Origin of the sequence: Serratia sp. CY76391, from assembly GCF_052166695.1 — a bacterium.
GTDB lineage: Bacteria > Pseudomonadota > Gammaproteobacteria > Enterobacterales > Enterobacteriaceae > Serratia > Serratia nematodiphila.
In genome coordinates this window covers 114,661-341,771 of the sequence record NZ_JBJNOJ010000008.1, presented here as the reverse complement: position 1 = coordinate 341,771, position 227,111 = coordinate 114,661, and the positions used below count along the sequence as shown (strand labels likewise).

The 227,111-nt window shown below is 60.1% G+C and carries 202 protein-coding genes, 2 pseudogenes, 1 riboswitch and 1 other annotated feature (2 of these 206 only partly in view); of the genes and pseudogenes, 109 read left to right on the top strand and 95 right to left on the bottom strand.

Features of this window, described 5'->3' with window-relative positions; all coding sequences use genetic code 11:
* Positions 1 to 278 carry the end of an ethanolamine utilization protein EutH gene (eutH, locus tag ACJ8PN_RS16845; protein ID WP_049188926.1) on the top strand. The gene continues 955 nt to the left of window position 1, outside the view, so 278 of the gene's 1,233 nt are visible here — the last part of the coding sequence; its start codon lies beyond the left edge, outside the window; its stop codon occupies positions 276 to 278.
* A gap of 99 nt (positions 279 to 377) precedes the next feature.
* Positions 378 to 734, top strand: a complete 357-nt coding sequence (locus ACJ8PN_RS16840) for a DUF1937 family protein (RefSeq protein ID WP_004938034.1) — start codon at positions 378 to 380, stop codon at positions 732 to 734.
* Between the two features lie 38 nt (positions 735 to 772).
* Here the strand turns inward: ACJ8PN_RS16840 and ACJ8PN_RS16835 are convergent, their stop codons facing one another.
* Both ACJ8PN_RS16835 and ACJ8PN_RS16830 read right to left on the bottom strand, forming a co-directional pair.
* Positions 773 to 2,698 carry a DUF3857 domain-containing protein gene (locus ACJ8PN_RS16835; protein ID WP_351108522.1) on the bottom strand — a complete coding sequence of 642 codons (1,926 nt, stop codon included), beginning with the start codon at positions 2,696 to 2,698 and terminating at the stop codon, positions 773 to 775.
* Between the two features lie 122 nt (positions 2,699 to 2,820).
* Complete coding sequence (locus ACJ8PN_RS16830) at positions 2,821 to 3,390, bottom strand: helix-turn-helix domain-containing protein (RefSeq protein WP_049188929.1); 570 nt, start codon at positions 3,388 to 3,390, stop codon at positions 2,821 to 2,823.
* A 129-nt stretch (positions 3,391 to 3,519) separates the two neighbouring features.
* Between ACJ8PN_RS16830 and ACJ8PN_RS16825 the strand changes: the two genes are divergently transcribed.
* A complete protein-coding gene (locus ACJ8PN_RS16825) occupies positions 3,520 to 4,416 on the top strand; it encodes a DMT family transporter (RefSeq protein ID WP_442535096.1) in 897 nt (298 codons plus the stop codon).
* Between the two features lie 209 nt (positions 4,417 to 4,625).
* On the opposite strand, the gene ACJ8PN_RS16820 is transcribed toward ACJ8PN_RS16825, so the two are convergent.
* The 5 genes from ACJ8PN_RS16820 to tetR all read right to left on the bottom strand — a co-directional run bounded on the left by ACJ8PN_RS16820 (position 4,626) and on the right by tetR (position 10,173).
* Positions 4,626 to 5,231, bottom strand: coding sequence for a nitroreductase family protein (locus ACJ8PN_RS16820; protein WP_351108525.1), 606 nt, complete (start codon positions 5,229 to 5,231; stop codon positions 4,626 to 4,628).
* A gap of 69 nt (positions 5,232 to 5,300) precedes the next feature.
* Positions 5,301 to 6,599, bottom strand: a complete 1,299-nt coding sequence (locus ACJ8PN_RS16815) for a c-type cytochrome (RefSeq protein WP_082996782.1) — start codon at positions 6,597 to 6,599, stop codon at positions 5,301 to 5,303.
* Between the two features lie 28 nt (positions 6,600 to 6,627).
* Complete coding sequence (locus tag ACJ8PN_RS16810) at positions 6,628 to 8,886, bottom strand: molybdopterin cofactor-binding domain-containing protein (RefSeq protein WP_442535095.1); 2,259 nt, start codon at positions 8,884 to 8,886, stop codon at positions 6,628 to 6,630.
* Entirely contained in the window at positions 8,883 to 9,356 is a 474-nt protein-coding gene (locus ACJ8PN_RS16805; RefSeq protein ID WP_021503731.1) for a (2Fe-2S)-binding protein, read from the bottom strand. Before ACJ8PN_RS16805 ends, ACJ8PN_RS16810 begins: the two co-directional genes overlap by 4 nt.
* Before the next feature lie 175 nt (positions 9,357 to 9,531).
* Complete coding sequence (gene tetR / locus ACJ8PN_RS16800) at positions 9,532 to 10,173, bottom strand: tetracycline resistance transcriptional repressor TetR (protein ID WP_171454056.1); 642 nt, start codon at positions 10,171 to 10,173, stop codon at positions 9,532 to 9,534.
* Between the two features lie 64 nt (positions 10,174 to 10,237).
* Here tetR and tet(41) point away from each other — a divergent pair, with 64 nt between their 5' ends.
* The 4 genes from tet(41) (at position 10,238) to ACJ8PN_RS16780 (ending at position 15,128) form a co-directional block, all read left to right on the top strand.
* Positions 10,238 to 11,416, top strand: coding sequence for a tetracycline efflux MFS transporter Tet(41) (gene tet(41), locus ACJ8PN_RS16795; protein WP_442535094.1), 1,179 nt, complete (start codon positions 10,238 to 10,240; stop codon positions 11,414 to 11,416).
* A 197-nt stretch (positions 11,417 to 11,613) separates the two neighbouring features.
* Entirely contained in the window at positions 11,614 to 12,570 is a 957-nt protein-coding gene (locus ACJ8PN_RS16790; RefSeq protein ID WP_442535093.1) for a sulfonate ABC transporter substrate-binding protein, read from the top strand.
* A gap of 258 nt (positions 12,571 to 12,828) precedes the next feature.
* Positions 12,829 to 13,563, top strand: coding sequence for a MurR/RpiR family transcriptional regulator (locus ACJ8PN_RS16785; protein WP_099032650.1), 735 nt, complete (start codon positions 12,829 to 12,831; stop codon positions 13,561 to 13,563).
* 128 nt (positions 13,564 to 13,691) lie between these two features.
* The gene (locus ACJ8PN_RS16780; protein WP_086579879.1) at positions 13,692 to 15,128 is read left to right on the top strand and encodes a 6-phospho-beta-glucosidase; all 1,437 of its coding nucleotides are present in this window, start codon (positions 13,692 to 13,694) and stop codon (positions 15,126 to 15,128) included.
* Between the two features lie 54 nt (positions 15,129 to 15,182).
* On the opposite strand, the gene ACJ8PN_RS16775 is transcribed toward ACJ8PN_RS16780, so the two are convergent.
* From ACJ8PN_RS16775 to ACJ8PN_RS16755, 5 genes are all read right to left on the bottom strand, one after another.
* Complete coding sequence (locus ACJ8PN_RS16775) at positions 15,183 to 16,520, bottom strand: D-serine ammonia-lyase (protein ID WP_442535092.1); 1,338 nt, start codon at positions 16,518 to 16,520, stop codon at positions 15,183 to 15,185.
* Between the two features lie 109 nt (positions 16,521 to 16,629).
* Positions 16,630 to 17,319 carry a VIT1/CCC1 transporter family protein gene (locus ACJ8PN_RS16770; protein WP_442535091.1) on the bottom strand — a complete coding sequence of 230 codons (690 nt, stop codon included), beginning with the start codon at positions 17,317 to 17,319 and terminating at the stop codon, positions 16,630 to 16,632.
* Positions 17,320 to 17,345: 26 nt separating this feature from the next.
* Entirely contained in the window at positions 17,346 to 17,819 is a 474-nt protein-coding gene (locus ACJ8PN_RS16765; RefSeq protein ID WP_442535090.1) for a VOC family protein, read from the bottom strand.
* 11 nt (positions 17,820 to 17,830) lie between these two features.
* Positions 17,831 to 18,181 (bottom strand): DUF1428 domain-containing protein, encoded by a 351-nt coding sequence (locus tag ACJ8PN_RS16760; protein ID WP_004938082.1) that lies wholly within the window; start codon positions 18,179 to 18,181, stop codon positions 17,831 to 17,833.
* 104 nt (positions 18,182 to 18,285) lie between these two features.
* Positions 18,286 to 19,728: a diguanylate cyclase gene (locus ACJ8PN_RS16755; protein WP_442535089.1), complete on the bottom strand. Its 1,443-nt coding sequence runs from the start codon at positions 19,726 to 19,728 to the stop codon at positions 18,286 to 18,288.
* A gap of 388 nt (positions 19,729 to 20,116) precedes the next feature.
* Here ACJ8PN_RS16755 and ACJ8PN_RS16750 point away from each other — a divergent pair, with 388 nt between their 5' ends.
* A complete protein-coding gene (locus ACJ8PN_RS16750; protein WP_442535088.1) occupies positions 20,117 to 22,255 on the top strand; it encodes a TonB-dependent siderophore receptor in 2,139 nt (712 codons plus the stop codon).
* On the opposite strand, the gene ACJ8PN_RS16745 is transcribed toward ACJ8PN_RS16750, so the two are convergent.
* A complete protein-coding gene (locus tag ACJ8PN_RS16745) occupies positions 22,252 to 23,106 on the bottom strand; it encodes an alpha/beta fold hydrolase (RefSeq protein WP_411260755.1) in 855 nt (284 codons plus the stop codon). The two genes, ACJ8PN_RS16750 and ACJ8PN_RS16745, sit on opposite strands and share 4 nt — an antisense overlap.
* Positions 23,107 to 23,451: 345 nt before the next feature.
* On the bottom strand, positions 23,452 to 25,881 hold the full coding sequence (locus ACJ8PN_RS16740) for a DUF3772 domain-containing protein (protein WP_411260756.1): 2,430 nt from the start codon (positions 25,879 to 25,881) through the stop codon (positions 23,452 to 23,454).
* 449 nt (positions 25,882 to 26,330) lie between these two features.
* Between ACJ8PN_RS16740 and ACJ8PN_RS16735 the strand changes: the two genes are divergently transcribed.
* Together ACJ8PN_RS16735 and ACJ8PN_RS16730 are read left to right on the top strand one after the other, a co-directional pair.
* Entirely contained in the window at positions 26,331 to 28,061 is a 1,731-nt protein-coding gene (locus ACJ8PN_RS16735) for an ABC-F family ATP-binding cassette domain-containing protein (protein ID WP_171454063.1), read from the top strand.
* Positions 28,062 to 28,108: 47 nt separating this feature from the next.
* Positions 28,109 to 28,534 carry a GNAT family N-acetyltransferase gene (locus ACJ8PN_RS16730; protein ID WP_171403690.1) on the top strand — a complete coding sequence of 142 codons (426 nt, stop codon included), beginning with the start codon at positions 28,109 to 28,111 and terminating at the stop codon, positions 28,532 to 28,534.
* On the opposite strand, the gene ACJ8PN_RS16725 is transcribed toward ACJ8PN_RS16730, so the two are convergent.
* Positions 28,524 to 29,156 carry a TetR/AcrR family transcriptional regulator gene (locus tag ACJ8PN_RS16725; RefSeq protein ID WP_253718537.1) on the bottom strand — a complete coding sequence of 211 codons (633 nt, stop codon included), beginning with the start codon at positions 29,154 to 29,156 and terminating at the stop codon, positions 28,524 to 28,526. The genes ACJ8PN_RS16730 and ACJ8PN_RS16725 overlap by 11 nt on opposite strands.
* A gap of 22 nt (positions 29,157 to 29,178) precedes the next feature.
* Positions 29,179 to 32,283 carry an efflux RND transporter permease subunit gene (locus ACJ8PN_RS16720; protein ID WP_442535087.1) on the bottom strand — a complete coding sequence of 1,035 codons (3,105 nt, stop codon included), beginning with the start codon at positions 32,281 to 32,283 and terminating at the stop codon, positions 29,179 to 29,181.
* Between the two features lie 179 nt (positions 32,284 to 32,462).
* Between ACJ8PN_RS16720 and ACJ8PN_RS16715 the strand changes: the two genes are divergently transcribed.
* The gene (locus ACJ8PN_RS16715; protein WP_442535086.1) at positions 32,463 to 33,308 is read left to right on the top strand and encodes an inositol monophosphatase family protein; all 846 of its coding nucleotides are present in this window, start codon (positions 32,463 to 32,465) and stop codon (positions 33,306 to 33,308) included.
* Here the strand turns inward: ACJ8PN_RS16715 and ACJ8PN_RS16710 are convergent.
* The 5 genes from ACJ8PN_RS16710 to ACJ8PN_RS16690 all read right to left on the bottom strand — a co-directional run bounded on the left by ACJ8PN_RS16710 (position 33,251) and on the right by ACJ8PN_RS16690 (position 38,196).
* Positions 33,251 to 34,627 carry a cation diffusion facilitator family transporter gene (locus ACJ8PN_RS16710; RefSeq protein WP_442535085.1) on the bottom strand — a complete coding sequence of 459 codons (1,377 nt, stop codon included), beginning with the start codon at positions 34,625 to 34,627 and terminating at the stop codon, positions 33,251 to 33,253. The two genes, ACJ8PN_RS16715 and ACJ8PN_RS16710, sit on opposite strands and share 58 nt — an antisense overlap.
* A 26-nt stretch (positions 34,628 to 34,653) precedes the next feature.
* Entirely contained in the window at positions 34,654 to 34,833 is a 180-nt protein-coding gene (locus ACJ8PN_RS16705; protein WP_004938106.1) for a hypothetical protein, read from the bottom strand.
* A 107-nt stretch (positions 34,834 to 34,940) separates the two neighbouring features.
* Positions 34,941 to 35,024: a protein MgtS gene (gene mgtS, locus ACJ8PN_RS16700; RefSeq protein ID WP_369803928.1), complete on the bottom strand. Its 84-nt coding sequence runs from the start codon at positions 35,022 to 35,024 to the stop codon at positions 34,941 to 34,943.
* 138 nt (positions 35,025 to 35,162) lie between these two features.
* Positions 35,163 to 36,185 (bottom strand): magnesium transporter, encoded by a 1,023-nt coding sequence (locus ACJ8PN_RS16695; protein WP_048323604.1) that lies wholly within the window; start codon positions 36,183 to 36,185, stop codon positions 35,163 to 35,165.
* 75 nt (positions 36,186 to 36,260) lie between these two features.
* A riboswitch (M-box (ykoK) riboswitch) is annotated at positions 36,261 to 36,434 on the bottom strand.
* A 142-nt stretch (positions 36,435 to 36,576) separates the two neighbouring features.
* Positions 36,577 to 38,196, bottom strand: coding sequence for an ABC transporter substrate-binding protein (locus tag ACJ8PN_RS16690; RefSeq protein ID WP_442535084.1), 1,620 nt, complete (start codon positions 38,194 to 38,196; stop codon positions 36,577 to 36,579).
* Positions 38,197 to 38,607: 411 nt separating this feature from the next.
* Here ACJ8PN_RS16690 and ACJ8PN_RS16685 point away from each other — a divergent pair, with 411 nt between their 5' ends.
* From ACJ8PN_RS16685 to ACJ8PN_RS16675, 3 genes are read left to right on the top strand one after another with little or no spacing between them, the layout of a single operon-like run.
* Positions 38,608 to 39,624: an iron ABC transporter substrate-binding protein gene (locus ACJ8PN_RS16685; RefSeq protein WP_318161137.1), complete on the top strand. Its 1,017-nt coding sequence runs from the start codon at positions 38,608 to 38,610 to the stop codon at positions 39,622 to 39,624.
* A gap of 33 nt (positions 39,625 to 39,657) precedes the next feature.
* Positions 39,658 to 41,241, top strand: coding sequence for an ABC transporter permease (locus ACJ8PN_RS16680; protein WP_411260759.1), 1,584 nt, complete (start codon positions 39,658 to 39,660; stop codon positions 41,239 to 41,241).
* Positions 41,238 to 42,275 carry an ABC transporter ATP-binding protein gene (locus ACJ8PN_RS16675; RefSeq protein WP_351108573.1) on the top strand — a complete coding sequence of 346 codons (1,038 nt, stop codon included), beginning with the start codon at positions 41,238 to 41,240 and terminating at the stop codon, positions 42,273 to 42,275. Before ACJ8PN_RS16680 ends, ACJ8PN_RS16675 begins: the two co-directional genes overlap by 4 nt.
* A gap of 32 nt (positions 42,276 to 42,307) precedes the next feature.
* On the opposite strand, the gene ACJ8PN_RS16670 is transcribed toward ACJ8PN_RS16675, so the two are convergent.
* On the bottom strand, positions 42,308 to 43,804 hold the full coding sequence (locus ACJ8PN_RS16670) for an alpha/beta hydrolase (protein WP_351108576.1): 1,497 nt from the start codon (positions 43,802 to 43,804) through the stop codon (positions 42,308 to 42,310).
* Between the two features lie 221 nt (positions 43,805 to 44,025).
* Here ACJ8PN_RS16670 and ACJ8PN_RS16665 point away from each other — a divergent pair, with 221 nt between their 5' ends.
* Both ACJ8PN_RS16665 and fusA read left to right on the top strand, forming a co-directional pair.
* Complete coding sequence (locus tag ACJ8PN_RS16665) at positions 44,026 to 44,274, top strand: glycine zipper domain-containing protein (protein ID WP_004938127.1); 249 nt, start codon at positions 44,026 to 44,028, stop codon at positions 44,272 to 44,274.
* Positions 44,275 to 44,500: 226 nt separating this feature from the next.
* Positions 44,501 to 46,606, top strand: coding sequence for an elongation factor G (gene fusA / locus ACJ8PN_RS16660; protein WP_197763531.1), 2,106 nt, complete (start codon positions 44,501 to 44,503; stop codon positions 46,604 to 46,606).
* A gap of 27 nt (positions 46,607 to 46,633) precedes the next feature.
* On the opposite strand, the gene ACJ8PN_RS16655 is transcribed toward fusA, so the two are convergent.
* Both ACJ8PN_RS16655 and ACJ8PN_RS16650 read right to left on the bottom strand, forming a co-directional pair.
* Complete coding sequence (locus tag ACJ8PN_RS16655) at positions 46,634 to 47,602, bottom strand: DMT family transporter (RefSeq protein WP_442535083.1); 969 nt, start codon at positions 47,600 to 47,602, stop codon at positions 46,634 to 46,636.
* 98 nt (positions 47,603 to 47,700) lie between these two features.
* The gene (locus ACJ8PN_RS16650) at positions 47,701 to 48,528 is read right to left on the bottom strand and encodes an AraC family transcriptional regulator (RefSeq protein ID WP_171454073.1); all 828 of its coding nucleotides are present in this window, start codon (positions 48,526 to 48,528) and stop codon (positions 47,701 to 47,703) included.
* Positions 48,529 to 48,725: 197 nt separating this feature from the next.
* On the opposite strand from ACJ8PN_RS16650, the gene ACJ8PN_RS16645 reads away from it, so the two are divergent.
* Positions 48,726 to 50,123, top strand: a complete 1,398-nt coding sequence (locus ACJ8PN_RS16645; RefSeq protein WP_442535082.1) for an NAD-dependent succinate-semialdehyde dehydrogenase — start codon at positions 48,726 to 48,728, stop codon at positions 50,121 to 50,123.
* A 48-nt stretch (positions 50,124 to 50,171) separates the two neighbouring features.
* Here ACJ8PN_RS16645 and ACJ8PN_RS16640 read toward each other — a convergent pair whose 3' ends face one another.
* From ACJ8PN_RS16640 to ACJ8PN_RS16630, 3 genes are read right to left on the bottom strand one after another with little or no spacing between them, the layout of a single operon-like run.
* Positions 50,172 to 51,074, bottom strand: coding sequence for an alpha/beta hydrolase (locus tag ACJ8PN_RS16640; protein WP_411260762.1), 903 nt, complete (start codon positions 51,072 to 51,074; stop codon positions 50,172 to 50,174).
* A complete protein-coding gene (locus ACJ8PN_RS16635) occupies positions 51,064 to 51,957 on the bottom strand; it encodes an alpha/beta fold hydrolase (protein ID WP_171454075.1) in 894 nt (297 codons plus the stop codon). The genes ACJ8PN_RS16640 and ACJ8PN_RS16635 overlap by 11 nt, the downstream gene beginning before the upstream one ends.
* A 26-nt stretch (positions 51,958 to 51,983) precedes the next feature.
* Positions 51,984 to 53,039, bottom strand: coding sequence for a sugar phosphate isomerase/epimerase family protein (locus ACJ8PN_RS16630; protein ID WP_171454076.1), 1,056 nt, complete (start codon positions 53,037 to 53,039; stop codon positions 51,984 to 51,986).
* Between the two features lie 140 nt (positions 53,040 to 53,179).
* On the opposite strand from ACJ8PN_RS16630, the gene ACJ8PN_RS16625 reads away from it, so the two are divergent.
* Positions 53,180 to 53,770 (top strand): TetR/AcrR family transcriptional regulator, encoded by a 591-nt coding sequence (locus tag ACJ8PN_RS16625; RefSeq protein ID WP_351108596.1) that lies wholly within the window; start codon positions 53,180 to 53,182, stop codon positions 53,768 to 53,770.
* Here the strand turns inward: ACJ8PN_RS16625 and ACJ8PN_RS16620 are convergent.
* Positions 53,767 to 54,069 carry a cupin domain-containing protein gene (locus ACJ8PN_RS16620; RefSeq protein WP_442535081.1) on the bottom strand — a complete coding sequence of 101 codons (303 nt, stop codon included), beginning with the start codon at positions 54,067 to 54,069 and terminating at the stop codon, positions 53,767 to 53,769. The two genes, ACJ8PN_RS16625 and ACJ8PN_RS16620, sit on opposite strands and share 4 nt — an antisense overlap.
* Positions 54,070 to 54,147: 78 nt before the next feature.
* On the bottom strand, positions 54,148 to 55,080 hold the full coding sequence (locus ACJ8PN_RS16615; RefSeq protein ID WP_049188959.1) for a LysR substrate-binding domain-containing protein: 933 nt from the start codon (positions 55,078 to 55,080) through the stop codon (positions 54,148 to 54,150).
* Positions 55,081 to 55,249: 169 nt separating this feature from the next.
* Here ACJ8PN_RS16615 and ACJ8PN_RS16610 point away from each other — a divergent pair, with 169 nt between their 5' ends.
* The 9 genes from ACJ8PN_RS16610 to ACJ8PN_RS16570 all read left to right on the top strand — a co-directional run bounded on the left by ACJ8PN_RS16610 (position 55,250) and on the right by ACJ8PN_RS16570 (position 62,682).
* Entirely contained in the window at positions 55,250 to 56,200 is a 951-nt protein-coding gene (locus ACJ8PN_RS16610; RefSeq protein WP_171454080.1) for a branched-chain amino acid ABC transporter permease, read from the top strand.
* A gap of 10 nt (positions 56,201 to 56,210) precedes the next feature.
* A complete protein-coding gene (locus ACJ8PN_RS16605) occupies positions 56,211 to 57,323 on the top strand; it encodes an ABC transporter permease subunit (RefSeq protein ID WP_442535080.1) in 1,113 nt (370 codons plus the stop codon).
* A complete protein-coding gene (locus ACJ8PN_RS16600; RefSeq protein ID WP_048323648.1) occupies positions 57,320 to 58,090 on the top strand; it encodes an ABC transporter ATP-binding protein in 771 nt (256 codons plus the stop codon). The genes ACJ8PN_RS16605 and ACJ8PN_RS16600 overlap by 4 nt, the downstream gene beginning before the upstream one ends.
* Entirely contained in the window at positions 58,083 to 58,796 is a 714-nt protein-coding gene (locus tag ACJ8PN_RS16595; protein WP_351108603.1) for an ABC transporter ATP-binding protein, read from the top strand. Before ACJ8PN_RS16600 ends, ACJ8PN_RS16595 begins: the two co-directional genes overlap by 8 nt.
* A 34-nt stretch (positions 58,797 to 58,830) precedes the next feature.
* Positions 58,831 to 59,982, top strand: a complete 1,152-nt coding sequence (locus ACJ8PN_RS16590; protein WP_171454083.1) for a branched-chain amino acid ABC transporter substrate-binding protein — start codon at positions 58,831 to 58,833, stop codon at positions 59,980 to 59,982.
* 18 nt (positions 59,983 to 60,000) lie between these two features.
* Entirely contained in the window at positions 60,001 to 60,492 is a 492-nt protein-coding gene (locus ACJ8PN_RS16585; protein ID WP_171454084.1) for an L-2-amino-thiazoline-4-carboxylic acid hydrolase, read from the top strand.
* The gene (locus tag ACJ8PN_RS16580; protein WP_411260769.1) at positions 60,489 to 61,715 is read left to right on the top strand and encodes a Zn-dependent hydrolase; all 1,227 of its coding nucleotides are present in this window, start codon (positions 60,489 to 60,491) and stop codon (positions 61,713 to 61,715) included. The genes ACJ8PN_RS16585 and ACJ8PN_RS16580 overlap by 4 nt, the downstream gene beginning before the upstream one ends.
* An 82-nt stretch (positions 61,716 to 61,797) precedes the next feature.
* The gene (locus ACJ8PN_RS16575) at positions 61,798 to 62,145 is read left to right on the top strand and encodes an ArsR/SmtB family transcription factor (RefSeq protein ID WP_004938187.1); all 348 of its coding nucleotides are present in this window, start codon (positions 61,798 to 61,800) and stop codon (positions 62,143 to 62,145) included.
* A 3-nt stretch (positions 62,146 to 62,148) separates the two neighbouring features.
* A complete protein-coding gene (locus ACJ8PN_RS16570; RefSeq protein ID WP_411260770.1) occupies positions 62,149 to 62,682 on the top strand; it encodes an SRPBCC family protein in 534 nt (177 codons plus the stop codon).
* Here the strand turns inward: ACJ8PN_RS16570 and ACJ8PN_RS16565 are convergent, their stop codons facing one another.
* Positions 62,683 to 63,711 (bottom strand): transporter, encoded by a 1,029-nt coding sequence (locus ACJ8PN_RS16565; protein ID WP_171454086.1) that lies wholly within the window; start codon positions 63,709 to 63,711, stop codon positions 62,683 to 62,685.
* Between the two features lie 257 nt (positions 63,712 to 63,968).
* Here ACJ8PN_RS16565 and ACJ8PN_RS16560 point away from each other — a divergent pair, with 257 nt between their 5' ends.
* On the top strand, positions 63,969 to 64,721 hold the full coding sequence (locus tag ACJ8PN_RS16560; RefSeq protein ID WP_171454087.1) for a hypothetical protein: 753 nt from the start codon (positions 63,969 to 63,971) through the stop codon (positions 64,719 to 64,721).
* 68 nt (positions 64,722 to 64,789) lie between these two features.
* Here the strand turns inward: ACJ8PN_RS16560 and ACJ8PN_RS16555 are convergent, their stop codons facing one another.
* Together ACJ8PN_RS16555 and ACJ8PN_RS16550 are read right to left on the bottom strand one after the other, a co-directional pair.
* Positions 64,790 to 66,214 carry an SH3 domain-containing C40 family peptidase gene (locus ACJ8PN_RS16555; protein WP_171454088.1) on the bottom strand — a complete coding sequence of 475 codons (1,425 nt, stop codon included), beginning with the start codon at positions 66,212 to 66,214 and terminating at the stop codon, positions 64,790 to 64,792.
* A gap of 151 nt (positions 66,215 to 66,365) precedes the next feature.
* Complete coding sequence (locus tag ACJ8PN_RS16550; protein WP_171454089.1) at positions 66,366 to 66,953, bottom strand: hypothetical protein; 588 nt, start codon at positions 66,951 to 66,953, stop codon at positions 66,366 to 66,368.
* A 168-nt stretch (positions 66,954 to 67,121) separates the two neighbouring features.
* On the opposite strand from ACJ8PN_RS16550, the gene nudI reads away from it, so the two are divergent.
* The 3 genes from nudI to ACJ8PN_RS16535 all read left to right on the top strand — a co-directional run bounded on the left by nudI (position 67,122) and on the right by ACJ8PN_RS16535 (position 69,602).
* Complete coding sequence (nudI, locus tag ACJ8PN_RS16545) at positions 67,122 to 67,547, top strand: nucleoside triphosphatase NudI (RefSeq protein WP_171454090.1); 426 nt, start codon at positions 67,122 to 67,124, stop codon at positions 67,545 to 67,547.
* 93 nt (positions 67,548 to 67,640) lie between these two features.
* On the top strand, positions 67,641 to 68,477 hold the full coding sequence (pbpG, locus tag ACJ8PN_RS16540; protein ID WP_411260771.1) for a D-alanyl-D-alanine endopeptidase: 837 nt from the start codon (positions 67,641 to 67,643) through the stop codon (positions 68,475 to 68,477).
* Between the two features lie 138 nt (positions 68,478 to 68,615).
* Positions 68,616 to 69,602, top strand: a complete 987-nt coding sequence (locus ACJ8PN_RS16535) for an MsnO8 family LLM class oxidoreductase (protein WP_085336858.1) — start codon at positions 68,616 to 68,618, stop codon at positions 69,600 to 69,602.
* Here the strand turns inward: ACJ8PN_RS16535 and ACJ8PN_RS16530 are convergent.
* Positions 69,599 to 70,903, bottom strand: a complete 1,305-nt coding sequence (locus tag ACJ8PN_RS16530) for an aminotransferase class I/II-fold pyridoxal phosphate-dependent enzyme (RefSeq protein WP_411260773.1) — start codon at positions 70,901 to 70,903, stop codon at positions 69,599 to 69,601. The genes ACJ8PN_RS16535 and ACJ8PN_RS16530 overlap by 4 nt on opposite strands.
* A gap of 66 nt (positions 70,904 to 70,969) precedes the next feature.
* On the opposite strand from ACJ8PN_RS16530, the gene ACJ8PN_RS16525 reads away from it, so the two are divergent.
* The 3 genes from ACJ8PN_RS16525 to ACJ8PN_RS16515 are packed head-to-tail and all read left to right on the top strand — an operon-like array spanning position 70,970 to position 72,783.
* Positions 70,970 to 71,224 (top strand): hypothetical protein, encoded by a 255-nt coding sequence (locus tag ACJ8PN_RS16525; RefSeq protein ID WP_004938217.1) that lies wholly within the window; start codon positions 70,970 to 70,972, stop codon positions 71,222 to 71,224.
* A complete protein-coding gene (locus ACJ8PN_RS16520; protein WP_171454093.1) occupies positions 71,221 to 71,937 on the top strand; it encodes a glutamine amidotransferase in 717 nt (238 codons plus the stop codon). The genes ACJ8PN_RS16525 and ACJ8PN_RS16520 overlap by 4 nt, the downstream gene beginning before the upstream one ends.
* 3 nt (positions 71,938 to 71,940) lie before the next feature.
* Complete coding sequence (locus tag ACJ8PN_RS16515; RefSeq protein WP_049240901.1) at positions 71,941 to 72,783, top strand: PfkB family carbohydrate kinase; 843 nt, start codon at positions 71,941 to 71,943, stop codon at positions 72,781 to 72,783.
* Between the two features lie 44 nt (positions 72,784 to 72,827).
* Here ACJ8PN_RS16515 and ACJ8PN_RS16510 read toward each other — a convergent pair whose 3' ends face one another.
* The 4 genes from ACJ8PN_RS16510 to ACJ8PN_RS16495 all read right to left on the bottom strand — a co-directional run bounded on the left by ACJ8PN_RS16510 (position 72,828) and on the right by ACJ8PN_RS16495 (position 78,049).
* Positions 72,828 to 73,541 carry a flagellar brake protein gene (locus ACJ8PN_RS16510; protein WP_033632956.1) on the bottom strand — a complete coding sequence of 238 codons (714 nt, stop codon included), beginning with the start codon at positions 73,539 to 73,541 and terminating at the stop codon, positions 72,828 to 72,830.
* A gap of 76 nt (positions 73,542 to 73,617) precedes the next feature.
* The gene (locus tag ACJ8PN_RS16505; protein WP_411260774.1) at positions 73,618 to 74,400 is read right to left on the bottom strand and encodes an N-formylglutamate amidohydrolase; all 783 of its coding nucleotides are present in this window, start codon (positions 74,398 to 74,400) and stop codon (positions 73,618 to 73,620) included.
* 101 nt (positions 74,401 to 74,501) lie between these two features.
* A complete protein-coding gene (gene olsF / locus ACJ8PN_RS16500) occupies positions 74,502 to 76,223 on the bottom strand; it encodes an ornithine lipid synthase OlsF (protein WP_015377973.1) in 1,722 nt (573 codons plus the stop codon).
* Positions 76,224 to 76,378: 155 nt separating this feature from the next.
* Positions 76,379 to 78,049: a DUF4091 domain-containing protein gene (locus ACJ8PN_RS16495; protein ID WP_411260776.1), complete on the bottom strand. Its 1,671-nt coding sequence runs from the start codon at positions 78,047 to 78,049 to the stop codon at positions 76,379 to 76,381.
* A 465-nt stretch (positions 78,050 to 78,514) separates the two neighbouring features.
* On the opposite strand from ACJ8PN_RS16495, the gene ACJ8PN_RS16490 reads away from it, so the two are divergent.
* From ACJ8PN_RS16490 to uspE, 13 genes are all read left to right on the top strand, one after another.
* Entirely contained in the window at positions 78,515 to 79,768 is a 1,254-nt protein-coding gene (locus ACJ8PN_RS16490) for an ABC transporter substrate-binding protein (protein WP_049188973.1), read from the top strand.
* Positions 79,769 to 79,846: 78 nt separating this feature from the next.
* Positions 79,847 to 80,788, top strand: coding sequence for a carbohydrate ABC transporter permease (locus ACJ8PN_RS16485; protein ID WP_049188974.1), 942 nt, complete (start codon positions 79,847 to 79,849; stop codon positions 80,786 to 80,788).
* Between the two features lie 10 nt (positions 80,789 to 80,798).
* Entirely contained in the window at positions 80,799 to 81,617 is an 819-nt protein-coding gene (locus ACJ8PN_RS16480) for a carbohydrate ABC transporter permease (protein WP_004938251.1), read from the top strand.
* 21 nt (positions 81,618 to 81,638) lie between these two features.
* Complete coding sequence (locus ACJ8PN_RS16475) at positions 81,639 to 82,751, top strand: ABC transporter ATP-binding protein (RefSeq protein WP_004938255.1); 1,113 nt, start codon at positions 81,639 to 81,641, stop codon at positions 82,749 to 82,751.
* Positions 82,752 to 82,771: 20 nt separating this feature from the next.
* Positions 82,772 to 84,055 (top strand): Gfo/Idh/MocA family protein, encoded by a 1,284-nt coding sequence (locus ACJ8PN_RS16470; RefSeq protein WP_442535079.1) that lies wholly within the window; start codon positions 82,772 to 82,774, stop codon positions 84,053 to 84,055.
* A gap of 18 nt (positions 84,056 to 84,073) precedes the next feature.
* Entirely contained in the window at positions 84,074 to 84,979 is a 906-nt protein-coding gene (locus ACJ8PN_RS16465) for an ROK family protein (RefSeq protein ID WP_171455074.1), read from the top strand.
* A 332-nt stretch (positions 84,980 to 85,311) separates the two neighbouring features.
* Entirely contained in the window at positions 85,312 to 86,082 is a 771-nt protein-coding gene (gene agaR, locus ACJ8PN_RS16460; RefSeq protein ID WP_085336851.1) for a transcriptional repressor AgaR, read from the top strand.
* Between the two features lie 26 nt (positions 86,083 to 86,108).
* Positions 86,109 to 87,275 carry an SIS domain-containing protein gene (locus tag ACJ8PN_RS16455; RefSeq protein WP_442535078.1) on the top strand — a complete coding sequence of 389 codons (1,167 nt, stop codon included), beginning with the start codon at positions 86,109 to 86,111 and terminating at the stop codon, positions 87,273 to 87,275.
* Positions 87,276 to 87,284: 9 nt separating this feature from the next.
* Positions 87,285 to 88,139 carry a tagatose bisphosphate family class II aldolase gene (locus ACJ8PN_RS16450; protein WP_442535077.1) on the top strand — a complete coding sequence of 285 codons (855 nt, stop codon included), beginning with the start codon at positions 87,285 to 87,287 and terminating at the stop codon, positions 88,137 to 88,139.
* 306 nt (positions 88,140 to 88,445) lie between these two features.
* Entirely contained in the window at positions 88,446 to 88,757 is a 312-nt protein-coding gene (locus ACJ8PN_RS16445) for a hypothetical protein (RefSeq protein WP_015377982.1), read from the top strand.
* 219 nt (positions 88,758 to 88,976) lie between these two features.
* Entirely contained in the window at positions 88,977 to 89,501 is a 525-nt protein-coding gene (ogt, locus tag ACJ8PN_RS16440; RefSeq protein WP_004938274.1) for a methylated-DNA--[protein]-cysteine S-methyltransferase, read from the top strand.
* Between the two features lie 280 nt (positions 89,502 to 89,781).
* Entirely contained in the window at positions 89,782 to 90,546 is a 765-nt protein-coding gene (locus tag ACJ8PN_RS16435; RefSeq protein ID WP_004938278.1) for an FNR family transcription factor, read from the top strand.
* Positions 90,547 to 90,672: 126 nt separating this feature from the next.
* Positions 90,673 to 91,635 carry a universal stress protein UspE gene (uspE, locus tag ACJ8PN_RS16430; protein ID WP_004938281.1) on the top strand — a complete coding sequence of 321 codons (963 nt, stop codon included), beginning with the start codon at positions 90,673 to 90,675 and terminating at the stop codon, positions 91,633 to 91,635.
* A 57-nt stretch (positions 91,636 to 91,692) separates the two neighbouring features.
* Here uspE and pntB read toward each other — a convergent pair whose 3' ends face one another.
* The 3 genes from pntB to ACJ8PN_RS16415 all read right to left on the bottom strand — a co-directional run bounded on the left by pntB (position 91,693) and on the right by ACJ8PN_RS16415 (position 95,046).
* Positions 91,693 to 93,087, bottom strand: coding sequence for a Re/Si-specific NAD(P)(+) transhydrogenase subunit beta (gene pntB / locus ACJ8PN_RS16425; protein ID WP_004938285.1), 1,395 nt, complete (start codon positions 93,085 to 93,087; stop codon positions 91,693 to 91,695).
* A 10-nt stretch (positions 93,088 to 93,097) separates the two neighbouring features.
* Complete coding sequence (gene pntA / locus ACJ8PN_RS16420; RefSeq protein ID WP_004938288.1) at positions 93,098 to 94,627, bottom strand: Re/Si-specific NAD(P)(+) transhydrogenase subunit alpha; 1,530 nt, start codon at positions 94,625 to 94,627, stop codon at positions 93,098 to 93,100.
* Between the two features lie 149 nt (positions 94,628 to 94,776).
* The gene (locus ACJ8PN_RS16415) at positions 94,777 to 95,046 is read right to left on the bottom strand and encodes a hypothetical protein (protein WP_171454100.1); all 270 of its coding nucleotides are present in this window, start codon (positions 95,044 to 95,046) and stop codon (positions 94,777 to 94,779) included.
* Between the two features lie 118 nt (positions 95,047 to 95,164).
* Here ACJ8PN_RS16415 and ydgH point away from each other — a divergent pair, with 118 nt between their 5' ends.
* The 4 genes from ydgH to ACJ8PN_RS16395 all read left to right on the top strand — a co-directional run bounded on the left by ydgH (position 95,165) and on the right by ACJ8PN_RS16395 (position 98,878).
* Positions 95,165 to 96,115 carry a DUF1471 family protein YdgH gene (gene ydgH / locus ACJ8PN_RS16410; protein ID WP_004938291.1) on the top strand — a complete coding sequence of 317 codons (951 nt, stop codon included), beginning with the start codon at positions 95,165 to 95,167 and terminating at the stop codon, positions 96,113 to 96,115.
* Positions 96,116 to 96,359: 244 nt separating this feature from the next.
* Complete coding sequence (locus ACJ8PN_RS16405) at positions 96,360 to 97,751, top strand: amino acid permease (protein ID WP_411260782.1); 1,392 nt, start codon at positions 96,360 to 96,362, stop codon at positions 97,749 to 97,751.
* 214 nt (positions 97,752 to 97,965) lie between these two features.
* Complete coding sequence (locus tag ACJ8PN_RS16400; RefSeq protein ID WP_015377985.1) at positions 97,966 to 98,451, top strand: hypothetical protein; 486 nt, start codon at positions 97,966 to 97,968, stop codon at positions 98,449 to 98,451.
* Between the two features lie 31 nt (positions 98,452 to 98,482).
* Entirely contained in the window at positions 98,483 to 98,878 is a 396-nt protein-coding gene (locus ACJ8PN_RS16395; protein WP_004938299.1) for a pyridoxamine 5'-phosphate oxidase family protein, read from the top strand.
* 101 nt (positions 98,879 to 98,979) lie between these two features.
* Here the strand turns inward: ACJ8PN_RS16395 and ACJ8PN_RS16390 are convergent, their stop codons facing one another.
* Positions 98,980 to 99,390, bottom strand: coding sequence for a hypothetical protein (locus tag ACJ8PN_RS16390; RefSeq protein WP_004938301.1), 411 nt, complete (start codon positions 99,388 to 99,390; stop codon positions 98,980 to 98,982).
* 184 nt (positions 99,391 to 99,574) lie between these two features.
* On the opposite strand from ACJ8PN_RS16390, the gene folM reads away from it, so the two are divergent.
* From folM to ACJ8PN_RS16370, 4 genes are all read left to right on the top strand, one after another.
* Positions 99,575 to 100,297, top strand: a complete 723-nt coding sequence (gene folM / locus ACJ8PN_RS16385) for a dihydromonapterin reductase (protein WP_016927586.1) — start codon at positions 99,575 to 99,577, stop codon at positions 100,295 to 100,297.
* Positions 100,298 to 100,372: 75 nt separating this feature from the next.
* The gene (gene rstA / locus ACJ8PN_RS16380; protein ID WP_004938307.1) at positions 100,373 to 101,098 is read left to right on the top strand and encodes a two-component system response regulator RstA; all 726 of its coding nucleotides are present in this window, start codon (positions 100,373 to 100,375) and stop codon (positions 101,096 to 101,098) included.
* Positions 101,095 to 102,399 carry a two-component system sensor histidine kinase RstB gene (rstB, locus tag ACJ8PN_RS16375; RefSeq protein ID WP_031299665.1) on the top strand — a complete coding sequence of 435 codons (1,305 nt, stop codon included), beginning with the start codon at positions 101,095 to 101,097 and terminating at the stop codon, positions 102,397 to 102,399. Before rstA ends, rstB begins: the two co-directional genes overlap by 4 nt.
* 34 nt (positions 102,400 to 102,433) lie before the next feature.
* A complete protein-coding gene (locus ACJ8PN_RS16370) occupies positions 102,434 to 103,933 on the top strand; it encodes a carboxypeptidase M32 (RefSeq protein ID WP_015377988.1) in 1,500 nt (499 codons plus the stop codon).
* 167 nt (positions 103,934 to 104,100) lie between these two features.
* Here ACJ8PN_RS16370 and ACJ8PN_RS16365 read toward each other — a convergent pair whose 3' ends face one another.
* The gene (locus ACJ8PN_RS16365; protein WP_351108652.1) at positions 104,101 to 105,006 is read right to left on the bottom strand and encodes an alpha/beta fold hydrolase; all 906 of its coding nucleotides are present in this window, start codon (positions 105,004 to 105,006) and stop codon (positions 104,101 to 104,103) included.
* Between the two features lie 184 nt (positions 105,007 to 105,190).
* On the opposite strand from ACJ8PN_RS16365, the gene asr reads away from it, so the two are divergent.
* From asr to ACJ8PN_RS16350, 3 genes are all read left to right on the top strand, one after another.
* The gene (asr, locus tag ACJ8PN_RS16360; RefSeq protein WP_004930450.1) at positions 105,191 to 105,466 is read left to right on the top strand and encodes an acid resistance repetitive basic protein Asr; all 276 of its coding nucleotides are present in this window, start codon (positions 105,191 to 105,193) and stop codon (positions 105,464 to 105,466) included.
* Positions 105,467 to 105,501: 35 nt separating this feature from the next.
* A complete protein-coding gene (locus ACJ8PN_RS16355; RefSeq protein ID WP_016927581.1) occupies positions 105,502 to 105,633 on the top strand; it encodes a hypothetical protein in 132 nt (43 codons plus the stop codon).
* Positions 105,634 to 105,760: 127 nt separating this feature from the next.
* Positions 105,761 to 106,573: a trypsin-like serine peptidase gene (locus tag ACJ8PN_RS16350; protein WP_131164734.1), complete on the top strand. Its 813-nt coding sequence runs from the start codon at positions 105,761 to 105,763 to the stop codon at positions 106,571 to 106,573.
* A gap of 18 nt (positions 106,574 to 106,591) precedes the next feature.
* Here the strand turns inward: ACJ8PN_RS16350 and ACJ8PN_RS16345 are convergent, their stop codons facing one another.
* Positions 106,592 to 107,389, bottom strand: a complete 798-nt coding sequence (locus tag ACJ8PN_RS16345) for an AraC family transcriptional regulator (RefSeq protein ID WP_171454103.1) — start codon at positions 107,387 to 107,389, stop codon at positions 106,592 to 106,594.
* Between the two features lie 100 nt (positions 107,390 to 107,489).
* Between ACJ8PN_RS16345 and ACJ8PN_RS16340 the strand changes: the two genes are divergently transcribed.
* A complete protein-coding gene (locus tag ACJ8PN_RS16340; RefSeq protein WP_442535076.1) occupies positions 107,490 to 108,647 on the top strand; it encodes an MFS transporter in 1,158 nt (385 codons plus the stop codon).
* Here the strand turns inward: ACJ8PN_RS16340 and hrpA are convergent.
* Positions 108,625 to 112,512 carry an ATP-dependent RNA helicase HrpA gene (gene hrpA, locus ACJ8PN_RS16335; protein WP_437188828.1) on the bottom strand — a complete coding sequence of 1,296 codons (3,888 nt, stop codon included), beginning with the start codon at positions 112,510 to 112,512 and terminating at the stop codon, positions 108,625 to 108,627. The genes ACJ8PN_RS16340 and hrpA overlap by 23 nt on opposite strands.
* A 269-nt stretch (positions 112,513 to 112,781) precedes the next feature.
* Here hrpA and azoR point away from each other — a divergent pair, with 269 nt between their 5' ends.
* Positions 112,782 to 113,387: an FMN-dependent NADH-azoreductase gene (gene azoR / locus ACJ8PN_RS16330; protein ID WP_015377994.1), complete on the top strand. Its 606-nt coding sequence runs from the start codon at positions 112,782 to 112,784 to the stop codon at positions 113,385 to 113,387.
* A gap of 120 nt (positions 113,388 to 113,507) precedes the next feature.
* On the opposite strand, the gene ACJ8PN_RS16325 is transcribed toward azoR, so the two are convergent.
* The 3 genes from ACJ8PN_RS16325 to ACJ8PN_RS16315 are packed head-to-tail and all read right to left on the bottom strand — an operon-like array spanning position 113,508 to position 116,646.
* Positions 113,508 to 113,831 carry a YdbL family protein gene (locus ACJ8PN_RS16325; RefSeq protein ID WP_015377995.1) on the bottom strand — a complete coding sequence of 108 codons (324 nt, stop codon included), beginning with the start codon at positions 113,829 to 113,831 and terminating at the stop codon, positions 113,508 to 113,510.
* An 8-nt stretch (positions 113,832 to 113,839) separates the two neighbouring features.
* Entirely contained in the window at positions 113,840 to 114,037 is a 198-nt protein-coding gene (locus tag ACJ8PN_RS16320) for a YnbE family lipoprotein (protein WP_004930472.1), read from the bottom strand.
* On the bottom strand, positions 114,034 to 116,646 hold the full coding sequence (locus ACJ8PN_RS16315) for a YdbH family protein (protein WP_437188827.1): 2,613 nt from the start codon (positions 116,644 to 116,646) through the stop codon (positions 114,034 to 114,036). Before ACJ8PN_RS16315 ends, ACJ8PN_RS16320 begins: the two co-directional genes overlap by 4 nt.
* Before the next feature lie 467 nt (positions 116,647 to 117,113).
* On the opposite strand from ACJ8PN_RS16315, the gene ACJ8PN_RS16310 reads away from it, so the two are divergent.
* Together ACJ8PN_RS16310 and hslJ are read left to right on the top strand one after the other, a co-directional pair.
* Complete coding sequence (locus ACJ8PN_RS16310) at positions 117,114 to 118,106, top strand: 2-hydroxyacid dehydrogenase (RefSeq protein ID WP_015377997.1); 993 nt, start codon at positions 117,114 to 117,116, stop codon at positions 118,104 to 118,106.
* Between the two features lie 50 nt (positions 118,107 to 118,156).
* Positions 118,157 to 118,585 (top strand): heat shock protein HslJ, encoded by a 429-nt coding sequence (hslJ, locus tag ACJ8PN_RS16305; RefSeq protein ID WP_351108665.1) that lies wholly within the window; start codon positions 118,157 to 118,159, stop codon positions 118,583 to 118,585.
* A gap of 24 nt (positions 118,586 to 118,609) precedes the next feature.
* Here hslJ and ACJ8PN_RS16300 read toward each other — a convergent pair whose 3' ends face one another.
* Both ACJ8PN_RS16300 and ssmE read right to left on the bottom strand, forming a co-directional pair.
* Positions 118,610 to 118,864 (bottom strand): DUF333 domain-containing protein, encoded by a 255-nt coding sequence (locus ACJ8PN_RS16300; RefSeq protein ID WP_004930482.1) that lies wholly within the window; start codon positions 118,862 to 118,864, stop codon positions 118,610 to 118,612.
* A gap of 478 nt (positions 118,865 to 119,342) precedes the next feature.
* The gene (gene ssmE, locus ACJ8PN_RS16295) at positions 119,343 to 119,675 is read right to left on the bottom strand and encodes a multidrug efflux SMR transporter SsmE (protein WP_004930487.1); all 333 of its coding nucleotides are present in this window, start codon (positions 119,673 to 119,675) and stop codon (positions 119,343 to 119,345) included.
* Between the two features lie 238 nt (positions 119,676 to 119,913).
* On the opposite strand from ssmE, the gene nifJ reads away from it, so the two are divergent.
* The 3 genes from nifJ (at position 119,914) to ACJ8PN_RS16280 (ending at position 125,160) form a co-directional block, all read left to right on the top strand.
* The gene (nifJ, locus tag ACJ8PN_RS16290) at positions 119,914 to 123,447 is read left to right on the top strand and encodes a pyruvate:ferredoxin (flavodoxin) oxidoreductase (protein ID WP_033632934.1); all 3,534 of its coding nucleotides are present in this window, start codon (positions 119,914 to 119,916) and stop codon (positions 123,445 to 123,447) included.
* 229 nt (positions 123,448 to 123,676) lie between these two features.
* Complete coding sequence (gene ttcA / locus ACJ8PN_RS16285) at positions 123,677 to 124,615, top strand: tRNA 2-thiocytidine(32) synthetase TtcA (RefSeq protein ID WP_004930494.1); 939 nt, start codon at positions 123,677 to 123,679, stop codon at positions 124,613 to 124,615.
* 146 nt (positions 124,616 to 124,761) lie between these two features.
* Positions 124,762 to 125,160 carry a VOC family protein gene (locus ACJ8PN_RS16280; RefSeq protein WP_004930496.1) on the top strand — a complete coding sequence of 133 codons (399 nt, stop codon included), beginning with the start codon at positions 124,762 to 124,764 and terminating at the stop codon, positions 125,158 to 125,160.
* 217 nt (positions 125,161 to 125,377) lie between these two features.
* Here ACJ8PN_RS16280 and zntB read toward each other — a convergent pair whose 3' ends face one another.
* Positions 125,378 to 126,361: a zinc transporter ZntB gene (gene zntB, locus ACJ8PN_RS16275; protein WP_004930499.1), complete on the bottom strand. Its 984-nt coding sequence runs from the start codon at positions 126,359 to 126,361 to the stop codon at positions 125,378 to 125,380.
* A gap of 155 nt (positions 126,362 to 126,516) precedes the next feature.
* On the opposite strand from zntB, the gene ACJ8PN_RS16270 reads away from it, so the two are divergent.
* The 3 genes from ACJ8PN_RS16270 (at position 126,517) to ACJ8PN_RS16260 (ending at position 128,707) form a co-directional block, all read left to right on the top strand.
* On the top strand, positions 126,517 to 127,221 hold the full coding sequence (locus ACJ8PN_RS16270) for a hypothetical protein (protein WP_154870311.1): 705 nt from the start codon (positions 126,517 to 126,519) through the stop codon (positions 127,219 to 127,221).
* On the top strand, positions 127,173 to 128,264 hold the full coding sequence (locus tag ACJ8PN_RS16265; protein WP_442535075.1) for a hypothetical protein: 1,092 nt from the start codon (positions 127,173 to 127,175) through the stop codon (positions 128,262 to 128,264). The genes ACJ8PN_RS16270 and ACJ8PN_RS16265 overlap by 49 nt, the downstream gene beginning before the upstream one ends.
* Before the next feature lie 194 nt (positions 128,265 to 128,458).
* Positions 128,459 to 128,707, top strand: a complete 249-nt coding sequence (locus tag ACJ8PN_RS16260; RefSeq protein WP_004930507.1) for a hypothetical protein — start codon at positions 128,459 to 128,461, stop codon at positions 128,705 to 128,707.
* Positions 128,708 to 128,867: 160 nt separating this feature from the next.
* On the opposite strand, the gene ACJ8PN_RS16255 is transcribed toward ACJ8PN_RS16260, so the two are convergent.
* Both ACJ8PN_RS16255 and ACJ8PN_RS16250 read right to left on the bottom strand, forming a co-directional pair.
* On the bottom strand, positions 128,868 to 130,502 hold the full coding sequence (locus ACJ8PN_RS16255) for a peptide ABC transporter substrate-binding protein (protein WP_033650282.1): 1,635 nt from the start codon (positions 130,500 to 130,502) through the stop codon (positions 128,868 to 128,870).
* A gap of 158 nt (positions 130,503 to 130,660) precedes the next feature.
* On the bottom strand, positions 130,661 to 131,011 hold the full coding sequence (locus ACJ8PN_RS16250; protein ID WP_015378006.1) for a hypothetical protein: 351 nt from the start codon (positions 131,009 to 131,011) through the stop codon (positions 130,661 to 130,663).
* A 206-nt stretch (positions 131,012 to 131,217) separates the two neighbouring features.
* Here ACJ8PN_RS16250 and mpaA point away from each other — a divergent pair, with 206 nt between their 5' ends.
* A complete protein-coding gene (mpaA, locus tag ACJ8PN_RS16245; protein WP_442535074.1) occupies positions 131,218 to 131,925 on the top strand; it encodes a murein tripeptide amidase MpaA in 708 nt (235 codons plus the stop codon).
* A 3-nt stretch (positions 131,926 to 131,928) separates the two neighbouring features.
* Here mpaA and ycjG read toward each other — a convergent pair whose 3' ends face one another.
* On the bottom strand, positions 131,929 to 132,903 hold the full coding sequence (gene ycjG, locus ACJ8PN_RS16240; protein WP_351108682.1) for an L-Ala-D/L-Glu epimerase: 975 nt from the start codon (positions 132,901 to 132,903) through the stop codon (positions 131,929 to 131,931).
* Between the two features lie 225 nt (positions 132,904 to 133,128).
* Between ycjG and tpx the strand changes: the two genes are divergently transcribed.
* A complete protein-coding gene (gene tpx / locus ACJ8PN_RS16235; RefSeq protein ID WP_004930536.1) occupies positions 133,129 to 133,632 on the top strand; it encodes a thiol peroxidase in 504 nt (167 codons plus the stop codon).
* 57 nt (positions 133,633 to 133,689) lie between these two features.
* On the opposite strand, the gene tyrR is transcribed toward tpx, so the two are convergent.
* From tyrR to ACJ8PN_RS16220, 3 genes are all read right to left on the bottom strand, one after another.
* A complete protein-coding gene (gene tyrR, locus ACJ8PN_RS16230; RefSeq protein WP_171454114.1) occupies positions 133,690 to 135,261 on the bottom strand; it encodes a transcriptional regulator TyrR in 1,572 nt (523 codons plus the stop codon).
* A 313-nt stretch (positions 135,262 to 135,574) separates the two neighbouring features.
* On the bottom strand, positions 135,575 to 136,636 hold the full coding sequence (locus ACJ8PN_RS16225; protein WP_015378009.1) for a YcjF family protein: 1,062 nt from the start codon (positions 136,634 to 136,636) through the stop codon (positions 135,575 to 135,577).
* Positions 136,633 to 138,030 carry a YcjX family protein gene (locus tag ACJ8PN_RS16220; protein ID WP_171454116.1) on the bottom strand — a complete coding sequence of 466 codons (1,398 nt, stop codon included), beginning with the start codon at positions 138,028 to 138,030 and terminating at the stop codon, positions 136,633 to 136,635. Before ACJ8PN_RS16220 ends, ACJ8PN_RS16225 begins: the two co-directional genes overlap by 4 nt.
* 308 nt (positions 138,031 to 138,338) lie before the next feature.
* On the opposite strand from ACJ8PN_RS16220, the gene ACJ8PN_RS16215 reads away from it, so the two are divergent.
* The gene (locus ACJ8PN_RS16215; RefSeq protein WP_351108687.1) at positions 138,339 to 140,186 is read left to right on the top strand and encodes a hypothetical protein; all 1,848 of its coding nucleotides are present in this window, start codon (positions 138,339 to 138,341) and stop codon (positions 140,184 to 140,186) included.
* A 20-nt stretch (positions 140,187 to 140,206) separates the two neighbouring features.
* Here ACJ8PN_RS16215 and pspD read toward each other — a convergent pair whose 3' ends face one another.
* From pspD to pspA, 4 genes are all read right to left on the bottom strand, one after another.
* Positions 140,207 to 140,470: a phage shock protein PspD gene (gene pspD / locus ACJ8PN_RS16210; RefSeq protein ID WP_072008383.1), complete on the bottom strand. Its 264-nt coding sequence runs from the start codon at positions 140,468 to 140,470 to the stop codon at positions 140,207 to 140,209.
* A 94-nt stretch (positions 140,471 to 140,564) separates the two neighbouring features.
* On the bottom strand, positions 140,565 to 140,924 hold the full coding sequence (gene pspC / locus ACJ8PN_RS16205; RefSeq protein WP_015378011.1) for an envelope stress response membrane protein PspC: 360 nt from the start codon (positions 140,922 to 140,924) through the stop codon (positions 140,565 to 140,567).
* Entirely contained in the window at positions 140,924 to 141,151 is a 228-nt protein-coding gene (pspB, locus tag ACJ8PN_RS16200) for an envelope stress response membrane protein PspB (RefSeq protein WP_004930553.1), read from the bottom strand. The genes pspC and pspB overlap by 1 nt, the downstream gene beginning before the upstream one ends.
* A 63-nt stretch (positions 141,152 to 141,214) precedes the next feature.
* A complete protein-coding gene (gene pspA / locus ACJ8PN_RS16195) occupies positions 141,215 to 141,880 on the bottom strand; it encodes a phage shock protein PspA (protein ID WP_004930555.1) in 666 nt (221 codons plus the stop codon).
* Between the two features lie 184 nt (positions 141,881 to 142,064).
* On the opposite strand from pspA, the gene pspF reads away from it, so the two are divergent.
* Complete coding sequence (gene pspF, locus ACJ8PN_RS16190) at positions 142,065 to 143,072, top strand: phage shock protein operon transcriptional activator (RefSeq protein WP_442535073.1); 1,008 nt, start codon at positions 142,065 to 142,067, stop codon at positions 143,070 to 143,072.
* Between the two features lie 192 nt (positions 143,073 to 143,264).
* On the opposite strand, the gene zigA is transcribed toward pspF, so the two are convergent.
* Genes zigA through folE2 form a run of 3 tightly spaced genes read right to left on the bottom strand, consistent with a single transcriptional unit; the run spans position 143,265 to position 145,939 of the window.
* Positions 143,265 to 144,452 (bottom strand): zinc metallochaperone GTPase ZigA, encoded by a 1,188-nt coding sequence (zigA, locus tag ACJ8PN_RS16185; RefSeq protein ID WP_004930567.1) that lies wholly within the window; start codon positions 144,450 to 144,452, stop codon positions 143,265 to 143,267.
* A 10-nt stretch (positions 144,453 to 144,462) separates the two neighbouring features.
* Positions 144,463 to 145,023 (bottom strand): carbonate dehydratase, encoded by a 561-nt coding sequence (locus tag ACJ8PN_RS16180; protein WP_048323719.1) that lies wholly within the window; start codon positions 145,021 to 145,023, stop codon positions 144,463 to 144,465.
* Positions 145,013 to 145,939 (bottom strand): GTP cyclohydrolase FolE2, encoded by a 927-nt coding sequence (gene folE2 / locus ACJ8PN_RS16175; protein ID WP_306377483.1) that lies wholly within the window; start codon positions 145,937 to 145,939, stop codon positions 145,013 to 145,015. Before folE2 ends, ACJ8PN_RS16180 begins: the two co-directional genes overlap by 11 nt.
* Before the next feature lie 204 nt (positions 145,940 to 146,143).
* Here folE2 and sapA point away from each other — a divergent pair, with 204 nt between their 5' ends.
* The 7 genes from sapA to ACJ8PN_RS16140 all read left to right on the top strand — a co-directional run bounded on the left by sapA (position 146,144) and on the right by ACJ8PN_RS16140 (position 154,068).
* A complete protein-coding gene (sapA, locus tag ACJ8PN_RS16170) occupies positions 146,144 to 147,793 on the top strand; it encodes an ABC transporter substrate-binding protein SapA (RefSeq protein WP_015378016.1) in 1,650 nt (549 codons plus the stop codon).
* A complete protein-coding gene (sapB, locus tag ACJ8PN_RS16165) occupies positions 147,790 to 148,755 on the top strand; it encodes a putrescine export ABC transporter permease SapB (protein ID WP_004930575.1) in 966 nt (321 codons plus the stop codon). The genes sapA and sapB overlap by 4 nt, the downstream gene beginning before the upstream one ends.
* Positions 148,742 to 149,632, top strand: a complete 891-nt coding sequence (gene sapC, locus ACJ8PN_RS16160) for a putrescine export ABC transporter permease SapC (protein ID WP_004930580.1) — start codon at positions 148,742 to 148,744, stop codon at positions 149,630 to 149,632. Before sapB ends, sapC begins: the two co-directional genes overlap by 14 nt.
* A complete protein-coding gene (gene sapD, locus ACJ8PN_RS16155) occupies positions 149,632 to 150,624 on the top strand; it encodes a putrescine export ABC transporter ATP-binding protein SapD (protein ID WP_004930587.1) in 993 nt (330 codons plus the stop codon). Before sapC ends, sapD begins: the two co-directional genes overlap by 1 nt.
* A gap of 1 nt (position 150,625) precedes the next feature.
* Complete coding sequence (sapF, locus tag ACJ8PN_RS16150; RefSeq protein WP_004930589.1) at positions 150,626 to 151,438, top strand: putrescine export ABC transporter ATP-binding protein SapF; 813 nt, start codon at positions 150,626 to 150,628, stop codon at positions 151,436 to 151,438.
* Between the two features lie 416 nt (positions 151,439 to 151,854).
* Entirely contained in the window at positions 151,855 to 153,057 is a 1,203-nt protein-coding gene (locus ACJ8PN_RS16145) for a CMD domain-containing protein (RefSeq protein ID WP_442535072.1), read from the top strand.
* 462 nt (positions 153,058 to 153,519) lie between these two features.
* Positions 153,520 to 154,068 carry an inclusion body family protein gene (locus tag ACJ8PN_RS16140; protein ID WP_015378018.1) on the top strand — a complete coding sequence of 183 codons (549 nt, stop codon included), beginning with the start codon at positions 153,520 to 153,522 and terminating at the stop codon, positions 154,066 to 154,068.
* Between the two features lie 87 nt (positions 154,069 to 154,155).
* Here the strand turns inward: ACJ8PN_RS16140 and ACJ8PN_RS16135 are convergent, their stop codons facing one another.
* The gene (locus ACJ8PN_RS16135) at positions 154,156 to 155,061 is read right to left on the bottom strand and encodes a LysR family transcriptional regulator (RefSeq protein ID WP_004930593.1); all 906 of its coding nucleotides are present in this window, start codon (positions 155,059 to 155,061) and stop codon (positions 154,156 to 154,158) included.
* A 65-nt stretch (positions 155,062 to 155,126) separates the two neighbouring features.
* On the bottom strand, positions 155,127 to 156,296 hold the full coding sequence (gene dacD / locus ACJ8PN_RS16130; protein ID WP_049188995.1) for a serine-type D-Ala-D-Ala carboxypeptidase DacD: 1,170 nt from the start codon (positions 156,294 to 156,296) through the stop codon (positions 155,127 to 155,129).
* Positions 156,297 to 156,578: 282 nt separating this feature from the next.
* Here dacD and ACJ8PN_RS16125 point away from each other — a divergent pair, with 282 nt between their 5' ends.
* The gene (locus ACJ8PN_RS16125) at positions 156,579 to 158,885 is read left to right on the top strand and encodes an FdhF/YdeP family oxidoreductase (RefSeq protein ID WP_442535071.1); all 2,307 of its coding nucleotides are present in this window, start codon (positions 156,579 to 156,581) and stop codon (positions 158,883 to 158,885) included.
* Between the two features lie 15 nt (positions 158,886 to 158,900).
* Here ACJ8PN_RS16125 and ACJ8PN_RS16120 read toward each other — a convergent pair whose 3' ends face one another.
* A complete protein-coding gene (locus ACJ8PN_RS16120) occupies positions 158,901 to 159,755 on the bottom strand; it encodes a LysR family transcriptional regulator (protein ID WP_171454122.1) in 855 nt (284 codons plus the stop codon).
* Positions 159,756 to 159,854: 99 nt separating this feature from the next.
* Here ACJ8PN_RS16120 and gloA point away from each other — a divergent pair, with 99 nt between their 5' ends.
* Both gloA and ACJ8PN_RS16110 read left to right on the top strand, forming a co-directional pair.
* Positions 159,855 to 160,382 (top strand): lactoylglutathione lyase, encoded by a 528-nt coding sequence (gloA, locus tag ACJ8PN_RS16115; RefSeq protein WP_004930603.1) that lies wholly within the window; start codon positions 159,855 to 159,857, stop codon positions 160,380 to 160,382.
* 186 nt (positions 160,383 to 160,568) lie between these two features.
* Positions 160,569 to 162,503, top strand: coding sequence for an exoribonuclease II (locus ACJ8PN_RS16110; RefSeq protein WP_442535070.1), 1,935 nt, complete (start codon positions 160,569 to 160,571; stop codon positions 162,501 to 162,503).
* Between the two features lie 74 nt (positions 162,504 to 162,577).
* Here the strand turns inward: ACJ8PN_RS16110 and ACJ8PN_RS16105 are convergent, their stop codons facing one another.
* Positions 162,578 to 163,888, bottom strand: coding sequence for an MFS transporter (locus tag ACJ8PN_RS16105; protein ID WP_442535069.1), 1,311 nt, complete (start codon positions 163,886 to 163,888; stop codon positions 162,578 to 162,580).
* A 30-nt stretch (positions 163,889 to 163,918) separates the two neighbouring features.
* Positions 163,919 to 165,082 carry a M20 aminoacylase family protein gene (locus ACJ8PN_RS16100; protein WP_442535068.1) on the bottom strand — a complete coding sequence of 388 codons (1,164 nt, stop codon included), beginning with the start codon at positions 165,080 to 165,082 and terminating at the stop codon, positions 163,919 to 163,921.
* Between the two features lie 385 nt (positions 165,083 to 165,467).
* Between ACJ8PN_RS16100 and ACJ8PN_RS16095 the strand changes: the two genes are divergently transcribed.
* The 3 genes from ACJ8PN_RS16095 to ACJ8PN_RS16085 all read left to right on the top strand — a co-directional run bounded on the left by ACJ8PN_RS16095 (position 165,468) and on the right by ACJ8PN_RS16085 (position 169,055).
* Complete coding sequence (locus ACJ8PN_RS16095) at positions 165,468 to 167,534, top strand: carbon starvation CstA family protein (protein WP_442535067.1); 2,067 nt, start codon at positions 165,468 to 165,470, stop codon at positions 167,532 to 167,534.
* Positions 167,535 to 167,982: 448 nt separating this feature from the next.
* Positions 167,983 to 168,594, top strand: coding sequence for a hypothetical protein (locus ACJ8PN_RS16090; protein WP_171454127.1), 612 nt, complete (start codon positions 167,983 to 167,985; stop codon positions 168,592 to 168,594).
* A complete protein-coding gene (locus ACJ8PN_RS16085) occupies positions 168,591 to 169,055 on the top strand; it encodes a surface-adhesin E family protein (RefSeq protein WP_171454128.1) in 465 nt (154 codons plus the stop codon). Before ACJ8PN_RS16090 ends, ACJ8PN_RS16085 begins: the two co-directional genes overlap by 4 nt.
* 60 nt (positions 169,056 to 169,115) lie before the next feature.
* Here the strand turns inward: ACJ8PN_RS16085 and ACJ8PN_RS16080 are convergent, their stop codons facing one another.
* The 3 genes and pseudogenes from ACJ8PN_RS16080 to ACJ8PN_RS16070 all read right to left on the bottom strand — a co-directional run.
* Positions 169,116 to 169,334: a hypothetical protein gene (locus ACJ8PN_RS16080; RefSeq protein ID WP_171454129.1), complete on the bottom strand. Its 219-nt coding sequence runs from the start codon at positions 169,332 to 169,334 to the stop codon at positions 169,116 to 169,118.
* A 203-nt stretch (positions 169,335 to 169,537) separates the two neighbouring features.
* The gene (locus ACJ8PN_RS16075; protein WP_171454130.1) at positions 169,538 to 169,903 is read right to left on the bottom strand and encodes a hypothetical protein; all 366 of its coding nucleotides are present in this window, start codon (positions 169,901 to 169,903) and stop codon (positions 169,538 to 169,540) included.
* Between the two features lie 310 nt (positions 169,904 to 170,213).
* A pseudogene (locus tag ACJ8PN_RS16070) lies at positions 170,214 to 170,642 on the bottom strand (hypothetical protein); the annotation flags it as partial.
* A gap of 184 nt (positions 170,643 to 170,826) precedes the next feature.
* On the opposite strand from ACJ8PN_RS16070, the gene ACJ8PN_RS16065 reads away from it, so the two are divergent.
* A complete protein-coding gene (locus tag ACJ8PN_RS16065; protein WP_171454131.1) occupies positions 170,827 to 171,039 on the top strand; it encodes a SymE family type I addiction module toxin in 213 nt (70 codons plus the stop codon).
* A 50-nt stretch (positions 171,040 to 171,089) separates the two neighbouring features.
* On the opposite strand, the gene imm45 is transcribed toward ACJ8PN_RS16065, so the two are convergent.
* From imm45 to fsa, 4 genes are all read right to left on the bottom strand, one after another.
* A complete protein-coding gene (imm45, locus tag ACJ8PN_RS16060; RefSeq protein ID WP_171454132.1) occupies positions 171,090 to 171,410 on the bottom strand; it encodes an Imm45 family immunity protein in 321 nt (106 codons plus the stop codon).
* Complete coding sequence (locus tag ACJ8PN_RS16055) at positions 171,410 to 182,143, bottom strand: hemagglutinin repeat-containing protein (RefSeq protein WP_442535066.1); 10,734 nt, start codon at positions 182,141 to 182,143, stop codon at positions 171,410 to 171,412. Before ACJ8PN_RS16055 ends, imm45 begins: the two co-directional genes overlap by 1 nt.
* A 67-nt stretch (positions 182,144 to 182,210) precedes the next feature.
* Entirely contained in the window at positions 182,211 to 183,815 is a 1,605-nt protein-coding gene (locus ACJ8PN_RS16050; protein WP_442535065.1) for a ShlB/FhaC/HecB family hemolysin secretion/activation protein, read from the bottom strand.
* Positions 183,816 to 184,197: 382 nt separating this feature from the next.
* Positions 184,198 to 184,863: a fructose-6-phosphate aldolase gene (gene fsa, locus ACJ8PN_RS16045; protein ID WP_171454136.1), complete on the bottom strand. Its 666-nt coding sequence runs from the start codon at positions 184,861 to 184,863 to the stop codon at positions 184,198 to 184,200.
* 149 nt (positions 184,864 to 185,012) lie between these two features.
* Between fsa and ACJ8PN_RS16040 the strand changes: the two genes are divergently transcribed.
* The 4 genes from ACJ8PN_RS16040 (at position 185,013) to osmB (ending at position 189,636) form a co-directional block, all read left to right on the top strand.
* Positions 185,013 to 185,912: a glycyl-radical enzyme activating protein gene (locus ACJ8PN_RS16040; RefSeq protein WP_171454137.1), complete on the top strand. Its 900-nt coding sequence runs from the start codon at positions 185,013 to 185,015 to the stop codon at positions 185,910 to 185,912.
* A gap of 4 nt (positions 185,913 to 185,916) precedes the next feature.
* Entirely contained in the window at positions 185,917 to 188,349 is a 2,433-nt protein-coding gene (locus ACJ8PN_RS16035; RefSeq protein ID WP_411260810.1) for a formate C-acetyltransferase/glycerol dehydratase family glycyl radical enzyme, read from the top strand.
* A gap of 50 nt (positions 188,350 to 188,399) precedes the next feature.
* Positions 188,400 to 189,146 carry a DeoR family transcriptional regulator gene (locus ACJ8PN_RS16030; RefSeq protein ID WP_442535064.1) on the top strand — a complete coding sequence of 249 codons (747 nt, stop codon included), beginning with the start codon at positions 188,400 to 188,402 and terminating at the stop codon, positions 189,144 to 189,146.
* A 271-nt stretch (positions 189,147 to 189,417) separates the two neighbouring features.
* Positions 189,418 to 189,636: an osmotically-inducible lipoprotein OsmB gene (gene osmB / locus ACJ8PN_RS16025; protein ID WP_004930634.1), complete on the top strand. Its 219-nt coding sequence runs from the start codon at positions 189,418 to 189,420 to the stop codon at positions 189,634 to 189,636.
* Between the two features lie 188 nt (positions 189,637 to 189,824).
* Here osmB and yciH read toward each other — a convergent pair whose 3' ends face one another.
* The gene (gene yciH / locus ACJ8PN_RS16020) at positions 189,825 to 190,151 is read right to left on the bottom strand and encodes a stress response translation initiation inhibitor YciH (RefSeq protein ID WP_004930637.1); all 327 of its coding nucleotides are present in this window, start codon (positions 190,149 to 190,151) and stop codon (positions 189,825 to 189,827) included.
* A gap of 10 nt (positions 190,152 to 190,161) precedes the next feature.
* Positions 190,162 to 190,890 (bottom strand): orotidine-5'-phosphate decarboxylase, encoded by a 729-nt coding sequence (gene pyrF, locus ACJ8PN_RS16015; protein WP_442535063.1) that lies wholly within the window; start codon positions 190,888 to 190,890, stop codon positions 190,162 to 190,164.
* 329 nt (positions 190,891 to 191,219) lie between these two features.
* Here pyrF and bhsA point away from each other — a divergent pair, with 329 nt between their 5' ends.
* Together bhsA and ACJ8PN_RS16005 are read left to right on the top strand one after the other, a co-directional pair.
* The gene (gene bhsA, locus ACJ8PN_RS16010) at positions 191,220 to 191,480 is read left to right on the top strand and encodes a multiple stress resistance protein BhsA (protein WP_004930642.1); all 261 of its coding nucleotides are present in this window, start codon (positions 191,220 to 191,222) and stop codon (positions 191,478 to 191,480) included.
* Positions 191,481 to 191,651: 171 nt separating this feature from the next.
* A complete protein-coding gene (locus tag ACJ8PN_RS16005; RefSeq protein ID WP_004930644.1) occupies positions 191,652 to 191,951 on the top strand; it encodes an Arc family DNA-binding protein in 300 nt (99 codons plus the stop codon).
* A 60-nt stretch (positions 191,952 to 192,011) separates the two neighbouring features.
* Here ACJ8PN_RS16005 and lapB read toward each other — a convergent pair whose 3' ends face one another.
* The 3 genes from lapB to pgpB form a co-directional block, all read right to left on the bottom strand.
* Positions 192,012 to 193,184, bottom strand: a complete 1,173-nt coding sequence (gene lapB, locus ACJ8PN_RS16000) for a lipopolysaccharide assembly protein LapB (RefSeq protein ID WP_171454142.1) — start codon at positions 193,182 to 193,184, stop codon at positions 192,012 to 192,014.
* Positions 193,185 to 193,190: 6 nt separating this feature from the next.
* Positions 193,191 to 193,493 carry a LapA family protein gene (locus tag ACJ8PN_RS15995; RefSeq protein WP_004930650.1) on the bottom strand — a complete coding sequence of 101 codons (303 nt, stop codon included), beginning with the start codon at positions 193,491 to 193,493 and terminating at the stop codon, positions 193,191 to 193,193.
* 298 nt (positions 193,494 to 193,791) lie between these two features.
* Positions 193,792 to 194,556 (bottom strand): phosphatidylglycerophosphatase B, encoded by a 765-nt coding sequence (gene pgpB, locus ACJ8PN_RS15990; RefSeq protein ID WP_021503815.1) that lies wholly within the window; start codon positions 194,554 to 194,556, stop codon positions 193,792 to 193,794.
* Positions 194,557 to 194,835: 279 nt separating this feature from the next.
* Between pgpB and ribA the strand changes: the two genes are divergently transcribed.
* The gene (gene ribA / locus ACJ8PN_RS15985) at positions 194,836 to 195,429 is read left to right on the top strand and encodes a GTP cyclohydrolase II (protein WP_004930678.1); all 594 of its coding nucleotides are present in this window, start codon (positions 194,836 to 194,838) and stop codon (positions 195,427 to 195,429) included.
* 56 nt (positions 195,430 to 195,485) lie between these two features.
* On the opposite strand, the gene acnA is transcribed toward ribA, so the two are convergent.
* Positions 195,486 to 198,158 (bottom strand): aconitate hydratase AcnA, encoded by a 2,673-nt coding sequence (acnA, locus tag ACJ8PN_RS15980; RefSeq protein WP_021503816.1) that lies wholly within the window; start codon positions 198,156 to 198,158, stop codon positions 195,486 to 195,488.
* Between the two features lie 82 nt (positions 198,159 to 198,240).
* Between acnA and ACJ8PN_RS15975 the strand changes: the two genes are divergently transcribed.
* Positions 198,241 to 198,663 (top strand): hypothetical protein, encoded by a 423-nt coding sequence (locus ACJ8PN_RS15975; RefSeq protein WP_442535062.1) that lies wholly within the window; start codon positions 198,241 to 198,243, stop codon positions 198,661 to 198,663.
* A 52-nt stretch (positions 198,664 to 198,715) separates the two neighbouring features.
* On the opposite strand, the gene cysB is transcribed toward ACJ8PN_RS15975, so the two are convergent.
* Both cysB and topA read right to left on the bottom strand, forming a co-directional pair.
* On the bottom strand, positions 198,716 to 199,690 hold the full coding sequence (gene cysB / locus ACJ8PN_RS15970) for an HTH-type transcriptional regulator CysB (RefSeq protein WP_004930690.1): 975 nt from the start codon (positions 199,688 to 199,690) through the stop codon (positions 198,716 to 198,718).
* 360 nt (positions 199,691 to 200,050) lie between these two features.
* Positions 200,051 to 202,648, bottom strand: coding sequence for a type I DNA topoisomerase (topA, locus tag ACJ8PN_RS15965; RefSeq protein ID WP_015378045.1), 2,598 nt, complete (start codon positions 202,646 to 202,648; stop codon positions 200,051 to 200,053).
* 427 nt (positions 202,649 to 203,075) lie between these two features.
* Here topA and ACJ8PN_RS15960 point away from each other — a divergent pair, with 427 nt between their 5' ends.
* Positions 203,076 to 203,327, top strand: coding sequence for a YciN family protein (locus ACJ8PN_RS15960; protein WP_004930700.1), 252 nt, complete (start codon positions 203,076 to 203,078; stop codon positions 203,325 to 203,327).
* Positions 203,328 to 203,378: 51 nt separating this feature from the next.
* Here ACJ8PN_RS15960 and sohB read toward each other — a convergent pair whose 3' ends face one another.
* Complete coding sequence (gene sohB, locus ACJ8PN_RS15955) at positions 203,379 to 204,425, bottom strand: protease SohB (protein WP_004930703.1); 1,047 nt, start codon at positions 204,423 to 204,425, stop codon at positions 203,379 to 203,381.
* Positions 204,426 to 204,785: 360 nt separating this feature from the next.
* Between sohB and ACJ8PN_RS15950 the strand changes: the two genes are divergently transcribed.
* Together ACJ8PN_RS15950 and cobO are read left to right on the top strand one after the other, a co-directional pair.
* On the top strand, positions 204,786 to 205,547 hold the full coding sequence (locus ACJ8PN_RS15950; protein ID WP_437188786.1) for a YciK family oxidoreductase: 762 nt from the start codon (positions 204,786 to 204,788) through the stop codon (positions 205,545 to 205,547).
* A 13-nt stretch (positions 205,548 to 205,560) separates the two neighbouring features.
* A complete protein-coding gene (gene cobO / locus ACJ8PN_RS15945; protein WP_442535061.1) occupies positions 205,561 to 206,151 on the top strand; it encodes a cob(I)yrinic acid a,c-diamide adenosyltransferase in 591 nt (196 codons plus the stop codon).
* A 39-nt stretch (positions 206,152 to 206,190) separates the two neighbouring features.
* On the opposite strand, the gene rluB is transcribed toward cobO, so the two are convergent.
* The 5 genes from rluB to rnm all read right to left on the bottom strand — a co-directional run bounded on the left by rluB (position 206,191) and on the right by rnm (position 210,220).
* On the bottom strand, positions 206,191 to 207,087 hold the full coding sequence (gene rluB, locus ACJ8PN_RS15940) for a 23S rRNA pseudouridine(2605) synthase RluB (protein WP_015378049.1): 897 nt from the start codon (positions 207,085 to 207,087) through the stop codon (positions 206,191 to 206,193).
* 161 nt (positions 207,088 to 207,248) lie between these two features.
* Positions 207,249 to 208,046 carry an alpha/beta fold hydrolase gene (locus ACJ8PN_RS15935; protein ID WP_171454147.1) on the bottom strand — a complete coding sequence of 266 codons (798 nt, stop codon included), beginning with the start codon at positions 208,044 to 208,046 and terminating at the stop codon, positions 207,249 to 207,251.
* Positions 208,047 to 208,195: 149 nt separating this feature from the next.
* Complete coding sequence (locus ACJ8PN_RS15930; protein ID WP_004932057.1) at positions 208,196 to 208,555, bottom strand: Rap1a/Tai family immunity protein; 360 nt, start codon at positions 208,553 to 208,555, stop codon at positions 208,196 to 208,198.
* A 115-nt stretch (positions 208,556 to 208,670) separates the two neighbouring features.
* Positions 208,671 to 209,291 carry an L-threonylcarbamoyladenylate synthase gene (locus ACJ8PN_RS15925; protein ID WP_004932058.1) on the bottom strand — a complete coding sequence of 207 codons (621 nt, stop codon included), beginning with the start codon at positions 209,289 to 209,291 and terminating at the stop codon, positions 208,671 to 208,673.
* A gap of 47 nt (positions 209,292 to 209,338) precedes the next feature.
* Positions 209,339 to 210,220 carry an RNase RNM gene (gene rnm / locus ACJ8PN_RS15920; protein WP_351109586.1) on the bottom strand — a complete coding sequence of 294 codons (882 nt, stop codon included), beginning with the start codon at positions 210,218 to 210,220 and terminating at the stop codon, positions 209,339 to 209,341.
* A 239-nt stretch (positions 210,221 to 210,459) separates the two neighbouring features.
* Positions 210,460 to 210,563 (top strand) — a sequence feature (Trp leader region).
* A gap of 24 nt (positions 210,564 to 210,587) precedes the next feature.
* Here rnm and ACJ8PN_RS15915 point away from each other — a divergent pair.
* From ACJ8PN_RS15915 to ACJ8PN_RS15890, 6 genes and pseudogenes are all read left to right on the top strand, one after another.
* On the top strand, positions 210,588 to 212,150 hold the full coding sequence (locus ACJ8PN_RS15915) for an anthranilate synthase component 1 (RefSeq protein ID WP_351109588.1): 1,563 nt from the start codon (positions 210,588 to 210,590) through the stop codon (positions 212,148 to 212,150).
* A pseudogene (trpD, locus tag ACJ8PN_RS15910) lies at positions 212,150 to 213,746 on the top strand (bifunctional anthranilate synthase glutamate amidotransferase component TrpG/anthranilate phosphoribosyltransferase TrpD). The gene ACJ8PN_RS15915 and the pseudogene trpD overlap by 1 nt, the downstream one beginning before the upstream one ends.
* 3 nt (positions 213,747 to 213,749) lie before the next feature.
* Positions 213,750 to 215,111, top strand: a complete 1,362-nt coding sequence (trpCF, locus tag ACJ8PN_RS15905; protein WP_172402668.1) for a bifunctional indole-3-glycerol-phosphate synthase TrpC/phosphoribosylanthranilate isomerase TrpF — start codon at positions 213,750 to 213,752, stop codon at positions 215,109 to 215,111.
* 41 nt (positions 215,112 to 215,152) lie between these two features.
* Positions 215,153 to 216,343: a tryptophan synthase subunit beta gene (gene trpB / locus ACJ8PN_RS15900; RefSeq protein WP_015378068.1), complete on the top strand. Its 1,191-nt coding sequence runs from the start codon at positions 215,153 to 215,155 to the stop codon at positions 216,341 to 216,343.
* The gene (trpA, locus tag ACJ8PN_RS15895; protein ID WP_171454151.1) at positions 216,343 to 217,149 is read left to right on the top strand and encodes a tryptophan synthase subunit alpha; all 807 of its coding nucleotides are present in this window, start codon (positions 216,343 to 216,345) and stop codon (positions 217,147 to 217,149) included. The genes trpB and trpA overlap by 1 nt, the downstream gene beginning before the upstream one ends.
* A 216-nt stretch (positions 217,150 to 217,365) precedes the next feature.
* Positions 217,366 to 217,680, top strand: a complete 315-nt coding sequence (locus tag ACJ8PN_RS15890; RefSeq protein ID WP_004932073.1) for a BON domain-containing protein — start codon at positions 217,366 to 217,368, stop codon at positions 217,678 to 217,680.
* Positions 217,681 to 217,724: 44 nt separating this feature from the next.
* Here ACJ8PN_RS15890 and ompW read toward each other — a convergent pair whose 3' ends face one another.
* Complete coding sequence (gene ompW, locus ACJ8PN_RS15885; protein ID WP_004932076.1) at positions 217,725 to 218,357, bottom strand: outer membrane protein OmpW; 633 nt, start codon at positions 218,355 to 218,357, stop codon at positions 217,725 to 217,727.
* A gap of 286 nt (positions 218,358 to 218,643) precedes the next feature.
* On the opposite strand from ompW, the gene ACJ8PN_RS15880 reads away from it, so the two are divergent.
* Both ACJ8PN_RS15880 and ACJ8PN_RS15875 read left to right on the top strand, forming a co-directional pair.
* On the top strand, positions 218,644 to 219,084 hold the full coding sequence (locus tag ACJ8PN_RS15880; protein ID WP_031299680.1) for a YkgJ family cysteine cluster protein: 441 nt from the start codon (positions 218,644 to 218,646) through the stop codon (positions 219,082 to 219,084).
* 34 nt (positions 219,085 to 219,118) lie between these two features.
* Positions 219,119 to 219,871 (top strand): YciC family protein, encoded by a 753-nt coding sequence (locus ACJ8PN_RS15875; protein WP_004932079.1) that lies wholly within the window; start codon positions 219,119 to 219,121, stop codon positions 219,869 to 219,871.
* 52 nt (positions 219,872 to 219,923) lie between these two features.
* Here ACJ8PN_RS15875 and ACJ8PN_RS15870 read toward each other — a convergent pair whose 3' ends face one another.
* On the bottom strand, positions 219,924 to 221,627 hold the full coding sequence (locus tag ACJ8PN_RS15870) for a SulP family inorganic anion transporter (RefSeq protein ID WP_004932080.1): 1,704 nt from the start codon (positions 221,625 to 221,627) through the stop codon (positions 219,924 to 219,926).
* Positions 221,628 to 221,848: 221 nt separating this feature from the next.
* On the opposite strand from ACJ8PN_RS15870, the gene ACJ8PN_RS15865 reads away from it, so the two are divergent.
* A complete protein-coding gene (locus ACJ8PN_RS15865) occupies positions 221,849 to 222,388 on the top strand; it encodes a septation protein A (RefSeq protein WP_004932082.1) in 540 nt (179 codons plus the stop codon).
* Positions 222,389 to 222,464: 76 nt separating this feature from the next.
* Positions 222,465 to 222,893, top strand: a complete 429-nt coding sequence (gene yciA / locus ACJ8PN_RS15860; RefSeq protein ID WP_004932085.1) for an acyl-CoA thioester hydrolase YciA — start codon at positions 222,465 to 222,467, stop codon at positions 222,891 to 222,893.
* 67 nt (positions 222,894 to 222,960) lie between these two features.
* On the opposite strand, the gene tonB is transcribed toward yciA, so the two are convergent.
* Both tonB and ACJ8PN_RS15850 read right to left on the bottom strand, forming a co-directional pair.
* Positions 222,961 to 223,704: a TonB system transport protein TonB gene (gene tonB, locus ACJ8PN_RS15855; protein WP_171454152.1), complete on the bottom strand. Its 744-nt coding sequence runs from the start codon at positions 223,702 to 223,704 to the stop codon at positions 222,961 to 222,963.
* Positions 223,705 to 223,940: 236 nt separating this feature from the next.
* Positions 223,941 to 224,594 (bottom strand): epoxyqueuosine reductase QueH, encoded by a 654-nt coding sequence (locus tag ACJ8PN_RS15850; RefSeq protein ID WP_015378073.1) that lies wholly within the window; start codon positions 224,592 to 224,594, stop codon positions 223,941 to 223,943.
* A 175-nt stretch (positions 224,595 to 224,769) separates the two neighbouring features.
* Between ACJ8PN_RS15850 and ACJ8PN_RS15845 the strand changes: the two genes are divergently transcribed.
* Positions 224,770 to 225,066, top strand: a complete 297-nt coding sequence (locus ACJ8PN_RS15845) for a YciI family protein (protein ID WP_171454153.1) — start codon at positions 224,770 to 224,772, stop codon at positions 225,064 to 225,066.
* Positions 225,067 to 225,175: 109 nt separating this feature from the next.
* Here ACJ8PN_RS15845 and ACJ8PN_RS15840 read toward each other — a convergent pair whose 3' ends face one another.
* On the bottom strand, positions 225,176 to 226,030 hold the full coding sequence (locus ACJ8PN_RS15840; protein ID WP_442535060.1) for a LysR substrate-binding domain-containing protein: 855 nt from the start codon (positions 226,028 to 226,030) through the stop codon (positions 225,176 to 225,178).
* A 91-nt stretch (positions 226,031 to 226,121) separates the two neighbouring features.
* On the opposite strand from ACJ8PN_RS15840, the gene ACJ8PN_RS15835 reads away from it, so the two are divergent.
* Positions 226,122 to 227,078, top strand: a complete 957-nt coding sequence (locus tag ACJ8PN_RS15835) for a DMT family transporter (RefSeq protein WP_411260820.1) — start codon at positions 226,122 to 226,124, stop codon at positions 227,076 to 227,078.
* A gap of 24 nt (positions 227,079 to 227,102) precedes the next feature.
* Here the strand turns inward: ACJ8PN_RS15835 and ACJ8PN_RS15830 are convergent, their stop codons facing one another.
* Positions 227,103 to 227,111 carry the end of a LacI family DNA-binding transcriptional regulator gene (locus ACJ8PN_RS15830; RefSeq protein WP_025303060.1) on the bottom strand. Its footprint extends 993 nt past the window's final position, so 9 of the gene's 1,002 nt are visible here — the last part of the coding sequence; its start codon lies off the right edge, out of view — the gene reads right to left on this strand; it ends in the stop codon at positions 227,103 to 227,105.

Genomic DNA, 227,111 nt, shown 5'->3' with positions numbered 1-227,111 from the left:
ATATCATCGCCGTTTATCACCTGTTCAAAGGCATGCGGGCGCGCGATAAGGTGCTGTGCGTGGCCTTCGGCATCTGCGCGCAGGCCACGTTGGGCGATCACCTGGCGTTTACCGCCAACTTCCAACCTTCGCTGGTGTTGCCGATCATGATGGGCAAATTCCTCGGCGGCATGATCGCCGTGCTGATCGCCATAAAAATTTCGGTGCCGGAGGCTGAATTGCTGGAAAAAGAACAGACGCAAAGGCAATCGACGGCCATCGCCGCCGCCGCTCGCTGAATTTATCCCTAAGCCATAAAAATAAACGGGGCGCCGCCTCACGGGGAAGCTGCGCCCTTTTTTCGTCCCTGACAACAATTATTGAGAGAACAAACGCTAATGAGAAAAATATTTTTAGCCTGCCCCTACAGCCACGCCGACGCCAACGTCGTGCAGCAACGCTTTATCGCCTGCAACGACGTCGCCGCCGCTATCGTGCGCGCCGGCAACGCCGTTTTTAGCCAGGTCAGCATGTCGCATCCGATCAATCTCTGTCTGCAAGATCTCGACAAAACCGCCATCGGCACGCTGTGGGCGCCGATCGACGCGCTGTTCATGGCGGCGATGGATGAGCTGATCGTGCTCGACTTGCCGGGTTGGCAAGAGAGCGGCGGCATCAAGCGCGAGATGGATTCTTTCGCGGCGCGCGGTTGCCGCGTCAGCCTGTGGTCCGAGGTCGCTAGCGAGTTCAACTGAGGCGTGCGCCCCGCCGCTTCGCGCGACGGGGCAGCGGCCTATTTGCCGTTGGCCAATTCACCGTACACCACCTGGCCGCGGAAACCGCGCCGCACCTGCTGGAACAGCTCGCGGAACGCCGGGTAATCCTGCGCCTGGCACAGCGCTTCCTTGCCGCGAATGGCGTTCACCTGCAGGCGGTGATTGACGGTCACCTGCTGCCCGTCGCGCCGCCACGCCACGCGATAGTCGCCCGCCGCATTGCGGAACTGCCTGTCTTGCGGAATGGCGATAATCGGCACGTTGGCCGGCAGCTGCAGGCGGTAGGTTTCGTCGTAGCGCTGCGCGCTGCAGTAGAACGGGGTTTCGTTGCCCGGCGCCGCCGTGGTGGTATACAGCGTGCGGAACGATTTGCCGCCGGGCGGGTTGGGCAAGGTCATGCCGCCCACCACGCCGAAATCGACGTAGTCGTCCGCCTTGAAGCGGAAGCGATAGCCGAACTGCTTTTTGAGATCCAGCGGATCGCTGTTCATCGCCACCTCGCCGCTGCCGTCGATGCCGGATGCGGACATGATCGTCGCTTCGGCCTGCGCTCGGTTCTGGCGGTTGATCTGCGAGAAGTAGCCCCGCAGGTCAATCTCTTCCACTTCGCTCAGCCGGCGCTCGGTCTCCCCCTGCAGATTGCCCGCCCTGTCGAACACGAAATCGACGCTCAACGCGCTCTTGACCGGCTGCTCGTCGCTGCCCGGCGTGCGCGCCAGTTTGGCGTCGCGCGTGAGCAGCACCGGCGCCCCCAGATCGCCCTCCGGCAGTTGGCCGAACCGCGCCCAGGGGTTGGTGGAGTCCAGGTACAAATTGAACTCCGGCACGTAGGTGATGGCGTGATTAAAGCGGCCGAGCAGCGGCACGTTAGGCAGTATCGGGCCTTCGTCCATGCCGATCAGCACCGGCGAGCTTTCGATGCCCTTGGCGGCGAGCAGCGCCTCCAGGATCACCACGTGATCCTTACAGTCGCCGTAATGGTTATCGAGAATGCTCTGCGCCGAATTCGGCTCCAGCCCGCCGTTGCCCAGGTACACCGCCACGTAGCGAATGTTTTGCGCCACCCAGCGATAAAGGGCCTCCGCCTGCTCGCGCCGATCGCTGATGCCGGCGGTGATGTTGTCCGCGAGCGCCTGAATGCCCGGCGTCACCTTTGCCGCCGCGCCGGCCTTCAGCTGGTAGGCCTTGGCCAACTGCGGCCAATCGCGGTAGGTGCTGGCCATGATGGTCGGGCTGAAGGTCCAGCTGTCCGCCGCCCAGTTTTGCGCCTTCATCGGCGCGCTGCGTGAATAATGCCAGCGCCAGTGAGCCTGTCCGCCGCGGATCTGCGGCTGGTCGCCGCCCGCCACGCCACGGGTGAAAATATGCATCGGCAGCTTGGCCGGCGCCTGCAGGGTCACTTCGGCGTCGTCGAACTGATCGAAAACGCTGAACGTCTCCCACAGGCCGAAATAGTCGGGGAAATACGGGGTGTTTTGCGTGCGGCGCAGCTCATACACCACGCGCGATCCCGGCGCCAGGTTGGAGAACACGATGACGCGCACTTTGCGGTCGGCATACAGCGGCGCCGTGGCGCTGGAGTAGCTCTCCTGGGTGTAGATGCGGTCGGGCGCCACGTCGTGGCGCTGGCCGTCGGCGGTCAGCGTATAGGCGGCGACCACCTCCAGCGTTTCCATTTTCTCGCTGTAGCTCAGGCGGATCTGGCTGAATTTCTCGATCGCCGCCTTGGTCTTCAGCAGCACCTCGTAGCTTTCCGTCTTCACGTTGGTGGCGTTGGCGTTAACGCGATAATCCGCGCGATAGCGCACGAAGCTGAAATCGTTGTTGGCCGTGTCGTTCTGGCCCTGATCCGCCGCGGCGGGCGGTGCAGCGGCCAACACGGTGGCCGGGTGCGTCGCCGTCAAACCGGCGAGTAACAGTATGGAAGGAATAGCGATTTTCATCTTCGGTCCTTGAAGGGCGTTAAGCAGCGACACCGGGCCATACGTCCGTCCCGGCGTCAAAACAGGCGGGCACACTAATATAATTGAGAATCATTTTCAATAAACGAACCGTCAACGCCGTGCTAGCCCTGCTCGATCAACATGACGGCGGTGGTCTCCGGCTCCAGCGCTTCGAATACATGTTCGCGATCGGCCGAGTAGCTGATGTAATCGCCGGCGCTCAGCTCCAGCGGCTGATCCGCCGGGCCAAGGCGCGCCCGTCCACTGCTGATGATCACGTGCTCGACGGTGCCCGGCGGATGCGGCCGCGAGCATTTCGTTTCACCGGGTTGCACCCGCAGCCGGTAAATGTCGCGCTGCGCGCCCGGTGGACAAGTGGCCAACAGCGTGGCGGCGTAGTTGCCCTGCTCCGACAGCGCCGGCGTTCCCTCATGGGCGCGGATCACTTGCACCGGCCTGCTAGGCTGCGAAATCAACCGGCTGACCGGCACGTCCAGCGCCATCGCCAGCGCCCACAGCGTTTCCAGGCTGGGGTTGCCGCTGCCGGCTTCGAGCTGCGACAGCGTGGACTTGGCGATACCCGCGCGCTTCGCCAGTTCGGTAACGGACAGATTCAATCGCTCCCGCTCACGGCGGATTGCCGCCGACAAGAGGCCAATCGGCGTGATGTTCTGCATTAGGCTCTCGCTCATTGTTCGTTATACCATTCAATTGTTCAACTTGACGAACATCGTCAGCCATGTTCATCATAATGTTCGATTGTTCATTTTAATGATTAAGCGACTTCACCACAAGCACGGTCAGGCCGCGAGGGAAACGACATGAAAACGAAAACGCGCGGCGCAGTGCAAATGATCCTCGCCATGACGATCTCCGGCACCGTCGGTTGGCCGGTACTCGTTTTAGGGCAGCCGCCCACCACGGTGGTGTTTTGGCGCTGCGCGTTCGGCGCGCTGGCGATGCTGGCCACCTGCGCCGCGCTTGGGCAACTGAAATCAGGCGCCATCAACCGGCGGCAGCTGGCGTTCGCCGTCCTGGGGGGCCTCGCGCTGGTGCTCAACTGGATACTATTGTTTGCCGCCTATGCGCATGCCTCGATCGCTGTCGCCACCGTGACCTACCATGTTCAACCGTTTATGTTGGTGGCGCTGGGAGCGCTGCTGTTCGGCGAAAAACTGACGGCTAATCGGCTGGGCTGGCTTCTGCTGGCGTTCGCCGGGATGGTGTTGATCGTCACCGGCCGGCAAAGCGGTGGCGGCGATGGCGACTATCTGTTCGGCGTGGCGCTGGCGCTCGGTGCGGCCCTGATGTACGCCCTGGCGGCGGCGATCGTCAAACAGCTGGCCGCGCTGCCGCCGCAGCTGATCGTGTTGATTCAGCTGACCGTCGGCGCGCTGGCGCTGGCCCCGTTCGCCGGTCTGGCCCACCTTCCCGCAGATTCGTTCGACTGGCTGCTGCTGGCGCCCCTCGGCCTGGTGCATACCGGGTTGATGTCCACGTTGCTCTATGGCGCGATCCAGAAAATCCCCACCGCTCTGGTCGGCGCGCTGTCGTTTATCTACCCGGCAGTGGCGATCGTGGTGGACTGGGCGGCGTTCGGGCACCGTCTCAGCCTGTTGCAGCTGCTGGGCACGCTGGCCATTCTCGGCGCGGCGGCGGGCATGAACTTCGGCTGGCGATGGCAGCCCGCCGCGCACCGGGCCGGTAAAATCGGTTAATCCCGCCCGACGGGCAAGCTATGCACAATAAGGCATTCGCCTTGTGCCCGGCGCGGTGCTATTTATTTAAACCGTGTAGGGTAGAAGGAGTGTTCTATGTGGCATCACCGCCTGCAACGGCGCATCCGTTTCAGCTACTGGAACGAACTGTGCGTCACAAAAAAATAAGGGAAGGCGTAAGCCTTCCCTTTTGTCATTCATCGCTCGGGTCAAAAACGGTCGGTTTTCACCACCTCGTCGAACGGCAGCTTGCCGATGCGCGGGTAAGGTTGCCCCGCCGCCTTGCCGATAGCGACCATCAGCGCGATCTGATAATGCGCCGGCTTATTGATAATCTCGCCCACCGCGTCGAAATCAAAACCGTCCATCGGGCAAGAGTCGTAGCCCTGCGCCTTGGCCGCCAGCATCAGCGTCTGGGCGAAGATGCCGCTGCTGCGCATCACCTCGTCGCGCTGCACCTGCGGCTTACCGCGATAATACTGATCGACGGCCGGGATCATGAATTGCTGCACCGGCTCCGCGGCCTCGGCCCAGACGGTTTTTACCTGTGACTCCCAGCTCGACAGATCGCCGCACAGCACGACCAGCATCGACGCGTCGGTCACCTGCGCCTGCCCCCACGCCGCCTCGCGAATTTTCTCGCGCTGCGAGCGATCTTCGATCAGCAGCGGGCGCCAGTGCTGCAGGTTAAACGCGCTGGGCGCGCCCTGCAGCGCGATAGTCAGCAACGCTTTTTTCTCTTCGAGCGTCATCACGTGCTGCGCATCGAACTGCTTGGTGGCGCGGCGCTGGCGGATTGCGTCTAACGTATTCATTTTACTGCCTCTGTCCATGTGAAAAGCTCTATTGTCGCCAACGCGGCGTGGCTGTCCAGCCCCCGGCGGCTATTTCTGCGCGGTTTCGGCGCGCAAGCGGCCGACCTGCGCCGCCAGGTCCGGCCACGGCGCCTGACCGGCGTAATGCTGCCGCAGGTAGTTGAGCAGGATGGCGATCTGCGCGTCATTCAGGTTATGGCGAAAGCCCGGCATATAGCCCAGCTCGGCGTTCGCCGGCCGCTGTATGCCGTCCAGCACCACGCGAATGGCGTTGTCCGGCGCCTCGGCGAACAGGTTGGTATTCAGCGCCAGAGACGGGCGCACCCCCGCCATCTGCGCGCCTTTTTCCTGCGCATGGCACGCCATGCAGGCGCCGGAAAACAGCCGCGCCCCTTGCGAACTCAGGGGCTCGACCTGGCGCTCCGCCTGAGCGTTCAAGGTTGCCGCCGCGGCCTGCGCCGCCGCTTCCGGATGATAGCTGCGCAGATAGACGGCGATCGCCTGCAGGTCGGCCTGCGGCAAGCGCGACAGCCCTTCTTCGATCACCGGCGCCATCGGGCCGGCGGCGACGCCGTGGTTGGCCGAGTAGCCGGTGCGCATGAAATCGACCAGATCCTGCTGTGACCAGGCGAGCGGCGCGGGCGAGCGGCCGGTCAACGCCGGCGCCGTCCAGCCTTCCGCCACGCCGCCGGCCAGGTGCTCGCCGCCGGTTTTCTCGCCGAACAGCACGTTGCGCGGCGAGTGGCAGGCGCTGCAGTGCCCCAACCCTTCGACCAGGTACGCGCCGCGGTTCCAGTCGGCGCTTTGGGCTGACTGTTCCGGCAACGCCCCCGGCGTCAGGAACAGCAGGTTCCAGGCGAAGATGCCCTGGCGAATGTTGAACGGAAAGTGCAGATCGGTGGCCGGCGGCCGGTACTTGACCGGCGGCTGCGACATCAGATAGGCATACAGCGCCTGCAGATCGTCGTCGCGGGTGCGGGTAAAGGCGGTATAGGGAAACGCCGGATAGAGATAGCGGCCCTGGCGATCGACGCCGTGGCGCATGGCGCGTTCGAACGCCGCGTAGCTCCAGCTGCCGATACCGGTTTCCACGTCCGGCGTGATGTTGGTGGTGTAAATGGTGCCGAAGGGGATCTCCATCGCCAGCCCGCCGGTGTTGCGCTCGCCGCCCGCACGGGTGTGGCACACGGCGCAGTCGCCGAGATCGGCCAACGTTTTGCCGCGCGCGATCTGCGCCTCGCTGAAACTGTGGGTCGCATCGGCGGCGAGCGGCGCAATCTCCGGCTGCCAACTGGCGACCACGCCGGCGACCACCACGGCGATCACCGTGACGCCACCCCACCCGACGATTTTTTTCATCTTACTCATCTTTGCTGTCCTTGTTCGTTACGGGGGGTTAATGGCCGGCCTGAGCGCGCAGCGCGGCGAGCACCCGCGCCGGTGTGAACGGCACCTCGCGCAGGCGCACGCCGAGGGCGTCAAACAGCGCGTTGCCGATCGCGGCCGCACTCGGCACCGAGGCGGACTCTCCTGCGCCCATCGGCGCTTCGTCCGGGCGGTCGATCAGCTGGATATCGATCTGCGGCAATTCGTCGAAGCGCAGGATCGGATAGCCGCCCCAGTCCAATGACGTCACGCCCGACGCGTTGAAGGTCACAAACTCTTTCAGCACCCGGCTGGCGGACTGGATAATGTTGCCGTGCACCTGATGGCGTACCCCGGCCGGATTGATCATCCGGCCGCAATCATGCGCCACGAAGATTTTATCGAGCGTGATCTGCCCGGAAAGGCGATTGACGCTGAGATCGCACACCCAGGCCGCCCAGGCGGCGCCGAAGCCGGGAAACTTGCTGTGGAAATAGCGCGCATAGGCGAAGCCGCGGCCGCTCACCACTTCGGCGCCGGCGGCTCGCGACCGGTGCGCCGGGCCGTCTTGCCAGTTCGCCTGGCGCTTCAGGGCCTCAATCAAGGCCACCGCGCGCGGATCGTTCAGGTAACGCAGGCGAAACGCGATCGGATCTTCGCCGGCACGCCAGGCCAGCTCGTCGATCCAGGACTCATGGGCGAACACGTTGGGCAGCGCCGAAACGCCGCGCATCCACGAGGCCCGCACGATCGGCGCGGCGTCCTGGCAAATCACCCGCATGTGCGGATACTCGTATTGCGGAATGGCGGTGCGATCGCCCATCTGTTGCACGTCAGCCCGGTTGGCCACCTTGCCGGTCAACACCAGCGGCAAGGTCACCGCATTGTTGGAGGGATAGCTGGTTTTCAACTCGTAGGCCGCCACTCGGTTTTGCGCGTCGAGGCCGCCGCGCACCCGGATCAACTGACCGGTGCCCTTCGGCTCCCAGCCGGATTCCTGTTCGCGCATCAGCTGCACCCGCACCGGGCGGCCGGTCGCACGCGCCAACAGCGCCGCGTCCGCCGAGACGTCGTCGGCGCAGTTGCGGCCATAGCAGCCGGAGGCCTCCATGCGGGTGATATGCACCTGCTCAGGCGCCAATTCCAGCAGCGTGGCGATATCTTTACGCAGATCGTGCGGGTTTTGCGTGCCGGACCACACCTGCGCCCGCCCGTCTTTAACCTCCGCCACTGCGCAGGAAGGGCCGATCGAGGCGTGCTGATGGTAAGGCCAGACATAGTCCGCCCGCACTTCGGTATGCAGCAATGCCAGCGCGGCGTCCGTGCCCGCATCGTCGCGCAGCACGCGGTCAGTTTTCGGGTTGGCTTCCAGTGCGGCGGGCAGCGCCTCCGGCGACAGGTCCGGCAGGCCGGCCCAGGGTTTCCATTCGGTTTTCAGCCGGCGCATGGCGGCGATCGCCTGCTCTTCGCGCTCGGCCACAATGCCGATGAAATCGTTGATCACCACCAGTTTCACGATGCCCGGCAGATGCGCGATCGAACTTTCATCCACCGACAACAGGCCGCCGCCCAGCGGCGCGCTGCTGTCGGCGCCTGCGTAAGGCGGGCGCACCACCCGGCCATGCAGCATGCCGGGCAAACGCAGATCGTGCACGTAGGTCAGCGCGCCGCTCACTTTGGCCGGAATATCGACCCGGGCGACGGCGCGGCCGACATAGCGGTTCTGCTGTTCACCGTTCAGCGGCACATTTTTATCCAGCGCCACGTGCAGATTCTGCCCGCTCGCCAGCTGCGCATAGCTCAAGGAACGCCCCGGGTGCTTGGTCACAAACACTTGCCCCGCCGCCGCCGTCAGCTGGTCGGCCGGCAGCTCGAAGGCTTTGGCCGCCAGCGCCGTCAGCATATGCCGCACCTGCGCCGCCGCCTGGCGCAGCGGCACCGACGTCACCTGAAGGGTGGCGCTGGCGATAGTTGGCCCCTGATCCGGCGTGCGTTGCGTATCGCCGAGGATCATCGTGACGTGCTCGAACGGCACGCAAATTTCGTCGGCGACGATCTGCGCCAGCGCGGTGCGAATGCCGGTGCCGAGATCGACGTGGCCGTTGAATGCCGTCACCCGGCCGTCGGCGGTGAGGCTGATAAAACTGTCTACCCTGTCCAGCGGCAGATCGGCAGGCGTTGGGGCGGGCTCGGCGGCGAAGGCGTTAAACGGCGCGGGCAGCAGGCTGCTGACCATCACCACACCACCGGCCTGCAACAACTGGCGGCGGGTCAGTTCGAGGCGGCTCATGCTTGCCTCCGAGCAGCTAGCAGCGCGCGGGCGCGTTCGGCGGCACGCAAGATCTCAAGATGGGTGCCGCAGCGGCACAGGTTGTAGGCCAGCTCTTTCTTGATCGCCTGTTCGTCCGCCTCGGGTTCACGTTCGAACAGCGCGACCAACGTCATGATCATGCCGTTGACGCAGTAGCCGCATTGCGCCGCCTGCTCATCAATAAATCCTTGCTGCACCGGGTGTGGCGTTTCCGGCGTGCCCAGGCCTTCCAGCGTGGTGACGGACTTGCTTCCTACCGCGGCCAGCGGCATTGAGCAGGAGCGAGCGGCGACGCCGTCGATAAGAACGGTGCAGGCGCCGCACTCCCCCAGGCCGCAGCCGTATTTGGGGCCATTCAAGTGCAGATCGTTGCGTAACACGTACAACAGCGGGGTCTCGGGCGAGATATCGCCGAGTGGAACCACCCGGCCATTAACATTGATTTCCATGGTGAAACTCTCCCTTAAACAAACGGATTTAATCCGTAACATCACTGCGTCGAATAATTGAGCAGCATGCTAATAATTATCATCAAAAGACTTGATAATGTTAAGGGAATGTAGCCGCCATGGCTTTAACGAAAAGTGGGTATTTTCTATAAATTTCCGATAGATAAGCCCGGTTTTATGATTGCGCCCCGTGATTATTGGCGTTCGTCAACGCGGCCTCGGCACCGTCGACCAACAGCCGCACGCTGGCTTCGAATAGCGCGTCTGCGCCCTTATCCTGCAAAGTTTCCCAGCCTTCGCACAGCAGCGGGTAACGCTGGCGATCGGCGTCATTCAGCGTATCGTCCGGCTGCATTTGCTGCTCTTCCAGCACCCAGCCTACGACGAAGCGCCCGACGGCGAACAGCAAATTCACCGCGCGTTCAGGCGTCAAGCCCGCCCGGCACAGCAGCGCCACCTTGGCCTCGATAATGGCGAATTGCGGCTCCTGCGGCCGGGTGCCGGCATGCAGACGCGCGCCGTCGCGGTAAGCCAACAGAGCCCGACGGAAATTGCTCGCATTGGTGACGACCCAATCCTGCCAGGCCATATCGGCGGGCAGCTCTTCACGGTGATCCAACATGATGGTTTCCGCCATCGCTTTCAACAGCTCGGCTTTGTTCTTGAAATGCCAATAGAGCGTGGGAGATTGCACGCCGAGATGTTGCGCCAGGCGACGGGTGCTCAGAGCATCGATGCCGATTTCATTCAGCAGCGCCAGCGCTCCGCGCAGGACGGTTTCACGCGTTAAACGTATCGCAGTATTTTTTTCGCTCATCTCTCTATCACTGATAGGGTGACTATGGAATACTCTATACTCTATCACTGTTAGAGTCACAATCTTGAAAAAACCTATGCTGGTTATTTTGTTGACGGTGTTGCTGGATGCAGTGGGCATCGGTCTGATCATGCCGATCCTGCCGGCGCTGTTGCGCTCGCTGGGCGGTCTTGACGCCGGCAGCGTGCATTACGGTGCCCTGCTGGCGGCCTATGCGTTGATGCAATTCCTGTTTTCACCGATCCTCGGCGCGTTGAGCGATCGCTTCGGCCGGCGGCCGGTGCTGTTAATTTCACTCGCCGGTGCCGCGGCCGACTACCTGCTGATGGCGTTCGCGCCGACGCTGGCCTGGCTCTATCTGGGCCGGTTGCTGGCGGGCATCACCGGCGCCAACATGGCGGTCGCCACCGCTTACGTTACCGATATTACTCCTGCCGGCCAGCGCGCGCGGCGTTTCGGCCTGGTGGGCGCGGTGTTCGGCGTCGGTTTTATCGTCGGCCCGCTGCTCGGCGGTTCGCTGGGCGAGTGGCATCTGCATGCGCCCTTCCTGGCGGCGGCGGCGATGAATGCCCTCAACCTGGCGATGGCGTTTTTCCTGCTGCCGGAATCGCGTAAACCCCGCACCCGCGCCGCCGAGAAAATCCACCTTAATCCCTTTTCGTCATTGCGACGGCTGCACGGCAAACCGGGCCTGCTGCCGCTGGCCGGCATTTACCTGATCATGGCGCTGGTTTCACAGGCGCCGGCCACGCTGTGGATTTTATACGGCCAGGATCGTTTCGGCTGGAGCATGATGGTGGCGGGCCTGTCGCTGGCCGGTTACGGCGCCTGCCACGCGCTGTCGCAGGCCTTCGCCATCGGCCCGCTGGTCGCGCGGCTCGGCGAACGCAAGGCGCTGCTGATCGGCCTGACCGCCGACGCGCTGGGCCTGGTGCTGTTATCGATCGCCACGCGCGGCTGGGCGCCCTTTGCGCTGCTGCCGTTCTTCGCGGCGGGCGGTATGGCGCTGCCCGCGCTGCAGGCGTTAATGGCGCAAAAGGTGGACGACGACCATCAGGGCGAGCTGCAAGGGACGCTGGCCAGCATGGGCAGCCTGATCGGTGTCGCGGGGCCGCTGGTGGCGACGGCGCTGTATGCCGCCACGCGCGATGTCTGGCCCGGCCTGGTCTGGGCGTTGGTCGCCGCCCTGTATCTGCTGGTGCCGCCGTTGCTGGCGCGTTCGCGCGAGCGTGACGCGGCATAGCGTAGAGATCCCCTTCTCCCGCTTAAGCTCATTTATGGCTAAGCAAGGCATTATTCAGCATAAGCGGGCGCTTTACACGCCACTGCGCCGCTCATTATCATCGCCCTTATCCCGCCGCAGGAAAATTTGAATGCCGTTTCATGGCGTTACGCCCAGCGCGTATCGCTATTGTTCACTTCGCCTATCGGAAAATCAGGATGAGAAAACTCACAACGCCGCTGATCGCCGCCCTGCTGCTGGGCCTGTTTAGCCTGCCGGCCGGCGCGCAGGAGAAACCGCAACAAATCACCATCGGTTACCAGAAAGCCAACATTTTTGCGCTGCTGAAATACCACGGTACGCTGGAAAAAGCCCTTGAGCCGCAGGGCGTCAAGGTTCGCTGGATAGAATTCCCCGCCGGCCCGCAGATGTTGGAGGGGTTGAACGTCGGCAGCATCGATCTGGCGGCGACCGGCGACGCGCCGCCGGCCTTCGCGCAAGCCGCCAAGGCCGATCTGGTTTATTTGGCGCATTCGCCGCCCAGCCCGAAAACCGAAGCCATCGTGGTGCCGCAGGATTCGCCGATCCGCTCCGTGGCCGATCTGAAAGGCAAACGCGTGGCGTTGAACAAAGGGTCTGACGTCAATTACCTGCTGGTGAGCGCGCTGGAACAGGCCGGCTTGAGCTACAAGGACATCACGCCGGTCTATCTGCCGCCGAGCGATGCCCGCGCCGCCTTCCAGCGCGGCAGCGTCGACGCCTGGGTGATTTGGGATCCCTACTACGCCGAGGTGGAAACCCGCGCCAACGCCCGCCTGCTGAAAGACGCGGAAGGCCTGGTGCCGCACTACACCTTCTATCTCGCCAGCCGCCGCTTTGCCGAAACCTACCCGGACAGCGCCAAACAGGTGATTCAACAGCTCGGCGCGCTGAGCGACTGGGCCAACGAGCATTCACAGGAAGCGGCGGCGATCCTCGCTCAGAGCACCGGTCTGGATCAGGCCATTTGGGCCAGAGCCATCGCCCGCATGCCGTTCGGCAGCCAGCGCATGTCGCCGGAGGTGTTCAGACAGCAACAGCAGTTGGCGGATAAATTCACCGCCATCGGGCTGCTGCCGGGTAAGGTGGATGTCAACGCCGCCCGCTGGTCCGAAGATAAGCCCGAGGCGCCATAGCCTTTGCCGCGCTTTGGCTTTAGAAAGCAGAAACCGGCATTTTGCCGCCGGCATCAGCTGGCCTATGCTAACCCTGTGTGATGAAACGCGTTTTCATGGCATGTCTTCCGGAACGTTTTGCTTTAATTTGTTCGTCGTGAACCCTGGGCCGCCCCTGACTGGTGCGGCTTTTCTTTTTGTTCGGCAGTGTCGGCGGCAGCGAATTTTGCTATGGTAACCCGCAGATAAATGTCCCGTTTTCAGCCGCCGGATCGACTCATGTTTACCCATAAAGCAATCGCCGAGCTCAACGCCCTGGAGCTGATGGTTTATAACTACGTCAGCAAACACAAAAATCAAGTGATGTACATGACCATCCGCGAGCTGGCCGAGGCCGCCGGCGTATCCACCACTACCGTGCTGCGATTTTGCAAAAAAATGGGTTGCGACGGTTATTCAGAATTTCGCATCCGTTTCAAACTGTATCTGGAGCAAAGCGATGCGCCGCCGGTCGATTCCGGCATCGGCGAAATTCTCAGCTTTTTTAAAAGCGTCAGCAACGACGAATTTAATCAGTTACTCGATGAAGCGGCGCACCATATCGCCACCGCCGAGCGGATTATTTTCGTCGGCATCAGCACCTCTGGCGCCTTGGGGAAATATGGCGCGCGTTTCTTTTCCAACGTCGGGAAATTCAGCACCCATATCGACGATCCTTATTATCCCGTCAACAGCGATATGTATAAAAACGCGGTGGCGATCATGTTATCAGTCTCCGGCGAGACCGAAGAGATCCTGCGGCTGGCGAGCCAGTTCAGTCTGCACCACTGCAAGATCATCAGCATCACCAACAACGAAACCTCTTCGCTGGCGCGGCTGGCGGACTTTAATCTCTCCTACCACGTGCCACAGCATTTGATCGGCGGCCATCACAATATCACCACGCAGATCCCCGTGCTTTACATTATTGAAACCATCGGCAAACGGCTTGGGCATATTAATTCGGCAAAATAAAACAGGCTGTTTTTTTATTGTGACAAATCACTTTGTACGGCGATTTGTTATATCGTGACATTTCTTTCGGTCTTGTTACTCTATTGGCAATGCGAACGTTATTACCCTTCATTAAATAAGATGAGACATTGACGATGAAACAGTTGCCGAAAGATTTTCTGTGGGGAGGCGCGGTCGCCGCGCACCAGGTTGAAGGCGGTTGGGATCGGGGCGGCAAAGGCCCAAGCATCGCCGACGTGCTGTCCGGCGGTTCGCACGGCGTCGATCGCGTGATGACCGACGGCGTGCTCGACGGCTACCGTTACCCCAACCATGAAGCGGTGGACTTCTACGGCCGCTACAAACAGGACGTGGCGCTGTTCGCCGAGATGGGTTTCAAATGCTTCCGCACCTCGATCGCCTGGACGCGCATCTTCCCGAACGGCGACGAAGCAGCGCCAAACGAGGCAGGCCTGCAGTTTTACGACGATCTGTTCGACGAGTTGCTGAAATACGGCATCCAGCCGGTGATCACCCTGTCGCACTTCGAAATGCCTTACCATTTGGTGAAAACCTACGGCGGCTGGAAAAACCGCCGGGTGGTGGAATTTTTCGTGCGCTTTAGCGAAGTGGTGATGCGCCGCTACCGCGAGAAGGTGAAGTACTGGATGACCTTCAACGAGATCAACAACCAGAGCAACTACCGCTACCCGCTGTTCGGCTACTGCTGTTCCGGCGTGGACTACACCCAGGAAGACAACCCGGAACAGGCGCTGTACCAGGTATTGCACCACCAGTTCGTCGCCAGCGCGCAGGTGGTCAAACTCGGCCATCAGATCAACCCGGAGTTCAAGATCGGCTGCATGCTGGCCTGCGTGCCGTTCTACCCTTATTCCTGCAAGCCGGACGATGTGATGTACGCCGTGGAGGCGATGCACCAGCGCTATCTGTACACCGACGTGCAGATGCGCGGCTACTACCCAAGCTATCTGCTGCGCGACTGGGAACGCAAAGGGCTGAAGATCGAGATGCAGCCGCAGGACGCACAGATCCTGCGCGAGGGCTGCACCGACTACATCGGCTTCAGCTATTACATGAGCAACGCGCTGCAGGCCAACGCGGTGGAAGGCAGCGACGGCATGTTCGGCTTCCCGGGCAACGTGCCGAACCCGCACGTCAAAGCCTCCGACTGGGGCTGGCAGATCGATCCGGTCGGGCTGCGCTACTCGCTGAACGTATTGTATGAACGTTACCAGAAACCGCTGTTTATCGTGGAGAACGGCTTCGGCGCCTTCGACAAGGTGGAAGCGGACGGCCAGATCAACGATGACTATCGTATCGACTATCTGCGCGCCCATATCGAAGAGATGAAAAAAGCGGTGATTGAAGACGGCGTAGACCTGATCGGCTATACGCCGTGGGGCTGCATTGACTGCGTATCGTTCACCACCGGCGAGTACAGCAAGCGCTACGGCTTTATCTACGTCGATAAACACGACGACGGCACCGGCACGCTCGAACGTTCGCGCAAGAAAAGCTTCGACTGGTATCGCCGGGTGATCGCCAGCAACGGCGAACAGCTTTAACCGCACGGCAGACCAATCAGGGGCGATGTTCGCCCCTTTTTACTTTATTGCGTCTTACTCAGCCGTCTGCCCGGCGGCGAGGTACTTCGCCATTTCCGGCGGCGGCACCATGCCGCCGCCGGTCGCCCACACCAGATGCGTCGCCTGCGCCAGGCTTTCCGCGCTCACCCCTTGCCCGCTAAGCTGTTGCGCATTGGCCACCATGCGCCACGGCCCGGCCATGCCCGCCAGGGCGGAGGGTTCCAGCTGGATATGCTCGTGCCTGTCCAACAACCCGAGCAACGCGAACATCTCTTCGTCGCTCAGCGTGTAAAATGCACTCAGCAGGCGCTCCATCGCCCGGCCGACAAAACCGGAGGCGCACCCCACCGCCAGCCCGTCCGCCGCCGTGCGGTTGTCGATGCCGAGATCTTGCACCGCAATGCCGTCATGCAACCCGCTGTAGACGCCGAGCAGCATGCAGGGGGAATGGGTCGGTTCGGCGAAAATGCAGTGAACGTGATCGCCGAACGCCAGCTTGAGGCCAAAGGCCACACCGCCCGGCCCGCCGCCGACGCCGCACGGCAGATACACGAACAGCGGATGCTGCGCGTCCACCACAATACCCTGTTCGGCAAACTGCCGCTTCAGGCGGCCGCCCGCCACCGCGTAGCCGAGGAACAGGGTTTGCGAGTTTTCATCGTCGATAAAGAAGCAATTCGGATCGTTCGCCGCCTGTTGGCGCCCTTGCTCGACCGCCACGCCGTAATCGTCAGCGTATTCCACCACCGTCACGCCATTGTCACGCAGCTTCTGTTTTTTCCACTCTCGCGCATCCGCCGACATGTGCACGCTGACATCAAATCCCAGGCGGGCGCTGATGATGCCGATGGATAATCCCAGATTGCCGGTTGATCCGACGGCGATGCGGTACTGACGGAAGAACTGACGAAACGCGTCGGAACACAGCCGGGCGTAGTCGTCACCGATCTGGAGCAGCCCCGCCTCCAGCGCCAGCTTCTCCGCGTGCGTCAGCACCTCATAGATGCCGCCGCGCGCTTTGATTGAACCGGAAATCGGCAGATGGCTGTCCTTTTTCAATAGCAGACGCCCGCCCAACGCCTGCCCATAGCGCCGATCCAACGCCTGCTGCATGGCGGGGATCGCCACCAGCTCGGATTCGATGATCCCCTTTGTCGGTTGGGTTTCCGGGAAGGCCGCGGCGAGATAAGGCGCGAAACGCGCCAGGCGCTGCTCGGCGTCGGCAACGTCGGCGGCGGTCAACCCGACGTGGGGCAGCCCTGCGGCCAGCGTGGTCGCTCGCGGATTGAACCAGGTGATCGGCGCGAGGGCGACCATTCGTTGCAACAGCGGATGCTGGGCGACCCACGATAGGATCTGTGATTTCTGCATAAGTGTCCCTGACTGATGTTGGCGTTGCCGTCACCTTGCCGCGAACGCCGGCGGCTGACAAATGATAAATTCTGAGCTTGAGGTGCAATAGATTGATGCAAGCGCGACGTTAACTGGCCGTCACGCCAAACAGCAGGCCGACGCCGGAAGAAACCGCCATCGCCAGTGCGCTCCAGATGAGGATGCGCGCCACGCCCGGCAAGATCGGCGCCCCGCCGGTTTTCGCGGCGATGCCGCCGAGAACGCCGAGGGAAATCAGCGCCGACGCCACCAGCGCCGGCCGCGTCCAGGCGACCGGTACCCACATCGCCACCAGCAGCGGCAACAGCGCGCCGAGGGAGAAACTCAGGGCCGACGCCAACGCAGCCTGCAGCGGCCGGGCGCGGGTGGCGGAGGAAATGCCCAGTTCGTCGCGCGCGTGCGCCTCCAGCGCATCATGCGCCATCAGCTTTTCCGCCACCTGCCGAGCCAGCGCCGGATCCAGACCGCGATGCACGTAGATTGACGTCAGTTCGCGAAACTCCCCCGGGTAGTCTTCAAGCAGCTCCGCCTGCTCTTCCGCCAGCGCGGCCTTTTCGGTATCCGCCTGCGACGAGACCGACACATATTCGCCGGTGGCCATCGACATTGCGCCGGCCACCCACCCGGCGACGCCGGCGATCATCAGCGCGGAATGTGAGGCGTTGGCCGCCGCGACGCCCAGCAGCAGGCTGGCCGTTGAAACGATGCCGTCGTTGGCGCCGAGCACCGCCGCCCGCAGCCAGCCGATGCGTTCAATACTGTGCCGTTCTCGGTGCATCCTTTCTCTCCTTCGTTCTCTTTCCGCTAACCCCGCGCCGCCGCTTCCAGCCCGGCGATGTCGATTTTGCCCATCAGCAGCATCGCTTCCGTTACCCGCCGCACGCGGGCGGCGTCGGGATCGTTCATCAACTCCGTCAGGCGTCGCGGCACAATTTGCCAGCACAGCCCCCAGCGATCGCGCAGCCAGCCGCACTGCTCCGCCTCGCCGCCCTCGCTCAACGCATCCCATAGCCTGTCGACTTCAGCCTGATCGTCACATTCCACTATCACGGAGAAACTGTGATTGAACGGATCCAGCGGCCCGGCTTCGATCGCCGCGTAGCGCTGGTCCCCCAGCGTGAAAGAAGCCAGTTTCACGCTGCCGGCCGGGCCGCTCGGCGTATCCGCCGGCAGGTCGGAAAACCAGTTCACGGACGAACCGGGGATCAACGCGACATAGCAATTCAGCGCCGCTTCCATGTCTTTTTCAAACCACAGATGTTGCGTAATTCTGGCCATCTGCGCCTCCTTTACGCATCGAGGATCGGCGCGAAACCGCCGAAGATCATGCGTTTGCCGTCGAACGGCATCTCGCCCAGCGCCTTCATGCGCGGGTCGTTCATCATTTTCTCGTTGGCGGCGTCGCGCACCGCTTTGGAGGGGTACTCTATCCAGCTGAACACCACCACTTCACCTTCTTGCGCCTTCACCGCGCCGCGAAAGTCGGTGAGCTTGCCGTCGGGCACGTCATCGCCCCAGCACTCCACGATGCGCGTGGCGCCAAACTCTTTGAACAGCGGCGCTGCCGCCGCCGCCAACCGGTGATAAGCCTCCTTATTGGCGGCCGGCACCGCCACCACAAACCCGTCTACGTATTTCATTCTGGCATCCTCTTGTCTGATTAAGGACAGTCGGTTCGGCGCAGGCGGAAATGCCCGCGTCCCTTACCAGTTTAGACCGCAGGCACGCAGCACGGATCGGAAGTTCAGCGGCCGTGACAGGCCGGCGGAGACGATTCCGGCGTGGCGACCCGGTTACGGCCGGCGTTTTTCGCTTTGTATACCGCCAGATCAGCCAGTTTGAGCAGGTCGGCCAGGCTGTGGCCGGAACCGCCCGGGCAGGTCACCATGCCGATGCTGACGGTGATCTGCAGCGGATGGCCGGCCGGCATGGTGATCGATTCCGCCTCAATGCGTTGCCGCAGGCGTTCGGCCAATTGCCATCCCTGCTGCGGCTGGCCGAGCGTCGAAACGATGGCGAACTCTTCGCCCCCCATGCGGCCGAACAGGTCACCGACGCTCAGATCGGCGGCGATCGCGCGGGTAAAAGCCATCAGCGCCTGATCGCCGCCGGCATGGCCGAAACGGTCATTAATCGACTTGAAATAGTCGATATCGAGCATCATGACGCACACCAGCTCGCCCTTTTGGTCTATCAACCGTTCGCCGCGCTGCATAAACGCATTGCGCGTCAGCACGTGCGTCAACGCATCGTGATTCGCCACGTGCTCCAGCGTGCGCAGCAGCGCATTGCGCGCATAGTTCATGCTGGCCACGGCGATGGGCCCCAGCGCCAGCAGCGCGATGCCCAAACGCATCGATACCGCGTTTTGCAACACCTTCATGTCGAGCGTCGAACTCAACAGCCCGAAATCGATAGCCAGATGGCACCACAGCACATAGATCAGCACCGCAATCATGGTGCAGAACAGTGAGAAGGACATCGCCAGCCACAGCAGCACCGGCATGGGAAAGATCACCGCCCCGGGGCCGCCGATCAGCACGCTGCACACCGCCGCCAGCAACAGCAGCGCCAACACCGTGAGTTTTCGCCCCGCCCGCGGCCATTGGCTGCGCTGGGTGAACATGGTGCCGGCCGCCGCAAGGCGACGTCGCCAATCGCCGGGAAACGCCAGAATAAACGGCATCAGCGTGACGTAATTGGTGAACTCGGACGAGAACCACAGCGCCAGCGAGGTCAAATAGGGCCTGCCGAACAGCCACTGCGAAGTTACGGCGCCCACCGCGCCGGTCGCGGCGGCGGCGGCCAGGCAGATGCCGAACAGGTACATGCTGGACGTGCCGCGTTGCAACATGCGCGCCGGCGGCGACAGCCGCATGAACAACAGATACCCCACCACGACGCCGGTCAGATTGGCGACGTTCAGCAGCAGCGTCTTTTGCAGCGAACTGCCGGTCAACAGATCCGCCGCCAGATAGCCCAGCACCGCCATGCCCCAGCCGGCCCGCGTAGCCCACTGTGGCCGACGCACCAAAACGGCCAGCAGTACGGCGTTCACCGGCCAGAATATCGCCAGAAAGCTGCCGGGACGACTCACGATGCCCAGCAGACACAGGGTGAACACCAACAAAAAAATGATGAGCGCGGGCCAGATTTTCCGGGTATCAGACAACGAGGTGGTTTGCATCTTGGATCCAGAGACTTCCGCTAGCATAAAGTGACAGTCTGTTCGCGTCACAACCGTCGGCGGTGAGGCGAAGATAAACGGCCGACCCGCCTATTATTGCCAGTTTTGCCTGCCCGGACACCTGTTTATTCATCAAGGGAAAATATATTTGTGTATCAATATATTGACAGGAATCACCCTTCCGGCGAACAAACTGCCGCGCCCCTCCCGTCACTGCGATCGTTATTGCCATCCATCCGACTTTTTACCGGCAAAATCGCCGTCTTTTTCCCTAATGGCAAAATTTAATCGTGCAATGAAGGGATACCGGCATTCCCCTCTATTCAAAATCTATAAATGATAATTATAATGATAATCGTTACTATTTATTATTTTTTCATGGAATTATATGCACCAGTCAGTTCTTCGCCCCCCCACTAAAAGAAATAAAAATCACGTTCTTCGCACGCTGCCCCTGATTGCCGGTTTGTTCCCCGCGCTGGCGATCGCCGCCGCGCCCGGCGCAAAAACGGAGGAATCCATTACGGTGACCGCCGCGGCCCAGCCTTCAGGCAGCTATAGCGCCGACACCGCCTCGACCGCCGGCAAGACCGCCGCGCCGCTCGCCGAGGTGCCGCAATCGGTCAGCGTCGTCACCTCTCAGGTCATTGACGACTTCCAGGTCAAAAGCGTCAATGAGGCGATGAAGTTCGTCAGCGGCGTCACCCAGGGCAACACGCTCGGCGGCACGGAGGATGGCTTCGTCAAGCGCGGGTTCGGGGTTAACTCCGACGGCTCGGTCTTCATCGACGGTGTGCGCAGCAACCAAGGGCTGAGCATGGACGCCACCACCGATCGCGTCGAAGTGCTGAAAGGTTCCGCTTCGCTGCTGTATGGCATCCTCAGCCCCGGCGGCGTCATCAATCTGATCGGTAAAAAACCGCAGTACGACTGGAACACCCGCATCAGCGGCGCCACCAACAGTTTTGGCGGCGGCAGCGGCAGCGTCGATGTGACCGGTCCGCTGGGCGGCGGCTTCGCCTTTCGCCTGATCGCCGACCGCCAGCACGCAGATTACTGGCGCAATTTCGGCAGCGACGAACACACGCTGATCGCCCCCTCGCTCAGTTGGTTCGGCGACCAGGCTTCCTTTAACATCGCCTACAGCGAATACAAGTACGACATTCCTTACGATCGCGGCACCGCATTTATCGACGGCAAACCGGTCGATGTGCCCTATAACCGCCGCTTGGATGACTACGCGAACCATGCCTGGGGCAAGAACAAACGTCTGAGCGCCCATTATGAGTACGCGCTCGATCCGATCTGGACGACCCGCTTCAACTACGCCTGGCTGCAACGCCGTTACGACAGCAACGAAGTGCGCGCCACCGCGGTCGACACCACGACCGGCATCGTCTCGCGCCGCGCCGACGCCAACCGCGGTTTCAATCATCAAACCCACTATTACTCCTGGGATCTGACCGGTTCGCCGCAGCTGTTCGGCATGCAGCACGATCTGCTGCTGGGCGTGGACTACGAGAAAAATCAGACCTACAAGGCCTATTCCTACCGCGGCAAGGTCTCGAAGACCTTCAACATGTACGATCCGGTGTATGGCGAAACGCCGGTCACCGACAGCACCACCTACAGCGACGCGTCAAGCAACCTGCGCGCCACGCTGTTCAGCCGTTCCCTGTACGCCAAGGACAGCATTCATCTTACCGATCAATGGATCGCGGTGCTGGGCGCGCGCTATCAGTCGTATTACCAGAACAACAGCAACGGTTTCCAGAAACCAAAAAATACGCTCAATGACAAAGACGACCAGCTTTTGCCGCAGGCGGGGTTGGTGTATAAGCTGACGCCGAGCCTGTCGCTGTACGGCAATTACAGCCGTTCGTTCACGCCGTCCACCGCCATAGACGACAATGGCGACGTCGCCACGCCGGAAACCGGCACCACCTATGAGGTGGGCGGAAAATGGCAGATCACCCCGGCGTTTGACGCCACGCTGGCGCTCTATCGCATTGATGAAAGCAACATGTCGATCTTTATCAACGGCGTGACCCGCAGCATCCCCAAAGCGCGCTCCACCGGCGTCGAACTGGAGTTGAACGGGGAAGTGGCGCGCAACTGGGATCTCACCGCCAACTACAGCTACGACAAGACCGAAATTGTCGAAGACAACCTCAACCCGGACAACGTCGGCAATCGGCTGGTCAACGCCCCAACCAACATGGGCGGCCTGTACCTCAGCCGCCGCATGACATTGCCGGTGGTGCCCGGCGAGGTGCGCATTGGCGGCGGCGCGCGCTACGTCGGTCGCCGAGCCGGCGATCCGGAGAACAGTTTCACCATGCCGGCCTATACCGTGGCGGATGCCTTTGTCGCCTGGGACAGCAAGCTGCTTGGGAAACATACCCAGCTGAAACTGAATGTGAAAAACCTGTTCAACCGCGAGTACTATGCCTCCAGCGCCGGTAATTTACGCGTGATTGAGGGTGAACCGCGCAGCCTGAGCCTGCAGGCGACGGTCGATTTCTAACCTGTCATGCCTTGGGCGCCGTTTGGCACCCGTTTTCTTTGCGCCGGCGGCGGCATCACATCGGCGAGAAAATCCAGCAGCGCGCGGTTGAACAGCGCGGGCCGCTGCAGCGGCGCGAAATGGCTGACGCCCGGCAGCGTCACCAGACGAGCGCCGGGGATGCTATGGCTGAGGTAGACGGCATGTTCGGCGCGGATAAACTCATCGTGTTCGCTGTGCGCAACCGTCACCGGCACGCGAATGGCCGCCAATTCCTGCGCGGTATAGTTCGGCTGGCTGCTCATCATCAGGCTTACGGCGGCGACGAAGGGAGCGAAATCCTCTGGCGTCGGTGACAAGGCGGCATAGTCCTGCGCATGGCGCGCAAAGCAACGCTCGACGAGCAGACTGGACGGCGGCGGTTTAACCCCGCTGGCATCCATATTGCAGCCGAAGAAAAAGACGCCGTCCACCCGCTCGGGCGCCCGATGGGCGGCGATGAGCGCGACGCAGGCACCGTCGCTCCAGCCCGCCAGCGCGGCGTGGGGTATTTGCAACGCGTCCATCACCGCCAACAGATCATCGGCCATCCGAGCGTAACGGTATGGCCGCGCGTCGCGCGTGCTGCGCCCGTGCCCGCGGCTGTCGATGACCAGCACGCCATACCCGGCGGCCAGCAGCGCCGGCAGTTGATACCCCCAGTTGCCGCTGTGGCCCAGGCCGCCGTGCAACAGGATCAGCGTCGGAGCAGCGCCATAGGCCGCATACCAGATGTGCGCGCCGTCGTGTTCGACAAAGCCCTGCCTGGAACCGGGCGGCAACGGCGGCGCGCCCTGCGCGGCAAAGCGAGTCAAATCGTCGTCGGTTTGCATCTTTCTCCCCTCATTCGCCGAGGTTGAGCATCGATACGGCATCCAGGGAGTATAGTTCGCAGCGGCAAGCGGTGCCGTTCGCTTTCCCGGCATATACTTAAAGGAGGAATCGCAATGGAGGACGGTGAGATGAAGAAGATAATTCTCGTGTTTTTGACGTTGATGCTGAGCGGTTGTATCGGCGGAGGCGGCGGCCCATCGAATGCACCTTCGACATCGCCAAATGAACCTTACACCTGCACCAAATCCAGCGCCAACAGCGACTGCTCGCAATCGGTAGAACCATCGATGTACTAGCCGCGCTCGGCGGGCCGTCGCTTAACGGCCCGCCGCCTCAAACCGGCACTAGGAGGAGTGCTCCTCTTCATTGGCCTGATATCGCGTCGCCTGCTGCTTCATAAATACCACTTCCTGCGGGCTGGACAGGCTCACTTCCTGCGCGCGCAGCAGCTTGAGGATATTGAACAGCAGTTCACTCTTGGTGGCGCCGACCATGCGCGGGCTCGGCACATAGCCGGTCACGCTCAGGATAATGCCGTCCGGCCCCAGTTGGCTGAAGCGCACGTAAGGCGCCGGCGTGTCCAGAATGTTTTCGTACTCGTTATAGGCGCTGAGCAAGATATTGCGCACCTGCTCCGGATCGATCGAGGTCGGGAACGTCAACGCGATGGTCACCACGCCTTGCGCGTTGCCCATGGTGGCGTTACGCACGTTCTGCGAGATCAGCTGCGAGTTCGGTACGATCATGGTGGAACGGTCGCTGAGCTGGATTTCGGTAGCGCGCACGTTGATGCGCCGCACGTCGCCTTCCACGCCGCCGATGCCGATCATATCCCCGACCTTCACCGGGCGTTCGGTCAGCAGGATCAGGCCGGAAATAAAGTTCTTCACGATCTCCTGCAAACCGAAGCCGATACCGACCGACAGGGCGCTGACGATCCACGCCAGGTTGCTCCACTGGATGCCCAGCGCCGCCAGGGTGATCAGAATCACCAGCACATAGCCGATATTGCTGAACAGCGTCACCAGCGAGGCGCGGATGCCGACGTCCGAGATGGTTTTCGGCAACAGCTCAGAACCGAGCCAGCGCCGTACCGCACGCAGAATGTAGATGCCGATCGCCAGGCAGATCACGGCGTTGAGCAGGTTGCCGGGCACGATGTTGAAACGCTGCAGCCCTTCGCCGGTCAGGATGGAGACGATTTTCTCCATCAGCGAGCCCGGCGTGGTGCTGCCAAACGAGCCGTTGAACAACGCGACGATCATCAACAGCAACAGTGAACATTTGGCCAGCGCGGTGGTGATGATCGACATCTGCTCCAGATGGCGATCCTTGAAGCTGAGCGTTTTCTTCAGCATCTTGCCGCTGACGGTCTGCGGCGAAAACAGCGCGGCGCACAGGTCGGTGGCGAACAGCACCATGAAGTAGAACGCCATCAGCACCAGCACCACCCAGATCAGCTGGTAGGTCAGGAAACGGGCGAAGGCGATGTAGCCGATAAGCAGGGAAAGCAGGATCACCACCGAACACACCAGGGTGACGATGTGCACCAGCCCGCCGACCAGCGTGCGTTTTTCCAGGTGCGCGCCCTGCTGCTCCAGACGGCGACGAATGCGCTGGCCGCGCAGCGGCGCCGCCAGCAGCACCATGCCGATCAGCCCCGCCACCAGGCCATTGCCGAAGATGGTGGTGGCCAATGAGGCGCTGACGACGTTGTTGATCAGCTCCACGGTGCCGAACGCCAGCGCCAGACCGGCCAGCAGCGGCGAGAAGTAACGCAGCCCGGCGGCCACTTCATTGTCCAGCGCAGCCAAACGCCACGACGGACGATTCAGCGACAGCGCCGCACGCCCCAACCCGGCGATCAGCGCGCAGAAAATCCCCAGACGGTTAAAGCCTTCGGCGAAGTCTTCCAGCATCACCGGCAGCGGCTGCACGCGGACAAAGACGTAATACAGCAGATTCAGCGCGATCGAGGTGGTGATCACCGTCACCGCCACGGTGACGATCGCCATGAAGCTGCGGCGCAGGCGCCCGTCCGGCAGGAAGCGAATGCTGACCCAGGCGAGGAAACGCTCGGAGAAATAACGCCCCCAGGACCAGACGATCACCGCCAGCGCCAGCAGCGCCAGCGAACCGTAACGCCATTCGTCCTGCCAACTGGCGTCCCAGGCCGCTTTCATCTCGGCATTGAACTGGTCCAGCCGCTGCACGTCATCCGCTGACGGCTGCACCACCGGCGTCCAGAATTTGACGCCCAAAATGCTGCCGGTGTTCAGCGCCAGCTGGGTTTTGAACGCCACCCGGCGCAGATCGCTGATCTGCTGGCCCAGGTCGAAGGCGCTGGTCTTGATGGCCTGCGCGCGTTTTACCGCATCGTCCAGCTGCTTCTTGCTGTTGTTCAGCGCATTGCGTTGCTGGGCGACGGCCGGGGTTTCCGGCAGCGCGCCGACCGCCGGGGCCGGCCCCAGCACGTCCAGCTGCGCCTGCAGTTTTTCCTGCACCGGCTGCAGATCGGTAGCGAGTTTGTCCATGCCGGCGACCAGATCGTCCGTCGCCAACCGCAGTTTGCTGAGCTGGGTGTCGGTCGTCGCTTTGGAAACCAGCTGCTTCATGCTGTCCAACTGCTTTTGCGCGGCTTTCAACTGCGTAGCGGGATCGGGCGCGCTTTCGGCGGCGGGATCATCCTGGGTGGCGGCGACGGCGGCGAACGGCGTCAGTTGCATACCCAACAGCAATAATAACAACAGCAGGAACGGGCGAGGCTTTAACATAAATTCAGTGCTCAGCATCATTATCTGATAGACAGACGAACAGGCGGCGGATGAACCGTCGCTTAACCATAAACGCTAATTATAATAGCTGCTTAATGTCGGCCGAAATACAGTAATTATTCCCATTGTGTGCCACGCACCCGCGCTCGCCTTAGCTTGCTGATTATTCAGGCGCTTTTACACTGGCGATACGGCATGAAGCGCTCTATAATCCAGCCACCGATTAACCTGCAACCAATAAAAGGAGACTTACTATGCTGACGTGTGAATTGGTTTTTCACTCACACTTCTTTGGTAATCGTCGCCGCTCAAGCATTACCGGTATCGCGCTGCGATAACCCAGCTTGAGCGAAGCTTACTAAATCCAGGATCTTCCCTCCGGCTTACCGGGTTGTCGTCAGCAATGTTTGACGATAGGCATTGTCATGCCTGTAACTCTTGAGTAAGCAATGAGCACATTACTGTCTGCACAATCTGTCGGTTACGACAACGCGTTCGGCGTCCTGCTGAGCGAGATTTCCTTCAGCCTGAAAAAAGGCGACCGCATCGGTTTGATCGGCGATAACGGCTGCGGCAAAAGCACCCTGCTGCAAATTCTCAGCGGCGACCTGCCTGCGCACACCGGATCGGTGACATTGTCACATCAATGTCTGATGGCGCGCATTGAGCAACATCTGCCGCCGGAGCTGCACGCCAGTACCCTGCTGGATGCGGTTCTGGCGCGGCTGCCTACGGGCCAACACCTCAGCGAACGCTGGCGCTGCGAAGCGCTACTGGCCGAGCTGGGGTTTGAACCAGAGAGCTGGACGTTGACCGCCGGCACTCTCAGCGGCGGCCAGCATACGCGGCTGCTGTTGGCGCGCGCGCTGATCCGCCAACCCGATCTGCTGCTGCTCGACGAACCCAGCAACCACCTGGACCTGCCCACGCTGCTGTGGCTGGAACAGTTCTTGCGTAACTGGACCGGCAGTTTCGTGCTGGTGTCGCACGATCGCTACCTGCTCGACCAGGTAACCAATTGCACCTGGATCCTGCGCGACAAAACGCTGCAGTTCTTCCGTTTGCCCTGTTCTGCGGCACGCGGCGCGCTGGCGGAACAGGACGCCGCGGACGAACAGCGGCGCCACGCCGAGCAAAAGGAAATCGATCGGGTGGAAAAAAGCGCCAAGCGCCTGGCGACCTGGGGCAAGGTCTACGACAACGAAGATCTGGCGCGCAAGGCCAAGCAAATGGAGAAGCGCGTCGATCGGTTGAAGGAAGAACAGACCACCCTGACCGCCGGCAGCCCCTGGCGGCTGCGGCTGCAGGGAGAAGCGCTGGACGCCGATCGCCTGCTGGCGCTGCCGCACTGGGCGGTGCGCCCGGCGCCGGATGCGCCGGTGCTGTTCAGCCTGGAACATCTGCGCGTGAAAAGCGGCGATCGCATCGCCATCGTCGGGCGCAACGGCTGCGGCAAATCGTCGCTGTTGCGCCTGCTGTGGCGCGAGTATCAGCAACAAACGCAGCGCCCGGCGCTGTTCCATCCGCGCGTGCGCATCGGCTATTACGATCAGAGCCTGCAACAGCTGCACGATGAAGACACGTTGAGCGAAGCGCTGGCGCAGTTTGCGCCGCTGACCGAGGAACAGCGGAAAATGGCGCTGATCGGCGCCGGGTTCCCTTACCTGCGCCACCATCAGCAGATCCGTTCGCTGAGCGGCGGCGAGCGTTCACGGTTGCTGTTTGTCGGCCTGACGCTGGCCAACCATTCGTTGCTGCTGCTGGACGAGCCCACCAACCACCTGGATATGGCGGGCAAAGAGGAGCTGGCGGAAACGCTGCGTCAGTTCCCCGGCGCCGTCATGCTGGTCACCCACGATCGGATGCTGATCGAACAGAGCTGCAACCGCTTTTGGCTGATAGACCAACAAAAACTGGAGGAGTGGCACGATCTGGCGCCGGTGTACCAGCGTCTGGCGGGCGAAACGCCGGCGCTGCCGACGGCGCACGAGGCCAACGCAGACGCCCCGACGCCAAACCCGCAGTTGGAAGGCGAAGAGGCGTTGCTGACCGCCCTGTTTGCCCTCGAAAGCAAACTGGAGGCCGACCTGGCGCGTAAACCGAAGCATCAAAAACCGGAGCTTCAGGCGCGCTGGCGCCGCGAGATTGCCGACATCACCGCCCGGTTGAGTCTGGGTTAACCTTGACAGGCCGCCATCCGGCGGCCTGTTTTTTGACGGAGTGCGACATGGCATTTTCCCTTGAGCAAGCCTCACTCGCGCAGCGCCCGCTGCTGGCGGCCATGCTGTCCGATTGCCTTCGCGAGCTGGGCGTCGATGGGGATTACCCCTATTTGCCGCTCTACTGGCGCGAGGCCGGCCGCTACCCCTATTTGATGTTGAGCGATCGGCAAACGGCCGGGTTCGCGTTGGTCAGGCGTCTCGATAGCGCCACCGTCGAAATGGCGGAGTTCTACATCAAGCCCGAATGGCGACGCAACGGGCTGGGACAACAGGCTGCCCGCGCCTTGTTCGCGCAGCATCCCGGCGGTTGGTCGCTGTCGGTCAGCCAAGATAATCCGCGCGGGCTGGCGTTTTGGCGGGCGGCGATACCAGCCGAGGCTCTACATATGCAACAAAGCACCAGGCTCACGTTCTCTTTCGTTATTCGGTAATGGCAGACGGCGAATATTGCCAGGCCAAAAGAAACGCGGTGATAGCCGCTTCGGTCATGTGTTGCAATTGTTCCGGCGTCGGCCACTGGTCGGATAGCAAAACCGCGGGCAACGGATACCCCATAACCGCGCCCAGAAATGCCATCGCCTGCGGCTGCGCATGGACAAATTGGATTTGCCCATGCTGCCGCGCCTGTTCCAATATCCTCACTAACGCCTGAAGCACTCGCCCGGCATTGCGTTCGCGCAACGTGGCGTACAACTCAGGTTTCTGCAACAGCAGTTGCACCAGCAACCGCTGAAAATGCACGTTCTCAACGCTGAAAAAATGCGCCTGAACCACCGAGGCGAAACGTGCCAACACCTGCGGTAAATCCACACTCTCCTGTGTCAGAATGGTGGCAATTGGCGGCTGCATCTTTTCGATAAGATGGTTGAACGTCTCCAACACCAAGGCATCCTTGCTCGGGAAATGATTATATAAGGTTTGACGGGTGGTTCCCGCCTCGTTGGCTATCTCGTCCAAAGAGATGTCCAAACCCTGCTGCAAAAACAGAACGCTGGCGGTTTCCAGTATCCGTGGCCTGGCCTTCATCGGCCTTCCCGGTTGACGGTTGATCATATTATCTCCCCTGCCCAGAGGCTCATTTTCGCGCTTTAAGTCGTGCCAATCCTTGTTTAGTCAGAACAAAAAACAGCGGTACGAACAATAATGTCAGCAGTGTGCCAGAAATCATGCCGCCTATCACAGCAATACCGATTTCGCGCCGGCTGGCGGCCCCGGCACCGACAGAAAGCGCCAGCGGGATTACACCAGCGACAAACGCCAATGAAGTCATCACGATGGGCCGCAGACGCAATCGCGCCCCTTCCAATGTCGCCTGCAACAAAGCGGATCCCGTTTTTAGCTGTGTTTCAACAAACTCGACGATCAGGATCGCGTTTTTTGCCGCCAGACCAATCGTCGTCAACATTCCCACCTGGAAGTAAATATTGTTTTCATACCCCGCAAGGCGTGCGGCAACAACGGATCCGATAATCCCGAGGGGAATGATCAGCATCACAGACAACGGAATAGACCAACTCTCATACAGCGCGGCAAGACAGAGGAAAATGAACAACACCGAAGCTAGATACACCATCAGTGTTTGCCCGGCGGCCAATTGCTCCTGATATGAGAGCCCACTCCACTCAAGGCGGTAGCCGTCTATATCGCCGATGATATTCTGCATACGCGCCATCGCGGTGCCGGAGCTTTCTCCCTCGGCTGCCGCCCCCTGTAACTGCGTGGCCGACAGCCCGTTAAAGCGCTGAAGGATTTGTGGGCCTGAGAGCCAACGCGTAGTCGCGAAGCTGGCAAAGGACGCCATGCTGCCGCTTTCACCACGTACAAACCAACTATCGATATCATCCGGCGCCGAGCGCCAGGCCGCATCCCCCTGCATGTAGACCCGCTTCACGCGGCCGCGATCGATAAAATCGTTAATATAAGCGCCTCCCCATGCGGCAGAAAGCGTGTTGGTGATGTCAGCCTGCTGCAGCCCTTGTGCGCTAGCTTTTTGCTGGTCGATATCGACCTGCAATTGCGCTTTATCTTCGAGGCCGTTTATGCGCACCGCCGTTAACAACGGATCTTCGGTAGCGGCGGCAATCACCTGCCTCTGAGCAGCTTGCAGCGCGTCATGCCCGACGCCGTTTTGATCTTGTAACCACAATTCAAATCCACTGGACTGCCCCAACCCGCGCACCGCCGGCGGCGACAACACATTGATCTGCGCGTCACGATAGCTTTTGAAATGGCGATTGGCGCGGCTAATAATCGCCTGCGCGTTATTTTCATCACCACTGCGTAGCGACCAATGTTTCAGTTCGGCAAACGCCATACCGACATTCTGACCACTGCCGGCGTTATTGCGCCCGACAACCATGAAGATTACATTCAGGTTGTCCCGCTCGGCGGTCATGAAATAGTCGGCGATAGCGTCAGCAGTCTGTTGCGTTCTGGCCATCGGGGCACCTGGCGGCAGAGAAAACTGGACCATTACCGAGCCCTGATCCTCAACCGGGAGAAAACCGGTAGGCATACGCAGATATTGCCAGATCATGAAACTAACCAGCAGCAGCGCCAACAGGCAAAAACGCCCCTTGCGCGCCATCACATGGTTCAATCCCAGTCCATAACGCCGCTGCCCGTATTCCACCAGGCGGTTAAAGCCGCGAAAAAAACGGCGGCGCGGCCGGTGCACCGGCGGTTTCAGCAAACCGGCACACAGTGCCGGCGTCAAGGTCAACGCAACTAAAACCGACAGCACCATAGCCGCGACCAGCGTGATGGAAAACTGTCGGTAGATCATCCCGGTTGAACCGCCGAAAAATGCCATTGGAATAAATACCGCCGAAAGTACCAGCGCGATGCCGATCAGAGCGCCATTGATCTCCCGCATCGAAAGCAACGTCGCCTCGCGCGGTGGCAATTGCGCCTCCTCCATCACGCGCTCAACATTTTCAACCACCACAATCGCGTCATCTACCAACAGGCCGATCGCGAGCACCATGGCGAACAGTGTCAAGGTGTTTACGCTGTAACCCAACAGCGCCAAAACACCGAAAGTGCCGAGCAACACTACGGGTACCGTAATGGTGGGGATCAACGTGGCGCGCCAATTTTGCAAAAACAGATACATCACCACAATCACTAGCGCGATCGCTTCCAACAGCGTTTGTACGACGCCTTCAATGGAAACCAGTACGAACGGCGTGCTGTCTCGTGGATAAGCCACCTGCAACCCCGGTGGAAACTGCGGGGCCCTGCGATTCACTTCGGCCCGTACCCGCTCTGCCACCTCCAGCGCATTGGCGCCGGAAGCCAACTGAATCGAAATACCCGCCGCCGGGTGACCATTGAGGCGCGTTTGGTTTTGATAGTTTTCCGCCCCGATTTCAACACGAGCAACATCGCGCAAATACACCGCCGAACCGTCGGTATTGGTACGCAGAATAATATCCTCAAACTGTTCCGGCGTTTCCAGCCGCGATTGTGCGGTCACGGTCGCGTTCAACGACTGGCCTTCTATCGTAGGCAAGGCTCCGATCTCACCGCTGGTGACCTGGGCATTTTGCGCTTCTATGGCGACCTGCACGTCAGACGGCATCAAACCATAGCCGCTCAGTTTGATCGGATTGAGCCAAATGCGCATAGCATATTGGGCACCAAACACCGTCGTCTCCCCGACGCCATCCACCCGGCTCAGCGGATCTTGCAGCGAACTGACCAGAAAATCATTGATATCAACGCTGTCCATACGGCCTTGCGTGTCGTACAAGGCAACCACCATTAGGCTATCACCCTGCGATTTAGTCACAGTGATGCCTTGCTGCTGCACTTCTTGCGGCAATCGCGACGTTGCTTGATTGACCGCATTTTGCACTTGAACCTGAGCAATGTCCGGATCGGTTTGTTGTTCGAAGCTAAGGCTGATGCGAGCCTGGCCCGCCGAACTGCTGGTTGATGAGAAATACAACAGGCCATCGATGCCTTTAATTTGTTGTTCGATAATCTGAGTCACGCTGTCCTCTACCGTTTTGGCCGAAGCACCGGGGTAATTGGCTGTCACCGTGACACCAGGTGGCGCGATGTCGGGATATTGCTCAATCGGCAATGTCCAGAGCGCCAGAGCACCCGCTGCCATAATGCAGATGGCCAGCACGGCCGCAAACACCGGTCGAAAGATGAAAAAATGCGCTAGCATGCCTGACCCCTCTGATTATCTTGCTGACGGATGCTTTGATGGTACGTTTAATAATTAAATTTACTTTACAGTAAAGTAAATAAATCAAATCAAGCCTGAAATCAAGCAGGAATAGACACCGTATTGTCATCTGACTATGGCACCCTGCACACTAAACTTTGTTTGGAATACTGCCTGCCATGACGTTACTTTCCCCACGGGACATCGAGGCGCGCTACCGCTTCGCGCGTGAGATCGCCCGCGCCGCCGCCGATCTCGCCTTCAGCTTTTATCAACGCCGGCAAAGTCTGGCCGTCGAGTTTAAACAGGGGCTGCAGGACGTGGTCAGCGAGGCCGACCGCCGAGTCGAGGCGCTGATCCGCCGTATGATCAACCGTCGGTTTCCCCTGGATGGGTTTCTCGGCGAAGAGAGCGGCAGCAGCGGCGATAACGCCACCTGCCTTTGGGTCGTCGATCCGATCGACGGCACCGCCTGCTTCCTGAACGGGCTGCATACCTGGTGTATCGCGATAAGCGTGGTGATCGACGGTGAACCGACGATCGGCGTGGTCTACGATCCCAATCACCGCGAGATGTTCCGCGCCTGCCGCGGCCAAGGCGCTTTCCTCAACGGGGAACCGATCGGCGTGCATGCCGGGCGCAGCGTCGCGGATGGCGTGATGGGCGTTGGGATATCACCGCGTGCCTCGGCGGCGGAATTCAGCGGTTTTCTCTGTCGCCTGCTGCAGGCGGGCGGCATGTTCGTGCGCAGCGGCTCCGGCGCGTTGATGACCGCCCAGGTGGCCGCCGGGCGCATGCTGGGCTATTACGAACCGCATATGAACGCCTGGGACAGCCTGCCTGGGCTGGTGCTGACGCGCGAAGCCGGCGGCGTGGCGAATGACTTTATGCACCACAACGGGCTGCGACGCGGCAACCCGCTGCTGCTGGCCAACGCGGCGCTCTATCCGCAATTGGCCGAGCTGATTCAAACGCCGGGCTTGATCGGCTCGACGTGCCCTATCGCGCGCGTGATGGCCGGGTAAAGCGCGCGCAGCCGCCGCTCGACCCGATCGACCGCATCGTGCGCGGCGGCGATGGTTACCGCCGGCGACACCCGGCAGTGGAAGTTGACGATGATGCCGCCGTCGGTCCTGCGCGCGCGGATGTTATGGACGTCTTGCACCTTATCCCCCTGCTCCAGCGCCGACTGCAAAATCAGCCGGATATCGGCCAGCTCGGCGGCGGAAACATCCTCGCTGGCCAGCCAGTGCGGCGTCTGCGGCTCCAGATGGGTCTCTATCTCGGTGTCCTCGCCGATCGCCTGACGCAGGATCCCTTCTATCTCCGTGGCGATATCATGCGCCTGCGCCACGCTGGCGTTGGCCGGCACCGCCAGATCCATGCCGATCGCCATGTGCGTCGGCAACTGCTGCAAGGTGACGTTCTGCACCTGCGCGCCGTGATTGGCGGCGATCGCCCGAATGCGCGTCGCCATGTCTTCGTCGCTGCGTGTCTGCGGCACCGCGATGACGGTAAACTCCGCCTTGGCATACAGCTCCCGCAGTCGTTCGACGATTTCTCGCTTGAGCGCATCGATGCGCTCCAGCGGCAAGGTGCGGCACACCGCCACCGTGATCTCGACAAACAGTACGACGCCGGCGTTGCGAATACGCACGCTGTCGCAGGCCAGCACCGCCGGGAAGCTGTCCAGCGTGGCGCGAATCGCCTCGGTGGCTCCGGCCGGGGCGGCATCCATCAGCGAGTCGAAGGAGCGTTTACCCAGTTTGATTGCCGCGACAAAGATAAAACCGGCGACGATCAGCGCGGCGATGGCGTCCGCACGGCCAAAGCCCAGCAGCACAAACACCATGCCCAGCAGCACCACGCCGGACGAAAGCATGTCGGAGAAGAAATGCAGCGCATCCGCCTCCAGCGCCGCGCTGTCGGTCGCCTTGGCGACGCGGTTGAGCGCCCGCACGCGGAAAAAATCGACGCAGATGGAAATCAGCAGCACCGCGATCACCACCGGCGCCGCGACGATCTCATGCGGCTGCCCAAGCAGGCTGCTGCCCGCCTCGTAGACGATCCAACCGGCGGCGCCGAGCAACAGCAACACCTCGAACAGCGCCGCCAGGTTTTCCACCTTGCCGTGGCCGAAGTGGTGATCGTCATCGGCGGGTTTATCGCTGATGCGCACCGCCAGCCAGGTGATGCTGGTGGCGATAAAATCGGTGAAAGAGTGGATCCCTTCGGATATCAGGCCAATACTGCCGGTAAAAATGCCGGCGACGAATTTGCCCGTGGCCAGCAACCCGCTGGCGATCATCGAGTTTCTGGCCACGGCCTGTTTTTCATTTTGCATGATGCTGCTCACATTCGGACGGTGATTTATTTTTTTACTTTAGAGGATAATTGCCAGACAAAGGCGATCAGCAGCATACTGCCAGAGAAAGTCAGCATGAGGCTAGTAAGAAAATTGGATTTTCCGGTGGAATAAAAATAAATCTCATTCACCCCCACCGAAATCATTAAAATGGCGTAGAGCAACCCCAGAATAAGAATCGTCATTATTATCAACTCCCGTATCAGGCCGCGCGTTCAGCGCGCCGCTAAATCCTCCCCATAATAAATAGCGGTTACGGGGAGGATGCATCTAGGCGGATCTTTAGCGTTCATCAATCATCCCATTTGGTGCTCATATAGGCCGCCAACAGGCCTAGTGAGCTGATCATTGCCAGGAATCCCATAAAAATAGTCATGTTTCCCATTATTTTGTCCTCAGGTTAAATGTTATCGATAAAATCCCCTTGCGTTAAATATCGGGGTTGGTCGGCGTCCATGATTTTTAACGTCCTCCTCAGGTTTGTCACATTTCCGCCCTTTACGGGCGGAGCGGTTTAAATACCCAAAACGTGCTGGGCGATTTTGAAATAAATAATCAGGCCGGTGCCATCGATAAAGGTGGCGATAAACGGCGCCGACACCACGGCAGGATCGATGCCGAGACGTTTCAGCAGCATCGGGATGATCGACGAAACAATGGCGCTCCACACGGTGATCGCCACCAGCGACAGGCTGACCACCAGCGTCACCTCCATGCCGACGCCCATGATCCAGGCGCGCACCCAGGCCGCCAGGCCGATGGTGACGGCGATCAGCAGCGAGGTCGTGACCTCCTTGCGGATCACCGCGCCCAGGTTGCGCAGGCTGACCTCTCCCAGCGCCATGGCGCGCACCAGCGTCGAGGTGATCTGGGTGCCGCTGTTGCCGCCGGTGCCGATCAGCAGCGGGATAAAGAACGCCAGCGCAATCGCCGCTTCGAGCTGATCTTCGAACGCTTTCAGCACGTTGCCGGTGTAGGCTTCAGCGACGAACAACATCAGCAGCCACACCGAGCGTTTGCGCCACAGCGCCCACGGGCTGGTCTCCAGATAAGGCTTGTCCAGCGGCAGGCTCGCGCCCTGACGCTGCGCGTCTTCGGTGTTTTCATCCTCGACCAGCCGGGCGATCTCGCGCTCGCCCAGTACGCCGACCAGCGTGTTATTGGCCACCACCGGCACCACGTCCAAACCGCCTTTGCCCAGCAGATGCGCCACGTCGTTGCGGTCATCGTCGGGTGAAACCTGGAAATAGCTGTAATCCATCATTACGCCGACGGCTTTATCCTGTTCTTCGCACTGCAACAGTTTTTTCACCGACAGTGTGCCGCGCAGATGATAATCGTCCGCGGTAATAAATACCCGGCTGGGAATTTCGTCCGTTTTGAGCTGCGAAAGTAAATATTCCCGGGCATGATTGACCGTCATCGTTGCGGGAACGGTAATAAAATCGGCGTTCATATAACCGGCGACCGAAGTCTCGTCGAGAGTTTCAGTCGCGTTCAGCGCCGGAGAAGAAGAGTGTTGATGTGACTTGATCATTTTGTCAGTCCCTATTTCTGTTGTGAACTTCAACAGCGAATCGCATAGGGGCGTAACCACAGAGGGAGTGCAGACTGCCTATCTCCGCGTCCAGGTTTTAGCACTATACAACGTATCCGAGTTGTTGCTCGGAAGTTACTTTGGGCTGAACCTTAATCCGATAAAGCCTGTCTTAACCTTGGGCATCTCTCGATGTCGTCAGATCAGTAACCTGTGTTTGTATAGGAGCCTCGCCAAACGAGATACTGCATATAAACTACCGGCGCAGTATAGGCGTTGTTTTATCCGGCGGGAAGAAAAGATTGCCCGTCGTTTATGGAGTATTTAGGATAATGTTAATTAAACGGCCATTTATAAAAACGGCTGATATAAATCAGCCGTTTTTTATTTTTCAGTGTTCGAGAATGTAGACGTTTTTATCGTATAAGGCGCCCTGACGAGTAAAGTCGATCCCCTTCACGTAAGGTTTGATGAGCGTGGCGTTGGCCTCGTAGTACACCGGCGCGACCGGCGTATCGACGGCCAGCACCGCCTCGGCCTGCTGGAAATACTGCTGTACCTGCTGCGGTGTCGGCGCCGCCGTCGCCTGATGCAGAATGCGATCGTACTCCGGATTGCGGTATTTGGGGCTGTTCTCGCTGCTGTCGGAACGGAACACGTTCAGGAAAGTAGACGGATCGTTGTAATCCGCCAGCCAGCGGGTAAAGGCCACGCCGTACTGCCCGCGGTTGATATTGTCCAGCGTGACTTTGCGCTCCTGGCTTTGCAAGGTGGCCTCTGCGCCGAGGTTTTTTTTCCACATGGCGGCGGCGGCGATGACGATCTTCTTGATGGTGGCGTCATTGCTGTACAACACGGTAAAGCGCAGCGGATGCTCGGCGTTGAAACCGGCCTGCGCCAGCAGTTGCTTCGCCTGGGCGTGGCGTTGTTCCGGCGTCAAACCGGCCGCGGCGCCGGGCTGCAGGCTATAGCCGCCCGCCCCGGTTGGGGTAAAGGTCCAGGCCGGCTGCTGGCCGTATCCCAACACTCTGCCGGCGATAATCTCTTTGTCCAGCGCCAGGTTCAGCGCCTGGCGCACCCGCACGTCGTTAAACGGCGCCTGGCGGTTGTTGAAGGCGAAATAGCTGGTGGAGAGCAGCGGATAGGTCACCAGCTGTTGCTCGCCGAGCGTTTTTTTCAGCTGCTGATACAGCTCCGGCGGCGTGGTATACCCCAATTCAACCTCACCGGCGCGAAAACGCGCCACTTCAGGGAAGCCCTGGATCGGCAAGAAGGTGACCTTGTTGAGCACGGTATTGGCGTTATCCCAATACTGCGGGTTACGTTCCACCACCACCTTTTCGTTCACCACCCACTGGCTGAGGCGGAACGCCCCGTTGCCGACAAAGTGCGCTGGCTGCGTCCAGTTTTTGCCGTACTGCTCCACCACCTTGCGGTTAACCGGCAAAACCGGGAAATGCACCAGTTGCTTGAGCAGATAGGAATTAGGCTCCGACAGCGTCACCTGCAGAGTGTGCGCATCCAGCGCCTTGACGCCCAGCTCGCTCGGCGGTTTGCTGCCGGCGTTGATCGCCGCCGCATTCAGCACGTAGGCCGAAGCCAGATAGCTGCCGTACGGCGAGGCGGTTTTCGGATCGGTGAGGCGCCGCCAGCTGTAAACGAAATCGTCGGCGGTCACCGGATCGCCGTTCGACCATTTGGCCTGCGGCCGCAGATGGAAAGTCCAGACGTTGCCCTGATGCTCCCACGTCTGCGCCAGTGCCGGGATCACTTCGCCGTCTTTTCCGACGCGCAACAAGCCTTCGAACAGATCGTTGAAGATGTAGAACTCCACATTGCTTTCGGCCAGGTTTGGATCCAGCGTCGCCGGTTCATACCCGTTGGCGCGCACCAGTTCTTGCACCGCCGCCAGTTTAACGCCTGCCGGCACCTCGGCGGCATGGGCAGCCGTAGCGTTAAAAGCCAGGAGGATTAAACCAGCCAGTTTCTTGCCATTAAATGAATATTTCACGTCGATATCCCTGATTAGTGTTTTATCGCGTTTAATATGCAATGAGGCAGTGGAATAAATTAAATCATTAATCGCTATGAGTCATAACCAAAAGCGGTGTTGAATTTCTTTCATTATCAAAGAAGTACTGGCAACAGAACGATGAAAAACACGAGGATAAACGCGGAGACCGGCATTGCCGTCAGGAACGCCGTGAACCGGCGGTGACATAAATTCAGGCAATCAATACAGATTATTCCAGCCGAAGCTTAACTTATCCTTAGGGCAATTCATTTTGTGAGCGATCGTCAAAAATAATTTAATACGAATCGTTTTCACTATCATTATTGATGTTCTTGGCTAAAATCGGCCTGCTTGCGCTCGCCAGGCGATATTCGTTTTCTTCATTCGAACGCTAAAAAGGATAACTGCATGAAGCTGCGTATTTCATCTCTCGGTCCCGTCGCCCTGCTCGCCTCCTCGATGATGCTGGCCTTTGGCGCTCAGGCGGCCTCCGCCGACCAGGGCATCGTTATTTATAACGCCCAGCATGAAAATCTGGTGAAATCCTGGGTCGACGGATTTACCAAAGACACCGGCATCAAGGTGACGCTGCGCAACGGCGGCGACAGCGAGCTGGGCAACCAACTGGTACAGGAAGGCAGCGCTTCACCTGCCGACGTGTTTCTGACGGAAAACTCCCCGGCGATGGTGTTGGTGGATAACGCCAAGCTGTTCGCCCCGCTGGATGCCGCCACGCTGGCGCAGGTGGAACCACAATATCGCCCAAGCCACGGCCGCTGGATCGGCATCGCCGCCCGCTCTACCGTATTTGTTTATAACCCGGCCAAACTGAGCGACGCGCAGCTGCCGAAATCACTGCTGGATCTGGCCAAGCCGGAATGGAAAGGCCGCTGGGCCGCTTCGCCGTCGGGCGCCGATTTCCAGGCGATCGTCAGCGCGCTGCTGGAGCTGAAAGGCGAGAAAGCCACGCTGGACTGGCTGAAAGCGATGAAAACCAACTTTACCGCCTATAAAGGCAACAGCACGGTGATGAAAGCGGTCAATGCCGGCCAGATCGACAGCGGCGTGATCTATCACTACTACCCGTTCGTGGATGGCGCGAAAACCGGCGAGAACAGCAACAACATCAAGCTGTATTACTTCAAACATCAAGATCCGGGCGCCTTCGTCAGCATCTCCGGCGGCGGCGTGCTGGCTTCCAGCAAGCATCAGCAGCAGGCGCAGGCGTTCATCAAGTGGATCACCGGCAAACAGGGCCAGGAAATCCTGCGCACCAACAACGCCTTCGAATACGCCGTCGGCGTCGGCGCGGCCTCCAACCCGAAACTGGTGCCGCTGAAAGATCTGGACGCGCCGAAGGTAGATGCCGCGCAGTTGAACAGTAAGAAAGTTGTCGAACTGATGACCAAGGCCGGCCTGCTGTAAGGCCCGCCGGCAAACCGAGAGTTTTTGATCGTTATGTCAAACCTGAGTACCCACGCCGCGCAGACCGCGCGGCGTTATTCTGTTGTCCCCCGTCACCCGCGGCCAGGGGCGATCGTGGTGGTCAGCGCCGTGTTGCTGTCGCTGCTGGCGCTGTTGCCGCTGGGATTCGTTATCGGCGTGGCGGTTGAAACCGGCTGGCAAACGGTCAAAGCACTGGTTTTCCGCCCACGCGTGGCGGAACTGCTGTTGAATACTTTGTTGCTGGTGGTGCTGACGCTGCCGATTTGCGCCGTGCTGGGCGTGGCCCTGGCCTGGTTGACCGAACGCACCACGCTGCCGGGCCGCCGTCTCTGGGCGGTATTGGCGACCGCGCCGCTGGCGGTGCCGGCCTTCGTGCAAAGCTATGCCTGGATCAGCCTGGTGCCGTCGATGCACGGCCTGGGCGCAGGCGTTTTCATCTCGGTGCTCGCTTACTTCCCGTTTATCTACCTGCCGGCCGCCGCCGTGCTGCGCCGCCTGGATCCCGGTATCGAGGACGTCGCCACCTCACTCGGCTCCCGGCCGCCGGCGGTGTTTTTCCGCGTGGTGCTGCCGCAGCTGAAGCTGGCGATCTGGGGCGGCTCGCTGCTGATCGCTTTGCACTTGCTGGCGGAGTATGGCCTGTACGCCATGATCCGTTTCGATACCTTCACCACCGCGATCTTCGATCAGTTCCAGTCGACCTTCAACGGCCCGGCGGCCAACATGCTGGCCGGCGTGTTGGTGCTGTGCTGCCTGGGGCTGCTGTTGCTTGAGGCGATAAGTCGTGGCCGCGCACGCTATGCCCGCGTCGGTTCCGGCAGCGCCCGCAGCCAAACGCCGCGCCGCCTTTCGCCGCCGCTCGCCGCGCTGGCGCTGCTGCTGCCGATCGCGCTGACTGCGCTGGCGTTGGGCGTGCCTTTCATCACCCTGGCCCGCTGGCTGTGGCTGGGTGGATTCGAGGTGTGGCGCAACGCCGAGCTGTGGCCCGCGCTGTGGCAAACGCTGTCGCTGTCCGCCGCCGGCGCGCTGCTGATCACGCTGTGCGCCATTCCGATGGCCTGGCTGTCGGTACGCTATCCGGCCCGGCTGTATCGGGTGCTGGAAGGCTGTAACTACGTGACCAGCTCGCTGCCCGGCATCGTGGTGGCGCTGGCGCTGGTGACCATCACCATTCACAGCTTCCGGCCGATTTACCAGACCGAAATCACCCTGCTGCTGGCGTATCTGCTGATGTTTATGCCGCGGGCGCTGATCAATCTGCGCGCCGGTATCGCACAGGCGCCGGTGGAATTGGAAAACGTGGCGCGCAGCCTGGGCAAATCGCCGGCGCAGGCGTTGTGGAGTACCACGCTGCGGCTGGCGGCGCCGGGCGCCGCTGCGGGCGCTGCGCTGGTGTTCCTGGCGATCGCCAATGAACTAACCGCCACGCTGCTGCTGGCGCCGAACGGCACTCGCACGCTGGCCACCGGCTTCTGGGCGCTGACCAGCGAGATCGACTACGTCGCCGCCGCGCCTTATGCGCTGATTATGGTGGCGCTGTCATTGCCGCTCACCTGGCTTCTTTATTCTCAATCTAAACGCACGGCGGGACTATGAGCACGCTCGAACTGCACGGTATCGGAAAATCTTACAACGCCATCAGAGTGCTGGAACACATTGACCTGCAGGTTACCGCCGGCAGCCGCACGGCGATCGTCGGCCCTTCCGGCTCCGGCAAAACCACTCTGCTGCGCATCATCGCCGGCTTTGAAATCCCCGACGGCGGCCAGATCCTGCTGCAGGGGCAAGCCATGGGCAACGGCGGCGGCTGGGTGCCTGCACACCTGCGCGGCATCGGCTTCGTTCCGCAGGATGGCGCGCTGTTCCCGCACTTTACCGTCGCCGGCAACATCGGTTTTGGCCTCAAGGGCAGCAAACGCGAGAAACAGCATCGCATCGAGGCGTTAATGGAGATGGTGGCGCTGGATCGCCGTCTGGCGGCCCTGTGGCCGCATGAACTGTCCGGCGGGCAGCAGCAGCGGGTCGCATTGGCGCGTGCTCTGTCGCAGCAACCGCGGCTGATGCTGCTGGACGAGCCGTTCTCGGCGCTGGATACCGGCCTGCGCGCCGCCACCCGCAAAGCGGTGGCCGAACTGCTGACGGAGGCCAAAGTAGCGTCGATCCTGGTCACCCACGATCAGAGCGAGGCGCTGTCGTTCGCCGATCAGGTAGCGGTGATGCGCAATGGCCGGCTGGCGCAGGTGGGCGCGCCGCAGGATCTTTATCTGCGCCCGGTCGATGAACCGACTGCCAGCTTCCTTGGAGAAACGCTGGTGTTGACCGCCGAACTGGCGCACGGCTGGGCCGACTGCGCACTGGGGCGCATCGCCGTCGACGATCGCCAACGCAGCGGCCCGGCGCGCATCATGCTGCGCCCGGAGCAGATTCAAATCGGCTTGTCAGATCCGGCGCAGCGCGGCCAGGCGGTGATCACCGGCATTGATTTCGCCGGCTTCGTCTCTACGCTCAACCTGCGGATGGTCGCCGGCGGCGCGCAAATCGAGATCAAAACCGTCAGCCGCGAAGGCCTGCAGCCTGGTTCTCAGGTCATTCTCAACGTGATGGGCCAGGCGCATATTTTCGCCGGCTGACTCACTTAAGGCCGGGCTGCTCCCCGGCCTTCTCAGCGGCAAATCTTGTCGCGGCGCGGCTTTTTCGGCGCCAGCAGATAATCCACCACGCTTTCGTCAACGCAGCTGTCGATGCCGTTCAGCGCCAGCGTATGCCCGTCGCGTTCGCGGGTGATCAGCGGGCTTTTAAAGGCGGTGGCCATCACTTGCGCGTTGCGGTACGGGGTGGTCGGATCGTAGCGCTGGGCGACGAACAGCAGCGGCGGCAACGCGGCGGACGCCACCGGGGTGTGCGGCCGATCTTTGCCGCGGTACGGCCACAGATCGCACATTTCCAGCGGGTATTCGTGCAGCGGCAGATAGTGGGCATACAAAGCGGCGGTATTGATCTCCTGCCGCTGCCGGCGCAACAGCTGCGGATCGGCCGTCGGGTTGGCGACGTCGGCGCAGGTGATGACGTTCAGGGCGTCATCGGCATCCGGCGAATAGCTTTCGTCGATCAGATCGGAAACCTGCTGCCCGGCGATGCCGGCATCGAGCTGGCGCAGCACGGTGGCCAGCTCATGCCAGCGCTCCGGCCACAGCAGCAGCGAACGCGTGACCGTCAACACGTCGTCGGCGGAGATTTCATAGCCTGCCGCAGTGACGAACGGCTGCTCGTGCAGCTTGCGCAGCAAGGCGTGATAGCGCTGCAGCGCCTGATTGGCGCCGCCGCCCAGCTGACAGCTGTCGGTTTTACCGCAGTAGGCGGCGAAGCGCAGGAAGCTTTGCTGGAAACCCCGTTCCTGGTTCAGCCGCTGGGTGAAATCGTCCTCAGCCAGATCCACCACCCCGTCGAGCACCAGCGCCCGCGTTTTCTTCGGAAAACGCTCGGCATACAGCGCCGCCACCTTGGTGCCGTAAGAGTACGCCACCGCCGTCAGCCCTGGCTCGCCCAGCGCGTGGCGGATCGCATTCAGATCGTTGACCGCTTCGTCGGTGCCGATATGTTGCAGCACGTCCGCGCCGGTCTGTTTGATGCAGGCGGCAATCAGGGCCCGCGTCTGGTTCTCCGCGCCGGCCACGTCGTTGTCGTCCGGTTCAGGGAGTTCGTCACCTTCGGCCAGCTGGCAGGAGATTTTCGGCGTCGATTGGCCGACGCCGCGCGGATCGTAACCGATGATGTCGTAGGATTTACGCAGCCTGGCGACGTGGGCGTCGTTGCCTAAATAGGGGTTGATGCCCGGCAGGCCCGGCCCGCCGCTGATCGTCACCACGCTGCCCTTTTTCGGCCCGGTGGCGGGCAGCAGGGTCAGCGCCAGGCGCACGGTCTGTTCGCCCGCCTGCACGGTATGAGCGGGCGGCGTGGCGTACGCCAGCGGCACCTCGAGATAGCCGCAGCGCAGCCCCGGCGGCGGCGGCTCATCGAACCAGCGCTGAAAGCCGCTGTTGAGACAAGATTGCCAACGAATGCCGTTCCCGGCCGCCGCCCCGTGGAGCGCAGGCTTGGCCTGAGCGGGCAACGCGGCGGCAGTCGCGGCGAGCAGCGCCAGAATACGCAGTACTGACATGGGGAGTCCTTTCAACTCAACGAATCGGTCAAAGGGTAACGGTACCCGGTTAAACCGCTAGCCAATAGAACACAAAAAGCCGCGCGGGTGAAGCCGTCACCGCGCGCCCGACAAGACTTTTCTCTGCTCGGATTGCTCTTATAACGCACAGAATGCTGCAAAAAACGTCGTTTGCCTGCTAGGCTTAGGGTTCATTATCCCACAAGGAACAGGAGAGCAGCATGTTTGGAAAAGCGGAAGACAAAGCCAATGAAGCCGCAGGCGCGGTAGAAGAAGCGTTCGGCAAAGCCGTTGATTCGCCGGAGCATCAGGTGCGCGGCGCGGCGCGCAAATACGCCTCCCAGGCCAGCTATGCCGCCCGAGACGCCGCGGACAGCGTAAGAACGCAGGTGGAAGCCAACCCGCTGGCCGGCGTGGCCGTTGCGGCGGCGGTCGGCATCGTTTTCGGCTTCCTGCTGGGACGCAAATAAGCGGCGAACGCGCCGCTCGACAACAGGCCCGTTACGGGCCTTTTTTTCGCCTGCGTGCAAACTTTCATCTATCACAGCCATCGCTTAAAAAAAACAACGCCTTCAACTACGATTAGTTTGTGACCAGAGCGAGGCTCTGCGATCCGACGGATAACCCTATGAGGATTATCACCATTATCCATGCTGTTTAAGCCGCTCTCCTTCACGCGGCTAAGAAAGGTTGATTATGGCTCGCACCACCCCTATCGAACGTTACCGCAATATCGGCATCTCCGCGCATATCGATGCCGGCAAGACCACCACCACCGAGCGGATTCTGTTTTACACCGGGGTCAGCCACAAGCTGGGTGAAGTGCATGACGGCGCGGCGACCATGGACTGGATGGCGCAGGAACAGGAGCGCGGCATCACCATCACCTCGGCGGCCACCACCTGCTTCTGGAACGGCATGCAGCATAACTATCCGCAGCACCGCATCAATATCATCGATACCCCCGGGCACGTCGATTTCACCATTGAAGTGGAACGTTCGATGCGCGTGCTGGACGGCGCCGTGATGGTTTACGACTCGGTGGGCGGCGTGCAGCCGCAGTCGGAAACCGTCTGGCGCCAGGCCAACAAGTACAAGGTGCCGCGGCTGGCGTTCGTCAACAAGATGGACCGCATCGGCGCGGATTTTTTCCGCGTGCGCAAAATGATGATCGAGCGCCTGAAAGCCAACCCGGTGCCGATCGTTATCCCCATCGGCGCCGAAGACCGCTTCAGCGGCGTGGTGGATCTGGTGCGGATGAAGGCCATTCTGTGGGACGAGGCCTCGCAGGGCATGAACTTCAGCTTCGAAGAGATCCCGGCAGAGCTGCGCGATTCGGCGCAGGAATGGCGTGAAAACATGATTGAGGCCGCCGCCGAAGCCTCGGAAGAACTGATGGAGAAATACCTCAACCAGGTGCCGCTGAGCGAAGAGGAGATCGTCCACGGGCTGCGGGTGCGCACCGTCGCCGGTGAAATCCAGCCGATGCTGTGCGGCTCGGCGTTCCGCAACAAAGGGGTGCAACGCATGCTGGACGCGGTGATCGAGCTGATGCCCTCGCCGCTCGATGTGCCGCCGATGGAAGGCCACGGCGAACACGATGAAATCATCACCCGCAAAGCCGACGACAACGAAAAGTTCTCGGCGCTGGCGTTCAAGCTGATGACCGATCCGTTCGTCGGCCAGCTGACCTTCGTGCGCGTCTACTCCGGGGTGCTGGCCAAAGGCAGCAGCGTTTACAACCCGATCAAAGGCAAAAAGGAGCGCATCGGCCGCATCGTGCAAATGCATGCCAACGATCGTAAGGACATCGACGAGCTGCACGCAGGCGACATCGCCGCCTGCGTCGGCCTGAAGGACGTCACCACCGGCGATACGCTGTGCGATCCCGGCGCCATCATCACGCTGGAGCGCATGACCTTCCCCGAGCCGGTGATCGCCCAGGCGATCGAGCCGAAAACCAAGGGCGACCAGGAGAAAATGGGCATCGCGCTGCAGCGCCTCTCTTCGGAAGATCCGTCGTTCCGCGTGCGCACCGATGAGGAATCCGGCCAAACCATTATCTACGGCATGGGCGAGCTGCACCTGGAGATTATCGTCGATCGCATGCGCCGCGAGTTCGGGGTGGAGACCACCACCGGCAAGCCGCAGGTGTCGTACCGCGAAACCATCCGCAAACGGGTGGCCGATGTGGAAGGCAAGTTCGTGCGCCAATCCGGCGGCAAGGGGCAATACGGCCATGTGGTGCTGACCGTCGAGCCGAACGAACCCGGCAAAGGCTTCGAGTTCTTCGATGAGATCAAGGGCGGCGTCATTCCGGGCGAGTTTATCCCGGCGGTGAAAAAAGGCGTGCTCGAGGCACTGAACAACGGCGTGCTGGCCGGTTACCAGGTTGTGGACGTCAAGGTGCACCTGACCTTCGGTTCTTACCATGACGTCGACTCGTCGGAACAGGCGTTCCGCATGGCGGCGATCTTCGGCTTCAAGGAAGCTTGCCGTCTGGCGGATCCGGTGATCCTGGAGCCGATCATGTCGGTGGAGGTAGAAACGCCGGAGGATTACGCCGGCAACGTGATGGGCGATCTCTCCTCACGCCGCGGTCTGGTGCAGGGCATGGAAGAGATCCCGGGTGGTGGCGGCAAGGAAATTCGCGCCAAGGTGCCGCTGTCCGAGATGTTCGGCTACTCGACCACCCTGCGTTCGATGTCGCAGGGCCGTGCCACCTACACCATGGAATTCAGCCACTACGCCGAAGCGCCGCGCAACGTGGCCGAAGAGATCATTCACCACAGCAAGCGTTAACCCCCGCGCCCGCCGCTGCGGCGGGCGTCACCTCGGCTTGTCCTCCAACGCCACCACCACCGGCTGCGGCTTGATGCGCATGGCGTACACCACGCCGGCGATCAAACAGACGATGCCCGCCAGCGTCAGCAACGGCGGCCAGGCCTGGCGCAGCAGAAAGGTATACGCCAACCCCGCCAGAATTTCGAACACGATGAGCGGCCCCACCAACACCGTCGGCAGCCGCTGGCTGGCTTCGTTCCAGCACAGCGCCCCCAGCCAGGAGCAGAACACGCCGATGATCAGCATCAGCGGAATAAACACCTCAGGGCGCGGGCCGAACGGCAAGGCGAACGCCGGCTCGCTCAGCGCCAGCTGGCCGCAGACCGCCAGATAGCCCAGCAGCGCCAGCGGCAGCGTCACCAGCCCCTGCGCCGTGGCCCAGGTGGCCGGCCGCTGCGTCGGGTTCTCCCGCAGCCAGCGTGAATTGCGCAGCGGGAACCAGGTCCAGCATGCCACCGCCAACACGGCCAGCCCAAGACCGATGAGATAGCGCCAGCCGTCGATCGATACCGCATTGCCGCGCAGCTCGGCGACGTTCACGCACGCCAATCCACAGACGATCAGCAGCAGCGCCGGCGCCAGCTTGCCCCAGGCCAGGCGCCCGTCGTGCCGGCCGTAAAACAGGTTGGCGCAGATGGCGATCACCACCGGCAAGGTGCCGATGATCATGGTCGAGACCGGCGCGCCGGTGCGCTGAATGGCGCTGGCCAGGCACAGGTAGTACAGCAGATTGCCGATGGCCGTCAGCTTGAGCGCTTCCCACCAATCCTGGCGCCGCAGCTTGCGCAGACGACGACGATCAAACCAGGCCAGCGGCAAGGTAATCAGCCCAAAAGCCAGATAGCGCCCGGTGGACTGCAGCGCGGCGGGATAGTCCGGTACCAGCAGCGGGCCGACGAAAATCAGTCCCCACATCAGCCCGGCGGCCAGGGCAAACACAACGCCAATGAACATAACGACTCCGACAAACGGCCGGCGCGGCCAACCCGCCCGACAAGACAGCGGCAGAGTAGCGAAAACGCGGGGAGGAATTATTGTAGCAGGTTGCTGTTTTAGCCCAATTTCACCTGTTTCTGGAAACGCACCGGCGTGACGCCGTAACGGTTAGCGAACGCGCGCGTCAGGTGCGCCTGATCGGTCAACCCCGCCGCCGCCGCCACCTGTGCGGCGGGCATGCCGCGCTCCAGCATGCGTTTAGCCTGCGACAACCGGATCGCCATCAGCATCTGCTGCGGCGAGACATGATATTCAGCCTTGAACCTGCGCTGGAAATGATAGGGGCTGAGCGAGACCAGATCGGCCAGTTGGTGGAGGGTTATGGCCTCGGCGTAATTATCGTGCAGGTAGCTTTTCACCACCTCGAAACGGTGCGCCGCCTCGGCTTTCTCTCGCTGCCCGGTGCGGATGTGCGGGTGCAGCAACTCGACGGCCTCCAACAGCAGGCCGTCGAGCGTGAGCGGATCCTCGGTTTGCCACAGCATGGCAAGAATGGCGGACAGGCGCTGCGCCGCCCGCGGATCGTGACGCACCGCATCAGTAAACCACTGGCTCCGATCGCCGGACAGCTGCTCCAGCGCCTCGGGCGCCAGATAGAGCATGCGATAACACCAGCCGCCCGGCGTTTCGGCTTCGCCGGTATGCAGCTCATCCGGGTTCATCAGTACCAGCGCGCCCGGCGCCGCCAGGTGCTGCGCCCCGCGATAGCGAAAACGCTCGGCTCCGGTATCTACGGTGCCGATGGCGAAGGCGTCGTGGGTATGCGGCTCGAAGGCATAGCGCTCAATGTGCGCCTGATAGAGTTCGACGCCGGGCAGATGCGACAAATGCCGGAACTGCGCGCAGTCCTTCTCGAACGGAAACTGTTGTGGAACCCCTTGCACCAGACCTCCTCATCCGTGCTGACAATCTGCTCAGCATAGCCAAAACATCGCCGGTTGAGTAGCCGCCCTGGTCCTTTCGTGCCCCTCGCCTGGACGATCGCCGCCATTCGGCGTAGGGTTAAGGTCCCTGTCCCATTCAGACGCGCCGCATCGCAAAACTCAGCGGCCCCTGACCACTCCGTAAACAAGAGGCAACAATGTATCCGGATACTCAACTGTATATCGATGGACAATGGCGCAACGCGCTGGCCGGGAAAACCCTGCCTGTCACCAACCCCGCCAGCGACGAGGTCATCGGTCAGGTGGCGCACGCCGCCACAGAGGATCTCGATCTGGCGCTGGCCGCCACCGAGCGCGGATTTAACCTCTGGCGCAAAGCCGCTGCGCTGCTGCGCGAACGCGCCGACACCATCGCCGCCATCATGACGCAGGAACAGGGCAAACCGGTGGCGCAGGCCAAGATTGAAATTCTCAACGCCGCCGACGTTATCGACTGGTTCGCCGGCGAAGCCACCCGCACCTACGGGCAGATCATTCCGTCCCGCGCCCGCGACGTGCAGCAGCAAACCCTGAAACTGCCGGTCGGCCCGGTGGCCGCCTTCACGCCGTGGAACTTCCCGATTAACCAGATCGTGCGCAAGCTGTCCGCCGCGCTGGCGGCAGGTTGTTCCATCATCGTCAAAGGTCCGGAAGAAACCCCGGCCTCACCGGCAGAGCTGATCAAAGCCTTCGCCGACGCCGGTATCCCAGCCGGGGTGATCGCACTGGTGTACGGCACCCCGGCGGAAATCTCGGAATACCTGATCCCGCATCCGACCATTCGCAAGATCTCCTTCACCGGCTCCACCCGCGTGGGCAAACATCTGGCGGCGCTGGCCGGCCAGCATATGAAAAAGGCCACCATGGAGCTGGGCGGCCACGCGCCGGTGCTGATCTTTGACGACGCCGATCTCGACGCGGCAGCCAAAGAGCTGGCGCAGTCGAAGTTCCGCAACGCCGGCCAGGTCTGTATCGCCCCGACCCGCTTCCTGATCCAGCAAGGCGTTTACGAGGCCTTCGTGGAGAAATTCACCGCCGCGGTGCGTGAGCTCAAGCTCGGCAACGGGCTGGAAGACGGCGTGACGATGGGCCCGATGGTGCTGGGCCGCAGCGTCGACAATATCGAGGCGCTGGTGCAGGACGCTATCGCCCACGGGGCGAAGGCCAGCACCGGCGGCAAACGCGTGGCGGGCAAAGGCAACTTCTTCGAGCCGACGGTGCTGCGTGACGTGCCGCTGAGCGCGCGCGCCATGTCGGAAGAGCCGTTTGGCCCAGTCGCCCTGCTGCGCCCGTTCGCCACCTACGACGAGGCGATCGCCGAAGCCAATCGTCTGCCGTACGGGCTGGCCGCCTACGCTTACAGCCGCAACATCGCCACCGTCAATGCGCTGGGGCGCGACGTGGAGAGCGGCATGCTGAGCATCAACCACATCGGTTTCGGCCTGCCGGAAACGCCGTTTGGCGGCGTGAAGGACTCCGGCCACGGCACCGAAGGCGGCAGCGAAGCGATCGAGTCCTACCTGGAAACGCGCTTTGTCACCGTCGCCGGCCGTTAATCGCACGTCGGATGAATAGCCAAACGCCCCGCATTGCGGGGCTTTTTTTTACTCGCCGGCCAGCTCGAACAGGCGCCGCGCCGCCGGGGTCAGCCCCAGCATGTGTATGCAGGCATGCACCACGCCCGGCAACCGTTCGCAGCGTACCGCCACGCCCGCCTCGCGCAGCCGCTGCGCATACTCCTCGGCCTCATCGCGCAGCGGATCATATTCGCAGCTCAGAATGGTGGCCGGCGGTAACCCGCGCAGCGTGGCGGCGTGCAGCGGTTCGCCGTAGGGTTCGCGCCGCTGAGCCAGATACTGCTGCCAACAAAATACCATCGCGTCGCGCGTCAGAAAGTGCCCCTCGGCAAACTCACGATAGCTCCCCGTCGCCATTTCGCGGCTGAGCGCCGGGTACAGCAGCAGCTGGCGCTCGATATGCGGGCCGCCGCGATCCCGCGCCAGCAGCGAGACCGCCGCCGCCAGATTGCCCCCGGCGCTGTCGCCCCCCACAGCCAGGCGCTGCGCGTCGATCCCCAACTGCGGCGCCTGTTGCACCACCCAGCAGAGCGCCTGATAGACATCTTCCAGCGGCTGCGGAAACGGATACTCTGGCGCCAGACGATAGTCGACCGACAGGATCACCCGGCCGGTGGCGTTAGCCAGCGCCTGGCAGGGCTGGTCATACAGCGACAGCGAACCGAGGCACCAGCCGCCGCCGTGGGCGAACAGCATCGCCGGTTGTGCGGCAGCGCGCCTTTCCCCCGCCGGTAGATAGGCGCGCAGCGCAATCCGGTGCCCATCGGTGGCGACCACCTTATAGTCCCTGACGCCGCCGCTCGGTGCCGCTTCGCCCTGCAGCAGACGTAAACCGGTTTCCGTGGCCGCGCGCATGTCCGCCAACGACGCGGGTGGCGGCGCGTCGGCCGAGGCCGCCAAAAAGGCGGCGATGCGTTCATCAAGCGGCATGTTGTTCTCCCACCAGGAACGGCGTAATCAGTGCGATAAACGCCTCATGACACTCCTCGGTGATGAAATGGCCGCAGCCGGCGACCGTTTCGCCCCGCAGATCGTGCGCATTGCCCTGCAGCGTCGTCAGCGGCGCGTCGCCGGTGGCGTGCTCCGCCCCCACGGTCAGCACCGGCATCGTCAATGGCGTGGCGGCGCGCACTCGGTTCTGGCGAACGGTCTCCGGGATCGCCCGGTAATAGTCGAATCCGGCGCGCAGGCCGCCCGGTGCCGAATAGGCGGCGATATAGACCTCAGCCGCCACCCGATCGCGCCGATAGGACCAGCGGTTGAAGATATAGCCAAGATACTCCCGTTCGCGCCCCTGGGTCAGGGTTTCCGGCAAATCCGCCAGCTGGTTGAACATGAAATGCCACAGGAAGATGTTCTCCTCCGGCGCGACGAAAATCGGCGGCGGCGGCGCCAGACCGGGGATCACCGCCTCCGTCAGCACCAGGCGCTCCACCGCCTGCGGGAAGTCGCTCGCCATGGCGTAACCGATCCACATGCCGATGTCGTGGCCGACCAGTTGGTAACGTTGATGGCCCAGCTGCGCCATCATCGCGTGCAACGCCGCACCGATGCTGCCGGTGTCGTAGCCGCCAGCGGGCTTGTCAGAGTCGCCGATACCCGGCGGATCGACGGCGATCGCCTGAAAACCGGCCGCCGCCAAGGCGCGCATCACATGGCGCCAGGTGTACCAGGTTTGCGGCCAGCCGGGGATCAGCAACACCGGCCGCCCTTCACCGGCTATCACGCAGTGGATACGTTGGCCATTGACCTGGGTATAGACGTGTTCCGCCCCGAGATCCTGCAACAGGATCTCGTTCTCTTGTTGTTTCATGGGGTGACTCCCTGTGATGGACTGGCTCAGCGAATGCCGAGCAAGGCATTGATCTGCTGTAGATTGACCGGCGCACCGGCGAAGTCATCGAACACTTTGTCGGTGACATGGATGATGCGATCGCGAATGAAGGCCGCGCCTTCGCGCGCGCCGTCCTGCGGATTTTTCAGGCAGCATTCCCACTCCAGCGTCGCCCAGCCCTGATAGCCATGCTGCGTCAAACGGGAAAAAATGCCGTTGAAATCGACCTGGCCGTCGCCCAGCGAGCGGAAACGGCCGGCACGATCGATCCAGGATTGATAACCGCCGTAAATGCCCTGACGGCCGGTCGGGTTGAACTCGGCGTCCTTGACGTGGAACATGCCGATAACCTCTTTATAGATATCGATAAACTCCAGATAGTTGAGTTGCTGCAGCACCATATGGCTCGGATCGAACAGCACCCGGCAACGCGGATGATGGCCAACGCGTTCCAGAAACATCTCGTAGGTCACGCCGTCATGCAGATCTTCACTCGGGTGAATTTCGTAGCACAGGTTGATGCCCTGCTCGTCGCAGGCGTTGAGCACCGGCAGCCAGCGTTTGGCGAGTTCGTCGAACGCGGCGTCGATCAATCCTTCAGGGCGCTGCGGGAACGGGAACAGATAGGGCCAGGCCAGCGAACCGGAAAAGGTGCCCAGTTCGCTGAGCCCGAGCCGCGCCGAGGCTTTTACCGCCAACAGCATTTGCTGCCGCGCCCACTCGCCGCGCGCCTGCGGATTGCCGTGCAGCGCCGGCGGCGCGAAGCTGTCGCACAGCGCATCGTAAGCCGGGTGCACCGCCATCAGTTGACCGAAAATATGGCTGGTCAGTTCGCTGACCACCAACCCATGCTCCGCCAACATACCGGTCAGATCGTCGCAGTAGGTTTGGCTTTGCGCAGCGGTGGCCACGTCGAATAAACGCCGATCCCAGGCCGGGATCTGCAACGCGCTAAAACCGGTCTGCGCCGCCCACTCGGCAATGGCGGGCAAGCTGTTGAACGGCGCTGTCTCATCGCTGAACTGCGCGAGATGCAGGCTTGGACCTTTGAGGGTTTTCATCGTAAACTCCTATTGGTTGTTGATTGACAAACAATAGGAGCAAAGCGCGGCGACCGCAAGCGAAATTTATAAAGGCATTGGTATTCCCGCCGATTTAAGCGATCCTATGTCGCTGAATGGCAGGTAAATTGGAGCAGCGAATGGCAGGCAGACCGCGCGAGTTCGATCGCGAACAGGCGCTCTTGAAGGCGCGAAACTTATTCTGGCGGCAGGGTTACGAAGGCACCTCGATGTCGGATCTGGTGGCGGAGTTGGGTATTGCTTCCGCGCGCATCTACAAAGCGTTCGGCTCCAAAGAGCAGCTGTTTCGCGAGGCGATCGCCAGTTACGAAACCAAGGAAGGCGGCTTTGCCGATCGCGCCTTCGCGCAGGAAAGCGGCATTCGCCCGGCGATCAAACGCCTGCTGGAAGATGCCGTGCGGCTCTATAGCCGGCCGGATCTGCCGCAGGGCTGCATGGTGGTCTCCTCCGCCGCCAGCGTCAGCGCAGAAAACGACGGGCTCAAAGCCTGGCTGGCAGAGCATCGGCTGCAGCGCACGCAGCAGATCGTCGAACGGCTGCGGCAGGCGGTGCAAACCGGCGAACTGCCGGCCGGCACCGACGCCGACAGCCTGGGGGACTATTTCGCCGTCTTCTTGCACGGCCTGTCGATTCAGGCGCGTGACGGCGTCACAGAAGCGCGGTTATTGGCGGCGGTAAACGTGGCGCTCAGGGCCCTGGGCAGCACTTAATCCTCCGGCAAATCGACAATCACCAGCGTGCCTTCGCTGCCCGGCAACACGCGGTGCGGCACGCCGGCCGCGGCCTGATACAGCTGACCGGCTCGCACCACCACTTCTTCCCCCGCCACCTGCAGCCGCAGGTGGCCGCTGATCACCAGCAACCCTTCGCTGTAATCATGCATTTCATCCGCAATGCTGCGCGCATCCATGCGCAGCACTTTGATGTTGGCCGCACCGACGCGGCCCAGCACGGCAGAGCGCCAGGCCTCGGGCAGTTCGGCCGCGTGCTGGTTTAAATCGAACAGCATCGTCATACCTTATCGCTACAGAGGAACCGGCACTCTACTGCAAAGCCGTCACCTGCTGAAAGACGCGTTGGTTGTAGATTATGCCCCGGCGTTCTGAGCCGCCGCCTCACGGCGCAGCCACTGCCGCAGATTTTCGCCTTCCTGCGACAGCTCACTATCCAGCCGAGCGCACAGGTAATAATCGCGGCCGTCATCGATCGGCAGATCGAACATTTTGATCAACTCACCGCTTTCAAGGTACTGGGCGATTAACGGTTCACGCATCAACGCGCACCCTAGCCCCGCCTGCACCGCCGCCAATGTCAACAATCCGTCCTCAAACATCGGGCCGATGCTGCGCAGCGGGCGCTTGACACCGGCCTGCTGAAACCATTGCATCCAGGTATTGCGTTCCTCGTCGTGCAGCAGCGGCAGCGTCGCCAGCTGATCCGGCGTATCGAGCAGACCGTGCAGTTTACTGAATGCCCGGCTGCACACCGGCACCATTTTGCCGGACATCAGCTTCTCGCTGCGATAGCCGGTCCACTGCCCGACCCCGAAGCGGATCGACAGATCGGCGGCGTCGCTCAGGTAATTGCGGTGGTTGGCGTAGACCACATTGATGTCGATATCCGGATTTTCGCGCAGGAAACCGCGCAGCCGCGGAATGAACCAACCCATGCCGAACAGCGGGATCAGGCTGATGGTCACCTGCCGCGACGCGGATTGCTCGCGCACGTGTTCGGTCGCCTGCCGCAGCACGTTGAACGCCGAGCGAATCGAACGGTAGTACTCCCGCCCCTCGCTGCGCAACACCAGGTTACGCCCCTGCCGTTCGGTCAACGGCATCTGCAAAAATGCCTCCAGCGTTTTGAGTTGATGACTGACCGCCGAAGGCGAGATCATCAGCTCGTTAGCCGCCGCGCTGATGCCACCCAGGCGCGCGATGGCTTCGAACGCCCGCACGGCGCGCAGCGGCGGATCGTTCGGCAGCATCGGCAATGGCTCATCGTACTGTTCTGTTTTTTTCATATATTGACTGTTTTTGGGAAATCGACACTGAAGGAATGGATTCAATATACATAAAAATCAACGCATTAAAATCACTCGTTTTTTGTATAAGAAAGTATTTTTCCGTATTTTACAATTTTTTTAAATTCTCTACTGTGAGCCTCTGACTCATTATCTCCGGACTCTCCTTATGGATACGCTGGTACAGCAAACCGTCAACGGTTTGATGCTCGGCAGCATTTATGCGCTGATCGCGCTCGGCTACACCATGGTGTACGGCATCCTGCGCATCATCAACTTCGCGCACGGCGACGTGCTGATGGTCGGGGCGCTGAGCGCGCTGTCGGCGATAAACGTGTTGCAACACCACTTTCCCGCGTTATCGCCTTACGCCACGCTGCTGCTGGCAGCCCTGTTCGCCATGGCGGTCTGCGCCATCACCTCGATGACGATCGAGCGTCTGGCCTATCGCCGGTTGCGTAATGCACCGCGCCTGGCCCCGCTGATCAGCGGCATCGGCGTCTCGCTGCTGTTGCAAACCCTGGCGATGCTGATCTGGTCACGCAATCCCCTGATGTTTCCGCAGCTGTTGCCGATGACGCCCATCGCCCTGACCGCAGGCAGCGCCGAACATGCGCCGGCAGTGATCACCGGCACGGCGATCGTCACGCTGGCGGTGGCCGTAGCGGTGATGGCCGGCCTCTGGCTGCTGGTCGAACACAGCCGTTTCGGCCGCGCCATGCGCGCCACGGCGGAAAACCCGCAGGTCGCCGGCCTGATGGGCATCAGTCCTGACCGCATCATCGTTCTGACCTTCGCGCTCGGCGGCGCGCTGGCGGCGGTGGCCGGCATCATGATGGCCAGCAACTACGGCAATGCCGGTTTCTCGATGGGCTTTCTGCCCGGCATCAAGGCGTTTACCGCCGCCGTGCTCGGCGGCATCGGCAACCTGCGCGGCGCGATGCTCGGCGGATTGCTGCTGGGGCTGTTCGAATCGCTGGGCACCGGCTATCTCGGCGAGCTGACCGGCGGCGTGTTCGGCAGCAACTACCAGGACGTGTTCGCGTTTCTGGTGCTGATCGCCGTGCTGGTTTTCCGCCCCTCCGGGCTGTTGGGCGAACGCATCGCCACGCGCGCATAAGGACATCACGATGACCGTTTTGACTCCCTCCGCTCCTCTGGCCACGCCGCGTCGCGCCGGGCTGGGGCTGACGTTGTTCATTCTCGCCCTGCTGCTGGCGCCCTGGGTGGCGGGCGCCGCCGGCGGCAACTATTGGGTGCGCGTTGTCGACTTCGCCTTGCTGTACCTGATGCTGGCGCTCGGGCTGAACATCGTGGTGGGCATGACCGGATTGCTGGACATGGGCTTTATCGCTTTTTACGCCGTTGGCGCCTATCTGGCCGCGCTGCTGTCGTCACCGCATCTGACGCAGCAGTTCCCGCTGCTGCTGCAGTGGTTCCCCGACGGACTGCACCTGTCGATGCTGTGGCTGATCCCGCTGGCGGCGCTGCTGGCGGCGGCGTGCGGCATCCTGCTCGGCGCGCCGACGCTGCGGCTGCGCGGCGACTATCTGGCGATCGTCACGCTGGGCTTCGGCGAGATCGTGCGCATTCTGATGCGCAACCTGGATCGCCCGGTCAACCTCACCAACGGCCCCAAAGGCATTTCCGGCGTCGATCCGGTCAGCCTGTTCGGCCTGAAGTTTTCCGGCATGCATGAGTGGTTCGGCGTGCGTTTTTCCGGCCTGTACCTGTATTACTACCTGTTCGCCGCGCTGCTTCTGGCGATCCTGTTTATCAGCCTGCGGCTGCAGAATTCGCGCATTGGCCGCGCATGGACGGCAATCCGCGAAGACGAGGACGCCGCGCGGGCGATGGGCATCAACACCCGCAACTTCAAGCTGCTGGCCTTCGCCATCGGCGCCACCTTCGGCGGCGTGGCCGGCGCGCTGTTCGCCGCGTTTCAGGGCTTCGTGTCGCCGGAATCCTTCACCCTGCAGGAATCGATCGCCGTACTGGCGATGGTGGTGCTCGGCGGCATGGGGCACATCCCCGGCGTGATCCTGGGCGCGCTGCTGCTGGCCGCCCTGCCGGAGCTGCTGCGCAGCAGCATGGGGCCGCTGCAGCAGGCGCTGTTCGGCCAGGTGCTGATCGACCCGGAAATCATCCGCCAACTGTTCTACGGCCTGGCGCTGATCCTGGTGATGCTGTATCGCCCGGCGGGCCTATGGCCGGCTCGCCATGCCAGGAGGAACGCCGCATGACGCCGCTGCTCGCTTTAAATCACGTCAGCAAACGTTTCGGCGGCCTGACGGCGGTGGATGACGTCAGCATGAGCATCCGCCAGGGGGAAATCTACGGCCTGATCGGGCCGAACGGCGCCGGCAAAACCACCTGCTTCAACCTGATCACCGGCCTGTATCGCGCCGACGAGGGCGAGTTCAGCCTGTTGGGCCAGCGCTATAAACCACAGGCCATCGACAAAGTGGTGCAGGCCGGCATCGCCCGCACCTTCCAGAACCTGCGGTTGTTCAACGAAATGAGCGTGCTGGAAAACGTGATGGTCGGCTGCCACGTGCGCACCCGCAACGGCCTGTGGGCGGCGATCGCTCGCCACGGGCGCGCGAAAGAGGAGGAACAGGCGGTGCGCGATAAATCTCATGCGCTGCTGGAGTACGTAGGTATCAGCCAATTCGCCCATTACCGCGCCGGCGATCTCGCCTATGGTCACCAACGCCGTCTGGAGATTGCCCGCGCGCTGGCGACCGAGCCCCGGCTGCTGGCGCTGGACGAACCGGCGGCCGGCATGAACGCCGGTGAAAAAGTAGCGCTGCGCGAGCTGCTGCTGCGCATCCGCGACAGCGGCAAAACGCTGCTGCTGATCGAACACGACGTCAAACTGGTGATGGGCCTGTGCGATCGGCTGACGGTGCTGGATTACGGCAAAGCGATCGCCGAAGGCGAGCCGGCGCAGGTGCGGCGCGAACCGGCGGTCATTCAGGCCTATCTGGGAGGTGGCGCGCATGTCTGAAACCCTGCTGAGCGTTAAACGACTCAAAGTGTCTTATGGCGGCATTCATGCGGTCAAAGGCATCGATTTTATGGTCAACGCCGGCGAACAGGTGACGCTGATCGGCGCCAATGGCGCGGGCAAGAGCTCCAGCCTGCGAGCGCTGACCGGCCTGCAGCCGTTCGAAGGCGACATCCTGTTCGACGGTTGCTCGATTCGCGGCGTGCCGCCGCACCGGTTGCTGCAACGGGGGCTGGTGATGGTGCCGGAGGGACGCGGCATTTTCACCCGTTTGACGGTGCGGGAGAACCTGCAGCTCGGCGCCTATGCGCGGCGCGACAAATCGGCGGTGCGGCAAGATTTCGAACGGGTGTGCGCCACCTTCCCGCGGTTGAGCGAGCGCCTGCACCAACCGGCCGGGCTACTTTCGGGCGGTGAACAGCAGATGGTGGCGATGGGCCGCGCGCTGCTCAGCCGCCCGCGGTTGCTGATATTGGACGAACCCTCGATGGGGCTGGCGCCGATTGTGGTGGAAGCCATTTTCACGGTCATCAAGCAGTTAGCCAGTGACGGCGTCACGCTACTATTGGTCGAGCAGAACGCCCGCCTGGCGCTGGCGTCCACCGATCGTGCCTACGTGTTGGACAGCGGCAGCCTGAGCCACAGCGGCCGTTCCGCCGACATGCTGGACGATGAAAAAATCAAACAGATCTATTTGGGTGAATAACCGTTGTTTCTTTTAACCGCACCAGGAGTATGACATGCAACATAACATTCGCATCAAACCGTTGGCGCTGGCTGCCATGACAATGATTCTTAGCCTCCCGGCGCTGGCGGCCGACACCGTTCTGATCGGCCTGGCCGGGCCGCTGACCGGCCCTTCCGCGCGCATCGGCAAAGATCTCGAAAACGGCGCGCAACTGGCGATCGCCGACGCTAACGCGCAGAAACCAACGCTGAACGGCAAACCGGTCACCTTCAAACTGGTGTCCGAGGACGACCAGTCCGATCCGCGCACCGCCGTGGCCGTGGCGCAGCGTTTGGTCGACGAAGGCGTCGCCGGCGTGGTCGGCCACTGGAACACCGGCACCAGCATCCCGGCGGCGCGCATCTATCACGAGGCCGGCATCGCCCAGGTGGCGCCGGTCGCCACCGGTCACGGCTATACGCAACAAGGTTTTGACACCAGCTTTCGCGTGATGGGCCACGACGACGACGGCGGCAACTACGCCGGGCAATATGCGGTGAAGACGCTGAAAGCCAAGCGCATCGCAGTGATAGACGATCGCACCGCTTTCGGCCAGGGGCTGGCGGACGAATTCATCAAATCGCTGCAGGCCCAGGGCGTGCAGCCGGTCGCTCGTGAATACGTCGATGACAAGACCGTCGATTTCAGCGCCGTGCTGACCACCGTGCGCAGCAAAAACGCCGATCTGATCTTCTTCGGCGGCGTAGATTCCCAGGCGGCGCCGCTGGCGCGCAAACTGAAACAGCTGGGCATGAACGCGCAGCTGATGGGCGCCGGCGGCTTTGTCAGCCAAACCTTCCTGACGCTGGCGCAGCAGGAAGGTGAAGGCGTGGTGGCGCTGGAGCCGGGGCTGCCGCTGGAACAGATGCCGGGCGGCAAGGCGTTTGAGCAAGCCTACCGCGATCGTTACCACACCCACATCGAACTGCATGCGCCCTTCGCCTACGACGCCACCCGAGTGCTGATCGCCGCCATCGAACAGGCCGGCTCGGCCAACCCGGCCGATTATCTGCCGAAACTGCGCGCCATACATTATCAGGGCGTGACCGGCGCCATTGCCTTCGATGCGCAGGGCAACCTGCAACAGCCGAGCTTCACCCTGTATCGGGTGGTTGACGGCAAATGGCAGCCGCAAACCGTGTTGGGCGGCGCCAAACCACAATAAATCAAGAGGAGCAAGGCGATGAGCTGTGCAAACAACGAGTTGGGCATTTTGGCCCGCAGAAAAATCGAGGCGGAGATCATCAAACCGATCTACCAGATCCTGGTGCGTGAAATCGGCAAGGCGCGCGCCCAGGCGGTGATCGGCGAGGCCATCGAGAATGCCGCCATCGAGGCGGGCAAACAGTTCGCCGCCCAGGAACCGAACGGCGCGGATCTGCGCAGCTTCGCCGCCTTGCAGTACCTGTGGGAAAAAGACGATGCGCTGCGCGTCGAGGTGATCAATCAGGACGAACAGCACTTCGACTATAACGTCACCCGCTGCCGCTACGCCGAGATGTATCACGAGATGGGGCTTGGGGAGATCGGCCACCTGCTCTCCTGCGCTCGCGACAGCCAGTTTATCGTCGGCTATGCGCCTGACGTTGAACTGCAGCGCAGCCAGACCATCATGTCCGGCGCTCCCTGCTGCGATTTCCGCTACACCGCTAAAACGCCGGGAGAAGATCAATGACGTATCGAGTCAACGGCGAGCGCCTGTGGCAAAGCCTGCAGACGATGGCGCAGTTCGGCGCCATCGCTGACAACGGCGTCACCCGCCTGGCGCTCAGCGAAGAGGATCGTCAGGCGCGCGACCAGCTGCGCCGATGGGCGCTGGAGGCCGGTTGCAGCGTGCGCGTCGATCGGATGGGCAACATGTTCCTGCGCCGTGAAGGCACGCGGCCCGAGCTGGCGCCGGTCGTCACCGGTTCTCACGGCGACTCGCAGCCCCGCGGCGGCCGTTTCGACGGCATCTACGGCGTGCTGGCCGGATTGGAGGTTATTCGCAGCCTCAACGATCGGCAGATCGTCACCGAACGCGCGATTGAAGTGATCAACTGGACCAACGAAGAAGGCGCGCGCTTCGCGCCGGCGATGATCGCCTCCGGCGTGTTCGCCGGGGTATTCGACCTGGAATACGGCCTGACGCGCCGCGACGAGCACGGCGTCAGCCTCGGCGAGGCGCTGGAGCGAATCGGCTACGCCGGCGAGCACCCGGTGGGCGGCACGCCGATCCATGCCGCCTTCGAGTTGCACATCGAACAGGGGCCGATTCTGGAAGCGGAGCATCTCGACATCGGCGTGGTGACCGCCGCACAAGGGCAGCGCTGGTATGAACTGGAGGTCGTCGGCTTTAGCGCCCATGCCGGCACCACGCCGATGGACCGCCGCCGCGACGCCCTGCTGGGCTTTGCGACGCTGGTCACGGCGGTCAATCGCATCGGCTGGGATTTCGCGCCCGACGCGCGCGCCACGGTGGGCATGGCGCAAATTACCCCCAATTCACGCAACGTGGTGCCGGGACGCGTCTTTTTCAGCGTCGAATTCCGCCATCCAGAGGAGTCAATTCTGGAGCAGATGGAGCAGCGCCTGCTGGCGGCGGTGAACACCGTCAACGACGGCAGCCTGACCGCGCGCGCCGAGCGCATCTTCCAGTATCCCCCGGTCGCTTTCGATCGGAGCTGCATCGACAGCGTACGTCATGCCGCGCAAGCGTTGGGCTATCGCCATCGCGACATGATTTCCGGCGCCGGCCACGATGCCTGTTACCTTAACCGCGTCGCTCCGACCGCCATGATTTTCATTCCCTGCGTGGACGGCATCAGCCACAACGAGCGGGAAGATATCACCCCCGCCTGGGCCGCCGCCGGCGCCGACGTATTGCTGAACGCCCTGCTGGCGCACGCCGGCGCCTGATCCTCGCCCCGGTTTCTCGCCGGGGCAAAAAATATTCAACAAAACGGTTGAATATTAGCCCGCCTGTTCTATATTCAACCATATGGTTGAATTATCTTCCTCACAGCTGGACGCCATTTTTCATGCGCTGGCCGACCCGACCCGCCGCTCGATGTTACGCGCGCTGGCCGGCGGTGAGCGCAGCATCGGCGAACTGGCCGCGCCGCTGCAGATGTCGTTCGCCGGCGCCTCCAAGCACGTGAAAGCACTGGAACATGCGGGCCTGGTGCAACGCACCGTGCAAGGAAGAAACCATATCTGCCGGCTCGAACCCGAGCCTATGGCGCAGGCCATGCACTGGCTGCAAACCTATGAACATTTCTGGACTGAACGGCTGGATGCGCTCGAACAGGCGCTGCTGCAGCCCGAACAGCTTCCTCCCAAGGAGTGAACCATGAATGATTACGGCATGATTATCGAACCCGGCACGCTGCGCATCCAGCGGCTGCTGCCCGGCCCCATCGAGCGGGTGTGGGCTTACCTGACCGAATCCGACAAGCGCGCCACCTGGCTGGCGGCCGGCGCCATGAAGTTGGAAAACGGCGCGCCGCTGGAGCTGGAGTTTCGCAACTCCGATCTGGCGGGCGAGCACGAGCCACCGCCGGCCAAGTACAAACAGCACGGCGGCTGCGTCAGCAACCGCGGCCACATCACCTGCCTGTTCCCGCCGCGCCTGCTGAGCTTTACCTGGGCCGAACAGGATCAGGGCCGCCCTTCCGAGGTGACCTTCGAGCTGACGGAACAGGGAAACGCGGTGCTGCTGACGGTCACCCACCGGCGCCTGGCCAACCGCGACGAGATGCTCAGCGTCGCCGGCGGCTGGCACACCCATCTGGATATCCTGCTGGATCGTCTGCACGATCGGGCGCCGCAGCCGTTCTGGAGCACCCATACCCGGCTGGAAGAAGAGTACCGCGCCCGCCTGTAATTACGACTCGTCCCTGCGCCTGAACGCCAGATAACCGGCGATCAGCGTAAAACTGCCGACCAGCAACACCAGCAGGATAAAACCGTGGTGATTGCTGGCCAGCGGTATCCCTCCAACGTTCATGCCGAAGAAACCGGCGACGATGTTGATCGGCAACGCCAGTACGGTGATCACCGTCAGGGTGTAGAGCGTGCGGTTATTCTGCTCCATCAGCTTGGCGCCCAGCTCTTCCTGCAGCAGCCGGATGCGTTCGGTCAGGCTGGCGAGATCGTTCAACACCACGGTGAACTCTTCGGTAAACTGCCGCAGATCCTGCACCACCTCGCGGCTCAGCCAGGCCGGCGGCCGGTTCAACAGGCGAAACAGCGCGGCCGGTTCCGGCGCCAACAGGCGCTGAAAGCGCAATAACATGCGGCGCATGCGCCCCAGCTCGGCGCGGTTGCGTTTGACGCGGCGGGTAAGCAGGCGATCCTCGATGGTATCGACATACTGGTTAGCCTGTCGCACCACCTGTTCCAACACGTCCTCCTGCTCTTCCAGCAGGTGCGCCAGCAGCTCGGTAGACGATGCCAGCTCCAGCGCCGTCAGGCGGCCAAGCAGCCGTTCAATCAATCGCACCGGTTTGTGACGCACGGTGACCACCAGCCCACGGCAGCAATAGAGCCACAGCGTCGCCGTTTCCGGGTTGCTGTCCTCAGGGTGGAAAATCACGTCGTTGAGCACCGCGAACAGATCGTCGCCCTGGCGCTCGATGCGCGTGGTGTGGGAACCGTGCCGAATTTCATGGAAGAAAAAATCGGAAATGGCGAAATGGTTTTTCAGCCACTTCTCCGCCGCCGCGTGGTTGAGATTGAGGTGCAGCCAGACAAAGCCGTCGCCGGGCGGCAAAGCCTGGTAGGCCTGACAGATCTGCTGCGAGTTCAGGCGCACCGGCGGCTCACCGGAACGAAACACATGGCCGTAGATCAGCCCGGTCACTTCATCATCGAAATCAAGCTTGTGCATCTTTTCCGCTAACCGTTGCACCATAACGCCTTATCCTGCCTGTTGCCGTTAACCCAAGACCGTCCCCTCTGTTATAACAATCTTTATTTATCGGCGTTAATGATTTTCAACGCTCTTGCTCATTAATATTTTCGTCATAAAAACGTCATTTCATTTAAAAAAGTTTTCATCCCTTGCCCGTTCAGCAACCGCACAATGGCTAAATGAATATAGCAGCTGATACCCTCCATCATGCAAGACACATTCATTTAAGGAACACGCTCAATAAGGAGATAACGACAATGAACAAGTTTATTACGGGCGGATGGAGCCAGTCTCTGGCTGGCCAACCGCATAAAGCGTTCGATGTCATGATGTACGGCATGGTAACCAACCTTGATGGCTTAACCACAGGCACCTCAGCCCAGCCAGGATGGAGCCCGGAAAAACAAAACAAACCCAATACGCTTCCCGGCTTTAACGGAAAGACGCTATGGGTTTACGGCGGAGGCGGATGCTCCCCGCAGCAAAAGCCGGCCAATGGGGATGAAGTGTTGAGGATCGTCGCGGCCACGGTCGATCGGGGCTGGGATGGCGTCGATTTTGATGACGAATGCAATATGAACACCGAACGGGTCATCGAAGCCATGAAACGGCTAAAAGAGGCCGGGAAAGAGACCAGCTTTGGTTTTATTGCCGGTTATTCTTACAACCACCCCAATACGGAAAATGGCAACAAGCTCAACGAGAAAGTCAGAAAAATCATTCAATCAGACCAATGCGACCGCTTTATCCATTACTGTTATGCGGCAGCGATGTGGAGCAATGACGATATTCTCGCTAATGTTATCCCGGCATTAAAACAATCGTTGGCGAACGGGGCCGAAAATAAAAAATGCATTCTGGCCCTGACGACCAAAGGATTGACCGACTGGAATTTAAATTACTTTATCGATCAGGTTTTGGACTTTAACCTTGGCGGATTATTTATTTGGAATTACGCTAACCTGACGGATGAGCACGATAAAATTATCCAGCGCCGGCTAGGCAATTAGCGCAGTTCGATTTGTCGCTGCACAAAAAGCGGCCGCATTCGCGGTCGCTTTATCAACTAAAGAATGGGCTATTCAATAAATCCCAGTTTGAACTGCGCCTTGCCAGCCAGCGACATCAGGCTCGCATCTTCAGGATAGGTCGCCAGCAGCGGGAAAAAGACTGCGCCGCCGATAATACTGCGGCGCTTTGAATCTGCCGGGCGCAGCCCCCAGATATTCTGGTACGTCATCGGCACGACCTGGCCGTCAACGAGCGCATTGCCGATATACAGCATGATATGGCCCGGAATGTAAACCAGCGTGGTGAAGGGTTTGCCGTGATCTTTGAGATAGTGCAGCCGTTCACTGGTGTTCGCTTGAGCAAGATCAACCACCCGGGTGGCCGCCTGTATCTGCGCGGCGGAATTTCTGGGAAGAAAGAGGCCAAAAGGCATCAACAGACTGCGCAGTTCGGCGGAGCAGTCATTATTGAAGTTATAGTTCCCCCAGCCATAAGGCCTGCCGCTCATTGACCGCATCAGTACGGCAAAATGTTCGGGCGTCATTTTCCACGGCATGGCGGCAAATTCCCCCTTCTTGACAACGACACGATGCATCTGTGCGCGGCCATCCTCTCGGCGTACCGGCACGGCGACCACAAAAAGGCCCTGTCGGTGACGGTAAAATGGCAGAATCGTGCCGTGGCGCGCCGTAAAATAAAACTGGCCGCCCGTTTGCACCGAAACCGGCTGTTTAATGAATGCCCCCAGATTTTTCCCCGCCAGCGCCAGCCATTCGGAGACAAACCGCTGATCCGCCGCCGCGATGTCTTCGCTATGCACCCAACCGATCACCGTAGGCGACATGACGTATTTCCAGCGTTTATCGCGGCTTTGCGTAATAACGTATACCGGCGTACCGGGGCGGATAGATGAATCCTGCAAATTATCAAAGGGATAACCTTGTCCAGCCAGGCGAGGGTCGTCATAAGCCGGATCGTCCGTCGGCAGGATCCTGACCAGCGTCTCCCTGACCGCAATGCCTCGGGCCGAAGAATGATAAACCTGCCTAATGCCCGTAGAAGCGTTATCTCTGACTTGCTGTTTCCAGCGGTCGGTGTGAGTCCTGAAGTTTTCCCCCCAGGAGACACTGCCAAGGTATTTATCCATTGCGGCATCACGGTGGTTTTCCGCTTCGCGGTTCAGGACGGCAGCGATGTAATGCGGATTCCAGGGGGATTCATCGTTCGGCCCCATGCCAAAATAGTGAGATTTGAGGGCGGAAAAATGACGTTGCTGCGTGGCGGCATCCATCACGGGCACCCGCCGCTGCGGACCGGGCGGCAACCATTTATCGACAGACTGCGAATAGTTCCCCAGCGGGAACAGCGATTTGGTGGCATCGATAGGGGCTGTCGCCGTGGCGTCTTGAGGGGGCTGGCTGACCGGCGCGCTGTGGCAGGCCGACAGCAGCAGAAGAGTCATCAAAACAAAGGGTTTTATTCCATTAGGCATTTTTCATCATCTCCGTGACAGGTGAAAATTTCTTCTTTATCCTGACCAGAAATGATTGCAAATGATATTCAATAACACTACTGATTGACGCCAGGTTGAGGAACAAAACGCAAAAGCAAGCTGACCGGCTTGCTCCTGCTCATTCATATTTTCACCACGTCAACAGGCGATCCAGCGCCGCCACAGTATCTTTACGGCCGTTAAACGCCGCCCGATACCAGACAGTGTCATGTGCGGTCACCAGTTGCTCGCTAACCCAGCGTTGCCGAGCCACATCGCGCAACGCGCGCACGCTGTCGACGGTTCTGTACACCAGCCAAACGCCAAACAACGCGCCGGCCAACGCTACCCACAGATAAGTCGCCGCCGCCAACTGCGTGATCAATAGCAGCAACAGCGCCGTCTGCAATACGGTTTTACCGGCGAAGGCGCGCAGAAAAAAGATCTGCATCGGGTATTCCAGGGCAAAACAAGGATTGGTTAACACCTGACGGGTTTCCTGTACCGGAATGCCCTGCACATAGACCATCCAGTGCGAATCCCGCCGGGGATTCATCGCCAGACCCTTTTCCGTCAGTTGATGCAGCCGTATCGAAACGGCGACCGGCCACACAACCCCGAGCAGCAGGCAGTAAAAAATTGCCGCGTTAACGCCACACAGCCCCAAGCCGATCGCGGCCAACACCGCCAGCAGAACCTTGACGGAGTAAAACCAAAATGGCACCACCTGATAATTCATAAAGCTCCCTCTTCGGTGAATTCACAGTTCTGGTAGATTACGCCTTTATCAGGACGATAACCGCTGCGGAACAAAAATTTTCGCTATCGCGCAGAACGCGATCCTGCCGCCTGTTCCGCGCCGCCAAACCTGTTACGCTGCGGGTTTGTTTTTTGACAGGAGTCCTCCATGCGCCAACGCATCATTGTCTGCCCGCTGATTGAAAACGATAACGCCTTCCTGCTGTGCAAAATGGCGGCGCACAAGGGCGTGTTTCCCGGCCAGTGGGCACTGGCCGGCGGCGGCGTCGAGCCGGGTGAACAAATAGAACAGGCGCTGCGACGCGAAGTGCGCGAAGAGTTGGGCGCCGCGCTGATCCTCGACAATATCACGCCCTGGACTTTCCGCGATGACGTGCGCATCAAAACTTACGCCGACGGCAGCCGGGAGCAAATCTACATGATTTACCTGATTTTCGACTGCCATGCCGCCAACCGCGACGTGACGATCAACGACGAGTTCGATGATTACGCCTGGGTGCCGCGCGAGCGTCTCGCGGACTACGATTTGAACGAGGCTACCCGCTTCACTCTGCGGCAAAAGGGATTGTTGTAACAGTTTGAGCGATTATCGCCCTATTTCCTTCACATTTGCCCGGCAGACTCTTTTGATATTTTTTAATCACTTAGGGTCACTATTGCCGCCGTTATGCTTTTATCTCACGCTTTTCTCCGTCTGCCTGTCCGGCGCTTCGGCGCCGCCCTGCTGTTCAGCCTGCTGTTCGTTTTGGCGCCCGTGCATGCCGCCACGCCGCCGCTGGTACTGAATGCCAAATCGGTGCTGGTCGTCAATCAACGCACCGGAAAGACCCTCTATCAGAAGCAGCCGAACCGCGTGCTGCCGATCGCCTCGCTCACCAAACTGATGACCGCCATGGTCGCCCTGGACAGCAAACGCCCGATGGGCAGCAAGCTCAAAGTCACCGCCGCCGATCGCGATCTGCTGAAGAAAACCCATTCGCGCCTGACCATCGGCTCGGTGCTCAGCCGCCGCGACATGCTGCACATCGCCCTGATGTCTTCGGAGAACCGCGCCGCCGCCGCGCTGAGCCGCAGTTATCCCGGCGGGCGCAAGGCCTTCGTGGCGAAAATGAATCAGAAAGCGCGCGCCATCGGCATGAAACACGCCCGCTTCTACGATCCGACCGGGCTGACGCCGCGCAATGTGGCGACCGCCAACGATCTGCTGAAGATGGTCAATCACGCCTATCGCTATCAGTCGATTCGCCGCTTCAGCACCGACAAGCAGCAGATCGTGCGCCCCGGCCACGGCCAGTTGGTTTACCGCAGCTCCAACGGCCTGATCAACAACCCCGCCTGGAAGATCCAGCTGCAGAAAACCGGCTTTACCGACGAGGCCGGTCACTGCCTGGTGATGCGCACCACCATCAAAGGGCAGCCGGTGGTGATGATCCTGCTCGGCGCGCAGCCGCGCTACGGCCACTACCGTGACGCCATTCGTCTGAAGGCCTGGCTCGAGGGGTAACATCGCGGCACTTTACCGTTCTGCGCATATCCAAATCCGTTTTGGATCAATGGAATATCCTATCGCCAATCAGTATTAAGGCGTGCGCCGCCCGCATGGTATTTGTCAGGCATATCTGATGAGGAAAGGAGCGGGAAAATGGCTTATGCCTTGAGCATATTGGAAAAGAGTCCGATCGCCGAAGGGGAAAGCGCCGCGCAGGCGCTGGCGCGCACGCTGCATCTGGCGCAACAGGCGGAACGCTGGGGATATCGGCGTTTCTGGTTAGCGGAGCACCACAATACGCCGCAGCTCGCCTGCCCGTCGCCGGAGGTGCTGATCGGTTATCTGCTCGGCCAAACGTCGCGCATTCGCATCGGCTCCGGCGGCGTGATGCTGCAGCACTACAGCGCCTACAAGGTAGCCGAAAACTTCAACCTGCTGGCGGCGCTGGCGCCAGGGCGCGTCGATCTCGGGGTGGGCAAAGCGCCCGGCGGGCTGCCGCTCGCCACCCAGGCGCTGCAGGCCGCCCATGACCGGCAAAACAAACCGGCCTTCCCGCAGCAGCTGTCGCAGCTGACCGCTTACCTGAACGACGACGCCGAACCGGGCCTGAGCGCCACGCCGTTGCCGCCGCACGCCGCCCAGCGCTTTTTGCTCGGCGCCAGTAAAGAGAGCGCGACGCTGGCGGCTGAATCCGGCTGGGCCTTCGTGTTCGCCGCGCATCTGAACGGCAATCCGCAAGACATTAGAGAAGCGCTGGAGCACTACACCGCACACAGCGGCGGCCGCAAGGGGCTGCTGGCGGTGGCGGCGATCGTGGCGCAGAGCCCGGAGCAGGCGGCGGCGCTGGCGGCGGAGATTCAGCAATACCGCGTGCACGTCGCCGGTGAGCAGAGCGTGACCGTCGGCAGCCTGGCGCAGGCCGAGAGTTTCGTGCAACAGGCCGGCGCCACCGACTACCGCATCGAGCCGCGAGAAAGTCATGTTCTGCTCGGCACCGCGCAGCAGGTGCATCAGCAACTGGCGCAGCTGCAGCTGCAGTACGGCGTGGACGAGTTCATCATCGACACGCCGATCGCCGAACCGACCGCCCGGCTAACCTCGCTACAGCGGCTGGCGGAGGAAAACCTGACGCCGGCTTAGTTGATCGCCGCCTCGGCCCGCATGGCTTCGGACAGATCCTGCGCCAGCGGCGCCAGCTGTGCCGGCACCACGTTGGCCAGGCTAACGCGGAGCGCCGGGCCACCCTTCAGGCGGAAAGGCTCACCGCCCTGCACCAACCACCCCCGCTGCGCCATCAGCTGCGCGGCGGCGCTTTCCGACCTCACCGGCAGCCACAGATGCAACCCTTCACCTACCGCCAGCGCCGTGTGATTCAATGCATTGAGCCGCTGCACCAGCTCATCCCTTCTGGCCTGATATGCCTGTTGCGCCCGCGGCAGTTGCCCTTCCTGCAAGGCCTGTCTCCACAGCCTGGCGGCGATCTGTTGCAAGATATGGCTGACCCAGCGTTCGCTGATGTACTGATCGGCGCGCATCGCCTGCAGCAACGTCGGGTTGCCGCAGGCCAGCGCGATGCGCAGATCCGGGCTGAGAAACTTGCTCAGCGACAACACGTACAGGCCGCGATCGCCGTCGAACGGCAGATGCAGCGGCTGCTGCGAAAGCGGCCCCCAGAAGTCGTCGACGATCGCCAGACACTGCGGGTTGTCGTGCAGAAAACGCCGCCACTGTTGCGCGCGCTGCGCAGAGAGCGAAGCGCCGGTCGGATTGTGAGCACGCGGCGTCAGGATCACCGCGCCGGCGGCCCCGCTTTCCGGCAACCGACAGCCCTGTTCATCTACCGCCAGCGGCAGCGGCCGTAGACGCAGATGGCGCAACAGCGTCAATAGCGGCGGCCAGCAGGGATCTTCCACCCACACCGCCGCACCCGGCTGCACATGGCAGCGCAGCGCCTTTTCCATCGCGTCCAGCGCGCCGGAGAACACCGCCGGTTCCCCCAGCGTGACGCCCTGGCGGCTGAGCCACTCGCGTCCCAGACCAGTCAATACCGGCAGATCGCCACTGATGTCATAACCATTTTGCTGCGGGAACACCTCCGCCGCGCCAAGCGCCAACGCCGGCAACAATGCGGCATCCAGATTGCCGCTGGCCAGATCGCACATTCCCGCCGGCACCTGACGCGGCGTATAGGCCGCACTCACCGCCGCCAGCGGCGGCTCCAGCACCACCGTTCCCGCCCGCCCGCGCGTCGCCACCAGGCCGGCATCGCGCAATCGGGCATAAGCGCTGGCGACGGTATTCGGATTGACCTCCAGCTCCGCCGCCAGTTGGCGTACCGGCGGCAACAGCTCGCCCGGCCGCAGCGCGCCGTCTTTGATGCGTGCGGCGATCTGCTCGGCAATCTGGACAGCGCCGCCGCCTTTTGCATACAATAAACCCATACATAAATCCTTTTGTACTAGTTCAAATAAGATTAGCAGCTTCCGCGGCCAAAAGTAAGGGGTTCCATGGATAAACATTACGTGCTCGACATTCAGTATGCAGGAAAAGCCTTTGCCCGCCTGGAGATGTTCACCCCCTGGGCAGCCGATCAGCTGGAGCAGGCGTGCGCGCTGTTCCCGGCCGCGCAGGGTTATCAGGTGCAGCTCAGCCAGGTCAGCGAACGCCGCATCGTCTACCAGAGCGGCGCGCAGGGCATCACGGTGCTGGGCGAGTCGCTGGCGCTGACGCCGTTCACCCACGCTCACGAGGTTAAACAATGAAAAAAGCCGTCGCCATTCGACACGTCAATTTTGAAAACCTGGGTATTCTCGGTTCCCTGCTCTCGCTGCGCGGCTATCAGATCGACTATTACGATGCCGGTCGCGATGATATTCGTGCTATCAATAATGAAGAGACCGATCTGTTGGTGGTGCTCGGCGGGCCGATCAGCGCCGCCCGGCACTTTTCCGGTGAGCAGCGCTATGATTTTCTCGACCATGAATTGGCGCTGGTCAAACAGCGCCTGGCGCAGCGGCGGCCGACCCTCGGGGTGTGTCTCGGCGCGCAGGTGATCGCCCAGGCGCTGGGCGCCGACGTGATTTCGCTCGGCGTTAAAGAGATCGGCTTCGCTCCGCTGACCACGCTCGCGGCCCAAGACGACTCGGTGCTGGCGCCGCTGGCCGATACGCCGGTGCTGCATTGGCACGGCGATATGTTCATGATCCCGGACGGCGCCCGCTGCCTGGCCGGCACGGCGATTTGCCCGCATCAGGCTTTCGACTATCAGGGGTTCGCGCTCGGTCTGCAGTTCCATCTGGAGGCGGATCACCGCGATATCGAACGCTGGTTGATTGGCCATGCCTGCGAGCTGGAGCTGGCCGGCTTCGCGCCCCAGAGCCTGCGCGAACAGGCGGCGCGCCACGGCGCACAGCTGGAACAGCGCGCGCGGCAGGTGTTCGCCCGCTGGCTGGATAATAACGAACCAAGGATGTAACTCATGCAACAGGCTTCACCCTTGCGATCACCGTCCATCGACGTGATCAGCATTCAATCTCAGGTGGTTTACGGCAGCGTCGGCAACGGTATCGCCTACCGTGCCCTGCTGAAAAAGGGGCTGGAAGCGCTGCAGGTGCCCAGCGTGCTGTTCGGCTGCCCGCCCTATTACGGCAAGCCGCATGGCGGCGTCATCTCCGGCGAGTGGTTCGGCGGCTTTCTCGACGATCTGATCGCCCGCGGCGTGATGAAACGCACCCGGGCGGTGATCGTCGGTTACCTGGGCGACGTGATGCAGTGCCATATTCTGGCCAACTGGCTGCAGCGGGTGCGCGCCCTCAATCCGCAGATAAGGATCTATATCGATCCGGTGATGGGCGATTACGGCGAAGGGATCTACGTGGATGAGCGCATCGTCAATTGCTATCGTTCACCGTTCCTGCGGCTGGCCAACGGCCTGACGCCGAACGGCTTCGAACTGGAGCAGCTGTGCGGCCGCTCTCTGAGCAGCCGGGAGCAGACGCAACGCGCCGCGCAGGCCCTGTTGAACGACACCACCGAATGGGTGCTGGTCACCAGCGCGCCGGGCGTGGCACAGCACGAAGACGAAGTGGGTTTAATGTTGGTCACCCGGCAGGAAGCGCAGTGCTTTACCCATCCGAAGGTCAAATCGGCGGTCAAAGGCACCGGCGATCTGTTCACCGCACTGCTGGTGAGCCATCTGCTGCGCGGCGCGGCGCTCGACGCGGCCGTGGTTGCCGCCGGCGGCGAAGTGTGCGACGTGCTGGCCGAAGCGGCGCATTTCGGTTGGGAAGAGATCGGCAGCCTGCGGGCGTTAAAACCGTAAGACCTGTGGAGAGTCAGGGGCAGCATGCCCGCCCCTGATAAATATCAGCGTTTTTTCTTTTTGTTGAAATCCAGCTCGAAGGCGAACACCGCGCTCTGAATTTTGCGCTCCATCGCCAGCCCCAGCTTGAGGAAACGGCACGACAGGCGCGAGAAGTGCACCACCTGGTCGTTATCGTCGGTTTCCTGATCGTCGTTGACCACCACCAGCTCCATATTGACCTTGAAACTGCCGTAGCTGCCCAGATCCAACACCGCTTTCTTGAACTGCAGACCCGGCTGGAAGAAATCCGGCAGTGGACCATCGAAGCGCAAACCGACGCCGCCGGCGGACAGATCGTGGATCCGCAGCTCATAAGGCGTGCCGTCCGGGTATTCGCCGGTACAGAAGAATTGGCGCCAGTGCGGCGTGGTGATGCGGAACTGGCGGCGGCGCTGGATGTAGACCAACTCCTGTGGCAGCCGGGTCGAGCAGGCCTGGACGCCCTGATGTTCGGTCAGTTCTGCCTGACCGACGGAAAACTCGATTTTGGCGTCGTGGCTTTCAATCACGATGGTGCAGGCGCCGTCGATGGCATTTTCCGCTTCCTCACCGCTAAACACGATATTGTCCGGCCCGACGCTCAATAACAGACTTTGAAACCGGTGCTGCTGATTTTCTACGCGCAGCGGCGTGCGTTGTTTGCAAATTTCACGCAGAATCGCCAGAACTTCAAAACGCTCCCGTTTGATAAACAGTCCGTTATCGCTGTGCTCCACACGTCTCTCCTGACTTTTTTTCTAATGACGTCTTATGTATTCCTTATGGTTATCATCTCTGGGAATATTCCTAAAGTCAAATTTGCCAGCGTTGCCAGGCCTGCGGCAGCAGGCGCGCGAAACGTTTCGCCCATGCCTGTTGCCCGCGTTCGTCGGCGATCAGATCCTGGCGAATTTCGATGCCGACGTAAGGCAACCCGCGCCGTTCCGCGTGCACCGGCAACGTGTAGTCGGTGGCGTCGGTCATCGCATAGGGTTCGTTGATCCCCACCTGCAAATCCCCCTCTTCGCGCAACAGTTCGGCCAACAGCCGGGCAAATTCCGGGTAGCGATTAAACAGCAACCCCACCTGCCAGGGGCGCGATTCCCCTTTGAACACCGGTGTGAAACTGTGCATGGCGATCACCGCCGTCGGCAGTTCGCGCAGCTGACGTTGCCCCAGATGCTCGTCGATGGCGTGGTGATACGGCAAAAATACCTCGCGCTCACGCGCCAGCGCGTGTTCAGCGTCGATGCCGATATTGCCGGGGATGGGCGTCAGTTCAGACAAATGCGGGATCGAGCTGGCGATGCCGGGCGCTCGGTTGCAGTCGATCACCAACCGTGAGTAACGCTGATGAATCAGCGTGGCGTCCAGTTGGCGGCCCAGATGGCGCGATACGCCTAGCGCACCGATATCCCAGCCGATGTGGCGCTCGATCTCCCCCGGCGGTAAGCCGAGATCCCCGAGGGATTGCGGTATCGCCTTACCGGCGTGATCGCACAGCAGCAAAAATGGCGCTTTGCCGCGCGGGGTTTCAACGGCGGCGGCGGGCGGTTCATCGGCGGACAATAACGGCGGGATAAACGAATGGGGCATGACGGGCTCCGGCGGTGGAAAGCAAAACGTTTATCGTAGCGCTATCCCGTCGCCGGCCCCAAGGTCGTGCTTAGATCAAAAAGGCATGAGTCAGACTGTAGTCATGCCGTCTCGGCCGGCTGCGGCTGGTGCACCGCGATGTAACGCTGATACCGCGACGGCTTGAGCCGCGTGGTATCCACCAACACCAGCCCGTCGATACAGTTGTTGAACGCCGGATCGGTGCCGAAATCGATAAACTGTACCCCGCCCGGCTCGCACAGTTCGGTGTACTGCTTGTACAGCGTTGGGATCGAGCAGCCGATATTGCTGAGCAGGCTCTTCAGCCGCACCAGATCTTCCTGATAGTTGTCCCCGGCAAACTGCGCCAGCACCTGCGGCAGCGACGCCGGATAAGGCCGCCGCGACTGCGCGAACGCGTGATCCGGCGAGAAATAGAGCCGATAGAAGGCGATCAGCAAATCACGTGCTGCCAGCGGCATACCGCCGGAGATCGACACCGGGCCGAACAGATAGCGGTACTGCGGGTATTTCGACAGATAGGCGCCGATGCCCAGCCACAAATAGTCCAGCCCGCGCTTGCCCCAATAGGCCGGCTGAATGAAGCTGCGCCCCAGCTCGATGCCCTGCGCCAGGATCGGTTCCATATCACGGTCATAATGGAACAGGCTGTTGCTGTAGATGCTTTCCAGCCCTTTGCGCGCAATTTGTTCGGCGGTAGGGATAAAGCGATAGGCGCCGACGATCTCCAGCTCCTCCTCGTCCCACAGCACCAGGTGGTAGTAATCGTCGTCGTAGCTGTCCAGATCGCGGCGGCGGCCGGATCCTTCCCCCACCGCGCGGAAGGCGATCTCGCGCAGGCGCCCCAGCTCGCGCAGGATTGGCGTACGCGCTTCGTCATGGCGACGATAGAGATAGATGGTTTTACCGTCCGGCGTTACCCCCAACCGTTCGCAGTTCGCCAGCGCCTTTTTCAGCTCCAGACGATCTTCCGGCAGCGCGATCGGCGATTCGCTGGCGAACAGCCCCGGCTTGCCCTGGCCCAGACGATAAACGTGGCGGCGAAAACGCTCCGCCAGATCCTTGGCGCTGGTGTGGCCGTCGTGCCAGTTGGCGAACGGCACGCGGCCGCCGACGCGGATCTTGATGCGCCCGCCCCGCTGCTGGAACATTTCGCGCACCAGCAGCAAGGTCGACAGCGGCCGGTAGACCAGAGAGGTAAAATAGAACAGGTTACTGTTGCGTGCGCTGATGTGGATCGGCACGATCGGCGCGCGCGCTTTGGCGGCCAGGCGCAGAAAACCGGTATGCCAGTGGCCGTCGCGGATGCCTTTCGGGCTCATGCGCGACACTTCGCCAGCCGGGAACAGGATCAGCGCACCCTGGTTGTCCAGCTGCTGCTGCATGCCTTCAATCTGTTTGCGGCTGGTTTTATAAGCGACGTTATCCACCGGCACGAACAGGCTGCGCAGCGGTTCAATGTAGGTCAGCAGCTGGTTGGCCACCACTTTCACGTCCGGGCGCACCGCGGCAACGGCGCGCAGCAATACCAAGCCGTCGAGCGAGCCGATCGGATGATTGGCCACGAGCACCACCGGCCCCTGGCTCGGGATGTTTTCCAGATCGCCGTCCACCAGCTCGCAGCTGAGGTTAAAGTAGTCCACCACCTGCTCGATCAGATCGAGCCCTTTCAGATGGGGATAATCGGCGGCGAACTGTTTGAATTCTTTTTCGAAGAGAAGGGTTCTTAGCAGGCTGCGCTGCCAGGCGGGGGTATTGCGGTGTGGAAATGCATCTTGCAACAGAGAATCCAGGCTGAACATCGCGTTATCTCCTGACGTAGTCGCTGCAAACTTAAGCCAGAGCCGTGACTCTGACATGTCAGTTACATGACAATAAAGTGAATCCATCGACTATCAGGTATAGCAAAGTAATGGCGAATTGGGAGCGAAAGACGCATTTTCGCCCCCACTTGCCTTCACATCGGCGCCAGCAACGCTTCGATTCGGCGGTTTACCGCGTCGCGCAGGCGCAGCAGCGGCCCGGCCTGGTGCGGATAACGCTTGAAGGTGATGCGCATGCCAAGCTCACTTTCTATAAGCGCTTCCACCGTCGCCCGATCGGTCAAACTCTCCAGCAGCTGCAGCGCGCGCATGTCTTGCAGCCCTTGGTGCAGCACCCGCAGGCGCAGCGACTCCACCGGCTGCAGATCCTCACCGGGGTAGACCACGAACGGATCGCCGGAGGGAAACGCATGGCCGCTGTCGGTCACCGCGTACGGATTGATGCGTTCACGCGAATGGGCACTGTTATAGAAGTTGAATCCCCAGTGCAGAAAGCCGGCGATGCGGTACAGATAAAGCTGCACGCCCAATATGCGGTTGCGCGCCGAAGGCTGAGCGAAGAAGCGATTGGCGACCTCAGTCTTCTGCACGCAGCAGTAATAGGCCCACAGGCCGGGCACCCGGTGTTCGATAAAAGGTTCGAGGTGGTCGGTCGCAACGACCGGGGTTTCCACCAGGCCTTGCTGATAAAACGCGAAATCCGACAGCGCATCGAAGGTGCGGAAGCCATCCAGCAGCGGACGCAGCGCGGCGCTGGCGCGCCGGTAGGCCGCCAGGTTGTCCAACGTCGGCTCATCGGAAACATGGAACCATACCTGCCGTTCCAGCCCCAGTTCGCGGAACCAGGCGGTCAACGCCGGCAGCAGCGCCTGTAGGAAACGCTGATACGCTTCGCCCTGCGCATCGGTGTGCCAGCCGAACTGCGTTCGCGTCTCGCCCTGCACCTCCACCACTATCTTCGGCGCATGCGCCGCGCCCCATTGGGTAAACAGCGGCGCGATTTCGAAGTGCTCGATGCCCTCTTCCTGCGCCAACGCCACCCACTGCGCCAGACGGCTGAAATCGAAGCCATACCCGTGCGCCGAATGTGTCACCCTCACCAACTGTACCGTGGTACGTTCGCCGCCAACGGCGGTATCCAGCGGCGGCGTGAACAGCGGCGTCAGCAGCATATTGACGCCGGCCTGCACCGCGCAGCGCACAAAGTTGCGCACCGCGCGCCAGTACGCCGGGCTGAACACCGCCAAACGGTAGTAATCCGCCAGGCAGTCGGTGTGCAGCCATTCGGTGTGCAACAGCGTTTGCGGCGGCAACGCCGCGGGCACCAGATGCAGCGTCAGTGTGGCCTCGGCCAGCGCCTCGCCGCTCTGGGCATCCAGCAGCCGCAGGGTCAACGGAAAGTCGCCGGCCAGTTGCGCGTCGGCCGGCGGCGTCAGGGTCAACCACAGGCTGCCATAATAGCGGCAGGCGGCAAAAAAACGCCGTTGCGGCAGCGGTATCAGCGGATCGGGAAATAAGCCCGGCTCGGTGGTCAGGTAATTCTCATCGGTCTCGCGATAACAGGGAAAACCGCTCGGCACCGATTGCACCTGGCGCACGCTGATATACTCCGCCAGCGGCCCGTCGAGTTGATAACACAGCTCATGGCGAGTCTCGTTACCCGGGGTTTGCAAACAGTACACCGCCTGCCAGGACAGCACCTCGTTATTTAACCCGCTCAGCCGATTTTCCACGGCAATGGGCGGAATATTTTGGCGATGAAATACTTTTTCCAGGCAATGCGTAAATACCAGAGACAGGCGCATGATATTTCGCCCTCTTTATTTTGGATGAATAAATGTTGTGGGATTCAGGCTAGCGTCTTTTATCGCCACAAACAATAGCCGGCAATAAAAAACGTCCAAGTACCCTCCTCGGACAGCCCCAGCAAGATTTTTTTGTTTATTTGCATCACAAAAATGAAAGAAGCTGAAGCTTGCACAATAAAAATGTTTTTAATCCCCATTATGGTGCAAGGGTTATCAGTTATTCCTATGCCTGCGAAGGCCGCTAAATGCCGCGCCACCGGGGATAACCCCCGCCAAAAAGTTAATGAAATGTGAACGAAAACACCTTTCACTTGGCCGTAAAAGCCTTTCGATTTTAACAACAACGAAACATTGTCGCCCCATTTTTGGGCGTTTGGGGGTGTATTGACACATTGAAAGTTAAGGGATAGAAAGAATTTACGTTGCGAAAAACGCTATTCGTCGCTCACCGAGGGGAAAGCAATGTCACCAATAAAGAATACCGGCCGCCTGCTGGCGCATTCTATTCTTGCCAGCGCATTATTATTACCTACACTGCTCCATGCCGCAGATAAAATAACTTTACGCTATGCCGTTTGGGACAGAAACCAATTACCCGCCGAACAGGAGATTGCCAAGCGCTTTGAACAGGCTAATCCGGACATAAAAATAGAAATAGAATTAACTCCCTCAGCGCAATATTTCGTTAAATTAGATTCCGCCGCCGCCGGCGGCGTAGCGCCAGATATATTCTGGATCAATATGCCTTATTTTGTGCAGTACGCCAAAAACGGCATTATGGAGCCGTTGGCGCCCTATATTAAGGACAGCGGCCTTAAACTGGACGACGTGGTCGCCAGCTCGGTGAAAGCCTATCAGTACGACGGCCAACAGATGGCCATCCCGCGCGACGTCGATTCCATCGCCGTGTGGTACAACAAAAAACTGTTCGATCAGGCCGGCGTCAGCTATCCCACCAGCGACTGGAGCTGGGACGATCTGAAGAGCAAGGCCGCCGCGCTGAAAAACGGGCTGAAAGGCGCCGCCTTCCCGCTGGTGATGGATCTCAGCATCGACGGTCAGGACAGTTACATGAACCTGCTGTTCCAAAACGGCAATCACATCGTGCCGAAAGATGGCCAGCCCACCGACATCGCCAACGACAAATCCCTCTGGGTCTATCAGCAGCTGCAGGGCATGATGAAAGACGGCCTGATGCCAAGCGCCCAGCAGATGAGCGAAGTCAAAACCGAGAACATCTTCCAGTCCAACCGCGCCGCGATGGTCTATGCCGGTTCCTGGCTGGCGGCGCCGTTCGCCAATAACCCGCTGATCAACGACCACATCGGCGTGGTGATGATGCCCAAAATTGAACGCCAGTCCGGCGTGGCCCACAGTTTGGCCTTCGCCATGTCGGCGAAAAGCGCCCACAAGCAGGCCGCCTGGAAATATATCGCCTTCATGAGCAGCGAGGCCTCACAGGCGGAGCTGGCCAAGGTGGTGATCCCGGCCAACAAGACGGCAGCCAAAGTCTGGGCGCAGCAGATTCAGAAAGTCGACGTCTCGCCTTACATCCAGACCCTGGAAGTGACCCAGGCTTACCCCACCGCCGGCACCAATACGCCGAAGTGGCAAAACATGTGGATCGCCAGCCTGAAGAAGATCTTTATGGGCGCGGACGCCAAACAGGAAATGGACAAATCGGTCAAGAAGATCGCGCGCGTCATGGAGCAGTAATCGCCCCGCCGCAGCGCGCTGCCCCGAGCGCGCGCCGCGGTGGACCCACGCTGAACGTCATAGGTGAGGAATGGCAACATGTCGCTGGCAGAAACGGCTACGGTCACCCTGAAACCATCCCGGCGCACCGCCCGCCCCGCGCTCAATCGGCTCGAACGCGCCGAACGCTTCTGGGGCTGGGTGATGATCCTGCCGCTGCTGTTGGGGGTGACGGTGTTTTACCTGATCCCCTTTTTGCAGAACATTTTCTACAGCTTTACCGATCTGAACCAATTCATGCGCTGGAGCAGCATCAGCGTCGATAACTATCTCAACCTGTTTGAAGACGACGACTTCTACACTGCCGCCGCCAACACCCTGTTTTACGTGGTGGTCTGCGTGCCGATCAGCCTGAGCCTGTCGCTGCTGCTGGCGATTGGCCTCAACCAGAACATCCGCGGCAAAGGCCTGCTGCGCACCCTGCTGTTCCTGCCGGCGGTCACCATGCCAGCGGCGGTGGCCATGGTGTGGCAATGGCTGTTCAACAAGGATTTCGGCCTGATCAATCAGGCGTTGGGCCTGCTGCACATTGCGCCGGTCGCCTGGCTGTCCGATCCGGACGTGGTGCGCATCAGCGTGTCCATCATCATCATCTGGTCGTCGCTGGCGCTGAAGATCATCATTTTGCTGGCCGGGCTGCAGAGCATTCCGCGCCAGCTGTACGAAGCGGCGGACATCGACGGCATCGGCACCCTGCGGCGCTTCTTCTGCATCACGCTGCCGATGATGGTGCCGACGCTGTTCTTCGTGTCGGTGATGAGCTTTATCGAGATCCTGCAAGTCTTTGACGTGGTGTTCCTGATGTTCGACCGCGCACTGGTGGAAAACGACGTGATGACCGTCACCAACCTGTTCTACAAGTACGCGTTTTACCTGCAGGAAAAAGGTTACGCCTCCGCCATCACCGTGGTGCTGTTCGCCGTCACGCTGGTGATCACCCTGATTCAAATGGCGATCGGCAAGCGCCTGAAAGTCAGCTGAGGAGCTGCACATGAACGCAAGCAAGAAAACGCTGGTGTACCTGTTTATGGGGCTGGCGGCGCTGGCCTCGGTGGTGCCTTTTATCTGGATGCTGGTGACCTCGCTGAAAACCCAGGCCGAGAGCATTCAGATCCCGCTGACGCTGCTGCCGGCGCATCCCAGCCTGCAGGCCTACGGCCGGGTGATGCACGAAATCCCGTTCGCCGGTTTTTATCTCAACTCGCTGCTGGCGACCTTCTTCACCGTCACCCTGCAGATGGCGATCGCCACCCTGGCCGCCTATGGCTTCTCGCGCCTGCATTTTCGCGGCCGCGACGCGGTGTTTCTGGTGTGTGTGTCGATCCTGATGGTGCCCGGCCAGGCGTTTCTGATCCCGCAATTCCTGGTGGTGCAGAAGCTGGGGCTGGTCAACAGCATCACCGGGCTGGTGCTGCCGGGCATTTTCAGCGTTTACGCCACCTTTCTGCTGCGCCAGTTCTTCCTGGCGGTGCCGAAGGAGATGGAGGAAGCGGCGTTGATCGACGGTTACAGCTACTTCGCCATCTTCTGGCGCATCATGTTGCCGCTGATCCGGCCCGGCATTATCGCCTGCGTCATCATCAACGGCCTGTGGAGTTGGAACAACCTGATGTGGCCGCTGATCGTCAATACCACCACCGAGAAGCTGACGCTGCCGGTTGGGCTGGCCTCGCTCTCCAGCCGCGCCGGGGTGGAATACCCGTTGCTGATGGCCGGGGCGCTGATGGCGGTGATCCCGATGCTGATGCTGTTCATTATTTTCCAACGCTATTTCATCCAGGGCATCGCCAGCGCCGGGGTGAAAGGCTAACGCGCAGACAAGGTAAACGACATGGCCGGAATTCAGTTAAACAGCGTTAAAAAAGTGTACCCCAACGGTTTCCACGCGCTGCACGGCGTAGATCTGGACATTGAGGACGGGGAATTCATGGTGTTCGTCGGCCCGTCCGGCTGCGCCAAATCCACCCTGCTGCGGATGATCGCCGGGCTGGAGAGCGTCAGCGAGGGGCAGATCCTGATCCACGATCGCTGCGTCAACGACAGCATGCCGAAGGATCGCGGCGTCGCCATGGTGTTCCAGAACTATGCGCTGTACCCGCACATGACGGTGTACAAGAACATGGCGTTCGGCCTGATCGGCAAAGAGAGCAAGGCCGAGATCGACCGCCGGGTGCGCGACGCGGCGGAAAAGCTGGAGATCACCAATCTGCTGCAGCGCAAGCCGGGCCAGCTCTCCGGCGGCCAGTGCCAGCGGGTGGCGGTCGGCCGCGCCATCGTGCGCAAACCCAAAGTGTTCCTGTTCGATGAGCCGCTGTCCAACCTCGACGCCAAGCTGCGGGTGTCGATGCGCGTGCAACTGATCGAACTGCACAACCAACTGAAGCAGGAAGGCGCCGCCGCCACCATGGTGTACGTCACCCACGATCAGGTCGAGGCGATGACCATGGGCGATCGCATTTGCGTGATGAACCGCGGCGCCATCATGCAGGTGGATAAACCAATCAACCTGTACCACCACCCCGCCAACCGTTTCGTCGCCGAGTTTATCGGCAGCCCGTCGATGAATTTGCACGATCTGGCGATCGTGCGCGACGGCCAAACGGTGCGGCTGCGTATCGGCCTGCAGCACCAGCTCGATCTGCCGCCTGCGCTGCAACGGCAATTGGCGGACTACCCGCATGCGCGGGTGTGTCTCGGCATCCGGCCGGAGTCCTTGCGGCTGTGTGCACCCGGCAGCGCCAACTGTTTCCCGGCGCAGATCGTCACTATCGAGCGCATGGGCAACGAAGAGCTGCTGCATTGCGAACTGGCCGATTTGCGCTTCGTGCTGCGCATGGCGTCGCTGCCGGATTGGGAGCCGCGCCTCGGCGAAAACATTCATCTGGCATTCGATCTGACGCGCGCGCATTTGTTCGACGAGCTCAGCGGCCAAAACCTCAAATAACAACAGCGGAGTATCCAGCAATGTCGTCAACACAACCCAACAGCTTTGCCCATCGCCCGGTGCGGGTGCTGGTGGTCGGCGCCGGGGCGCGCGGTGAAATCTACTCGCGCTATGCGCTGGCGCATCCCGATTTGATGCAGGTGGTGGCGGTAGCGGAACCGCGTGACGCCTACCGCGAGCCGTTCGTGGCGCAGCATGCCATCGCGCCGGAAAACGTCTTCACCGACTGGCGTCAGGCCGCCGGCGCCGGCAAGCTGGCCGACGCGGTGCTGATCTGCACCCAGGATCAGATGCATCTGGAGCCGGCGCTGGCCTTCGCCCGCCAGGGCTACGCCATGTTGCTGGAAAAACCGCTGTCGCCGGACGCCGACGAGTGCCGCGCCATCGTCGCCGAGGTGACGCGCCAAAAGCTGATCTTCTCGGTCGGCCACGTGCTGCGTTACACCCGCTATACCCAAAAGCTCAAGCAGCTGCTGCGCGACGGCGCGATCGGCGACATCATCAGCCTGCAACATTTGGAACCGGTCGGCTACTGGCATCAGGCGCACTCCTTCGTGCGCGGCAACTGGCGCAACGATCGGCAGGCCGCCTTTATGCTGCTGCAGAAATCCTGCCACGACATCGACTGGATCCGCTACGTGATGGAGCAGCCCTGCGAACAGGTCAGCTCCTTCGGCAACCTGCGCCATTTCCGCCAGGAAAACCAACCGGCCGGCGCGGCGGACAACTGCCTGGATTGCGCGGTAGAGGCAAACTGCCCCTATTCCGCCAAACGCATCTATCTGGGCGACAATCACAAAGCCACGCCCGGTTTTCTGCGCGTGCTGACGCCAGAGCCCGACCAGACGACGCTGCGGGCGGCGCTGCGCGACGGGCCTTACGGCCGCTGCGTCTACCGCTGCGACAATAACGTGGTCGACCATCAGGTGGTCAACATGCAGTTCGCCGGCGGCCGCACCGCGTCGTTCACCATGACGGCCTTTACCCGCCACGAAGATCGGCACACCCGCATCTTTGGTAGCCGCGGCTGCCTGGAGGGCGACGGCCGCCATATCCGCATCACCTCGTTCCTCGACGACGGTGAAACGCATTACGACACCGACGCCGGCCAGGATCTGCACGCCATGGCCGGCCACGGCGGCGGCGACTACTACCTGATGCAGCACTTTATCGCGGCCATTCGCGCCAACGATCCGAGCCAGGTGCTGGCCGGCCCGGCGGAAGCGCTGGAGAGCCACCTGATGGTGTTCGCCGCCGAACGCGCACGCCGCGAGGCGGCGGTGGTCACCCTGAGCGGAGCCTAAAGCATGGCGATGAGAGAGATGCGTTACGGCTTCGACATCGGCGGCACCAAAATTGAAATGGCCGCTTACGATCGCCGGCTCAATCAGGTGCTGCTCCAGCGGGTGCGCACCCCAACCGGCGATTACGGCGAGTTCGTGGCCTGCATCGCCGGGCTGGCCGAGCAGGCGGATCGCGAACTGCACACGCGCGGCAGCATCGGCATCGGTTTACCGGGGATCACCGATCCCGTCAGCCGCCGTCAGTTAGCGGTCAACGTGCCCTGCCTGACCGGCCATTGCCTGGCGGATGACCTGACGCAGGCGTTGGCGCGACCTATCGCCATCGAGAACGACTGCCGCTGCTTCGCGCTGTCGGAAGCCAGCACGCCGCAAACCGCGCACCTGCCGCTGGTGTTCGGCGCCATCATCGGCACCGGAGCCGGCGGCGGCCTGGTGGTGAACCGGCAACTGCACAAGGGGCGCAACGGGCTGGCGGGCGAATGGGGGCATATGCCGATCTCCGCCCAGCTGGCGCAGCGTTACGATCTGCCGCTGTTCGGCTGCAACTGCGGGCTGACCGGCTGCTTTGAACGCTACGTCTCCGGCAGCGGGCTGCTGGCGCTGAGCCGCCACTACGCCCATCCGGCCGCCGACGTGCCGGCGCTGGTCGCCTGCTATCGTGCCGGTGATGCGCTCGCACAACGGCTGATGACCATGTACGTCGACATCCTGGCCAGCGCGCTGGCCGGTTTGCAACTGCTGTTGGACGTCGATGCCTTCGTGCTGGGCGGTGGGTTGTCGAACGTCGGCGAGCTGTATCGGCTGTTGCCGCCGGCGATGCGGCGCTGGCTGCTGCCGGGCGTGGAACCGGCGGCGGTGTTCCCGCCGGTGCACGGTGACAGCAGCGGCGTGCGCGGCGCAGCGCTTTTAAGCGCGCCGGCATAAAAAAACAGTGAAAGCCCGGCGGTTGTCGAGCGATCGCTGCGGCTTTCGGCATCGATAGACTGAATGAATAAGCGCTGGGAATTGGCGACTGAAAAATAACGAATTTGCCGTTTTCACTTTGCGTTAACACCGCTTTCGGTTGCCGCTAAACCGAAAGCAAAATCAAATATAAACAACTGATAGATATAGATATTTTAAAATTAATCGATTGCATTTCAGTGTTTCGTTTGCTGTAATTCGCCACGAACAACTGAAAGCGCTCCGGTCGGTATCGCTGCGGCTTATTAAGCCGCGGTCGGGCACGGCTACAGGTAAATCAGGAGTCTGCATTAATGATCAATACCGCAAAACGCCGGGAATTAATTATCGACCAGCTGTGCCGCGAGGGCACGGTGCGCGTGGAGCAGCTTAGCCAGCAGTTTTCGGTGTCCAGCGTCACCATCCGCAGCGATCTGCGCCAGCTGGAAAAGCACGGCTGCGCGGTGCGCGCCTACGGCGGCGCCATGTTGAACAAACAGTTCGCCTTCGACCGCCCGCTGCAGGACAAGGGCCGCATCAATCGCGACGTGAAACACGCCATCGCCTGCGCGGCGGCGGCGCTGATTGAAGACGGCGACGCCGTCATCCTCGACTCCGGCTCCACCACCAGCCAAATGGCGCCGCAGCTGGCGGGGAAAAAGGATCTGGTGGTGATGACCAACGCGCTCAACATCGCCTTCGAACTGGCCAACAACGAGGAGATCGACCTGATGGTGGTCGGCGGCAGCGTGCGCCGCAAAGCCTGGTCGCTTTACGGCCCCGCCGCCGAACAACAGCTGCGCCAGTATCGGTTCGACAAGCTTTTTCTCGGCGTCGACGGCTTCGATCTCGCGAGCGGCATCACCACGCCGGATCCGGGCGAAGCGCAGCTGAACCGGGTGATGTGCGAGGTGGCACGCGAAGTCATCGCCATCGCCGACGCCAGCAAATTCGGCCGCACCAGCTTTTGCATGATCCGCGACATCGGCCAGATCCACCGCCTGGTCACCGACAGCCGCATTCCTGAACACTATCTGCAGGCGCTGCACCATTTAGGGATCGACGTGATTATCGCCGACCGTTAACCGAAGCTTTTTAAGGAGCTGTCATCATGAACGCGTATTTCTCTTACGAGACGAATTGGCTGAAGCAGCGCAACGCCTGGCATACCGCCGCAGAAATTTGGCAACAGCCGGATTTATGGGCGGCGCTGCACCGCCAACTGCAGAATCAACAGGCGCAGTGGCAGCCGTTCCTGGCGCCGCTGCTGGCCAATCCGCGCCTGCAAATCGTCTTGTGCGGCGCCGGCAGTTCGGCATTTGCCGGCCGCGCCCTGGCCCCCTGGCTGCGCGAACGCACCGGCCGCGACGTGGTGGCTTACGGCACCACCGATATTGTCGCCAACCCGCTACAGTATCTCGACCCTGACCGGCCGACGCTGCTGGTCTCCTTCGCCCGTTCGGGCAACAGCCCGGAAAGCGTGGCGACGGTGGAGCTGGCCGATCAATTGCTGCCGGAAAGCTATCATCTGATGCTGGTGTGCAACCCGGACAGCCGGCTGGCGCAGTACGCGCATCAGCGTGGCAACGTCTGCTCGCTGGTAATGCCGCAGGGCGCCAACGATCAGAGCTTCGCCATGACCTCCAGCTTCAGCTGCATGATGCTGAGCGCCGCGCTGCTGCTCGGCCCGGCTTCACTCGAGGCCGCCCAGGCGCCGCTGCACGCCATGGTGCAGCGCTGCCGCACACTGCGCGAAACGCTGCAGCCGCAGGTGAAGGCACTGGCCGCCAGCGGTTTCCGCCGCTATATCACCCTCGGCGGCAGCTGCTTTACCGGCCTCGCCGAAGAGGCTTCGCTCAAGATGCTGGAGCTGACCGCCGGCCGCATCGTTACGCGCTACGACTCGCCGCTCGGCCTGCGCCATGGCCCGAAATTTATGGTCGACGGCCAGACGTTGGTGGTGCTGATGTTCTCCCACCACGACTATGCCCGCCAGTATGACCGCGACCTGTGGAACGAACTGCAGCGCGACGGACTGGCAATGCAGCTGGTTGGGTTGACCGGCGAACGCCAACCTCTCGCCGATGCCCTGCTGCATATGCACGATGCCGCTGACGATATCTGGCTGCTGTTCCCGTATCTGCTGTTCAGCCAGATGCTGGCCTTCGAGAGTTCGCTGGCGCTGGGGCTGACCCCGGATAACCCCTGCCCGACCGGCGAGGTCAACCGAGTGGTGAAAGGCGTGACGATTTACCGTTTTCCTTCCCTCGAGCTGTAAGGAGATCCCATGTATCTGATAGCCAACCGAGACATGCTGCTCAAGGCGCAGCGCCAGGGTTACGCCGTTCCGGCGTTTAACGTCCACAATCTGGAAACCGTGCAGGTGGTGGCGGAGACCGCCGCCGAGCTGCGCTCGCCGGTGATCATGGCCGGCACGCCCGGCACCTTCAGCTATGCCGGCACCGACTACCTGATCGGCATCTGCCAGGCGGCCGCGCACCGCTACGATCTGCCGCTGGCGCTGCATCTCGATCATCACGAAGCGCTGGACGACATCGAGCACAAGGTAAAAAGCGGCATCCGCTCGGTGATGATCGACGGTTCCCATTTGCCGTTCGAGCAGAATATCGCCAAGGTGGCCGCCGCAGTGGCCCTGTGCCACCGCTACGGCGCCAGCGTGGAGGCGGAGCTGGGCCGCCTGGGCGGGCAGGAAGACGATTTGATCGTCGATATGGCGGACAGCTTCTATACCGATCCGGCCGCCGCGCGCGAGTTTGTCGCCGCCACCGGCATCGACTCACTGGCGGTGGCGATCGGTTCCGCCCACGGCCTGTACCACGGCGAACCGAAGCTGGACTTCGAACGCCTGGCGCTGATCCGCGAGCAGGTGGACGTCCCCCTGGTGCTGCACGGCGCCTCCGGCATTCCGGAAGCGATGGTCAAGCGCGCGATCTCGCTCGGCGTTTGCAAGGTCAACGTAGCCACCGAATTGAAAATCGCCTTCGCCGATGCGGTAAAAAGCTACTTTTCACAGCACCCGGATGCCAACGATCCGCGTAAATACATCGTCCCCGGCAAGCTGGCGATGAAAGAAGTGGTGGCGGAAAAGATCCGCATCTGCGGCAGCAGCGGCATGCTGTAATCCCGCTCTCGCCCCCGTTGCTGCCGCCGCGCAACGGGGACGAAAACGGCCCGCCCTTGACTGACTTTCCTGAGAGAACGATCACAGCCTGTTATCCCGCCCGCGCCTGAAATCATTAACCGGTCTTCACTATGATCCAAATCATGGTTTTACTCATCCTACCTCCCTATTATCAAATTCATTGAATGCGGGCAGTAGGATTTTTGCCCATTCGTTTTTATTTCTCCAGGCGAAATAGCTTATTTGATGAAAGCAAGCGCGCTTGTTTTTTAATTGGCAGTTTTTTTACTCTGAAAGGAACAGCATATGAACCATTACTTAGCCGTATTAAGCGCATTGGTCATTCTGCCCTTCGCTCTGCAAGCAAAACCGCTTTCCGGCAGCCAGGTCGCCTCCGGCGTCGTGCGCTTCACCGGCGCCATTACCACGCCGGCCTGCACCGTCAAACATCAGGATGAAAAGCTTATCTCCAGCTGCTTCGGTAAAGTGACGGAATATCAGAACGGGTATATATCCTCTTCGTTAAAAGAGATGCCAAAAGAATTAGTTTCTGCCGTCAGCAGTGAGTTGGTGAATAACGATCCCCATTTAAAGCGCGTGACTATCAGCTATAAGTAAGCACAAAGCGTTACTGCCTGCTGAAATAATAAACAAGACACAACTTGTCTTGATGACTTATAAATTTATTTTATAAATTTATCGTACAATAACTCCCCGCCTTACCGTAAGCCGGCTATTCGGGCAACCCTGCGGTTGCCCATCAGCATGTCCGAAATCCGCCATCGCTCCCTCCCATTTCATGCGATAATCGCCACACTAAACTGAGGAGTGAGCCAGATGCAGACTTTTTTGATTGATCGTACCGCCACGCCGGTGGGAGAACTGGTGCTGATTGCCGATGAACAGGGGCGCCTGCGGGCGATCGACTGGACCGATCACGAAGCGCGCCTGATGAAGCTGCTGAACACCCACTACCGCGCCGATCGGTTCACCCTGCGCGAACAGCGCGATCCCAGCGGGCTGACCGACGCCATGCAGCGCTATTTCGCCGGGGAACTGAGCATTATCGATCGGTTGCCGGTGATGACCGCCGGCACCGAGTTCCAGCGCACCGTCTGGCAACAGCTGCGCCAAATCCCCTGTGGCGAGATCCTGACCTACGGCCAGCTGGCGCAACGCATCGGCCGTCCGACCGCCTCGCGCGCCGTCGGCATGGCCAACGGTTCAAATCCGATCAGCATCGTGGTGCCCTGCCATCGAGTGATCGGTTCGCAGGGCGCGCTGACCGGCTATGCCGGCGGCGTACAGCGCAAGCAGTGGCTGCTGCAGCATGAAGGCTACCTGCCGAAAAGTTTGCTGTAGCCGCTGCGATCGGCTTATCCAGCGCCATTGTTTGGCGCTGCTTAATAAAGCACAGTGCCCAACGCCGCGCTCGTGCCCGCAGGGCACTATTAATAACTTGTGTGAATAGAGCGCATAAGTCACAAATAATACTCATAACTTCAGTCCGATACAGAATAATCGGCGGCATGTGTGCGCAAAATTCGCACACAATACCCCTATTCATGCTAATGCCACCCTTATCAGCTGCAGCAAAAGATGTTAAAATTGACTCATATCAATTATTGAATGAGCGTAATCTATGATCCCGGAAAAACGCGTGATTCGTCGTATCCAGTCTGGTGGTTGTGCGATCCATTGCCAGGACTGCAGCATCAGCCAGCTGTGCATTCCTTTCACCCTCAATGCTCACGAGCTGGACCAGCTCGACAACATTATCGAGAGGAAGAAGCCCATCCAGAAAGGCCAGACTTTGTTCAAGGCCGGCGACGAGCTGAAATCGCTGTACGCGATCCGTTCCGGGACCATCAAAAGCTACACCATCACCGAGCAAGGTGATGAGCAGATCACCGGCTTCCACCTGGCGGGCGACCTGGTAGGCTTCGACGCCATCGGCGGCCTGAAGCACCCAAGCTTCGCTCAGGCGCTGGAAACCTCGATGGTGTGCGAGATCCCGTTCGAGACCCTCGACGATCTGTCCGGCAAAATGCCGAACCTGCGTCAGCAAATCATGCGGTTGATGAGCGGCGAGATCAAAGGCGACCAGGACATGATCCTGCTGCTGTCGAAGAAAAACGCCGAAGAGCGCCTGGCGGCGTTCGTTTACAACCTGTCGCGCCGCTTTGCGGAGCGCGGCTTCTCACCACGTGAGTTCCGGTTGACCATGACCCGCGGCGACATCGGCAACTACCTTGGGCTGACGGTGGAAACCATCAGCCGCCTGCTGGGTCGCTTCCAGAAAAGCGAAATCCTCAGCGTGAAAGGCAAATACATCACCATCGAAAACGCCGACGCGCTGTCGGTGCTGGCCGGTACGCCGCGCATCAACGTGACCGTCAACGCCTGATCCCCCCGCCGGATCAACATTTCACCGAAATTGTTGATCCGGCACGCTTCCGTTGTTGTTCTGTTTTTCAATGTTGGGTTACTCTGTAAATTAACAGACTGTTGATTTCAGCTGTAAGGAGGCCCTATGGCGAAGTATCAGAATCTTCTGGTGGCTATTGACCCCAATCAGGACGATCAGCCGGCATTGCGCCGCGCCGTGTACCTGGTAAAACGGAACGGCGGGCGCATCAAGGCCTTCCTGCCCATCTATGACTTCTCTTACGAAATGACGACCCTGCTCTCCCCGGATGAAAGAACGGCGATGCGGCAAGGTGTGATCAGCCAACGCGCCGCCTGGATCAACGAGCAGTGCCGCTTCTATCTCAACGACGGCGTGCCGATCGAAATCAAAGTGGTCTGGCATAACCGCCCCTTCGAAGCCATCATTCAGGAAGTCCTGTCCGGTCAACATGACCTGCTGCTGAAAATGGCGCACCAGCACGACCGGTTGGAGTCGGTGATCTTTACCCCCACCGACTGGCACCTGCTGCGCAAATGCCCTTGCCCGGTATGGATGGTGAAAGACCAGCCCTGGCCGGAAGGCGGCAAGGCGCTGGTGGCGGTCAATCTGGCCAGCGAAGAACCCTATCACGACCCGCTCAATATCAAACTGGTGCAAGAAACCGTCGAACTGGCGCAAAACGTCAACCAGACCGAGGTTCACCTGGTCGGTGCCTATCCCGTGACCCCGATCAACATCGCCATCGAATTGCCCGACTTCGACCCGAGCGTTTACAACGACGCCATTCGCGGCCAGCATCTGATCGCCATGAAGGCGCTGCGGCAGAAATTCTGCATTAAGGAAGAGTTCACCCACGTGGAAAAAGGCCTGCCGGAAGAGGTGATCCCCGATCTGGCCGAACATCTGCAGGCCGGCGTGGTGGTGCTGGGCACCCTGGGCCGCACCGGCATTTCAGCCGCCTTTATCGGCAACACCGCGGAACATGTGATCGATCATCTGAAATGCGACCTGCTGGTGATTAAACCGGAAAACTTCAACTGCCCGATCGAGGCGGATGAAGATGACGAGCATGACGACGAAGATTAACCTTCGTGCATAAAAAACGGGCCGCTAAGCGGCCCGTTTTTCTTTGGTTGCCCAATTCTACTTCTGCAGCGCCCGCAAAATCGCTTCCACGCTGTCTTTGGCATCGCCGAACAGCATCTGGGTGTTCTCCTTGAAGAACAGCGGGTTCTGCACGCCGGCGTAGCCGGTGTTCATCGAGCGTTTGAACGCGATCACGTTCTGCGCTTTCCACACTTCCAATACCGGCATGCCGGCGATCGGGCTGCGCGGATCTTCCAGCGCCGCCGGGTTCACCGTGTCGTTGGCGCCAATTACCAGCACGGTGTCGGTATCCGGGAAATCGTCGTTGATTTCATCCATCTCCAGCACCACGTCGTACGGCACCTTCGCTTCCGCCAGCAGCACGTTCATGTGGCCCGGCAAGCGCCCCGCGACCGGGTGAATGCCGAAACGCACCTTAACGCCGCGCGCCCGCAGTTTTTCGGTGATTTCCGCCACCGGATACTGCGCCTGCGCCACCGCCATACCGTAGCCCGGGGTGATGATCACCGAGGTGGAGTTCTTCAACTGCTCGGCCACCTCTTCCGCCGTGGTTTCACGGTATTCGCCCATCTCTTCGGCGTCGCCGGTGGATGAACCGTCACTGCCGAAACCGCCGGCGATCACGCTGATAAACGAACGGTTCATCGCCTTGCACATGATGTAAGACAGGATGGCCCCCGAAGAACCCACCAGCGCGCCGGTGACGATCAGCAGATCGTTGCTCAGCATGAAGCCCGCAGCGGCCGCCGCCCACCCCGAGTAAGAGTTGAGCATCGACACCACCACCGGCATGTCGGCGCCGCCGATCGAGGCGACCAGATGCCAGCCGAACGCCAGCGCGATCGCCGTCATCAGCAGCAGCGCTATCACCTGCCAGCCCACGCTGTCGGTGCGCACGAACGCCACCAGCAACAGGAACGAGATCACCAGCGCCGCCAGGTTCAGCTTGTGGCGATTCGGCAGCATCAGCGGTTTGGAAGAAATGATGCCGCGCAGCTTGCCGAAAGCGACGATCGACCCGGTGAAGGTCACTGCACCGATAAAGATGCCGAGGAACACTTCGGTCAGATGGATATTCGCCATCACCGGCTCCATCGGCGCGCCGTGATCCAGGTAGCTGTTGAAGCCGACCAGCACCGCCGCCAGGCCAACGAAACTGTGCAGCACCGCCACCAGCTCCGGCATTTCGGTCATCTCGACCTTCTTGGCCAGATAGACGCCGATCGAGCCGCCGATGATCATGGCGATGATGATCCAGCCGACGTTGCCGGAATCCGGCCCCAAGATGGTGGCGATCAGCGCGATCGCCATGCCGGCGACGCCGAACAGGTTGCCCTGCTTCGACGTTTCATGACGCGACAGGCCCGCCAGGCTGAAAATAAACAAAATAGCGGCAACAATGTATGCAGCTGTAACCAATCCTCCAGACATTTGTTACCCCTTAGTTCTTGCGGAACATCTTCAGCATGCGCTGAGTGACGGTGAACCCACCGAAAATATTGATGCTGGCGATCAGCACGGCGATAAAGGAGAGGAAACTCACCCAACCGCCATGACCGATCTGCAGCAGCGCACCGACCACGATAATCCCTGAGATCGCGTTGGTAACCGACATCAGCGGGGTATGCAGCGCGTGGCTGACGTTCCAGACCACGTAGTAACCGACCACGCAGGCCAGCGCGAACACGGTAAAGTGCGACAGGAACTCTTTCGGCGCCGCGTCCGCCAGCCAGCCGAACAGCAGGATCGCCAGGGCCATCAGGCCATACTTCAGCCACGGCGAGGTCGGTTTGGCTTCGGGTTTGGCGGCCGGTGCGGCGGCGGGCGCCGCTTTCGGTTGGGCCGAGACCTGGATCGGCGGCGCCGGCCAGGTGATTTCACCGCTGCGCACCACGGTAACGCCGCGGATCACCGTATCGTCGAAATCGATGTCAATCTCACCGTTTTTCTCTTTCGACAGCAGCTTCAGCAGGTTGACCAGGTTGGTGCCGTACAGCTGCGAAGATTGGGTCGGCAAGCGGCTCGGCAGATCGGTATAGCCGATGATTTTCACGCCGTTGTCGGTCACGGTAATGGTGTCGGCCACGGTCAGTTCGCAGTTGCCGCCGGTTTGCGCCGCCAAATCGACGATCACGCTGCCCGGCTTCATCGACGCCACCATCTCTTTGGTGATCAGCTTCGGTGCCGGTTTACCCGGGATCAGCGCGGTGGTGACGATGATGTCAACCTCCGCCGCCTGCGCGGCGAACAGCGCCATCTCGGCCTTGATAAAGGCTTCGGACATCACTTTGGCGTAGCCGTCGCCGCTGCCCGCTTCCTCTTCAAAATCCAGCTCGAGGAACTCCGCCCCCATGCTCTGCACCTGCTCTTTCACTTCCGGGCGGGTGTCGAAGGCGCGCACGATGGCGCCGAGGCTGCCCGCGGCGCCGATCGCCGCCAGGCCGGCCACGCCGGCGCCGATGATCATCACCTTGGCCGGCGGCACTTTGCCGGCGGCGGTGATCTGGCCGGTGAAGAAACGGCCGAACTCATGCGCCGCTTCGACGATCGCGCGGTAGCCGGCGATGTTGGCCATCGAGCTCAGCGCGTCCATCGACTGGGCGCGCGAGATGCGCGGCACCGAGTCCATCGCCAGCGCGGTGACGTTGCGCGCCGCCAGCTTGGCCATCAATTCGGGGTTTTGCGCCGGCCAGATAAAGCTGACCAGCGTGCTGCCTTCACGCATCAAGGCGATCTCGTCGTCTTGCGGCGCGTTGACTTTCAGGATCAGATCCGACTGCCACACTTCGCTTTCGTCGACCAGCGCCGCGCCGGCGGCTTCATAGGCGACGTCCTCAAAACTGGCCAGTTTGCCCGCCCCGCGTTCAATCGCGACGGTAAAACCCAGCTTCAGCAGTTGTTCCACCGTTTTCGGCGTGGCTGCGACCCGGGCTTCATTGGCCAACCGCTCTCTTGGTACACCAATACGCATAATGTTCCCTTCTCACCTGTCTTGGATGATGTTTATTATTTTCCTGCCCATAGCACGGCGCCGCCGGCGAGCGTTGCGTTAACTTGCCCGCACTGATTTCAGGCGCCAACTATAACCTACTGAAAATAAGGTCGATGATCCATAATTGCTTACGCATTCATCCCTGTTTTTACATAAAAACGCCGCGCGCGATATGACAAATCGCAATTTACAGTGAAAAAATCCATACAGAACAGCACATTCTGCGTGACAAGAGGTTTACGCCCGGCGTAACGATTTATGGCCGCGCGCGGCGTAGAAGCATAAAAGTTATCATTTTGTGAATAATTAACATTAATGACACCAAAGCCGTTATTATGGAAACTTATGACGGCGGCGCCATCCGTGCGACCCGCGTCGCCATCGGCGATTTGTCGCACGGGATAACATAAAATGCTGAGACAGTTTTCAGAATTACATGTAATAATCGACGGCTGAATTACACTTAAACAGTTCAGTACGTTATAAACGTTAATGCGCTAGGCGAAAGGATTTTTTATGAAGCTGAAGACCACGATCATCGCGTCAGCCTTGTTATCACTCACCGCGCTGTCTGCTCATGCGGCGCAAGAGTTAACTCCTGAGAAAGCAGCGGCGCTGAAGCCGTTTGATCGCATCACGATTACCGGCCGCTTCAATGCCATCAATGAAGCCGTCGACGCCGTATCCCGCCGTGCAGATAAACTGGGTGCCGATTCCTTCTATATCCAGGACAGCAACAACAGCAACAACGGCGGCAACTGGCGCGTCACCGCAGACCTTTATCATAAAGATGCGCCAGAAGTGAGCAAAACACCAAAATACCGCGTATTTAACGGCGTGAACGAACTGCCTAAAGAGGAAGCCTACCTGCTGGAGCCTTACGATACCGTGAGCGTCAGCGGCTTCTACCGCAGCCAGCCGGACATCAACGACGCCATCTCCAAAGAAGCGAAGAAAAAAGGCGCCGCTTCGTTCTTCATCGTGCGCCAGGTTGACGCCAACTCCGGCGGCAACCAGTTCGTCACCGCCTATATCTATAAGGCCGATGCGCCGAAACGCCGCGTGCAGAGCCCGGACGCCATTCCGGCTGATTCTGACGCCGGCCGCGCCGCCCTGGCTGCCGGCGGCGCCGCGGCCGCAAAAGTCGAAATTCCTGGCGTCGCGTCTTCCGGTTCGCCAAGCCGCGAAGTGGGCCGTTTCTTCGAAACCCAGTCCTCTACCGGCCAACGCTATACCGTCACGCTGCCTAACGGCACCAAGATCCAGGAAGTGAACAACGTGACCGCCGCGCAGATGGTGCCGTTCGATTCCGTCACCTTCACCGGCCACTTCAACAGCATGACCGATGTCTCCACCGAAGTGGCGAAACGCGCGGCCGAGAAAGGCGCCAAGTACTACCACGTCACCCGCCAGTGGCAGAACAAGAGCGGCGGCAACCTGACCGTCAGCGCCGATCTGTTCAAATAAAACACGTTTTTAGGTTTACCATCGGGCAGCCCTTGAGCTGCCCGTTTTTATTGCCGCTTTTTCCATCGCGCGTTGAATAGTTTTTTGTAAATTCCGCATATTCAATCATTGCATCTCTAATCATCCCTCCGTAGAATTTGCGCCAATTTTTAGGGCTATTGTCTATTCGCGCAGTGGTTGTTAATACATTGTTGCCGCCAAGCAGTTCCCTTCCAGTTGTTTATTCTGCGTTCAGGATCCGTCATTGGAAAAAAAACTCGGTCTTACCGCGCTAACCGCTTTGGTGCTCAGCTCGATGCTGGGCGCCGGCGTGTTCAGTCTGCCGCAAAACATGGCGCAGGTCGCCAGCCCCGCCGCGCTGCTGCTGGGTTGGGGGATCACCGGCGTCGGCATTCTGTTTTTGGCATTCGCCATGCTGTTGCTTACGCGTTTGCGTCCGGATCTGGACGGCGGCATCTTCACCTACGCCAAAGAAGGATTCGGCGAACTGGTGGGCTTCTGCTCCGCCTGGGGTTACTGGCTGTGCGCCGTGATCGCCAACGTCTCGTATCTGGTGATCGTGTTCGCGGCGCTGAGCATTTTTACCGATCGCGGCGGCAACGTTATCCTCGGTGACGGCAATACCTGGCAGGCACTGATCGCCGAGTCCGCCCTGCTGTGGATCGTGCACGCGCTGGTGCTGCGCGGCGTGCAAACCGCCGCCAGCATCAATCTGGCAGCCACCCTCGCCAAGCTGTTGCCGCTGGGGATGTTCGCCGTTCTGGCGACAATCGCCTTTAAAATGGACGTGTTCACACTGGATTTCAACGGCATCGCCCTCGGCAAACCGGTGTGGGAACAGGTCAAGGACACCATGCTGATCACCCTGTGGGTGTTTATCGGCGTGGAGGGCGCGGTGGTGGTTTCCGCCCGCGCCCGCAATAAGAAAGACGTGGGCCGCGCCACTATGCTGGCGGTGCTGTCGGCGCTGGCGGTGTACCTGATGGTCACGCTGCTGTCGCTGGGCGTGGTGCCGCGCAGCGAACTGGCCGAGATGCGCAATCCGTCAATGGCGGTGCTGATGGTAGAACTGATCGGCCCGTGGGGAGACGTGCTCATCGCCGCCGGCCTGATCGTTTCCGTGTGCGGCGCCTACCTGAGCTGGACCATCATGGCGGCGGAAGTGCCGCTGCTGGCCGCGCAGCACGGCGCGTTTCCGCGCGTGTTCGGCAAGCAGAACCGCCATCACGCCCCGTCTTCTTCGCTGTGGCTGACCAACATCGCGGTGCAACTGGCGCTGGTGCTGATCTGGCTGACCGGCAGCAACTACAACTCGCTGTTGACCATCGCGTCAGAGATGATCCTGGTGCCTTACTTCCTGGTCGGCGCGTTTCTGTTCAAGGTGGCTTACCGCCGCCGCGACAAACGCCTGATCTTCGCCGCCACCGGCGCCTGCGTCTATGGCCTGTGGCTGCTGTATGCTTCCGGGCTGATGCACTTGCTGATGTCGGTGCTGCTGTATGCGCCAGGGCTGTTGGTGTTCATGTATGCCCGCCGCGGCCATCGAGATATCAATCTGCTCAATCGCCTGGAAAAAAGCAGCATCTTCTTGCTGCTGGTGGCCACGCTGCCTGCCGGCTGGTTTATGTTGCACTAAAATCGCCTGCCCATGCGGCTGCCCGTCAGCCGCATTTCATTTGCTCGTCCTTCCTCTTACCCCGCTCCCCGTGATTAATCCGTCAGTGGCTCCTCTTGCGATCTCAAATGCAATTAATTATCATTATCAATTGTGATTGACGGTATGGCTCGAGCCCCCCTGCCGAGAGGCGTCAGGAGGCGGGTTTAGACAGGCTGAAAATGGAAGGCATTTCATGGCTGAAAAACTGCTGCACGCATTACCCTTGTTTGCCGCTTGGGAAGCACGGATCGCTGAGGGCAACACGGCATTCAATCAGCGGCGCGATCGCCTGGCGATGGCGCGCTATCAACAGGCGCTGGAGGGGGCTCAGGCGATCATCGCCGAGAAGCCCTGGCTGAACGCGGAATATACCGCCAGATTTGAAGCGCTGAATATTTTCGAGTCTGCCCTTGCCGCACTGATCGTCACGTTCAACAACATTACCCATCTGCGCCTGCGGCAGAAGCCTCTTCGCGGCGTCGAGCTGCATGTTCATCAGGCCCGAGTCGCTATCGAGCAATTGTTGGACGATACGTCGCTGTGCGAACAGATGCAGCAGATCGCCGAACGGCACCTGCTGCGTTTCAGGATTGAAACCCTGCACTTGCTGCGCGAACACCGGCTGCCGGAAACCAGCGTCTGCGCGCCGGCGGCCAACGCTTCCGCTACCTTGCATTAAAAGTGACACACCAATCTGAGGGTCATCTGTAATGAATGAATTGAATGACGAGATGAAGAAGATGTTGGCTAAACAGCTGCCTGTGCAGGCGACCAGCAGCCCGAACGGCGTTCCCGATATCGGCCCCAAGCGCTCTTTGCGCCTCTATGATGACCGTACGCTGATTTACAACGAAAATACCGGTGGCCAAACGCTGAAAAACATCAAGGCCGGCTCGAAAATGGCCGTGGTGATCATCGATCGCGAGGCGCTGGACGGTTACCGCTTCGTTGGCACGCCCGAACTGTTTCTGGCGGGCAAGCCGTTTGACGATGCGTTGACGTTTGCGGAAAAAAATGGGATGAAGCCGCCGAAGTACGCGGTGTTAATTCATATAGACAGTATTTATACCCTGCGCTCCGGCCCGAATGCCGGGACCCAGCTCTAGACGCCGGCCGTCATGCGGCTTGAGACATCACGTTCATGGTTAGGCCATCGCGGTAAGTCAATTGCCTAACCATGAACGGGCGGCCGGGGCGGTACACCCGGTCAGCTTTTAGGGGGAATGGTGATGGTCATGCGCTCACCCACCAGGGCGATCGCAATGCCTTCCTCGCACTCTTTTTGAATGGCCGCCAGCTGTTGCGCTTCCAGCGCATAGGGCAACTGAATATCAAACACCGTCAGGCCCTGCTGCTGCGCCAGGTCAATCAGGCGTACGATATTGGTTTCATCGCTGACCTGTGTCGACACCACTTGCAGCGCCAGCTCTTTCAACTGCTCTTTGCGCGTTTGTGACGTGGTCACGCGCGATTTCAACACCATGCCGAAGATCGGCATCACACCATAAATAGCATCAACAAAGCGCCAGTGCTTCCTGCACGATGCGGACAGAAAATCCATATAGTCGAAACAGATTTTCTCACTGCGCGCGATGGATGCAAGGTGATTGCTGTTCATCCCCTCATTCCTCTCATGGCCAGTGTTAACCCGTGGTCTTTCAAGCCGCCGCCGGGCGGCAACCTGAAACGCATTGGGGATCTTACATCCAGAAATGGATAATCATGCGAAGCTTTAACGACTTTCCGCCGTATGATGGCATAATTCCCCTATTGTTTGCCAGTCTGTCCAGGAGCTTTAATCAATGGAACACCCCAACTCTGCCCCGGTGCTGATAACCGGCGGCGCGCGGCGCATCGGGCTGGCGCTCGCCAGAGCGTTTCTCCAGCGCGGCGTTCCCGTCATCATCGCCTATCGCAGCGAATATCCGGCGATGACCGAGTTGAAAGCCTTGGGCGCCAGTTGTATTCAAGGCGATTTTTCCACGCACGAAGGTATCTACCGTTTCGCCGACCAGGTGCGGCAGGTGGCGCCCAAATTGCGCGCGGTGATCCACAACGCCAGCGCCTGGCAGGCCGAGTCGGCGGAAGTGCCGCCGGAGCAAGTGATGGCGGCGATGCTGCAAATTCACGTCTATACGCCCTATTTGCTCAACCAACTGCTCGAATCTTGCCTGACCGGCCAGGGCCAGGCAGGCGCTGACATTATCCATCTGACCGACTACGTGGTGGAAAAAGGCAGCGACAAACATATCGCCTACGCCGCCAGCAAGGCCGCGCTGGACAATATGACCCGATCGTTCGCCCGCAAGCTGGCGCCGGAGGTGAAGGTCAACGCCATCGCGCCGGCGCTGATCATCTTCAATCCGGGCGACGATGAAGCCTACCGCCAACAAGCGCTGGCGAAATCGCTGATGAAGGTCGCGCCGGGCGAGAGCGAAGTGGTCAATCTGGTGAACTACCTGCTAGAGAGCCGTTACGTGACCGGCCGCACCCACGGCGTCGACGGCGGGCGGCCGCTACGCTGAGGCAAAGATCCGCATGGCGCATCGCTGTAGGCCGCGCTATGCTGAAATCCGCTTTTCTTATTAAAACACGGGCATATGCATAAAATTGTTTTTGTGGAAGACGATCCTGAAGTCGGCAAGCTGATCGCCGCCTATCTGGGCAAACACGACATCGAGGTGCTGATCGAACCGCGCGGCGACAGCGCGCAGGCGCGCATTGAGCGCGAGCAACCCGATTTGGTGCTGCTGGACATCATGCTGCCCGGCAAAGACGGCATGACGCTGTGCCGCGATCTGCGCCCTACCTTCCCCGGCCCGATCGTGCTGCTCACCTCGCTCGACAGCGACATGAACCATATTCTGTCGCTGGAGATGGGCGCCAACGACTATATACTGAAAACCACGCCGCCGGCGGTGTTGCTGGCCCGCCTGCGTTTGCACCTGCGCCAACACAGCCAGCAGCCGAAAGAAGAGTCGGTTCAGCCGCTCACCCAGCACAACGCGCTGCATTTCGGGCTGTTGTGCATCGATCCGGTCAACCGGCAGGTCACGCTGGGCGAAGAAACGATCACCCTGTCCACCTCGGATTTCGATTTGTTGTGGGAATTGGCGACCCACGCCGGGCAGATTATGGATCGTGAGGCGTTGCTGCAAAACCTGCGCGGCGTAAGCTATGACGGCATGGATCGCAGCATCGACGTGGCGATCTCCCGCCTGCGCCGCAAGCTGTACGATAACGCGCTGGAACCGTTCCGCATCAAGACCGTGCGCAATAAAGGCTATCTGTTCGCCCCTAACGCCTGGGCATCGGTGCAACAATGAGAAAACTTTTCGTCCAGTTCTTCCTGTTGCTGTTCGTCTGTTTTCTGGTGATGGCGATGCTGGTTGGCCTTGTGTACAAGGTAACCGCCGAGCGCGCCGGCCGCCAGTCGATGGACGATCTGATGAAAAGTTCGCTGTACCTGATGCGCAGCGAGCTGCGCGAAATCCCGTTGAAGGACTGGAACAAGACCATCGCCACGCTGGATCTCAATCTGTCGTTCAAACTGCATATCGAACCGCTCGGCAAACAGGCGCTGAGCGAGGATCTGAAAAAACGGCTGCGGCTGGGGGAAATCATCGCCCTCGACGATCAGTACACCTTTATGCAGCGCATTCCGCGCAGCCACTACGTGTTAGTGGTCGGCCCCATTCCTTATCTGTTCTACCTGCACCAAATGCGCCTGCTGGATCTGGTATTGCTGGTGTTTATCGGCATGTCGCTGGCGCTGCCGGTGTTTCTGTGGATGCGGCCGCATTGGCAAGACCTGCTCAAATTGGAAAACGCCGCCCAGCGACTCGGTGCCGGGCATCTTGATGAGCGCACCCACTTCGATCCCACCTCCAGCCTGAGCCGGCTCGGCGTGGCGTTCAACCAGATGGCCGACAGTGTCAACACCCTGATCGCCAGCAAGAAACAGCTGATCGACGGCATCGCGCACGAGCTGCGAACGCCGCTGGTGCGCCTGCGTTACCGGCTCGAAATGAGCGATAATTTGTCTGAAAGCGAGCAGCAGGCGCTGAACCGCGATATCGGCCAGCTGGAGTCGCTGATCGACGAGCTGCTGACCTATGCCCGTTTGGACCGTCCGCAGGTTGCGTTAAACATTGAACCCATCGATCTGCCAAAATGGCTTGAGGACAAGGTCGATGATATCCGTCTTATTCATCAGGAACGTGACATCCAGCTCGATATCCCACACGTCGGCGACTTCGGCGGCGTCGATCTGCGCCTGATGGAGCGCGTGCTCGACAACCTGGTCAACAACGCGCTGCGCTATTCCGAACAGCGTCTGCGCGTCGGCCTGTGGTTTGACGGCGACCTCGCCTGCTTGCAGGTCGAGGATGACGGGCCGGGTATTCCGCCGGAAGAGCGTGAACGGGTGTTTGAACCTTTCGTCCGTCTCGACCCCAGCCGCGATCGCGCTACCGGCGGCTGCGGGTTGGGACTGGCCATCGTCCATTCCATCGCCGTCGCCTACCAGGGGCAGGTGTTCGTCGAAGGCAGTTCGCTCGGCGGCGCCAGTTTCCGTTTCTGCTGGCCGGTAAAGCCGACATTCAGTTTAAAAGCCGATCTGGCATAATGCCGCCAGACCTTCTCATTGGAGCCGAATAATAATGACATCTGCACATTCCAACACGTCTGCTTACGATCACCTGCGCGCCCTGTTCAGCCGGTTGTCGCGTTTCGGCCACCTGTCCGCCATCGCCGGTTGGGACATGCAAACCATGATGCCACCGGGCGGCAGCAAGGCGCGCTCCGAAGCGCTGGCCGAGCTGAGCGTACTGCAGCACCAGATTTTAACGGCACAAAGCACCGGCGCGCTGTTGGATCGCGCGCAGCAAGAGACGCTGGACGAACTTGACCGCGCCAACCTGCGCGAGATGCGCCGCCAATATGAAGACGCCGTGCTGCTGCCGGCGTCGCTGGTAGAGGCCAAGTCGCTCGCGGGTGCGCGCTGCGAACACGCCTGGCGCGCCCAGCGCCCGGCCAACGATTGGGATGGCTTCGCCGACAACCTGCGCGAGGTGGTCAAGCTCAGCCGGGAAGAGGCGCAGATCCGCGCGCAGGCGGCAGGCACAAGCCGTTATGATGCCCTGCTCAACCTGTATGAGCCAGGCATGCGCAGCAGCGATCTCGACCGCATCTTCGGCGATCTGAAAACCTGGCTGCCGGATCTGCTGCAGCGCGTGGTGGCCAAACAAGCTAATGAGCCCTGCCAGGCGCCACAAGGCCCGTTTAATGTGGACACCCAGCGTCAGCTGAGCCTGAGCGTGATGAAACTGCTCGGTTTCAACTTCGACAATGGCCGCGTCGACGTCAGCGCCCACCCGTTCTGCGGCGGCGTGCCGGAAGATGTACGCATCACCACGCGTTACAACGAGAAAGAGTTTCTGACCGCGCTGCTCGGCATCGTGCACGAGACCGGCCACGCCCGCTACGAGCAAAACCTGCCGCGCGATCTGCTTGGCCAGCCGGTCGCCCTGGCCCGTTCTACCGCTATCCACGAATCGCAGAGCCTGCTGTTCGAAATGCAGCTGGCGCGCGGCAATGAATTCCTGAAAATCTTGCGTCCGCTGGTTACCGCGCAGTTTGGCGAACAGCCGGCGCTGGAAGAGACCAACTTCATTCGCCTCAACCAGCGCGTTAAACCGGGCCTGATCCGCGTCGACGCCGACGAAGTGAGCTATCCCGCTCACGTCATCCTGCGCTACGAAATTGAAAAAGCGCTGATCGAAGGCGACATTGAAGTGGAAGACATTCCGGCGCTGTGGAATGAGAAGATGAGTGCTTACCTCGGCCTCGACACCATCGGCAACTACCGCAACGGCTGCATGCAGGATATTCACTGGACCGACGGTGCCTTCGGCTACTTCCCGACTTACACCCTCGGCGCGATGTACGCCGCGCAGCTGTTCCACAGCGTGCGTCAGGCCCTGCCTTCGCTGAACGAAGATATCGCCGCCGGCAACCTGCAGCCGCTGTTCCACTGGTTGCAGCACAACATCTGGCGCCACGGCAGCCGTTTCCCGACCGAGACGCTGATCGCCAACGCAACCGGCGAAGCGCTCAACCCACGCTACTTCCGCCAGCATTTGGAAAACCGCTACCTGTAATCTCCCCTGGCGCGGCCCTGCCGCGCCATTTTCCCGCCTGCTAGACCGGATAATGCTTCATAACGCACGTTCTTTGCCGACATCGCCTTGGCTACAGAGTGGCGGGTGGCCACCCACCATTGGTATGTTGTAACTAAAATAGCAAAAAACGCCGGCATTCCGGCCTCTCATCCCAGTGCATGACGGGCGATCATCGCCGCCAGCTGCGGCCTCAACGGCGCAGGCAGGTCATGCCCCATGCCCGGCATAATCTGCAATCTGGCGTTGGCGACGGCCCGAGCGATCGCCACCCCGCCGGCCTTGCGCACCAGCCGATCGCGATCGCCGTGAATGACCAGCGTCGGCGCGGCTATGCGCCGGCTGTAGCGACGCAGATCGCCGCTGCCGAGCAACGCGGAAAGTTGCCGCTGCACGCCTTCGGGATCCACGCCCCGCTTCAACAACCGATTCACCAATGCATCCAGCTCCGCCTCCTCCGGCGGATAAAACCGGGTACCGAGCGCGCGCAGGAAGACCTTCATTCCCTCGTGGCGCTGCTGCAGCGTCAAATCGGCCGCCGGCCGGCGCACCAACAGCCACAGCAGCGAAGGCGCCGGCGGTGGCAACAGCGGCTGATTGGTACTGGAGAACAAGATGCATAACGAGGCGACGCGCTGCGGGTATTCGGCGGCCAGCACCTGGGCGATCATCCCCCCCATCGAAGCGCCCAGTACGTGAGCCTGCGGGATGCGTAAATGATCGAGCAGATGCGCCGCGTCCGTCGCCATGTCCGCCAGGGTATAAGGCACCGGCGTTTGCCAACCGAGCTGGGCGCGCAGCATCAGCAGCCACAACGGCTGCGTGCGTTGCGCCTGCGTTTTGCCGGAAAGGCCGACGTCGCGGTTGTCATAACGGATCACCCGAAACCCCTGAGCCACCAGGGCGCGGCAGAAGTCGTCAGGCCACAGCAACAGCTGCGCGCCGATGCCCATGATGAGCAGCAGTGGCGGATGCGCCTCATCGCCCCAGTCCTCATAGGCCAGCGGCACCTCGCCCTGTTCGGTCACGCCACAACGAATCACTATCTCGTTCATTTTAAATCCCTTTTATCGCGCCTGGCGGTCATTATAGCAGCAATCCCCTCGTCGCCGTCGCCCTGTACATTAGGTTACATGCCGAAACCAATCACTCACGGAAAGCCGGGCGCCGTTTGCCTACTATCATTTCAACGGCCCCGCAGTGGGGTTGATACCCAAAAGTCATGTTGAGGATTCTACGATGAAAAAAGTATTAGCTCTGGTTGTTGCCGCTGCAATGGGTCTGTCTTCCGTGGCTTTCGCTGCCGAGGCTGCCACCACCGCACCTGCGGCTACCGCAACCACCGCCACCGCTGCGCCGGCTAAAGCTCAGGTGAAACACCACGGCAAGAAAGCGCCGGTACAGAAAGCGCAGGCGGCCAAGAAGCATCACAAAAAAGCCGTGAAGAAAGCCCCGGCGCAGAAAGCCCAGGCGGCTAAAAAGCACCACAAGAAAACCAGCCACAAAAAAGCGTAATGACGTGAGGGTCCCCTCACCGCTTCAGGCTTGACGTGTACGACACCCGGTTCGCCGGGTGTTTTTTCATCGGGGGGTTCTCATTGATGCTGCGCCGCTACCTGTTCGAGATCGTTCTGACCGCCCTGATCCTTTGCGGACTGATCGCCGTCTTTTTTTACCTGTAGCCTGCCGCGTTGCCGGCGGGAAATTATTGAAAAATCAATTATTGCCCATCCACATGGCTGCTAAATCAGTCTATAGTTAGCATTCAGTGTGTTTATGGATGATCCGTATTTGTCAGGCAAGAGATCTATGCGCATATCCGTTTTACTGTTGCTGTGCTCACTCCCGCTCATCGCTGCTCAGGCGGCACGCGCCGACGGCCCGTCCAAGGCCGAGCAAACGCGTCTGTTTTTCGGCAAAGATGAACGAATCAAGGTCACGGATACCGCCGCCCAGCCGTGGCAAGCCATCGGCCAGGTCGAAACCGCCAGCGGCAATCTGTGTACCGCCACGCTGATCTCCCCGCACCTGGCGCTGACCGCCGGCCACTGCGTGCTGGCGCCGCCCGGGCAACTGGATAAAGCCATCGCTCTGCGCTTTGTGGCAGGCGATAAATCCTGGCAGTATCAAACCGGCAATATCGAGACCCTGGTCGACAGCAAGCTGGGCAAAAAGCTGAAGCCGGACGGCGATGGCTGGATTGTCCCGCCCGCTGCGGCCGCTTATGATTTTGCGCTGATCCGTCTGAAAGACAAAAAGCCGCTGCCGATCGCACCGTTGCCGCTGTGGCAAGGCGACAGCAAGGCGCTGACCCAGGCCCTGAAACAGGCCAAACGGCTGATCACTCAGGCGGGCTACCCGGAGGATCATCTGGATGATCTCTACAGCCACCAAAACTGCAAGGTCACCGGCTGGGCCCAGCAAGGCGTACTGTCGCACCAGTGTGATACCCTGCCCGGCGACAGCGGCTCACCGCTGCTGTTGAAAACCGCCGACGGCTGGCAGCTGATCGCCATCCAAAGCTCGGCGCCGGCGGCGAAAGATCGCTATCGCGCCGATAACCGCGCCCTGGCAGTGCCCGGCATCCGCGACGCGCTGGACGCTCTGGCGGCAGGCAACTAACCCTCTCTCAACGGCGCATTATGCGCCGTTGTGCTTTTTCAGCCCCCCTTGCATATAGCGCCGCGGCGTGGTGCCGGTGAACTGGCGAAAAAAAGCGATAAACGCGCTGTCGCTGGAAAACCCCAACCGCTGTGCCACCGCGCTGACCGACGGCAACGACGCCAGCAGTTCGATCGCGCGCATCAGCCGCCACTGCTGGCACCACTGCTGATAGCTCAGGCCGGTTTCCCGCTGAAACAGCCGCGTCAGCGTTTTGGCGTGCAGATGCAAACGCTGCGCCAACGCCGCCAACGCCGGCAACTCGTCGCTCTCCGGCAGCGTCGCCAGCCAGGCGGCAAGTCGCTTATCCTGCGGCAGCCGCAACTGGGTATTCTCGCGCTGCGCCTCACCCAACTCATTGATCAGCACCGCCAGCAAATCGCGCGCCTGGGGCTGCGCCAACGCATAGTCCAGCGGCCAGTGCGCGATGCGCTCAACGATCGCCGCCAACAGCGGGTTTACCGCCAGCACCGCTGCCTGTGGCGGCATGGCGGCCGTCAGCGCCGGATCGAAATACAGCGAGCGATACGCGACGCGGCCACGCAGCTGCACCCGATGCGCAATGCCGCCCGGTATCCAGACGCTGCGCGTCGGCGGCAGAATCAGCCACTGCTGCGCCAACGTGACCGTCATGCACCCCTGCGGCGCATACAGCAGCTGCGAACGCTGATGCCAATGCAGCCCGGAGTCGTGCTCCACCAGTTCCGCCGCGATGCCGAGAGCCGGTGCCGGCAGCCGATCCGGGTCGAACGGGTGATGCTGTTGAATCAGCGCCATCAGATTGTCCTATACCTGTTGTTTTTTGTCCGGATGATTGTAATCGAACAAAACGCGACTCCCTATACTGACGCCTTAACATTTAGGGAGCCCCTGCATCATGCAACGCTTATCTTTACCGCTGCTCGTCACCGCCATCATGACGCCGCAGATCCTGGAAACGCTGTACAGCCCGGCGCTCACCGCCATCCGCAGCGACTTCGGCATCAGCGCCGCGCAGGCCGGGCAGACGTTATCCATCTATTTCTTCGCCTTCGCCCTCGGCGTCGCCTTTTGGGGAACCTTCTGCGATCGGTTCGGCCGCCGTCCGGCGATGCTGGCCGGTCTGGCGCTCTATCTGGTCGGCGCCGGCCTCGCCCTGCTGAGCGGCAGTTTCACGCTGTTGCTGGCCGCCCGTGCGCTGATCGCCTTCGGCGCCGCGGTCGGCTCAATCGTCACGCAAACCATGCTGCGTGATGTCTATCAAGGCCCGGCGTTGGGGCGCATGTTCGCGCTGGTCGGCATCGCGCTCTCCATCAGCCCGCTGCTGGGAATGCTCGCCGGTGGCGCGCTGGTCGTCTGGGGCGGCAGCGCGGCGATTTTCACCGCGCAGGCGGCCTGGGCGCTGGTGCTGCTGCTGTGGAGTTACGGCATATTGCCGGAAACGCGGCCGCGGCAAACCGCAACGGCCGCCGCGCCGGGCATTGCCCTGGCGACGATATTGCGCGATCGGCACATCTGGTGTTCGGCGCTGCTGGTCGCCAGCTTCAATATTATGGTGTTCAGCTACTTCAGCCTGGCGCCGTTTATGTTCGAAAAGCTGGGATTGAGCAGCCAACAGTTTGGCTACTCGGGTGTGATGCTGGCGCTCGGCAGCCTGGCGGGGGCGCTGTTGAACCGCCACCTGCTGGCGCGCGGCATCAGCGCCAAACGTCAGATCCTGCTGGGCGGTTTGCTGGCGGTGGCCAGCGGCGTGGCATTGTTCTGGTGGCAATACAGCCTGTGGATGCTGCTGCCCTGTGCGCTGGTGATGCTGGCGTTCGGGTTGGCTATCCCGAATGTGCTGAGCCAGGCGCTGAGCCGCTACCGGCAGCAACTCGGCACCGCCGGCGCGTTATTCGGGCTGCTGTACTATCTGTTGATCGGCCTGGGGCTGACGATCGCGGCGCGCGGGCAGGATTTGGCCGCCACGCTGCTGCTGTGCGGCCTGTTGAGCCTGTGGTGCGCCGGCCGCTTGCCGGCCGGTGCGCCCGAGCTTAACCCGAAAGCTGCTCGATAGTTTGCAAAATGCGCTTGTCGGAAATCGGGTAAGGCGTGCCCAGCTGCTGCGCGAACAGGCTGACGCGCAGCTCTTCGATCATCCAGCGCACCGCCTTCACCTCTTCCTCCTGCTGTCGCTTCGGCGGCAGCTTGTTCAACCACTGCTGCCACGCCTGCTGTACCTGCTCCACCCGCAGCATCTGCGCCCGATCCCGGTGCGGATCGATAGCCAGTTTTTCCAACCGCCGCTCGATCGCCTGCAGATAGCGCAGCGTGTCCGGCAGGCGTTTCCATCCGTTGCCGGTGACGAAACCGCAGTAGACCAGGCCGCTGAGCTGGGTCTTGATATCCGACAGCGCCAGCGCCAACGACATGTCCACCCGCCCCTTCAGCCGTTTGTTGATGTTGAAGACCGCCGTCAGGATCTGCTCAACCTGTTTGGCCACCTCGACCACCGTGTCGTTCAGCTCGGCGCGGATCTGCTCCTGCAGGCGCGCAAAGCCTTCCTCTTGCCAGACCGGGCCGCCGTGTTCGGCGATCAGCTTGTCGATGCCACATGAAATGCAGTCGTCGATCAGCTCCAGCACCTTGCCGTACGGGTTGAAATAGAGCCCCAGTTTGGCCTTGTTCGGCAGCTTTTCATGCAGATATTTGATCGGTGAGGGAATATTCAGCAACAGCAGGCGGCGCGTGCCCTGCCACATCGCCTGTTGCTGCTCGATTTCGCTGTCGAACAGGCGGATCGCCACGCTGTCCTTTTCATCTACCAGCGCCGGGTAAGCCTTCATTGAATAGCCGCCGCGCTTCTGCTCGTAAAAGGTAGGCAGTTGACCAAAGCTCCAGACATGCAGGTTGCTCTGCTCCAGCCCATCGTCGGCCACCGCCGACAGCGTCTCCTGCACCTTCTCTTTCAGCTGCAGGCGCAACGCGGCCAGGTCTTTGCCTTCGCGCAGCGTCTGGTTTTTCTCGCCCACCACGCGGAAAGTCATCTTCAGGTGATCGGGTACCTGATCCCACTGCCAATCATCACGTGACACGGTCACGCCAGTCATGCGCCGCAGTTCACGCTCCAGCGCGTCCAGCAGCGGCAATTCCAGCGCCGTTACGCGGCCGAGGAACGCCTCGGCGTAGTTCGGCGCCGGCACGAAGTTGCGACGCACCGGTTTCGGCAGCGACTTGATCAGCGCGATCACCAGCTCACGGCGAATACCGGGGATCTGCCACTCGAAGCCCTGCTCCTCCACCTGATTGAGGATCGGCAGCGGGATGTGCACCGTCACGCCGTCGGCGTCGGTGCCCGGTTCAAACTGGTAGCTCAGCCGCAGCTTGAGATTGCCCTGATGCCAGAAGTTCGGGTAGTCCAGCGCGCTGATCTTGTTGGCGCCATCCTTGATCAACATCTCTTTTTCGAAGTTCAGCAGATCCGGCTGCTGCTTGGCGGCATTCTTCCACCAGCTGTCGAAATGACGGCCGGAAACCACGTCGTTGGGGATGCGGCGATCGTAGAAGCCGAACAGCGTTTCGTCGTCCACCAGAATATCGCGGCGGCGCGATTTATGCTCCAGCTCTTCCACTTCGGCGCGCAGCTTCTGGTTGTCGCGGAAGAAGGCGTGCCGCGTCTGCCAGTCCCCCTCCACCAGCGCATGGCGGATAAACAGCTCACGGCACAGCAATGGATCGATGGCGCCGTAATTGACCTGGCGCGCCGCGACGATCGGCAAACCGAACAGCGTGACCTTTTCGCTGGCCATCACCGCCCCCTGCGACTTCGACCAGTGCGGCTCGCTGTAGCTGTGTTTCACCAGATGCTGAGCCAGCGGCTCGATCCATTCCGGTTCGATGCGCGCGGCGATGCGCCCCCACAGGCGGCTGGTTTCCACCAGTTCGGCCACCATGGTCCACTTCGGCGGCTTCTTGAACAGGCCGGAGCCGGGGAAGATCGAGAAGCGGGCATTGCGCGCGCCGGTGTATTCCTGCTTGTCCGCATCCTTCTGGCCAATGTGCGACAGCAAGCCGGTCAGCAGCGCGGTATGCACGCTGCGGTAGTCGGAAGGCGTGCTGTTGATCGGCAGCCCCAGCTCTTTCACCACCTGGCGCAGCTGGGTATAGATATCCTGCCACTCGCGCACCCGCAGGTAGTTGAGGAAATCGTTGCGGCACAGCCGGCGGAACTGGCTGGAAGAGTTCGCCTTTTGCTGCTCCTGCAGATAATCCCACAGGTTGACGAACGCCAGGAAATCGGAGTCTTTGTCGGCGAAGCGGCGGTGTTTTTCGTCCGAGGCCTGCTGCTTGTCCATCGGGCGCTCACGCGGATCCTGAATCGACAGCGCGGCGGTGATGATCATCACCTCGCGCACGCTGCCGCTCTTCTGCGCTTCCAGCACCATGCGCGCCAGACGCGGGTCGATCGGCAACTGCGCCAGCTGCCGGCCCTGCGGCGTCAGCTGATAGTGGCCATTGTCGGCAGTGGCGATCGCCCCCAGCTCTTCCAGCAGGCGCACGCCATCCTGAATGTTGCGTTTATCCGGCGCTTCGACGAACGGAAACGCGGCGATGTCGCCCAGCCCCAGCGAGGTCATCTGCAGAATGACCGACGCCAGGTTGGTGCGCAGAATTTCCGGATCGGTAAACGCCGGCCGCGACAGGAAGTCCTGTTCGGAATATAGACGGATGCACACCCCTTCCGACACGCGGCCGCAACGCCCTTTACGCTGGTTGGCGGAAGCCTGCGACACCGGCTCGATCGGCAGGCGCTGCACCTTGGTGCGGAAGCTGTAGCGGCTGATGCGCGCGGTGCCCGGATCGATGACATACTTGATGCCCGGTACCGTCAGCGAGGTTTCCGCCACGTTGGTGGCCAGCACGATGCGGCGACCGTGGTGCGACTGGAACACCCGGTTCTGCTCGCTGTTCGACAGGCGCGCATACAGCGGCAGCACTTCGGTGTGCGGCAAATTGAGGCGGTTCAGAGCGTCGGCGGTGTCGCGGATCTCGCGCTCGCCGCTCATGAAGATCAGAATGTCGCCCGGCCCTTCGCGCCCAAGCTCGTCCACCGCATCGAAAATCGCCTGCAGCTGGTCGCGGTCGGTATCGTCGCCGTCGTCGACCACCGGGCGGTAACGCACCTCCACCGGGTAAGTGCGGCCGGAAACCTCGATGATCGGCGCATTGTTGAAATGGCGCGAGAAGCGCTGCGGATCGATGGTCGCCGAGGTGATGATCACCTTGAGATCCGGGCGCTTCGGCAACAGTTCGCGCAGGTAGCCGAGAATAAAGTCGATGTTGAGGCTGCGCTCGTGCGCTTCATCGATGATCAGTGTGTCGTACTGCATCAGCAGGCGATCCTGCTGAATTTCCGCCAGCAAGATGCCGTCGGTCATCAGCTTGACCAGGGTGTTTTCCCCGACCTGATCGTTGAAGCGCACCTTGTAACCGACGCTGCCGCCGAGCGGGGTTTCCAGCTCGTCGGCGATGCGGTTGGCGACGGTGCGCGCCGCCAGGCGGCGCGGCTGGGTGTGGCCGATCAGCCCTTTCACCCCACGCCCCAGCTCCAGACAGATCTTCGGCAACTGGGTGGTTTTCCCCGAACCGGTCTCCCCGGCAACGATCACCACCTGGTGATCGCGGACAGCGTTTAAAATGTCCTGCTTTTTCTGACTGACCGGCAGGCTTTCCGGATAGGTAATGCGCGGGCAAGACGCGGCGCGCGCCAGCACTTTTTGCCGCGCCGCCGCGATGTCGCTTTCCACTTCGGCGGCAACCGCCAGTTGGGCATCGGGATTTTTGATTTTTCGTGCGCCCTGCAGGCGACGACGCAGGCGTTGTTGATCGCGGAGCATCAGCTCGCCCAGTTGGGCCGGCAGTGCCTCGAGCGGAGATTTCACGTTCGGTGTTCCTTGTTTCTTCGCCGCCAAGACCAGGCTTAGCAACGGTTTAATGTTTTTTTAGCGATTTTTTTGCTTTAGCCGCACAGCCTATCACAAACGGCTTTTTCGCCCTACTTCCGCGAGCAAAACCTCGGCATGTCATTCAATAAAATCGAACGAAGATCTCGAAATATTGCGCTATCACTGTTGGTGAAATGTGAATAGCATGTACTTCATGCAAGGGACGCTGAGTCCTGATGTCACTGTCACAACGTAAGGAATTATCGATGAGCAACGTATTGGTTCTGAAATCAAGCATCCTGGCGACCTACTCTCAGTCTAACCAACTGGCCGATTTCTTCGTAGAGCAATGGAGCAACGCCCATAGCGGCGACACCATCACCGTACGCGATCTGGCCGCACAGCCAATCCCGGTGCTGGACGGCGAACTGGTTGGCGCGCTGCGTCCTTCCGATGCGCCGTTGACCCCGCGTCAACAAGAAGCGCTGGCGCTGTCGGACGAGCTGATCGCCGAGCTGCAGGCCAATGACGTCATCGTGATTGCCGCACCGATGTACAACTTCAACATCCCGACCCAGCTGAAAAACTATTTCGATCTGGTTGCCCGCGCCGGCGTGACCTTCCGCTACACCGAAAACGGTCCGGAAGGCCTGGTGAAAAACAAACGCGCCGTGATCCTGACCAGCCGCGGCGGCATCCATAAAGGCACCCCAACCGACCTGGTAGAACCTTACCTGCGTCTGTTCCTGGGCTTCATCGGCATTACCGACGTGGAGTTCGTCTTCGCGGAAGGTATCGCCTACGGCCCGGAAGTGGCGACCAAAGCACAGGAAGACGCCAAAGCGGCCCTGTCTCAGGTGGTTGCTGCCTAAGACCCTGCGCAGGGGCGCCATGCCCCTGCCGGACAAAAGGCAAGTCCTGTCAAACCTGCACTACCCTCATAATAATCATCTATCCGTATCATTTAGCGCGCCAGACGGCGCGCTTTTTTTTTATTTCTTCAACCACTGGCCGTTGATGCCGCGCACATACTCGCCGCTCTGCGCACGCGTCACCAGCTTCTGCCCCGCCATGCGCGCCACTTCGTCGACGGCGATATGGTTGCCGTCCGCCACTTCCTGATACTTCTCGGCGCGGCCGGCGTTGATGCGCTTCACCAGCGCCAGCGTTTCCGCATCCTGTTTCACCGGCGCAATATAGCCGCTCAGGGTTTCGCCCACCCGCCCTTGCTGCTTCGCCTCATCCAGCGTCAGCGCCATCGCCACGCTGCTGAACAGCCAGGCGGCGCCGGCCAGCCACACATAACGTTTTTTCATGTCGGCTCCTAGAACAGACCGCTTTGGGTTTTCAGCAGGTTTTCGACGTCCTTATCCACCTTGATATGAATCTCATGCTCGATCTTGACGTTCATATTGATGGTGATCGGATCCTTCGGCGTCGCCACCTCGATGCGCGGCACGCAGCCGCTCAGCAGCGAAACGCACAGCACCGCTGCCAGCGCCGACACACTCATGATTTTCATTGTTGTTCCCCAGGTTGTGAGAGGGCCTGCTCCAGCCACTCCTGTAAATTGTCGCCGAAGCGCAAACTGCGCCACAGCTGAAACACGTTTTCCTGATGGCGATAGTTCAGGATCACCTCGCGCTTGGCGCTCTTCTGCGGGTTAATGCCGTCGATGCGCGCGCTCAGCGTCAGCTCGCCCAGGTTGTCGAGATCGACCCGGGCGTGCGAACGGTTGATTTCCATGTAGCGCAGCCAGTCGATCGCCGCGCCGGTCGCCAGGTTATTGCTGCCGATGGCGTCGGCCATGTCTTTGTCCAGCCGCAGCGTCAGGGTGCCGGCGTTGGCGATCCAGCCGTTTTGCACCAGCCATTTCGGGTGATTCAGGAACAGCGGCAGTTCGCCGTCGACCCGGCCGGACATGGCGAACTGCTTCGGTTTCAGAGCGGTGAACAGCGCGCTGAGATCGACCTTGTCCAGCTTCAGCACCGCGGCGTCATGCTGCGGCAACCGCAGCGCCGACAGGCTGATATGCCCGTTGAGCATGTCCACGCCGACGTTGCTCAACGTCAGCGGCTGCCTTTCGCTATAAGGATAGGTGCCCTGCAGATCGGCGGAAATATTCTGCATCTCGAACAGGTTGGTGAAAGACTTGATGCGCAGCGACACCGGCTGTTTGGCCCCCAATTGCCACTGATGCTGCTTGAACCGGTACGACAGGATGAAATCCAGGCCGCTCATCTCGCCGTCCTTCAGCCACATGCCGCCGTTTTTCACCACCCAGTGGCCACCGGCCTCGAACCCCTGTTCGCGAGCGGCGGAAAACGCCGACTGCGCGTAAAACTCGCCGTCGCGCAGCGTGAGATTGAGATCCGGCGCCAGCAGCGGTTGGAACACCTTCAGCGACTGTTTCGGCCACCAGGCTTCGCCGCGCAGACGTTCGCCGTCCCAACGGCCGCGCAGCGCGATCGGCCCAATCTGTTGCGCCTGCAGTTTGCCCTGCAGCTGGAAACTGTCCGGTGAACGGCCGTTTACCTGCAGCGCCAGCACCGGCGCCGGCAGATAGCCGCCGTCGCTGAAGCTGACCTTATCCGCCGCCAGCTGCAGCTCGCCGTTGAACTGCGGACTTTGTTCATCACGCCGCCAGCGCAGCGGCTGATTGAGGCTCAGGCGCGGCGCGGCGACCGTCACCAGACCGTACTTCAACTTATCGAAGCCGGTGGAAAGTTTGTCGAGCACCAACTCACTGTCGCGCCAACGACCGCTGCCGGCGACGTCCCAGGCGGCCTGCAGCGGCGGCAAGCGGCCATTGCCCCAGTAACGCCATTGCCAGTTGCCCTTGTCCGGCCAGAAATCCTGCGCCTGGCCGTCTAGGTGCAGCTTGAAGCGGCCCCAGTAACTGTCGCTGGCGCTCAAAATCGCCTGCAGGCGGCCGGTGATGCCGGCGGCGGTCACCTTCACGCCCGCCAGCGGCAAACGCGCCTCTTCCAGCGTCATTTCCGGCGTCACCTTGCCCCACAGGCGCAGCAGCGAACCGGGCTGCAGCACCAGCGTCGGGTTGAGAATGCTGCCGCCGATCACACCCGGGATCGACGCGGTAGTGGAAAAGTCGGCCAGATTGGCCTGGCCGGTCAGTTGGAAGCGCAGATCGCTGTCGGTCAACCCCACCTTGCCCGGCCCGAGGGTGAGCACCGCATTGCCCTTGCCGTTGTGACCCGCGGTGATCACGTTCAGCCGCGCGCTGATCTCCGTTTCATCCAGCCCTTTGCTCCAATCGTGCAGCGCGATGCTGAGCCCGCCGTTCAACGGCTGCTCGCTGTACGGCCAACGCCACTCGCCCTGCTTGATGCTGACCCGCTGCGGCGAGACTTCCCACGGCAACACCGCCAGCGGGCGATCGTCGCCTTTCTCGCTCACCGTCAATACGCCCTGCTGCTGTTGCCAGCGCATGTCCAGCAATACCGGTTTTTCCAGATAGGCGGTCTGCATTTCCCCCTGCAACGCGCCCTGCGTCGGCAGGCTGGCCAGATCCAACGGGATGGTTATCTTGCCGGCGAGGTGCAGCGGTTGTGCGCTGTTGGGCGGAACCACGGTCAGGCTCTGCAACGTCAGCTGCTGTTTTTCATCCAGCTGCGCCTCGGCGCTGAGATTCGGGCCCCGATAATGCAGACGTTGCCCGTCGGGGCCGGAGGAAAGCTGCAGCTTGCCGGCATAGCGCTGCCAGGGAATGAGCGTCAGGTCATTAATGGTGAGATCCAGCTGCGGCAGCTGTTGCTGCAGCTGATCGAGCGCCAGCGGCGCGCTGTTGGCGTCGCCGCTCGGCAGTTTTGACAAACAGGCGCTATCGACGCTGACCTTATCGCTCGACAGTTGCCAGCGGCCCTGGCGGTAAGCCAGCCGCGTCGGCCCGACGTTGGCCAACAGGCAATCTTGCGCAGTGAAACGCGCCCCCGCCAACGCCAGGCCGCCCTGGCGCCAGTGCAATTTGCCCTGCAATTCCAGGCGGCTCCCCGCCGGCAACCAATGCGATAACACCCCCGGCAGCCAGCGCGGCAAGGTTTGCCACAACGCCAGCACCAGGATTGCGCAGCCCGCCACCGTCCCTATGAATACTTTCAATCGCCTGGTCATTAAATGATTGCTTCGTTCCTGAGTTAGGCATTGGTTAAGTCTATGCCTGAATTGACAATAATGATGGCATGAATTTGACATAGGGTGAAGCCGAGCGGGCTCGCAGAAGCGATTTGCACCTTTTTGGCGCAAACGTGTGCGGGGTTGTAGATTTTCGTTACATATACATCACATAAACAGGACAGTTTTCAGACTTTTGTTATTGTTGTTACCATTGATGATTAATAGTCTTGCAACCATTCTAATAAAAGTTTAGCTGCTAGCTAACTGTGTACTAGAGAAGCCATTCCCCACACCCCCGTGGGGATTTTTTTGCCGCCTGTCGCCACCGTCGTCTTCCCTCCATCGTATCCAGCCCCATCGCAGCCTTGCAGCAGCGATTTCGGCCATGTCGAAACGGGCTAACCAATTGTCGAATTTACTAAAATCTGTTAAATTGATCACAAAATCACGGTGGAGAAACCACGATGAAATTGGCGATATACAGTACCAAACAGTATGACCGTAAATACCTCGAACTGGTGAATCAGCAATTTGGCTATGAGCTGGAATTCTTCGACTTTTTACTCAGTAAAAAAACCGCCAAAACGGCCGCCGGTTGCAAGGCGGTGTGTATCTTCGTCAACGACGACGGCAGCCGTGAAGTGCTCGAAGAACTGGCGGCGCTGGGCGTCGAAATTCTCGCCCTGCGCTGCGCCGGTTTCAATAACGTCGATCTGGACGCCGCCAAAGAACTGGGCATCAAGGTGGTGCGCGTGCCGGCCTACTCGCCGGAGGCCGTGGCAGAACACGCGGTCGGCATGATGATGTGCCTGAACCGCCGTATTCACCGCGCTTATCAGCGTACCCGCGACGCCAACTTCTCGCTGGAAGGGCTGATCGGTTTTAACATGCACAATCGCACCGCCGGCGTGATCGGCACCGGTAAAATCGGCGTGGCGACGATGCGCATTCTAAAAGGCTTCGGCATGAAACTGCTGGCCTACGATCCGTTCCCGAGCGAACAGGCGCTGGAACTGGGCGCGGAGTATGTCGATCTGAAGACGCTGTACGCGCAATCCGACGTGATCACCCTGCACTGCCCGCTGACGCCGGAGAACCACCATCTGCTGAATGCCGACGCCTTTGCGATGATGAAAAACGGCGTAATGGTGATCAACACCAGCCGCGGCGCGCTGATCGATTCCACCGCCGCCATCGATGCGCTGAAGCAACAAAAAATCGGCGCCCTCGGGATGGACGTCTACGAGAACGAACGCGATCTGTTCTTTGAGGACAAGTCTAACGATGTGATTCAGGACGACGTGTTCCGCCGCCTCTCGGCCTGCCACAACGTGCTGTTTACCGGCCATCAGGCTTTCCTGACCGAAGAGGCGCTGACCAGCATTTCACAAACCACGCTGCAGAACATCAGCCAGTTGGATCGTGGCGAAACCTGCCCGAACCAGTTGAACGCCTGAGCGTAACCTCGGGGCGCCCTTGCGGCGCCCTGTTTATTTGAGAGAACGCGATGAGAAAAACAACGGTAGCCGCCCTTGCGGCGCTGGCCTTAGCGGGGTGCAGCATGAAACCACACGCGGCCGTCACGCCAGGCGATCTGTTGCATCACAACTTCGTGTTGCAAAGCGTGGATGGCGAAACGGCAAAATCACCGGCGGGCGGCGGCCTGCTCAATCTGGAGTTCGGCGAGAACCTGCATGTCTCCGGCACGATGTGCAACCGCTTTTTCGGCCAGGGGCAATTACGCGACGGCGTGCTGACGGTGAAATCGCTGGCCACCACGCGCAAGCTGTGCCCTGATGAGCAGCGCAACCGCTGGGATCGGGTGATTGGCACCGTGCTGGAAAACGGCGCCGAAGTGACGCTAAACGCACAGCAGCTGACGCTCACCGGCAGCGGCCACACGCTTATTTATACCCTGCGCGATTGGGTGTATTGATCCTGCAGGCCAGGCGCCGCGGGCTTACCCGGCGCAGCTGCCCAGGGCCAGCGTACGTTCTTCGCACTGCTTGCCGTTCGGCATCTGGCACATGCGCAGCGCTTCACCGTTCAGGTTGTGCGCGATGGTGGTAACGCCGCCGACCGCCGCGCAACCGGCGCTGGTCTGCAACGTATTGATTCTGGCACTGTTGCCCTGCTGTACTGGCTCTTCGTTATTGCTGCTGCAGGCGGCTAAAAGCAGCACGGCGCTGGCAAGCAGCCATTTTGATGTCGTCATTATCCCACTCCTGAACCCGGAACTGCGCTGTGTAAAATCGCCATTGCTGATAACGCGCGTCACTTGGCGGACACGTTTCGCTATCTTTGATGCAAACTTGTTTAATCTAGCTCGATATATAAATAATGAAAATATATTCCAGCCATTATTTGTCGTTTTTTTGCGCCGGCCGAACATTTATTTTGTTTGCAGAATATTTCCGTGACGGCGCCACTCGCTGTCAGGTACTGGCCGCACGCAAAAAAGTGATAACGTCACCGCGGCCATCGAGGAAGTTTTTCCCGCGACAGCGGTATTAATTATCTTCGCGTGCTTTCATTGCGGCGGCGCATTTTTTGCTACCGGAGAGAACGATATTTGTGTCTATGCTGGCGGCGCTAAGTAATTAGCATTCCACTATTTTCAGTGAATGATGACTGAATTCTTCAACCGGCGCGACTTGCTGTCACGCCGGCTTTTTTTTACATTAAAATAACACTCAGTGCACCGAGGCTTTCGACAGTAAATTAATCACCAGCACGCCGGCAATAATTAATCCCATGCCAACGATCGCCGGCCAATCCAATTTTTGCTGATAAACGAACACCGCGGCGACCGACACCAGCACAATCCCCATGCCCGACCAAATCGCATACACGATGCCCAGCGGCATGCTCTTGACCACCATCGACAGCCCCCAAAACGCCACGCCGTAGCCCAGTACCACCAGCAGCGACGGCCACAGGCGGGTAAAGCCCTCAGAGGCTTTCAACATGGTGGTGGCGATCACTTCCGCGACTATCGCCATCGTCAAATACATAAATGCGCTCATGGTTTTCTTCTGTCAATTTGCCGATGCGCAATTATGACGCGCCGGAAATAAATTGTCTTTAAACGGTGAAAACAATTTATTGCCGCCGGCCCCTAATCGGCGAGGAAATACGCCTTTGACGATTTATCACCCGCCACACAAACGCGATAAAGCCACGTTCGCCCCCTCTGTTAGACTTTTTTCCATTACTGCGAAAGTGCGCTTTCGCGGCTTTGTGAGCAATGAAAAGGTAACGCCGATGATAACTACAGATGGTAATAATGCAGTCGCTTCCGTGGCCTATCGCACCAACGAAGTGATTGCCATCTACCCTATCACGCCAAGCTCCACCATGGCGGAGCAGGCGGACGCCTGGTCCGGCGATGGCCGGCAAAACATCTGGGGCGATATTCCGCGGGTGGTGGAAATGCAGTCGGAAGGCGGCGCGATCGCCACCGTGCACGGCGCCTTGCAAACCGGCGCGCTGTCGACCTCGTTCACTTCATCGCAGGGTCTGCTGCTGATGATCCCCACGCTGTACAAACTGGCCGGCGAGCTGACGCCGTTCGTGCTGCACGTCGCCGCGCGCACCGTGGCCACGCACGCGCTGTCCATTTTTGGCGACCATTCGGACGTGATGGCGGTGCGCCAAACCGGCTGCGCCATGCTGTGCGCCGGCAACGTGCAGGAGGCGCAAGACTTCGCGCTGATCTCGCAGACCGCCACCCTCAACGCGCGCGTGCCGTTTATCCATTTCTTCGACGGTTTCCGCACCTCGCACGAGATCAACAAGATTGTGCCTCTCAGCGACGATACGCTGCGGCAGATGCTGCCGCAGGCGGCGATCGACGCGCACCGCAGCCGGGCGCTGTCGCCGGATCATCCGGTGGTGCGCGGCACTTCCGCCAACCCGGACACCTATTTCCAGTCGCGCGAAGCCACCAACCCGTGGTATGACGCCACCGGCCAACACGTGATCGACGCCATGGAAGCCTTCGCCGCCCTCACCGGCCGCCGCTATCGGCCGTTCGACTATTACGGCCACCCGCAGGCCGAACGCGTGGTGGTGGTGATGGGTTCCGCCGCCGGCACCTGCGAAGAAGTGATCGATACCCTGCTGACCCGCGGCGAGAAAGTCGGCGTGCTCAAGGTGCGGCTGTTCCGGCCGTTCTCCGCCCAGCATCTGCTCGGCGCGCTGCCGGACAGCGTGCGCAGCGTCGCGGTGCTCGATCGCACCAAAGAGCCGGGCGCGCTGGCCGAGCCGCTGTATCTGGACGTGATGACCGCGCTGGCGGAAGCCTACAGCCGGGGGGAGCGCGCCACGCTGCCGCGGGTGATCGGCGGCCGCTACGGCCTGTCGTCGAAGGAGTTCGGCCCGGACTGCGCGCTGGCGGTATTCCGCGAGCTGGCCCTGCCGCAGCCGCGACCACGCTTTACCGTCGGCATCTTCGATGACGTCACCGGGCTTTCGCTGCCGCTGAGCGACGAAATCCTGCCGCAGCGCGCCTCGCTGGAAGCGCTGTTCTACGGTTTGGGCAGCGACGGCTCGGTCTCGGCCACCAAGAACAACATCAAAATCATCGGCAACGCCACGCCGCTGTATGCCCAGGGCTATTTCGTCTACGACTCCAAAAAGGCCGGCGGCCTGACGGTGTCGCATCTGCGCGTCAGCGAGCAGCCGATCAATTCGGCCTACCTGGTCAGCCACGCGGACTTCGTCGGCTGCCACCAACTGCAGTTTATCGATAAGTACCAGATGGTCGAACGCCTGAAGCCCGGCGGCACCTTCCTGCTCAATACCCCTTACGGCGCCGATGAGGTCTGGTCGCGCCTGCCGCAGGAGGTTCAGGCGCTGTTGCACCAACGCCAGGCGCGTTTCTATATCATCAACGCCGCCAAGCTGGCGCGCGAATGCCGGCTCGGCGCGCGCATCAACACCGTAATGCAGATGGCGTTCTTCCACCTGACGCAGATCCTGCCGAGCGACGTGGCGCTGCAACAGCTGCAGGACGCCATCGCGCGCAGCTACAGCAGCAAGGGCCAGGAGATCGTCGAGCGCAACTGGCAGGCGCTGGGCGCCACCCGCGCCGCGCTGACCGAGATCCCGCTGCAGCCGGTAGACGCCAGCAGCCCGATGCGCCCGCCGGTGGTGTCGGACGCCGCGCCGGACTTCGTCAAAACCGTTACCGCCGCGATGCTGGCCGGGCTGGGCGATGCTCTGCCGGTTTCCGCCTTCCCACCGGACGGCACCTGGCCGGTGGGCACCACCCAGTGGGAAAAGCGCAACATCGCCGAAGCGATCCCGATCTGGCAGCCCGACCTGTGCACCCAGTGCAACCATTGCGTCGCCGCCTGCCCGCACTCCGCCATTCGCGCCAAGGTGGTGCAGCCGGCGGAGATGGAACACGCCCCCGCCTCTCTGCAGTCTCTGGATGTGAAAGCGCGCGATATGCGCGGCCAGAAATACGTGCTGCAGGTAGCGCCGGAAGATTGCACCGGCTGTAACCTGTGCGTCGAGGTCTGCCCGGCTAAAGATCGCCAGAACCCGGAAATCAAGGCCATCAACATGGCGTCGCGCCTCGATAATCTGGCGGCGGAGAAAGACAACTATGACTTCTTCCTGCAGTTGCCGGAAATCGATCCGGCGCAGCTGGAGCGCATCGACATTCGCACCTCGCAGCTGATCACGCCGCTGTTCGAGTACTCCGGCGCCTGCTCCGGCTGCGGCGAAACGCCGTACATCAAGCTGTTGACCCAGCTCTATGGTGACCGTTTGCTGATCGCCAACGCCACCGGCTGTTCGTCGATCTACGGCGGCAACCTGCCGACCACGCCGTACACCACCAACGCCGAAGGGCGCGGGCCGGCGTGGGCCAACTCGCTGTTCGAAGACAACGCCGAATTCGGCCTGGGCTTCCGCCTGACGGTCGATCAACATCGCGCGCGAGTGCTGCGTCTGCTGAACGCACTGGCGCCGCAGCTGCCGGAGCAATTGGTCAACGCCCTGCAGATGGCCGACGTGGCGCCGGAGCCGCGCCGCAAGCAAATCGCCGAACTGCGCGCGCTGCTGGCGAGTATTGAAGGTGAAGATGCGCGCCAGCTGGCGGCGGACGCCGACTACCTGGTGGATAAATCGATCTGGCTGATCGGCGGTGACGGCTGGGCCTACGACATCGGCTTCGGCGGTTTGGATCACGTGCTCAGCCTGACGGAGAACGTCAACGTGCTGGTGCTCGACACCCAGTGCTACTCCAACACCGGCGGCCAGCAGTCGAAAGCCACGCCGCTGGGCGCGGTGACCAAGTTCGGCGAGCACGGCAAGCGCAAGGCGCGCAAGGATCTGGGCGTCAGTATGATGATGTACGGCCATGTCTACGTCGCGCAGATTTCGCTGGGGGCGCAGCTTAACCAGACGGTGAAAGCGATTCAGGAGGCCGAGGCCTATCCGGGGCCGTCGCTGATCATCGCCTACAGCCCGTGCGAAGAGCACGGCTACGATCTGGCGCTCAGCCACGATCAGATGAAACAGCTGACCGCCACCGGTTTCTGGCCGCTGTACCGCTTCGATCCGCGCCGCAGCGCCGAGGGCAAGGCCGCATTGGCGCTGGATTCGCGCCCGCCGAACAGCAGCCTGGCTGAAACACTGCTGAACGAGCAGCGTTTCCGTCGCCTGAACGCGCAGCAGCCGGAGGTGGCCAGCGCGCTGTATCAGGCCGCAGAGAAAGAGCTGAAGGAGAAATACGATTTCCTCAGCCTGCTGGCCGGCAAGGCGGAAAAGTCCGCCGCTGAGTAACCGCCCTCAGGGCGCGAGCAATTCGCGCCCTGTTCTTTTACCGCCGACGTAAATCGCAGCAACAAAACCTGCTGGCATTCCGGCGCGCAATCCGTACCATACAGGCCTCGCGTCGGGTGCGTGGCGGCTGGATGATGAATAATGATCAAAATCGGCCGGTTGAATGGTAAACTCGCGGTCTATAACGCCATGCCCCTAGTGCCCCCCATTGAGAATGAGCACGATTTAAATGTCAGAAAAGCAATCCGTTAGCCAAAAAGAGCAGTACAACCTGAACAAATTGCAAAAGCGCCTGCGCCGCAACGTGGGCGAAGCGATCGCCGATTTCAATATGATTGAAGAAGGCGACCGCATCATGGTCTGTCTGTCCGGCGGCAAAGACAGCTACACCATGCTGGAGATCCTGCGCAATCTGCAGCAAAGCGCGCCGGTCAACTTTTCGCTGGTGGCGGTGAACCTCGATCAGAAACAGCCCGGCTTCCCGGAGCACATTCTGCCCGCCTATCTGGAAAGCCTGGGGGTGGAGTACAAGATCGTCGAAGAAAACACCTACAGCATCGTTAAAGACAAGATCCCGGAAGGGAAAACCACGTGTTCACTGTGTTCGCGCCTGCGCCGCGGCATTCTGTACCGCACTGCCACCGAACTGGGCGCCACCAAGATCGCACTGGGCCACCACCGCGACGACATTCTGCAGACGCTGTTCCTCAACATGTTCTACGGCGGCAAGATGAAAGGCATGCCGCCCAAGCTGATGAGCGACGACGGCAAACACGTGGTCATCCGTCCGCTGGCCTATTGCCGCGAGAAAGACATCGAGCGTTTCTCGATCGCCAAAGCGTTCCCGATCATTCCATGCAATCTGTGTGGCTCGCAGCCTAATCTGCAGCGCCAGGTGATCGGCGACATGCTGCGCGACTGGGACAAGCGTTACCCAGGCCGGTTGGAAACCATGTTCAGCGCCATGCAGAACGTGGTGCCTTCGCACCTGAGCGATATCAACCTGTTCGATTTCAAAGGCATTCACCACGGCAGCGCCGTGGTGGACGGCGGCGATTTGGCCTTCGATCGCGAAGACATCCCGATGCAGCCGGTCGGCTGGCAGCCGGAAGACTCGGACGACGCGGCGCCTGCGCCAGAACGTTTGAACGTGCTGGAAATCAAATAAGCCCCCTCGCCGCTTGCCATCCTGCGAGCGGCGACATTTCCCCTTCCCGACGATCTCGATCCTGTTCACAGTTTGCGCAAAATTTACTGGGCAGTGCCGTTTTTACCCTATACTGTTTATTTATACAGTCATATGGAGATCGCGCAATGAATATCACCCCCTGCCTGTCCCACGTCTCGCTGGGCTCCAACGATTTCGAGGCCGCCGCCGCCTTTTACGATCGTGCACTGGCCGCTTTGGGTTGCCGACGCGTGCTGGAGCATCCCGGCGCCATTGGTTACGGCCGCGACTACCCGGAGTTTTGGCTACAGGTGCCGATCGACGGCCGGCCGGCCTCGCCCGGCAATGGCACGCACGTCGGTTTTTTTGCCACCAGTAAGCAACAGGTGGATGAATTCCATCGCCAGGCGCTGCTGGCCGGCGCCGTCGATGAAGGCGCGCCCGGTTCGCGGCCGCATTACGGCGAGGCTTACTACGGCTGCTTTGTCCGTGATTTGGATGGGCACAAGATTGAAGCCAGCTTCTGGGATGAAAGCGCGGCCTGAAGAAGAAGGAAATCGAATAAAAAAATGCCGGTGATTAAACCGGCATTGTACGAATCAAATGTGCTATGCAGTAATTCAAAAATAAGAAAGTAAGACAATTATGGAGCGCAACGCCCATCGCTTGACGTTGCATTCACCTGCGAGAGAGATCATGCCCCATTTACCCCGGCTAAATGTTGATATTGCTCAATGTTAACCGGGTTTTCGTCATTTTTGCCTACAGCCAGCGGCTGCGCTTCAACCACCAGGCGACGCCAAGCACCAATCCGACCAGCATCAGGCAAAATGCCGCGAAACCGAAAGGATTACCGCCGCCCGGAATACCGCCAAGGTTGACCCCGAACAACCCGGTCAGGAAAGTGGTGGGCAGAAATACCATCGCCAACAATGACATGGTGTAAGTGCGGCGGTTCATCGCGTCGGCCATCACCGTGGTGATTTCGTCGGACAAGATGGCGGTGCGCGCGATGCTGCCGTCCAGATCGTCCAATCCCCGTCCCAGGCGATCGGCGATATCCTGCATGCGGCGACGATCGTCATCGCTCATCCACGGCAGGCGGTCGCTGGCCAGCCGCGCGAAGACGTCGCGCTGCGGCGCCATGTAACGGCGCAGCACGATCAGCTGTTTACGGATCAGCGCCAGCTGGCCGCGCTCCGGCACCTGCTGCTCCAGCAACGCGTCCTCCAGATCGATAATCTTGTCGTGCAGATCCTCGATAAATTCGCTGGTGTGATCGGTCAACGCATCGGAAATTTCCACCAGCCAGCTGCCGCTGTTGGTCGGCCCGGCGCCGCTTTGCAGATCGTTCACCACCTGATCGATGGAATACACCTTGCGGTGCCGGGTGGAGATAATCAGCTTATCGGTGATATATACGCGGATGGTGACCAGCTGATCCGGCCGGGAATTAGCATTAAAGTTGATGCTGCGCAGGGTGATCATGGTGCCTTCGCCCTGGCGGCTGACGCGCGGCCGCGAGCTTTCGCCGGAGAGCGCTTCACGCACCGAGTCCGGCAGCAGCGGCGTTGTGCTCAGCCATTCGGCGCTGGCCGGGTGCGCGTAATCAAGATGCAGCCAGCACGGCGCATCGCAGGTGATCTTGTCATCCCGCTCGATCGGCGTGACGCCGCCCTTGCCGTCGAGCTGGTAGGCGTAAACCGCATCGGCGACCTGCAGCTCACTCCCCTCAATCACATCCATTCATTTATCCCCTCAGTCTTGCTTATGTTGCTGAGTCTAGCGTTAACGCCTTGGAGATCAAAGGCCAAGCTGTAACGCCAGTTTTCATGTTGTCCCATAAGCGTGGTCTATACTTCTGCTGCCAGGAACGCAAGACAGCCCGAGAGGAAACTCGCATGTTACAAATCAGCACCGCAGATATCTTGAAAATCGTCCTACCGACCGTCATTACGCTGTTTATCGCCGTGGTCAAAACGCCCTTCCGCATTCGGCGGGAAAACCACGATAAGCTGCTAAACCTGCTCGAATCCGTCGAGAAGCCCCAAAGCGCCCCCATACGCCTGCTGCGCTTTCGCGACTATATCGGCAACAGCAGCGCCAGCCTCACTGCGCTGCAGCTGCTGTTGGCGTTACCGGACAGCGTAGCGGCGCTGGAACGCTATCGTTTCACCGGTGGCCGCCAGCAAATCTTGCGCACCACGCCCGCAGGCTTCGTGTTGCGGCCAAGCGCCAATAACGCTTTCAAACGTTTCCTGCTTTCCTGCCGCTATTTTTTGCTGTATTTGGTGTTCGTTACGCTGCTGGTGCTGTTCCCCGCTTTAACTCAATGGGGACTGCAGCAGTTAGGGGTATTGATTACGCCCCATTCACTCCGCTATCTGCCTAATGCGCGCATCACCGACGGCTGGCAGCTGCTGTTCCCCGGCCTATTATTTATTATGATTATGTTCAGCCTGGCATTCCTGACCTTCAGGCAGCTGGCACGCGCGGGTAACCTCAGTTCGGAACGCGCCTTTTATCGCTACTATCAACGCGCGCGTGAGGAACAACGATGCCGGGAAGTCCTGAGACAAATGCGCACGGTGCTGCGCCGAACCTGACGAGGCTGCGCCGCCTGCGCGGCATCGCCATGGCCACCCTGCTGCTGTTCGGCCAATCGGTTCGCGCAGAACCGGTGTTAGAACGTCTCGCCACGCCCTACCACGCGCCGACGGCGGCGGGTTCCCTGCCTTATTTTGTCGCTCGCGCTCGATCCCTCCAGCCGCATACCGCGCTGGTGGTGATGCACGGGCATCCACGCGACGCAGCCAAGACATTGCAAGCGGCGATCGATGCCGCGCAGGGAGCGGGAGACAACAGTTTGCTGGTCGCCCCGCTGTTCCAGGTGCCGGTGAAACTCGCCGTCCACTGCCATTCCGCCGGTCTGCCCCAGCCGCAAGACGGTGACGCTCTCTGGCGCTGCGGCTCGTGGATCGCAGGCGGTTTGGATAAGGGTGGGAAAACCGGCTCGTTCAACGCCATGGATAACCTGCTGGCCGATCTGAAACGGCGTTGGCCATCGCTGCAGTCGATCACCGTGGCCGGTTTTTCCGCCGGCGCCCAGTTCGTGCAACATTATGTCGGCTTTGCTCATCCGCCAAGCGGAGTGCGTCTGCGCTATGTGGTGGCCGATCCCGGCAGCTGGCTCTATTTTGATCGCCTGCGCCCTCTGCCCACAAGCTGGGGAAACTGCGGCAGTGAAACAACCTGTCGCTTCCGCTGGCAAACGCTGGACGCCGGCCAGTGTCCACAGGCTAACCAGTGGAAATTTGGTCCGGAAGCACTTCCCGCTCACCTGCAACGCACCGCCGACGCAGCCCGCCAGCGCTATGCGGCGGCCGATATCACCTATCTGGCCGCCGCCGATGATACCGGCACCGCGCCGGGCGCCTACTATCGGATACTCGACAAATCCTGCGCAGCCCAGCTACAGGGTCCCTATCGGCTGCAGCGCGCCCTGGCCTATGCCGACTATGACCGGCGCTATCTGGCGCCGGATAAGCCGCATCGGTTAACGATCGTACCCGGCTGTGGGCACAACGTCGCCTGCGTCTTTCCGGCTCCGGCGGCCATGCACGCGCTGTTTCCCATTAATGCAGACTAATAATAACGGCAATGAAATAAACCCTTGCCGATAAATCAGACAATATCACCGATAAAGCGCTGGTAATGCCGTTATTATTATGACTTAACATATTGCTATCAATTTTAATTCAAAATGATAATAATAAATCAACACAAAGCTGTTTCAGCGCAAATTTTAGGGGCATATACTTTTCTCACTACGAGGAGGTAGTTATGTTACGCGACCATTTAAAAATAAACGCCAGCGATACGCTGGAAAAAATCAGCAATATTCATTTGCAAAACCAGGGCCAGGAAGAGATCAGTGAGTTCGTGGTGAAAAACGCCGCCGGCCTGCAGATTGGCAAGGTCTCCGTCCACGATCGTTTCAGTACCCGCCGTTCTTATCCCACCAGCTACCGCATTACTCAGACCGATATGAGCGGCCGCGTAGTGGTGGACGCCATGCGGGACTGTCTGTAAGCGTAACCGCGCTCTGAAATAGACAATATTAATGTGATGATGGCAACCCTGTTTATTATTAAACGGGGTTTATCGCGTGGGAAAATTAATTAGCCTCGTGGCTTCGCCGCCGAAAAAAAATAACGCCCCCGCATTGCGCGGGGGCGGTAAATAAACCCACTCAGTGTTTGATGATATACATCGTTTGGCTATAGGCCACGTCTTCCGGATTGGTGATCGGGTAGCCTTTTACCCAGGGTTTGATCAGGCGGCCGTTGGTGTATTGGTATATCGGCGCGATCGGCGCCTGATCGGCAATGATCTGTTCCATTTTGTTGTAATCGGCGGTCACCGCCGCCGGGTTGGTTTCCCGCCCCGCCTGCGCCAGCAGCTTGTCGTAGTCCGCATTCTTGAACTTGGCGATATTGCCGCTGTGGGTGGAGGTCAGTAGCGACAGGAAGGTCGACGCCTCGTTATAGTCACCCACCCAGGAGGCGCGGATCACATCGAAATTGCCGGTGTTGCGGCTGTCGATGTAAGTTTTCCACTCCTGATTCTGCAGCTTGACGTCAATACCGAGCTTTTTCTTCCACATCGAGGCTACGGCGATGGCGATCTTCTGGTGGCTCTCCGAGGTGTTATACAGCAGTGTCAGCTTCAGCGGGTTGTTCGGGCCGTAACCGGCCGCCTGCAGCAACGCTTTGGCCTGCGCGTCCAGCTCCGCCTGCGGCTGCTGTTGCAGCAAGCTCGCCTCGGGTTTGAACCCGGCGGTCACATCCGGCGTGAAGTGATAGGCCGGTTTTTCGCCGGTGCCCAGCACTTTTTCCGCGATAATCTTGCGATCGATGGCATAGGACAAGGCCTGGCGCACCCGCACGTCGTTGGTCGGCGCACGCTGGGTGTTGAACGCGTAATAATAGGTGCCGAGCTGATCCGGGGTGTACACCTGCCCCGGAATATCTTTCAGCAGCTTCTGATACATGTTTTTCGGGAAGGATTCGGTGATGTCGATGTCACCCGCCAGGTAACGCTTGGTGGCGTTGGATTCCTGGTTGATCGGCACGAAGGTCACTTTGGTCAGCACGGTGCGCGCATGATCCCAGTAATGGTCGTTAGGCGTCAGCACCAGCTTCTCGTTCACCACCCGTTCCTGCAGTTTGAACGCGCCGTTGCCCACCAGATTGCCGACCTTGGTCCAATCGTTGCCGTATTTTTCCACCACCGCCTTGTTCACCGGGAACAGGCTGAAGTTGGCCGTCAGGCTGACGAAGTACGGCACCGGCTTGTCCAATTGTACCTTCAGCGTGTAGTCATCCGGCGCCGATACGCCCAAGCGATCGGCAGGCAGTTTGCCGCTGATGATCTGCTCGGCGTTCTGGATCCCCGCCAGCTGCGCGAACCAGGCGAACGGCGACAAATTTTTCGGTTCTACCAGCCGCTGCCAGCTGTAGACGAAGTCTTTTGCCGTGACAGGGTCACCGTTTGACCACCGCGCGTCTTTACGCAGATGGAAGATATAAGTCTGGTTGTCGCTGGTCTGCCAGCGGGTGGCGACGCCGGGGATCACTTTGCCGTTGGCGTCCTGATTGACCAGCCCTTCGAACAGATCGCGCGCCAGCTGAGCCTCCGGCAAGCCAACCGCTTTGATCGGATCGAGCGAGGCCGGTTCGTCTTTAATGTGGCGCACGATTTCCTGTTTGTCCGCCAGCGCGGTGCCCGGGGGAACCTGCGCCGCCATGGCGCTGCTCATACAGGCGCCGATCGCCGCAGCGCAGAGCGCCAAACGAAAACCCCGTTGCATTTTTTTTCCCGTCATTATGATTTGTCCCCCGTTAACCATCTGAATTTTTTATCATATAGCACAAGATCCGTCAGGCCTAGCGCTCACGGGCGAGAAGTTGCAAAAAGTGCGATTCAGGCGATAAAAAACCCGTGCGGCGCAGGGCGGCACGAGTGGGATTGCGGCAGCGACCGTCAGTCGTACAGGTGGATGCTGTTGATGCGGTAGCTGAACTCTTCGCCCTCTTCTTCATCGAACACGGTGAAAAAGCCTTTCTCAGCCAGCGGACGAGCCGAGATATCGGTTTTTTGCAGCTGACGCGCATCCGCGTCGTCGTAGCCGTAGTCGAGATAGAAGGCATCTTTCTGGTAATCGATATGCAGGGTGAACGGATAGTTCGATTCGTCCCCGCGCCCGTCGTCATTTTTCACCACGCCGAACCATTCCCCCTGACGGATCTGGTTTTCAGCGTCTACGCCGCACAGCAGCGTGATGGTGTCATTTTCATTTTCGCTATAGCTGGCGATGATTCTGGCTACTGGCATGTTAAATCCTCTTGCGGGTGATTGGCTTAGCTCTGCCGTTAGTATAACAACAGCCTCAGGCCAGGTGCGGTTTAATTGGCGTTTTCGCCGCTACCGCATCACAGATCGCGCAAACGCCGCACAATTGCGATGGGAAAGATGTCTCAAAGCGTAATACACTGAATAAAATGACAATGACTCTCGGCCTTTAACTCAGGGACAACACCATGACCGAACATCGACCGCGCAGTGAACGTGGCCAGTTGGCCGTCGCAGGAGAGAACTACGGCAGCTCGCTGCTGGGCGCGCCGCTGCTCTATTTCCCGGCGGCGGTCAGCGGCCCGGAAACCGGGCTGATCATCGCCGGCACCCACGGCGATGAGAGCGCCGCCATCGTAACCCTGTCCTGCGCGCTGCGCAGCATCGCCCCCAAACAGTTGCGCCACCACGTGGTGCTGGCGGTCAACCCCGACGGCTGCCAGCTGGGGCTGCGCGCCAATGCCAACGGCGTCGATCTGAACCGCAACTTCCCGGCCGCCAACTGGCGCTCCGGCGACACCGTCTATCGCTGGAACAGCGCAGCGCCGGTGCGCGACGTCAGGCTCTCCACCGGCGGGCGCCCCGGCTCCGAACCGGAAACCCAGGCGCTGTGTCATCTGATCCATCGCCTGAAGCCGCATTGGGTGGTGTCGTTCCATGAGCCGCTGGCCTGCATCGAAGATCCCGCCAGCTCGCGGCTCGGCGTTTGGCTGTCGCACAAGTTCGAGCTGCCGCTGGTGACCAGCGTCGGTTATGAAACGCCCGGCTCGTTCGGCAGCTGGTGCGCGGATCTGTCGCTGCCGTGCATCACCGCCGAATTCCCGCCGATCTCCGCCGATGCCGCCAGCGAGCGTTACATCGACGCGATGATCGAGCTGTTGACCTACCCGGATTAATCCCTACGGGGCGATATCGACGATCGCCCCGCATTCGAACGTCAGGCCCGGTTCGGCGTCTCGCGCCAGCCAGGTCGGGCCGTCCAGATCGACGAAGCGCGCCGCCGGCGCCAGCGGCAAGGCGGCGGATATCGCCCGCGACGTACATAACATGCAGCCGAGCATGATGGCGAATCCTTGTTCGCGCGCGGCCTGCGCCAGCGCCAACGCCTCGGTCAAGCCGCCGGTTTTGTCCAGTTTGATGTTGACCATCTGATAGCGTTGCGCCAGCTGGGGCAGATCGGCACGGGTGTGGCAGCTCTCATCGGCGCAGATCGGCAGCGGATGAATAAAGTGCTCCAGCGCGGCGTCGTCACCGGCCGGCAGCGGCTGCTCCAGCATCGCCACGCCGAGATCGGCCAACAGCTGGCAGCGTGCCGCCAGCCCTTCCGCCTGCCAGGATTCATTGGCATCGACAATCAGCGTCGCCTGCGGCACCGCGGCGCGGATCGCCACCAGCCGCTCGCTGATATAGTGATCGTCGAGTTTGATCTTCAGCAGCGTGGCGCCCTGCCGCTCCAGCTCACGCGCGGCGAAGGCCATCGCTTCCGGCGTACCGATGCTGACGGTCTGCGCCATGCGGATCTGCGCCGGCGCCGTCACGCCGCTGCGCTGCCACAGGCTCTGCCCGTGCAGACGACACTCCAGATCCCACAGCGCCGAGTCCAGCGCGTTGCGGGCCGCGCCCGCCGGCATCTGCGTCAGTAGCTGCTCGCGGGTGATGCCCTGCGCGATCGCCGGCGCCATCTCAGCCAGCTGCGTCATCACCGATTCCTCGCTCTCGCCATAGCGCGGATACGGCGTGCATTCGCCGACGCCGCGCACGCCCTGCTGTTCGATTTCGACCACCACCACCCTGGCTTCGGTGCGGCTGCCGCGCGCGATCACGAAGGCGGTGTGCAGCGGCCAGGCTTCCGGGTAAAAACGCATGTCTCTCATAACGGCTCCTGAGCGAAAACTGCGCATCCAGGCAGGCTGATGCGCCGGTGATGTTTTATAGAACAGCCTAATATATACAACTATTTAGCAAACTTTGATATCCAATCCGCCCCGCTTGTCATAAACTGGCGTCAGGGTGTGAACCTGATGTTAACAGCCGTCGCCGGCGCGCCGTTTCATCAGGTTCATACCCTTTGTATAAACACCTGTAAAAGGAATCTAGCAATGACTCAGACAGTACATTTTCAAGGCAATCCGGTCAGCGTAGCGGGCAAACTGCCACAGCAGGGCGAACAGGCCAAGGCCTTCTCGCTGGTTGCCAAAGACCTGTCAGACGTAGCGCTGAGCAGCTTCGCGGGTAAACGCAAAGTCCTGAACATCTTCCCAAGCATCGATACCGGCGTCTGCGCGACGTCTGTGCGTAAATTCAACCAGTTGGCCAGCGGCCTGGATAATACCGTGGTACTGTGCATCTCCGCCGATCTGCCGTTCGCGCAGTCTCGTTTCTGCGGCGCGGAAGGCCTGAGCAACGTGGTCACGCTGTCCACCCTGCGCGGCGCCGAGTTCAAACAGGCGTACGGCGTTGAAATCGCCGAAGGTCCATTGGCGGGCCTGACCGCGCGTGCGGTCGTGGTGCTGGATGGCCAGGACAACGTGCTGTACAGCGAGCTGGTGAACGAAATCACCACCGAGCCGGATTACGACGCGGCGCTGGCAGCGCTGAAATAACAAAGCCGGCGTTCGCCGGCTTTGGAAACACGCTAAAGGCGCCGCAAGGCGCCTTTCTTATTCTTCCCCCTCGGCGCCGCCTTTGCGGCTGCTCAGGCCATACTCACGCAGCTTGTTGGCGATGGCGGTATGGGAAACGCCCAGGCGCTTCGCCAGCTTGCGGGTGCTGGGATAGGTGCGATACAGGCGCGTCAGCACCGAGCGCTCGAAACGCTTGCTGATGTCGTCCAGCGAGCCGTCCAGCACCTCGTCACCCAACGACATCTCCACCTCGAACTCCGGCAACACGATATCCTGCGGCCGCAGCTCGTAGCCTTCGGTTTGCGTCAGCGCGCGGTAGATGGCGTTTTTCAGCTGGCGCACGTTGCCCGGCCAGCCGTATTTGCTGAGGAAGCTGCCCAGATCGCTCGCCAGCTTGGGCCGCGCTACGCCCTGTTCATCGGCGAAGCGCGCCACGAAAAGTTCGGTCAGCGGCATGATGTCCTGCGGACGTTCACGCAGCGGCGGGATGGTGATGGTCAGCACGTTGAGACGATAATAGAGGTCTTCGCGGAATTCGCCGCGCTGCACCAGCTCGGTGAGGTTTTTCTGGGTGGCGCAGATCACGCGCACGTCGACGTGCACCTCATGCTCCTCACCGACGCGGCGGAACGTGCCGTCGTTGAGGAAACGCAGCAGTTTGGTCTGCATGCGCGGCGACATTTCGCCGATCTCGTCCAGCAGCACCGAACCGCCGTTGGCCTGCTCGAAGAAGCCTTTCTTGCCTTCCAGCGCGTTGGGATAAGCGCCCGGCGCATGGCCGAACAGCTCGCTCTCCACCACGTCATCCGGCAGCGCGGCGCAGTTCAGCGCCAGGAACGGCTGCTTGCCGCGCGGGCTGCGCAGGTGGCAGGCGCGGGCCAGAATATCCTTGCCGGTACCGGTATCGCCGACGATCAGCAGCGGCGCATCAAGCATCGCCAGCTTGCGCGCCTGCTCCAGCACGTGACGCATCTTGGCGCTCACCGCGACGATGTGGTCGAATTCGGTATCATCGTTCACCGACAGATTTTGCAGTTGGCGGCCCATGCGCGCGGTGGACTTCAGCATCACCACCGCGCCAACCGCGGCCGGCTGCTGCTGTTGGTCCTCCAGATAAATCGGCGTGATGTCCATCAGGAAGTCCTGGCTGCGGATCACCACCCGTTCTGAGTGCGGCGCCGTATGCTCGCTCTCCAGCCAACGGCTGAAGTTATAGCCGCCGATCAGCGCCCCGGCGGTCTGGTTGCGGATCTTGTCTTCGCTCAGGCTGAACAGCGCCTGCGCCGCCGGGTTGGCCAGCTCGACCTTGCCCTTCATATCGATAGAGAACACCGGCTCCGGCATCGACTCCAGCAGCGCACGCAGCGCGCGATGCTCGCGTTCAGAAGGCATAAAGCTGACGGTGCGCACGTCGGTCACGCCGGCGATGCGGCGGATCTCCGCCATCAGCGCGCGGAAAGTATCGAAATCCAGCTGGGAGAAATTGAGGTAAATGCGGCCGATGGGATCGATCTCGATGCCACGTAAGTCAATGCTGCGCGATACCAAAAGATCGAGTAATTCTCGAGTGAGACCGAGGCGGTCTTCGCAAAATACTTCCAAACGCATCAGTGTTGGCCTTATCTCTGCAGGTGCGGGGATCGTTAGCGATGATGATACTCCCTCGCACCGGGCGGTAGAAGCGATCTGTCAGCAAAAGTTGACAGAACTCTGATTTATTGCCGTGGCTGCTGATTTTAAACGCAAGTGAATAACAGCATCGGCGTCATTTTAGCCTACAAACAGAGAGTTATCACAACCATAATTAATTTTGCAGAGATTTATCACGCAATCACAGGGGGATCGACTGTCGTCAAGTCTCGATTACGTCCGGCGTCGGCGCCGCTCAGAAAACGGCGCTCCTGAGAGCGCCGTCGCGGGGTTATTTGGCCTTGCCGTCGCCCTTTTTCAGCGTATCTTTCAACTGGCCGATCAGCTGGCTGCGGAAATCGCCGAGCTTCGGTTTTTCCCCTTCCAGCCACGGCAGCGGGCGGCACAGTTCCATCGCCTTGATGCCCAGCCGCGCTGTCAACAGCCCGGCGCCAATGCCCTGCGCCGCACGCGCCGACAGCCGCGCCGCCAGATCCTGCGACATCCAGTCCATGCCCACTTCGCGCACCAGCTCGGAAGCGCCGGCGAAAGCGATATTGAGCAGCACCAACCGGAACAGACGAATGCGGCTGAAGTAACCCAGTTCGATGCCGTACAGCGCGGCGATACGGTTAATCAAACGGATGTTGCGCCAGGCGATAAACGCCATATCCACCAACGCCAACGGGCTGACGGCGATCATCAGCGTCGACTCGGCGGCGGAGCGGCTGATTTCGCGCCGTGCCTGGTTGTCGAGCACCGGCTGCACCAGTTTGGCGTACAGCTCCACCACTTCACGATCGTTTTGCGTTTCATGCAGCGAGGCCTGCCAGCGCTGCAGAGCCGGATGCCCCTGATCCAGCCCGGCCTGGCGCGCCAGCTTCTCGCAGAATTCGCGCCCTTGCCCCAGCCCGTGGCTGTGCAACAGCTCGCGCGCCACGTCGCGCTCTTCCGCGCGCTGGCGCAGCCGATACAAACGCCGCCACTCGGTGACCACCGAACCGACGCCGGCGAACACGATCAGGCCGCCGGCCACGCCGCCGCCCATAGCGATCCAGTCCTGCTGCACCCAGGCGGTATGCACCCACTGCACGCCCTGCGCCACCACGCTGACGCCGAACAGCGCCAGCCCGGCGGTCACCATTTTGCGCCACAGGCTGCGTTTCGGCTTCAGCGCAGCGTTGATGATGCCCTCGGCGCGCCCTTCTTCCTCCTCCTGCTGCAGCTCCGGCGCCGCCGGAAAGAAGCTTTCCGCCTGCTCGGCGTCGAAAGCGACGCCGGCGCGCAACGCCGGTTCCTGCGGCGGCTGCAACGGCTCGTCAAAATCGATACGCGGTTTGATCGGCTCGCTCATCGCAATTTGTCTCCCAATAAAAACTCCATTACCGCATCCAGGCGGATGTGCGGCAACGGGGTGTCCACGCTCATGGCGCGCGGACGAAATTCATCGAAGTGGAACCCCTGGCTCTGCCAGAACGCCGGCCCCGGCAGGCGGGCGGGCACTTCGCCGGGGAACACCGTCAGCGGCGCGCCGTCGCTGAGGCGGTTGCCCTTCAGCGCCGGGATACGCTGTCCCTGATGATCGACGATGCCGCTCTCGGTCGCCTGCACCGAGGCCAGGCCGACGCAATCCATGCTGATGCCTTCGAACGCCGCATTCTGCCACGCCTCTTGCACCAGCTGTTGCAGCAACGACACCAGATTGGCGTGCTGATCGGCGGTGATGTGATCCGCCTTGGTGGCGGCGAACATCAGTTTATCGATGGTGGGCGAGAACAAGCGGCGAAACAGCGTGCGTTTGCCGTAATGGAAGCTCTGCATCAGTTGAGTCAGCGCCAGACGCATGTCGTTGAATGCCTGTGGGCCGCTGTTGAGCGGCTGCAGGCAGTCGACCAGTACGATTTGCCGATCGAAACGGACGAAATGTTCTTTGTAGAAGTTCTTGACGATCGACTGGCAGTAGTAATTGAAGCGAGCGCGCAACATACCGATGTTGGTGTGTTTGTCGGCCTGCGCCAGCTTCGACTCGCCGATCGCGGCCACGTCAGGCCACGGGAAAAACTGCAGCGCCGGCGCGCCGGCCATGTCGCCCGGCAGCACGAAACGGCCCGGCTGAATGAAGTGCAGCCCTTCGCTCTTGCAACGCAGCAGATAATCGGTGTAGGCCTGGGCGATCGCCGCCAGCCGATTTTCGTCGGCCGGCGCCAGCGGATCGCAGGTTTTGCACAGCTCAAGCCAGGGCTTGGCCCATTCGGCGCGTTCCCCCTGCAGCAGCCCGGTCATCTGGCGCGACCAGGCCAGGTAATCCTGTTCGAGCATCGGCAGATCCAGCAACCATTCGCCCGGATAATCGACGATCTCCAGGTATAGCGTCGAGGTGTCTTTGAAATGGCGCAGCAACGAGTCGTTGGAGCGGTAGCGCAGCGCCAGCCGGATTTCGCTGACGCCGCGCGTCGGCGTCGGCCAGGCCGGCGGCGTGCCGTACAGCTGCGCCAGCCCTTCGTCATAGGTGAAACGCTGGATGCCGAGATCGCGCTGCGGGATGCGCTTGACGCCCAGCAGGCGTTCTTCGCGCACCGGTGAAAACAGCGGCATGCGCGCGCCGCTGTGCACATGCAGCAGTTGATTGACGAAGGCGGTGATAAAGGCGGTTTTGCCGCTGCGGCTCAGGCCGGTCACCGCCAGGCGCAGATGGCGATCCAGTCCGCGGTTGACCAGCGAGGTTAACTCATTTTGCAGTCGTTTCATTTTGCCTGGAGTCACATCCTTTTATTCACTAAAACATGCAGTTACACGGTAACACTTCGCTAACCACATGGCCTATGCTCACTATTATAGCCACAAGCAGAGTGAGATTTGCCACAGATGAAAATTGCCACCTTCTCAACTTAACCGACAACGCTTTGTGTAAGACATAGCCGAGCAACCTAATATCGCCCCCTATACAAAGACGAGATAGTATTACCCCCACAGGAATAATCACAATCACTCGTACTAACGATACAACCCCTTCATCAAAACGTTTATGTCAATACGAATATTAACCGGAGAATCCGATGAGCACAATTAATTTCGAGCGCGACCTGACCATTATAAATTCGATGGCAACACTTAAAAACACCCAACCAGAATATGACGGTCAACGCATAATCTTAACCGAGTATTATCAAGGAAAGGGTAAAGGTGGTGGTGTATTTACAGGACACACCAACGCGGTAAATGCTATTGACGACGGTGGCTATTCGACGCTTAAAGTCAATCAATCCCCAGCAGCGTGGTATCGTAATGACTTAACCCAGCTTTCTTTATACGACGGGGGATGTGATCTTACTCTTGACGATAATGGCCCCCTGATTCAAAACATTGCACTGATCAGAGGTGAACGCTCCGTAAAGATTCCAAGCGGCTATTGGAATATTAAAACACCGGTCATCTTTCCAGCCAACAGTGGAATTTCCCTTTACGGTGAAAGCAGTTACAACGGTCGTGCCGTGCTCGTCTACAACGGACAAGACTTGGCAGAACAGACTGATATAACAGGGATTATAACCATCGACGCCGCTCAGGGAGAAATAACCTATAGCGGTGTCAGTTTCAGAAACTTCCAGCTAAGGGGAAATAACAAGACGATTTGCGGACTGAGTATAAAATACGCAAGCTATGTGCACACCCAGAATGTAAGCATTCTTTACTGTCGGGGAGCCGGTCTTTATTTAGATAAGGTTCAGGATAGTTACTTCAAATTCGTCGAGGTTCAAGGCTGCGGCAGAACATCGGGAGATTATGATAACTACCTGGACATCACTGACTTCAATAAGATGCTTCTTGCCCCCATTCATTTAACATCAACAATGCAAAATGACCACTGCAACATGTTACGATTCGAAGATTGTCAATGGGAAGCCAATTTGATAAGCCCGACTATCTATGTTAATGGTGGAATAGGACTTTGGTTTAAAAACCTACATATGGAACATCGAACCGGCCCGCTTCAAAAATTGATCGGCAACAATCCCAATGCCAGCTGTCTATTATATATGAATAATTCTGGCGAAGTTTACCTCAATGAAGTTCAGGCATCAGAGATAAAACACTTAGTCTATAGCTCTGGATACGGTGTTTTATATGCTACAAATATTAATCGAGGAGGGAACATTACTCACACAGCATCAGGCAAAAAATTCAATGTGTTCATGAATGGGTGCTGGCTTCAGGATATGGACTTTTCATCCAGTGTAAAAGCCATGATCAGCAATTGCCGACTAGCCAGTTTGACCTGGCGATACCCTGCTTATCCAAGTACTATTTCGGACACCCACTTTTCCGGCAACGTTGCTCTGACAGAAGATGGAGCCAACCCACGTATCGATTTGGTCGACTGCCAGTATGGCAGCGTGAAAAGCAATACCAGCAATCTACGTTTCCTCGGCGGGCGTTGCTCGGGAGATTTTTACTATGTCTCACGATCGGGGGCTGGCTCGGTCATTGACGTTGACGTTGAAGGCAACACGACCATCAGCACCAGTTACGGCTGTTCATATCAGCCTGGAAAATCCAACTATACCGCAGTACGGATCGCCGACGGCCCCAAAGAGCTCGGCGGCGTAATGCGCCCCATTGGTTCCGAATGGTTCAATACTGCTGTGGCCGGTGACGAAGAAGGTGCCATCTATAGCTGGGTGAAAACGACTACCGGGTGGCGCCCCTCCAGTCGCATCAGTCGTTTCGGCACGAGCTTATCTTCCATGACGTTTGCTCAACTTCCTGCTGCGAATGTTTGCAAAGGCACCGCTATTTTTTGCACCAATACCGCAGCAAATCCATCGGCACAGGCAATCATAAGCAACGGTTCGAATTGGGTCTATTTGGCAACCCCGGGGACAAAAGTCACCGCAGCGAATTGAATGAACGATATCATGCCGCCCTACTTGGGCGGCATTTTCTCTCCCGCCACGTAACGCCCGAATGCCTTGTTCAGGCCTTTACGGAACAACGGTTCCAGCACCAGCGCCAGCACGAAGCGCACCGGTTTGCGGCCGACGGTCTTCAACAGCCAGCCGGCAGCGCCCGCCGGGCCATAGTTCAATAACGCTATGATGATGACTTTAGCCAATGTCTTCAACATTGCCGCCGCTCCTCGTTTAAATCCACCCGTTCTGGCGGTGTTCGCGACATCGATTTTATTCATGACAATGCCCTCCGGCACAAGACGATTAAGGTTATTCACGGGATAACGGCGGCGAAGATACCCGGCCTGCACAGGCCGGGTATCGCAAGAAGGGTTACAGCTTGCGGAAACGGCTCTGTACGCCGAAGGTGTCGGACGTCACGTAACGCTCGACCTGACGCAGCTGCTGCTCGCCGCTGCCCAGCTCATATTCCAGTTGATCGAGCAGCTGGCGCGGCGTCTTCTGATGCTCGCCTTCGAAGCGGCTGGCCGGCGCCTCGTCCAACACGAACACCAGCGCGATATAGGCCACCAGCGTGAAGAAGAACAGCCCAAAGAACAGCGACAGCACCACCATCACGCGGATCAGGCGCACCGGCACGTCGAAATAGTGGGCCAAACCGGCGCAGACGCCTTTCACCATGCCTTCTTCGGGTACGCGATAAAGCTTTTTACTGCCCAGCGTATTACTCATCAGGACTGTCTCCAGTTCGGGTGTTCCGCATCAAGGATCTCTTCCAGCGCCTGAATGCGTTCACGCATGCGTTTGGCGTCTTCCGCCAGCTGCGCCAGGCGCTGCATTTCTTGCTGACTCAGCTGGATGCCGGTCTGTTGCCGATTGCTGTAATGCAGCCAAAGCCAAATCGGCGCGACAAACAGCACGAAAATTGTCAGCGGAATGGCAAGTAATAAAGCACTCATTGTTATTCCTTCTTATCGGGTCCTGGATTGGCGGCCACCTCCGGTGTGTGGCCGCGGTTCGCCTTACTCTGAGCGGTTCATCTTGGCTTTCAGCGCCGCCAGCTGCTCACTGATGGCGTCGTCGGCTTTCAGCTCGGCAAACTCCTGGTCCAGCGACTTCTTTTTACCGATGCTGATGCTTTCCGCTTCGGCTTCCATGTGGTCGATGCGGCGTTCGAACTGTTCGAAACGCGCCATCGCCTCGTCCAGCTTACCGCTGTCGAGCTGGCGACGCACTTCACGGGAAGAAGACGCGGCCTGATGGCGCAGCGCCAGCGCCTGCTGCCGCGCGCGGGTTTCGGTCAGCTTGTTTTCCAGCTCGCCGATTTCGCTCTTCATGCGCGCCAGCGTTTCTTCTACGGTCGCCACCTCCTGCGTCAGCGTGGCGATCAGGTCGGCAACCTTTTGTTTTTCGATCAGCGCCGCGCGGGCCAAGTCTTCTTTATCTTTGCGCAGCGCCAGCTCGGCTTTTTCCTGCCAGTCGCTTACCTGGCTTTCGCCCTGCTCGATGCGACGCAGCAACTGCTTTTTCTCCGCCAGCGCGCGCGCCGACGTAGAACGGACTTCAACCAGCGTGTCTTCCATCTCTTGGATCATCAACCGCACCAGCTTCTGCGGATCTTCCGCCTTGTCCAGCAGGGTGTTGATGTTGGCGTTCACGATGTCGGCAAAACGAGAAAAAATACCCATAATTCACTTCCTCTTGGTTCTGATGGCGTCTGAAGCGCCGCGTTAAGTCGTACAGCTTGCCCAAAGAGATAATCAAAACCCGTGCCAACTTTTATATTATTGAAAAACAACAACTCTTTATTTTTGACTCTCTGCGCGCTTGCTGTAGAGTGATTATTTTCACCAAACATTGGCGAATTTCATCATGAACGAACAGCCAGAAAATTTGTTGGGCGAAGCAAACGCCTTTGTCGACGTATTGGAGCAAGTCTCCCAGGTGGCAAAGCTGAACAAACCGGTGCTGGTGATCGGCGAGCGCGGCACCGGCAAGGAACTGATCGCCCACCGCCTGCACTACCTCTCCAACCGTTGGCAAGGGCCGTTCATCTCGCTCAACTGTGCGGCGCTGAATGAAAACCTGCTGGACTCCGAGCTGTTCGGCCACGAGGCCGGCGCCTTTACCGGTGCGCAGAAACGTCATCTGGGCCGCTTCGAGCGCGCCGACGGCGGCACACTGTTCCTCGATGAGCTGGCGACCGCGCCGATGCTGGTGCAGGAGAAATTGCTGCGGGTGATCGAATACGGCCAGTTGGAACGCGTGGGCGGCAGTCAGCCGCTGCGGGTGGATGTGCGGTTGGTGTGCGCCACCAACGACGATCTGCCGGCGTTGGCGGCGGCGGGCAAGTTTCGCGCCGATCTGCTGGATCGGCTGGCGTTCGACGTGGTGCAGCTGCCGCCGCTGCGCCAACGCCGGCCCGATATCATGCTGCTGGCCGAGCACTTCGCCATTCAAATGTGCCGTGAGTTGGCACTGCCGCTGTTTCCCGGCTTTACCGAACGCGCCAGGCAGACGTTGCTCAACTACGGCTGGCCGGGCAACGTGCGCGAACTGAAAAACGTGGTGGAACGTTCGGTCTATCGTCACGGCGACAGCGACAACCCGCTGGATGAGATCGTCATCAACCCGTTTGCACCACGCGAGGCCACGCCGCTTGCGCCCGCCCCTGAAGGCGCCGGCGCGTTGCCGGCGCTACCGCTCGAGCTGAAAAACTGGCAGTTGGAGCAAGAGAAGGCGCTGATCGAAGCCGCGCTGCAGCAAGGGCGATTCAACCAGCGCAAGGCGGCGCAGCTGCTGGGGCTCACTTACCACCAGCTGCGCGGTATGCTGAAAAAGCATGCGCTGCTGCAAAACGGCGAAACGGACGAGGAATAGCGGGCAAAAAAAAGCCAGCACCCGAGCTGGCTTAAAAAACACTGGAAGCAATGTGAGCAATGTCGTGCCTTCCACATCAGAGCCGCAAACTGTGGCCTTCCGTGAACTGCCAGGCGATGATAATAGTTATCAGTATCGTCTGTAAAGCACTTTGTTGAGAATTTTTCTCATTACCACACGAAGATTGCGCAATTACCACTCAGGGAACGGGTCTGCCATCTCCAGCCAATAGTCCACGCCGGCGGCCATTTCGTCGTCGTTCAGCAGGCAGTCGTCCAGCAGACGCACGATCGCCGCCTGTTGCAAGTGCTGGCCGATAAACACCAACTCCTGGCGCATGTCGCCGAACGGCTCCACCCATTTCTCCTGAATATGCGCCCGCGTTTGCGGATCCTGCGGCCAATTATCTTGCGGGATCGCGCGCCAAAAGGTGCCCGCCAGGCCGTAATGGGCGATGCCGCCGGCCTGGCTCCACTGCCCGGCCTGCCGCGGCCGCGTCGCCAGCCAGAAGAAGCCTTTCGAGCGCAGCAGCTTGCCGCCGCCCCAATCGCCGTTGATCACGCGGTAGAACTTGTCCGGCGCAAACGGCCGCCGCGCCTGATAGACAAAGCTGCTGATGCCGTAGCTTTCCGTTTCCGGCACGTGTTCGCCGCGCAGCTCTTTCAGCCAGCCGGGCGCCTGCTGCGCCTTTTCAAAGCTGAAGCTGCCGGTATTCAGCACCGCCTCCAGCGGCAGTTTGCCCGGCGCGATCGGCACAATGCGGGCGTCGGGATTCAGGCTGGCCAGCAGCGCCATCACTTCGCCCTGCTGCGTTGGCGTCAACAGATCGGTCTTGCTGACCAGGATCACGTCGCAAAATTCAATTTGCTCAATCAACAGGTCCGCCACGCTGCGCAGATCGTCCTCACCCAGGCTTTGGCCGGCCTCCTGCAGGCTTTGCGCCTGCTGGTATTGCTGGATGAAATTCACCCCGTCGACCACCGTCACCAGCGTATCCAGCCGGGCGAATTGGGACAGGCTTTCGCCCGTTTCATCCTCAAAGGTAAAGGTTTCCGCCACCGGCAGCGGCTCCGAGATGCCGCTCGATTCGATCAACAGGTAATCGAAACGCCCCTCCTGCGCCAGTTCGCGCACCGACACCAGCAGGTCCTCGCGCAGCGTGCAGCAGATGCACCCGTTGCTCATCTCCACCAGCTTCTCTTCCTGGCGATCGAGATGCACTTCATTCTCCACCAGCGCGGCGTCAATGTTCACTTCGCTCATGTCGTTGACAATCACCGCCACACGCATGCCCTGCCGGTTGTTCAGGATATGGTTCAGCACCGTGGTCTTGCCGGCGCCGAGAAAGCCGGAAAGCACGGTCACGGGAAGTTGTTTCATGGAAACCTCATTAAAATTCATTACGTAATGCCTGATAACCGCGCACCAGTTCGACGTTGGTGGCGGCCACTTCTTCCGAAAACTGCAGCGCGCCGCGATCGACCTGGCGATAGCGCGACAGATCGCTGTCCGGCCCCACGCGTTCGGTCGAGGGGATATAGCGGTTTTCCGGCAGCGTCACGCCGTCCACCACCGCGTTGTAGCGCACCACGCAGCCGGACTGAACGTGGCAGTTGAACAGCACGCTGTTGAACCCGATAAACACCCGATCGCCGATGCGGCACGGGCCGTGCACGATGGCGCGGTGGGCGATCGAGCTGTAACGGCCGATGGTGACCGCCGCCCCGCTCTTGGAGTGGATCACCACGCCATCCTGAATATTGGAGTGTGAGCCGATGACGATCGGCTCCATGTCGCCGGCGGCGTTCAACTCGTCGGCGCGGATCACCGCATACGGGCCGACGTAAACGAAATCTTCGACGATCACCCGGCCGCATAGAATGGCGGTGGGATCGATGTAGGCCAGCGGCGAGACCTGCGGCAGATGGCCACTGGGATTTTTACGCAGCATGGTGTTCTCCCCGCCAGCTCAGCTCCGCCACCGCATTGTGGGCATGCAGGCTCTCCTGATGTTCAACGCGCAGCGAGAAAGCGCGGTAGTCGCACTGGCTGCGCAGCATGCGGTACAGACGGCGCGCCGCGTCCTCGCAAAACATCAGGTTCTGACCGTTGGCCAGCGCGAAGGCCTGCTCGTCGCGGCGTTTCACCAGCGTTTGTACTGGCGTGCCCAGCGCATGTTCGATACGGTCGATCAGTTTCACCGGTTCAAACGCCCGTTCATTCTCGGGCGTCACGGTGATCCAGGCCCAGCTGCGCTGGCTGTGGGGCGTGGCCGGCATTCCCTGCTCCAACAGCCACTCGCTCACCTGCCGTTGGTTGACCCGCTCCGCCTCCTGTTCAAAATCAAACTGGAACTGTTGCTGCGCCAGCTGGCGGCTGAGCGCCGCCGAACTCGGGCAGGTGGAGGAATAAGGCACGCCGACGGTCAGCGCCAGCGTCAGCGTGTCCGTCAGGGTGGCCTCGATGCGCAGCGGATAAGCTTTCCAGCCGCGCTGCGGCGACAGCAGCGCCGGGCGTGACAGCAACAGCTCGCCGCTGAGCGTCAGGCTGGCGCGATCGCTGTGTTCCGGCTGCGAAGCCAAAAAGGCCTGCAACGTCCGACCGATGCGCTGTGGCGTCAGCTCTCCCTGCGTCAACTCGTCCAGCGCCAGATACAGCCGCGACATGTGAATGCCGCGTTCCCCCGCCGCTTCGGCGCGCAGGTTGATACCGGCGTCGACCTTCGCCATCAATGGCTTGCCGGCCAGCTCCAGCGGCAGCGCGATCCCTTGCATCCCGACCCAATCGAGCCCGACATCACTCATTTCGCCGCGCCATGCCTGAGCGTCCGGCAGCGAACGGCGTGGTGGAAGTGCAACTTCGTTCATACATCCCCTTGCGTTATTGTGACTTTGCCGGGGAACGGTAACATGATTTTGTTATATTATAACATAACATTAAAAACTTTTTTCTTGCCGCTGAACGGGCTGATTAATCAAGTCGCAGAAAACTCAGCGATTTTGTTCAATGGATTGGGCTGCTGGTCAGAGTGCGATACACTAACGCTATTGCTGATTAACCCATGAGCCTCTATGCGTGGTTTACCCTTTTGGATACTGTCGTTGTGCCTGACGGGCTCTGCCCTGGCCGCGACAACACCGCCCGCGCCCACCGCGGCGCCGCTGCCGGACATTCGCCAGAGCGGATTTGTTTATTGCGTCAGCGGCATACTGAATACCTTCAACCCGCAAATGGCCAGCAGCGGCCTGACGGTGGATACCCTGGCCGCCCAGCTGTACGATCGCCTGCTGGACGTCGATCCCTACACCTATCGCCTGATCCCCGAGCTGGCGCAAAGCTGGGAAGTGCTGGATAACGGCGCCACCTACCGCTTCCATTTGCGCAAGGACGTGCCGTTCCAGACCACCGCCTGGTTCACGCCCACCCGCAAGATGAACGCCGACGACGTGGTGTTCAGCTTTGCCCGCGTATTCGATCAGAAACACCCGTATCACGACGTGAACGGCGGCGAATATCCCTATTTCGACAGCCTGCAGTTCGGTGATTCGGTGCAGAGCGTGAGAAAGCTCGACGACTACACGGTGGAGATTCGCCTGCAGTCGCCGGACGCCTCGTTCCTGTGGCACCTGGCCACCCACTACGCGCCGGTGTTGTCCGCCGAATACGCGGACACGCTGACGCGCGAAGGCCATCAGGAGCTGATCGATCGCGAGCCGGTCGGCAGCGGCCCGTTCCTGCTCAACGAATACCGCTCGGGGCAATATATTCGCCTGGCGCGCAACGCCGCCTACTGGAAAGGCCTGCCGCGCATGCCGCAGGTGGTGATCGATCTGGGCGCCGGCGGCACCGGCCGCCTCTCCAAGCTGCTGACCGGCGAGTGCGACGTACTGGCCTATCCGGCGGCCAGCCAGCTGTCGATTCTGCGCGACGATCCGCGCCTGCGCCTGACGCTGCGTCCGGGGATGAATATCGCCTATCTGGCGTTCAACACCCGCAAACCGCCGCTCGACAACCTCAATGTGCGCCAGGCGATCTCGCTGGCGATCAACAATCAGCGGTTGATGCAGTCGATCTATTACGGCACGGCGGAAACCGCCGCCTCGATCTTGCCGCGCGCCTCCTGGGCCTATGACAACGATGCGCACGTCACCGAGTACGATCCGGCCAAATCGCGCGAGATGCTGCGGCAGGCCGGCGTCAGCCAGCTGAACCTGAAGCTGTGGGTGCCGACCGCCTCTCAGTCTTACAACCCGAGCCCGCTGAAAACCGCCGAACTGATCCAGGCCGATCTCGGCCAGGTGGGCATCAACGTCACCATCGTGCCGGTGGAGGGCCGCTTCCAGGAAGCGCGCCTGATGGAGATGAACCACGATCTGACCCTGACCGGCTGGGCCACCGACAGCAACGATCCGGACAGCTTCTTCCGGCCACTGCTGAGCTGCGCGGCAATCCGTTCGCAAACCAACTATGCTCACTGGTGTGACCCGGGCTTCGACGAAGTGCTGCAGAACGCGCTGCTGTCGCAGCAGCTGTCTCAGCGCATCGACAACTACCGCAAGGCGCAGAAAATCCTCGAGCAGCAATTGCCGGTGCTGCCGCTGGCGTCTTCCCTGCGCCTGCAGGCCTATCGTTACGACATCAAGGGATTGGTGCTGAGCCCGTTCGGCAACGCCTCGTTCGCCGGGGTGTACCGTGAATCCGCGCCGGAGGTGAAAAAGTGATTATCTTTACCCTGCGCCGCATTCTGCTGCTGCTGATCACGCTGTTCTTCCTGACGCTGGTCAGCTTCAGCCTGAGCTATTTCACGCCGCGCGCGCCGCTGAACGGCGCCGCCCTGCTGGACGCCTATCAGTTCTACTTCGTCAGCCTGCTGCACTGGGACTTCGGCGTCTCCAGCATCAACGGCCAGGCGATCAGCGAACAGCTGCGCGAAGTGTTCCCGGCCACCATGGAACTGTGCCTGCTGGCCTTCGCTCTGGCGCTGTTTATCGGCATTCCGCTGGGCATCATCGCCGGCGTGCTGCGCGGCAAGTGGCAGGACACCGCCATCAGCACCTTCGCGCTGCTGGGCTTCTCGATGCCGGTGTTCTGGCTGGCGCTGCTGCTGATGCTGTTCTTCTCGTTGCATCTGGGCTGGCTACCGGTATCTGGCCGTTTCGACCTGCTGTATCAGGTGAAGCCCATCACCGGTTTTGCGCTGATCGACGCCTGGCTGTCGGACTCGCCGTATCGCGCCGAGATGATTGGCAGCGCGCTGCGCCACATGATCCTGCCGATCGCCGCGCTGGCGGTGGCGCCCACCACCGAAGTGGTGCGGCTGATGCGCATCAGTACCGATGACGTGCTGAGCCAAAACTACATCAAGGCCGCCGCCACCCGCGGCCTGTCGCGCTTCACCATCATCCGCCGCCACGTGTTGCACAACGCGCTGCCGCCGATCGTGCCCAAACTGGGGCTGCAGTTCTCCACCATGCTTACGCTGGCGATGATCACCGAAGTGGTCTTCAGCTGGCCGGGCCTCGGCCGGTGGCTGATCAACGCCATTCGCCAGCAGGACTATGCGGCGATCTCCGCCGGCGTGATGGTGGTCGGCACGCTGGTGATCACCATTAACGTCCTGGCCGACATTCTGGGTGCGGCAACCAACCCGCTGAAACATAAGGAATGGTATGCCCTTCGATAACGTATACCGCGAGAAAAAGATGCCGAGCCCGCTGCGCTACACCTGGCGGATTTTCTACGGCGACGCGCTGGCGATGATCGGTTTTTACGGCGTGATCGCCCTGCTGCTGCTGTCGCTGTTCGGCAGCCTGCTGGCGCCCTACGCGCTGGATCAGCAGTTCCTCGGCTATCAACTGCTGCCACCGTCCTGGTCGCGATACGGCAACGTGTCGTTCTTCCTCGGCACCGACGATCTCGGGCGCGACATCCTCAGCCGCCTGTTGACCGGCACCGCCGCCACCTTCGGTTCCGCGCTGGCGGTGACGCTGGCCGCGGCGTTCTGCGGGGTGATCCTCGGCGTGTTCGCCGGCGTCACCCACGGGCTGCGCTCGGCGGTGCTCAACCATATCCTCGATACCCTGCTGTCGATTCCGTCGCTGCTGCTGGCGATCGTGGTGGTGGCGTTTATCGGCCCCAAACTTGAACACGCCATGCTGGCGGTGTGGCTGGCTCTGCTGCCGCGCATGGTGCGCACCATCTACAGCGCGGTGCACGATGAGCTGGAGAAAGAGTACGTGGTGGCGGCGCGGCTTGACGGCGCTTCCACGCTGCAGATCCTGTGGTATGCGGTCATGCCGAACATCGCGGCAGTGCTGGTGACAGAATTCACCCGCGCGCTGTCGATGGCCATTTTGGATATCGCCGCGCTCGGCTTCCTCGATCTCGGCGCGCAGTTGCCTTCTCCTGAATGGGGAGCGATGCTCGGCGATTCGCTCGAGCTGGTGTACGTCGCGCCCTGGACGGTGATGCTGCCCGGCGCGGCCATCCTCGTCAGCGTGCTGCTGGTTAACCTGTTAGGCGACGGTATGCGCCGCGCAATCAATGCCGGGGTGGAATAATGCCGTTACTCGATATCCGCAATTTGACGATTGAATTTATGACTGCCGAAGGGCCGGTCAAGGCGGTCGATCGCGTCAGCATGACGCTGACCGAGGGCGAAGTGCGCGGCCTGGTGGGCGAATCGGGCTCCGGCAAGAGTCTGATCGCCAAAGCCATCTGCGGCGTGACCAAAGACAACTGGCGCGTTACCGCCGATCGCTTTCGTTTCGACGACATCGATCTGCTGCAGCTGAGCCCGCGCGAGCGGCGCAGGCTGGTGGGCCACAACGTCTCGATGATCTTCCAGGAGCCGCAGTCCTGTCTCGACCCTTCCGAAAGCATCGGCCGCCAGCTGGCGCAGGCCATCCCGGGCTGGACCTACAAGGGCCACTGGTGGCAGCGCTTCAACTGGCGCAAACGCCGCGCCATCGAATTGCTGCACCGTGTCGGTATCAAGGATCATGACGACATCATGGGCAGCTTCCCCTACGAGCTGACGGAAGGCGAGTGCCAGAAAGTGATGATCGCCATCGCGCTGGCCAACCAACCGCGCTTGCTGATCGCCGATGAGCCGACCAACGCCATGGAACCGACCACGCAGGCGCAGATTTTTCGCCTGTTGGCGCGTCTCAACCAGAACAACAACACCACCATTCTGCTGATCAGTCACGACCTGCAGATGATGAGCAAGTGGGCCGATCGGGTGAACGTCTTGTACTGCGGGCAAACGGTGGAAAGCGCCCAGTGCGAAGAACTGCTGGCGGCACCGCACCACCCTTACACCCAGGCGCTGATCCGCGCCATGCCGGACTTCGGCCGCTCGTTGCCGCACAAAAGCCGGTTGAATACGCTGCCGGGCGCCATTCCTTCGCTGGAACACCTGCCGATCGGCTGCCGCCTGGGGCCGCGCTGCCCTTACGCACAGAAGAAGTGCATCGAAACGCCGCGCCTGCGCCCGGTCAAAAACCACTTCTTCGCCTGCCACTTCCCGCTGAACATGGAGGAGCAATAACATGGAAACGCTGTTGGAAGTGCGCAACCTGAGCAAAACCTACCGCTATCGCACCGGGCTGTTCCGCCGCCAGCACGTCGAGGCGGTGAAATCGGTCAGTTTTACCCTGCGCGAAGGCCAGACGCTGGCGGTGATCGGCGAGAACGGCTCCGGCAAATCCACGCTGGCGAAGATGCTCTCCGGCATGGTGGAGCCGACCGCCGGCGAACTGTTGATCGACGATCATCCGCTGGAATTCGGCGACTATCGCTACCGTAGCCAGCGCATTCGCATGATTTTTCAGGATCCGAGCACCTCGCTCAACCCGCGCCAGCGCATCGGCCAGCTGCTGGACGCGCCGCTGCGGCTGAACACCGATCTTGAGCCTGCCGAGCGCGAGCAGCGCATCAACCAGACGCTGCGCCAGGTCGGCATGCTGCCGGATCACGCCTACTACTATCCGCACATGCTGGCCTCCGGGCAAAAACAGCGCGTCGCGCTGGCCCGTGCGCTGATCCTGCAACCGAAGGTGATCGTCGCCGATGAGGCGCTGGCCTCGCTGGACATGTCGATGCGCTCGCAAATCATCAACCTGATGCTGGAGCTGCAGGAAAAACACGGTATTTCCTATATCTACGTCACCCAGCACCTCGGCATGATGAAGCATATCAGCGACCAGGTGCTGGTGATGCACGAAGGGGAAATCGTCGAACGCGGCAGCACCGCGGAGGTGTTGGCGGCGCCGCTGCACGAATTGACCAAGCGCCTTATCGCCAGCCACTTCGGCGAGGCGCTGACCGCCGATGCCTGGCGGCGCGACGGCGGCCGCTTCTGAGTCTTCACCTCCAAACCCGCTGCGGCGGGTTTTTTATCACCTTGCGCGCCTGCCGCTTAGCGAGAAAGCGCACATGCAAATTACATTATTGTTATATATCCTTATATTTTATTCCTTTCAGTTATTGATTAGTCCGTAACATTATTTTATCTCGCCAGGGCGATCGGTGAGGATATCCCCTACGTTGCACTTCTCATACGACAGGATATCGCACTGATGAACAGCATTCGCCATCGCCGCCTTACGCAGTTTCTACTCACGCTGGCAGCCGGTTTTTCTGTTTACGGCCACGCCCTCTGCTGTGATGAGCTGCGCTAAAACCGCCTTTCGCCCCGCCTGCGGGCATGTTGCCTCTTTGTCCAGCCGACGCTGCCGCGCGCAGCGGCGGCTGTTGATCATGATTAAGGATTGACCCTATGGAACGACTCCGTCGACAACATAATGCCCAGTGGTATCACGAAACCCAAAGCAGCGTGCGGGGCGATGCGCCGCTGGAACCGCAGGCGGCCACCCTTCGCGATCGCTTTCTGCTGGGGCTGGGCGCCTTCGCCGATGAAGCCTTAAACAATGCGCTCAGCGCTCGCGCCGGCGTATTCAGCGCCTCGTTGGCCGGTTACCACGCGCTGTTTCCCGACCAGGTGCCGCTGTCACGATACGTGACATTGTCACCCTACGATCGCCTCAGCACCGCGTTGACCGTCGCTCAGGTGACGGGCGTGCAATCGCTTTGTAGCCACTACGCCGCTCGCCTCGCCCCGCTGCACAGCCCGGACGCCTCCCGGGAAAGCAATATCCGCCTCGCCCAGATCACCCAATACGCCCGCCAGCTTGCCAGCCAGCCCACGCTGATTTGCCGCAAGGCGCTGCAACAGCTCGCCGACGTCGGGCTGAGCCCGGCGGATATTGTCACCTTTTCGCAGGTGATCGGTTTTGTCAGCTATCAGGCGCGCGTGGTCGCCGGCGTCGCGGCGTTGGCCGGCCGGCCGGCGGTGGTGGTGCCCGGCTTTCCTAACGTCGAAGACGCCGATGGCGTCGCTTTCAGCGCCGACGAACTGAGTTGGTCTGCCCGCCTGCCGCCGATCGACGCGGAAACCGCCGCCGCCGAACAGCTTGACGTGCTGGATCAGAGCCACCCGCAGGCGCGCGCCGAATCTTATTATCTGCTGTTGGCGCACGATGCCGCCGCATTGCGCGAGCGTAACGGGGTGTTCAACGGCATCAATGCCGAAGGATATGGGTTATCGAGCCGCCTGAAGGCGCTGGCGACGCTGGCGGTCTCGCGCATCAACGGCAGCCGTTACTGCGCGGCCACCGTCGCGCAAGAATTGCAGGATGAGGGATTGGTTCAGGCGTTGTTCGCCGGGCTGCCTCAGGGGCTGGCGTATACCGAAGATTCGGTAAAACTCGCGGTGATGCGCACCGCCGCCGAGCTGACTCGCGCACCGGAGAAGTTCACCCCGCAGAGCGTGCAGCCGTTGTTCAACAGCGGCCTGAATCAGGCGCAGGCGCTGGAAGTGATCCTCACCGCCGCCCTCTACGCCTGGGAAAATCGCCTGCGCCAAACGCTGGGCGATGCGGAACCGGCACAACCGGCACAACCGGCACAACCGGCGCCGTGATCTGTCATCACTGAGTTGACGGCTAGCGTCCTTCGCCGTTAACTCACCCTTCTCTGTTTCGGCGAAAAACTTCACCAAAATATAAATTGATAAAGCAAAAATCCAAACACACTTCATTTATCAGGATTATGATTCGTTTTGTTCTAGCATCGGCGAAAAACAGGGTTCGTCAAAATTATGTCTGCAAACAAAGCAATAGGCAGATTGCGCCATCGCTCAATTCTGTAACCGTTCTCATCGCATAAGCAGTAAAACAAGGTTTTAACCCTGCTAATTAATAGATGGACTCATTAACACCCCTAACCTTTCAGCAGTGGTCGTCTTGCTATTTCATTTCTATGATTAAGCCGATAGCGGCGTTGTGATGACCCCTTTTAAATATTCAACAAAGATAAACGCTCGCCGTTATTCCCATTATTTTAATTTTCTATCACAGCAAAAAAAATATTGTGAGGTAACCCTATGTCTGAACAAGAACTTAAATCCAGCAACAGTATCGTTAACGTCATTGTCGTCATCGATACCGATGCCCTGATAGAAGCATTCGAGAATAACAATCCCAGCCAGGACGCCGGCAACCCGACGGGCATTGGCCATCAATACGCCTATATGGTCGTCACCTCCGAACAGGTGATCGGCGGCTCCGGCACGGCGGACCTGAACTTTAAGGCCAATGTCGGCGATGTCATTCGCTGGACCGGCACCTCGGAATCCGCCAATTTCGACGCCAGCGTGCTGATCTACGGGCTGCCGCAGTTCGGCAGCGGCACCCAGGTTTTCTCCAACCCGACCTTCAAAATGTATACCCGCAGCTCGATGATGCCGGCGCAAAATACCGTATTCCCCGTCAGCTTCACCAACCAAACCTATTGGTTTATACAGGCGGACATTACCAATACCGGCACGGAAAACTATTGCATCCAATTTGGCCTTTATTATCGGCCAAACGGCGGCGATCAGAAATTACTGGGTTATTTCTATTGGGATCCGACCATTACCATCAGTAATTAACATGATTTCATCGGCCGTTAGAGAAAACATGATTATGGCCCCGTGGGGCCATAATCATGGGGGAACATCGGATAAACATAAACGTCTCTATTCCTTTTGCCGCCGCAACCACTCGCTGGCGGCATCGAAAAACTTCTGCGCCAACGGCGTGGCGCGCTCCGCCATATCAACCACCACCGCCGCATGGCGCGGCATGGCGGCGATGGCCACCGGCCGCCGCTGCAGTTCCGGCATCAGCGGCGATTGCAGCTGGCCGCGCGGGAACAACCCGCAACCCAGGCCGACGAAAATCCCTTCCAGCAGTTGGAAGATCGAAGCGGTTTCCAGCCGCGGGTGCAGCGTCAACCCGGCGTCGCGGAAATGCTGATCGAGATAGCGGCGAAAATACCGCGTCGGCTCGGCCAGGCACAGCGGCAAGGCGGCCACCGCCTCCAGCGGCAACGGCGTGTCGCCCACCAGCTTAGGGAAGTGTTGCGGATGAAATACCAGCTCGACGCCGGTTTCCACCAGCGGTTGTGATTGGAAATGCAGTTCTTTCAAGGTCGACAGCTCGAAAAAACCGATGCCGATGTCGACGGTATGCGCCGTCAACGCCTCCAGCAGTTGATCGGCGCTCAGCACCGCCAGCCGGTAATCAAGATGCGGATAACGCTCGCTGACCGCCTTGAGCATTTCCGCCACCGAGATGCTGCACTGCGGCACCACGCCAAGGCGTAACGTGCCGTGCAAACCGTGCTTGAGCGACTCCACCTCCAGCTTCAGCCCTTGGTAAACCGAGACGATCTCACGCGCCCACGCCAGCACCCGCTCGCCTTCGGCGGTAAAACCACCGAAATGGTTGCCGCGGTTAATCAGCGAAACGCCCAGCTCTTTTTCCAGGTTTTTCAATCGCATGGACAGTGTCGGCTGGCTGACGAAGCTGGCCTCCGCCGCCCGACCGAAGTGGCGTTCCCGTTCTAAATTACACAAATAAATCAGTTGTTTAATATCCATAGCGCGGCTCAATGATCGGCATTCGCGCTCAGTATACCACCGGGCGTCGTCGCTCGCCCGGTGAGTCAGAGCTTCAGCTTCATGTAATCCATCAGGCGCGAGAACACGCCGCCCTGCGGCACCGCCTGCAGCGCCACCAGCGGCAGGGTTTTCACCACCTGGCCATTATCGCTGATGCGGATCTCGCCAACGGTTTGGCCTTTGTTGACCGGCGCTTCCAGCCGCGCGGCATTGATCACGTACTGCGCCTTCAGTTTGTCCGCCTCGCTTTTCGGCAGGCTGAGCGACTGGTCCTGCGCACTGCCGACCGGCAAGCGGTGGCTTTCGCCGTACCAGACCGGTTCTTCCCCCAGGCTCTGGCCGGCGCTGAACAGGTGTACGGTGGTAAAGTCGCGCAGCCCCCACGTCAACAGCTTACGCGCCTGTTCCTCGCGGCCTTTGGAACTTTTGCCGCCCATCACCACGGCGATCAGGCGGCGATCTCCTTCGGTGGCGGAGGCGATGATGTTGAAGCCGGCCGAGGCGGTGTGCCCGGTTTTCAGGCCGTCGACGTGCAGAGTCTTATCCCACAGCAGGCCGTTGCGGTTCTGCTGCGTGATGCCGTTCCAGGTCAGCGATTTCTCGCTGTACATGTGGTATTCCGCCGGCTCGCTCATGATGATGGCGCGCGCGATCACCGCCAGATCGCCGGCGGTGGTGAACTGCCCTGGCGCATCCAGCCCGTGCACCGTCTCAAAATGGGTGTTCTGCAATCCCAGCTGGGCGCTCTTCTCGTTCATCAGCTTAACGAAGTTGGCCTGGCTGCCCGCCACATAGTCCGCCATCGCCACGCAGGCGTCGTTGCCGGAATCAATGATGATGCCGCGGCTGAGATCGCGAACCGTGACCCTGTCACCGGGTTTCAGAAACATCAGCGAGGATCCTTTGAACACCGGGTTGCCCTGCGCCCAGGCGTCTTTCCCCACGGTGACGACATCGTCGAGGCCAATCTTATGCTGGTCGAGCGCATGGTCGATCACCAACCCGGTCATCAGTTTGGTCAGGCTGGCCGGATTGCGCCGCTCGTCGGCATTGCCGGCGGCCAACACCTGGCCAGTGGTGTAATCCATCAAAACGTAAGAGGCGGCGTCTATCGCCGGCGGAGTCATGGCGGGAAAATGGGACGCCGTTTCCGCCGCCTGCGCCGCCAAAGGCAGTAACATACCGCCGATCACTACTGATACTGAACGCTTCACGCTGTGTTCCTCAGGCCCGCAGGCTAAATAAAATGCCAATATAATCCGCGAGATAGACTGCATGAATTCACTTTCAGGCGAAACCATTACTCTTTTGCAGCGGGTGTCTTTATGCAACCATTTGTTTAGGTCAGCGTCCGCCTGCGATAGATATGCTCTATGCCGCCATTGCCCCATTCGATTAGACGCCTGCCTGCCGCGCCCCTAAACTTGTGACATAAATACGCAAAACGCATAAAAAAGCGTTTACTTTTTAGCTACAACCACCTGCGAAGTGTCACCATGAAATTCAAACCGTCAATCAAGCCTTATACCGGCCCGGCGGGCGGCTGGGGTTCGCTTGAAGCCACCACCCGCTTTGTCCTCGACAGTAAACAAACGCTAAAAAACATGCGCAACCTGATGCGCGTCAACAAGGCGCGCGGCTTCGACTGCCCCGGTTGCGCCTGGGGCGACGATAATCACAGCACCTTCGGCTTTTGCGAAAACGGCGCCAAAGCGGTCAGTTGGGAAGCGACGCGCAGCGCGGTCGAGCCCGAATTCTTCGCCGCCCACAGCGTCAGCATCCTGCAGCAGCAGAGCGACTATTTCCTCGAGTATCAGGGGCGCCTCACCCATCCGATGCGCTACAACGCCGAAACCGACCACTATGAGCCTATCCATTGGCCGGACGCGCTGGCGCTGATCGCCAAACACATCAACGGCATGGACAACCCGAACCAGATCGAGCTGTATACCTCGGGCCGCGCCAGCAACGAAGCGTCGTACCTTTATCAGCTGTTTGGCCGCATGCTCGGCACCAGCAACTTCCCCGACTGTTCCAATATGTGCCACGAGGCGAGCGGCGTTGGGCTGAAACAGAGCATCGGCGTCGGCAAAGGCACCATCCGCATCGATGACTTCGAAAAGGCCGATGCCATCTTCGTGTTCGGTCAAAACCCCGGCACCAACCACCCGCGCATGCTGCACAGCCTGAAAAACGCCGCCCGACGCGGCGCGCGCATCGTCAGCTTTAACACCCTGCGCGAACGTGGGCTGGAAAGATTCGCCGATCCGCAGGATCCGGTGCAGATGCTGACGCCAAAATCCTCGCCGATCAGCTCTTCCTATTACCAGCCGAATCTGGGCGGCGATATGGCGGCGGTGCGCGGCATGGTGAAAGCCCTGCTGGAAACCCACCGTCAGCGCCTCGCCGCCGGTGAACCAGCCTTGTTTGACCTGGCGTTTATCGAACGGCACAGCGTCGGCGTAGAGGCTTATCTGGCGCAGGTGGACGCCACCGAGTGGCAGACCATCACCGCGCAGTCGGGCCTGAGCGAAGCGCAATTGCGCCAGGCGGCGGCCACCTACCAGGGCGCTGAACGGGTGATCTGCACCTGGGCGATGGGCGTGACTCAGCATAAGCACTCTATTGCGACGGTGCGTGAAATCACCAACCTGCAGCTGCTGTTCGGGCAACTGGGCAAACCGGGCGCCGGTCTGTGTCCGGTGCGCGGCCACAGCAACGTTCAGGGCAACCGCACCATGGGGATCGATGAGAAGTCGCCGAAGGCGCTGCTCGACAGCCTGGAACGCCACTTTAACTTCACCGCCAATCGCGCGGTGGGCCACAACACGGTGGAAGCGATCGAAGCGATGCTGCGCGGCGAAGTGAAAGTGCTGATCGCGCTTGGCGGCAATCTGGCCGCCGCGGCGCCGGACACCGAGCGCACCGCCCGCGCCCTGCGCAACTGCGATTTGACGGTGCACATCAGCACCAAACTTAACCGCAGCCACCTGGTGACCGGCAAAGACGCGCTGATCCTGCCGACACTCGGCCGCACCGAACTGGACATGCAGGCCAGCGGCTCACAGTACATCACGGTCGAGGATTCGTTCAGCATGGTGCACTCCTCGGAAGGCATCGGCAAACCGCTGGCGGATACTCAACGTTCGGAGACGGCGATCGTCTGCGGCATCGCCGACGCCGTGCTGGGCACGCAACAGCTGGACTGGCTGGAATTGGCCGACGACTACTCGCTGATCCGCGATCACATCGCCGCCACCATTCCCGGCTTTGAGGATTTCAACCGGCGCTGCGAGCAGCCCGGCGGTTTCTACCTGGGCAATGCCGCCGCCGAACTGCGTTTCGCCACGCCGAGCGGCAAGGCGGAATTCAGCGACGCCGCGCTGCCGACTACCCTGTTCCCGCAGCTGGGCGGCGAGCAAGCGCCGTTTACCCTGCAGACGCTGCGCTCGCACGATCAGTACAACACCACCATCTATGGTCTGGATGACCGCTACCGCGGCGTTTACGGTCAGCGCGAAGTGCTGTTCATTCATCCGGAAGATCTGGCGGCGCTGGGCCTGCAGGATGGCGAACGGGTAGAGATAGAAACCCTGTGGAACGACGGCGTGGTGCGTAAGGTAGATGGATTCAAGCTGGTGAGTTACGACATCCCGCGTGGCAATCTGGCGGCCTACTACCCGGAAACCAACCCGCTGGTGCCGCTGGCGAGCTTCGGCGACGGTACCGGCACCCCGACCTCGAAGTCGATTCCGGTGGCAATTCGCCGCAGCGAGCAGCAACCGTCGCTGCGCATCGCCTGAAAACGCGCGCCCGGTTCACGCCGGGCGCGCCAATATTTCCAGGATAGTCTGCAATTCCTCGGACAGCTGATGCCGCCGCCAGACGAAATAGAGATCGCTCACGCCCTCCTCGCCCATTTCCACCACCTTCAGCCCCGGCGCCGGCAAGATCAGCGGCAGCAACGAACCCGGCACGCAGGCGACACCACAACCGGCCTGCACGCAGGCCGCCATCGCGGCATAAGATTCCATTTCCAGCGTCATGCGCGGTTTCAGCCCGCGCGAGGCCAGCCAGTGATCGACCTTCAACCGGAACGAGCACTCGCGGCTGAACGTGTAAAACTCCAGCGGCGCCAGCGTGGCGGCGTCGGGCTGCCCGACATCCGCCGGCATCAGCAGCACCAGCCGTTCGTCAAACGCCTTTTGGCTGGCCAGCAGCGGATGTTCAATTGGGCCGTCGGTAATCGCCAGATCGAGATCGCTGTCGATCAGCATGCGTTCCAGCACCAGCGAGTCGCGGCTGAGCACGTTGATGTGCAAATGAGGCTGTAAACGGCGCAGCCGGGCAATGCGCGCCGGCAAGTGACTGACCAGCGAAAAATCCAGCGCGCCGAGGTTTAACAGCCCATGCTGGTGCTCGCCGGCGAACAGCTGCTTGCTGCGCTCGGCCTGCGCCACGATGTCGCGCGCCTGCTGATAGAACAGTCGTCCTTTGGGATTGACGTACAGCCGGTTCTTGTCGCGGAAAAACAGCTCGCCGCCCAGCGACTCCTCAAGCTCGCGCAGCCGCAGCGTGACGTTGGAAGGCACGCAGTGCAGCTCGCGGGCGGCGGCGGCGATGGTTTTGTGTTCCACCACGGTGCAGAAAAACTTCAGCTGACTCAGCTTCATTAATTATTCACTTTTAGTTAGTGTTTTAGTTAAAAACAATCACTTTAGATTAGCATCGATTTCATCTACAGTCTGCCGACACCCTGAGGAGGACCTCTGATGCCACTGAATGACCTACTGACGCTGCCCGGCGTGGCGGCCCAACCGGACGCGGTAACCGACGGTTACGTGTTCAACCACACCATGATCCGCGTGAAGGACCTGACCAAGGCGCTGGATTTCTATACCCGCGTACTGGGCTTTACCCCGGTCTATCTGGAAACGTTCGAAGAAGCCGCTTTCACCATCTGCTACCTGACGCGCAGCCCGCGCGAGCAGATCCCGCAGGATGACGACGAACGCAAACGCTGGGCGCTGAGCCAACCGGGCATTCTCGAACTGACCCATAACCACGGCACCGAAAATCAGGCGGATTTCCACTACCACAACGGCAACGGCGAGCCGCGCGGCTTTGGCCACCTGTGCGTCACGGTGCCGGACGTACGCGCCGCCTGTGAGCGTTTTGAGCGCCTGGGCGTCACCTTCCAGAAACGCCTGCACGAAGGCCGCATGAACTACGTGGCGTTCATTCGCGATCCGGACGATTACTGGATTGAAATCCTGCAGCCGACGCCGCTGCAGGACTGATTGCCCCCCTCCTTCACCCCGGCCCTCGCGCCGGGGTTTTTCGTCGATAGCGCTTCGATTGACCATTCTTGCGCAAAATCGCGCGGCAACGCGGGGTTCCGTGACGTTAGGCTTGCTCGCAGCGGGTGATTCGCGTAAAACTGTCAGCCGCAAATCTTGCCACTCACAACCCATTCACTGGACGATATGTTTCAAGATAACCCGCTGCTGGCGCAGCTTAAACAGCAACTTCACTCTCAAACCCCGCGCGTTGAAGGCGTCGTGAAAGGGACTGAGAAAGGCTTTGGCTTTCTTGAAGTAGACGGTCAAAAAAGTTACTTCATTCCACCGCCGTACATGAAGAAAGTCATGCACGGGGATCGCATTATCGCCACCCTGCACACCGAGAAAGAGCGCGAAATCGCCGAGCCGGAAACCCTGGTCGAGCCGTTCCTGTCGCGCTTTGTCGGCCGCGTGCAAAAGCGCGACGATCGTCTGTCCATCGTGCCCGATCATCCGTTGCTGAAAGAGGCGATTCCGTGCCGCCCGGTGCGTGAATTGACCCACAACTTCCAGGCAGGCGACTGGGCGGTGGCGGAAATGCGCCGCCATCCGCTGAAAGGCGATCGCGGCTTCAACGCCGATCTGACCCAGTTTATCACCAACGGTGAAGACCATTTCGCCCCGTGGTGGGTGACGCTGGCACGCCACAATCTGGAAAAAGAAGCGCCGGAGATGCAGGCCCTCAGCGAGCCGGACGCCGCGCTGACGCGTGAAGACCTGACCGCGCTTGAATTCGTCACCATCGACAGCGCCAGCACCGAAGACATGGACGATGCGCTGTATGTGACCGACAACGGTGACGGTTCGCTGCAGTTGACCATCGCCATCGCCGATCCGACCGCCTACGTCGAGCAAGGCAGCAAGCTGGACGATATCGCCCGCGTGCGCGCCTTCACCAACTACCTGCCAGGCTTCAATATCCCGATGCTGCCGCGCGACCTGTCGGACAACCTGTGCTCGCTGCGCCCTAACGAGCGCCGCCAGGTGCTGGCCTGCCGCGTGACCATCGCCGCCGACGGCGCGCTGGGCGACGATATTCAGTTCTTCGCCGCCGAGATCGAATCCAAAGCCAAACTGGTGTACGACGAAGTTTCCGACTGGCTGGAAGGCATTGCCGGCTGGCAGCCGCCGAGCGACGCCATCGCACAACAGATCACCCTGTTGAAACGCGTTTGTGACGCGCGCAACGCCTGGCGCCACCAGCATGCGCTGGTATTCAAAGATCGCCCGGACTACCGCTTCGTGCTGGGTGAAAAAGGCGACGTGCTGGAGATCATCACCGAGCAGCGCCGCAGCGCCAACCGCATCGTTGAAGAGTGCATGATCGCCGCCAACGTCTGCGCCGCCATCGTGCTGCGCGATCGCCTGGGCTTCGGCGTGTACAACGTGCACACCGGTTTCGATCCCGCGTTGGTTGAGCAAGCGGTCACCGTATTGCAGGCTAACGGCGTGGAAGCCGAAGCCGAAAAACTGCTGACCCTTGAGGGCTTCTGCGAACTGCGCCGCCACCTGGATGCGCAGCCGACTCAGTTCCTTGACAGCCGCATCCGCCGCTTCCAGACCTTCGCGGAGATCAGCACCACGCCGGGGCCGCACTTCGGTCTGGGGCTGGAGGCTTACGCCACCTGGACATCGCCGATCCGTAAATACGGCGACATGGTCAACCATCGCCTGCTGAAGGCAATCATCAACCAGCAATCGGCCGAAAAACCGCAGGATGACGTGACGGTGCAGTTGGCGGAGCGCCGCCGCCTGAACCGCATGGCGGAACGCGACGTCGGCGACTGGCTGTACGCCCGCTTCCTGCAGGACAAGGCCGGTACCGATACCCGCTTCAACGCCGAGATTATCGACGTGACACGCGGCGGCCTGCGTGTGCGCCTGCTGGACAACGGCGCGGTTGCCTTCATCCCGGCACCGTTCATTCACGCGGTGCGTGACGAGATGCAGTGCAGCCAGGAAACCGGCACCGTGCAGATCAAAGGTGAAGTGGTTTACCGCCAGAGCGACACCTTGCAGGTCACCATCGCTGAAGTGCGCATGGAAACCCGCAGCGTGATCGCCCGCCCTGTGGCCTGAACGCCAACCTGAAACGGTCGTAACGCAAAACGCCGGCGGTGAGAACCGCCGGCGTTTTTTTCGCCCCGCGTCTGCTAGCGCAGCGGATCGCCGCCGGTTTCACGCAACAGCGGCAGCGCGGCCAGCGAGATCAGCGTCGCCAACATCAGATAGCCGGCGGGCGCCAGCAGCGAACCGCTGAGTGCGATCGACTGTGAAGCGATGTATTGGGCAAAGCCGCCGAAGATTGCGACGCCAAGGCTATAAACCAACGCAAACCCCAGCGCGCGCACCCGCTGCGGAAACAGCTCGGAAATCACCAACAGCGTAGGAACAGACCCCAACGTCGTTAGCCCAACCATCAGCGCAACCACGCTCAGCAACACCGCCGGATACGGCGCCACCGTCAGCAGCCAGAAAACCGGCAACGCCAGCAGCAAAATGGCGATCCGCGCCCGGCGGATCAGCGGCAGACGGCCATAGCGATCGCACCAATGTCCGACCAGCAAGCTGCCGCCGAAGGTCACCAGCCCCGCCAGCAGCATCGCGGCATAGCCGTAAGTCTGCGCCATGCCCAGATACTTCACCGCAAAGGTACCGAGATAATACATAGAGATGTAAGTGGCGACCGTGGCGCCGATGGTCAACATCACGCCGAGTACCACCGCCCGCGAGTGCCGGCGCAGCTGCACAGGCGGCTCCTGAGTGCGCGACACCGGCGGCCGGTCGCTTTCCAGCCCGAGGCGCAGCCAGCAACCGAGCGGTGCCAGCGCCACGCCGATAAAGAACGGAATGCGCCATCCCCACTCGGCCATGGAGTTCGGCTCGCCGGAGATCGCCGGCAACGCTGCGCTGAGCGCCAGCGCGGTGACGCCGCCAACCACGGTGGCGATGCCCTGTGTCGCCAGCGACCAGCTGGAATAGAAGCCTCGCCGGTTAGGTGGCGCCGACTCCACCAGCAACGACATCGATGCGCCCACCTCGCCGCCCGCCGCTACGCCCTGGATCAAACGCGCCACCACCAGCGTGATGGTTCCCCAATAGCCGGCGCTGGCGTAGGTCGGCGCAAAACCGATCATCGCCGTACCCAGGCTCATCAGTGAAATCGTCAGGATCATCGCCGGTTTGCGGCCGCGGCGATCGGCATAGGCGCCGATCAAAATACCGCCCAAAGGCCGCATAATAAAACTGACGCCGAACGTGGCGAACGCCAGCAGCAACGCCAGATTAGGATCGCTCGACGGCGGAAAGAACAGCACACTAATATAAATGACGAAGAAGTTATAAATGCCGAAGTCAAAAAATTCCAGCGCATTACCGAAGGAGGCGGCAAATATCACTTTCTTGCCGCCCGTCTTCGACGGCGCGTTTATTTCTGATTGCGTCACCGCCGTATTTTCACTCATTATTATCTTCCCTGTTATTATTTTTCTGACTTATTTTAAATACGCTTCCGCCAGCGCGCCCCAATAATGGCTGCCCGCCGCCAGGCATTCATCGTTAAAGTCATATCCCGGGTTATGCACCATACAGCTTCCTTCACCGTCGCCATTGCCAATAAGCAGATAGCAGCCCCGCGGCTGCGCCTCGAGCATGAAGGTGAAATCTTCGCTGCCCATCAGCGGTTTAGCGCCATAGTGCGCACGGGCGGTACCGAATTGCTGCTGCGCCACGCGGTGGGCGAAACGCGTCATGGCTTCGTCGTTGATCAATACCGGAGCGCCGTTGACATGAGTCACGACCGCGCTGGCACCGAAACTTTGCGCCTGCGCCTGAATCAGCGCGGGAATGCGCGATAACAGCGTTGTTCGCCATTCGCGCCCCAGCGATCGTACGCTGAGCTTCATTTCCGCACTATCAGGGATCACATTGGCCGCCTCACCGGCTTTAATGCTGCCGACAGTGATCACCGCCGCTTCAAGCGGATTGGTATTGCGCGATACGATGCTCTGCAGCGCAATGACAATGTGCGACGCCACCAGCACCGGATCGACCGTCAAATGCGGCATGGCGCCGTGGCCGCCACGCCCCTGTATCGTGACCACAATCTGATCCGAAGAGGCCATAAAGGGACCGTGCTGGAAAAAGAACTCGCCGGCGGGTAACCCAGGCATATTGTGCATGGCGAAAATGGCGTCACAGGGGAAGCGTTCGAACAGCCCCTGTTCCACCATGCGCGCACCGCCGTCCAGCATCTCTTCCGCCGGCTGGAAAATCACATGCAACGTGCCGTTGAAATTGCGCGTTTGCGCCAGATAGCGTGCGGCGCCAAGCAACATGGTGGTATGCCCGTCGTGGCCGCAGCCATGCATGCGGTTGGCTACGCTGCTGCTCCAGGGTTTGCCGTTGTTTTCCTCGAGCGGCAAGGCGTCCATATCGGCGCGCAGCCCAAGGCGTTTAACGCCGTCGCCCACCCGCAGCGTCCCCACCACACCAGTGCCGGCCAAACCGCGGTGCACCTCATAGCCCCACGAACTCAAATAGTCCGCCACCAAATCACTGGTGCGGAACTCTTCAAATCCCAGCTCCGGGTGCTGGTGAATATCGTGCCGAATCGCCGTGAGCTGCGGTAAATACCCTGCAATAACTTTATTTATCATAATTAAATCCCTTTCCTTTCCATATTATTTATTTAATGAATGAATAAACAGGCGGATGAAAATAAAGGTATAACACGACGCGCGCTATTTTATTCCGGCACACCTCTACAGGTGAAATAATAAGCCGACAAACGCCGCGCCCAGATAAAAAACGGCGATGATTCGCTGCATGCGCAGTAAAAGTGCAGAATGAAAATCTGTTCGGAAATGCGTGGGCGGCAGCCTGCGCCAACGGCGTTTCATCGCCTTGTTTTTACACTAAAACCCCACCTGCTTCACATTTCTCATCCGACCTGCCGCGGTTCAGCGGCAAAACTTCTACTGTTAAAACGTCATCCCTAATAACAACGTCAATTTCTACCTCTGTACGCCAAGGAGTTGTTTCATGAAAAACATCAGGTCCGGACTTATCTGGCTGCTGGTGGCGTTGGTCGGCGCTTTCGCCTTCGCCATGCTGGCGCTCAGCCGCGGCGAACACGTCAACGCCGTCTGGCTGGTGGTCGCCGCCGTCGCCTGCTACAGCATCGCCTACCGTTTCTACAGCCGGTTCATCGCCGACAAGGTTTTTGAACTGGATGACCGCCGTCTGACCCCGGCCGAACGCCATAACGACGGCCTGGACTATGTACCCACCAACAAATGGGTGCTGTTCGGCCACCACTTCGCCGCCATCGCCGGCGCCGGGCCGCTGGTGGGGCCGATCCTGGCCGCGCAGATGGGCTTCCTGCCGGGAACCATCTGGATCCTGGTCGGCGTCATGCTGGCCGGCGCGGTGCAGGATTTTCTGGTGCTGTTCATCTCCACCCGCCGCGACGGGCGTTCGCTGGGGGAGATGGCCAAACAGGAGCTGGGGGCGTTCGCCGGGGTGATCACCATGCTCGGCGCGCTGGGGGTGATGATCATCATCCTGTCGGCGCTGGCGCTGGTGGTGGTGAAGGCGCTGGCCGACAGCCCGTGGGGGCTGTTCACTATCGCCGCCACCATCCCGATCGCGCTGTTCATGGGCATCTACATGCGCTTTATCCGGCCGGGCAAAATCGCTGAAATCTCAGTGATCGGCTTCGTGCTGATGCTGCTGGCGATCGTTTACGGCGGCAACGTGGCGCAAGATCCCTACTGGGGGCCGTTCTTCACGCTGCACGGCACCACCCTGACCTGGGTGCTGGTGATCTACGGCTTCGTCGCCTCGGTGCTGCCGGTGTGGCTGCTGCTGGCGCCGCGCGACTACCTTTCGACCTTTATGAAGATCGGCGTCATCATCGGCCTGGCCATCGGCATCGTTTTCGCCATGCCGGAGATGAAAATGCCGGCGGTTTCGCGCTTTATCGACGGCAGCGGCCCGGTGTTCGCCGGCGCCCTGTTCCCATTCCTGTTCATCACCATCGCCTGCGGCGCCATTTCCGGCTTCCACGCGCTGGTTTCCAGCGGCACCACGCCCAAACTGGTGGAGCGCGAAAGCCACATTCGCTTTATCGGTTACGGCGCCATGCTGATGGAGTCTTTCGTCGCCATCATGGCGTTGATCTGCGCCTCGGTGCTGGATCCGGGCGTTTACTTCGCCATGAACTCACCGGCGGCGCTGATCGGCACCACGGTGGAAAATGCTTCACAGGTGATTAACAGCTGGGGCTTTATCGTCACGCCGGAAACGCTGGCGCTGATCGCCAAAGAGGTGGGTGAAAATTCAATACTGTCGCGTGCAGGCGGTGCCCCGACATTCGCAGTGGGCATGGCGCACATCATCAGCGAGGTGTTCAACAGCCGGGCGATGATGGCGTTCTGGTACCACTTCGCCATTCTGTTCGAAGCGCTGTTCATCCTGACCGCCGTCGACGCCGGCACCCGCGCCTGCCGCTTTATGGTGCAGGATCTGGTAGGCGTGGCGGTGCCGCAGCTGGCCAACAACCGCTCCTGGTTCGGCAACCTGGCGGGCACCACGGTGGCGGTGGCCGGCTGGGGCTTCTTCGTGTATCAGGGGGTGGTCGATCCGCTCGGCGGCATCAATACCCTGTGGCCGCTGTTCGGCATCGGCAACCAGATGCTGGCATCGATGGCGCTGATCCTCGGCACCGTGGTGCTGTTCAAGATGAAGAAGCAGCGCTACGCCTGGGTGACTATTCTGCCGACCGCCTGGCTGTTCGTCACCTCGATGACCGCCGGCTGGCAGAAGATCTTCCATGAGAAACCGAGTATCGGTTTCCTGGCGCAAGCGAAGAAATTCTCAACCGGCATCGAGCAAGGCACGATCATTGCGCCGGCCAAGTCGCTGAAGGACATGGAGACCATCGTGTTCAGCAACCAGATCAACGCCGCGCTGTGCGGGTTCTTTATGCTGGTAGCGGTGACCATGCTGATCGCCGCTTTCTTCACCATCCGCCGGGCGCTGCGTTCCGAACAACCGACGGCTCACGAAGTCAGCGCCGCGCTGCGGGAGGAAACCAGCCGTGGCTGAGTCCCGGGGTTGAAATAGACGGCCGGCCCCTTGAGCAATGCGCTGCTCGAGGGGTTAGGTCGTTACCGCGCCGGTGGGCAATATTGCGTTTACGGCGGCATCCGCCTCCGCCTCACCGATCAACGGACTGCTGCAGCTGTTTTATATCTTGTCTGCCTAGGCTATTTCTATTTTTTGCTTTCGCTCAGTTGCGTATGGCACGACTGGCACCCGGCCATGCCGTTCGCCTGACGCTAGACCACAACGTGCAGTAAAGACACGAGATAGGAGATAGGAGATAGGAGATTTTCAGGGACTACTCGGGAACATACATACCAGAAGCTTCGGTGCAATGGGCATTTACCGAAGTGCAAAGAAACTGAAGTATCACAAGGGTATCATTGCTGATCTTCCATTATCGTTATGTTATATTTCAGATTGTTTTAAAACGTAACATAAGGAAATGATTATGAAAAAGAGACAAATGGCATGTTTGCTCTATATATTGATGGGAATTGCAGAATACGCAAACGCTAACTCAACAATTCAAGCACTCGCAAACTGCGATGCATCATTTTTTAAAGAAATACAGAATGATGGGAATTTAAAGTCGCTCATCCCTTCGTTAGATATATCCATGTTAAAAACCACCGGAAAATTATCGTTCCCGACCACATTTACATCCCCGGAAGGCATTGAGGTTAATAGTTTTATTGTTACTTATACCGACTTTGATAAATACAAAGAAATTAGCACATTTGATGTGAAAGGCCAATTTTACTATTGGGGATTTGAGTCCCTTCAATCCTTTAACGAGGTTGTGAAAATTCTATCCCAGAAAATCAACCTAGTTAAAAGTGGCAATGTTTACACCTACAACCCAATGATACGAAACACCGTTGATGGCCAATGGATGGCTAATAACTCAGCCGTTGACGGTGTAGCACCAGAAGAGAACTCAGCAGAAAAATTGTTTATAATAGAAGACAATAAAGAGAAAGGTGTTGTGAGTATCACGTGTACATTACAAGGGAAAATTACTGACAAAGACTTATATCTTACTGGGTTATTGAAAAAATGAAAAAATACAATCAATTGTTCATCACACTCTTAGGCTTCGCACTCATATCAGGTTGTAGCAGCGAAAAATCAAAAGACACATCTCCACCACCAGGGTATACCAAATTATTCCAGGGGAGCGACTCAATTACCTACCTGAAGAAAATGGACTCGTGGCATTACCAGGGCAATAGCGACATTATTCAATTTGAGATGATTATCTCATTCTTTAAAGAGGATACGGTAGTTGGAAAAAAGTTTCAATCCATAAAAGAAAAAATACTTTATGATTGCAATACCGAAAATAAGTACACAAAACTCCCCATTGGCTTCTTCTCTGACAAATATGCAACGGGAAAACCGATTGTTCCCTACCCACTCAGTTCAAGCAGGTGGCTTATCGCAGAAAATAACAGTCTTGACGCTATGGGATGGCAAAATTATTGCGTGAAATATAAGAAGGCCATCGACGCACAAAGTTGACAATGCACTTTAATAAAAGAGGCTTATTTCGAGCCTCTTTTATGACATATATCAAACACACTAATCCTTCTCCTTGTTGAATATCGGGCTGATGCTGCCGTCGTTGGCATGTCCGGTATCCCGGTTTAGCTGCGCCACATCCTGCTGTTGTTTGTCGGTGTCACGGACTATCAGCGTTCCCTCACTGACCCCGGCTTTTGTCGTGCCCTCGGCGTGCCCGCTGTTGTTGGCGCCCGACAGCATGCCGCCGGCCGTGTTGGTCAACAGCTCTTTGCCCACCGGCCCGCCGGTGCTGAATGAACCGCCGCTGTGTTCGGCCTGGTTGCGAGTATCAGCCTAGCGTACCGCTATCGATACGGCTCTGTTTTTTGCCTGCTATGATTGAAACAAAGAACCCGGCCAAATGGCTGGAAACGTTACTACTTGATAGGTCAATTGTAATGCTCCGGTGCAACGCCCCGGCCAACTGGCCGGGGTTGGTTTTATTTAACAGGATAGTTGTAATGCTCTGGGATTTTGTAATTTTCCGGGAACGACGTCCCATTGGGAAGTTTGAAAAAGCTGTCAATATCCTCGGTGGTTTGATAAAAAACCCCATATATCCCAGATAAAAAATTTGATATACGTAGTAAGGCCGCTTGCATTGCAATCTCATCGTCATTCTCTTTTGCTTTAAAAAACAACTCAATTGTTAAGTTAAGATTTTTTATGCTGTTCTGAATGCTATCAACTATTGAATAATCCTTTTCCAAATAAAGATTATTAATATCAAGCTCTTTTCCCGCCTTATGCTTTAATAGCTCCAAGTAAGCATCTTTAAACTTATCTAACATGCTGATATCAATCATTTTGGCAACCATCTACCTTCAGCTTTGGCAGCTTTAGTTTTTGCGTCATTAAACGAACCATCAAGATTAAGGACCGCCCTTACCTTTGTTCCTGTACTGTCAAAGACCTCTATATGGTCCTTATGTTTAGCATCTAAATAAAACTGATCACCTTTCTGAATGTAATCACCTACGGGCTTATTTGCCTGATAGACACTTTGCCCCTGATATTCTTACTGTTTTTTTTGGATAGTTCTTTGATTTCACTACCAAAGCCTGGTTGTTTAAGAAACTCACTCATATTCCCTACAGCTCCGGCATTAGGCGTATGTGGCACTTTCTTGCCTGGCAGGATAATCCCCGCCAGCATCCCGCCCGTAGCTTCCAACGCCGCCTGATTGCCTTCAGCCGCCTGCACTACCAAGTCTTTCACCGCCAACCAGGTATCGCTACTCATCAACGCTTTAACGCTGTCTGCCGCTGCCTGATTCTTACCCGACAGATCGCTCATTGCTCTGGAGCAGTAACTGTCTCTGGCTGCACAGGCCGCTAGTGCCATCGCCGCATCCGCAACGTAGTCGGCTCCGCCTAACGCTGCATCACCGGTATCAGCAAGGACATTGATGATACCGTTGGCGATGGAAGAGGTTGTTCCGTTACCCAGCTTTTCCCGAACCTGATTTTTCAGAGATTCAGCGGCCTGTTTCACCGTTTCACGCGCCTCATCACCGCTCAGCGAGTTATTCTCAACAACAACTTTATCCAGTGCGGAGTCAGCCAGTGAAAAGTATTTTTTTCCTATTACACTCAGCAACTTGCAACCACTTTCCCCCTGTGCATTCTGACGGAGACAGGCAGCTAACAAGCGGATTTTTAGCGCGGGTTGACGATGCAGCAACACCAACAACCCGCTGACCACCACTAACTATACGAGGTAGTTAATCATGGCTGAGCAACATCATAAGTCAGAACCCGCCACGCCCCAAGCCCGCCAGTGCATTGTCGGTTACCGCCCCAACGGCGGCAGGCCCAACCCGCCGCCGCAGCTCACCCTCACCGGTCACTGGCTGGCGCCGCTGGGGTTTACCACAGGCCAGAAGATAGAGGTGCTCACCGCGCCGGGGCTACTGATCGTCCGACTAGCGGAAGAGGCATAACTAACTGACCTGTAAAGTAAAAAAACCGTCACGAAGGGCGGGGATTTTATTTACGCAATGGGTGTTGCCACATATCCATCAAGGATATGAACATCTTCAACGTTACACTCTGGATATATCCATTTAGCCCAGTTATTTATAACCCACTCTTTACTTAACCCATGCCCTTCATCCGAGATACTTTCAATAGGAAGCTTGACTAAAAATAATCCTGCTTTAAATCCCGATGAAACAATTAAACCATATGGTCGCTCATCATCTTGAGTTTCAAACAACATAAAATCGACCCATTCTTCATATGGATAAATAGCAGGCAATCTAAAAATTGCCCCTCGCGCGATAGCCGTTTTTTTGTAATCAATGAGTCTCACTACTTCACCTTCAAGTTATGACCGCCAGATGGATCAGCAGGCTTTCTTACTTGCATAGAGAAATCAACTTCACCTAAATGTTTACCCTTTGGGCTGACGACTTCAAATCGTCCATGTTGCGTATCGAGGGCATAAAGATTTCCGTCCTGTCCACGATACACATCACGACCACCATTCTTTCTGGTTAGCTGATTATCCTTAACCATACCGTTCTCAGCTGCTACCTTCGGAGCTGTCTGTCTTATGATAGCTACACGCTCTCCAGGAGGAAGATTTGCAAGGCTTTTCTCGAAGGCACCAACTGCCTGCCCTGTTGCGATTTTGATAGTGGGATCAATTGCTTTAATAGCACCAGGCACTTTCTTGCCTGGCAGGATAATCCCCGCCAGCATCCCGCCCGTAGCTTCCAACGCCGCCTGATTGCCTTCAGCCGCCTGCACTACCGAGTCTTTCACCGCCGACCAGGTATCGCTACTCATCAACGCTTTAACGCTGTCTGCCGCTGCTTGATTCTTACCCGACAGATCGCTCATTGCTCTGGAGCAGTAACTGTCCCCGGTAGCACAGGCCGCTAGTGCCATCGCCGCATCCGCAACGTAATCGGCTCCGCCTAACGCTGCATCACCGGTATCAGCAAGGGCATTGATGATACCGTTGGCGATGGAAGATGTTGTTCCTTCACCCAGCTTATCCCTGACCTGATTTTTCAGCGATTCAGCGGCCTGTTTCACCGTTTCACGCGCTGCATCACCGCTCAGCGAGTTATTTTCCACTGCCGTCTTCCCTGCCTGTGCGCCGGTCACCGCTCCCGCAGTATCGCCCGTCGCCAGGCCGCCTGCAAGCCCTGCAGCCAGCTGGCTCAGTGCGCTTACCTGCAGCTTCTCACTTTCGCTCAGTTGCTCTACCGTCTTGCCCGGGAACAGTTGCCCGATAATGACTCGAGCCACCAACTCACCGCCGCCGGCACCCAGCCCCCCTGCGGCGGCTGACTGGTTGTTCAGCTGCGCCGTCACTGCGCCCAGCACCGCGTGCGCCATCGCATTGGCCGCAACGTTGTCTTCGCCAACTCGTTTCTTGATTTCCGTCGCCAGGTACGGCGAGGCACCACTCGCCAGCGCACCTGCCAGGTTATTGCCCGCCAGCGCCGTCAACGCGCCCGTCACCGCCTGCGCCGCCTTCTGCAGATCGCTGCCGGTGCCGTATTGCCGCATCGCGTTGTCATACGCCTGCTGCATCACCGCCGCATCGTTCGTCGGTTTGCCGCTCTTCTCAAGCTGCTCCCTGGCCTGCGCCAGCGCCGCCGGGTCTCTCTGTGCCTTCAGCCCGGCGATATCGCCTTGCGTGCGGATGACGTCCATTGCCTGGCCGCCAATCTCCCCAATCAACTGCGCCTGCTTCAGCCGGTTCTGCTCCTTCTCCTTGTTGAATATCGGGCTGATGCTGCCGTCGTTGGCATGCTCGGTATCCCGGTTCAGCTGCGCCACATCCTGTTGCTGTTTGTCTTTGTCGCGGATGAGCAGCGTACCCTCACTGACCCCGGCCTTCGTCGTGCCCTCGGCATGCCCGCTGTTGTTGGCACCCGACAGCATGCCGCCGGCCATATTGGTCAGCAGGTCTTTGCCCACCGGCCCGCCGGTGCTGAATGACCCGCCGCTATGCGTTGCGCTGTAGTCCGCCTGGTTGTGGATGTCCGTCCAGCCCAGCGTGCCGGTATCGAGGCGGTTTTTCTCCTTGTCAGCTTGGCTTGCAATCACAGCGCCGTCGAGCTGGGTGTGTTCTTTGACCTTGACGTCATACCCGCCTTTACCGGCAAACAGCCCGGTCTGCTCTTTCACCGAGTCGAAGTTGCTGTGCAGTTTGTCCTTGCTGGCGCTTACGTTGGCTGAGCCGGTCATCGAGCCGAAGGTAAAGCTGCCGCCCGCGCTGGCGTTTTGCTGTTTGGCGTCATAGCGGTCGCTGTCTTGTTGGCTTTGCAGCGTCAGGTCACGGCCCACGTCGACGGTAACCTTTTCTCCGCTGGCCTGCGCGCCGGTAAGTGTGGTATCGCGGCCGCTGGTCACCTTGAGATTACTGCCCGCATCCAGGGTGGTTTCGGTATGGGTCAGGCCTTTGCCGTTCTCATGCCCCTTGCCGGCATTGACGCCGGCCGAGACGCTGATGCCATAGCCGCCCGAGCCGGCGCCGATGCCGACGCCAACGTTGCCGCCTTTACTGCTGTTCTTGCCGACGGTGCTTTCGCTGTTCTGGGCCGACTGCAGGGTAATGTCCCGCGCCGCATCGAGCGACAGGTCTTTGCCCGCCTTCAGCTGGCTACCGGCGATGGTGATATCGCCACTTTGCGCATTGTGGTTCTTGCCGGTCGCCGTTATCGACAGGTTTTGCCCGGCGGTAAGCGTGCTGCCCTGCGACTGGCGGCTGTCGGTGCGGGTTTCGCTTTTCGACGACTGACTGCCGTAGGAGGCGCTGATGCCCACCGTATTGGTGGCACCCTGCGCCGCACCTTTGTCTCCCGGCTGTAAACCAGCAGCGGCGTTTTTCGCCTCCGCCGAGGCGGTCAGCGCATTGTCCCGCTCCCAGGCCTGTGCGACCTGCACGCCGGACAGTGCCGCTTTGGTATTTTGCAGCGCGTTCAGGCGTCCGTCGCCTTCCTTTCTCGCCTGTTGCGCCGAGCTGACGGCGGTGTTGAGTGCACTGCCCACGGTGCCCGACAACGCCACGCTCAGGCCGCTCTGTTTCTGCTCGAAGGTTTCTTTGCGCGTGCGTTGATCGTAGCCGGGATCGATAGTCACGCTGTCGCCGGTCAGGGCCAGATCCTTGCCCGCCACCAGGTCGGCACCGCCAATGTGCAGTTGGTTGCCCGCCGTGATATTGACGCTGCCCTGGCTGCTGCCGACGGTGCTGACGCTTTGGCTCTGGGTCGTGGCTTTCTCGTCGATTTCGTGTTTGCTCGACTGCTTGCCTATCGTGAAGCCGATGCCGCCGCTACCCAGCAGGCCGCTCTTTTTCTTCTCTTCCAGCAGGTAATGCGTATCGGTCTCGGTGGCCGCTCCGATATCGACATTACGGCCGGCCTGCAGGTTCACGTCCCGGTCGGCGGCAATGGCCGAGCCGGTGACCGTCAGATCATTACCGGCGTTGACGCTGACACTGTTCCCGCTGAGCAGGCTGCCTTTCTCACGCGTGGTGGCATCGCGCGCTACGCTGTGGCTGCTGCTTTTTTTCAGGAAGCCTTTTTTCTCCGAACGCTCCTCACTGTAGCGCGACTCTCGCTCGGTAGCCGTATTGAGGGTGACATCGTTTTTCGCCTGCAGGGCGATGGCGCCCTGGTCGCTGTGCAGGGTGCTGCCGGTAATGGTGACGTCGCCCTCTCGCCCGACTACCGTCACGCCGTCGCGTCCGCTGAAGGTGCTGCCGGTGCTGATTTCGCGCTCGGTTTGTTCGATGCGATGGCTTTTGGTTTTGCCCTCGCGTTTGTTTTCGCTGTCCAGATCTTGCGTGCGGCTGCGCGCGTCTTTAATGGTCACGTCCTGCGCGCTGATGCCGATACGCCCTTCTTTACTGTTAACCTGCGCGCCTTCGGCCAGCAGTTGGTTGCCCGCCACCAGGGTGACGCCCTGGTCGCCGCCGAGTGCACTTAATGTCAGGCGCTCTTCCTGGCGATCGTTGCTGACTGATGACGTACGGCTGTTGGCAGCCAGATGCGTGGTATTGGTGGTCTTGTCTGCCAGGAGGTTGATGTTGCCTGCGGCCTGCACGCCAAGCTGGCCGCCCGCTTTTACCTGGCTCCCCGTAAGCAGAACGTCATGCCCGGCATTGAGCGTGAGATTGCCGCCGGCGTTAAGCTCACTCCCCTGCGCCTGCTGCCATTCGCCGCTGACGTGCGCCATCCGGGAGCCGGCCGCTTCCGTGCCGCCGCGGGTGCGGTTGCCCATAGAACCCGAGATAAACCCGAGGTCGGCAGCATGACTGCTTTTGGCGGCGGTGATGGTCAGGTCATTGCGCGCGCTCAGGTTGAGCGTATCGGTCGCATTGAGCTTCGCCCCCGTGAGCGTGATAGCGGTGCCGCGCAGGCGAATATCGCCGGCGCTCATCGTCGCCTGACGCAGCGCATCCTGCAGGTTGGTGCTCAGGGCCAGACTGTCTGCCTGCACGTCAATGCTGCCGGCCTTGATGTCGCCGCCCTGATGCAGGAACTGCCCGGCGTCGACCGTCAGGGCTTTGTCGGCAAACAGGTTGCCGGCATTGGTGATACTGTTTGCCGAGAGTTGCAGGTCGCCACCGCCAATCACCGCACCATCGCCAGTCAGGCGCAGCGTGGTCTGTGCCAGATACACCTTCGGCACCCACACCGTTTGCGGGCCGCCTTCCGTTTGCACCGTCTCGCTAACCAGCCAGACAATATCCTGCTGCAGCGCAGCAATCTGCTCCGGCGTCAGGGCTACGCCCGGCACCAGATGGAAGTCCCGGGCGACTTTAGTGCCATTATTCATCAGTTGCTGGTACTGCGCCATTGCATCCCAGCCCTTGACGGACGGTTTGCCGGTGAGTTTCAGCACCTGCTCGCGCACCAAACGCTGCTCGTAAAAACCGTCCCCCAGGCGCTTATGGGCCTGCGCGGGGTCATACCCTACGCGTTCGAGCATATAGTCGCTGCTGGTAAAGTTGTCGCGGCGGGTAAAGCGTTCATCGGTCACCACCAGGAACGGGCTGCCGGTCGCCGTATGTTGACTGAACAAGCCGTTATTGGGGATGGTGGTGGCCACATTGCCCAGATGCTGTAACTGCGTCAGCGCCAGCTCAGACGGCAGCAGCGGGCGCCCCAGCGGCGAGGACGGCGTGGCGCCGGGTTGCGTCATCTGTTCGCCCTGTGCCAGCGTCGTATCGCCGTCAGGTCGGGCAGCCCCCTCTACCGTGAAGGCCAGCGGATTGCGTTCAAGCTCGGCGCGTTCGGCATCCACCGCCTTCAATGCCGCATCCAGTTGACTGATTTGTGCCTGATTGACCGTGGTGTTGGTGATACGGGCCCCGTTAATGGTGACCGTGCCATTGCCGGTGATCACGCCGTCAACGGTTGCCAGCGCCGTGGTCTCATCACGGTTGTACGTCGGATACCAGTGGTGGGTATCTTTATCCATGTGGTCAACGATATGCTCCTGACGCCGTTCGTTGACCGAGTAACCGCGGTTGTCCACGCTGCCGCCGCCGTCCTGCGTCAGGTTGCCGTTGGCGGTAATGACGCTGGCGTCATTGAGCAGCGCGCCGGTAATGCGCAGCACCATGTTGCCGCCCGCCAGAATGCGCGCGCCGATACCTTCACTCACCAGTTTGTCGCGCGTCACCGTGCCGGTCGCGGTGCGTTCGCGCAGGTTGTTGTAATCGGTGACGAACGGCGCGCTGTCGATATCGAGGTGCTTCTCCGGGTCCCAGGTCATCACCTGCGTCCAGTCGTGCTCCCAGTGGAAGCCGTTTTGGTATGGCGTCGGGATGGTCGCCAGTTGATTTCCCCCTCGCGTCTCGTAGAACGTCATCGCATAGCTGCCGTCGGCATTCGGCTTGAGCGCCAGGTAGTTGACCCACAGGTCGGTCAGCTGGCCCTTGTTGTCCTTGACCCGCACCTGCGCGCGTTTGCCCGCCGCATCAATAGCCAGCAGGGTGCCGTAGCGGTTGGTTTGCGCCGCCGCGTCATCCTGGAAAGTCAGCTGCTGGGTGGTCGGCGCCATGGTGCTTTTATCGGGGTTGACCTTTGAGCCGTAGGAGCGCCAGTAGTAGTTGTAGCGGTGCCATTTGTAGTCGCTCTTCTCGGCGTCACGCTCAATCACCAGCCCTTCGCGCAGGTTGTTCAGGCGACGGGCCTCAACGGTGGCATCCCCGTCCGCTTCGATAAAGCTGGCCCGGTTCTCAATCAGGTCATCGCTGTGCAGGTGCAGGCGGTCGGCGCTGTAAATCAGCGCCCCATCCCGGTTGGTCAATCGCTCACTGGCCTGCACCGTCAGGCTTTGGGTCGCCGCCATCACTGCAGGCGCACCGTGGTTGTCGATAATGCGCCCGTTCACGGTGATGTCGTCGCCCATCAGCGCCGCGGCGTTGTCCAGGGTATCGACGTTCAGCGTCATGCTGTCCGCTTCAATACGCCCGGTGTTTTGCAACGCGCCGGTCGTCAGCTGCAGCGTCTTGCCCACCAGGGTGGCCGGATTGGTGATACTGGCTGCATTGAGCACCAGATTGCCCGGCAGCAACCAGTCCGCCAGGTTGGTAAAGGCACCGCTCAGGGAGAACTTCACCGTGCCGTTACTGCTGACGGTATCACCGGCCTGCCGGGTGTAGTCCTGCTGCGCGGACAGCGTCAGCGCCTGTAGCCCCAACAGGGTACCGTTCTGGTTATCCAGGGTGCGCGCATTTGCTGTCAGTGCGCCGGCACTCTCCACGCGGCCGCCCTGGTTAAGTAGCGCCAGCGGCGAGTCGGTCTGTGACCGGTCAGCGTTGATATCGAGATTGCCGTCGGCCAGGATGCGTCCCTGACGGTTGTCTAACTGCGTGACTCCCGAGAGGGTCATCTGCCCGCTGCTCTGCAGGCGGCCTGCGGTATTGTCGATATCACGGGCGGTGATGTCGGTACGCGTAGTGCCCAGTATCAGCCCGCCGTCGCGGTTGTTCAGGCGATCGGCTCGCACATCAAGCGCTGACTGGCTGCTTATCGTGCCCTGACCGCTGTTATCGAGTGCTTCGGCCTTGAGCGTCAGGCCCTGAGTCGACACCAGTTGTCCACCCTGGTTGTTCACCTGCGTGCCGTCGAACGTGAGCGCCTCACCGCTGTGCACTTTGCCGTGCTGATTGTTAAGCTGGTCAAGTCGGTAGATACCCGCTCCCTGACTGATGAACGTACCGCCGGCGTTGTCCAGCTGCTTTGATGTCACCGTGATGCCGCCGCGGCTGCTGAATACGCCGCGCGTATTATTGATACCGGCGGCCGACACCTTCTGGTCGCCATTGCTGCGCACGGCACCGTCGGTATTCTCCAGCAAGCCAAGAATACGCAGCGCTACGTGTTGCTGGCCGTCTATCGTCCCGCCGGCATTGTTCAGCGTTTGTGCGTCAAGTTGAAGCGCCTCGCCACTTTGCACTTTCCCATCGCGATTGTTCAGCGCATCGCTCAACGTAAGGCGCTGTTGTTTCTGGCTGTAGAGCAGCCCGTCCTGCGTATTGTCGAGTGCGCGGGCGGCGATACGCAGCCCCTCGCCGGCCAGCCACTGACCGCCAGCGTTATTGATGGCACCGGCGTGTTCGCCGTCTTTGGCACCCATCACAGCAAGCTGCCCCTGCGCCGAGACCTTACCGCCACGGTTATCGACATCCTGCGCAACGCGCAGCACCAAATCCGCCGCCGACTGCAGCCCCCCTTTGGCATTGTTCAGCCAGCCCGCCGACAGCTGCGCATCCTGCTGGCTTTGTACGCTGCCTTGCGCGTTGTCAAAACCGCCGCTGACGGCGTGCCAGCCGCCCTGGCTGCCCATCCAGCCCTCGGCGTTGTACATGTCCTGCGCCGTGAGGGCCTGGGATAACGTGCTGAAAATCCTGCCCCGGCTGTTATCCAACTTGCCGGTGAACTGCATGTCCAGGCTGCCCAGCGCGTTGATGGTGCCCTGGTCATTGCGCAGATTGGCGGCGCGCACCTCGGTGCGCCCATTGCCGGTAAACGTACCGCCCCGGTTGTCCCAGTCGCCGGTCAGGTTCAGGGAAAGCGCCTGCCCACCGAGCACCACACCGGCGGCGCGGTTGGCCAGCAGGCCTCCCTGCAAAGATAAGTCGCCGCCGCTCTGCAGCGAGCCGCCATCATTATCGAACAGGCTGGTTGCACCGCCGTTAACGGCAAGGGCCTGTTGCGCGGTCAGTTTACCGGTGCGATTGAGGATATTGCCTGCGGCGTCAAGTGTCAGGTCACCGCCGGACTGCAGATGCCCGCCAGTATTGTCGAGCGACTGCGCGCTGGCGGTGACCTGCCGGCCGCCTTGTGCGGTGCCGCCCTGATTGTCCCAGTCGCCATCGGTCTTGACGGTGAGTCTATTGCCACCTTCAAGCCAGCCGGCGGCGTTGCTCAGCCCTTGCTGCGCCGTCAGGCTCGCATCCTGCCGGGCGACCACCTTGCCCTGAGCGTTATCGAGGCGCTGCACCGTTAGCGTGAGCGACTCGCCGCTGATTTCGCCCTCGCGGTTCACCAACTCAGCCGCACTGTTCAACACCAGTTGTTGTCCGCCCAGCAGTTTGCCGGCCTCGTTGCGCACGCTCCCTGCCGCTATGTGGGTTTGCCCGCTCCCAGATATCGTGCCACGGCGGTTATTCAACTTACCGTCGGTGCGCAGGGTCAACGTCTGCCCGGCGCCCAGCACCCCCTGCGTATTGTCCAACCCCTGGCGGGCATGCAGGTCAAGCTGCGCCTGGCCAATCACCTTGCCCTGCGTGTTGTCGAGACGATCAGACTTCACCGTCAGCACCGCGGCGCTAATTTCGCCGCCGCGGTTGCTGGTGTTACCCGAGGTGGTCAGGGTTGATGCCTGGCCTGACAGCAGCTTGCCGCCGTCGTTGTTGAGGGTCATTGCCGTTGCCGTGACGGCCGTTTCGCCTTGCGCCGTACCCCCGCGGTTGTCCCAGTCGCCGGTATGGATATCCAGCGCCTTGCCGGCACCAATGAGGCCGCGTTGATTATCCAGGCGGCTGGCCGTCAGGTCGAGATTGCCCTGACCGATGACCTGCCCCTGCGTGTTATCCAACCGCTGCGCCACCAGACGTACGTCATGACCGCTCAGGGTTCCGGACGCATTATTCAGCTCGCTGCCCGCCTCAAGCGTCAGGCCGTTCCCGGCCAGCAGGTTGCCGCCGCCATTATTCACCGCGCCATTAGCATGGAGCTTAAGGCCCGCCTGGGTTTTTAACGTGCCCCCCTGATTATCGAGACGCCCGGCATCGAGACGCAGGTCGCCGTTGCTGCCCACCGTCCCACCGGCATTGTCGAGCAGGCCGCCGACCTGCCAGTGCTGCGCCGCGCCCCCCAGCGCCACCAGACGGCCGCGCTGATTGTCCAGCTGGGCAGCCGAAAGCCGAAGGCTCTGCGCCTCGATGACACCGTCACTGTTATCCAGCTTGCCCACCAGGGTGAAACGGCTCTCATCGTCACCGGTCTGTGACCAGGTCGCCTTCTGGTTGAGCAGGGTGCCTGCATCCACCTGCCAGCGCCCGGACTTGACTTTGGCCTGCTGCGCCTCCACATCGCCCGTCGTGCTCACGGCCAGCTCACCGCTGTCGACAGCAGACTGGCGCAAGGCCACGCCGCCCTCGCGGGCCGTCAACGCGGTACGGCCGGCCGCAACCTGTGCGCCGCTGATATCCACCCGGCGCCCGGACGCGTTGACGTTCTTCTTGGCAAGCAGACTGCCGCTGGCGCGGATATCGCCCTGACTGTCCAACTGCAGGTTGGCAGCCTGGACCAGCGTGCTGTCGGCATTACTGCCCGCCAGCAGGTGGCCGCTGCTCTGGATGCCGCGCGCGGCGTTCAGGTGCACATTCCCGGCCGCCGCCAGTGTCCCGGACTGCGTTAACATTCCCTCGCGACTCTGCACAGCCAGTTGGCCACCGCTATACACTTTCCCGCGCGTCTCAATGTCACCTTTTGCCGCCAGTTGGATATCGCCGCCGGCCTGCGTGGCCGCATCCGGCGCATCAGACTGCCAGCTGAGCTTGCCTTCGCTGCTGACGGTGAGCGTTTTGCCTGCCTGCACCTGCCCGTTCTGGTTGCGCACGCCGACGCCGGCCTCGGTGCCAATCATGCGGATACTGCCGCTGTACATGCCGCCCATCTGCCCCATGTCGATGGCAAGCTCTGGTTTGGTACTGCCGTCGTCCGACAGCGGTGTCGCGGTTTTACCGTCCGCACTCACGCGGTTACGACCGGCCACCACCGACACGCCTTCTTTAGCCCAGACGCCGGCGTTGACCTCCACCGCGCGCGCCAGAATATCGACGTACTCGGTATCATGGCGGGTATCCCCGTTGAGTCCGCCACCCTCGATGCGCACCACGCCGCGCTCAACCTGGTAGCCCGCCAGGCTGCCGTCGGCGTTCAGTTGCGGCTTGCCGGTGGTCAGGGTCATGCGCCCGGCGTTGATGGTGCCGCAGCCGTTGCAGACAATACCGGCGGGGTTGGCCACAATCACCTGCGCCTTGCCGCCGGCCACTTCCATAAAACCGCGCAACTGGCTGGGATTGTTGCTGTTGACTTCATTGAGGATGACGCGCGCCGGCGCGGAATTGGGATTGAGGTTAGGGTTACCCTGGATCATTCCGGCCATTTGGGTCGAGGTCATCACCGCCGAGTTGTTGAGGATGGCGCCCTTGGCGTCGACGTCGAACTGCTGATACTGGTTATGTGAGACCCCAGCCTGGTTGGGGGCGGTGATGTTGACCTGCGGCAAGCCGTTCTGGGTATTGATGACCTCCGGCCGCTGGGAAGGATTGGCACCGCCGTCCGCGACAATGCCGTCTGCCATGACGGGGCCGGCGAACATCAACAGCCCAAGCAGCCACACTGACCGACGCACGGTGACCCACAGACGACTTCCACCTGTTATTCCTGAACCGATGCGTTGCCCCGGCTCGCTGCTGCAGCTGCGGGCCAGTTCGGACACCACCCGCAACTCCCCGTGGGTGCGGCTGAAGATAAGGCGATAGCAATGTTTGTTCATAGGTCACATCCGTGAGAAAAGTCAGTCCGTTCAGGTCAGCGCAGCAACGCTGCCGGTATCGCGATGTTCAAATTTCCAGATTTACGCTAAAACCCGCGGTCGCGCCGGAGGTGTGGAACCCCGCAGGCTTGTAGAGCGGAACGCCGGCAAACAGGTCATAGCTGAATCGCCCCCACAGCGCGCCGCGCACGCCGAGCGCGCTGCCCGCCAATTGATGGCCAACCAAGTGGCGGGTGTTTGGGCCGTCCACCCGACCGTAGTCGGCGGCCAGATACAATTCATGCCCGCGAGAAAACACGTTCCAGGCGATTTCGTTGCGCCACAGCAGCCCTTTTTCGCCGGACAGCATCTGCTCGCCGTCAAAGCCGCGCACCGTGTAACGCCCGCCAATGGCCATCCGCTCCTGCGGCGTCAACGCATTCGGGCTCCACTGGCCCCGCACGCTGGTATAAACCCGCCAGGGCTGCTCACCCCAGGAGAAAGGCCGGTTGATACCCAGGTCGCCGAGCAAAATGCCGGTACGCGCACTGCCTTCGTGACGCGATTCTTCCGGCGCAGGCAAGGCATTGAACGCCCCGGTACCGCGGCGCCAGTTGATATTGGCGTCCAGCGTAGTGGTACCGAAGTAGCTGCGCTGATTCAGCCCCAGCTCCCAGCCGGCGGTCCGACGTTTTTGCGACACAATATCAACGTCGTCCACGGCGTTAGTCGAGTGCTTGCGGTAGCCGCGCAGGTTGAGCGTGGTCTTGTGCAATTGGTCGCGATAGAGCAATCGGGAAACGGTCAACTGAATGTTGTCGCTCTTGCCGCTATAGCGCAGCACCTCGTTGGCGTTAGGGATGTTCTGATGGTAGGTGTAGTCGTTGTAATTGGCTGAGAAGGCCCAATATCCCACCGGGAAGAAGTAATTCAGCGTATGCGAACGATTGCCGAACGGTCCGTGCTGAAACACATCCTTGCCGATGTTGGCGTAGAAAAGGTCATTTTGCGCAAACGGCGCATCGAGTGCCAAGGTGGCCGAACCGAGATAACGTCCGGTACTTTTGGAGCCGCTGTCGTCCAGCCCCAGGCTGAGCCGCACCGGCCGCCCCTCGTGCCAGTTGACCTGCAGATCGCTGGTGGCCTCCTGGGCGCCAGGCATGATTTTAATGTCAGCATTGGCGCTGGGCACCCGTCTGAAGTTCTCCAGCCCCTGTTCGATATCACGCAAGTTAAGGATATCACCGTGTGAGGCCGGAATAGCGTTCCACATCCGTCCCCGCCAGGAGATCGGTTCCTCGAAACGGATATCACCGATGCGCCCCGGTTGCAGCGTCAGCGTCAACTCGCCGCTGGTCAGGTCCTGCTCCTGCGCCATCACCCGCGTGGTGACATAGCCTTTGGCCAGGATGGCGTTCTGTACTTTATTGATGGCAAGCACAATGCCCTGGCTACCCAGACAGCGGCCTTTGGCATCTGCTGCGGCGTCCAGCGCCCACTGAAAGCGGCCGGCCGCTTCCCCAACCAGGGTAAGCCGGTTGATGGTGAAGCAGGGGGACTCATTAACCGGGTAATCCGGCAACACAGCCTCGGGGCGGGAAAGGCGCGCATCGGCCTGTGGGGCATTTTGCTGTTGCAGGGCGCGCTCCCGCTCCTGCTGGCGCTGCTGCTCGCGGGCATCAATGGACGCCATTCCATCGCTGGTAGACGCTGAAGCGGAAAACAGGGGTACAACGCCGATCAATAATCCCGACAGCCCGCAGCGGATAGAATAAAGTAAAGCACGAGCACTATCTGAATCTGAGCGCATCCTTGGCTCCTCACCGTTACTTATAGTTATTTATTTAGTAAAAAATCATGAGTTAAGTAAATTAATGTAAACAAACTTACTCTTGGGCGAATTATGAGCTTCGAGGGGAAAAGATCAACAGCTTTATGGCACTGCGGTTCACAAAACCATAAGGGAGGCAGCGGGCATGAGAAGAATGGCGAAACGGCGGAAGGATGACGCCATTATGCGCCATCCTTTAAAATTAATTGTCGATCGGGAGGAAAATTAACACATCAGGCCGTTATCAGCTCAACAAATTGCTGCCGAACGCCCCCTGCCAATCCTGTTCGAATTTCTCGACCGCGGCCTGCACCGCCGGCGCGTTCAGGAACTGCTCCGCGACGTCCACCGGCAGCGTGATGGCCTGACAGCCCGCGAGCAAGCACTCCAGCGCCTGGCGCGGCGTTTTGAAGCTGGCGGCCAGCACCTGCGCCGACGGCGCATGCAGGCTCAACAGCTGCTGCAGCTCGTGCACCATTTCGATGCCGTCGCCGCCCTGCGCGTCCAGCCGGTTGACGTAAGGCGCCACATATTCCGCCCCGGCCAATGCCGCCAACAGCCCTTGCCCGGCGCCGTACACTGCAGTGCCCAGCGTCGGAATGGACATCGTTTTAAGCTTCTTGATCGCCGCCAACCCTTCGGCGGTCGCCGGGATCTTCACCACCAGCCCCGGTACCCGCTGGCTGAGCAGCGCCGCCTCCGCCACCATACGTTCCGCATCGGCCGCCATCACCTGCGCAAACAGCTTGCCGGTGCCGCCGAGGGCGTCGCGCAGCGCGGGCAGCACTTCCCAGATCGGCTTGCCTTCCTTCGCCACGATGCTCGGGTTGGTGGTGACGCCGTGCAACGGCAGAATGCGCGCCAGGCGTTTTACCGCGGTCACATCGGCGGTATCGAGATAAAGCTCCATCACGGACTCCTGTGTCATGTTCTGTGGGCGGATTCAAACTCTGATCATCATAGGGTAAAAACCCCGCAATCCTTTGATCAAAATCAAATCAGCTTTCATTCGAAACACCTTTAATGGCGAAAGATTCAGCAACGCCAAACGGGTGACTCATGTTCTTCAATCTGCAGCGCTACTCGACCCATGACGGCCCCGGCATCCGCAGCGTGGTCTTTTTAAAAGGCTGCCCGCTGAGCTGCCGCTGGTGTCAGAACCCGGAAAGCCGTTCGCGCCACGCAGACCTGCTGTTTGACGAGCGCCTGTGCCTGAGCGGCTGCACGCTGTGCGCCGAGCGTTGTCCGCAAGGGCTGCAGCGCACCGACGGGCCGCTGACGCTGCAACGCGAGCTGATTAGCGCAGACGATTATGCCGCCCTGGCCGCCACCTGCCCGACCGGCGCGCTCAGCCTGTGCGGCAGCCCGGTCAACCCCGACGATATCATGGCCGAGGTAATGCGGGATAAGCCTTTCTACCTGCGCAGCGGCGGCGGTTTAACCCTGTCCGGCGGCGAACCCTTTATGCAGCCGGAGGTTGCGGCGGAACTGCTGCGGCGCGGCCACGAGACCGGCATCCACACCGCCGTCGAGTCCTGTCTGCACGTGCCATGGCGTTACATCGCGCCTTCGCTGCCGTGGCTGGATCTGCTGTTGGCCGATCTCAAACACACCGACGAAGCGCGCTTCAGAGCCTGGACCGGCGGCTCCGCCCGCCGGGTGATGAACAATTTCCGCCGGCTGGCGGCGCACGGCGTGCCAATGACCGTGCGCGTGCCGCTGATCCCCGATTTCAACGCCGATCGCCGCTCTGTCCGCGCGATCGTCGACTTCACCGCCGACGAGATCGGCGTGTCGGAGATCCACTTTCTGCCGTACCACACGCTGGGCATCAACAAGTACCACCTGCTCGGCGAGCCCTACCGCGCCGCCCGCACGCCGCTGGACGCGCCCGATCTGCTGGCCTTCGCCGAAGACTATGCCGGCGCCAAAGGCCTGACCGCCATTTTGCGAGGATAACGCCATGACCACGTTGGATTTGACCACCCTCAGCGCCCGCATTCAGGCGCACAAGAACGCGCTGATTCACATCGTCAAACCGCCGGTGTGCACCGAACGCGCGCAGCACTATACCGAAGCCTATCAACAGTATCAGGATAAGCCGCTGCCGGTGCGCCGCGCGCTGGCGCTGGCCAACCACCTGGCGAAACGCAGCATCTGGATCGCCAACGACGAGCTGATCGTCGGCAACCAGGCCAGCGAACTGCGCGCCGCGCCGATCTTCCCCGAATACACCGTCGGCTGGATAGAAAACGAGATCGACCAGCTAGCCGACCGGCCGGGCGCCGGTTTTTCGGTCAGCGAAGAGAACAAGGCAATTTTGCATCGTCTGTGCCCCTGGTGGCGCGGCCAAACGGTGCAGGATCGCTGCTACGGCATGTTCACCGACGAGCAAAAGGCGCTGCTGGCCACCGGCATCATTAAGGCCGAGGGCAACATGACCTCCGGCGATGCTCACCTGGCGGTCAACTTCCCGCTGTTGCTGGAGCTAGGTCTCGACGGCCTGCGTGAAAAAGTGAACGCGCGCCGCAGCCGCCTGCGCCTGACCGAGTGGGAAGACCTGCACAAAGCGCAGTTTCTCAACGCTATCGACATCGTGCTGGCGGCGCTGAGCGAACACATCCTGCGCTTCGCCCGCCTGGCGCGCGACATGGCGCAAAACGAACCGCGCACTGGCCGGCACACCGAGCTGCTGGCCATCGCGGATAACTGTGAACAGATCGCCCATCGCCCGCCGCAAACCTTCTGGCAGGCGCTGCAGCTGTGCTATTTCATCCAGCTGACGTTACAGATCGAATCCAACGGCCATTCGGTTTCATTTGGCCGCCTCGATCAATACCTCTATCCCTGGTATCGGCGTGACGTGGAGCTGGAGCAAAAGCTGGCGCGGGAAGACGCCATCGAGCTGTTGCACAGCTGCTGGCTGAAGCTGCTGGAGGTCAACAAGATCCGCTCCGGCTCGCATTCCAAGGCTTCCGCCGGCAGCCCGCTGTACCAGAACGTCACCATCGGCGGACAGAAGCTGATCGACGGCCGGCCGTGCGATGCGGTCAACCCGCTGTCCTACGCCATTCTCGAGTCCTGCGGCCGCCTGCGCTCCACCCAGCCCAACCTCAGCGTGCGTTACCATGCCGGGATGAGCGCCGACTTCCTCGACGCCTGCGTGCAGGTGATCCGCTGCGGTTTCGGCATGCCGGCATTCAACAACGACGAAATCGTCATTCCCGAGTTCATCAAGCTGGGGGTTGAGCCGCAAGACGCCTACGACTACGCCGCCATCGGCTGCATCGAGACCGCCGTCGGCGGCAAATGGGGCTATCGCTGCACCGGCATGAGCTTCATCAACTTCGCCCGCGTGCTGCTGGCAGCGCTGGAACAGGGCCGCGACGCGACCTCCGGGCAGATCTTCCTGCCGCAGGAACAGGCGCTATCCAAAGGAAACTTCGCCGATTTCGAGCAGGTCTTAGCCGCCTGGGATCGGCAAATCCGCTACTACACGCGTAAGTCGATCGAGATCGAATGCGTGGTGGACAGCGTGCTGGAAGAGAATGCCCACGATATCCTCTGTTCCGCGCTGGTGGATGACTGCATCGAACGCGGTAAAAGCATCAAGCAAGGCGGCGCCAAATACGATTGGGTTTCCGGCCTGCAGGTCGGCATCGCCAACCTGGGCAACAGCCTGGCGGCGGTGCGCAAACTGGTGTTTGACCAGAGGGCGATCGGCCAGCAGCAGTTGGCGACGGCGCTGGCCGAAGACTTCGCCGGGCTGGATGGCGAGCAGCTGCGCCAGCGGCTGCTCAACGCCGCGCCCAAATACGGCAACGACGTGGACGAGGTCGATCGGCTGCTGGTGCGCGCCTACCAAACCTATATCGAAGAACTGAAGCAGTATCGCAACACCCGCTTCGGCCGCGGGCCGATCGGCGGTGGTTACTACGCCGGCACCTCGTCGATCTCGGCCAACGTGCCCTTCGGCGCCGCCACTCTGGCCACGCCCGATGGACGTAAGGCGCACACGCCACTGGCGGAAGGTGCCAGTCCGGCGTCCGGTACCGATCACCTGGGGCCGACGGCGGTGTTCAATTCGCTCGCCAAGTTGCCGACCGAGGCGATCCTCGGCGGCGTGCTGCTCAATCAAAAGCTGAACCCGGCGACGCTGGACAACCCGCGCGACCGGGAAAAGCTGATGCTGATGTTGCGCACCTTCTTCGAGAGCTACCGCGGCTGGCATGTGCAGTACAACATCGTGTCGCGCGAAACGCTGCTGGCGGCGAAGCAACACCCTGACCAATATCGTGATTTAGTGGTTCGCGTAGCTGGCTATTCCGCCTTCTTTACCGCATTATCCCCTGAGGCGCAGGATGATATTATTGCGCGCACAGAACATACTCTTTAAACCTTTGACTCTTAGCGGCCGCGCCTTGGCGGCCGCATCATCAGGCCGATATGAATTTACGACAACAGACCATATTGCAGTTGGTTAACGATCGCCGGCGGATCAGCGTCAATGAGCTGGCGCGCGCCTCGGGCGTCTCGGAAGTCACCATCCGGCAGGATCTCAACCTGCTGGAAAAGCGCAGTTATTTGAAGCGGGTGCACGGTTCCGCCGTGGCGTTGGAGAGCGACGACGTCGACGCCCGCATGATGTCCAATTTCACCCTCAAGCAGCGGCTGGCGCAATACGCCGCCGCGCAGGTCAACGACGGCGAGACGATCTTTATCGAGAGCGGCAGCGCCAACGCCCTGCTGGCGCGCTACATCGCCGAACGCAAGCGCATTACGCTGATCACCGTCAGCCACTACATCGCCAACCTGCTGAAAGAAACCGACTGCGACGTGATTGTGCTGGGCGGCATGTACCAGAAGAAAAGCGAGACCGTGGTCGGCCCGCTGACGCGGCTGTGCATTCAGCAGGTGCATTTCAATAAGGCTTTTATCGGCATTGACGGCTTTCAGACCGAAACCGGCTTTACCGGCCGCGACATGATGCGCGCCGATGTGGTCAGCGCGGTACTGGCCAAGGGCATGGAGAATATCGTGCTGACGGACTCCAGCAAATTCGGCCAGATCCAGCCCAATCCGCTGGCGCAACCGGGGCAGATCAGCCGGGTGATCACCGATTCACGTTTGGCGCTGGAGTATCAGCATCAGCTGAAACGCCAGGGCGTACAGGTGGAATTGGTCAACGAATAACGCAGATCACCGCCGCACCGCGCGGGCCATGCCGCGCGTCTTTCCCCTTGCACCGCAGGATTTTAAGACTATTTACCTGTTTATCCTTCCCGAGAAACCTATACTCAGTTTCGGCGACTTTTGGGCCGTAACCTGCTAATTATTCGGCCGTTAACAAAAAATGCCATTTTTTATATCGATACTGTGCGGGAATCAACAGCAGGCCTGATTTATGGTTAACGCCTATACTTATAGGGCACTTCCATATAGCCAATGCTAAGGAGAAGTCATTATGATGATTATCAATAAACGTTTCGCCACCGCCGCTCTGGCACTGACTCTGGCGTTTTCACTCAGTGCCTGTTCCAACATGTCCAAACGCGATCGCAACACCGCTATCGGCGCCGGCGCCGGTGCAGTCGGCGGCGCAGTGCTGACCAACGGCAGCGCGCTGGGTACGCTGGGTGGGGCTGCGGTAGGGGGCATTATCGGTCACCAGGTAGGTAAATAACCTGACCGAGAGCCCTCCGCCGACAGGCGGGCAAAAGCGCCTTGGCGCTTTGACGTATTAACCAATAACAATGATTTCAGGTCTGTTTTACGTTAAGTCTATGGTTCTTTCGCCGTTAACGGGTTAACCCCCGGCAGCAACAACCTCTAGCCATGCCGCAGCATTGCACCGCGGCATGGCGATTCACCTCAACCGCCCGCCAGTTTGACCTTCATGCCTTTGGCTTCCAGCAGCTGTTTGAGCAGATCGCGTTTATCGCCCTGGATCTCGATGACTCCCTCTTTCACCGAGCCGCCGCAGCCGCATTTCTTTTTCAGTTCTGCCGCCAGTTTGTCGAGCGCGGCGTCATCCAGATCGACGCCGGTAATCAGGCACACACCCTTCCCCTTGCGGCCGCTGGTCTGGCGCTGGATGCGCACGACGCCATCGCCCTTGGCGCGTTGCGGTTTAACCTCTTCCTGCTTGATGCGACCGGTGTCCGTGGAATACACCAGACGGCTGTTATCGTCATTCATCATCGCTTCCTCAGGCCAAAGAGGCGCGGATCGCGCGCAGCGTCGCGGCCGGATCGGCAGATTGGGTGATCGGACGCCCAATCACCATATAGTCCACGCCGGCGCCCTGCGCCTGCACCGGCGTCATGATACGGCGCTGATCGCCCGCCGCGCTGCCTTCAGGGCGGATCCCCGGCGTCACCAGTTGGAAAGCCTGCCCGCAGGCCGCCTTCAGCCGCTGCGCTTCGTGTGCCGAACACACCACGCCGTCCAGCCCGCAGTCGCGGGTCAGGCGCGCCAGGCGCTCGGCGTGTTCCGCCGGGCTGGCCTCGATGCCGATGCCACGCAGGTCTTCCGCTTCCATGCTGGTGAGCACGGTTACGGCGATCAACAGTGGCGCATCCGTCCCGAATGACGCCAGCGCTTCTTTAGCGGCAGTCATCATGCGCGCGCCGCCGCTGGCGTGGACGTTAACCATCCAAACGCCCAGTTCGGCCGCCGCCGCTACCGCATGCGCAGTGGTATTGGGAATATCGTGGAATTTCAGGTCGAGAAACACGTCGAAACCGCGCCCATGCAGATCGCTCACCAGCTGCGGCCCAAACAGCGTGAACATTTCTTTGCCCACTTTCAGCCGGCAGTCTTGCGGATCGATGCGGTCGGCGAACGCCAGCGCAGCGTTCTTATCGGCGTAATCTAACGCCACAACGATTGGAGATGATTTTAAGTCATTGTTATTAGCGTTATTTTCAGACTTCATTTCTTCTACCTTCTGTAAAATAGACATAATCAGGGACTCACCCGCGAAACTGACCGCCGCATTCTACATGTCGGGGGCCCGAAATCCCAGCCGCAGCGCGCACCTACGCTCTGTCATGTTACCTCCCGCCTTTGTCATGGCGCGTCAATGAACGCCCGTCAGCAATAAACCACGCAGCGTAAAACGCCGTAAAGATGCGTAAATTGTTAATCAGATATTTTGAATGACTTGCTCAGCATTATCAGATTTTCAATCGGCACGGATGCTTTATTATTCAACCCATCGGAAGCGAATGGCTTCCTTCCTAACTAAACAGACTGGAGTCACCCATGAAAACCATCAAATATTTTGCAGCCGCAGCCGCTATCGCACTGACCTCTTTCGCCACCTTCGCCGCTGAACCGATCAGCAGCCAGCAGGCCGATAACCTGACCGCCGCCGGCATCGTTTCCGCAGGCCACGCAACCACCCTCAGCAGCCTGGAGAAAAAGCTGGCCGCTAAAGCGGATGCCCAGGGCGCCAGCAGCTACCGCATCATCTCCGCCGGCGGTAACAACATGCTGAGCGGCACCGCGATCATCTACAAATAATGTTTCCGGTACAGGGCCCGCACGCTCGGGCCCTGCCTCTGTTTCTCGCCTAAAAACCCGCATTTTCCCCGCCCCCATTTGTTACATAAATATTAAATTTTTATTACACACTAGACACCCGATCGCCAGTGGCTTAGCTTGAAGGCATCTTCCTGCAGAAAGGCTTTCAAAATGAGCGAGATATCGACACTTACCATTAAAATTCCTCTGGAACTCAAGGAAAAAATCCGCGCCGCCGCCGCTGAAAACGAATTTTCGTTGAGCGTGGAAGTGTGCCAGCGCCTGGAAAGCAGTTTCAGCGCGCCCGCCACCAAAGCAGAAAAACCGGCCAAAAAGGCGGATGACCTGCACCACGGCGAGATCGACAATCAAAGCACCGAAGAAGAAATTGAACAGCCGCTGAGCCAGAAAGAGCTGAAGAAACTCCGCCAGCTGTTAAAAACCGGCGCCAAAGGCGGCAAGAAAAAGTAAGTATGAACATAAAAAAACGGGGCGATAAATCGCCCCGTTTTATTTTGTCGCGCCGCCGCGTTATTGCCCGTCCAGACCGCGGATCGGTTTGACCGATGACCAGGCGCGGCACGACGGGCAATGCCAATAGAGCGAGTGCGCGGTGAAGCCACATTTGTGGCAGCGGTATCGCGGCTTGGTGCGAATTTGCTCGCCGACCATGTCGCGCAACAGCAGCAGGCTCTCTTTCGCCCGGCCGTCTTCAGCGTCCGCCAGGTGATAATCCATCAGCCGATAAAACACCCGCATAGTGGGATGACGCTGCAGCTGACGGTTGATATAGACCTGCACCACGTCGCGCCCTTCGTGCTGCTCGATGATCTCGGCCAGCATCAGATCGGCGGTGGCGCCGGTGTTCTCTTCCACGCAGCGCTTAAGAAAATCGGCCCAGTTGTGCTGTTGTTCCGGCAGATGCGTGTAGCATTCCTGCAGCATCGGCAGCGTTTCGCTGACCAACTCTTTATCCTGGCTCAGTACGCGTTGCAGCGACTCTGCCGCTTTGGCGTAGTCGTTTTGCGCCATGTAGATGCGCCCGAACATGATGGAGACGCGCGCACACTGTTTATCGGCGGCGTCCGCCCGCTTGAGCAGGTTCATCGCCCGATCGAGATCGTCGCTGCCCATTGCCTGCAGCGCCAACTCACAGTAAAAGTGCGCGATCTCGACGCGTTGCTTCTCTTTGCCCAGCTTGACCAGCTTTTCCGCCACGTCGATCGCTTTCTGCCAGTCGCTGGTCGCCTGATGGATCACCAGCAGCTGCTGCAGCGCCGAGACGCGAAAATCCGCTTCGTCAGTCAACTGGCTGAACATGTCTTCCGCGCGGTCATACAGCCCGGCCGCCATATAGTCGCGGCCCAGCTGCTGCACCGCCAGCAGGCGCTGTTCGAAGGTCAGGGAGGCGCTTTCCATCAAGGCCTGATGGATGCGGATGGCGCGGTCGACTTCACCGCGCGAACGGAACAGGTTACCCAGCGTCAGGTGGGCTTCAACGGTGTTGCTGTCCTCTTTCAACATGTCGAGGAACAGATCGACCGCCTTGTCCTGCTGGTTGGAGAGCAGAAAGTTCACCCCTGCCACGTATTCGCGCGACAGGCGGTTGGCTTCTTGCTGTTTATCCTGCTGAGCGCTTCTGCGCCCCATGTACCAACCGTACGCGGCAGCCACGGGCAGCAACAGAAACAGCAGTTCTAACATAGAGGATTATTCCTTGCTGACAACAGGCTGAGCCGCCGGTTCAGCGGGCTGCTCAAGCTGCAGCTCCAGCCTTTTGATCTTGCGCTCGGCGCGACCCAGCGCAATACGCGTGCGCAGGTAGAACAGGCCGCAAATGATCCAGCCGAGAACGAAACCGGCACCAAACAGCGTGGCCAACAGGGTCGATACGCGATAGTCGCCCTGCGCAACCAGATAGTTAAAATTGACCACCTGATCGTTATGCGCACCCAAGGTGACGGAAATCACGAAGATCACCAGAACCAACAAAAAAATCAGCAAATATTTCACATTCTTTCCCGCGATGCCGAGTGAATCGGATGAACGATGCCAAAATGTGGCGTCCCTAACCCTTAAGTTAGCATTTCCCGCTGCGGCAGGGAAACCCTGCCGCACGATAAAACCACATATCTGCTGGCATATTCGGCAGTAAACGGTCTTAGCGAACAAATTGATGAGAAAGCTTCTCAAAACGTCGAATTTATAAGGATATGGGGGCAACCGGGCGAATTGCAATGGCGGGAAAATGTAAGCGGTTAATGCGGCACCGATCCGATGCCGCCTATTTTGTGACATGGTCACATAGCGATCATATCTCCGGCTTGCGCGCCGCGATTTCCTGCTGTTCTTGTGGCGGCGGCGTCAGCGGGCCGAACCAGCGCTGCGCCAGCCAGCAGGTGACCACCACCAGCAGCCAACTGATCAGCGTAGCCATCGCCAGATCGCGCGGCCAGTGCATGCCCAGCAGCAGACGGCTGCCCATCACCCCCGTTGCCCACACCATCAGCAGCGCAACGGTTTTATAATGGCGGCGCGGCCACAGCAGCCCTACGCCCAACAGTGCCCAGGTGGCGGCGAACATCGTATGCCCCGACGGGAAAGCGAAGCCGGTTTCAAACTGCCAGTGCTTGCGCAGCCAGTTCGGCACCAGCGTCTGGTCTTGCAGTTGCTCGCGCACCAGCGCGCTGCGCTCTTTGCGATGCAGCGAATAGAAATATTTTCCGTCCACGCCGTGGGTTTGCTCGAGCCATACCACAAACGGCCGCGGTTCTTGCACCCGATCCTTGATCAACGACTTGACCCCCTGCCCAATCACCAACGCGGCGGAAAGCAGGATCGCCAGACCGATGGCCGCCTTCAGCCGAAAGCGCAGGCACCACAAAAACCAACCGCAAAGGACAGCGCTGGTCAGAATGCCCCACGGCGAGGTAACGGTTTCGGTCACCCAGAACAGCGCTTTGAGCAGCCGATCATTGCCGCCGGGCTGCCAATGCCAGCCGGATGCCCATACGACCAGCGGCATCAACAGCAGCAGCAGCGCGCCGCCCGCCGTACGTTTTGCTATCTCATACATTCCCGTTTTCCTCTGCGTGAATCAGGCTGCAGTGTAACAAGAGTGCAATATTGATAACACGCGAAAAATTAAACAGATAGGAAACCTATCGCAATAATAGGTGGCCAGAAAACGCCATCTGCTGGTTTGCTGAGCACCGCCCGGCAAGAAGTTGTGGCAAAATAGCCGATAATTAACGAAATAGAGATCGGCGTAGCACGTTTTAGTCTTGGTCAATTTACTGAACCGGACTTAGGATGCGCGACAATGATTGAATCGTAGGTTTTTGTGGAGAGTGACATGCAGCTGAAACGGGTGGCAGAGGCTAAACTGCCGACACCTTGGGGCGATTTCCTGATGGTAGGATTCGAAGAACTGGCGACCGGACATGACCATCTGGCACTGGTATTCGGTGATATTTCCGGCGAAGCGCCGGTGCTCGCACGCGTGCATTCCGAATGCCTGACCGGCGACGCGTTGTTCAGCCTGCGCTGCGACTGTGGTTTTCAATTGGAAGCCGCACTGGAGCAGATTGCGGAAGAAGGCCGCGGCATCCTGCTGTACCATCGCCAGGAGGGCCGCAATATCGGCCTGTTGAACAAGATCCGCGCCTACGCCCTGCAGGATAAAGGCGCAGACACCGTGGAAGCCAATCACCAGCTCGGCTTCGCCGCCGACGAGCGCGACTTCACCCTGTGTGCCGACATGTTCAAACTGCTGGGCGTCGACGCGGTGCGTTTGCTGACCAACAACCCGAAAAAGGTCGAGATCCTGACCGAAGCCGGTATCAACATCAGCGAACGCGTGCCGTTGATCGTCGGCCGCAATCCGAAGAACGAACGCTATCTGGCAACCAAGGCCGCCAAAATGGGCCATTTGCTCGACCAGAAGTGATCGCCACCGCCGCGGAAACAATCAGGGCGCCTTACGGCGCCCTTTTTATTGATTAATTACAGCATTTTCCTGATCACATAGTGCAGGATGCCGTCGTTTTCGTAGTAAGTCAGCTCATTGCCGGTATCGATGCGGCACCGGGTGTCGACCACTTCCTTGCGCCCGTCGGCATAGGTGATGTGCACCGGCACCGTCTGGCCCGGCTGCAGCTGCTGCAGGCCGCCAACGCTGATCTGCTCATCCCCGGTCAGCCCCAGCGTTTTACGCGTCACCCCTTGCGGGAACTCCAGCGGCAAAATCCCCATGCCGATCAGGTTAGAGCGGTGAATACGCTCGAAGGATTCGGCAATCACCACCCGCACGCCCAGCAGGCGCGGCCCCTTCGCCGCCCAGTCGCGGCTGGAGCCGGAACCGTACTCTTTACCGGCGATCACCGCCAGCGGCACCTTCTCCTGCTGATACTGCATGGCGGCGTCGTAGATAGACAGCTGCTGTTGCGAAGGAATATGGCGGGTATAGCCGCCTTCCACGCCCGGCACCATTTCGTTCCGGATGCGAATGTTGGCGAAGGTGCCGCGCATCATCACTTCGTGGTTGCCACGGCGTGAACCGTAGGAGTTGAAATCCTGCGGCGCTACGCCATGCTCGCTCAGGTAACGCCCCGCCGGGCTGTCGCGCTTGATGTTACCCGCCGGCGAGATGTGGTCGGTGGTCACCGAGTCGGCCAGAATCGCCAGAATGCGCGCATCTTTGATGTCCTGCACCGGATCCGGCTTCACCTTCATGGTGCTGAAGAACGGCGGATGGCGGATATAGGTAGAATCCTCCTGCCACTGATAGGTCGCCGAACCGGTCACCTGGATCGCCTGCCAGTTGGCATCGCCGTCGAACACTTCGCCGTACTCCTTGTGGAACATCTCGGTGCGCACTTCTTCCACCGCCTGAGCGATGTCCCGGCTGCTCGGCCAGATGTCCTTCAGGTAGACCGGCTGGCCATCGTTACCCTCGCCCAGCGGCTCTTTAGTCAGATCGATCTTCATGCTGCCCGCCAGCGCATAAGCCACCACCAGCGGCGGCGAGGCCAGCCAGTTGGTTTTCACCAGCGGGTGGATGCGCCCTTCGAAGTTACGGTTGCCCGACAGCACTGCGCCCACGGTCAGATCGCCCTCTTTGATCGCCTGCTCGATCGGATCCGGCAGCGGGCCGGAGTTACCGATGCAGGTGGTACAGCCATACCCCACCAGGTTGAACCCCAACTCTTCCAGATAAGCGGTGAGTTTGGCGCTGTCGAAGTAGTCGGTCACCACTTTGGAACCCGGCGCCAGCGAGGTTTTTACCCAGGGTTTGCTACGCAGCCCTTTCTTGACGGCGTTTTTCGCCAACAGGCCGGCCGCCATCATCACGCTCGGGTTGGAGGTGTTGGTGCAGGAGGTGATCGCCGCGATCACCACTGCGCCGTCGCGCAGTTCGTGCTGCTGCCCGTCCAGCGTAAAGGTTTTGCTGTCTGTCTTGGCCTTGTGACCGCCGATATCCAGCTCGGTAGCAGCCTTGAACGCCTGCGGCACATTCGGCAGCGCCACGCGATCCTGCGGGCGTTTCGGCCCGGCGAGGCTCGCCTCCACCGTCGACATATCCAGCGCCAGCGAGCTGGTGAATACCGGCTCATCTCCCGGATTGCGCCACATGCCCTGCGCCTTGGCGTAGGCTTCCACCAACGCGATTTGTTCGGCGCTGCGGCCGCTGAGCTTCATATAGCCGAGCGTAACGTCATCCACCGGGAAGAAGCCGCAGGTGGCGCCGAACTCCGGCGACATGTTGGCGATGGTCGCCCGATCGGCCAGCGGCAGATCGGCCAGGCCGTCGCCGTAAAACTCGACGAACTTGCCGACAACGCCGTGTTTGCGCAGCATTTGGGTGACGGTCAGCACCAGATCGGTGGCGGTAATGCCCTCGCGGAGCTTGCCGGTCAGCTTGAAGCCGACCACGTCCGGGATCAGCATCGACACCGGCTGGCCCAGCATCGCGGCTTCCGCTTCGATGCCGCCCACGCCCCAGCCCAGGATGCCCAGGCCGTTAATCATGGTGGTGTGGGAATCGGTGCCCACCAGCGTATCCGGATAGGCCACGCGGCGGCCGCTTTCGTCGCTGTGCCACACCGTTTGGCCAAGGTATTCGAGGTTAACCTGGTGACAAATGCCGGTGCCCGGCGGCACCACGCGGAAGCGGTTGAAGGCCTTCTGCCCCCAGCGCAGAAAGGTGTAGCGCTCGTGGTTGCGCTGCATTTCGATGCGCACGTTGTCTTCAAAGGCATTATCGTCGCCAAATTCATCGACGGTGACCGAATGGTCAATCACCAGATCCACCGGCGACAGCGGGTTCACCTGGTCGACATTGCCGCCCAGTCGCCGAACCGCTTCGCGCATCGCCGCCAGATCCACCACCGCCGGCACGCCGGTAAAGTCCTGCATCAGCACGCGCGCCGGGCGGTAGGCGATCTCACGGTCAGCATGGCCGGTTTGCAACCAGGCGACGATGGCCTTGAGGTCGTCAACCTGCACGGTATCGCCATCCACATGGCGCAGCAGGTTCTCCAACAGCACTTTCATTGATTTCGGCAACCGGTCGATATCACCCAGCTGCTTCGCCGCCAGCGGCAGACTGTAGTAGTAATATTCGCTATTCAGCGCAACCAGCTTATCCAGACTTGTTTCACGAAGATCGGACGACATAGCTCCTCCATTTCTTATTGTGACTAAAACAGGGTAATCAGTGAGGTCTTGTTTAAAGATACCACAAAGATAAGTTAACGTTTTGATAACAACACGATTTGATCACAACGATAGGCGGGAACAATCAAGAGGAAGGAAGTGCGAGCGCAGCCAAGGGGTTAGGCCACGCGTCAACGAAAACGCCGCAACGAGGCGGCGTTTTTGCAGGGAAAATCTAGCGGCTTTAGCAGGGTTTGCGCACCAGGCGGCGACATACTGTGAGCACAACTGCAGCAATGATGGCAGAGACACCCAATTTAATGGCAATGACAGCCGAGTCGAAATTATTCATCCCTATTTCACCATCACCGCTAATTTCTATGTTGTTGGAAACGAAACTGTCGAAAATTCCGTCTGGTTGGTAGCGCAGCAACAAAAGGGTGAGCAATCAGAACAGAACAATCCAGAGGCTTTTTTCATCGTGATACCAGGCATTTACGGTAATCAGTACGGATTTCCGGGCTAAAAAACCCGGTTAGGCAGGCGCCTCTCCGGGTTTGATTTGATATCGTCGATGGTTACTTAATCGGCAGCTTGATGTCCTTGAACATCGCTTCAATCTCTTCGTTGGAGCGCAGCGCCACTGCGCTGTCGACCACGTCGCGCGTCAGGTGCGGCGCGAAGCGCTGAATGAAGTCGTACATGTAGCTGCGCAGGAAGGTGCTGCGGCGGAAGCCGATTTTAGTGGTGCTGTAGGTGAAGATGTCGCGCGCATCCACCGTCACCAGATCCGGATCCTGCACCGGATCCACCGCCATGCTGGCGATCACCCCCACCCCCAATCCCAGACGCACATAGGTTTTGATGACGTCAGCGTCGGTGGCGGTGAAGACGATGCGCGGCGTCAGGCCGGCGCGGTTGAAGGCGGTGTCCAGCTCCGAGCGGCCGGTAAAACCGAAGGTGTAAGTGACGATCGGGTAAGCCGCCAGCTCTTCAATGCTGATGCTGCTTTTGCCCGCCAAAGGATGATCGGGCTTCACCACCACCGCACGGTTCCAGTGGTAGCACGGCAACATGATGAGATCGTCGTACAGGTGCAGCGCCTCGGTGGCGATGGCAAAATCGGCGGTGCCCTTGGAGACCGCTTCGGCGATCTGCGTCGGCGAGCCCTGATGCATGTGCAGCGAGACGCGCGGGTAACGCTCGATAAAGCCCTTGATCACGTTGGGCAAGGCGTAGCGAGCCTGCGTATGCGTGGTGGCGACGTACAGCGAGCCTTTGTCCGGGTAGGTGTGTTCACCGGCAACGGCTTTGATGGCGTCTACTTTGGACAACACTTCACGCGCGATGCGAATGATTTCCTGGCCGGCGGGGGTGACCTGGGTCAGGTGCTTGCCGCTGCGGGCGAAAATCTGGATGCCCAGCTCATCTTCGAGCATGCGCACCTGTTTGCTGATGCCGGGTTGAGAAGTATAGAGCCCTTCTGCCGTCGAGGAGACATTCAGGTTGTGGTTAACCACTTCCACAATGTAACGAAGCTGCTGCAATTTCATATCTTATACCATCCTAGGTTAAACACTGCGGCTTACCCGCAGCCAGGTATATTGGTGTCGCCCCGGTATGCTGAAACTCACAAGCCATAAACCCCGTGTTCTACCCTGATGGTGAAGAAAACGCCGTTGTTAATAAGCTTTAATAATAAAAAAACTTTTTATATAACCACTATACCACGATGCAGCTTCAAGTATAGATCCGCGTCACACTATGATAACGATTATTTTGCATTGGTATCAACGTGAAACGGCGATGTCGGAGGGATAAAAACAGCAAAGGATAGATCCGTTTGCCCCTTTTCACCAATAAAAAACCAGCCGCCGGGGCTGGTTTTTCATCTTGCAGGCAGGGCATCGCCCTTACTTCTTGCCTTCGACCCACTTGCCGTCCACATAGAACGCAGACCAACCGGTCGCCTTGCCGTCTTTTTCAGAGGAGACGTACTGCTGCTTGGTTTTACGGCTGAAACGCACCAGCGTTTTGTTGCCTTCGGCATCCGCCACCGGCGCATCGGCCAGATAGCGCAGTTTCTCCGGCAGACGATCCTTGAAGCGAGCCAGCTCTTCCACCAGCGGCGCACGGGTTTCGCGCGATTTAGGGAAGGTGTTGGCCGCCAGGAACACGCCGGCAGCGCCGTCACGCAGCACGAAATAGGCGTCGGACTTCTCGCACGGCAGCTCCGGCAACGGCACCGGATCTTCCTTCGGCGGCGCGACATCGCCGTTTCGCAGGATCTTACGGGTGTTTTTGCAGTTCTCGTTGGTGCAACCCATGTACTTGCCGAAGCGCCCCATTTTCAGGTGCATTTCCGAGCCGCACTTGTCGCACTCCACCACCGGACCATCATAGCCTTTCAGGCGGAACTCGCCCTCTTCGATCTCATAGCCGTCACACGCCGGGTTGTTACCGCAGACGTGCAGCTTGCGCTGGTTGTCGATCAGATAGCTGTCCATCGCCGTACCGCATTTCTGGCAGCGGCGGCGCGCGCGCAACGCGTTGGTTTCCGCATCGTCGCCTTCGAGGATGTTGAGCACTTCCGCTTCCGGCACCAGGTTGATGGTGGTTTTGCAACGCTCCTTCGGCGGCAGCGCGTAGCCGGAACAGCCGAGGAACACACCGGTGCTGGCGGTACGGATGCCCATCTTGCGGCCGCAGGTCGGGCAATCGATGCTGGTCATCACCATCTGGTTAGGCCGCATGCCGCCTTCTTCCGGATCCTTCTCCGCCGTTTCCAGCTGCTCGCTGAAATCGACAAAGAACTCGTCCAGTACCGCTTTCCACTCGGCCTGGTTGTTGGCGACCTCATCGAGGCCGTCTTCCATGCGCGCGGTGAAGTCATAGTTCATCAGTTCGCGGAAATTTTCTTCCAGACGATCGGTGACGATCTCGCCCATTTTCTCGGCATAGAAGCGGCGGCTTTCCACCCGCACGTAACCGCGATCCTGAATGGTCGAGATGATGGAGGCGTAGGTGGACGGGCGGCCGATGCCGCGTTTTTCCAGCTCTTTCACCAGCGAGGCTTCGCTGTAGCGCGCCGGCGGCTTGGTGAAGTGCTGGCTCGGGATCAGTTTCTGCAGATCCAGCTCGCTGCCGATTTCGACGAATGGCAACGTGCGATCTTCATCGCCCTTGCGCAGCGCCGGCATCACCTTGGTCCAACCGTCAAAGCGCAGCGTACGGCCCTTGGCGCGCAGCTGATAATCGCCGGCTTTCACCGTCAGCGTGGTGGAATCGTATTGCGCCGGCGTCATCTGGCAGGCGACGAACTGGCGCCAGATCAGCTGATACAGCTTCTGCGCGTCCGCTTCCATGTCTTTGAGCTGCTCGGCGAGCACGTTCACGTCCGAAGGACGGATCGCTTCGTGCGCTTCCTGCGAATTCTCTTTGCTGCTGTACTGATTCGGCGCCTTCGGCAGGTATTTATCGCCGAAGTTGTCGCCGATATAGCCACGCACCATGTTGAGCGCATCCTGGCTCAGGTTGGTGGAATCGGTACGCATATAGGTGATGTGGCCGGCTTCATACAGCCGTTGCGCCATCATCATGGTTTTCTTCACGCCGAAGCTCAGGCGGGTGCTGGCGGCCTGTTGCAGCGTAGAGGTAATGAAAGGCGCGCCCGGCTTGCTGCTGGTCGGTTTGTCTTCGCGATCCAGCACCGTGTAGCGGGCTTTTTCCAGCAGCTTGACCGCGGCGTGCGTCTGCTCGCGGTTGACCGGCTTGAACGGTTTATCGTGCGCATGGGTCACTTCCATCTGCAGCGCGGTTTCACCCTTCGCCAGCAGATCGGCATGCAGTTCCCAGTACTCTTCCGGCACGAACGCCTTGATGTCGCGTTCGCGCTCCACCACCAGACGCACCGCCACCGACTGCACACGGCCGGCGGACAGGCCGCGGGCGATTTTCTTCCACAGCAGCGGCGAGACCATATAACCCACCACGCGGTCCATAAACCGGCGCGCCTGCTGCGCGTTGACGCGATCAATGTTCAGCTCGCCCGGCTGTTTGAACGCCTGTTGGATCGCGTTTTTGGTGATTTCGTTAAACACCACGCGGCTAAAGCGTTTGTCATCGCCACCGATCACTTCCCGCAGGTGCCAGGCGATGGCTTCCCCTTCGCGGTCAAGGTCGGTTGCGAGATAAATGTGGTCGGCGTTTTCCGCCAACGATTTTAACTCGGCGACCACTTTTTCTTTACCCGGCAGGATTTCATAATGCGCTTTCCAGCCGTGGTAAGGGTCGACGCCCATGCGATTTACCAGCGCCGCCTTCTCATCTTTTTTAACTTTTTTCTTGGCTTTGTCTTCGGTTGAGTCAGCGCTCTTTTTGCTGGCTGAGCCACTGGTCGGCAAATCACGGATGTGACCGACGCTGGACTTCACCACGTAGTCACTTCCTAAATATTTATTAATAGTTTTGGCTTTTGCCGGGGACTCAACTATTACGAGAGCTTTACCCATATTTACCTTTACCTAATTTATTTCTTCTAAAAAGAAGTCTTTTATCTCGCCGTGCCGCGGCAATTCGTGTCTCTTTTTTTATATTGCGGCAGTCTGGCAAGAGATCAACAGATTTTTTTCTTTTGGTTGCCCAACTGCTCAACCTGAACGCAAGTTGTTGATCCTGCCTGCTATTCACCCATGCCCCAGAAGTATGGCTGTGTGAGTTTTATTCATGGCGTAAACAAAACCTTCCACCCGACGCCGCAAAATCCCACACTGTACCTGATAAAAAGCGTCACGCAACCTAATTAGCATGGAAAGTCCGATTTCGCCAACCGGCGGCCGCCCATGGCCATCCAGACGGCAAATAAACCTTAGTCGGTTTGCGGATAAAAGCGAACCGGCGTTAGAATATGCGCAGAGTTTTTAGTTTGGAGTCTAATAAATGCGCACGAATACTGCACCTATCGGCCGCGAGGCCCTGCTGGCGGAAGCAAATAACATCATCCGCCAACACGAAGATTATCTGCACGGCATGATAGCCACCGACGTTGAACAAAAAAGCGGCGTTTTAGTTTTTCGCGGCGAATACTTTTTGGATGCCGATGGATTGCCCACCGCCAAAACCACCGCGGTATTTAATATGTTTAAACATTTGGCTCACCTGCTTTCGGAAAAATACCACCTGGTCGATTAAGACAAGAAAACGGGGGCGCCTGGCCCCCGTTGATTCCCGCTCTCGTTGCCGTTACAACAACGGCTTTTCCCCACGCTGCCACCAGCGCAGCAGCAAACGATCGACGCTTTCCGCCGCGCTGCCGGTGAAGCGATCCATCAGGCGTTTGCGGCGCGTATAGCGCACGGCAATCACTTCGTGGTTATCCAGCTCGGCGATCAGCAAATCATCGCTGGTGCCGATGGCGTCGATCAGGCCCTTCTCTTTCGCCTGTGAACCGAACCAGTGCTCACCGGTGGCGACGCTGTCGATGTCGAGCGACGGGCGCTGCTCATGCACAAAGCGCTTGAACAGCTCGTGCGTTTCGTTCAGATCTTCTCGGAACTTCTCGCGCCCTTGTTCGGTGTTTTCGCCAAACAGCGTCAGCGTGCGTTTAAATTGCCCGGCGGTGTGCAACTCCACGTCGATATCGTTCTTTTTCAACAGGCGGTGGAAGTTCGGGATCTGCGCCACCACGCCGATGGAACCGATGATAGCGAACGGCGCCGCCACGATGCGATCCGCAACGCAAGCCATCATGTAGCCGCCGCTGGCCGCCACTTTATCCACCGCGACCGTCAGACGAATGCCGCCTTTGCGCAGGCGCTCCAACTGCGAAGCCGCCAGGCCGTAGCCGTGCACCACCCCGCCAGGGCTTTCCAGGCGCAACAGAACTTCATCCTGCGCCGACGCCACCGCCAACACAGCCGAGATCTCTTCGCGCAGCGAGGTGACCTCGTGCGCGTCCATGCTGCCCTTGAAGTCCAGCACATACAGGCACGGCTTGGCCACTTCCACCGCGCCGGACTTGGCGCGCTGTTTCTTCAATTTGTCATCAGATTTGGTCTGCTTTTTGAACTGTTTCAGCCAAACCTTCTGCTCCGCGGCATCCATGCGCGCCAGGCGCATATCGCGCTGCATCTCGCGATACTGTTCACCGAGATCGGTCAGCTGCAGCTCCCCTTTCTGGCGGCTCTTGCGTTGCCCCAAACTGACCGCCAGGATGGCCAACGCGGCGATGGCGAGCACCACCGTGGCGACCTTGGCCAGAAACAGGCCATAAACAGATATAAACTCCACAGATTCCGCCTTTATTTACAGGTTGTTAGTATGCTTATTTCCATTTTAGCCAACCGCAGCGGCTGCTGTCGCGGCTAAATGAAAATTCATTGCGCACAGAGCATCAACTATGGGGACGATTTACGGCCGAACCAAGCCGCCACCGCCGCGCTTTTGTTACAAAAGAATGCCATTTCAGCCTGCTACGCATTGAAAATGCCCGCGGATTAAGGCATATAACACCCATTATTCATCAATATGATGAGACGGATTCGCTGCGCGGCCCGCAGACGGTCGAGCCTTCGCTCCCGCCCCGGCCGCGCGTTTCACCCTTGCTCCCCGATATCTGCGGGAGAACAGCCACCCAGGCGAGGATTTATCGTGCATTACCAACCCAAACAAGATCTGCTCGAACAACGTATCATTTTGGTCACCGGCGCCGGCGACGGCATCGGCCGTGAAGCGGCGCTGACCTACGCGCGCTTCGGCGCCCAGTTGGTGCTGCTGGGGCGCACCGAGAGCAAACTGCTGGCGGTACAACAAGAGATCACAGCCCAGGGCGGCGCCCCGGCCCTGGTGGTAACGCTGGACTTGCTGCACGCCACTCAGGATCAATGCCGACAGATAGCCGACGATCTGGCGCGCCAAATTCCGCGCCTGGACGGCGTGCTGCACAACGCCGGCCTGCTCGGCGACATCGCACCGATGGCCGACCTGTCGATGACCATGTGGCAAGAAGTGATGCAGGTTAACGTCAACGCCACCTTTATGCTGACTCAGGCGCTGCTGCCGCTGCTGCTGAAATCCCACGCCGGTTCACTGGTGTTCACCAGCTCCAGCGTCGGGCGTACCGGCCGCGCAGACTGGGGTGCCTATGCGGTGTCGAAGTTCGCCACCGAGGGCATGATGCAGGTGTTGGCCGACGAGTACAAAAACCGCAATCTGCGGGTGAACTGCATCAATCCGGGCGGCACTCGCACCAAAATGCGCGCATCTGCCTTCCCGCACGAAGACAAGAACAAGCTGAAAACCCCGGCCGATATCATGCCGCTGTATCTGTATTTGATGGGCGAAGACAGCCGCCGCAAAACCGGCATGAGCTTCGACGCGCAGCCGAACCGCAAACCCGGCGCAGCCGAATAATCAGGAGCGTTTTATGGCGGAAGATCGTCATCAACAGCGCCAGCAGCGCCTGAAAGAACAGGTCGATGCGCGCATCGCCGCGGCGCAGAACACCCGCGGCCTGCTGCTGGTGTTTACCGGCAACGGCAAAGGTAAAACCACCGCCGCCTTCGGCACCGTCACCCGCGCGGTCGGCCACGGCATGCGCGCCGGGGTGATCCAGTTCATCAAGGGCGAATGGCCCAATGGCGAAAAAAATCTGCTGCAGCAACACGGCGTTGAATTTCAGGTGATGGCCACCGGTTTCACCTGGGAAACGCAGAACAAGGCCGGCGACACCGCCGCCTGCCAGGCGGTGTGGCAGCACGGCAAACGCATGCTGGCCGACAGCAGCCTGGATCTGGTGCTGCTGGACGAAGTGACCTACATGCTGACCTACGGCTATCTGGAACTGGAAGAGCTGAAGGAAGCGCTCCTGCAACGCCCTGCGCATCAAACGGTGATCCTGACCGGGCGCGGCTGCCATCGCGATCTGCTGGAACTGGCGGATACGGTCACGGAGATGCGGCCGGTGAAACACGCATTCGACGCGGGCGTGAAGGCGCAACAAGGGATCGATTGGTAACAAAACGTTCTGGCCCCGAACGGGGCCAGAATGGCAGGATTAGCTGCGTTTGCTTGGCTTGCCTGGTTTGCTGCCTGGCGCACTGCGGCGGCCGCTGCCGGCCACCTGCGAGTGGCGCTTGACCGCCCGGCGGATCTGGTTGGCCTTCACGCGTCGGCGCTCACGCTCCACCGGCATTTTGCTGACCGTTTCCGGTTTCAACTCCACCAGCTCGCGCAGGTAGTTGATCGCCGGCAAATCCAGTTCGGCCCAGCCGCCGCGCGGCAGGCCTTTCGGCAGATCGATGTCGCCGTAACGCACGCGGATCAGGCGGCTCACCTGCACGCCCACCGCTTCCCACAGGCGACGCACTTCACGGTTGCGGCCTTCGGTCAGGGTCACGTTGTACCACTGATTGAGGCCTTCACCGCCCTGGAAGCTGATGGTACGGAAGGCGGCCGGGCCGTCTTCCAATTGCACGCCTTTGCTCAGCTGCTTCACTTTCGCATCGTCGACCTGGCCGAACACGCGCACCGCGTATTCGCGCTCCACTTCACGGCTCGGGTGCATCAGACGGTTGGCCAGTTCACCATCGGTAGTGAACAGCAGCAGACCAGAGGTGTTGACGTCCAGGCGCCCTACCGCCACCCAGCGCGAACCGCGCAGCTTCGGCAGGCGATCGAACACCGTCGGGCGGCCTTCAGGATCGCTGCGGGTACACAGCTCGCCTTCCGGTTTGTAGTAAGCCAGCACCCGGCAAACCACCTCTTCGGACTCTTTGATCGACAGGACATGACCGTCCAGACGAATTTTCATCGCTGGGGTCACTTCAACGCGATCGCCCAGCTTGGCGACCTTGCCGTCGACGCTGACGCGCCCGGCTTCAATCATGGTTTCGATTTCACGACGCGAGCCATGCCCGGCGCGCGCTAAAACTTTCTGTAACTTTTCGCTCATTGAGCAACCTCTAATGTCGCCTTCACAGGCGTCGGGGGGATACCGCCGCGGCCAACCGCCACCACGGTAATAATACGTTTATCAGGATCGAACCGCGTATTATACAGGCTTTCTAAGGTGTTGAAACCCACTTTATCGGCGGTGGCCCCCACAGGCGGCGTTCACGGCGCCAAAAAATCCTCCACTGCCCACAGCACCGCGTCAGGCCGTTCCAGAATACCGAGGTGAGTGCGGGCCTCGCCTAGACGCACCACGGAGAAAAACGGCTGCTCGGCGGCAAATGCCTGCTGTTGCCGCAAATAGTCGTCGCGGCGGTCCAGCGAGTAGATGTGCCGGCACGGCGGCGGCGCGCTCATGCCCGCCAGGCGTTGCAGCGGCGAGCCGAATTGCCGGTAGGCCTGTTCGATGGCCACCCCGGCGGCACGCCAAAGCCGGTAATCCTCCTGCGCCATCTCGACCTCCAGATGGCGTTTGACCCGATCGTGGCGGATGCCGCCCTGCCAAAAGTCGAACAAGGCGTCGCGTGCCGCCAGCCAATGCTGCGGCTGCTGCATGCGGCTCACCGCCGTAAAGAACGCCGGCTCCGGCTGCGTCATGATCCAGTCGAGAAACACCATGCCCCGTACCCGTTGCGGCAACGCTTCGGCCAACGCTACCGCCAGCCAGCTGGCGTGCGCCACCGACAGAGTGACCGCGTTATCCAAACGCAGCGCCGTCAGCAGTTGGCGCACATCCTCCAGCAAGTCGTCCGCCGTCAGCGACATCTCCGTGGCTTTTGACGACAGGCCATGGCCGCGCCAGTCGATGCTGATCACCCGATAGCGTTCGGCCGCCAGAGCGATGAACGGCTCAAACACGGTTTTCGGTTCGCACCAGCCGGGCAGCAACACCAACGTGAGCGATCCTGAGCCGACATCCTGATAGTCGAGTATCATGTTGGCACTGTGAAATGCGGTCATATTACCTCCTGCGCGTCTCTCCCCGACCCGTTCGGGGAATACCGACGGGGATAAGGTGACAGCGCAGCAGGTATTGATCTATTGAAGTTCGTGCGGAAAGCTCCCTGGGCGCACCTTATGAAAAAATGCGCACTAATTGGAATGGGAACTTAATGGCGCACGCAGGGATAGGCGGCACTTAACGCCAGCATGATCACCGACGGTGCGGAATAATGCAGTTGCTCAGGATGCTCGTTCAAATACTGCATCACCGCGTCGGCGGCTACGCCGATGCTCATCCCGGCTTCCGGGCAGATATTGCGATTGCCCTGCATGGAATAAGTATCGAATACGCCGGCGACGTATCCCATGAACATGCCGCCATTCAGCGCTTCGGCCACGGTGGCTTCACCGCTTTTATTTTTTACGTAACCGCTGGATTCCGCCAGCAGACCACTGCCCGAATAAAACCCCGCATTTGCCATTGAGGAAAATAATAAGGCCGCTAAAAAAGAAACCTGTTTAATCATTGCTGCGCATCCTGCCCATTATCAATTCTGAAGTCTTCAAGAATAGCGGCTTTCACACGAAATAGCGTCGCTTCAGCCGATTTTCAGACAATGGGCAAGGTGGCAACAATTGACATCAACGGAAAGGCGCCGCGTCGCCCGCCCCCTCACGCACCACTTCCGGCGAGGATTCGGTCAGATCGATCACCGTGGTCGGCTGTTGGCCAAGGAAGCCGCCGTGGATCACCAGATCGACCACCTTGCCCAAATGATCGTTGATCTCTTCCGGATCGGACTCGGCAAAATCATTGCCCGGCAGCATCAGGGTGGTGGACATCATCGGTTCGTTCAGCGCCTCCAGCAGCGCCAATGCGATCGGGTTCGACGGCACGCGCAGGCCGATGGTTTTGCGCTTTTCATTCATCAGGCGGCGCGGCACTTCTTTGGTCGCTTTCAGAATGAAGGTGTAGTTGCCCGGCGTATTGTTTTTAATCAGGCGGAACGCCGTATTATCGACGTGCGCATAAGTCGACAACTCGGACAGATCGCGGCACATCAGGGTGAAATTGTGGTTGCCGTCCAACTGACGGATGCGGCAAATGCGTTCCATCGCCGCCTTCTCCTCCAACATGCAACCCAGCGCGTAGCCGGAATCGGTGGGATAAACGATCACCCCGCCCTTGCGCAGCACCTCAACCGCCTGGTTAATCAAACGCGGCTGTGGGTTGTCCGGGTGAATATAAAAAAGCTGACTCATGACTTGCTCCTAAAATGATGCCCGCGCGCGTTGCCACGCGCGAAAAATCAGACCGCCTCGCCAGGCTGCGGCCAATCGCGCCACACCGGCTCGACCCCGCCCGGCAGCCACAGTTTGCGGCCCAGTTCGATCCACGAACAAGGCTGATGAAAATCAGATCCTTGCGAGGCCAACAGGCGGTAGTCCTGGGCGTATTTCGCCAACTGCGAGCGCTCATGCGGCGCCTGCTGACACTGCGCCACTTCCATGGCGTCGCCGCCGTGTTCGGCGAAATGCGCCAGCAAACGTTTCAACCACTTCGCGGTCAGATCGTAACGGCCGGGATGCGCTATCACCGCCTGGCCGCCCGATTGATGAATCGCATCAATGGCTTGTTCTATTGTACACCACTGCGGCGGCACGTAGCCGGTTTTGCCTTTGGCCAGATATTTCTTGAACACCTGCGCCATGTTGTCCGCCACGCCAATCTCCACCAGGTAACGGGCGAAATGGCCGCGGGTCACCGCACCGGCCCCCGCTAACCGCTGGGCGCCGGCATAGGCGTCGGGAATGCGCGCTTTACCCAGACGCGTGCCGATCTCCTGCGCCCGCCGGTTGCGACGTTCGGTTTGTTCCGCCAATAGCGCCACCAGCGCCGGGTGCGCGACGTCCATGCCCAACCCAACGATATGAATTTCATGGTTTTCCCACAGCGTCGAGATTTCCACCCCGTTGACCAGCCGCAGCGGCAACGCCTGCTCCGCAATAGCGGCGGCGGCCTCAGCCAAGCCTGCGGTGGTGTCGTGATCGGTGATCGCCAGCACGCCCACGCGCATCTCTACCGCCCGCAGCACCAGCTGCGTCGGCGTCAGGTAGCCGTCGGAGGCGGTCGTGTGGCTGTGGAGGTCGTACAGAGTAAAAGCGATGGATGAGGGGTTACTGTCTGTCAAAACGGCTATCCGGCAATGGCTTGGCTTTCTATCATACCCGCGATCGGCGGCCGGACGGAAATCTATTCTGCGCCAGGCAGACGATGAATAGAATTCACGCTGATCGCTAAAACATTGTGCAAAAAGAGGGTTGACTTTGCCTTCGCGAACCAGTTAACTAGTACACAAGTTCACGGCAACGGCCGTGTCGGATGAGAGTTAACAAAGAGAGTCTGCAAATGAACACATACATTTCTCTTCACGGTTGGTGGCGTACCTCCCTCTTGCGGGCGGTGTAATCGCGCATAGCTGTCATCTGACAATGCAGATTTCCTGAGCCCGCACCTGATGCGGGCTTTTTTATGGGCAGAATTCACTGGAACCACCGATGATGAACACCAAACCACAATTGACACTACTGAAGGCGCAAGCCAGCTACCGGGGCGATCCCACCACCCTTTTCCACCAGCTGTGCGGCGCCCGTCCGGCCACCCTGCTGCTGGAGTCGGCGGAAATCAACAGCAAACAGAATCTGCAGAGCCTGTTGGTCATCGACAGCGCGCTGCGCATTACCGCACTGGGCCACACCGTCAGCGTGCAGGCGCTGACCGCCAACGGCGCGGCGCTGCTGCCGCTGCTGGACGAAGCGCTGCCGCCCGAAGTGCGCAATCAGGCACGCCACAACGGCCGCGAACTGACCTTCCCGGCGATCGACGCGGTGCAGGATGAAGACGCCCGCCTGCGTTCACTGTCGGTGTTCGACGCGCTGCGTACGCTGCTGACGCTGGTGGACTCTCCGGCGGACGAGCGCGAAGCCGTGATGCTGGGCGGCCTGTTCGCCTATGATTTGGTCGCCGGTTTTGAAAACCTGCCGGCGCTGCGCCAGGATCAACGCTGCCCGGACTTCTGCTTCTATCTGGCGGAAACCCTGCTGGTGCTCGATCACCAACGCGGCTCGGCCCGTCTGCAGGCCAGCGTCTTCAGTGAGCAGGCGAGTGAAGCGCAGCGTTTACAGCACCGCCTGGAACAGCTGCAGGCTGAGTTGCAACAACCCCCGCAGCCAATCCCGCACCAAAAGCTGGAAAACATGCAGCTGAGCTGTAACCAGAGTGACGAAGAGTACGGCGCGGTGGTCAGCGAGCTGCAGGAAGCGATCCGCCAGGGCGAAATTTTCCAGGTGGTGCCGTCGCGCCGCTTTTCCCTGCCATGCCCGGCGCCGCTGGCGGCCTACCAAACCTTAAAAGACAACAACCCCAGCCCGTACATGTTCTTCATGCAGGATGATGACTTCACCCTGTTCGGCGCTTCGCCGGAGAGCGCGCTAAAATACGACGCGGGCAATCGCCAAATCGAAATCTACCCGATCGCCGGCACCCGCCCGCGCGGCCGCCGTGCCGATGGGTCGCTGGATTTGGATCTCGACAGCCGCATCGAGCTGGAAATGCGCACCGACCACAAAGAGCTGGCCGAGCACCTGATGCTGGTCGATCTGGCACGCAACGATCTGGCGCGCATCTGCCAGGCCGGCAGCCGCTACGTGGCCGACCTGACCAAAGTAGACCGCTATTCGTTCGTCATGCATCTGGTTTCCCGCGTGGTGGGCACCCTGCGCGCCGATCTCGACGTGCTGCACGCCTACCAGGCCTGCATGAACATGGGCACCCTCAGCGGCGCGCCGAAAGTGCGGGCGATGCAGCTGATCGCCGCCTCCGAAGGCACGCGCCGCGGCAGCTACGGCGGCGCGGTAGGCTACTTCACCGCCACCGGCGATCTGGATACCTGCATCGTCATTCGCTCCGCCTACGTTGAAGACGGCATCGCCACCGTGCAGGCCGGCGCCGGCGTGGTGCTGGACTCCATCCCGCAGGCGGAAGCCGACGAAACCCGTAATAAAGCCCGTGCCGTGCTGCGCGCCATCGCCACTGCGCACCATGCCAAGGAGGTGTTCTGATGGCCGATATCCTGCTGCTCGACAACGTCGACTCCTTTACCTACAACCTGGTCGATCAGCTGCGCGCCAGCGGCCATCAGGTGGTGATTTACCGTAACCAGATCGCCGCCGAGGTGATCATCGAGCGTCTGCAACAGATGGAACAGCCGGTGCTGATGCTGTCGCCCGGCCCTGGCGCCCCTTCCGAAGCGGGCTGTATGCCGGAACTGCTGCAGCGTCTGCGCGGCCAACTGCCGATCATCGGCATCTGCCTCGGCCACCAGGCGATCGTCGAAGCCTATGGCGGCCAGGTCGGCCAGGCGGGCGAGATCCTGCACGGCAAAGCCTCGGCGATCGCTCACGATGGCGAAGGCATGTTCGCCGGCATGGCCAATCCGCTGCCGGTGGCGCGCTACCACTCGCTGGTCGGCAGCAATATCCCGGCCGATCTCACCGTCAACGCCCGTTTCGGCGAAATGGTGATGGCAGTGCGCGACGACCGCCGCCGCGTGTGCGGCTTCCAGTTCCACCCGGAATCGATTCTGACCACCCACGGCGCGCGCCTGCTTGAGCAGACCCTGGCCTGGGCGCTGGCGAAGTAATATAAGGAACACGACGATGCAACCTATTCTTGAGAAACTGTACCGCGCCGAGTCGATGAGCCAGCAGGAAAGCCAACAGCTGTTCAGCGCCATCGTGCGCGGCGAGCTGGAGCCGAGCCAACTGGCGGCGGCGTTGATCAGCATGAAAGTCCGCGGCGAGCGCCCGGAAGAGATCGCCGGCGCCGCCAAAGCGCTGCTGGACGACGCTCAGCCGTTCCCGCGCCCTGACTATCTGTTCGCCGATATCGTCGGCACCGGCGGCGACGGCACCAACAGCATCAATATTTCCACCGCCAGCGCCTTCGTGGCGGCGGCGTGCGGCGCGAAGATCGCCAAACACGGCAACCGCAGCGTCTCCAGCCGTTCCGGCTCTTCGGATCTGCTGGCGGCGTTCGGCATCCGCCTGGATCTGCCGGCGGAAGAGGCGCGCAAGGCGTTGGACGATCTCGGCGTGTGCTTCCTGTTCGCGCCGCAGTACCACACCGGTTTTCGTCACGCCATGCCGGTGCGCCAGCAGCTGAAAACCCGCACGCTGTTCAACGTGCTGGGCCCGCTGATCAACCCGGCGCGCCCGCCGCTGGCGCTGATCGGCGTTTACAGCCCGGAACTGGTACTGCCGATTGCCGAAACCCTGCGCGTGCTGGGTTATCAGCGTGCGGCGGTGGTTCACGGCGGCGGCATGGACGAGGTGGCGATCCACGCCCCGACGCACGTGGCGGAATTGAACAACGGCGAAATCAGCAGCTACCAGCTCACGCCGCAGTCCTTCGGATTGGCAACCTATCCGCTGGAAGCCTTGCTGGGCGGCACGCCGGAAGAAAACCGTGACATTTTGGCGCGGCTGTTACAAGGTAAAGGCGAGCCGGCGCACGCCGCGGCGGTCGCGGCCAACGTCGCGTTGCTTCTGAAGTTATTCGGACATGAAGACCTGCGCCAAAATGCGCGGCAGGCACTGGATATGATCAACAGCGGGCAGGCCTATGAGCGTGTCATCGCACTGGCGGCAAGAGGATAAATGATGCAGGAAACCGTGCTACACAAGATTGTCCGCGACAAAGCGCAATGGATCGCGGCGCGACAACAGCAACAGCCCCTGGCCGGCTTTCAGAACGACATCGTGCCGAGTGAACGCAGCTTTTATCACGCGCTGCAGGGCACCCGGACGGCTTTCATTCTCGAATGCAAGAAGGCCTCGCCTTCCAAAGGGCTGATTCGCGAAAACTTTGATCCGGTAGAGATCGCCACGGTGTATAAAGATTTCGCCTCGGCGATCTCGGTGCTGACCGACGAGAAATACTTCCAGGGCAGCTTCGATTTCCTGCCGCTGGTCAGTAAAACCGTCAGCCAACCGGTGTTGTGCAAAGACTTTATCATCGATCCGTATCAGATTTACCTGGCGCGCTACTATCAGGCCGATGCCGTCCTGCTGATGCTGTCGGTGTTGACCGACGACCAGTATCGCCAGCTGGCGGCGGTAGCCCACAGCCTGAATATGGGCGTGCTGACCGAAGTGATCAGTGAAGAAGAACTGCAGCGCGCGATCGCGCTGGAAGCGCGCGTGGTCGGCATCAACAACCGCGATCTGCGCGATCTGAGCATCGATCTGAACCGCACCCGCCAGCTGGCGCCGCGCGTGCCGCATGGCGTGACGGTGATCAGCGAGTCAGGCATCAACAGCTATGGGCAGATCCGCGAACTGAGCCATTACGCCAACGGCTTCCTGATCGGCAGCGCGCTGATGTCGGAACCCGATCTGCGCGCCGCCGTGCGCCGCGTGATCCTCGGCGACAACAAAGTGTGCGGCCTGACTCGCCCGCAGGACGCCGCCGCCGCTTATCAGGCCGGTGCCATCTACGGCGGATTGATTTTCGTCGGCCGTTCACCGCGCTATGTGGACATCACCCGCGCCCGCGAAGTGATCTCCGGCGCGCCGCTGAAGTATGTCGGCGTGTTCTGCGATGCCCAGCTCGATACCGTGGCGTTGACCGTTGAGCGCCTCGGGCTGCATGCGGTGCAACTGCACGGCGCGGAAGACCAGGCCTATATCAGCGCCCTGCGTGCCCGTTTGCCGGCCGATTGCCGCATCTGGAAAGCGCTGAGCGTGAAAGATCGGGTGCCGGCGCGCGATCTGCAGCATGTCGATCGCTACCTGCTCGACAACGGCGCCGGCGGCACCGGCCAACGCTTCGACTGGTCGGTATTGCAAGGCGAAGATCTGACTAACGTGATGCTGGCGGGCGGCCTGCGCGCCGACAACTGCGTCGAAGCGGCCAAGCTCGGCTGCGCCGGGCTGGACTTCAACTCCGGCGTGGAAAGCGAACCGGGCATCAAAGATCCCGCGCGCCTGGCCTCGGTCTTCCAGACCCTGCGCGCCTACTGAATACGGCTCTACATTAATAACGGATAATAACGGGAACTCTCATGACGCTGCTTAACCCCTACTTCGGCGAATTTGGTGGCCAATACGTGCCGCAAATTCTGATGCCGGCCCTGAAACAACTGGAAGAAGCCTTTGTCAGCGCCCAGCGCGATCCGGCGTTTCAGGCGGAATTTATCGATCTGTTGAAGAACTACGCGGGCCGCCCGACGGCGCTGACGCTGTGCAAAAACCTCACCGCCGGCAGCAACACCAAGCTTTATCTGAAGCGTGAAGACCTGCTGCACGGCGGCGCACACAAGACCAACCAGGTGCTGGGTCAGGCCTTGCTGGCCAAGCGCATGGGCAAAACCGAGATCATCGCGGAAACCGGCGCCGGCCAGCACGGCGTCGCGTCGGCGCTGGCCTGTGCGCTGCTCGGCCTGAAATGCCGCATCTATATGGGCGCCAAAGACGTTGAGCGCCAGTCGCCGAACGTCTTCCGCATGCGGCTGATGGGCGCGGAAGTGATCCCGGTGCACAGCGGCTCCGCTACGCTGAAAGACGCCTGCAACGAAGCGCTGCGCGACTGGTCCGGCAGCTATGAAACCGCCCACTATATGCTCGGCACCGCCGCCGGCCCGCACCCGTACCCCACCATCGTGCGTGAATTCCAGCGCATGATCGGCGAAGAGACCAAAGCGCAGGTGCTGGAGCGCGAAGGCCGCCTGCCGGATGCCGTCATCGCCTGCGTCGGCGGTGGCTCCAACGCCATCGGCATGTTCGCCGATTTTATCGATGACGCCGAAGTGGGCCTGATCGGCGTGGAACCCGCCGGCCTGGGCATCGAAACCGGCCAGCACGGCGCGCCGCTCAAGCACGGCCACGTCGGCATCTACTTCGGTATGAAAGCGCCGATGATGCAGACCGCCGAAGGCCAGATTGAAGAATCCTATTCAATCTCCGCCGGGTTGGACTTCCCGTCCGTCGGGCCGCAGCACGCCTTCCTGAACAGTATCGGCCGCGCCGAATACGTGTCGATCACCGACGACGAAGCGCTGGAAGCGTTCAAGGCGCTGTCGCGCCATGAAGGCATCATCCCGGCGCTGGAATCCTCGCACGCCCTGGCGCACGCGCTGAAAATGATCCGTGAAACGCCGCAGAAAGAACAGATCCTGGTGGTCAACCTGTCCGGCCGCGGCGACAAAGACATATTTACCGTTCACGACATTTTGAAAGCACGGGGAGAAATCTGATGGAACGTTATCAGCAACTGTTCAAACGCCTGGAAAGCAACAAGGAAGGCGCCTTCGTCCCGTTCGTGACGCTGGGCGATCCTAATCCGACGCTGTCGCTGCAGATTATCGACACCCTGATCGAAGCCGGCGCGGACGCGCTGGAGCTGGGCATCCCCTTCTCCGATCCGCTGGCGGATGGCCCAACCATCCAGAGCGCGACGCTGCGCGCTTTCGCCGCCGGCGTCACGCCGACCCAGTGCTTCGAGATGCTGGCGGCTATCCGCCAGAAGCACCCGACCATTCCCATCGGCCTGCTGATGTACGCTAATCTGGTGTTCCATAAAGGCATCGATGGGTTTTACCAACGCTGCGCCGAAGTGGGCGTGGATTCGGTGCTGGTCGCCGACGTGCCGTTTGAAGAGTCTGCGCCGTTCCGCGCCGCCGCCGCTCGCCACGGTATCGCACCGATCTTCATTTGCCCGCCGAACGCCGATGACGATCTGCTGCGCGAAATCGCTTCGCACGGCCGCGGCTATACCTACCTGCTGTCGCGCGCCGGCGTCACCGGCACCGAAAGCCGGGCGCAGCTGCCGCTGCATCACCTGGTGAACAAGCTGCGCGAGTATCACGCCGCGCCGCCGCTGCAGGGCTTCGGCATCTCCGAGCCCGAGCAGGTGAAGGCCGCTCTGCAGGCCGGGGCCGCCGGCGCGATCTCCGGCTCGGCCATCGTCAAAATCATCGAACAGCACCATGCCAACCCGGCGGAGATGCTGACCAAGCTGGCGGCCTTCGTCAGCAATATGAAGCGCGCCACCCGGGCGTGATCCTCTCCAGCGAGCGCCCCGCCGGCGCTCGCTTTAACAGCTTGTTTCCCCTCAAAGTTTGTTCCATTTATTTACAGCAAAAATTTGAACAAACGCAGGTCTTGTCTCACAATGAACTTTGTTCGCTATGCATTTCTTCGTTTGATTTGGGGAATGCGCTCGCTGCGGCGAAAAACCGTACGAGTTTCAACCATAACATTGCATGGAGAGTAATTTATGAAGCTTTTTAAAACCCTTTCGGCCTTGTGCATGGCAGCCGTTGTGGCGGTCGCGGTGAGCGCTTGCGCGCCGACGGCGAAATCTGAGGGAACGGGCGGTTATATCGATGACACGGTGATCACCACCAAAGTGAAATCGGCACTGCTGGCGGATAAAAACATCAAGTCACGTGAGATCAGCGTGGAAACCTTTAAAGGGCGCGTACAGCTGAGCGGTTTCGTGACGTCCAGCGATGACGCTAATCGTGCGGTGCAGGTCACTCGCGGCGTTGCCGGCGTGAAATCCGTTGAAAACGTGATGCAACTTAAATAATACCGACACAGGGAGGCGCAACGCCTCCCTGTTTGTGGCCTTCATCAGAAGCGGTAACCCGCCCCGAACATGAACACCCACGGATCCAGACGCGTATCGAAGCTGTGGTGCCCACCGTTCGCATCGTTGAAGCGAGTTTTGGTTTCGATGTTCATCCACCACACCGACATGTTCAGCATCCAGTGCTCATCCAGGTTGTAATCCAGGCCGGCCTGCGCCGCCACGCCCCAGGAATCTTTCAGATCGAGGTTGCTCAACCCGGCGCTTTTGCCGTAGTCGTTGAACTTCTCGTCAAAGAAAGTGGTGTAGTTAACGCCGACGCCCAGGTAAGGACGCAGCTTATCCTGCTTGTCGCCGAAATAGTATTGCGCCATCAGCGTAGGCGGCAGTTGGTGAACGGTCGCCAAATCAGTACCGCCCAGCGTAACCTTGTGGCGGAATGGCGTTGCGGCCAACAACTCAACGCCGATGTTGTCCGTCACCATGTAACCGAAGGTCAGACCGAGCTGGGTGTTGTTTTTCGCATCCAGCGAACCCAACCCCAGCACGTTGTCCGAACCTGCATTTGGACGCACCGTCGCGGTGCCCGCGCGGAACAGGAAATCACCGGCCTGATGCGCACTTGCCAACATAGGCGCCATCATCGTCGCCAATACCATCAGAGTTGTCTTTTTCATTATCCATTCCATTTGTGTGGTTAATCACTCGAGGGGGAATATACCTACTTTCGGGTATTTGTGATCCCATCGAGATCACATCTTATGTGTAAAAATTTAAAATCCTACTAAAAACAAGGTTACCTAACCGTCTAATAAATCAAGGATTGATCTGCATCAAAAAATCGATTTTGTTGCAAATTATCTACATGTTCAAATTTCTGTTGCGGAGAAAAATGCGGCTGAGGTAATTTCATTTTCCGTGTTGGTTTTGGTTGGTGCCGTGAGGAGTCGGTGGGCAATCAAGATGAGCGAAATCCTTAATCCCTGTGTCAGCTGCGGCGCATGCTGCGGTTATTTTCGAGTGTCATTCTATTGGGCCGAAGCCGAAGACGGCGGCGGCACCGTTCCCCTTTCCTTAACAGAGCCTTTGACTCCGTTCCTGCGCTGCATGCAGGGGACCAACAGCAAGTCCCCCCGCTGCAGCGCGCTGGACGGTGAAATAGGTAAAGCCGTTTCCTGCTCGATCTACCTTAATCGGCCCAGCCCGTGCAGGGAGTTCGATCAGTCCGGTGAAAACGGCCTGCGCAACGAAGCCTGCGATCGCGCCCGGGAACGCTACGGCCTGCCGCCGTTGCCGGTGCCCTTGCCGCTTTCGCTGCCTGAGACGACGATCGTTGAAGAAATAGGCGTAGTGCAATTCGCGGGGTGCCACAGCGGCGTGGAACAGGGTACAATCACCCACTGATTTATCTCTGTTTTCCCGACGCCAAGGAGTCTGCATGCCTATCACGGCCAACGCTTTGTACCGTGACAGTTTTAACTTTTTACGCAACCAACTGGCCAGCATCCTGATGCTGGCGCTGTTGACGGCGTTTATCTCCGTGCTGCTGAATCAGGCCTTCAGCCCTGATGCCGAACAGTTGGCGACGCTCGCTGCCACCACCAGCGATTTCGCCTCGTCTACCGGCATGGGCATTCAGGAAGTGATCCAGCAGATGACGCCGGAACAGCAGATGGTGTTGCTGAAAGTGTCGGCGGCCGCCACCTTCTCTGCGCTGGTCGGCAACGTGCTGCTGGTCGGCGGGATGCTGACGCTGATCCGTCTGGTGTCGCAAGGGCAACGCACCAGCGCCCTGCGCGCGCTTGGCGCCTCGGCGCCCGACTTGCCGCGCCTGCTGCTGCTGCTGTTTATCTGCACCCTGCTGATCCAGCTCGGCCTGACGCTGTTTGTGGTGCCGGGCGTGCTGATGGCTATCGCCTTCGCGCTGGCGCCGGTGATCGCCTCCGTCGATAAAAAAGGCGTGTTCGCTTCGCTCAAGCTGAGCAGCAAATTGGCTTTCGCCAATGCGCGCGTGATTGTGCCGGCGATGATGCTGTGGCTGGCGGCCAAGCTGCTGGTGCTTTTCCTGGTGAGCCATCTGTCGGTGCTGACGCCGAACGTCGCCAGTGTGGTGCTGACCGCGTTGAGCAACCTGGTCTCCGCCCTGCTGCTGATCTACCTGTTCCGGCTGTATATGCTGCTGCGCGGCTAACGCCGGCGTAAGCAAAAACCAAGGGGCACGCTTCGGCGCGCCCCTTTTTTGTTTACCCCACCACGGCGGCTTCCGCCTGCTCCTTACTCTGAATCAGCTTCAGCGCCAGGTACAGGTCCGGCACCAAAATCAACTCTTTATCGCGTCCTAAGCGGTTGATGCGGAACCAACGCGTCAGTTCGGTGCGACGCCCCGCCAGCACCAGCCTTACGTTACGCTGTAACAGATCGCGTTTCAGTTCATCGATGGCCGCCAGCACGCTGATATCGGCATGGGTAAAACTGGCCACCGCATCCACCACCACCCAACGCGGCTGGAACGGCGTGCCGTCGACCAAATTGAGGATACGGCGTTTGAAATACGCCACGTTGAAATAGGTCAGCGGCGAATTGAAGCGATACATCATGACGCCAGGTACCGCCTTCACCCCATTGTTATTGCCCATGGAATGGATCATACCTTCATCGTTGACGCCCAGCAGTTGCTCCGTCGGCCGGAAGACAGTGCGCAGAAACTGCATCAGCCCCAGCAACACCGCCAGCCCAATGCCGCTGATCACGCCCACCAGCAGCACGCTGAGGAAGGTAAACAGCGCCAGGCGGAACGCCTGCGCGTTGCGACGGCGCAAGATCCAGATGCCGCGGATGTCCAGCAGCGACCAGGCCGCATACATCAGCACCACACCCAATCCCGCCACAGGAATAAACTGCAACGGCGCCATCAGGAACAGCAAGACAAAGGCGATGACAGCGGCGGCGATGATCGACACCAACTGGCTCTTGCCGCCGTTGGCGTCATTCACCGCGGTGCGAGAATCTGCGCCGCTGATGGCGAAACCTTGCGACAGCGCAGAGACGATATTCACCAGTCCCAGCGCGCGAAACTCAGCGTCGGCGTTCACCTCATAACCGTTTTTGGCGGCGAAGCTGCGGGCGGTGAGCATCATGCTGACAAAACTCACGACCGCCAGGTTAAGCGCCGGGATCACCATATCGCGCAGCAAACCGGGCTGGAAGTCCGGCCACTGGACGATCGGCAGCACGCCGCTGAAACCGCCCACCGTCACCACGCCATGCTGCTGCAGGCCGCCCGCCCAGGTCACGAACGCCGCCAGCACGATAGCGAACAGCGGCGCCGGCCAATTAGGCCGCCATTTTTTAAATCCAAGCAGCGTCACCAGCGTCAGCAACGACACCGCCATCGTCAGCCAGTCGCTGTGCAGCAGGTTACCGGGCAGCGCGTAGATGCGCTCGATCAACTGTGCCGGGCGCATCGTAAACCCCAACACCTTGCCGATCTGATCGACGATAATGGTGATCGCCACCCCGTTCAACAGCCCGCTGAGGATCGGCCGCGACAGCAGATCCGCCAGCGCCCCCAGCTTGAACCGGCTGGCCAGCAGGCACCAACCGCCCATCATGGCGGTCATCATGATGGTCAATTGCCAATGGCGTTCCATATTGCCCGCCGCCAGCGGCGTCACCACCGCGGCGATCACCGCACAGGTGGCGGCATCGGGCCCGACGATCAGCTGCCGTGACGAGCCGAACAGCGCATAGGCCACCATCGGCAAGACGCAGGAATAGAGCCCCACCACCGGGCTGACCCCGGCCAACTCTGCGTAGGCGATAGCCACCGGCAAGGCGACGGCGGCGACGGAAAGACCGGCGCGAATATCCGGCTTGAGCCAGCTGCGTTGATAGCCCAATAAATGCGTCAAACCAGGCGTCAGGGCCTGGAGAGATTTCCACTGCATGCTGTTTTCCGCGGTAAATTATCTGGTTATTATGACGCTTACTATGCGGCCTGCGGCTTGCGCTGGCAATGCGCCCGCGCTTTCTTGCGTAAGTTTATGCAAATTCCTGCTTTCGCGGCAGAAATCCGCCGGCCAAACGCCGATAATCGGCAGCGCCCGGCGGTACACAGAGCTCGCCGAATCCGGTATAGTCGGCCGATGAACAGATGATGGATTGATTTATGAAGCAGTTTCTTGATTTCCTCCCGCTAATTGTCTTTTTCGCTTTTTACAAGCTGTACGACATTTACGTCGCTTCCGGCGCGTTGATTGTCGCCACCGCGCTGGCGCTGGTGTTCACCTGGGTGAAATACCGCAAGGTCGAGAAGATGACGCTGATCACCTTCCTGATGGTGCTGGTGTTCGGCACCCTGACGCTGGTGTTCCACAACGATTTGTTCATCAAATGGAAGGTCACGGTGATTTACGCGCTGTTCGCGCTGGCGCTGCTGATCAGCCAATGGGTGCTCAAAAAACCGCTGGTTCAGCGCATGCTGGGTAAAGAGCTGACGCTGCCGGACAAAGTATGGAGCAACCTTAACCTGGCCTGGGCGGTCTTCTTCCTGGCCTGCGGCCTGGCGAATATCTATGTCGCCTTCTGGCTGCCGCAAAGCGTCTGGGTCAATTTCAAAGTCTTTGGCCTGACGGTGCTGACATTGGTCTTCACCCTCCTCAGCGGTATCTATATTTACCGGCACATGCCGGAAGAACAGAAAAAATAGTTACAAAATTGTTAATGCCTGCGGCGCTTGCCGCGGGCAGTATGATGTTATTCCCTCCTTTTAAAAGCAGACTGCTATGACACAACAACGACCTTTACCCAGCGGCGAGCTGGTGCTGCGCACGCTGGCGATGCCGGCCGATACCAATGCCAACGGTGATATCTTCGGCGGCTGGCTGATGTCGCAAATGGACATCGGCGGCGCCATCCAGGCAAAAGAGATCGCCGAGGGGCGCGTAGTGACGGTACGCGTAGACGGCATGACCTTCCTGAAACCGGTGGCGGTAGGCGACGTGGTTTGCTGCTATGCGCACTGCATCCGCACCGGACGCAGCTCGATCACCATCAATATCGAAGTGTGGGTCAAAAAAGTCTCTTCCGCCCCGATCGGCCAGCGCTACCGGGCGACCGAAGCGGTGTTCACCTATGTGGCGGTCGATGCGGAAGGCAACTCGCGCGCGCTGCCTGAGGGCAAAATGAATTTCCGCGTCGGCTTCGAAGAATAAACTGACGCTACACTGCAAATGCAAAAAGGGTCGCCGAGGCGACCCTTTCTTTTTGGTATGACCGAACTCAGTTCAATTCGGTCGTGCCGTTCAGCTTGAAGCGGATAGTGACGGTGCGATCTTTCGCTTCTTTGGCTTCATAGCGCCATTTGCGCATCGCCTGCTTCACTTCACGCTCAAACATGTTGCGCGGTTCGGCCGACAAGATACGCACGTTGCTGACGCGCCCGTCGCTGTCGATATCAAACTGCACCCGTACGCTGCCTTCGATCTGTAAAGCCTGGGCCCGCGGCGGATAGAGCGGATTTGCGCGGCTGATCGGCCTTGGGCCGAGCTCGCGCGAGTTACCCTGCACCGGCGCGGCAGGCGCCTGTTTCACCGGCGCTTTGTCGATCGGCTTGGCCGGCGAGTCGTTGTTGAACGGCGACGGTTCGCGCGGCTCGACTTTTTTCGGCTCCGGTTTCACCTGTTTTTCGACCTTCGGCTTCGGCTTGGGTTTCGGTTTCGGCTTGACCGGCTCCGGCTTCACCATCGCCTTCGGCGGCGGCTCCACAATAGGTTCTGGTTCTGGCTCCGGCTCAGGTTCGACCTGCGGCGGCTCCGGTTCGGCCGGTGCCGGCGGTGGCGGTTCGGCCATCGCGGCGGTATTGACCATCATGACGCTGATCGGCGCGTCCTCTGGCTTCGGCAGCTCCACCACTTCTTTTACCGAAGCGTAAAGCAATCCCGCCACCAGGGCGCTGTGCAGGCCTACGGATAAGACGAAAGGCACGGATATACGGCGATTAAGGAACATCTTTTTTAGCGGCATAATGATTCTGTTTCCTCTGGTTCGCCAAGTTTAAATGCAAATAGCAATCATATTCAATAACGAAAGGCAAACTATCGCTTTAATCGTCAGTATGCGCGGCTAAAACCAGCAAACTCATAAGGATATTAACCTGGCCGTTGCTTTTTTACCGCCGGGGCGACACGCTTTATTAACGTTTGGCCAGGCGTCAAAAAGTAAAAAACCCGCCGGAGCGGGTTAATTTCGGTGAGTCAGCGTTATTCTTCATCGCCATAGTAAAGCACGCCCAGCTTGATCAGCGGCCGCCCTTGCGCCTTACGGTGCAGGTTGGTGTCGCGCAGCGAATAGACGCAGCCGCAGTATTCCTGCTGATAGAAGCGTTCGCGCTTGCTGATCTCTATCATGCGCGATGAACCGCCCTTCTTGCGCCAGTTGTAATCCCAGTACACCAGATCGGGATACTTTTCCGCCGCGCGGATGCCGCAGTCGGTGATCTGCTGCATGTTCTTCCAGCGCGAGATGCCCAGCGAGCTGGAGATAGTGTCGTAACCATGCTCATGCGCATACAGCGCCGTGCGCTCGAAACGCATATCAAAACACATGGTGCAACGAATGCCGCGCTCCGGCTCATTCTCCATCCCCTTGGCGCGGGCGAACCAGTTGTCGGTGTCGTAATCGGCATCGATAATCGGCACCCCGTGCTGCTCAGCGAAACGGATGTTCTCTTCTTTACGCAGCAGATACTCTTTTTGCGGGTGAATGTTGGGGTTATAGAAGAAAATGGCATACTCGATCCCGGAGGCCTGAATCGCTTCCATCACCTCGCCGGAACAGGGCGCGCAGCACGAATGCAGCAGCAGTTTGTTTTTGCCCGCCGGCAAATCGAGTTTTTCCCTTACCAGTTCCGTCATGTCCTCACCTCAATGGCATATCAGTTTAAGCGCGCCGCACTATACGAATAAAAAGTAGCGGCTTCAAGGCATAAGCGCCAATCCGCCGGGAAATTCGCCCTATGCCGTTCCCCTGCCGCGCCTTTTGCGCTACCTTGGTAGCACCGTTTTATAGCCATGATTTTAAAGGTGAAACATGCTTTATCTGATCTACGCGCAAGACGTCCCCAATTCGCTGGAAAACCGTCTGGCGGTGCGCCCGGCACACCTGGAGCGCCTGCAGGCGCTGCGCGACGCCGGCCGTCTGGTGGTCGCCGGCCCTAACCCGGCCATCGACAGCAACGATCCCGGCGCTGCCGGCTTTACCGGTTCGACGGTGATCGCCGAATTCGCCTCGCTGGCGGAAGCCCAGGCCTGGGCGCAGCAGGATCCCTATATCGCCGCCGGCGTCTATGCCGACGTGACGGTGAAGCCGTTCAAACAGGTGTTCTGATATCCAGACCGCCCAATACCGGGAACGCCCCGCGATACAGCGTTCCCGGCCCCAGCCACCTCTCTCCGTCACCGTCGTGCTCGATTCGTCTTCCCCACGCGGCCGATATTCATCTTCCCCACCGTAAATACTCACCGATGACGCTTTCCAGCATCGCCACCGCCGGTTGGCTGGCGGCCGTGGCAGAACGGAGCAGTTGCACTTCATGTGATGCGACCGGCGGCAATTCTTCGAGTATCCGCATCGCCGCCGAAACCCGTGCGCGGTCGAGCAGCGTGACGGCCAATCCTGCCTCGACGGCAGCCGCCACCACGCTGGCCGAAGGGCTGCTCACAACCACACGCCAATGCCTTCCCGCCCTGGTCAATGCATCGATCATAGCCTCACGATAAGGGCAATCGGCGGCATGCAACGCCAGCGGCAGTGGCCGGTTAGCCTGCAGCGCCAGCGAACGGCCTCCGGCCCACACCGGCGCAGTCACCGCGAGCGGTGTCTGGCACGGTTTCCCCGAGGGTTGAACCACCAGCGCGAGATGCAGCCGATTACGGCCAACTTGTTCCGCCAGCGCCTGACTGGCAGCGGTAGAGACCTCCAGTTCCACCGCGGGAAAACTGTCGGCAAACCGCGGCAAAATATGGCGTATCACATGGGAAGCGTACTCATCAGGCAACCCCAATTTGATATGGCCGCTTAGCGGCGCGCCCTGCAGTTCCCGCAGAATATCGTCATGGGCGCTCAGCAGCCCGAGCGTCGAAGCCAGCAGTTTGTTGCCCAGCGGCGTCAACGCCACGGACTGATTGTCACGCTCCAGCAGGCGGCCGCCCGCCACCTGTTCCAGGCGCCGGATATGCACGCTCACGGCGGCGGGGCTGCGATTGACAAATGCCGCCGCCGCGCGAAATTGCCCCAAACGCGCAATAGCGTGAAAAGTGCGCAAGAGATCGATATCCAATGTCGGCCGCATGATTTAACCCCATTAAACAACTGAACGAAAATTATTCGATTTATTAAATTATAGCCACTCACTACCATCGGGCGGAAAGGAGGTGACCATCATGTCCCTGGCACCATTTCGCCCCTCTTCCCGCTGCGGCAAACATCGCGGCAGAGCCGCCCTCTGGCTGGCTGCGGCCGAGATCCTGCTGATCGTGGCCTGGAGCTCCGGCTTCGTCGGCATCCGCTTCGCCGCCGATTACGCGCCAGTGTTGCTGGTGGCGTTCTGGCGCTGCGTGGTGGTCGCGTTCGCGTTGCTGCCGCTTAGTGTGCGTGCCATCAGGCGCGCATCTCCGCTGACGATAGCTGTTCACGCCGGGATTGGGTTGCTCGCCATGACCGGTTACCTGACCGGCGTCAGCAAAGGCATCGAATATGGCGTGCCGGCCGGGTTGGCCGCGCTCATCGCCGATTTGCTCCCGCTCGGCACCGCGCTGCTGAGCATGCTGTTGCAACGCCGCTTGCCCGATGGCCGCGTTTGGTCCGGGTTAGCCTTGGGGGTTAGCGGGGTAACGCTGGCGACCGGCAGCGCCATCTCATGGGGAGACGCCCCATTGTGGAGTTACCTGTTGCCGCTGGCGGGGATGTTGGCGCTGGCGATGGCAACGCTGTGGCAGGAACGGCTGCCGCAGACGCAAGCAATGAGTTTGCCAGCCTCGCTGGGGATACAAAGTGCGGTTTCCGCGCTGGCTTTCGCGGCCATGGCCGGCGCGGAAGGGCCGCTGCTGCCAACGGTAACGACGGGGTTTGTGATCGGCGTGCTTTGGACCGCGCTACTGGCAACGCTGGCCGGCTACGGTCTGTACTGGTTTTGTCTAAGGCTCACTTCTGCGCTGCGCGTGACGAGCCTGCTGTTTCTCAGCCCCTTCGTCACCTTCTGCTGGGCAGGGTTAATGTTCAATGACCCCCTTTCCTGGCCCATGCTGCTAGGCGCGGCGGTGGCAGGAAGCGGTTTATGGCTGCTAATCCGTCCCGCCGGGCGGGATGAGCCCAAAACAGCGCAACGCGCTGAAAAATGACGGATAAGGCGAAAGGCGGCGCCGTTATGCGAC

Excerpts from the sequence above, each read along its gene's own strand:
- ACJ8PN_RS16325 (WP_015377995.1), bottom strand. The coding sequence starts at position 113,831 with ATGAAAAAACGTTATGTGTGGCTGGCCGGCGCCGCCTGGCTGTTCAGC.
- sapC (WP_004930580.1), top strand. The coding sequence starts at position 148,742 with ATGCCCTTCGATAACGTATACCGCGAGAAAAAGATGCCGAGCCCGCTG.
- nifJ (WP_033632934.1), top strand. The coding sequence starts at position 119,914 with ATGATAACTACAGATGGTAATAATGCAGTCGCTTCCGTGGCCTATCGC.
- trpB (WP_015378068.1), top strand. The coding sequence starts at position 215,153 with ATGACGCTGCTTAACCCCTACTTCGGCGAATTTGGTGGCCAATACGTG.
- ACJ8PN_RS16390 (WP_004938301.1), bottom strand. The coding sequence starts at position 99,390 with ATGAACAGCAATCACCTTGCATCCATCGCGCGCAGTGAGAAAATCTGT.
- ACJ8PN_RS16575 (WP_004938187.1), top strand. The coding sequence starts at position 61,798 with ATGGTTGAATTATCTTCCTCACAGCTGGACGCCATTTTTCATGCGCTG.
- ACJ8PN_RS16365 (WP_351108652.1), bottom strand. The coding sequence starts at position 105,006 with ATGAACGAGATAGTGATTCGTTGTGGCGTGACCGAACAGGGCGAGGTG.
- ACJ8PN_RS16765 (WP_442535090.1), bottom strand. The coding sequence starts at position 17,819 with ATGGCCAGAATTACGCAACATCTGTGGTTTGAAAAAGACATGGAAGCG.
- ACJ8PN_RS16625 (WP_351108596.1), top strand. The coding sequence starts at position 53,180 with ATGGCAGGCAGACCGCGCGAGTTCGATCGCGAACAGGCGCTCTTGAAG.
- ACJ8PN_RS16770 (WP_442535091.1), bottom strand. The coding sequence starts at position 17,319 with ATGCACCGAGAACGGCACAGTATTGAACGCATCGGCTGGCTGCGGGCG.
- pgpB (WP_021503815.1), bottom strand. The coding sequence starts at position 194,556 with ATGTATGAGATAGCAAAACGTACGGCGGGCGGCGCGCTGCTGCTGCTG.
- ACJ8PN_RS16725 (WP_253718537.1), bottom strand. The coding sequence starts at position 29,156 with ATGATCAACCGTCAACCGGGAAGGCCGATGAAGGCCAGGCCACGGATA.
- ACJ8PN_RS16225 (WP_015378009.1), bottom strand. The coding sequence starts at position 136,636 with ATGAGCGAGCCGATCAAACCGCGTATCGATTTTGACGAGCCGTTGCAG.
- ACJ8PN_RS16095 (WP_442535067.1), top strand. The coding sequence starts at position 165,468 with ATGAAAAACATCAGGTCCGGACTTATCTGGCTGCTGGTGGCGTTGGTC.
- ACJ8PN_RS16250 (WP_015378006.1), bottom strand. The coding sequence starts at position 131,011 with ATGCCAGTAGCCAGAATCATCGCCAGCTATAGCGAAAATGAAAATGAC.
- ACJ8PN_RS16075 (WP_171454130.1), bottom strand. The coding sequence starts at position 169,903 with ATGATTGATATCAGCATGTTAGATAAGTTTAAAGATGCTTACTTGGAG.
- ACJ8PN_RS16065 (WP_171454131.1), top strand. The coding sequence starts at position 170,827 with ATGGCTGAGCAACATCATAAGTCAGAACCCGCCACGCCCCAAGCCCGC.
- ACJ8PN_RS16710 (WP_442535085.1), bottom strand. The coding sequence starts at position 34,627 with ATGCAAAATGAAAAACAGGCCGTGGCCAGAAACTCGATGATCGCCAGC.
- ompW (WP_004932076.1), bottom strand. The coding sequence starts at position 218,357 with ATGAAAAAGACAACTCTGATGGTATTGGCGACGATGATGGCGCCTATG.
- ACJ8PN_RS16615 (WP_049188959.1), bottom strand. The coding sequence starts at position 55,080 with ATGAAAAAAACAGAACAGTACGATGAGCCATTGCCGATGCTGCCGAAC.
- tetR (WP_171454056.1), bottom strand. The coding sequence starts at position 10,173 with ATGAGCGAAAAAAATACTGCGATACGTTTAACGCGTGAAACCGTCCTG.
- rstA (WP_004938307.1), top strand. The coding sequence starts at position 100,373 with ATGCATAAAATTGTTTTTGTGGAAGACGATCCTGAAGTCGGCAAGCTG.
- ACJ8PN_RS15880 (WP_031299680.1), top strand. The coding sequence starts at position 218,644 with ATGAGCGAAATCCTTAATCCCTGTGTCAGCTGCGGCGCATGCTGCGGT.
- pspF (WP_442535073.1), top strand. The coding sequence starts at position 142,065 with ATGAACGAACAGCCAGAAAATTTGTTGGGCGAAGCAAACGCCTTTGTC.
- tpx (WP_004930536.1), top strand. The coding sequence starts at position 133,129 with ATGACTCAGACAGTACATTTTCAAGGCAATCCGGTCAGCGTAGCGGGC.
- ACJ8PN_RS15915 (WP_351109588.1), top strand. The coding sequence starts at position 210,588 with ATGATGAACACCAAACCACAATTGACACTACTGAAGGCGCAAGCCAGC.
- ACJ8PN_RS16750 (WP_442535088.1), top strand. The coding sequence starts at position 20,117 with ATGCACCAGTCAGTTCTTCGCCCCCCCACTAAAAGAAATAAAAATCAC.
- yciA (WP_004932085.1), top strand. The coding sequence starts at position 222,465 with ATGACACAACAACGACCTTTACCCAGCGGCGAGCTGGTGCTGCGCACG.
- ACJ8PN_RS15890 (WP_004932073.1), top strand. The coding sequence starts at position 217,366 with ATGAAGCTTTTTAAAACCCTTTCGGCCTTGTGCATGGCAGCCGTTGTG.
- ACJ8PN_RS15865 (WP_004932082.1), top strand. The coding sequence starts at position 221,849 with ATGAAGCAGTTTCTTGATTTCCTCCCGCTAATTGTCTTTTTCGCTTTT.
- mpaA (WP_442535074.1), top strand. The coding sequence starts at position 131,218 with ATGACCGAACATCGACCGCGCAGTGAACGTGGCCAGTTGGCCGTCGCA.
- ACJ8PN_RS15850 (WP_015378073.1), bottom strand. The coding sequence starts at position 224,594 with ATGACGGAACTGGTAAGGGAAAAACTCGATTTGCCGGCGGGCAAAAAC.
- ACJ8PN_RS16755 (WP_442535089.1), bottom strand. The coding sequence starts at position 19,728 with ATGCAAACCACCTCGTTGTCTGATACCCGGAAAATCTGGCCCGCGCTC.
- ACJ8PN_RS16040 (WP_171454137.1), top strand. The coding sequence starts at position 185,013 with ATGTTCTTCAATCTGCAGCGCTACTCGACCCATGACGGCCCCGGCATC.
- ACJ8PN_RS16490 (WP_049188973.1), top strand. The coding sequence starts at position 78,515 with ATGTCACCAATAAAGAATACCGGCCGCCTGCTGGCGCATTCTATTCTT.
- asr (WP_004930450.1), top strand. The coding sequence starts at position 105,191 with ATGAAAAAAGTATTAGCTCTGGTTGTTGCCGCTGCAATGGGTCTGTCT.
- rluB (WP_015378049.1), bottom strand. The coding sequence starts at position 207,087 with ATGAGCGAAAAGTTACAGAAAGTTTTAGCGCGCGCCGGGCATGGCTCG.
- ACJ8PN_RS16350 (WP_131164734.1), top strand. The coding sequence starts at position 105,761 with ATGCGCATATCCGTTTTACTGTTGCTGTGCTCACTCCCGCTCATCGCT.
- ACJ8PN_RS15870 (WP_004932080.1), bottom strand. The coding sequence starts at position 221,627 with ATGCAGTGGAAATCTCTCCAGGCCCTGACGCCTGGTTTGACGCATTTA.
- ACJ8PN_RS16810 (WP_442535095.1), bottom strand. The coding sequence starts at position 8,886 with ATGAGCCGCCTCGAACTGACCCGCCGCCAGTTGTTGCAGGCCGGTGGT.
- pspB (WP_004930553.1), bottom strand. The coding sequence starts at position 141,151 with ATGAGTGCTTTATTACTTGCCATTCCGCTGACAATTTTCGTGCTGTTT.
- fusA (WP_197763531.1), top strand. The coding sequence starts at position 44,501 with ATGGCTCGCACCACCCCTATCGAACGTTACCGCAATATCGGCATCTCC.
- folE2 (WP_306377483.1), bottom strand. The coding sequence starts at position 145,939 with ATGAACGAAGTTGCACTTCCACCACGCCGTTCGCTGCCGGACGCTCAG.
- folM (WP_016927586.1), top strand. The coding sequence starts at position 99,575 with ATGGAACACCCCAACTCTGCCCCGGTGCTGATAACCGGCGGCGCGCGG.
- ACJ8PN_RS16635 (WP_171454075.1), bottom strand. The coding sequence starts at position 51,957 with ATGAAACAACAAGAGAACGAGATCCTGTTGCAGGATCTCGGGGCGGAA.
- sapF (WP_004930589.1), top strand. The coding sequence starts at position 150,626 with ATGGAAACGCTGTTGGAAGTGCGCAACCTGAGCAAAACCTACCGCTAT.
- ACJ8PN_RS16720 (WP_442535087.1), bottom strand. The coding sequence starts at position 32,283 with ATGCTAGCGCATTTTTTCATCTTTCGACCGGTGTTTGCGGCCGTGCTG.
- ACJ8PN_RS16595 (WP_351108603.1), top strand. The coding sequence starts at position 58,083 with ATGTCTGAAACCCTGCTGAGCGTTAAACGACTCAAAGTGTCTTATGGC.
- ACJ8PN_RS16450 (WP_442535077.1), top strand. The coding sequence starts at position 87,285 with ATGTATCTGATAGCCAACCGAGACATGCTGCTCAAGGCGCAGCGCCAG.
- gloA (WP_004930603.1), top strand. The coding sequence starts at position 159,855 with ATGCCACTGAATGACCTACTGACGCTGCCCGGCGTGGCGGCCCAACCG.
- osmB (WP_004930634.1), top strand. The coding sequence starts at position 189,418 with ATGATGATTATCAATAAACGTTTCGCCACCGCCGCTCTGGCACTGACT.
- trpA (WP_171454151.1), top strand. The coding sequence starts at position 216,343 with ATGGAACGTTATCAGCAACTGTTCAAACGCCTGGAAAGCAACAAGGAA.
- rstB (WP_031299665.1), top strand. The coding sequence starts at position 101,095 with ATGAGAAAACTTTTCGTCCAGTTCTTCCTGTTGCTGTTCGTCTGTTTT.
- ACJ8PN_RS16140 (WP_015378018.1), top strand. The coding sequence starts at position 153,520 with ATGTCTGAACAAGAACTTAAATCCAGCAACAGTATCGTTAACGTCATT.
- ACJ8PN_RS16695 (WP_048323604.1), bottom strand. The coding sequence starts at position 36,185 with ATGATCAAGTCACATCAACACTCTTCTTCTCCGGCGCTGAACGCGACT.
- acnA (WP_021503816.1), bottom strand. The coding sequence starts at position 198,158 with ATGTCGTCCGATCTTCGTGAAACAAGTCTGGATAAGCTGGTTGCGCTG.
- tonB (WP_171454152.1), bottom strand. The coding sequence starts at position 223,704 with ATGCCGCTAAAAAAGATGTTCCTTAATCGCCGTATATCCGTGCCTTTC.
- ACJ8PN_RS16685 (WP_318161137.1), top strand. The coding sequence starts at position 38,608 with ATGAAGCTGCGTATTTCATCTCTCGGTCCCGTCGCCCTGCTCGCCTCC.
- ACJ8PN_RS16760 (WP_004938082.1), bottom strand. The coding sequence starts at position 18,181 with ATGAAATACGTAGACGGGTTTGTGGTGGCGGTGCCGGCCGCCAATAAG.
- ACJ8PN_RS16485 (WP_049188974.1), top strand. The coding sequence starts at position 79,847 with ATGTCGCTGGCAGAAACGGCTACGGTCACCCTGAAACCATCCCGGCGC.
- cobO (WP_442535061.1), top strand. The coding sequence starts at position 205,561 with ATGGCGGAAGATCGTCATCAACAGCGCCAGCAGCGCCTGAAAGAACAG.
- bhsA (WP_004930642.1), top strand. The coding sequence starts at position 191,220 with ATGAAAACCATCAAATATTTTGCAGCCGCAGCCGCTATCGCACTGACC.
- pspC (WP_015378011.1), bottom strand. The coding sequence starts at position 140,924 with ATGAGTAATACGCTGGGCAGTAAAAAGCTTTATCGCGTACCCGAAGAA.
- ACJ8PN_RS16005 (WP_004930644.1), top strand. The coding sequence starts at position 191,652 with ATGAGCGAGATATCGACACTTACCATTAAAATTCCTCTGGAACTCAAG.
- ACJ8PN_RS16280 (WP_004930496.1), top strand. The coding sequence starts at position 124,762 with ATGAATATCACCCCCTGCCTGTCCCACGTCTCGCTGGGCTCCAACGAT.
- ACJ8PN_RS16215 (WP_351108687.1), top strand. The coding sequence starts at position 138,339 with ATGAGCACAATTAATTTCGAGCGCGACCTGACCATTATAAATTCGATG.
- ACJ8PN_RS16670 (WP_351108576.1), bottom strand. The coding sequence starts at position 43,804 with ATGTCAGTACTGCGTATTCTGGCGCTGCTCGCCGCGACTGCCGCCGCG.
- pbpG (WP_411260771.1), top strand. The coding sequence starts at position 67,641 with ATGCTTTTATCTCACGCTTTTCTCCGTCTGCCTGTCCGGCGCTTCGGC.
- ACJ8PN_RS16135 (WP_004930593.1), bottom strand. The coding sequence starts at position 155,061 with ATGGATATTAAACAACTGATTTATTTGTGTAATTTAGAACGGGAACGC.
- ACJ8PN_RS16640 (WP_411260762.1), bottom strand. The coding sequence starts at position 51,074 with ATGCCGCTTGATGAACGCATCGCCGCCTTTTTGGCGGCCTCGGCCGAC.
- ACJ8PN_RS15845 (WP_171454153.1), top strand. The coding sequence starts at position 224,770 with ATGCTTTATCTGATCTACGCGCAAGACGTCCCCAATTCGCTGGAAAAC.
- ACJ8PN_RS16370 (WP_015377988.1), top strand. The coding sequence starts at position 102,434 with ATGACATCTGCACATTCCAACACGTCTGCTTACGATCACCTGCGCGCC.
- ACJ8PN_RS16790 (WP_442535093.1), top strand. The coding sequence starts at position 11,614 with ATGAGAAAACTCACAACGCCGCTGATCGCCGCCCTGCTGCTGGGCCTG.
- hslJ (WP_351108665.1), top strand. The coding sequence starts at position 118,157 with ATGAGAAAAACAACGGTAGCCGCCCTTGCGGCGCTGGCCTTAGCGGGG.
- ACJ8PN_RS16515 (WP_049240901.1), top strand. The coding sequence starts at position 71,941 with ATGCAACAGGCTTCACCCTTGCGATCACCGTCCATCGACGTGATCAGC.
- ACJ8PN_RS15930 (WP_004932057.1), bottom strand. The coding sequence starts at position 208,555 with ATGATTAAACAGGTTTCTTTTTTAGCGGCCTTATTATTTTCCTCAATG.
- ACJ8PN_RS16600 (WP_048323648.1), top strand. The coding sequence starts at position 57,320 with ATGACGCCGCTGCTCGCTTTAAATCACGTCAGCAAACGTTTCGGCGGC.
- ACJ8PN_RS16470 (WP_442535079.1), top strand. The coding sequence starts at position 82,772 with ATGTCGTCAACACAACCCAACAGCTTTGCCCATCGCCCGGTGCGGGTG.
- ACJ8PN_RS16825 (WP_442535096.1), top strand. The coding sequence starts at position 3,520 with ATGAAAACGAAAACGCGCGGCGCAGTGCAAATGATCCTCGCCATGACG.
- ACJ8PN_RS15835 (WP_411260820.1), top strand. The coding sequence starts at position 226,122 with ATGTCCCTGGCACCATTTCGCCCCTCTTCCCGCTGCGGCAAACATCGC.
- ACJ8PN_RS16125 (WP_442535071.1), top strand. The coding sequence starts at position 156,579 with ATGAAATTCAAACCGTCAATCAAGCCTTATACCGGCCCGGCGGGCGGC.
- ACJ8PN_RS16090 (WP_171454127.1), top strand. The coding sequence starts at position 167,983 with ATGAAAAAGAGACAAATGGCATGTTTGCTCTATATATTGATGGGAATT.
- ACJ8PN_RS16820 (WP_351108525.1), bottom strand. The coding sequence starts at position 5,231 with ATGAATACGTTAGACGCAATCCGCCAGCGCCGCGCCACCAAGCAGTTC.
- ACJ8PN_RS16180 (WP_048323719.1), bottom strand. The coding sequence starts at position 145,023 with ATGCTGCGTAAAAATCCCAGTGGCCATCTGCCGCAGGTCTCGCCGCTG.
- ACJ8PN_RS16270 (WP_154870311.1), top strand. The coding sequence starts at position 126,517 with ATGTTACAAATCAGCACCGCAGATATCTTGAAAATCGTCCTACCGACC.
- ACJ8PN_RS16300 (WP_004930482.1), bottom strand. The coding sequence starts at position 118,864 with ATGACGACATCAAAATGGCTGCTTGCCAGCGCCGTGCTGCTTTTAGCC.
- olsF (WP_015377973.1), bottom strand. The coding sequence starts at position 76,223 with ATGTTCAGCCTGGATTCTCTGTTGCAAGATGCATTTCCACACCGCAAT.
- ycjG (WP_351108682.1), bottom strand. The coding sequence starts at position 132,903 with ATGAGAGACATGCGTTTTTACCCGGAAGCCTGGCCGCTGCACACCGCC.
- ACJ8PN_RS16445 (WP_015377982.1), top strand. The coding sequence starts at position 88,446 with ATGAACCATTACTTAGCCGTATTAAGCGCATTGGTCATTCTGCCCTTC.
- ogt (WP_004938274.1), top strand. The coding sequence starts at position 88,977 with ATGCAGACTTTTTTGATTGATCGTACCGCCACGCCGGTGGGAGAACTG.
- ACJ8PN_RS16315 (WP_437188827.1), bottom strand. The coding sequence starts at position 116,646 with ATGACCAGGCGATTGAAAGTATTCATAGGGACGGTGGCGGGCTGCGCA.
- ACJ8PN_RS16745 (WP_411260755.1), bottom strand. The coding sequence starts at position 23,106 with ATGCAAACCGACGACGATTTGACTCGCTTTGCCGCGCAGGGCGCGCCG.
- ACJ8PN_RS16255 (WP_033650282.1), bottom strand. The coding sequence starts at position 130,502 with ATGACGGGAAAAAAAATGCAACGGGGTTTTCGTTTGGCGCTCTGCGCT.
- ACJ8PN_RS16145 (WP_442535072.1), top strand. The coding sequence starts at position 151,855 with ATGGAACGACTCCGTCGACAACATAATGCCCAGTGGTATCACGAAACC.
- agaR (WP_085336851.1), top strand. The coding sequence starts at position 85,312 with ATGATCAATACCGCAAAACGCCGGGAATTAATTATCGACCAGCTGTGC.
- ttcA (WP_004930494.1), top strand. The coding sequence starts at position 123,677 with ATGTCAGAAAAGCAATCCGTTAGCCAAAAAGAGCAGTACAACCTGAAC.
- ACJ8PN_RS16220 (WP_171454116.1), bottom strand. The coding sequence starts at position 138,030 with ATGAAACGACTGCAAAATGAGTTAACCTCGCTGGTCAACCGCGGACTG.
- ACJ8PN_RS16260 (WP_004930507.1), top strand. The coding sequence starts at position 128,459 with ATGTTACGCGACCATTTAAAAATAAACGCCAGCGATACGCTGGAAAAA.
- ACJ8PN_RS15925 (WP_004932058.1), bottom strand. The coding sequence starts at position 209,291 with ATGAGTCAGCTTTTTTATATTCACCCGGACAACCCACAGCCGCGTTTG.
- ACJ8PN_RS16735 (WP_171454063.1), top strand. The coding sequence starts at position 26,331 with ATGAGCACATTACTGTCTGCACAATCTGTCGGTTACGACAACGCGTTC.
- cysB (WP_004930690.1), bottom strand. The coding sequence starts at position 199,690 with ATGAAATTGCAGCAGCTTCGTTACATTGTGGAAGTGGTTAACCACAAC.
- ACJ8PN_RS16530 (WP_411260773.1), bottom strand. The coding sequence starts at position 70,903 with ATGGGTTTATTGTATGCAAAAGGCGGCGGCGCTGTCCAGATTGCCGAG.
- ACJ8PN_RS16085 (WP_171454128.1), top strand. The coding sequence starts at position 168,591 with ATGAAAAAATACAATCAATTGTTCATCACACTCTTAGGCTTCGCACTC.
- ACJ8PN_RS16050 (WP_442535065.1), bottom strand. The coding sequence starts at position 183,815 with ATGGCGTCCATTGATGCCCGCGAGCAGCAGCGCCAGCAGGAGCGGGAG.
- tyrR (WP_171454114.1), bottom strand. The coding sequence starts at position 135,261 with ATGCGTTTGGAAGTATTTTGCGAAGACCGCCTCGGTCTCACTCGAGAA.
- ACJ8PN_RS16110 (WP_442535070.1), top strand. The coding sequence starts at position 160,569 with ATGTTTCAAGATAACCCGCTGCTGGCGCAGCTTAAACAGCAACTTCAC.
- ACJ8PN_RS15875 (WP_004932079.1), top strand. The coding sequence starts at position 219,119 with ATGCCTATCACGGCCAACGCTTTGTACCGTGACAGTTTTAACTTTTTA.
- ACJ8PN_RS15935 (WP_171454147.1), bottom strand. The coding sequence starts at position 208,046 with ATGACCGCATTTCACAGTGCCAACATGATACTCGACTATCAGGATGTC.
- ACJ8PN_RS16555 (WP_171454088.1), bottom strand. The coding sequence starts at position 66,214 with ATGCCTAATGGAATAAAACCCTTTGTTTTGATGACTCTTCTGCTGCTG.
- ACJ8PN_RS16400 (WP_015377985.1), top strand. The coding sequence starts at position 97,966 with ATGGCTGAAAAACTGCTGCACGCATTACCCTTGTTTGCCGCTTGGGAA.
- ACJ8PN_RS16590 (WP_171454083.1), top strand. The coding sequence starts at position 58,831 with ATGCAACATAACATTCGCATCAAACCGTTGGCGCTGGCTGCCATGACA.
- ACJ8PN_RS16100 (WP_442535068.1), bottom strand. The coding sequence starts at position 165,082 with ATGATAAATAAAGTTATTGCAGGGTATTTACCGCAGCTCACGGCGATT.
- ACJ8PN_RS16535 (WP_085336858.1), top strand. The coding sequence starts at position 68,616 with ATGGCTTATGCCTTGAGCATATTGGAAAAGAGTCCGATCGCCGAAGGG.
- ACJ8PN_RS16740 (WP_411260756.1), bottom strand. The coding sequence starts at position 25,881 with ATGTTAAAGCCTCGCCCGTTCCTGCTGTTGTTATTATTGCTGTTGGGT.
- ACJ8PN_RS16465 (WP_171455074.1), top strand. The coding sequence starts at position 84,074 with ATGCGTTACGGCTTCGACATCGGCGGCACCAAAATTGAAATGGCCGCT.
- ACJ8PN_RS16705 (WP_004938106.1), bottom strand. The coding sequence starts at position 34,833 with ATGACGATTCTTATTCTGGGGTTGCTCTACGCCATTTTAATGATTTCG.
- zigA (WP_004930567.1), bottom strand. The coding sequence starts at position 144,452 with ATGAAACAACTTCCCGTGACCGTGCTTTCCGGCTTTCTCGGCGCCGGC.
- ssmE (WP_004930487.1), bottom strand. The coding sequence starts at position 119,675 with ATGAGCGCATTTATGTATTTGACGATGGCGATAGTCGCGGAAGTGATC.
- ACJ8PN_RS16775 (WP_442535092.1), bottom strand. The coding sequence starts at position 16,520 with ATGCAGAAATCACAGATCCTATCGTGGGTCGCCCAGCATCCGCTGTTG.
- ACJ8PN_RS16565 (WP_171454086.1), bottom strand. The coding sequence starts at position 63,711 with ATGGTGCAACGGTTAGCGGAAAAGATGCACAAGCTTGATTTCGATGAT.
- ACJ8PN_RS16680 (WP_411260759.1), top strand. The coding sequence starts at position 39,658 with ATGTCAAACCTGAGTACCCACGCCGCGCAGACCGCGCGGCGTTATTCT.
- ACJ8PN_RS16830 (WP_049188929.1), bottom strand. The coding sequence starts at position 3,390 with ATGAGCGAGAGCCTAATGCAGAACATCACGCCGATTGGCCTCTTGTCG.
- topA (WP_015378045.1), bottom strand. The coding sequence starts at position 202,648 with ATGGGTAAAGCTCTCGTAATAGTTGAGTCCCCGGCAAAAGCCAAAACT.
- trpCF (WP_172402668.1), top strand. The coding sequence starts at position 213,750 with ATGCAGGAAACCGTGCTACACAAGATTGTCCGCGACAAAGCGCAATGG.
- ACJ8PN_RS16655 (WP_442535083.1), bottom strand. The coding sequence starts at position 47,602 with ATGTTCATTGGCGTTGTGTTTGCCCTGGCCGCCGGGCTGATGTGGGGA.
- sapA (WP_015378016.1), top strand. The coding sequence starts at position 146,144 with ATGCGTGGTTTACCCTTTTGGATACTGTCGTTGTGCCTGACGGGCTCT.
- ACJ8PN_RS16620 (WP_442535081.1), bottom strand. The coding sequence starts at position 54,069 with ATGCTGTTCGATTTAAACCAGCACGCGGCCGAACTGCCCGAGGCCTGG.
- ACJ8PN_RS16265 (WP_442535075.1), top strand. The coding sequence starts at position 127,173 with ATGCCGGGAAGTCCTGAGACAAATGCGCACGGTGCTGCGCCGAACCTG.
- ACJ8PN_RS16035 (WP_411260810.1), top strand. The coding sequence starts at position 185,917 with ATGACCACGTTGGATTTGACCACCCTCAGCGCCCGCATTCAGGCGCAC.
- ACJ8PN_RS16585 (WP_171454084.1), top strand. The coding sequence starts at position 60,001 with ATGAGCTGTGCAAACAACGAGTTGGGCATTTTGGCCCGCAGAAAAATC.
- ACJ8PN_RS16475 (WP_004938255.1), top strand. The coding sequence starts at position 81,639 with ATGGCCGGAATTCAGTTAAACAGCGTTAAAAAAGTGTACCCCAACGGT.
- ACJ8PN_RS16525 (WP_004938217.1), top strand. The coding sequence starts at position 70,970 with ATGGATAAACATTACGTGCTCGACATTCAGTATGCAGGAAAAGCCTTT.
- ACJ8PN_RS16560 (WP_171454087.1), top strand. The coding sequence starts at position 63,969 with ATGAACAAGTTTATTACGGGCGGATGGAGCCAGTCTCTGGCTGGCCAA.
- pyrF (WP_442535063.1), bottom strand. The coding sequence starts at position 190,890 with ATGAAGTCTGAAAATAACGCTAATAACAATGACTTAAAATCATCTCCA.
- ACJ8PN_RS16310 (WP_015377997.1), top strand. The coding sequence starts at position 117,114 with ATGAAATTGGCGATATACAGTACCAAACAGTATGACCGTAAATACCTC.
- ACJ8PN_RS16610 (WP_171454080.1), top strand. The coding sequence starts at position 55,250 with ATGGATACGCTGGTACAGCAAACCGTCAACGGTTTGATGCTCGGCAGC.
- ydgH (WP_004938291.1), top strand. The coding sequence starts at position 95,165 with ATGAAGCTGAAGACCACGATCATCGCGTCAGCCTTGTTATCACTCACC.
- fsa (WP_171454136.1), bottom strand. The coding sequence starts at position 184,863 with ATGGAGCTTTATCTCGATACCGCCGATGTGACCGCGGTAAAACGCCTG.
- ACJ8PN_RS16455 (WP_442535078.1), top strand. The coding sequence starts at position 86,109 with ATGAACGCGTATTTCTCTTACGAGACGAATTGGCTGAAGCAGCGCAAC.
- nudI (WP_171454090.1), top strand. The coding sequence starts at position 67,122 with ATGCGCCAACGCATCATTGTCTGCCCGCTGATTGAAAACGATAACGCC.
- ACJ8PN_RS16505 (WP_411260774.1), bottom strand. The coding sequence starts at position 74,400 with ATGCCCCATTCGTTTATCCCGCCGTTATTGTCCGCCGATGAACCGCCC.
- ACJ8PN_RS16665 (WP_004938127.1), top strand. The coding sequence starts at position 44,026 with ATGTTTGGAAAAGCGGAAGACAAAGCCAATGAAGCCGCAGGCGCGGTA.
- lapB (WP_171454142.1), bottom strand. The coding sequence starts at position 193,184 with ATGTTAGAACTGCTGTTTCTGTTGCTGCCCGTGGCTGCCGCGTACGGT.
- ACJ8PN_RS16785 (WP_099032650.1), top strand. The coding sequence starts at position 12,829 with ATGTTTACCCATAAAGCAATCGCCGAGCTCAACGCCCTGGAGCTGATG.
- ACJ8PN_RS16805 (WP_021503731.1), bottom strand. The coding sequence starts at position 9,356 with ATGGAAATCAATGTTAATGGCCGGGTGGTTCCACTCGGCGATATCTCG.
- ACJ8PN_RS16055 (WP_442535066.1), bottom strand. The coding sequence starts at position 182,143 with ATGAACAAACATTGCTATCGCCTTATCTTCAGCCGCACCCACGGGGAG.
- pspA (WP_004930555.1), bottom strand. The coding sequence starts at position 141,880 with ATGGGTATTTTTTCTCGTTTTGCCGACATCGTGAACGCCAACATCAAC.
- ACJ8PN_RS16345 (WP_171454103.1), bottom strand. The coding sequence starts at position 107,389 with ATGGCGCTGATTCAACAGCATCACCCGTTCGACCCGGATCGGCTGCCG.
- mgtS (WP_369803928.1), bottom strand. The coding sequence starts at position 35,024 with ATGACTATTTTTATGGGATTCCTGGCAATGATCAGCTCACTAGGCCTG.
- ACJ8PN_RS16105 (WP_442535069.1), bottom strand. The coding sequence starts at position 163,888 with ATGAGTGAAAATACGGCGGTGACGCAATCAGAAATAAACGCGCCGTCG.
- yciH (WP_004930637.1), bottom strand. The coding sequence starts at position 190,151 with ATGAATGACGATAACAGCCGTCTGGTGTATTCCACGGACACCGGTCGC.
- ACJ8PN_RS16605 (WP_442535080.1), top strand. The coding sequence starts at position 56,211 with ATGACCGTTTTGACTCCCTCCGCTCCTCTGGCCACGCCGCGTCGCGCC.
- ACJ8PN_RS16675 (WP_351108573.1), top strand. The coding sequence starts at position 41,238 with ATGAGCACGCTCGAACTGCACGGTATCGGAAAATCTTACAACGCCATC.
- ACJ8PN_RS16840 (WP_004938034.1), top strand. The coding sequence starts at position 378 with ATGAGAAAAATATTTTTAGCCTGCCCCTACAGCCACGCCGACGCCAAC.
- ACJ8PN_RS16550 (WP_171454089.1), bottom strand. The coding sequence starts at position 66,953 with ATGAATTATCAGGTGGTGCCATTTTGGTTTTACTCCGTCAAGGTTCTG.
- ACJ8PN_RS16730 (WP_171403690.1), top strand. The coding sequence starts at position 28,109 with ATGGCATTTTCCCTTGAGCAAGCCTCACTCGCGCAGCGCCCGCTGCTG.
- ACJ8PN_RS16570 (WP_411260770.1), top strand. The coding sequence starts at position 62,149 with ATGAATGATTACGGCATGATTATCGAACCCGGCACGCTGCGCATCCAG.
- ACJ8PN_RS16715 (WP_442535086.1), top strand. The coding sequence starts at position 32,463 with ATGACGTTACTTTCCCCACGGGACATCGAGGCGCGCTACCGCTTCGCG.
- ACJ8PN_RS16320 (WP_004930472.1), bottom strand. The coding sequence starts at position 114,037 with ATGAAAATCATGAGTGTGTCGGCGCTGGCAGCGGTGCTGTGCGTTTCG.
- ribA (WP_004930678.1), top strand. The coding sequence starts at position 194,836 with ATGCAGCTGAAACGGGTGGCAGAGGCTAAACTGCCGACACCTTGGGGC.
- pntA (WP_004938288.1), bottom strand. The coding sequence starts at position 94,627 with ATGCGTATTGGTGTACCAAGAGAGCGGTTGGCCAATGAAGCCCGGGTC.
- ACJ8PN_RS16435 (WP_004938278.1), top strand. The coding sequence starts at position 89,782 with ATGATCCCGGAAAAACGCGTGATTCGTCGTATCCAGTCTGGTGGTTGT.
- ACJ8PN_RS16495 (WP_411260776.1), bottom strand. The coding sequence starts at position 78,049 with ATGCGCCTGTCTCTGGTATTTACGCATTGCCTGGAAAAAGTATTTCAT.
- sapD (WP_004930587.1), top strand. The coding sequence starts at position 149,632 with ATGCCGTTACTCGATATCCGCAATTTGACGATTGAATTTATGACTGCC.
- ACJ8PN_RS16480 (WP_004938251.1), top strand. The coding sequence starts at position 80,799 with ATGAACGCAAGCAAGAAAACGCTGGTGTACCTGTTTATGGGGCTGGCG.
- ACJ8PN_RS15960 (WP_004930700.1), top strand. The coding sequence starts at position 203,076 with ATGCGCACGAATACTGCACCTATCGGCCGCGAGGCCCTGCTGGCGGAA.
- uspE (WP_004938281.1), top strand. The coding sequence starts at position 90,673 with ATGGCGAAGTATCAGAATCTTCTGGTGGCTATTGACCCCAATCAGGAC.
- pspD (WP_072008383.1), bottom strand. The coding sequence starts at position 140,470 with ATGAATAAAATCGATGTCGCGAACACCGCCAGAACGGGTGGATTTAAA.
- ACJ8PN_RS16030 (WP_442535064.1), top strand. The coding sequence starts at position 188,400 with ATGAATTTACGACAACAGACCATATTGCAGTTGGTTAACGATCGCCGG.
- azoR (WP_015377994.1), top strand. The coding sequence starts at position 112,782 with ATGAGCAACGTATTGGTTCTGAAATCAAGCATCCTGGCGACCTACTCT.
- ACJ8PN_RS16630 (WP_171454076.1), bottom strand. The coding sequence starts at position 53,039 with ATGAAAACCCTCAAAGGTCCAAGCCTGCATCTCGCGCAGTTCAGCGAT.
- ACJ8PN_RS16520 (WP_171454093.1), top strand. The coding sequence starts at position 71,221 with ATGAAAAAAGCCGTCGCCATTCGACACGTCAATTTTGAAAACCTGGGT.
- ACJ8PN_RS16340 (WP_442535076.1), top strand. The coding sequence starts at position 107,490 with ATGCAACGCTTATCTTTACCGCTGCTCGTCACCGCCATCATGACGCCG.
- ACJ8PN_RS16835 (WP_351108522.1), bottom strand. The coding sequence starts at position 2,698 with ATGAAAATCGCTATTCCTTCCATACTGTTACTCGCCGGTTTGACGGCG.
- ACJ8PN_RS16815 (WP_082996782.1), bottom strand. The coding sequence starts at position 6,599 with ATGAGTAAGATGAAAAAAATCGTCGGGTGGGGTGGCGTCACGGTGATC.
- pntB (WP_004938285.1), bottom strand. The coding sequence starts at position 93,087 with ATGTCTGGAGGATTGGTTACAGCTGCATACATTGTTGCCGCTATTTTG.
- ACJ8PN_RS16120 (WP_171454122.1), bottom strand. The coding sequence starts at position 159,755 with ATGAAGCTGAGTCAGCTGAAGTTTTTCTGCACCGTGGTGGAACACAAA.
- zntB (WP_004930499.1), bottom strand. The coding sequence starts at position 126,361 with ATGGATGTGATTGAGGGGAGTGAGCTGCAGGTCGCCGATGCGGTTTAC.
- ACJ8PN_RS16580 (WP_411260769.1), top strand. The coding sequence starts at position 60,489 with ATGACGTATCGAGTCAACGGCGAGCGCCTGTGGCAAAGCCTGCAGACG.
- ACJ8PN_RS15840 (WP_442535060.1), bottom strand. The coding sequence starts at position 226,030 with ATGCGGCCGACATTGGATATCGATCTCTTGCGCACTTTTCACGCTATT.
- ACJ8PN_RS16395 (WP_004938299.1), top strand. The coding sequence starts at position 98,483 with ATGAATGAATTGAATGACGAGATGAAGAAGATGTTGGCTAAACAGCTG.
- ACJ8PN_RS16645 (WP_442535082.1), top strand. The coding sequence starts at position 48,726 with ATGTATCCGGATACTCAACTGTATATCGATGGACAATGGCGCAACGCG.